The organism is Alkalibacterium sp. 20 (assembly GCF_001885615.1).
In the GTDB taxonomy this organism is placed as follows: domain Bacteria; phylum Bacillota; class Bacilli; order Lactobacillales; family Carnobacteriaceae_A; genus Alkalibacterium.
Genome location: NZ_LSRN01000001.1, coordinates 1 through 230,686 on the forward strand (window position 1 = coordinate 1; position 230,686 = coordinate 230,686).

General features: G+C 40.0%; 209 protein-coding genes, 23 tRNA genes, 1 rRNA gene, 1 other RNA gene, 1 pseudogene, 1 riboswitch and 3 other annotated features. Of the genes and pseudogenes, 84 read left to right on the forward strand and 151 right to left on the reverse strand.

Going from position 1 to position 230,686, the window contains the following annotated elements; all coding sequences use genetic code 11:
* The first annotated feature begins 440 nt into the window (after nt 1–440).
* The 13 genes from AX762_RS00005 (at nt 441) to ffh (ending at nt 15,083) form a co-directional block, all read left to right on the forward strand.
* Nucleotides 441–1,679, forward strand: coding sequence for an SH3 domain-containing protein (locus tag AX762_RS00005; protein WP_083432712.1), 1,239 nt, complete (start codon nt 441–443; stop codon nt 1,677–1,679).
* 296 nt (nt 1,680–1,975) lie between these two features.
* Nucleotides 1,976–3,295, forward strand: a complete 1,320-nt coding sequence (sixA, locus tag AX762_RS00010) for a phosphohistidine phosphatase SixA (RefSeq protein ID WP_071847149.1) — start codon at nt 1,976–1,978, stop codon at nt 3,293–3,295.
* A gap of 492 nt (nt 3,296–3,787) precedes the next feature.
* Nucleotides 3,788–4,051, forward strand: coding sequence for a hypothetical protein (locus tag AX762_RS00015; RefSeq protein ID WP_071847150.1), 264 nt, complete (start codon nt 3,788–3,790; stop codon nt 4,049–4,051).
* Nucleotides 4,048–4,443 carry a hypothetical protein gene (locus AX762_RS00020; RefSeq protein ID WP_071847151.1) on the forward strand — a complete coding sequence of 132 codons (396 nt, stop codon included), beginning with the start codon at nt 4,048–4,050 and terminating at the stop codon, nt 4,441–4,443. The genes AX762_RS00015 and AX762_RS00020 overlap by 4 nt, the downstream gene beginning before the upstream one ends.
* Before the next feature lie 78 nt (nt 4,444–4,521).
* On the forward strand, nt 4,522–4,671 hold the full coding sequence (locus AX762_RS12670; RefSeq protein WP_177244001.1) for a hypothetical protein: 150 nt from the start codon (nt 4,522–4,524) through the stop codon (nt 4,669–4,671).
* Between the two features lie 709 nt (nt 4,672–5,380).
* Nucleotides 5,381–5,698, forward strand: a complete 318-nt coding sequence (locus tag AX762_RS00025) for a PTS sugar transporter subunit IIB (RefSeq protein WP_071847152.1) — start codon at nt 5,381–5,383, stop codon at nt 5,696–5,698.
* A gap of 15 nt (nt 5,699–5,713) precedes the next feature.
* On the forward strand, nt 5,714–6,607 hold the full coding sequence (locus AX762_RS00030; RefSeq protein ID WP_218162437.1) for a PTS sugar transporter subunit IIC: 894 nt from the start codon (nt 5,714–5,716) through the stop codon (nt 6,605–6,607).
* Between the two features lie 327 nt (nt 6,608–6,934).
* Nucleotides 6,935–7,639, forward strand: coding sequence for a ribonuclease III (gene rnc, locus AX762_RS00035; protein ID WP_071847153.1), 705 nt, complete (start codon nt 6,935–6,937; stop codon nt 7,637–7,639).
* A 51-nt stretch (nt 7,640–7,690) separates the two neighbouring features.
* Nucleotides 7,691–11,251, forward strand: a complete 3,561-nt coding sequence (gene smc / locus AX762_RS00040; protein ID WP_071847154.1) for a chromosome segregation protein SMC — start codon at nt 7,691–7,693, stop codon at nt 11,249–11,251.
* 18 nt (nt 11,252–11,269) lie between these two features.
* The gene (locus AX762_RS00045) at nt 11,270–12,082 is read left to right on the forward strand and encodes a Cof-type HAD-IIB family hydrolase (protein ID WP_071847155.1); all 813 of its coding nucleotides are present in this window, start codon (nt 11,270–11,272) and stop codon (nt 12,080–12,082) included.
* A 41-nt stretch (nt 12,083–12,123) separates the two neighbouring features.
* Entirely contained in the window at nt 12,124–13,251 is a 1,128-nt protein-coding gene (gene ftsY, locus AX762_RS00050; protein WP_071847156.1) for a signal recognition particle-docking protein FtsY, read from the forward strand.
* Nucleotides 13,252–13,294: 43 nt separating this feature from the next.
* Nucleotides 13,295–13,642, forward strand: a complete 348-nt coding sequence (locus AX762_RS00055) for a putative DNA-binding protein (protein WP_071847157.1) — start codon at nt 13,295–13,297, stop codon at nt 13,640–13,642.
* A 7-nt stretch (nt 13,643–13,649) separates the two neighbouring features.
* On the forward strand, nt 13,650–15,083 hold the full coding sequence (gene ffh / locus AX762_RS00060) for a signal recognition particle protein (RefSeq protein ID WP_071847158.1): 1,434 nt from the start codon (nt 13,650–13,652) through the stop codon (nt 15,081–15,083).
* Between the two features lie 180 nt (nt 15,084–15,263).
* Here the strand turns inward: ffh and AX762_RS00065 are convergent, their stop codons facing one another.
* From AX762_RS00065 to AX762_RS00075, 3 genes are all read right to left on the reverse strand, one after another.
* The gene (locus AX762_RS00065) at nt 15,264–16,619 is read right to left on the reverse strand and encodes an FAD-dependent oxidoreductase (protein ID WP_071847159.1); all 1,356 of its coding nucleotides are present in this window, start codon (nt 16,617–16,619) and stop codon (nt 15,264–15,266) included.
* A 701-nt stretch (nt 16,620–17,320) separates the two neighbouring features.
* Entirely contained in the window at nt 17,321–17,671 is a 351-nt protein-coding gene (locus tag AX762_RS00070; protein WP_071847160.1) for a hypothetical protein, read from the reverse strand.
* Nucleotides 17,672–17,782: 111 nt separating this feature from the next.
* Entirely contained in the window at nt 17,783–18,007 is a 225-nt protein-coding gene (locus tag AX762_RS00075; protein WP_071847161.1) for an SHOCT domain-containing protein, read from the reverse strand.
* Between the two features lie 196 nt (nt 18,008–18,203).
* Here AX762_RS00075 and AX762_RS12675 point away from each other — a divergent pair, with 196 nt between their 5' ends.
* The 21 genes from AX762_RS12675 to AX762_RS00170 all read left to right on the forward strand — a co-directional run bounded on the left by AX762_RS12675 (nt 18,204) and on the right by AX762_RS00170 (nt 36,795).
* Nucleotides 18,204–18,377: a hypothetical protein gene (locus tag AX762_RS12675; protein ID WP_177244002.1), complete on the forward strand. Its 174-nt coding sequence runs from the start codon at nt 18,204–18,206 to the stop codon at nt 18,375–18,377.
* A gap of 328 nt (nt 18,378–18,705) precedes the next feature.
* Nucleotides 18,706–18,978 carry a 30S ribosomal protein S16 gene (rpsP, locus tag AX762_RS00080; RefSeq protein ID WP_071847162.1) on the forward strand — a complete coding sequence of 91 codons (273 nt, stop codon included), beginning with the start codon at nt 18,706–18,708 and terminating at the stop codon, nt 18,976–18,978.
* A gap of 111 nt (nt 18,979–19,089) precedes the next feature.
* Nucleotides 19,090–19,335 carry a KH domain-containing protein gene (locus AX762_RS00085; protein WP_071847163.1) on the forward strand — a complete coding sequence of 82 codons (246 nt, stop codon included), beginning with the start codon at nt 19,090–19,092 and terminating at the stop codon, nt 19,333–19,335.
* An 81-nt stretch (nt 19,336–19,416) separates the two neighbouring features.
* The gene (gene rimM / locus AX762_RS00090; RefSeq protein WP_071847164.1) at nt 19,417–19,929 is read left to right on the forward strand and encodes a ribosome maturation factor RimM; all 513 of its coding nucleotides are present in this window, start codon (nt 19,417–19,419) and stop codon (nt 19,927–19,929) included.
* Nucleotides 19,929–20,669, forward strand: a complete 741-nt coding sequence (gene trmD, locus AX762_RS00095; RefSeq protein ID WP_071847165.1) for a tRNA (guanosine(37)-N1)-methyltransferase TrmD — start codon at nt 19,929–19,931, stop codon at nt 20,667–20,669. The genes rimM and trmD overlap by 1 nt, the downstream gene beginning before the upstream one ends.
* Before the next feature lie 186 nt (nt 20,670–20,855).
* Nucleotides 20,856–21,212, forward strand: a complete 357-nt coding sequence (gene rplS, locus AX762_RS00100; RefSeq protein ID WP_071847166.1) for a 50S ribosomal protein L19 — start codon at nt 20,856–20,858, stop codon at nt 21,210–21,212.
* 503 nt (nt 21,213–21,715) lie between these two features.
* Nucleotides 21,716–22,201 carry a hypothetical protein gene (locus AX762_RS00105; RefSeq protein ID WP_071847167.1) on the forward strand — a complete coding sequence of 162 codons (486 nt, stop codon included), beginning with the start codon at nt 21,716–21,718 and terminating at the stop codon, nt 22,199–22,201.
* Between the two features lie 16 nt (nt 22,202–22,217).
* On the forward strand, nt 22,218–22,640 hold the full coding sequence (locus AX762_RS00110) for an OsmC family protein (RefSeq protein ID WP_071847168.1): 423 nt from the start codon (nt 22,218–22,220) through the stop codon (nt 22,638–22,640).
* A gap of 148 nt (nt 22,641–22,788) precedes the next feature.
* The gene (locus tag AX762_RS00115; RefSeq protein ID WP_071847169.1) at nt 22,789–23,496 is read left to right on the forward strand and encodes a SatD family protein; all 708 of its coding nucleotides are present in this window, start codon (nt 22,789–22,791) and stop codon (nt 23,494–23,496) included.
* Nucleotide 23,497: 1 nt separating this feature from the next.
* Nucleotides 23,498–24,502 carry a hypothetical protein gene (locus AX762_RS00120; RefSeq protein WP_071847170.1) on the forward strand — a complete coding sequence of 335 codons (1,005 nt, stop codon included), beginning with the start codon at nt 23,498–23,500 and terminating at the stop codon, nt 24,500–24,502.
* A gap of 78 nt (nt 24,503–24,580) precedes the next feature.
* On the forward strand, nt 24,581–25,765 hold the full coding sequence (locus AX762_RS00125; RefSeq protein WP_071847171.1) for a hypothetical protein: 1,185 nt from the start codon (nt 24,581–24,583) through the stop codon (nt 25,763–25,765).
* Nucleotides 25,766–26,355: 590 nt separating this feature from the next.
* Entirely contained in the window at nt 26,356–29,247 is a 2,892-nt protein-coding gene (locus tag AX762_RS00130; RefSeq protein WP_071847172.1) for an insulinase family protein, read from the forward strand.
* A gap of 274 nt (nt 29,248–29,521) precedes the next feature.
* Entirely contained in the window at nt 29,522–29,821 is a 300-nt protein-coding gene (locus AX762_RS00135) for an MTH1187 family thiamine-binding protein (protein ID WP_071847173.1), read from the forward strand.
* Nucleotides 29,822–30,128: 307 nt separating this feature from the next.
* Nucleotides 30,129–30,569, forward strand: coding sequence for a hypothetical protein (locus AX762_RS00140; protein WP_071847174.1), 441 nt, complete (start codon nt 30,129–30,131; stop codon nt 30,567–30,569).
* A gap of 60 nt (nt 30,570–30,629) precedes the next feature.
* On the forward strand, nt 30,630–32,231 hold the full coding sequence (locus tag AX762_RS00145) for a hypothetical protein (protein WP_083432713.1): 1,602 nt from the start codon (nt 30,630–30,632) through the stop codon (nt 32,229–32,231).
* 297 nt (nt 32,232–32,528) lie between these two features.
* Entirely contained in the window at nt 32,529–32,702 is a 174-nt protein-coding gene (locus tag AX762_RS12680) for a hypothetical protein (protein WP_177244003.1), read from the forward strand.
* A 671-nt stretch (nt 32,703–33,373) separates the two neighbouring features.
* Nucleotides 33,374–34,123 (forward strand): Ltp family lipoprotein, encoded by a 750-nt coding sequence (locus AX762_RS00150; protein WP_071847175.1) that lies wholly within the window; start codon nt 33,374–33,376, stop codon nt 34,121–34,123.
* 139 nt (nt 34,124–34,262) lie between these two features.
* Nucleotides 34,263–35,126 (forward strand): patatin family protein, encoded by an 864-nt coding sequence (locus tag AX762_RS00155; protein ID WP_071847176.1) that lies wholly within the window; start codon nt 34,263–34,265, stop codon nt 35,124–35,126.
* A 15-nt stretch (nt 35,127–35,141) separates the two neighbouring features.
* Nucleotides 35,142–35,711: a hypothetical protein gene (locus tag AX762_RS00160; protein WP_071847177.1), complete on the forward strand. Its 570-nt coding sequence runs from the start codon at nt 35,142–35,144 to the stop codon at nt 35,709–35,711.
* Nucleotides 35,712–35,754: 43 nt separating this feature from the next.
* Nucleotides 35,755–36,309 (forward strand): GNAT family N-acetyltransferase, encoded by a 555-nt coding sequence (locus tag AX762_RS00165; protein WP_071847178.1) that lies wholly within the window; start codon nt 35,755–35,757, stop codon nt 36,307–36,309.
* Between the two features lie 147 nt (nt 36,310–36,456).
* Nucleotides 36,457–36,795, forward strand: coding sequence for a DUF3784 domain-containing protein (locus tag AX762_RS00170; protein WP_071847179.1), 339 nt, complete (start codon nt 36,457–36,459; stop codon nt 36,793–36,795).
* A gap of 602 nt (nt 36,796–37,397) precedes the next feature.
* Here AX762_RS00170 and AX762_RS00175 read toward each other — a convergent pair.
* A complete protein-coding gene (locus AX762_RS00175) occupies nt 37,398–38,165 on the reverse strand; it encodes an NRDE family protein (protein WP_071847180.1) in 768 nt (255 codons plus the stop codon).
* A gap of 247 nt (nt 38,166–38,412) precedes the next feature.
* On the opposite strand from AX762_RS00175, the gene AX762_RS00180 reads away from it, so the two are divergent.
* A complete protein-coding gene (locus tag AX762_RS00180) occupies nt 38,413–39,846 on the forward strand; it encodes a phosphatidylserine/phosphatidylglycerophosphate/cardiolipin synthase family protein (protein WP_071847181.1) in 1,434 nt (477 codons plus the stop codon).
* 131 nt (nt 39,847–39,977) lie between these two features.
* Here the strand turns inward: AX762_RS00180 and AX762_RS00185 are convergent, their stop codons facing one another.
* Nucleotides 39,978–41,222, reverse strand: coding sequence for a hypothetical protein (locus AX762_RS00185; RefSeq protein ID WP_071847182.1), 1,245 nt, complete (start codon nt 41,220–41,222; stop codon nt 39,978–39,980).
* Between the two features lie 973 nt (nt 41,223–42,195).
* Between AX762_RS00185 and AX762_RS00190 the strand changes: the two genes are divergently transcribed.
* Entirely contained in the window at nt 42,196–42,750 is a 555-nt protein-coding gene (locus tag AX762_RS00190; protein ID WP_071847183.1) for a tyrosine-type recombinase/integrase, read from the forward strand.
* Nucleotides 42,751–44,447: 1,697 nt separating this feature from the next.
* Here the strand turns inward: AX762_RS00190 and AX762_RS00195 are convergent.
* From AX762_RS00195 to arcA, 7 genes are all read right to left on the reverse strand, one after another.
* Complete coding sequence (locus AX762_RS00195) at nt 44,448–46,346, reverse strand: fructose-specific PTS transporter subunit EIIC (protein WP_071847184.1); 1,899 nt, start codon at nt 46,344–46,346, stop codon at nt 44,448–44,450.
* Nucleotides 46,347–47,270, reverse strand: a complete 924-nt coding sequence (pfkB, locus tag AX762_RS00200; RefSeq protein ID WP_071847379.1) for a 1-phosphofructokinase — start codon at nt 47,268–47,270, stop codon at nt 46,347–46,349.
* A 3-nt stretch (nt 47,271–47,273) separates the two neighbouring features.
* Entirely contained in the window at nt 47,274–48,017 is a 744-nt protein-coding gene (locus tag AX762_RS00205) for a DeoR/GlpR family DNA-binding transcription regulator (protein WP_071847185.1), read from the reverse strand.
* 259 nt (nt 48,018–48,276) lie between these two features.
* The gene (locus AX762_RS00210) at nt 48,277–49,785 is read right to left on the reverse strand and encodes a YfcC family protein (RefSeq protein ID WP_071847186.1); all 1,509 of its coding nucleotides are present in this window, start codon (nt 49,783–49,785) and stop codon (nt 48,277–48,279) included.
* 36 nt (nt 49,786–49,821) lie between these two features.
* The gene (arcC, locus tag AX762_RS00215; protein WP_071847187.1) at nt 49,822–50,763 is read right to left on the reverse strand and encodes a carbamate kinase; all 942 of its coding nucleotides are present in this window, start codon (nt 50,761–50,763) and stop codon (nt 49,822–49,824) included.
* Nucleotides 50,764–50,838: 75 nt separating this feature from the next.
* A complete protein-coding gene (argF, locus tag AX762_RS00220) occupies nt 50,839–51,852 on the reverse strand; it encodes an ornithine carbamoyltransferase (protein ID WP_071847188.1) in 1,014 nt (337 codons plus the stop codon).
* A 36-nt stretch (nt 51,853–51,888) separates the two neighbouring features.
* Entirely contained in the window at nt 51,889–53,133 is a 1,245-nt protein-coding gene (gene arcA, locus AX762_RS00225; RefSeq protein ID WP_071847380.1) for an arginine deiminase, read from the reverse strand.
* A gap of 552 nt (nt 53,134–53,685) precedes the next feature.
* A riboswitch (Lysine riboswitch) is annotated at nt 53,686–53,866 on the forward strand.
* Between the two features lie 94 nt (nt 53,867–53,960).
* Between arcA and AX762_RS00230 the strand changes: the two genes are divergently transcribed.
* The 8 genes from AX762_RS00230 (at nt 53,961) to AX762_RS00265 (ending at nt 61,956) form a co-directional block, all read left to right on the forward strand.
* Complete coding sequence (locus AX762_RS00230) at nt 53,961–55,163, forward strand: aspartate kinase (protein WP_071847189.1); 1,203 nt, start codon at nt 53,961–53,963, stop codon at nt 55,161–55,163.
* A gap of 28 nt (nt 55,164–55,191) precedes the next feature.
* On the forward strand, nt 55,192–56,178 hold the full coding sequence (locus AX762_RS00235; RefSeq protein WP_071847190.1) for an aspartate-semialdehyde dehydrogenase: 987 nt from the start codon (nt 55,192–55,194) through the stop codon (nt 56,176–56,178).
* 1 nt (nt 56,179) lies between these two features.
* On the forward strand, nt 56,180–57,061 hold the full coding sequence (dapA, locus tag AX762_RS00240) for a 4-hydroxy-tetrahydrodipicolinate synthase (protein ID WP_071847191.1): 882 nt from the start codon (nt 56,180–56,182) through the stop codon (nt 57,059–57,061).
* A gap of 1 nt (nt 57,062) precedes the next feature.
* Complete coding sequence (dapB, locus tag AX762_RS00245; RefSeq protein ID WP_071847192.1) at nt 57,063–57,797, forward strand: 4-hydroxy-tetrahydrodipicolinate reductase; 735 nt, start codon at nt 57,063–57,065, stop codon at nt 57,795–57,797.
* Between the two features lie 3 nt (nt 57,798–57,800).
* On the forward strand, nt 57,801–58,514 hold the full coding sequence (gene dapD / locus AX762_RS00250) for a 2,3,4,5-tetrahydropyridine-2,6-dicarboxylate N-acetyltransferase (RefSeq protein ID WP_071847193.1): 714 nt from the start codon (nt 57,801–57,803) through the stop codon (nt 58,512–58,514).
* Between the two features lie 40 nt (nt 58,515–58,554).
* Nucleotides 58,555–59,715, forward strand: a complete 1,161-nt coding sequence (locus AX762_RS00255) for a M20 family metallopeptidase (protein WP_071847194.1) — start codon at nt 58,555–58,557, stop codon at nt 59,713–59,715.
* The gene (gene alr / locus AX762_RS00260; RefSeq protein ID WP_071847195.1) at nt 59,712–60,764 is read left to right on the forward strand and encodes an alanine racemase; all 1,053 of its coding nucleotides are present in this window, start codon (nt 59,712–59,714) and stop codon (nt 60,762–60,764) included. The genes AX762_RS00255 and alr overlap by 4 nt, the downstream gene beginning before the upstream one ends.
* A 217-nt stretch (nt 60,765–60,981) precedes the next feature.
* Nucleotides 60,982–61,956, forward strand: coding sequence for a hypothetical protein (locus tag AX762_RS00265; protein ID WP_071847196.1), 975 nt, complete (start codon nt 60,982–60,984; stop codon nt 61,954–61,956).
* Nucleotides 61,957–62,006: 50 nt separating this feature from the next.
* Here AX762_RS00265 and AX762_RS00270 read toward each other — a convergent pair whose 3' ends face one another.
* From AX762_RS00270 to pflB, 3 genes are all read right to left on the reverse strand, one after another.
* Complete coding sequence (locus AX762_RS00270) at nt 62,007–62,933, reverse strand: manganese-dependent inorganic pyrophosphatase (protein WP_071847197.1); 927 nt, start codon at nt 62,931–62,933, stop codon at nt 62,007–62,009.
* Between the two features lie 135 nt (nt 62,934–63,068).
* Nucleotides 63,069–63,821, reverse strand: coding sequence for a pyruvate formate-lyase-activating protein (pflA, locus tag AX762_RS00275; protein WP_071847198.1), 753 nt, complete (start codon nt 63,819–63,821; stop codon nt 63,069–63,071).
* A gap of 36 nt (nt 63,822–63,857) precedes the next feature.
* Nucleotides 63,858–66,119 carry a formate C-acetyltransferase gene (gene pflB, locus AX762_RS00280; protein ID WP_177244004.1) on the reverse strand — a complete coding sequence of 754 codons (2,262 nt, stop codon included), beginning with the start codon at nt 66,117–66,119 and terminating at the stop codon, nt 63,858–63,860.
* Nucleotides 66,120–66,454: 335 nt separating this feature from the next.
* On the opposite strand from pflB, the gene adhE reads away from it, so the two are divergent.
* Nucleotides 66,455–69,052, forward strand: coding sequence for a bifunctional acetaldehyde-CoA/alcohol dehydrogenase (adhE, locus tag AX762_RS00285; protein WP_083432714.1), 2,598 nt, complete (start codon nt 66,455–66,457; stop codon nt 69,050–69,052).
* A gap of 283 nt (nt 69,053–69,335) precedes the next feature.
* Here adhE and tnpB read toward each other — a convergent pair whose 3' ends face one another.
* A complete protein-coding gene (gene tnpB, locus AX762_RS00290; protein ID WP_071847200.1) occupies nt 69,336–70,487 on the reverse strand; it encodes an IS200/IS605 family element RNA-guided endonuclease TnpB in 1,152 nt (383 codons plus the stop codon).
* A gap of 215 nt (nt 70,488–70,702) precedes the next feature.
* Between tnpB and AX762_RS00295 the strand changes: the two genes are divergently transcribed.
* Nucleotides 70,703–71,707, forward strand: coding sequence for a TrkA family potassium uptake protein (locus tag AX762_RS00295; RefSeq protein ID WP_071847201.1), 1,005 nt, complete (start codon nt 70,703–70,705; stop codon nt 71,705–71,707).
* A gap of 158 nt (nt 71,708–71,865) precedes the next feature.
* Here the strand turns inward: AX762_RS00295 and parC are convergent, their stop codons facing one another.
* The 5 genes from parC to AX762_RS00320 all read right to left on the reverse strand — a co-directional run bounded on the left by parC (nt 71,866) and on the right by AX762_RS00320 (nt 80,601).
* Nucleotides 71,866–74,340, reverse strand: coding sequence for a DNA topoisomerase IV subunit A (gene parC / locus AX762_RS00300; protein WP_071847202.1), 2,475 nt, complete (start codon nt 74,338–74,340; stop codon nt 71,866–71,868).
* Between the two features lie 20 nt (nt 74,341–74,360).
* Complete coding sequence (gene parE / locus AX762_RS00305; RefSeq protein WP_071847203.1) at nt 74,361–76,337, reverse strand: DNA topoisomerase IV subunit B; 1,977 nt, start codon at nt 76,335–76,337, stop codon at nt 74,361–74,363.
* Between the two features lie 368 nt (nt 76,338–76,705).
* Nucleotides 76,706–78,343 (reverse strand): iron ABC transporter permease, encoded by a 1,638-nt coding sequence (locus AX762_RS00310; protein WP_071847204.1) that lies wholly within the window; start codon nt 78,341–78,343, stop codon nt 76,706–76,708.
* A gap of 37 nt (nt 78,344–78,380) precedes the next feature.
* Complete coding sequence (locus tag AX762_RS00315) at nt 78,381–79,424, reverse strand: extracellular solute-binding protein (RefSeq protein WP_071847205.1); 1,044 nt, start codon at nt 79,422–79,424, stop codon at nt 78,381–78,383.
* Between the two features lie 118 nt (nt 79,425–79,542).
* Complete coding sequence (locus tag AX762_RS00320; RefSeq protein WP_071847206.1) at nt 79,543–80,601, reverse strand: ABC transporter ATP-binding protein; 1,059 nt, start codon at nt 80,599–80,601, stop codon at nt 79,543–79,545.
* Nucleotides 80,602–80,816: 215 nt separating this feature from the next.
* Here AX762_RS00320 and plsY point away from each other — a divergent pair, with 215 nt between their 5' ends.
* A complete protein-coding gene (plsY, locus tag AX762_RS00325; RefSeq protein WP_071847207.1) occupies nt 80,817–81,413 on the forward strand; it encodes a glycerol-3-phosphate 1-O-acyltransferase PlsY in 597 nt (198 codons plus the stop codon).
* 76 nt (nt 81,414–81,489) lie between these two features.
* On the opposite strand, the gene AX762_RS00330 is transcribed toward plsY, so the two are convergent.
* The 14 genes from AX762_RS00330 to AX762_RS00395 form a co-directional block, all read right to left on the reverse strand.
* The gene (locus AX762_RS00330; RefSeq protein WP_083432715.1) at nt 81,490–82,476 is read right to left on the reverse strand and encodes a sensor domain-containing diguanylate cyclase; all 987 of its coding nucleotides are present in this window, start codon (nt 82,474–82,476) and stop codon (nt 81,490–81,492) included.
* A gap of 21 nt (nt 82,477–82,497) precedes the next feature.
* Complete coding sequence (gene hslU, locus AX762_RS00335) at nt 82,498–83,928, reverse strand: ATP-dependent protease ATPase subunit HslU (RefSeq protein WP_071847208.1); 1,431 nt, start codon at nt 83,926–83,928, stop codon at nt 82,498–82,500.
* A 13-nt stretch (nt 83,929–83,941) separates the two neighbouring features.
* The gene (gene hslV / locus AX762_RS00340) at nt 83,942–84,481 is read right to left on the reverse strand and encodes an ATP-dependent protease subunit HslV (protein WP_071847209.1); all 540 of its coding nucleotides are present in this window, start codon (nt 84,479–84,481) and stop codon (nt 83,942–83,944) included.
* A 29-nt stretch (nt 84,482–84,510) separates the two neighbouring features.
* Nucleotides 84,511–85,407: a tyrosine recombinase XerC gene (gene xerC / locus AX762_RS00345; RefSeq protein WP_071847210.1), complete on the reverse strand. Its 897-nt coding sequence runs from the start codon at nt 85,405–85,407 to the stop codon at nt 84,511–84,513.
* Between the two features lie 216 nt (nt 85,408–85,623).
* Complete coding sequence (gene topA, locus AX762_RS00350) at nt 85,624–87,693, reverse strand: type I DNA topoisomerase (protein WP_071847211.1); 2,070 nt, start codon at nt 87,691–87,693, stop codon at nt 85,624–85,626.
* Nucleotides 87,694–87,835: 142 nt separating this feature from the next.
* On the reverse strand, nt 87,836–88,717 hold the full coding sequence (gene dprA, locus AX762_RS00355; protein WP_083432716.1) for a DNA-processing protein DprA: 882 nt from the start codon (nt 88,715–88,717) through the stop codon (nt 87,836–87,838).
* A gap of 83 nt (nt 88,718–88,800) precedes the next feature.
* Nucleotides 88,801–89,592, reverse strand: a complete 792-nt coding sequence (locus AX762_RS00360; RefSeq protein WP_071847212.1) for a ribonuclease HII — start codon at nt 89,590–89,592, stop codon at nt 88,801–88,803.
* Complete coding sequence (gene ylqF, locus AX762_RS00365) at nt 89,540–90,412, reverse strand: ribosome biogenesis GTPase YlqF (RefSeq protein WP_071847213.1); 873 nt, start codon at nt 90,410–90,412, stop codon at nt 89,540–89,542. The genes AX762_RS00360 and ylqF overlap by 53 nt, the downstream gene beginning before the upstream one ends.
* A 45-nt stretch (nt 90,413–90,457) precedes the next feature.
* Nucleotides 90,458–91,165 (reverse strand): signal peptidase I, encoded by a 708-nt coding sequence (gene lepB, locus AX762_RS00370; protein ID WP_256244334.1) that lies wholly within the window; start codon nt 91,163–91,165, stop codon nt 90,458–90,460.
* A 2-nt stretch (nt 91,166–91,167) separates the two neighbouring features.
* Nucleotides 91,168–92,673 carry a S41 family peptidase gene (locus AX762_RS00375; protein ID WP_071847214.1) on the reverse strand — a complete coding sequence of 502 codons (1,506 nt, stop codon included), beginning with the start codon at nt 92,671–92,673 and terminating at the stop codon, nt 91,168–91,170.
* Nucleotides 92,674–92,694: 21 nt separating this feature from the next.
* Entirely contained in the window at nt 92,695–93,414 is a 720-nt protein-coding gene (gene deoD / locus AX762_RS00380) for a purine-nucleoside phosphorylase (RefSeq protein WP_071847215.1), read from the reverse strand.
* 22 nt (nt 93,415–93,436) lie between these two features.
* Nucleotides 93,437–93,658, reverse strand: a complete 222-nt coding sequence (locus AX762_RS00385) for a YozE family protein (RefSeq protein WP_071847216.1) — start codon at nt 93,656–93,658, stop codon at nt 93,437–93,439.
* Nucleotides 93,655–94,176 (reverse strand): peptide-methionine (S)-S-oxide reductase MsrA, encoded by a 522-nt coding sequence (msrA, locus tag AX762_RS00390; protein ID WP_071847217.1) that lies wholly within the window; start codon nt 94,174–94,176, stop codon nt 93,655–93,657. Before msrA (AX762_RS00390) ends, AX762_RS00385 begins: the two co-directional genes overlap by 4 nt.
* Before the next feature lie 46 nt (nt 94,177–94,222).
* Entirely contained in the window at nt 94,223–94,855 is a 633-nt protein-coding gene (locus AX762_RS00395) for a YpmS family protein (protein ID WP_071847218.1), read from the reverse strand.
* Nucleotides 94,856–95,025: 170 nt separating this feature from the next.
* Between AX762_RS00395 and AX762_RS00400 the strand changes: the two genes are divergently transcribed.
* The gene (locus tag AX762_RS00400; protein ID WP_071847219.1) at nt 95,026–95,682 is read left to right on the forward strand and encodes a hemolysin III family protein; all 657 of its coding nucleotides are present in this window, start codon (nt 95,026–95,028) and stop codon (nt 95,680–95,682) included.
* Nucleotides 95,683–95,741: 59 nt separating this feature from the next.
* On the opposite strand, the gene AX762_RS00405 is transcribed toward AX762_RS00400, so the two are convergent.
* The 3 genes from AX762_RS00405 to AX762_RS00415 form a co-directional block, all read right to left on the reverse strand.
* Complete coding sequence (locus tag AX762_RS00405) at nt 95,742–96,230, reverse strand: dihydrofolate reductase (RefSeq protein ID WP_071847220.1); 489 nt, start codon at nt 96,228–96,230, stop codon at nt 95,742–95,744.
* A gap of 66 nt (nt 96,231–96,296) precedes the next feature.
* Nucleotides 96,297–97,241, reverse strand: a complete 945-nt coding sequence (locus AX762_RS00410) for a thymidylate synthase (RefSeq protein WP_071847221.1) — start codon at nt 97,239–97,241, stop codon at nt 96,297–96,299.
* Nucleotides 97,242–97,248: 7 nt separating this feature from the next.
* On the reverse strand, nt 97,249–99,150 hold the full coding sequence (locus AX762_RS00415; RefSeq protein ID WP_071847222.1) for an ABC-F family ATP-binding cassette domain-containing protein: 1,902 nt from the start codon (nt 99,148–99,150) through the stop codon (nt 97,249–97,251).
* A gap of 163 nt (nt 99,151–99,313) precedes the next feature.
* On the opposite strand from AX762_RS00415, the gene AX762_RS00420 reads away from it, so the two are divergent.
* Nucleotides 99,314–99,535 carry a cold-shock protein gene (locus AX762_RS00420; protein WP_071847223.1) on the forward strand — a complete coding sequence of 74 codons (222 nt, stop codon included), beginning with the start codon at nt 99,314–99,316 and terminating at the stop codon, nt 99,533–99,535.
* Between the two features lie 65 nt (nt 99,536–99,600).
* The gene (locus AX762_RS00425) at nt 99,601–100,011 is read left to right on the forward strand and encodes a ribonuclease HI family protein (RefSeq protein ID WP_071847224.1); all 411 of its coding nucleotides are present in this window, start codon (nt 99,601–99,603) and stop codon (nt 100,009–100,011) included.
* A 32-nt stretch (nt 100,012–100,043) separates the two neighbouring features.
* Here the strand turns inward: AX762_RS00425 and AX762_RS00430 are convergent, their stop codons facing one another.
* A complete protein-coding gene (locus tag AX762_RS00430) occupies nt 100,044–101,018 on the reverse strand; it encodes a diaminopimelate dehydrogenase (protein WP_071847225.1) in 975 nt (324 codons plus the stop codon).
* A 48-nt stretch (nt 101,019–101,066) separates the two neighbouring features.
* On the reverse strand, nt 101,067–102,575 hold the full coding sequence (locus AX762_RS00435) for a DUF1846 domain-containing protein (protein ID WP_071847226.1): 1,509 nt from the start codon (nt 102,573–102,575) through the stop codon (nt 101,067–101,069).
* A gap of 484 nt (nt 102,576–103,059) precedes the next feature.
* Between AX762_RS00435 and AX762_RS00440 the strand changes: the two genes are divergently transcribed.
* Nucleotides 103,060–103,719 carry a DNA alkylation repair protein gene (locus AX762_RS00440; RefSeq protein WP_071847227.1) on the forward strand — a complete coding sequence of 220 codons (660 nt, stop codon included), beginning with the start codon at nt 103,060–103,062 and terminating at the stop codon, nt 103,717–103,719.
* 797 nt (nt 103,720–104,516) lie between these two features.
* The gene (locus AX762_RS00445) at nt 104,517–105,119 is read left to right on the forward strand and encodes a hypothetical protein (protein WP_071847228.1); all 603 of its coding nucleotides are present in this window, start codon (nt 104,517–104,519) and stop codon (nt 105,117–105,119) included.
* Between the two features lie 213 nt (nt 105,120–105,332).
* Here the strand turns inward: AX762_RS00445 and AX762_RS00450 are convergent, their stop codons facing one another.
* Nucleotides 105,333–105,860 carry a mechanosensitive ion channel family protein gene (locus tag AX762_RS00450; RefSeq protein ID WP_218162438.1) on the reverse strand — a complete coding sequence of 176 codons (528 nt, stop codon included), beginning with the start codon at nt 105,858–105,860 and terminating at the stop codon, nt 105,333–105,335.
* Nucleotides 105,848–106,027: a hypothetical protein gene (locus tag AX762_RS12890; protein WP_218162439.1), complete on the reverse strand. Its 180-nt coding sequence runs from the start codon at nt 106,025–106,027 to the stop codon at nt 105,848–105,850. The genes AX762_RS00450 and AX762_RS12890 overlap by 13 nt, the downstream gene beginning before the upstream one ends.
* Nucleotides 106,028–106,355: 328 nt before the next feature.
* Here AX762_RS12890 and AX762_RS00455 point away from each other — a divergent pair, with 328 nt between their 5' ends.
* Nucleotides 106,356–107,747: an L-cystine transporter gene (locus AX762_RS00455; protein ID WP_071847229.1), complete on the forward strand. Its 1,392-nt coding sequence runs from the start codon at nt 106,356–106,358 to the stop codon at nt 107,745–107,747.
* 307 nt (nt 107,748–108,054) lie between these two features.
* A complete protein-coding gene (locus AX762_RS00460) occupies nt 108,055–109,371 on the forward strand; it encodes a Na+/H+ antiporter family protein (protein WP_071847230.1) in 1,317 nt (438 codons plus the stop codon).
* Nucleotides 109,372–109,531: 160 nt separating this feature from the next.
* On the opposite strand, the gene AX762_RS00465 is transcribed toward AX762_RS00460, so the two are convergent.
* On the reverse strand, nt 109,532–109,720 hold the full coding sequence (locus AX762_RS00465; protein WP_071847231.1) for a hypothetical protein: 189 nt from the start codon (nt 109,718–109,720) through the stop codon (nt 109,532–109,534).
* A 237-nt stretch (nt 109,721–109,957) separates the two neighbouring features.
* Between AX762_RS00465 and AX762_RS00470 the strand changes: the two genes are divergently transcribed.
* A complete protein-coding gene (locus AX762_RS00470) occupies nt 109,958–110,857 on the forward strand; it encodes a glycine betaine ABC transporter substrate-binding protein (protein WP_143139245.1) in 900 nt (299 codons plus the stop codon).
* 144 nt (nt 110,858–111,001) lie between these two features.
* Here AX762_RS00470 and AX762_RS00475 read toward each other — a convergent pair whose 3' ends face one another.
* From AX762_RS00475 to gpsB, 3 genes are all read right to left on the reverse strand, one after another.
* Complete coding sequence (locus AX762_RS00475) at nt 111,002–112,135, reverse strand: class I SAM-dependent RNA methyltransferase (protein ID WP_071847232.1); 1,134 nt, start codon at nt 112,133–112,135, stop codon at nt 111,002–111,004.
* A 97-nt stretch (nt 112,136–112,232) separates the two neighbouring features.
* Nucleotides 112,233–112,605, reverse strand: an RNA gene (gene rnpB, locus AX762_RS00480) — RNase P RNA component class B.
* A 14-nt stretch (nt 112,606–112,619) separates the two neighbouring features.
* Nucleotides 112,620–112,934: a cell division regulator GpsB gene (gene gpsB, locus AX762_RS00485; RefSeq protein ID WP_071847233.1), complete on the reverse strand. Its 315-nt coding sequence runs from the start codon at nt 112,932–112,934 to the stop codon at nt 112,620–112,622.
* Between the two features lie 521 nt (nt 112,935–113,455).
* On the opposite strand from gpsB, the gene AX762_RS00490 reads away from it, so the two are divergent.
* A complete protein-coding gene (locus AX762_RS00490; RefSeq protein WP_071847234.1) occupies nt 113,456–113,725 on the forward strand; it encodes a bacteriocin immunity protein in 270 nt (89 codons plus the stop codon).
* Between the two features lie 204 nt (nt 113,726–113,929).
* On the opposite strand, the gene AX762_RS00495 is transcribed toward AX762_RS00490, so the two are convergent.
* Complete coding sequence (locus tag AX762_RS00495; RefSeq protein WP_071847235.1) at nt 113,930–114,514, reverse strand: DUF1273 domain-containing protein; 585 nt, start codon at nt 114,512–114,514, stop codon at nt 113,930–113,932.
* Nucleotides 114,515–114,576: 62 nt separating this feature from the next.
* Here AX762_RS00495 and recU point away from each other — a divergent pair, with 62 nt between their 5' ends.
* Together recU and AX762_RS12300 are read left to right on the forward strand one after the other, a co-directional pair.
* Nucleotides 114,577–115,203: a Holliday junction resolvase RecU gene (recU, locus tag AX762_RS00500; RefSeq protein WP_071847236.1), complete on the forward strand. Its 627-nt coding sequence runs from the start codon at nt 114,577–114,579 to the stop codon at nt 115,201–115,203.
* 129 nt (nt 115,204–115,332) lie between these two features.
* Nucleotides 115,333–117,993: a transglycosylase domain-containing protein gene (locus AX762_RS12300; RefSeq protein WP_177244005.1), complete on the forward strand. Its 2,661-nt coding sequence runs from the start codon at nt 115,333–115,335 to the stop codon at nt 117,991–117,993.
* A 317-nt stretch (nt 117,994–118,310) separates the two neighbouring features.
* On the opposite strand, the gene AX762_RS00525 is transcribed toward AX762_RS12300, so the two are convergent.
* The 35 genes from AX762_RS00525 to AX762_RS00695 all read right to left on the reverse strand — a co-directional run bounded on the left by AX762_RS00525 (nt 118,311) and on the right by AX762_RS00695 (nt 129,648).
* Nucleotides 118,311–118,382 (reverse strand) — tRNA-Gln (locus AX762_RS00525).
* Between the two features lie 6 nt (nt 118,383–118,388).
* Nucleotides 118,389–118,461, reverse strand: a tRNA-His gene (locus tag AX762_RS00530).
* A 68-nt stretch (nt 118,462–118,529) separates the two neighbouring features.
* Nucleotides 118,530–118,600, reverse strand: a tRNA-Trp gene (locus AX762_RS00535).
* A gap of 6 nt (nt 118,601–118,606) precedes the next feature.
* Nucleotides 118,607–118,687 (reverse strand) — tRNA-Tyr (locus tag AX762_RS00540).
* Between the two features lie 16 nt (nt 118,688–118,703).
* Nucleotides 118,704–118,776, reverse strand: a tRNA-Phe gene (locus tag AX762_RS00545).
* A gap of 7 nt (nt 118,777–118,783) precedes the next feature.
* Nucleotides 118,784–118,856, reverse strand: a tRNA-Asp gene (locus AX762_RS00550).
* Between the two features lie 86 nt (nt 118,857–118,942).
* Nucleotides 118,943–119,015, reverse strand: a tRNA-Met gene (locus tag AX762_RS00555).
* 95 nt (nt 119,016–119,110) lie between these two features.
* A tRNA-Ser gene (locus AX762_RS00560) sits at nt 119,111–119,200 on the reverse strand.
* Between the two features lie 6 nt (nt 119,201–119,206).
* Nucleotides 119,207–119,278: transfer RNA gene (locus tag AX762_RS00565), tRNA-Glu, on the reverse strand.
* A gap of 14 nt (nt 119,279–119,292) precedes the next feature.
* Nucleotides 119,293–119,366: transfer RNA gene (locus AX762_RS00570), tRNA-Ile, on the reverse strand.
* A gap of 30 nt (nt 119,367–119,396) precedes the next feature.
* A tRNA-Gly gene (locus AX762_RS00575) sits at nt 119,397–119,467 on the reverse strand.
* Between the two features lie 17 nt (nt 119,468–119,484).
* A tRNA-Asp gene (locus AX762_RS00580) sits at nt 119,485–119,557 on the reverse strand.
* 61 nt (nt 119,558–119,618) lie between these two features.
* Nucleotides 119,619–119,691: transfer RNA gene (locus tag AX762_RS00585), tRNA-Met, on the reverse strand.
* 22 nt (nt 119,692–119,713) lie between these two features.
* A tRNA-Ile gene (locus AX762_RS00590) sits at nt 119,714–119,787 on the reverse strand.
* Nucleotides 119,788–119,804: 17 nt separating this feature from the next.
* Nucleotides 119,805–119,878, reverse strand: a tRNA-Met gene (locus tag AX762_RS00595).
* Between the two features lie 11 nt (nt 119,879–119,889).
* Nucleotides 119,890–119,963, reverse strand: a tRNA-Pro gene (locus AX762_RS00600).
* A 21-nt stretch (nt 119,964–119,984) separates the two neighbouring features.
* Nucleotides 119,985–120,058, reverse strand: a tRNA-Arg gene (locus AX762_RS00605).
* Nucleotides 120,059–120,071: 13 nt separating this feature from the next.
* Nucleotides 120,072–120,157: transfer RNA gene (locus AX762_RS00610), tRNA-Leu, on the reverse strand.
* Between the two features lie 34 nt (nt 120,158–120,191).
* Nucleotides 120,192–120,263, reverse strand: a tRNA-Gly gene (locus AX762_RS00615).
* Between the two features lie 7 nt (nt 120,264–120,270).
* Nucleotides 120,271–120,343 (reverse strand) — tRNA-Thr (locus tag AX762_RS00620).
* A 21-nt stretch (nt 120,344–120,364) separates the two neighbouring features.
* A tRNA-Leu gene (locus tag AX762_RS00625) sits at nt 120,365–120,446 on the reverse strand.
* Nucleotides 120,447–120,478: 32 nt separating this feature from the next.
* Nucleotides 120,479–120,551 (reverse strand) — tRNA-Lys (locus AX762_RS00630).
* A gap of 7 nt (nt 120,552–120,558) precedes the next feature.
* Nucleotides 120,559–120,631: transfer RNA gene (locus AX762_RS00635), tRNA-Val, on the reverse strand.
* Nucleotides 120,632–120,641: 10 nt separating this feature from the next.
* A 5S ribosomal RNA gene (gene rrf, locus AX762_RS00640) occupies nt 120,642–120,757 on the reverse strand.
* A 135-nt stretch (nt 120,758–120,892) separates the two neighbouring features.
* Nucleotides 120,893–121,420: a peptide-methionine (S)-S-oxide reductase MsrA gene (msrA, locus tag AX762_RS00645; RefSeq protein WP_071847238.1), complete on the reverse strand. Its 528-nt coding sequence runs from the start codon at nt 121,418–121,420 to the stop codon at nt 120,893–120,895.
* A 31-nt stretch (nt 121,421–121,451) separates the two neighbouring features.
* Nucleotides 121,452–122,732: a serine--tRNA ligase gene (gene serS / locus AX762_RS00650; protein ID WP_083432721.1), complete on the reverse strand. Its 1,281-nt coding sequence runs from the start codon at nt 122,730–122,732 to the stop codon at nt 121,452–121,454.
* 63 nt (nt 122,733–122,795) lie between these two features.
* Nucleotides 122,796–123,024: a binding site (T-box leader), on the reverse strand.
* Between the two features lie 59 nt (nt 123,025–123,083).
* Entirely contained in the window at nt 123,084–124,406 is a 1,323-nt protein-coding gene (locus AX762_RS00655) for a serine hydrolase (RefSeq protein WP_071847239.1), read from the reverse strand.
* 222 nt (nt 124,407–124,628) lie between these two features.
* On the reverse strand, nt 124,629–125,750 hold the full coding sequence (locus AX762_RS00660) for a cell wall metabolism sensor histidine kinase WalK (protein ID WP_071847240.1): 1,122 nt from the start codon (nt 125,748–125,750) through the stop codon (nt 124,629–124,631).
* Between the two features lie 14 nt (nt 125,751–125,764).
* Entirely contained in the window at nt 125,765–126,448 is a 684-nt protein-coding gene (locus tag AX762_RS00665; protein WP_071847241.1) for a response regulator transcription factor, read from the reverse strand.
* A 290-nt stretch (nt 126,449–126,738) separates the two neighbouring features.
* Nucleotides 126,739–127,071 carry a hypothetical protein gene (locus AX762_RS00670; RefSeq protein ID WP_071847242.1) on the reverse strand — a complete coding sequence of 111 codons (333 nt, stop codon included), beginning with the start codon at nt 127,069–127,071 and terminating at the stop codon, nt 126,739–126,741.
* A 122-nt stretch (nt 127,072–127,193) separates the two neighbouring features.
* On the reverse strand, nt 127,194–127,778 hold the full coding sequence (locus tag AX762_RS00675) for a class D sortase (RefSeq protein WP_071847243.1): 585 nt from the start codon (nt 127,776–127,778) through the stop codon (nt 127,194–127,196).
* A gap of 249 nt (nt 127,779–128,027) precedes the next feature.
* Nucleotides 128,028–128,351: a co-chaperone YbbN gene (locus AX762_RS00680; RefSeq protein WP_071847387.1), complete on the reverse strand. Its 324-nt coding sequence runs from the start codon at nt 128,349–128,351 to the stop codon at nt 128,028–128,030.
* A 33-nt stretch (nt 128,352–128,384) separates the two neighbouring features.
* Complete coding sequence (gene yidD / locus AX762_RS00685; RefSeq protein WP_071847244.1) at nt 128,385–128,678, reverse strand: membrane protein insertion efficiency factor YidD; 294 nt, start codon at nt 128,676–128,678, stop codon at nt 128,385–128,387.
* A 503-nt stretch (nt 128,679–129,181) separates the two neighbouring features.
* A complete protein-coding gene (locus tag AX762_RS00690) occupies nt 129,182–129,406 on the reverse strand; it encodes a DUF2922 domain-containing protein (protein ID WP_071847245.1) in 225 nt (74 codons plus the stop codon).
* Between the two features lie 38 nt (nt 129,407–129,444).
* Nucleotides 129,445–129,648, reverse strand: a complete 204-nt coding sequence (locus AX762_RS00695; RefSeq protein WP_071847246.1) for a hypothetical protein — start codon at nt 129,646–129,648, stop codon at nt 129,445–129,447.
* A 363-nt stretch (nt 129,649–130,011) separates the two neighbouring features.
* Here AX762_RS00695 and AX762_RS00700 point away from each other — a divergent pair, with 363 nt between their 5' ends.
* Both AX762_RS00700 and AX762_RS00705 read left to right on the forward strand, forming a co-directional pair.
* A complete protein-coding gene (locus AX762_RS00700) occupies nt 130,012–131,463 on the forward strand; it encodes an amino acid ABC transporter substrate-binding protein/permease (RefSeq protein ID WP_071847247.1) in 1,452 nt (483 codons plus the stop codon).
* Nucleotides 131,456–132,184, forward strand: a complete 729-nt coding sequence (locus AX762_RS00705) for an amino acid ABC transporter ATP-binding protein (RefSeq protein ID WP_071847248.1) — start codon at nt 131,456–131,458, stop codon at nt 132,182–132,184. The genes AX762_RS00700 and AX762_RS00705 overlap by 8 nt, the downstream gene beginning before the upstream one ends.
* 39 nt (nt 132,185–132,223) lie before the next feature.
* On the opposite strand, the gene AX762_RS00710 is transcribed toward AX762_RS00705, so the two are convergent.
* Both AX762_RS00710 and AX762_RS00715 read right to left on the reverse strand, forming a co-directional pair.
* On the reverse strand, nt 132,224–132,664 hold the full coding sequence (locus AX762_RS00710) for a VOC family protein (protein WP_071847249.1): 441 nt from the start codon (nt 132,662–132,664) through the stop codon (nt 132,224–132,226).
* Nucleotides 132,661–133,242 (reverse strand): DNA-3-methyladenine glycosylase I, encoded by a 582-nt coding sequence (locus AX762_RS00715; RefSeq protein ID WP_071847250.1) that lies wholly within the window; start codon nt 133,240–133,242, stop codon nt 132,661–132,663. Before AX762_RS00715 ends, AX762_RS00710 begins: the two co-directional genes overlap by 4 nt.
* A 553-nt stretch (nt 133,243–133,795) precedes the next feature.
* On the opposite strand from AX762_RS00715, the gene AX762_RS00720 reads away from it, so the two are divergent.
* Together AX762_RS00720 and AX762_RS13040 are read left to right on the forward strand one after the other, a co-directional pair.
* A complete protein-coding gene (locus tag AX762_RS00720) occupies nt 133,796–135,004 on the forward strand; it encodes a glycine betaine/L-proline ABC transporter ATP-binding protein (RefSeq protein WP_071847251.1) in 1,209 nt (402 codons plus the stop codon).
* A pseudogene (locus AX762_RS13040) lies at nt 134,994–136,780 on the forward strand (ABC transporter permease/substrate binding protein). The gene AX762_RS00720 and the pseudogene AX762_RS13040 overlap by 11 nt, the downstream one beginning before the upstream one ends.
* Nucleotides 136,781–136,869: 89 nt before the next feature.
* Here the strand turns inward: AX762_RS13040 and AX762_RS00735 are convergent.
* From AX762_RS00735 to AX762_RS00815, 17 genes are all read right to left on the reverse strand, one after another.
* Nucleotides 136,870–137,067: a hypothetical protein gene (locus AX762_RS00735; protein WP_071847253.1), complete on the reverse strand. Its 198-nt coding sequence runs from the start codon at nt 137,065–137,067 to the stop codon at nt 136,870–136,872.
* Between the two features lie 63 nt (nt 137,068–137,130).
* Nucleotides 137,131–137,949 carry a MetQ/NlpA family ABC transporter substrate-binding protein gene (locus AX762_RS00740; RefSeq protein ID WP_071847254.1) on the reverse strand — a complete coding sequence of 273 codons (819 nt, stop codon included), beginning with the start codon at nt 137,947–137,949 and terminating at the stop codon, nt 137,131–137,133.
* 28 nt (nt 137,950–137,977) lie between these two features.
* Nucleotides 137,978–138,658 carry a methionine ABC transporter permease gene (locus AX762_RS00745; protein ID WP_071847255.1) on the reverse strand — a complete coding sequence of 227 codons (681 nt, stop codon included), beginning with the start codon at nt 138,656–138,658 and terminating at the stop codon, nt 137,978–137,980.
* A gap of 11 nt (nt 138,659–138,669) precedes the next feature.
* A complete protein-coding gene (locus tag AX762_RS00750; protein WP_071847256.1) occupies nt 138,670–139,740 on the reverse strand; it encodes a methionine ABC transporter ATP-binding protein in 1,071 nt (356 codons plus the stop codon).
* Nucleotides 139,741–139,811: 71 nt separating this feature from the next.
* Nucleotides 139,812–140,072 (reverse strand) — a binding site (T-box leader).
* A 70-nt stretch (nt 140,073–140,142) separates the two neighbouring features.
* Nucleotides 140,143–140,399 (reverse strand) — a binding site (T-box leader).
* Between the two features lie 88 nt (nt 140,400–140,487).
* Nucleotides 140,488–141,660 carry a sodium:proton antiporter gene (locus AX762_RS00755; RefSeq protein ID WP_071847257.1) on the reverse strand — a complete coding sequence of 391 codons (1,173 nt, stop codon included), beginning with the start codon at nt 141,658–141,660 and terminating at the stop codon, nt 140,488–140,490.
* 81 nt (nt 141,661–141,741) lie between these two features.
* On the reverse strand, nt 141,742–142,389 hold the full coding sequence (gene pcp / locus AX762_RS00760) for a pyroglutamyl-peptidase I (RefSeq protein ID WP_071847258.1): 648 nt from the start codon (nt 142,387–142,389) through the stop codon (nt 141,742–141,744).
* Between the two features lie 138 nt (nt 142,390–142,527).
* A complete protein-coding gene (locus tag AX762_RS00765; RefSeq protein ID WP_071847259.1) occupies nt 142,528–143,622 on the reverse strand; it encodes a hypothetical protein in 1,095 nt (364 codons plus the stop codon).
* 274 nt (nt 143,623–143,896) lie between these two features.
* Nucleotides 143,897–144,106 (reverse strand): heavy-metal-associated domain-containing protein, encoded by a 210-nt coding sequence (locus tag AX762_RS00770; protein ID WP_071847260.1) that lies wholly within the window; start codon nt 144,104–144,106, stop codon nt 143,897–143,899.
* 24 nt (nt 144,107–144,130) lie between these two features.
* Nucleotides 144,131–146,614, reverse strand: a complete 2,484-nt coding sequence (locus tag AX762_RS00775; RefSeq protein WP_071847261.1) for a heavy metal translocating P-type ATPase — start codon at nt 146,612–146,614, stop codon at nt 144,131–144,133.
* 12 nt (nt 146,615–146,626) lie between these two features.
* On the reverse strand, nt 146,627–147,055 hold the full coding sequence (locus AX762_RS00780; RefSeq protein ID WP_071847262.1) for a CopY/TcrY family copper transport repressor: 429 nt from the start codon (nt 147,053–147,055) through the stop codon (nt 146,627–146,629).
* A 275-nt stretch (nt 147,056–147,330) separates the two neighbouring features.
* Entirely contained in the window at nt 147,331–148,065 is a 735-nt protein-coding gene (locus AX762_RS00785) for an aspartate/glutamate racemase family protein (RefSeq protein ID WP_071847263.1), read from the reverse strand.
* A 168-nt stretch (nt 148,066–148,233) separates the two neighbouring features.
* Nucleotides 148,234–149,670: a UDP-N-acetylmuramoyl-L-alanyl-D-glutamate--2,6-diaminopimelate ligase gene (locus AX762_RS00790; RefSeq protein ID WP_071847264.1), complete on the reverse strand. Its 1,437-nt coding sequence runs from the start codon at nt 149,668–149,670 to the stop codon at nt 148,234–148,236.
* 89 nt (nt 149,671–149,759) lie between these two features.
* Nucleotides 149,760–150,968 carry a M15 family metallopeptidase gene (locus tag AX762_RS00795; RefSeq protein WP_071847265.1) on the reverse strand — a complete coding sequence of 403 codons (1,209 nt, stop codon included), beginning with the start codon at nt 150,966–150,968 and terminating at the stop codon, nt 149,760–149,762.
* 83 nt (nt 150,969–151,051) lie between these two features.
* Nucleotides 151,052–151,774, reverse strand: coding sequence for a TraX family protein (locus tag AX762_RS00800; protein ID WP_071847266.1), 723 nt, complete (start codon nt 151,772–151,774; stop codon nt 151,052–151,054).
* A gap of 22 nt (nt 151,775–151,796) precedes the next feature.
* Complete coding sequence (locus tag AX762_RS00805) at nt 151,797–153,371, reverse strand: Mur ligase family protein (RefSeq protein ID WP_071847267.1); 1,575 nt, start codon at nt 153,369–153,371, stop codon at nt 151,797–151,799.
* A 57-nt stretch (nt 153,372–153,428) separates the two neighbouring features.
* Nucleotides 153,429–154,619, reverse strand: a complete 1,191-nt coding sequence (locus AX762_RS00810) for a carboxylate--amine ligase (protein ID WP_071847268.1) — start codon at nt 154,617–154,619, stop codon at nt 153,429–153,431.
* Nucleotides 154,620–154,627: 8 nt separating this feature from the next.
* Nucleotides 154,628–155,998, reverse strand: coding sequence for a M20 family metallopeptidase (locus tag AX762_RS00815; protein WP_071847269.1), 1,371 nt, complete (start codon nt 155,996–155,998; stop codon nt 154,628–154,630).
* Nucleotides 155,999–156,437: 439 nt separating this feature from the next.
* On the opposite strand from AX762_RS00815, the gene AX762_RS00820 reads away from it, so the two are divergent.
* Nucleotides 156,438–157,853 (forward strand): MATE family efflux transporter, encoded by a 1,416-nt coding sequence (locus tag AX762_RS00820; protein WP_256244335.1) that lies wholly within the window; start codon nt 156,438–156,440, stop codon nt 157,851–157,853.
* 566 nt (nt 157,854–158,419) lie between these two features.
* Here AX762_RS00820 and AX762_RS00825 read toward each other — a convergent pair.
* Nucleotides 158,420–158,794 (reverse strand): hypothetical protein, encoded by a 375-nt coding sequence (locus AX762_RS00825; RefSeq protein WP_071847270.1) that lies wholly within the window; start codon nt 158,792–158,794, stop codon nt 158,420–158,422.
* Between the two features lie 262 nt (nt 158,795–159,056).
* On the opposite strand from AX762_RS00825, the gene AX762_RS00830 reads away from it, so the two are divergent.
* The 6 genes from AX762_RS00830 (at nt 159,057) to AX762_RS00855 (ending at nt 164,431) form a co-directional block, all read left to right on the forward strand.
* On the forward strand, nt 159,057–159,434 hold the full coding sequence (locus tag AX762_RS00830; RefSeq protein ID WP_071847271.1) for a GntR family transcriptional regulator: 378 nt from the start codon (nt 159,057–159,059) through the stop codon (nt 159,432–159,434).
* A complete protein-coding gene (locus AX762_RS00835) occupies nt 159,434–160,123 on the forward strand; it encodes an ATP-binding cassette domain-containing protein (protein ID WP_071847272.1) in 690 nt (229 codons plus the stop codon). The genes AX762_RS00830 and AX762_RS00835 overlap by 1 nt, the downstream gene beginning before the upstream one ends.
* Nucleotides 160,120–160,968 carry a hypothetical protein gene (locus AX762_RS00840; RefSeq protein WP_071847273.1) on the forward strand — a complete coding sequence of 283 codons (849 nt, stop codon included), beginning with the start codon at nt 160,120–160,122 and terminating at the stop codon, nt 160,966–160,968. The genes AX762_RS00835 and AX762_RS00840 overlap by 4 nt, the downstream gene beginning before the upstream one ends.
* A gap of 13 nt (nt 160,969–160,981) precedes the next feature.
* Nucleotides 160,982–162,196: a hypothetical protein gene (locus AX762_RS00845; protein WP_071847274.1), complete on the forward strand. Its 1,215-nt coding sequence runs from the start codon at nt 160,982–160,984 to the stop codon at nt 162,194–162,196.
* Nucleotides 162,197–162,355: 159 nt separating this feature from the next.
* Complete coding sequence (gene proB, locus AX762_RS00850) at nt 162,356–163,165, forward strand: glutamate 5-kinase (RefSeq protein WP_071847275.1); 810 nt, start codon at nt 162,356–162,358, stop codon at nt 163,163–163,165.
* A gap of 21 nt (nt 163,166–163,186) precedes the next feature.
* The gene (locus AX762_RS00855) at nt 163,187–164,431 is read left to right on the forward strand and encodes a glutamate-5-semialdehyde dehydrogenase (RefSeq protein ID WP_071847276.1); all 1,245 of its coding nucleotides are present in this window, start codon (nt 163,187–163,189) and stop codon (nt 164,429–164,431) included.
* 156 nt (nt 164,432–164,587) lie between these two features.
* Here the strand turns inward: AX762_RS00855 and AX762_RS00860 are convergent, their stop codons facing one another.
* The 5 genes from AX762_RS00860 to aroF are packed head-to-tail and all read right to left on the reverse strand — an operon-like array spanning nt 164,588 to nt 169,337.
* Nucleotides 164,588–164,866: a chorismate mutase gene (locus AX762_RS00860; protein WP_071847277.1), complete on the reverse strand. Its 279-nt coding sequence runs from the start codon at nt 164,864–164,866 to the stop codon at nt 164,588–164,590.
* A complete protein-coding gene (aroC, locus tag AX762_RS00865) occupies nt 164,859–165,956 on the reverse strand; it encodes a chorismate synthase (RefSeq protein WP_071847278.1) in 1,098 nt (365 codons plus the stop codon). Before aroC ends, AX762_RS00860 begins: the two co-directional genes overlap by 8 nt.
* Nucleotides 165,937–167,199 carry a 3-phosphoshikimate 1-carboxyvinyltransferase gene (gene aroA / locus AX762_RS00870; protein ID WP_071847279.1) on the reverse strand — a complete coding sequence of 421 codons (1,263 nt, stop codon included), beginning with the start codon at nt 167,197–167,199 and terminating at the stop codon, nt 165,937–165,939. Before aroA ends, aroC begins: the two co-directional genes overlap by 20 nt.
* Complete coding sequence (gene aroB / locus AX762_RS00875) at nt 167,196–168,284, reverse strand: 3-dehydroquinate synthase (RefSeq protein ID WP_071847280.1); 1,089 nt, start codon at nt 168,282–168,284, stop codon at nt 167,196–167,198. The genes aroA and aroB overlap by 4 nt, the downstream gene beginning before the upstream one ends.
* A 12-nt stretch (nt 168,285–168,296) precedes the next feature.
* Nucleotides 168,297–169,337, reverse strand: coding sequence for a 3-deoxy-7-phosphoheptulonate synthase (gene aroF / locus AX762_RS00880; protein WP_071847281.1), 1,041 nt, complete (start codon nt 169,335–169,337; stop codon nt 168,297–168,299).
* 724 nt (nt 169,338–170,061) lie between these two features.
* On the opposite strand from aroF, the gene AX762_RS00885 reads away from it, so the two are divergent.
* From AX762_RS00885 to AX762_RS00905, 5 genes are all read left to right on the forward strand, one after another.
* Complete coding sequence (locus tag AX762_RS00885; RefSeq protein WP_071847282.1) at nt 170,062–170,871, forward strand: shikimate dehydrogenase; 810 nt, start codon at nt 170,062–170,064, stop codon at nt 170,869–170,871.
* A 3-nt stretch (nt 170,872–170,874) separates the two neighbouring features.
* Nucleotides 170,875–171,390: a shikimate kinase gene (locus AX762_RS00890; RefSeq protein ID WP_071847283.1), complete on the forward strand. Its 516-nt coding sequence runs from the start codon at nt 170,875–170,877 to the stop codon at nt 171,388–171,390.
* Nucleotides 171,387–171,833 carry a type II 3-dehydroquinate dehydratase gene (gene aroQ / locus AX762_RS00895; RefSeq protein ID WP_071847284.1) on the forward strand — a complete coding sequence of 149 codons (447 nt, stop codon included), beginning with the start codon at nt 171,387–171,389 and terminating at the stop codon, nt 171,831–171,833. Before AX762_RS00890 ends, aroQ begins: the two co-directional genes overlap by 4 nt.
* Entirely contained in the window at nt 171,834–172,670 is an 837-nt protein-coding gene (locus AX762_RS00900) for a prephenate dehydrogenase (protein ID WP_071847285.1), read from the forward strand.
* A gap of 376 nt (nt 172,671–173,046) precedes the next feature.
* Entirely contained in the window at nt 173,047–174,576 is a 1,530-nt protein-coding gene (locus tag AX762_RS00905) for a SulP family inorganic anion transporter (RefSeq protein WP_071847286.1), read from the forward strand.
* 61 nt (nt 174,577–174,637) lie between these two features.
* On the opposite strand, the gene AX762_RS00910 is transcribed toward AX762_RS00905, so the two are convergent.
* From AX762_RS00910 to AX762_RS00925, 4 genes are all read right to left on the reverse strand, one after another.
* The gene (locus AX762_RS00910) at nt 174,638–175,084 is read right to left on the reverse strand and encodes a GNAT family N-acetyltransferase (protein WP_071847287.1); all 447 of its coding nucleotides are present in this window, start codon (nt 175,082–175,084) and stop codon (nt 174,638–174,640) included.
* Between the two features lie 15 nt (nt 175,085–175,099).
* On the reverse strand, nt 175,100–176,113 hold the full coding sequence (gene trpS, locus AX762_RS00915) for a tryptophan--tRNA ligase (protein WP_071847288.1): 1,014 nt from the start codon (nt 176,111–176,113) through the stop codon (nt 175,100–175,102).
* A gap of 143 nt (nt 176,114–176,256) precedes the next feature.
* Nucleotides 176,257–177,921, reverse strand: coding sequence for a hypothetical protein (locus tag AX762_RS00920; protein WP_071847289.1), 1,665 nt, complete (start codon nt 177,919–177,921; stop codon nt 176,257–176,259).
* Complete coding sequence (locus tag AX762_RS00925; RefSeq protein ID WP_071847290.1) at nt 177,911–178,699, reverse strand: ABC transporter ATP-binding protein; 789 nt, start codon at nt 178,697–178,699, stop codon at nt 177,911–177,913. Before AX762_RS00925 ends, AX762_RS00920 begins: the two co-directional genes overlap by 11 nt.
* A gap of 126 nt (nt 178,700–178,825) precedes the next feature.
* On the opposite strand from AX762_RS00925, the gene AX762_RS00930 reads away from it, so the two are divergent.
* Both AX762_RS00930 and AX762_RS00935 read left to right on the forward strand, forming a co-directional pair.
* On the forward strand, nt 178,826–179,695 hold the full coding sequence (locus tag AX762_RS00930) for a CPBP family intramembrane glutamic endopeptidase (RefSeq protein ID WP_071847291.1): 870 nt from the start codon (nt 178,826–178,828) through the stop codon (nt 179,693–179,695).
* A gap of 135 nt (nt 179,696–179,830) precedes the next feature.
* The gene (locus tag AX762_RS00935; protein ID WP_071847292.1) at nt 179,831–181,204 is read left to right on the forward strand and encodes a M20/M25/M40 family metallo-hydrolase; all 1,374 of its coding nucleotides are present in this window, start codon (nt 179,831–179,833) and stop codon (nt 181,202–181,204) included.
* A gap of 263 nt (nt 181,205–181,467) precedes the next feature.
* Here AX762_RS00935 and AX762_RS00940 read toward each other — a convergent pair whose 3' ends face one another.
* The 5 genes from AX762_RS00940 to AX762_RS00960 all read right to left on the reverse strand — a co-directional run bounded on the left by AX762_RS00940 (nt 181,468) and on the right by AX762_RS00960 (nt 185,125).
* Entirely contained in the window at nt 181,468–182,112 is a 645-nt protein-coding gene (locus AX762_RS00940) for an HD domain-containing protein (RefSeq protein WP_071847293.1), read from the reverse strand.
* A gap of 461 nt (nt 182,113–182,573) precedes the next feature.
* Complete coding sequence (locus AX762_RS00945; RefSeq protein ID WP_071847294.1) at nt 182,574–182,834, reverse strand: metal-sensitive transcriptional regulator; 261 nt, start codon at nt 182,832–182,834, stop codon at nt 182,574–182,576.
* Between the two features lies 1 nt (nt 182,835).
* Nucleotides 182,836–183,132, reverse strand: a complete 297-nt coding sequence (locus AX762_RS00950; protein ID WP_071847295.1) for a rhodanese-like domain-containing protein — start codon at nt 183,130–183,132, stop codon at nt 182,836–182,838.
* On the reverse strand, nt 183,125–184,807 hold the full coding sequence (locus AX762_RS00955) for an FAD-dependent oxidoreductase (protein ID WP_071847296.1): 1,683 nt from the start codon (nt 184,805–184,807) through the stop codon (nt 183,125–183,127). Before AX762_RS00955 ends, AX762_RS00950 begins: the two co-directional genes overlap by 8 nt.
* Nucleotides 184,808–185,125 carry a rhodanese-like domain-containing protein gene (locus AX762_RS00960; protein WP_071847297.1) on the reverse strand — a complete coding sequence of 106 codons (318 nt, stop codon included), beginning with the start codon at nt 185,123–185,125 and terminating at the stop codon, nt 184,808–184,810.
* Nucleotides 185,126–185,277: 152 nt separating this feature from the next.
* On the opposite strand from AX762_RS00960, the gene AX762_RS00965 reads away from it, so the two are divergent.
* Nucleotides 185,278–186,231 (forward strand): alpha/beta hydrolase, encoded by a 954-nt coding sequence (locus AX762_RS00965; RefSeq protein ID WP_071847298.1) that lies wholly within the window; start codon nt 185,278–185,280, stop codon nt 186,229–186,231.
* A 50-nt stretch (nt 186,232–186,281) separates the two neighbouring features.
* Here the strand turns inward: AX762_RS00965 and AX762_RS00970 are convergent, their stop codons facing one another.
* From AX762_RS00970 to AX762_RS00995, 6 genes are all read right to left on the reverse strand, one after another.
* Nucleotides 186,282–187,280, reverse strand: coding sequence for an ion channel (locus AX762_RS00970; protein WP_071847299.1), 999 nt, complete (start codon nt 187,278–187,280; stop codon nt 186,282–186,284).
* 330 nt (nt 187,281–187,610) lie between these two features.
* Nucleotides 187,611–190,475, reverse strand: coding sequence for a DUF3427 domain-containing protein (locus tag AX762_RS00975; RefSeq protein ID WP_071847300.1), 2,865 nt, complete (start codon nt 190,473–190,475; stop codon nt 187,611–187,613).
* A gap of 2 nt (nt 190,476–190,477) precedes the next feature.
* On the reverse strand, nt 190,478–190,873 hold the full coding sequence (locus AX762_RS00980) for a (deoxy)nucleoside triphosphate pyrophosphohydrolase (protein ID WP_071847301.1): 396 nt from the start codon (nt 190,871–190,873) through the stop codon (nt 190,478–190,480).
* Between the two features lie 36 nt (nt 190,874–190,909).
* Nucleotides 190,910–191,578 (reverse strand): DUF6320 domain-containing protein, encoded by a 669-nt coding sequence (locus AX762_RS00985; RefSeq protein ID WP_071847302.1) that lies wholly within the window; start codon nt 191,576–191,578, stop codon nt 190,910–190,912.
* Between the two features lies 1 nt (nt 191,579).
* On the reverse strand, nt 191,580–192,923 hold the full coding sequence (locus tag AX762_RS00990; RefSeq protein ID WP_071847303.1) for a hypothetical protein: 1,344 nt from the start codon (nt 192,921–192,923) through the stop codon (nt 191,580–191,582).
* Between the two features lie 12 nt (nt 192,924–192,935).
* Entirely contained in the window at nt 192,936–193,847 is a 912-nt protein-coding gene (locus AX762_RS00995) for an alpha/beta hydrolase (protein WP_071847304.1), read from the reverse strand.
* Nucleotides 193,848–194,391: 544 nt separating this feature from the next.
* Here AX762_RS00995 and msrA (AX762_RS01000) point away from each other — a divergent pair.
* Nucleotides 194,392–195,042 (forward strand): peptide-methionine (S)-S-oxide reductase MsrA, encoded by a 651-nt coding sequence (gene msrA / locus AX762_RS01000; RefSeq protein WP_071847305.1) that lies wholly within the window; start codon nt 194,392–194,394, stop codon nt 195,040–195,042.
* A gap of 120 nt (nt 195,043–195,162) precedes the next feature.
* Here the strand turns inward: msrA (AX762_RS01000) and corA are convergent, their stop codons facing one another.
* From corA to AX762_RS01040, 10 genes are all read right to left on the reverse strand, one after another.
* Nucleotides 195,163–196,119 carry a magnesium/cobalt transporter CorA gene (gene corA, locus AX762_RS01005; protein ID WP_071847306.1) on the reverse strand — a complete coding sequence of 319 codons (957 nt, stop codon included), beginning with the start codon at nt 196,117–196,119 and terminating at the stop codon, nt 195,163–195,165.
* 234 nt (nt 196,120–196,353) lie between these two features.
* On the reverse strand, nt 196,354–197,397 hold the full coding sequence (locus AX762_RS01010) for a MupG family TIM beta-alpha barrel fold protein (RefSeq protein WP_071847307.1): 1,044 nt from the start codon (nt 197,395–197,397) through the stop codon (nt 196,354–196,356).
* On the reverse strand, nt 197,390–198,814 hold the full coding sequence (locus AX762_RS01015; RefSeq protein WP_071847308.1) for a PTS transporter subunit EIIC: 1,425 nt from the start codon (nt 198,812–198,814) through the stop codon (nt 197,390–197,392). The genes AX762_RS01010 and AX762_RS01015 overlap by 8 nt, the downstream gene beginning before the upstream one ends.
* 31 nt (nt 198,815–198,845) lie before the next feature.
* Nucleotides 198,846–199,736 (reverse strand): N-acetylmuramic acid 6-phosphate etherase, encoded by an 891-nt coding sequence (gene murQ / locus AX762_RS01020; protein WP_071847309.1) that lies wholly within the window; start codon nt 199,734–199,736, stop codon nt 198,846–198,848.
* The gene (locus AX762_RS01025; RefSeq protein WP_071847310.1) at nt 199,736–200,581 is read right to left on the reverse strand and encodes a MurR/RpiR family transcriptional regulator; all 846 of its coding nucleotides are present in this window, start codon (nt 200,579–200,581) and stop codon (nt 199,736–199,738) included. The genes murQ and AX762_RS01025 overlap by 1 nt, the downstream gene beginning before the upstream one ends.
* A 420-nt stretch (nt 200,582–201,001) precedes the next feature.
* The gene (codA, locus tag AX762_RS01030) at nt 201,002–202,033 is read right to left on the reverse strand and encodes a cytosine deaminase (protein ID WP_371261618.1); all 1,032 of its coding nucleotides are present in this window, start codon (nt 202,031–202,033) and stop codon (nt 201,002–201,004) included.
* Nucleotides 202,017–202,217, reverse strand: a complete 201-nt coding sequence (locus tag AX762_RS13245; protein WP_371261616.1) for a hypothetical protein — start codon at nt 202,215–202,217, stop codon at nt 202,017–202,019. Before AX762_RS13245 ends, codA begins: the two co-directional genes overlap by 17 nt.
* A gap of 41 nt (nt 202,218–202,258) precedes the next feature.
* The gene (locus AX762_RS12895) at nt 202,259–202,441 is read right to left on the reverse strand and encodes a hypothetical protein (RefSeq protein WP_218162441.1); all 183 of its coding nucleotides are present in this window, start codon (nt 202,439–202,441) and stop codon (nt 202,259–202,261) included.
* A gap of 54 nt (nt 202,442–202,495) precedes the next feature.
* On the reverse strand, nt 202,496–202,981 hold the full coding sequence (locus tag AX762_RS12900; protein ID WP_218162442.1) for a cytosine permease: 486 nt from the start codon (nt 202,979–202,981) through the stop codon (nt 202,496–202,498).
* A gap of 416 nt (nt 202,982–203,397) precedes the next feature.
* Nucleotides 203,398–203,841: an OsmC family protein gene (locus AX762_RS01040; protein ID WP_083432725.1), complete on the reverse strand. Its 444-nt coding sequence runs from the start codon at nt 203,839–203,841 to the stop codon at nt 203,398–203,400.
* A gap of 357 nt (nt 203,842–204,198) precedes the next feature.
* Here AX762_RS01040 and AX762_RS01045 point away from each other — a divergent pair, with 357 nt between their 5' ends.
* Nucleotides 204,199–204,690 carry a cupin domain-containing protein gene (locus AX762_RS01045; RefSeq protein ID WP_071847311.1) on the forward strand — a complete coding sequence of 164 codons (492 nt, stop codon included), beginning with the start codon at nt 204,199–204,201 and terminating at the stop codon, nt 204,688–204,690.
* A 75-nt stretch (nt 204,691–204,765) separates the two neighbouring features.
* Here AX762_RS01045 and AX762_RS01050 read toward each other — a convergent pair whose 3' ends face one another.
* The 6 genes from AX762_RS01050 to AX762_RS01075 all read right to left on the reverse strand — a co-directional run bounded on the left by AX762_RS01050 (nt 204,766) and on the right by AX762_RS01075 (nt 211,064).
* On the reverse strand, nt 204,766–205,158 hold the full coding sequence (locus AX762_RS01050; protein ID WP_071847312.1) for a VOC family protein: 393 nt from the start codon (nt 205,156–205,158) through the stop codon (nt 204,766–204,768).
* A 43-nt stretch (nt 205,159–205,201) separates the two neighbouring features.
* Nucleotides 205,202–206,383, reverse strand: coding sequence for a GNAT family N-acetyltransferase (locus AX762_RS12905; RefSeq protein WP_218162443.1), 1,182 nt, complete (start codon nt 206,381–206,383; stop codon nt 205,202–205,204).
* A gap of 133 nt (nt 206,384–206,516) precedes the next feature.
* Nucleotides 206,517–208,757 carry a DUF4084 domain-containing protein gene (locus AX762_RS01065; protein WP_218162444.1) on the reverse strand — a complete coding sequence of 747 codons (2,241 nt, stop codon included), beginning with the start codon at nt 208,755–208,757 and terminating at the stop codon, nt 206,517–206,519.
* A 163-nt stretch (nt 208,758–208,920) separates the two neighbouring features.
* Nucleotides 208,921–209,379, reverse strand: coding sequence for an EamA family transporter (locus tag AX762_RS12910; protein ID WP_218162445.1), 459 nt, complete (start codon nt 209,377–209,379; stop codon nt 208,921–208,923).
* A gap of 40 nt (nt 209,380–209,419) precedes the next feature.
* Complete coding sequence (locus tag AX762_RS12915) at nt 209,420–209,779, reverse strand: EamA family transporter (RefSeq protein WP_218162446.1); 360 nt, start codon at nt 209,777–209,779, stop codon at nt 209,420–209,422.
* Between the two features lie 241 nt (nt 209,780–210,020).
* Nucleotides 210,021–211,064 carry a zinc-dependent alcohol dehydrogenase family protein gene (locus tag AX762_RS01075; protein WP_071847314.1) on the reverse strand — a complete coding sequence of 348 codons (1,044 nt, stop codon included), beginning with the start codon at nt 211,062–211,064 and terminating at the stop codon, nt 210,021–210,023.
* Nucleotides 211,065–211,637: 573 nt separating this feature from the next.
* On the opposite strand from AX762_RS01075, the gene AX762_RS01080 reads away from it, so the two are divergent.
* Both AX762_RS01080 and fabV read left to right on the forward strand, forming a co-directional pair.
* Complete coding sequence (locus tag AX762_RS01080; protein ID WP_071847315.1) at nt 211,638–213,008, forward strand: FAD-binding oxidoreductase; 1,371 nt, start codon at nt 211,638–211,640, stop codon at nt 213,006–213,008.
* Nucleotides 213,009–213,292: 284 nt separating this feature from the next.
* Nucleotides 213,293–214,489, forward strand: a complete 1,197-nt coding sequence (gene fabV, locus AX762_RS01085) for an enoyl-ACP reductase FabV (RefSeq protein WP_177244006.1) — start codon at nt 213,293–213,295, stop codon at nt 214,487–214,489.
* A 121-nt stretch (nt 214,490–214,610) separates the two neighbouring features.
* Here the strand turns inward: fabV and AX762_RS01090 are convergent, their stop codons facing one another.
* The 5 genes from AX762_RS01090 to AX762_RS01110 form a co-directional block, all read right to left on the reverse strand.
* Entirely contained in the window at nt 214,611–214,919 is a 309-nt protein-coding gene (locus tag AX762_RS01090) for an MGMT family protein (protein ID WP_071847316.1), read from the reverse strand.
* Nucleotides 214,920–214,959: 40 nt separating this feature from the next.
* Nucleotides 214,960–215,664, reverse strand: coding sequence for a hydroxyacylglutathione hydrolase (gene gloB, locus AX762_RS01095; protein ID WP_071847317.1), 705 nt, complete (start codon nt 215,662–215,664; stop codon nt 214,960–214,962).
* A 19-nt stretch (nt 215,665–215,683) separates the two neighbouring features.
* Nucleotides 215,684–216,154: a YbaK/EbsC family protein gene (locus AX762_RS01100; RefSeq protein ID WP_371261619.1), complete on the reverse strand. Its 471-nt coding sequence runs from the start codon at nt 216,152–216,154 to the stop codon at nt 215,684–215,686.
* Nucleotides 216,155–216,389: 235 nt separating this feature from the next.
* A complete protein-coding gene (locus AX762_RS01105; protein WP_071847319.1) occupies nt 216,390–217,262 on the reverse strand; it encodes a DegV family protein in 873 nt (290 codons plus the stop codon).
* Between the two features lie 328 nt (nt 217,263–217,590).
* On the reverse strand, nt 217,591–219,048 hold the full coding sequence (locus AX762_RS01110) for a DEAD/DEAH box helicase (RefSeq protein ID WP_071847320.1): 1,458 nt from the start codon (nt 219,046–219,048) through the stop codon (nt 217,591–217,593).
* A 611-nt stretch (nt 219,049–219,659) separates the two neighbouring features.
* On the opposite strand from AX762_RS01110, the gene AX762_RS01115 reads away from it, so the two are divergent.
* Both AX762_RS01115 and AX762_RS01120 read left to right on the forward strand, forming a co-directional pair.
* The gene (locus AX762_RS01115; RefSeq protein ID WP_071847321.1) at nt 219,660–220,040 is read left to right on the forward strand and encodes a VOC family protein; all 381 of its coding nucleotides are present in this window, start codon (nt 219,660–219,662) and stop codon (nt 220,038–220,040) included.
* A gap of 197 nt (nt 220,041–220,237) precedes the next feature.
* Complete coding sequence (locus AX762_RS01120; RefSeq protein ID WP_071847322.1) at nt 220,238–221,344, forward strand: IS4 family transposase; 1,107 nt, start codon at nt 220,238–220,240, stop codon at nt 221,342–221,344.
* A 230-nt stretch (nt 221,345–221,574) separates the two neighbouring features.
* On the opposite strand, the gene rlmH is transcribed toward AX762_RS01120, so the two are convergent.
* Nucleotides 221,575–222,054 (reverse strand): 23S rRNA (pseudouridine(1915)-N(3))-methyltransferase RlmH, encoded by a 480-nt coding sequence (gene rlmH / locus AX762_RS01125; protein WP_071847323.1) that lies wholly within the window; start codon nt 222,052–222,054, stop codon nt 221,575–221,577.
* Between the two features lie 16 nt (nt 222,055–222,070).
* Nucleotides 222,071–222,496, reverse strand: coding sequence for a MarR family winged helix-turn-helix transcriptional regulator (locus AX762_RS01130; RefSeq protein ID WP_256244336.1), 426 nt, complete (start codon nt 222,494–222,496; stop codon nt 222,071–222,073).
* Nucleotides 222,497–222,618: 122 nt separating this feature from the next.
* On the opposite strand from AX762_RS01130, the gene AX762_RS01135 reads away from it, so the two are divergent.
* Nucleotides 222,619–223,041, forward strand: coding sequence for an organic hydroperoxide resistance protein (locus AX762_RS01135; protein ID WP_071847325.1), 423 nt, complete (start codon nt 222,619–222,621; stop codon nt 223,039–223,041).
* Nucleotides 223,042–223,572: 531 nt separating this feature from the next.
* On the opposite strand, the gene AX762_RS01140 is transcribed toward AX762_RS01135, so the two are convergent.
* The 6 genes from AX762_RS01140 to yycF all read right to left on the reverse strand — a co-directional run bounded on the left by AX762_RS01140 (nt 223,573) and on the right by yycF (nt 230,675).
* Nucleotides 223,573–224,769, reverse strand: a complete 1,197-nt coding sequence (locus AX762_RS01140; protein ID WP_071847326.1) for a S1C family serine protease — start codon at nt 224,767–224,769, stop codon at nt 223,573–223,575.
* A gap of 220 nt (nt 224,770–224,989) precedes the next feature.
* On the reverse strand, nt 224,990–225,802 hold the full coding sequence (locus AX762_RS01145; RefSeq protein WP_177244007.1) for an MBL fold metallo-hydrolase: 813 nt from the start codon (nt 225,800–225,802) through the stop codon (nt 224,990–224,992).
* A 112-nt stretch (nt 225,803–225,914) separates the two neighbouring features.
* Nucleotides 225,915–226,793 (reverse strand): two-component system regulatory protein YycI, encoded by an 879-nt coding sequence (locus AX762_RS01150; RefSeq protein ID WP_071847327.1) that lies wholly within the window; start codon nt 226,791–226,793, stop codon nt 225,915–225,917.
* Entirely contained in the window at nt 226,783–228,099 is a 1,317-nt protein-coding gene (locus tag AX762_RS01155; protein WP_071847328.1) for a YycH family regulatory protein, read from the reverse strand. Before AX762_RS01155 ends, AX762_RS01150 begins: the two co-directional genes overlap by 11 nt.
* Nucleotides 228,096–229,955 carry a cell wall metabolism sensor histidine kinase WalK gene (gene walK / locus AX762_RS01160; RefSeq protein WP_071847329.1) on the reverse strand — a complete coding sequence of 620 codons (1,860 nt, stop codon included), beginning with the start codon at nt 229,953–229,955 and terminating at the stop codon, nt 228,096–228,098. The genes AX762_RS01155 and walK overlap by 4 nt, the downstream gene beginning before the upstream one ends.
* A 6-nt stretch (nt 229,956–229,961) precedes the next feature.
* A complete protein-coding gene (yycF, locus tag AX762_RS01165; RefSeq protein ID WP_071847330.1) occupies nt 229,962–230,675 on the reverse strand; it encodes a response regulator YycF in 714 nt (237 codons plus the stop codon).
* Nucleotides 230,676–230,686: the final 11 nt, after the last annotated feature.

The window sequence follows — 230,686 nt, forward strand, 5'->3', positions numbered from 1 at the left end:
GATTACTACATTATAATTAATTTTGACTTTCACTCTTGATAACCAACTTTCTATATTTAAATTTTTCCTAACAATAATACAGATGAATTTATACTATTAGAAATCATTTTAACGCAACCAGGATTTAATTGTAAGGTGCTATATACCATTAGAAAATAAATATATCTCTTTTTTTGAATTTTACATAAAAACCGAGTGAAATATGAATATCATGACTACGGCCACTACATTTTAGCAGCGGGGCCAACTTTTTTACCAGTACTTGACAATGAATGCACCACTATTTGCCATAGGTTTCACCACTTTGTTAATTTAAAGAATTCAGCAATTCACAATATATTACTTGAACTAAATTCAAGAATAAAAAAAATTGACTACAAAAAGGGTTTAGGGTATCCTAAACCGTAAGTATTACGATTTACATAGAAGGAGATTTGAAAATGTATAAAAAGCAAAAAGTAATTTTAATGTTACTCTTTATCAGTATAGCTATCATAATTGGTTTATCAGCTTTTATTTTTAACAGAAGAAATTTGGTGTCCCAGCAGATTGACAATACGACGTTAGAAATAGAAGAACTTGCAGATGATGAACCCAGTGAAGATGACGACCCTATAGATGAAATAGAAGAAGAAAATTCCAGTAGAGAAGAGCCGACCGAGCAAACTGTTGTTAGCTATGAAGACAGTTCTTTTGAATTACCTGTTTTAGGTGCAGGAGGATACACTTCTGTAGAAACAATGCTGCATGAATCTGCTACAAAAGATTCAGCTGTTTTCGATACGCTACCAGCAGGAAATCCCTTTTATGTACTGGAAGAACAGGGGAACTGGTGGAGAATCCATACAAATAATCAAGAAGGATGGATCGATAATAGTCTGGTTTTAGTAAATCTGCCAGATGTCATCCCATCAATCATTTACGATAACCCGAATAACTACGCTTCTACTTTCCGATCCTCGTTCATGGATATTCCTGGGATAACTGGGGAGAAATTGTATGAAGGACATGGGTATAATGAACGCTTGGGAAAAGAAGAATTCATCATGCCGATTATTTACAGCACAGCTAAAAAAATTGCTGAAGCTCAGCAAGCGGCTTTGGAAAACGATGAAACGCTGGTTGTTATGGAAACGTACCGTCCGTATTCTGTCCAGCAGCTCGTTAATGAGCAATTATCTGCTTTAGCTGAAGAAGATGATAACATCAGAGGTGGTCTGACTGAAGAACCATGGACAATGAATTGGTTCATTAACGGAGGAGTTTCAAACCATCAAAGAGGACTAGCTGTTGATGTAACATTAGCGAGTATAAGCTCAATGGAAGATAGAATCATAGACAACTATATCGTTCCCCAAATAACAGAGTATTCAGTGTACGAAATGTATTCGCCAATCTTCGAGTTAAGTACAGCGGCTGCTATGCTCATACGTCCTATAGCTGCACGTAATCGTGTAGAGTGGCAGGACATTCCATATCAGGACCATGTAAACGAAGAAGCCATAAGACTGGAGGCTTACATGTTTGAAGCGGATATGATTCCTATTGCGTCAGAATGGTGGCACTTCAACGATATAGACGTGCTGGAAGAGTTTGAAGAAGAACTAGGAGAAGGCGGATTTTATCTGGAGATGTTATTGAATCAGTTGCCTAGTATGGTAGAAGATGCAGTAGAATAAACGAGTGCGTATCAGTAATAGTCGTTATAATTTAATGGCACTTTTTCAAGGTCATGATGTATGTTTAATCAGAAACTGCTCATGTTAAAATTAATCGCTTATTAAATAATGCCCAAACTAAATTATATGTTGAACTATAGATCAAAACGGCTCTTCCTCATGACTAATGATGCGAAGAGCCGTTTTATGCTGTTTAGGTTGCTTGAGGCTCTATATTTTCATTTTATTCCAATGGTTTGATATACTTAGGCCAGATAGATTAGTCAGAACACGCTTATATATAAGGAGAGATTGTTATGCCAATAGAATTACTGCTGATACGTCATGGCAAAGCCGAAGAACGAGCGTTTAATAAAGAAGACGCTGAACGTCAATTGACGAAAAAGGGAAAAAAAGAATTCACTGCTTTCGTCACTTCGATAAAAGCAGAATTGAAAACGGACAAGGATACGAAAGTATGGACGAGTCCACTGAAACGGGCGAAACAAACGGCCACTATCTTGACTGAACAACTGGAATGGGAAAAAGCAGCAGAAAAAGAATTTATAGCAAATGGCGATTTTACAGCTTTGATCAGTGAAATCAATCAGCTGGAACCAGAAACGCGTGTCGTGTGTGTGGGCCATGAACCTACTTTAGGGAATTGGATAGAAGAACTGACGGGTTCTGAGTATTCGTTTAAAAAAGGCGGTATAGCACTAGTCCGTTTAGATGAAGAAGACCAGACTAAGGGAACGCTTCTTTGGGATGAAGATCCTAAATCTAAAAAAAAAACGACTGAAAAAGTTGAACCATTAAGAGACGTGCTTTCGTGTCAGGCAGAAGCGATGGAACAGTCATACGCGAACTTCCGCAATAACCCTTATTCACCAAAACTGACTCATCGCTTTCGAGTGGACATGCGCAAGATGCGGTCCTTACTCCATTTTGTGAAACCTCTAATAGGTGAAGAAACCTATACTGAATTGAACACTCTGATTCGAGAGGCGTCACACCGGTTAGAACCGTTACGTGAAGCGGACGTCTTGATTGAATCATGTGGCGAGCGTGCGCTTTTGGAACCTGACTTGATCGATGACTACGCTGACTTGTTCCGGTATCTTCATAATGACCGTCGGAAATGGATGCGCAGCCGTTTGAACAACAGTATGATTACCGCTCTGGAAGATATGATTAATGAAACAAAAGAGAAGATCAAGCAATTGAGATTCGACAAAGAGAAGACCAACAGCGGAGACTGGGATACCTATCTTGAAAAGCGGTTCGATTCGAGAAAGAAGAAAGTGTTCACCTTATTTAAAAAGGGGGATCACTCGGATCAGGAAGCGTCACATGAGGTAAGAAAACAAGCAAAAAAATTACGGTATGCTGCCGATGGATATAAAGAGATGCTGCCTTCAAAAGAAGTGAAGAAGGTGAAGACAAAAGCGAAGACCATTCAAAACGAACTGGGGCTTATCTGTGATTATCAAGTAAACAGCGCGTTGTTAAAAGAGTATTCTGAAAAAGCAAAAGAACAACCGTTGAAAAAAGCGTTCAGCACCCTAGCTGAAAGACAGATGACACTTAGAGAAGAAGTCATTGCTGAAATTTCTCGCTTGGACAAATCGCAATAATGTCGATACAACTCAATGTAGGAGTTATAGATTAAAATACCAGTATAAAAAATATGAGGTCGAAATCATCTCAACCTCTAGTTTGAAAAAGAGTGTCCCAGGATATTCTCCTGAGACACTCTTTTTTTATAGAAATGGGGACTCTCGTACAGGTGATAAGCATGGAGTAGATTCAACAGCAATTGATACCGACTTATTGGGTACAGTATTCAGATCTATCCTGATACGTGACCAGGATGTAAATTGTGAATAGATACAAAGGTTCTGTCACTAAATTATTAATACCATGGATCAAGTCATCGCATCCAAACGACGTCTGTGTTCACTTGAAAATGTTTTACATGTCTTTTAGTATTAATATATATACATAAAAAGGGTCGTGATCATAAATCGACTTTTTTTATAGAGCAATGGTAGCTATCGCCTTAATAGCATCGATCGCAAAATACTCAAAAGCAACATTCATGCAGTAATCAGAAGGGGCAAGATAGAATGAAAAAATCACTTAAATACATAGGTCTCACATTTATAACAATTGGCGCAACCTTATTGATGGCCATCGGGATCCTTATCCTTATCGTCATTGTCGGCCTTTTAATAGACGAAAAAAGATACGAGGGAACGGTGTTTTTCGAAAATGATATTTCGGAAGGAAGCAAATACGACAGCACCTTCCCGGAAGGTATGAAAGAAGATCCTGAAATGTTTGACGATGTGCTTTGGTCGAAATTAGAAAACAGGGACGTGGAACAATGAAAAAACCACTGGCATACTTAGGAATAGCGGTCTTATCCATGACGGCGCTTGTAATGATAGGTGTGGTTGTCATCACATTCATGATTACGAAAATAGACGGAGCAAATGAACGACTTGCAGTACGGGAAGAAGAACGTTCATCGCTTGAAGACGGTTGGTTGTCCGCGCATGGAAACGAAAAAATAATCACGCTTCATATTGAAAACGTAGAAATCGAAGGAACTACCGGAACGCTTGAATGGTTCGAATCCGAAGGCAGCGAAGGAACGGTTCATTTCGAAATCAAATCCGACGACAGGATTTCATATTTGGCGAATCGTAGCAATTTCCCGGAAAATGTCACTAGTTATCCAATGTACTTCCGTCAGGCAATCGAATCCGCAATAAGTTGATATAAGTAAAAAAGAGTAGTTTAGCATTTAAATACTAATTTTTCATTGTACGATTAAATATAAAAGGAATGGTAATTAATGAATAAGAACGTAAAAATCACAGCAAGCATCTTCGGGGGAATGGTAATTGTCGGATTGTTTATGTTCGCGGCAATGAACGGAATGGGAACGGACGATGATGTATCCGACAAACGATATGGTTCAAGCGTGGGCACAAATGTAAAATGATGGCTAAAACGAAAAGATAATTGAATAAATAGAAACGGCGTAATCTCTCGGGGTTACGTCTTCTTAATGTAGATATCCTCGGTCCGTAGCTCATTAGAAGGTTTTGTGCTATAAAGCTCATTCTAAATACAAAGACTAATTGTCTTTCATTATGTTTATCAAGATGAACCGACTTTAGATCAAAGGGAAGAACAAAGCGAAGACGATCCAAACTTAACTGGGGCTGATCTGTGATTTGCATGTAAAAAGGTTTGTTGTTAATCGACTATTCTGAAAAAGAACGACCTTTGTAAAAAGCGTTCAGCACACTCACTGAAAGACAGATGACCCCTAGAGAAGAAGTCACTGCTGATAGTTCTCGCCTGAACGAATCAGATTAATATAGGTACAACTCAATGCAGGTGGTATAGTTTTGAAAACATTATAAGCTTAGAGGTTGGAATCATCTCAACCTCTAATATTTTTATGCCTTTTATTGAGATTAGTAAGTTACACTATAAATATATCTTCCGTATTCACTCGTTTAAATTTTACATAATATCAATTTTTTTGAACAGTGCAATTTCTAACATACAAAAAGGTGCTGTTAAACTTTTCTCCCTCTATTCTTTTTCCGTTAGTCAACGGAAATAATAGGTGTGGTGATGAAAGCGTTATTAAATTATGATGATTATAGAGTTAAAATAAAAAAAAAAAGGTGGAAAATATTATGGTTAAAATTTTATTGGCCTGTTCTTCAGGTATGTCAACAAGTTTACTGGTTCAAAAAATGGAAGTGGAAGCAAAAGAGCGTGGTTTGGATGCAGAGATTTGGGCTGTTGCTCAAGACAAAGCTCCTGAAGATATGAAAAAAGCTGACGTCTTACTGATCGGACCTCAAATGCGCTTTATGAAGAAAAAATTAGCGGTCACTGCGGAAGAAGTGGGTATTCCTTTGGATGTTATCGACCCAGTAGCTTACGGTCGAGTCAATGGTAAAGCCGTTCTGGACATTGCGTTGGAATTGATCGGAAATTACAATAAATAAAGAGGAGGTAACAATGTGAACAGATTTATGGAAGTCCTTGAAAACATTTTACTGCCAATTACAGATAAGTTGAACAACAATAGATACTTAACAGCTCTACGCAATGGTTTCATGGTTGCTCTACCTTTAATCATTTTTGGATCCATCTTTGTTGTTATTGCGAACTTGCCCTTTTTAGACAGACTGCTGGGCGAAGAAGGCTTTGCTGCCTATCAAAATGCTTTAGGTCCGGCATCAGCTGCGACGTTAAGCCTCATGGGATTATTCGTTATGATCGGCATCGGCTATAAAATGGTCGAAGGTCGTGGCGGTGAAGCGATTTATGGTGGTGTCGTTGCGCTGGGTTCATTCTTGATTCTGACACCACAAGTCGTTGAAGGCCTGAATGGCGTTATTCCTACAGGCGCATTGGGCGCACAAGGTATGTTCTTAGGTATTTTTACAGCCTTTATATCTGCCGAAATGTACCAATTTTTCGTTAAGAAAAACTTGACGATCAAAATGCCCGCAGGTGTGCCTAGTGCGGTTTCACGTTCATTTAGTGCACTTATTCCTATAACCTTGACACTTACATTTTTCCTGGTTATTCGAATCCTCTTTAGCTTCACTGGTTTTGAAACAGTGCAGAACTTCATCTATACGATTATTCAACAACCGTTGACAGCTTTGGGCAGTGGGTTACCGGCAACCTTAATAGCCGTATTACTGATCCAGGTATTCTGGTTCTTCGGACTACACGGTCAAATCATTATAAATTCAGTTTTTGACCCGATTTGGTATTCACTGAATGATCAAAACCTGGCTGCTTTCCAAGCCGGTGAAGAATTACCTCATATCGTTACAAAACAATTCATCGATACATTTATCGTCGGCACCGGTCAGTCGGACGCGTTCCAGTGTATCTGTTGACTGTATGTCACCTTTCAACTCTTCAAAGTTATCAGGAAGATCCAATTCAAGGAAAACGTCATTCACTCAGTGGGCACTACTTTTTTCATAAAGGATCACTCGCTCAGGAAGCGTGCAACAGTGGTCACTGACTTTTTAAAAAAACGTTCCTTTATACTGATTTACAGTGAATCAGGTCTTAAGTGATGTATTTTTCTTGTTCTGGTCACAACTGGGCGCAATCAAGTAAAAAGAACACACATTCCTTTCACTCCCTTGTTTATTTTTCCCATGAAATCAAGTATAATCAGGGAGGTATAGTGTTTTTCGTAAAGGAGGGAAGTAAAAATGACAAAGAAATTAGTAGATCATGTGAAAAAGACGTTTGGTGTAACATTCAATGACGAGCAAGTGCTGGTCGAAGCGTTTACCCATTCATCCTATGCGAATGATCATCGTGAACAGAATATCAAAAATTTGGAACGCCTGGAGTTTCTCGGCGATGCTGTGCTGGAACTGACAGTATCCGATTACCTGTACAATAAATACCCGGACCAGCCTGAAGGCCAACTGACGCGTATGCGTGCGTCGATCGTGCGTGCGGAAAGTTTAGCCATGCTGGCTAAAGAGTACGACCTACACGAGTTTGTAAGACTTGGCAAAGGGGAAGAACAGATGAGCGGGAGAAACCGTCCGTCACTTTTGTGTGATGTGTTCGAAGCCTTTATCGGCTCGGTATTCGTCGACCAGGGTATGGACGTTGTGCTTGAGGTGTTAAGAAAAATCCTCTTTCCAAAAATTGATTCCGGTGCTTTCTCTCATGGGATGGATCACAAAACAGCTTTACAGGAATTACTGCAAAAGAACGGCGTTGTGACGATCCAATATAAAGTGGTCGATAAACTCGGACCGGATCATAAGCGCGAGTTTGTGGTCGAGGTGTTTGTGGAAGGCGACTCCTTTGGACGCGGCGCCGGCCAGTCCAAGAAAGCAGCCGAACAAGAAGCGGCGAAACAAGCCTTGTTCAGTTTAGAAGAATCGAATGAGTTCTAGTGTTTAACTTTTTCACAAGTCTTTGAATGCTAGAGAGGAGAGACTTTAGACGTGCAATTAAAACGATTAGAAATCAAAGGGTTCAAATCATTTGCCGATAAGACCATCATCGACTTCACCGATGGGATAACTGCCGTGGTGGGCCCGAACGGTAGTGGAAAATCGAATATCATCGAAGCCATTCGGTGGGTCATGGGTGAACAATCTGCGAAGACCTTGCGTGGGGGACGGATGCACGACATCATCTTCTCAGGTACGGATTCCCGCAAAGCGATCAACATTGCAGAAGTGACGCTGATCCTTGATAACGCTGACGGCTTTTTGCCGATCGATTTTGAGGAAGTGAGCGTCGGTCGCCGCATCAACCGTAACGGTGACAGTGACTACTACATCAATAAAGAGAACTGTCGCCTGAAAGACGTGGTGGATCTTTTTATGGACTCGGGTCTTGGAAAAGAATCGTTTTCCATTATCAGTCAAGGACAAGTCGAAGCCGTTTTTAACAGTAAAGCGGAAGACCGCCGCGCTATCTTTGAAGAAGCCGCCGGTGTCTTCAAGTACAAGCTGCAAAAAGAAAAAGCCGAGCGCAAGCTCTTTGAGACCCAGGACAACCTGGACCGGGTGCAGGACATTTTGTATGAACTGCATGCGCAACTGGAACCGCTGAAGCAACAGAAAGACATCGCGCAGTCCTTTGTTTCGCAAAAAGAAGAACTGACGGATCTGGATATTGCCTTATCCGTTCTCAAAATCGACCAGTATACCGGTGATCAAAAACAGAACAAAACGAAAGTTGAAGCGCTGAACGAAGACTTGAGACGCGTGCAAGCCAAGATCGACCGCGAATCAAGTGAACTTAAGGAAAAACGCGCCACCCTGCATCAGATCGAAGACAAGCGCGAGAGCCATCAGGCCCGAACGATCACATCTGTGCAGCAACTCGAGCGGACAGAAGCCCAGCTGCGTCTGGTCGAAGAGAAAGAACGTCACCAGGACGCTTTCTTGAATGAAAAGCAGGCCAGTCTGACAAAAGAAGAAGCGCGTAGGGAAGCCTTAACCGCTGAATACGATGCGCTGGCAGCGGCGTATCAGGAACAAGCTGACAAAGTCGCGGAACTGAAAGCGGCGGTCAAACAGTATGACGACCGCTTGACGCGTTTGATGGGCAATAAAGAAGAAGCCATCGAGCAGCTACGCGGGGATTACATTGAAGCGATGCAGAGCAAGACGTCTTTGAGAAATGAAGAGACATACCTGACACGCCAGCTCCAGCAGGTCAGCGGTACTTTTGAAAAACATTCAAAAAGCATCACGGTTGTGTCTGAAAAACTGAGTGCGGCCAAAACTGAACACGCACATAAAGAAAAAGCACTAGAAACCATTAAAACAGAGATCGACTCACTACTGAACACCTATACGTCCAAGAAAACACAGATGGCTGACACACAGGCGTCTTATAAACAGCAAGCCAGTCGTCTCAGTCAACTGAACCAGCAGCTCCAGCGGGCCCAAGCCAAACAGGCGAGTCTCAAGGAGATGCAGGAGAACTATGCTGGGTATTTCGCGGGCGTTAAAGCCGTGATGCGCGGGAAAGACACACTCGAAGGTATCGTCGGTACCGTAGCGGACAAGATGGATGTGCCGACAGACGTGACCGAAGCCATCGATATCGTGTTGGGCGCGGCCAGTCAGTTCGTGATCGTGGATGATGAAAAAGCCGGACGTGATGCGATCGTCTATTTGAAAAACAAAAAAGCGGGTCGTGCAACGTTCTTACCTTTAACAACCATCAAAAAAAGGTTCGTGTCACCGCAGATGAGACAGACCGCTGAAGAAGTGGATGGGTATATCGGTATCGCCAGTGACCTGATCCACTTTGAAGATAATGTCCGAAACGTGATGGAAAACCTGCTCGGTCAGACCGTCGTGGCCAAAGACCTGCAGTCAGCCAATGCCATCGCGAAAGCGTTGAGGTATTCGGTACGTATCGTCAGTTTAGACGGCGACGTAATGAACGCGGGTGGCTCGATGACCGGTGGCGGAGGTAAACGTTCCTCCAATGCCCATCTGTTCTCTCAGAAGAAAGAGCAGAAAGCCCTGCGCATCGAAATCGATGAACTCGAAAAAACCGTTGCCCTGCGAGAGTCAGAAAGTGAAGCCGATAGAGCAACGATTGACTCCCTCACGAAAGAACTGGAAGAGCTGCGTACGTCGGGTGAAGACATCCGACTGGAAGAACGTCAGCTTGAACAAGTGGCCTCGAGCCTTCAAGAAACAGTCACCCGTTTGGAACGTGAGCATAAAGGGGTACGTTATGAACAGTCAGAAGCAGAAAAAGAAGAAACACAGGTCAAAGCCGATCTCTTGGATGTCAAAGCAAAACGCACACGTGCCGAAACTGACCTTGAGCGTTTGAAACAAGAGCTGGATCAGCTGACCAATGAAAAAGAAGACAAACAGGCTCAAAAAGAACGCCTGGAAAAAGAACGTGACACTCTCAGCGAAGAATGGAACGCCCATCGTGAAACTCTGGCAGCAACGCGTTCCAAACGTGAAAGCCTTGCATCACAGATCAAAGAAGTCCAAACATCGGTTGAAAATACCCGAGCCGAGCTCACCCAACTGGAAGAAGGCGTTGAGCTGGAATCCAAAGAAGACCTCGGTGAAAAACTGATCAGACTTAAAAAAGAAGCTGTTCAGCTGAAAGGACAGGAACGCGAACTCAAAGCCACACATAAGGAACTTGACGAGACCGTGAACCGTTTGGATGAGTCAGTGTCATACGCCATCAAGTACAAATCGGAACTCACCGGTAACAAGAACGAATTGGACATTGCCCAGTCGCGTCTTGACGTGTCGATCGATTTCCTGCTGGACTACTTATCGGAAGAATACACGATGAGTTATGAAGAAGCGAAACGCAATCAGCCGGAACAGATCGACCGGGAAAGCACGCAGAAGCGCGTGAAATTGCTGAAGCGTGGCATCGAAGAACTCGGACCGGTCAACCTGGCTTCCATCGAAGAATATGACCGCGTGGCCGAACGCCATGACTTCCTAGCCACCCAGCAGAAAGACTTGCTGGAAGCGAAAGAGAGCTTATACGACACCATGGATCAGATGGATATCGAAGTGAAGCGTCGTTTCTATGAGACCTTCAGTCAGGTCAAAGAACAGTTTGCAGTGACCTTCCCACGCATGTTTGGTGGCGGGAAAGCGGAACTGTGCTTAACGGATCCGGATGACCTCTTGCATTCAGGCATTGATATCATCGCTCAACCACCCGGCAAGCAGCTGCAGTCGCTGAGTCTCCTGTCTGGGGGCGAACGCGCACTAACGGCCTTGTCCTTGCTCTTTGCCATCATCCAAGTGAAGCCGATCCCGTTTTGTATCTTGGATGAAGCTGAAGCAGCCTTGGATGAAGCGAACGTGACGCGCTTTGGCCGCTACCTGCAGGAATTTGCGGCAGATACGCAGTTTATCGTCATCACACACCGTAAAGGGACGATGGAAGAAGCGGATTCCCTCTATGGCGTAACGATGCGCGAAAGAGGCGTATCCAGACTCGTCTCTGTTCACCTGCAGGATATTGAACAGACCGTCACACAATAAAAAAACACGGAGGCTACTATGTCGATCAAACTCGTCGCCATCGATTTGGATGGCACCTTACTCAACAGCAAACACGAAGTTTCAGAAGAAAACAAACAGGCCATTAGAAAAGCCAAAGAACAGGGCGTAAAAATCGTCTTGGTGACCGGACGTCCCTTGAAAGCCATGCTGCACATTTTAGAAGCCTGCAACTTGACTGAACCCGGGGATATCGCCCTGACCTATAACGGTGGCCTGGTGCAGTGGACCGAGACGGGCGAATCTATCCGTCAAATCACTTTTCAAAAAGAAGATGCGCTGGATATCTACCAACTCAGTCAGGACTTAGCGTTACCGTGTAACTTCATCGACCTGGACGTGGTCCACGCACCGCCTTATCCGATAGGCAAACCGTCACTCTATCCTGAAGTGATGCATGCCTTACCGTTTGAACCGATCGACATGATGGACTTGCCTGAATTGTTTCCAGTCAACAAAATCGTTTACTGCTGGCATCAGGAAGAGTTGGATCAGAAAATCAAAGAGATCCCGGCCATTTACCGCGAACGCTACAACCTGATCAAATCCCGTCCCCAGTTACTCGAGTTTATGCCTAAGAGCATCGACAAAGGTAAGGGTCTGGACCTCTTATCAGAAATCTTAGATATCAAAGTTTCAGACATGATGGCGATCGGCGATCAGGAAAATGACTTGGCGATGGTTTTACGTGCCGGTACGGGTGTGGCTATGGAAAATGCGATCGACCTGGTCAAAGAGGCTGCTCAGATCATTACCAAGACCAACGATCAGCACGGCGTCGGTTATGCTATAGAGAAATATGTGTTAAACTGATTTTATTAAGATAAATAAGGTATAGAAAGAGTGGATCCATTATGGGATTATTTGATAAGATCAAATCAGCTTTTACTGGTACTGAGAAAAAAGAAGAACCTGAAGTCAGTAAAGTTAGTGAACTTAGTGAAGACAGCGACGTCAGTGAGGTCGCTGACGTTACTGATGTCCCTGAGGTCAGTGAACCGACCGTTGCGAAAGAGTTAACGAGCGAACCGATAAGCGACAAACCGTTAGCAGATCCCTACGAAAAAGGACTGAAAAAGTCCCGCGTGAGTTTTACGCGTCGGTTAAATGAACTTCTGGCCAACTTCCGTTATGAAGATGAGGAGTTCTTTGAAGAACTGGAAGACCTGCTCATCGAATCAGACGTTGGTTTCGAGGCAACGATGTATATTGCCGATACCCTCCGCTATGAAGCAAAAGTACAGAACATGCGCAGCATGAAAGATGCTCAACGTGTGATAGTGAAGACGATGGTCGATATGTACGGAGAAACGAATCCGGATCATCATGTGTTCAATGAGAACAAGGACGGTTTGACGGTTGTCTTGTTCGTCGGTGTCAACGGGGTCGGTAAAACCACAACGATCGCTAAAATGGCCCATCAGTATATTGAAAAAGGCCAGAAAGTCGTCTTGGCAGCCGGAGACACTTTCCGAGCCGGTGCGATCGAACAACTCCGCATCTGGGGAGACCGCGTCGGTGCTGAAGTTGTTTCAACGAAACAGGGCGGCGATCCTGCGGCAGTTGTTTTTGACAGCATCGAAATGGCGAAACAGTCAGGTGCTGACATATTGCTAATCGATACGGCCGGACGTTTACAAAACAAGAAAAACCTGATGAATGAGCTCCAAAAAATGAAACGCGTGATTTCCAGAGAAATTCCGGATGCCCCGCATGAAACACTGCTGGTCCTGGATGCAACGACTGGGCAAAACGCCCTGAATCAGGCTAAGATATTTAAAGAAACTACCGACGTGACCGGTATCGTCTTAACTAAAATGGACGGAACGGCTAAAGGTGGAATCGTCCTGGCCATTGGGAAAGAACTCGGTATTCCTGTGAAATTTGTGGGCTTGGGTGAGACGATGAACGACTTGCACCCATTCGATACAGAGAAGTTTGCTTCCGGATTATTCAAAGAATTGATCGCACAGACTAACTGATTTATAGAATGAAAATTTGTGCAGTTGAAAAGGAGACTATCCAATGGAACTCGAAAAAACATTACGGTTGAATCGATTATTCTCATTTTATCGTCCGCTGCTCACTTCCAAACAACAGGAATACATGCAGCTTTATTACGGCGATGACTACTCATTGGGAGAAATCGCCGATGCCTTTTCTGTGAGCCGTCAAGCAGTGTACGATAACATCAAACGCTCAGAAGCGATTTTAACTAATTACGAAGAAAAACTGCATCTCGTTGAAGACTTCGAGAAAAAGCAAGAAGCTGTGGATCAATTACGCCAGTACGTGCAAGAACATTACAAGAAAGATGCTCAGTTGCTTGAATATATCCAGGCAATTAATCTAGAGACTCTGAGAGAGGAATGAAACAAAGATGGCCTTTGAAGGTTTAACCGGTCGTTTGCAAGATGCCTTTTCCGGACTACGTAAAAAAGGGAAGGTAACTGAAGCAGATGTCAAAGACGTGATGCGCGAGGTAAGACTTGCTTTACTCGAAGCTGACGTTAACTATAAAGTTGTGAGAGATTTCGTAAAAACTGTTCGTGAAAAATCAATGGGAGAAGAAGTTCTCGGTAGTTTGAACGGCGGACAGCAAGTGGTCAAGATTGTTAATGATGAATTAACGGCATTAATGGGTAGCGAACAGGAGAAAATCATTTTCGCCGAACCCGGCCAGGGTCCAACCGTTTACATGATGACCGGTTTACAAGGGGCAGGTAAAACAACCACTGCCGGTAAACTAGCCAACTATCTGCGTAAACACGAAAACAAGAAACCAATGATGGTTGCGGCGGATATTTACCGTCCAGCTGCGATCGACCAGCTCCAGACGATCGGTCGTGACCTTGACATTCCCGTCTTCAGCATGGGCGATCAAGTCAGCCCAGTGGAGATTGCTACAAAAGGGATCGAAGAAGCGAAAGCGCAAAACCGTGACGTCGTGATCATTGATACGGCCGGTCGTTTACACATCGACGAAAAATTGATGCATGAACTAGAAGACGTGAAGTCGGCCGTGAACCCGCATGAAATCTTCTTAGTCGTTGATGCCATGACAGGGCAGGACGCTGTTAATGTGGCTGATTCCTTTAACGAACAATTAAATATTACCAGTGTCATCCTGACCAAATTAGATGGAGACACACGTGGTGGTGCGGCACTTTCTATTCGTGCCGTTACCAACAAACCAATCAAGTTCACAGGTACCGGCGAGAAGCTGGATGCCTTTGAACCGTTCTATCCAGATCGTATGGCTAACCGTATCTTAGGCATGGGAGACATCCTGACTTTGATCGAACGTGCCCAGCAGGAAGTCGATGAAGACCGTGCGGAAGAAATGGCCAAGAAAATGCGTGAGAATCGTTATGATTTCAACGACTTTATCGAACAAATGGACCAGATGCAGAACATGGGACCACTTGAGGACATTATTAAAATGATCCCCGGGATGAACCAGATGCCTGGCGCGGACAAGTTGGAAGTAGATCCGAAAGATATGGCACACATGAAAGCTATCGTGATGTCCATGACGACAGAAGAACGGGAAAATCCGGAACTCTTGTCACAGAAACGTCGTCGCCGTATTGCCAAAGGGTCGGCGCGTGACATTGCGGAAGTTCACAAATTAATCAAACAGTTCAAACAATCCAAAGACATGATGGGGAAAATGTCTAAAGGCAACATGGGTGGACTGGATAAGATGTTCGGTGGCGGCGTCAAAGGCAAACTCGGGAAAATGGCCATGAATGGCGCATCAAAAAGTAATAATACGCATAAGAAAAAGAAAAAAATAAGACGTAAGAAATAAAAAAATGGATACAGTGAAAAAGCAGACGAGGTAAGTTCTCGTCTGCTTTTTCCATTGTTCAGACCTGTTTATTGCCATCAACTAATTTGAGACAGTCACAACAAAATAAAACTTCACCTCCATGTGTGCGTACACATGGAGGTGAAGTCCTGTTTATGATAAAAAATGTTTTTTAAACGATTAGAATAACATATTATCGCTGCCGTAGGTTTCTCCTAATGCTTGCTGTGCAAGGACATTAAGGAAGTTCCACGGGCGGTTGAATTCAGGTTGGAAAAAGAAGTCTGCAAGTGACAACTGCTCCAATGTCCATCCAGCTGTTATGGCAACAGAAAGAGTATTGATGGCAGGAGTGATATCATGTGTTGACATCAATTGTGCACCCACGATACGGTGACTGTCTTTTTCAAAATGAACTTTCATCAGGACCGTTTCATCATCTCCCATGAATTTTGGTCGCAATCTTTCTTCCACATATTTACTGTCAACTTCAGCCGTCACTGATTCACTGTCAATGTCTTTGACACCAGTTGAAGCGAATTTATGTTTCAAGAGAGACAGACCGGAAGTACCAGCAACTGCAGGCATTTCCATTTTTTTATTACTCATATTTTTTGCCGCAATAGCTGCCTGACGACGGGCGTTTGATGCTAAGGCTATAAGTTTCTTGCCGTTTGTTGGGGCGAATGGAATCTTAACGGCATCTCCTGCTGCAAAGATATCTTTTTGGGACGTTTCCATATACTCATTTACAACGACTGTGCCGTCTGTATCCAATTCCACAATGCCTTCCAGCCATTTGGTATTTGGACGGACACCAGCAGAAAGAATGACCGTATCTGCTTCATATTCGCCTTTGTTTGTGATGACTTTTGTCACTTCACCGTTTTCACCGACGATTTCTTTGACCATTTCATCTGTACGGACATTGATGCCATTCTGGCGCATCTCTTCTTCTAGGACATCCGTAAATTCTTTATCCAGATAGGTTTTCAACACACGATCCAGTAGATCAATGACAGTCACTTCAATGCCAGCTTTTGAGAAAGCTTCCACGACTTCAATTCCAATATAACCGCCACCGACGACAACGACTTTTTTGGACTGTGCCATACGAGCTTTGATTTTTTCAGCCCAATTACGTCCACGGACGTAGAAAGCATTTTCCAGGTCAGTGCCTGAAATCGGCAATTCAAGCGGCTTCGCTCCAGGGGAAAGAAATAACTTATCGTAGCTTCCTTCTGATTCGCCATCCTCGGATTTAACCGTGATGGTCTTTTCAGTTGGATTGATTCCCACTACATCACTGTTCATATGAACGATTACCCCTTGTTCTTTAAAAGATTGTGCTGTTGCATAGTGAAGCTGATCAGCATTTTTGCTGACACCTTCTAAGTAACTTTGGATTCCGCAGGATAAAAACGAAGCGGTAGATCCACGTTCATATAAATGCACCTCAGCATCTGGGTTTTCCTTCAACAGCGTCTCGGTTGCTTCATAACCAGCATGGGACGTTCCAACAACGATAAATTTCATTTACAAATTCCTCCTATTTTAGTTAAGATATGTATAATTAACCACATCCTTGGACATTTTATCAAAGTTTCACTACTATTTGTAGTAATATGCTCACGACTTTTATTTAAGTACTTAATTCCTTGAGCACATCAAAGGATAATGGTTATCGCGTTTTCAAAATCATCCTTATCCTTATTAATAAAGCAGACGAGAACGTTCTCGTCTGCTTTTCTTTATGGGGGAGGGTTTAAACATGGTTTCAGTCTGGTTCGGTACTTTGGGGATTGTTTTACTTCGCTAATGACCGAATAAAGAGGCATTCGGTCATTAGCGAAAGATACCTTGTCTCAAAGTGTCGAAGTCGAACCAGGATCGGTCATTAGACTGGTCAAATCTCTCCCTAATGACCGAATGGGGGCTCGTTCGGTCATTAGGAGATCACAAAACTTCTCAAAGTGTCGAAGTTGGACCAAGTTCGGTAAGTTAGCTAACAGGTGAGGCGTCAACTTACCGAATATTCCCCGATTCGGTAAGTAGGAGACACACTTGCACAGCTACTTACCGAACTTGCCAGCAGACAGGCAACAGGACTCTGAATGAGTAAGGTATTCTCTAGTAATGATAGGCGTGAGTCTTATTTAAAGAAATTCTGTACAAAAGACTTCATCAGAAATGACATAACCGTACAAAATACTCGAGCTACTGAATAGTTGTTAGTTTCAGTCTTCGTACGGATTGATCCAGTATTGTTCTTCTTCAACCAGTTTTTTCAGCAGCTCGAGTTCTTCCTCAGATGCTTTTTCGGTGGTGGTTATTAAATTATCCACTCGTTCAGGAGAGAGGCCCAGCATTTTCTCGAGTTCTTCTTGAGTAAGTATGCGTTGGTTGATGTAGTTTTCAATTCTGGCCGTATAAATGATCGATTCGATTTCTCGGTCTGACAAGTCTTCGTCTACAGAGAATTCCAGTTTCAATAGCTCTCTAAGAGAAGATATTTCTAAAAGTACACCAATACCTCTGGCAAAACCTTTTATCTGGCTCATAATGAAGTCATGATCTTCTATCGTCATTTCACTCACTCCTTTACTTTCACTATATCATAACGGACTGTTTCGTTACGTAAAAAAGACTGAAAAGGGAAGGGAATACTTCCATACTTTTCAGTCTTTTTCTAAAAAACATTAGCTTAAGTTTTTCTTTTTCCTCAAATATTCTTCTTCTGATATATTTCCTCTAGCATATTCTTCATCTAAAATATCTAAAGCTGATTTTTTCTGTGAAGGGTAGCTATTGTTTTCAGAGGTTTTGTTAAACAGTAAATACATAACAATTATTATGAGTATAATTCCGAATATTCCACCAAACATCATAAAGCTAAATCCTCCTCCATACATCCAATGATACATTGTAAGTCCCCCTTGTCGTTCTATCCTATTAGTATGATAAACTGAAGATATGTAGATTTTATGGAGAGAGACTGTATTTGAAGATTTCCAAAAAATAGGTCTGTACTAAAATGAATGGCATAAGAATAACAAAAAATAGCCGGTAGTTGAGATATACTTTAAAGCGTCTAAAAATCCAGTAAGGGAGGTAACAGTCATGGCGACAAAAGAATTTCATTACCGTAAAGGTGATCGTGAGATGAATGTGAGTATCGAATACCGCATGCCCACCAGACAGGAATTTTTAAGCATTTCAGGAATAATCAGTCTGCTTTCCGGAGTGTTTTTTTTAGTGAAAGCATTAATACTGGATGATAAGTCACTTGACTAAGATAGATACCGAAGAAAAAAAGCATGAGCTGATCGTGCTTTTTTCTATTTTATGTAAAATCTAGAAAGAGCATATTTAAAAATGAATGGATCCGAGACACCCTTACGTTTAAAAGTTAAGAAAGTAAAGTTCTTTATATTATTAAAGTGGTTTGTTTTTAAGTTGATACATAGAGAAAAAAACCTCTGTAAAGAAAAAACACTTGACGAGCTATTCATTACATGATAAGCTTACTATCGTGAGTTTGAAAGAGAACTAAACTCAAGAAAAAGGTTCTTTAAATTAAAAGAATGTCTTAATTATCTTATTAACAGGAGGTGCAAGTATAATGGCAGTAAAAATCCGCATGAAACGTATGGGTTCTAAAAGAAATCCTTTTTACCGTTTGGTTGTAGCTGATTCTCGTGCTCCACGTGATGGTCGTATTATTGAACAAGTTGGAACTTACAACCCTGTATCAAAACCAGCAGAAGTTAAAGTTGACGAAGAACTCGTTATGAAATGGTTAAGAGATGGCGCAAAACCATCAGATACAGTTAAAAACTTATTATCACAAAAAGGAATCATCAAACGATTCCACGATGAGAAATATAGCAAATAATTGTTCGAATTAAATGAGTCACTTGAGAAGAAAAGAATGGATAGTTAAGTATTGACTGTTCCAGTCTTTTCTTCATTCTATATAGAGAGCATTTAAAAAAAGGATGGTATTATGACTGATACAGATATGAGAGATTTAATCAGAACCATTGTCGAACCATTAGTAAGTCATCCTGAAGACATTAAATTGGATTTAAAAGACACAGATGACTTTCACGAATATTTGTTGTCTGTTCATTCGGATGATGTCGGTCGTGTTATTGGCAAACGTGGACGCATTGCGAAAGCGATAAGATCCATCGTTTACAGTATCCAGTTCGACGGTACTAAGCGTGTCCGATTAACGATTGTTGATTAATCAACTGAACAGAAAACCGGGGATGGCTCTTTGAGTTCATCCTTTTTTTGTATCAATATTGAAAAAAGGAAGGATGCAGTTATGGAATATTATGACATAGGTAAAGTGGTCAATACACATGGTATTAAAGGTGAAGTGCGCGTGATTTCAAGCACCACAAATCCCCAAGAGCGTTACTTTAAAGGGGCGACTCTGACCTGGTTTGGTGAAGATGGCGGGAGTGAAGAATTAACCGTCCTCACACACCGTAAACATAAAAACTTTGATCTGGTCGTTTTTGAAGGCTATGACAATGTCAATTATGTTGAAAAATTTGTCGGCGGGACCTTGCGAGTAAGTGAAGACTTGTTGCTTGAGTTGCCTGATAACGAATTCTATATTCATGAAGTCATTGGCAGCAAAGTCATTATTGAAGAATCAGGTGAGGAAATAGGCACAATAAAAGAAATTTTATCTCCTGGAGCCAATGATGTATGGGTCGTATCAAGACCAAACAAGAAAGATTTACTGCTTCCATACATCGAGTCAGTTATTTTGGACGTGGATATTGAAAACCAATTGGTGAAAGTACACATCATGGAAGGGTTAGACTAATGATAATAGATGTTGTCACACTCTTTCCTGAAATGTTTGACGGACCGCTTGGTTATTCCATTGTTAAGCGTGCGATCGAAAAAGATATCGTCGAAGTCAACCGCGTGAATTTCAGACAGTTCGGTAAAGGTAAACACCAGCGGGTTGATGATACGCCTTACGGTGGCGGAGCCGGCATGTTACTTAAACCGGAACCATTATTTGATGCCGTAGATTCGATCAACGAACGTGAGCCCGAGACGAAAAAACGTGTCATTCTGATGGATCCAGCCGGTAAACCCTTCAACCAGGCAATGGCAAAAGAATTCTCAGAAGAAGAGCATCTGGTGTTCCTGTGTGGGCATTACGAAGGCTATGACGAACGGATTCGTTCCATGGTGACTGATGAGGTCTCCTTGGGCGATTATGTCCTGACAGGCGGGGAATTGGCCGCTATGGTGATGATCGATGCTACCGTACGCTTATTACCAGAAGTCTTGGGTAACGCTGATTCAGCCCAAACCGATTCACACTCCAGCGGCTTGCTGGAACACCCGCACTATACGCGTCCGGTGGAATACAAGGGAATGAAGGTTCCTGACGTATTGATGAATGGCAATCACGGCTTGATTGCCGAATGGCGCCATAAGGAATCTCTTAAACGCACGTTTGAAAGACGACCGGATATGCTGGCATCTTATGATTTATCTGATCAGGATAAAAAGCTTATCGCAGAGTGGAAAGCAGAAGAGCTGGAGTAAATATGAGTCCGTTTCAACCGAAACAGGTGACAGAAATAAAGGGGTTTTTAAAGAAAACAAGTAAAATACCTTTACACCCATATTGTTGTATGGTAAAGTTAATAATTGAGTGGACAACCACTTTATTTTCGCAATATTCCGCTGGGACTTGCTCTTTATGAGTGTTGCGCGAGAGGAGATGTAAAAATGAACAAATTAATCGATGAAATCACAAAAGAACAATTGCGTACTGACTTACCGGACTTCCGTCCAGGAGACAACGTTACAGTGCATGCACGTATCGTTGAGGGTGAACGTGAACGTATTCAGCTTTTTGAAGGCGTGGTAATCAGCCGTCGTGGAGAAGGAATCAGCGAAATGTACACTGTTCGTAAAATTTCTTACGGCGTTGGTGTTGAACGTACTTTCCCAGTACATTCACCTCGTGTTGCAAAAATTGAAGTTACTCGTCAAGGACGTGTACGTCGTGCTAAATTGTACTACTTACGTAACTTACGTGGTAAAGCTGCTCGTATTCCAGAGCGTATCCGTAAAATCAAATAGTCATAATATTGAAAAACCGTATTCTTTTATTAGAATATGGTTTTTTTTATGCAAAAATTTCAGAAGTGATACTATAGACGACTGAGAGTGATCTCTCAGTCATCCTTCTTGAAAATCTCTTAGTTCTGTGCGGGCTCACTGAAAATCATATTTTGAGTTGCCCTTATATCGAGGATATAGTGGCTAGTCGAATCGTTATCAGCACTTGAGTTGCTATTATAAGACGATATAGCGGGAACTCAAATGGCTACCAGCGTTTGAGTTATTATTATAGTATGTTAGTAACAACAATAGGTGGCGAAGAGAGCTCTTCGCTTACCAAATTTCAAAAAAATCATGCTTACAGTTTAAACAAACAATACTTATCACCACATCCAATTCTCTATGACAAATAAAATGAAAGAGAATCCTTTCAGAAGTCTATATTTAGTAAGCGTTTTATGATATAATTATTTTTGTGTGAAACACAGACACGATACTATACTTATTGGGGGATTTATATTATGAGCGTAATCACAGATAAATTTAGTCACTTAGCACAAGACAGAAAGATTCAATTTAAAACTAAAGAGCTGGACACACCTATCCATAAAAAAGATGGTGAAACCGTTACACAAAAACAAATCGTTTTCCAAACAGCTTTACGTGTGAACAAAGAGAAAGCTGTCGCATGTGGTGTCATTCTTCATGATTCAGAACAACCACGTGTGAACTACCAAATTACTTACAATAAAATTGGTCAGGTAACTGATCGTAATAAAATGCCACAAATCACTTCCGAATTAAATGAAATCAACGCTATGCGTTCAGGCTACTACCGTTTCGTTATTTCAGGAGACGGCGAAATCGTCATGCGTCACTTAGGTATCACCGGCGAAGACGTAAGCCCAATGATGGACGTCTTTGTTTACGGCGGACGTATTTTAAAAGCATTACTTCCTGAACTTGAAAGAATCGATGGTATTGACGTCTCTCAAGCTAAAACCTAAGAAACGAGGGTGACTCGTGGAAAAGTATTTATTTGAAGCAACCGTTCATAACAACGATGGTGTGGAAGGTACAGCATACGTGGAAGGCGATAATCGCCTTTCCGTCACTGTATCGAGCCCGACGAGCGATAAGCCGGGGACCAATCCGGAAGAATTATTTGGACTATCTCTCACGACCTGTTTGAATGCCACTATACAGGCATTACTTAAAGCGCGCGGTATGGACAATAAAAGCAAAGTAACTGCTAAAGTTCAACTGCAGCGTGAAGACAATGGTGTGGGTTACTACTTTCAGATATACATCTTTGCGGCAATTGAAGGGTTGGATCTAAACCGTGCCAACGATATCGTGCAGTCAGCCGATAAACGTTGTCCGGTGGCTAAACTCACTCAGAATGCATCCACCATCGAGCTTGAAACCGTTCCTTATGAAAAATAAGCTAAAGACACTGTAGAATCAATCTACAGTGTCTTTTTTCAACTATATATAGCTTAATTCAGTTATTCGTCTTTAAATGGTTGAAACTTGATAATCAACTCTTTTTGGTTTATATTTAGAATGCACAGATTGAGAGGAGTGGAATGAAATGGTAACCGAATCAAAAGTAGCTTTGATTGCAGATATTATTGCTTCTAAAAAAATGAAAGAACGCGCACAGACGCAACAGATCCTGTCAGATATATTGGAAGTCATGAATAAGCGGTTTTCAGAGCAGCTTGAATCACACCTGACCATTACCTTGGGCGATGAATTCCAGGGAATCGTTAAAGATCTGAAAACAGCCTTTTTACTTATCGATTTGATCACACTGGAACTCCAGCTCAAGACTCACCAGCACCTTGGCGAAGAGATATCTTTGCGGTGGGGCATTGGTGTAGGGGAGTTGACCACTCCAATCAAGAATAAAGAAGTGAGCATCGGTACGGACGGACCCGCTTACTGGTTTGCTAGAGAAGCCATTGAATCGGTGCATGAAGACGACGATTACGGCCTGCTCAACGAAAAGATAAAACTGAATCAGTCAGATGATCTTTTTTATAACAGTATCATCCGTCTTCAGAACACGATTCGCAATCAGTGGACTTCCACGCAAAAAGAAACGGTGTATCATGTGTTGAAGGCCAGCGCTTATGAAGACGTGAATAACCAGCGGGTCACAGATGCCTTACAGGAAGGTCTTGGCAAGGTATTCAGTCCACAGACCATCAGTAAACGCATCATCTCTACTCAAATCAAGCAGTACATCCAGTCCCGCCAACTTTTGGCCGACAAAATAGAAGAGGGGAGAGTCTGATATGATTATTGAAAGTCTTGTTGCCCATCTCATCGGGTATTTCTATTTCCAGCCGACGCAAAGTAATGAAGCGAGTGACCGGAAGGCAATTGTTCAACCCTTTCACTATCTATGGGGCGTAGTGTTTACCACATTCGTCATAATCGGACTGAACGACTTCACTAGTGACTTTTTGATGAATTGGCTGGTGATGGTATTCGGTTTAATGGTCGGGTACATCTTTTATGAAAACAAGCTCAAACGGGGCATCACTTTCTTTTTAAACAGCAATCTAAATGCAGAACATTCGCTTCACCTGTTTTATAACAAGAATCGGTCTATTGTTGAGTTTGTCGTGCATCAGATGATCTATTTACTGTGGATCCTGATACTGAATGCCTTAGTTGATATGGCTTTTCATCCACTTATTTTAATCGGCATGGTTTTTGTGTTTTTTATACTGCTACTCGGCAGTCTGTTCGCCTTAAACAGCAGTCAGCACCTCTCACGTTATCAAGGGAGTGAGTTCTTGAAACAGGCAAGCACCTATCTTGTATTGAGTGGGATCACCTTGGTCATCCTGCAGCTGGCTCTGGAAGCATTGGCTGTCGTTCAGGGTTCTGACTTACCGCTAAGTGCATTCGTTGTGCAGACATCGTATGCCGTCCTGATTCGGTTATCACTCGTCTTGCTGCTGCTGATGAAGCCGACCAATTTAATTATTCGGGCGATCAGTTCCAAATATGATCCAAAAATAGCCACAACGATAGCCGCGCATTCCGAACAGGATTCTGGCTTTAAAGGGGCTGGTGCCATGATCGGCAATCTGGAACGCCTGCTCATTTTGCTGTCGTTTTTCTTTGGCAGTCTGTTATCCGTCGTCGCTATATTATCCATCAAGGCTTTTGCGCGTTACAAACTCATCACCGAAGACCCTTACTTTTCAGAGTACTTCGTGATCGGAACGATGCTCAGTGTCCTGATCACGTTTGCGTGTTATGCCTTGCTCGTTTTGATGCTCATTTAAATTGATGAGAGGGACGAGTTTTTATAAATCACAGACCTTAATTATTAACTGAAACTTTAAATACGAGGAGCTGAAAAGATGGCAAAAGATATGGAAAAATTTCAAAGAATGGTGCAGAAATTCCTTAATGAACACGGCGATGAATTCGATTCACCCGTGGAAGCCGTCGGTTTTTTCACCAGAATGTATAACGAAGAAATCAAGGGTGGAAAAAACTTTGTTCAGTCAGAAACGAAAGAAACACGTTCAATGGATAAACTAGAAGAGGCGCAATCGGTCAACTCTCTGAAACGCATGAAGCAATTGATCGAGGAAGCCATCGGAATCTGGCCGGAAAACTGGGACGCTCACAGCATGCTGATCGATTATTCGCCGGCAGCAGACATGAGTGAGATTATCGAACAGTATAAATTTCTGGAAAAACGGGCGCATAAAGACTGGCATAAGAATACCGAAAGAGGCGGCTACCTTCACCTAGAAGAACGTCCTTACTTGAGAATCAAGGCCAAACTCGGTTTTCTTTATATGGAAGCCGGTATGCTTGATCACGCACTTGATCATCTCCTGGAGTTATACAAGATAGATGAATCGGATGCTTTAGGCACACGTTATAAAATCATGTCACTTTATTTGCATAAATTTGACTGGAAACAGGCCTGGCGTTTTTATTCAAAAGTCGAAGGAGCCGACGAAGACGATCAGTTGCTGATCTTGATTATTATCATGGCTGTATTAACAGACCACACGGATTTAGCCAAGAACTTACTGGAGAAATTGATTGCCGTTAATGCTGATGTAGAAAAACTTTTTTTAGAAAACATGTGGCCGATCGAAGATTTTTATGATGATGAACTAAATCTAACAGAATCCTATCAACCTTATTCCTACCAAAGTTTGCTTATCACTTTGCAGGATATCCTCTATGTTATTATTGAAAACGAGTATCTCTTTAAATGGTTGAAACGTGAAACACTTAAACTTCTGCCTAATGAACGAAAAGCAACATTTAGTCATCAGCCTTTTTCTGGTTATATTGATCCTTTTGAAAGTAATGGAGAGGACATCTTTTTTGCAATGCGGAAAGACGCTTCAAATCCTTTACGTAGTTTAAGCTACGAACGAGCAGGAATCTTTTATAACAACGATTTAACCACCTATGAAGACTTCGCTGAGTTAAGTGAAAAAGAGGTTCTTAAACTTAAAGGAATCGGACCCGTAACGATCAAGGAACTGAAAGCAAGCGGTGTGACGTTCAAAAAATAAGTATTCAATTAATAGAATTTAGTTGTTTTAGCTTAAAAAGTGCAGATCCACTTAAAGAAAGCTTCTAAGTTGGTCATTTTGCTTCATAGATGACCTCCAACTTTAAAATTATCAACCGCTAAGTGGTCATTCCCGCAATAATATAGTATGAAAATTGACTCTCAGTCAGCCTGATCGGCGATCAAACGATTGATATGCCAAGAATCGTCAAAATCGGTTTGATGCTAGCAGGATCGAAATAAACGATATGATTAATGACTACCCGAGAAACAGTATAAAAATTTTTTCTCGGGTAGTTTTTTATTGCTGACGATTCGTTCGGTAAGTAGCGCAGTATACATTATTTCTAATTTCCGAACCACAAATAAATAACGGACATACTCGCGAATTCGCGAGTATGCACAGCATTGAAACAAGTGACTGCATTTGCTTATCCCCACTTATACTGATTACCGCTAAAAAAAAAATTCATTCAATTATTTAAATTGGAAGAGATCGAACCCTTTCAATCTCTTCCTCTAGTCAAAAAGGGTTTCAATCATGTACAATGGTTTCATATGGAAAAATAATGAGAATTAAAGGAGATACGTATGGTCTTTAAAAAAATCGAAACGCAGAATCTTCCGGATATCCATTCAGAAGGTCATTTATACGAACACGAAGAAACAGGTGCACAGGTTTTATACTTAGCCAACGATGACACCAATAAATCATTTACAATAGGTTTTAAAACACCGCCTTATAACGACAATGGTATCGCACATATTTTAGAGCATTCTGTCTTGAACGGTTCTAAGAAATACCCGTCAAAAGAACCGTTCGTGGAATTGATCAAAGGGTCACTCAATACCTTTGTCAACGCGATGACGTTTTCGGATAAAACCATTTACCCGGTCGCATCCACTAATGAAAAAGATTTCGGTCACTTGATGGGCGTCTATCTGGACGCTGTCTTTCAACCGAAACTGTATCAAGATCCGCAAATATTGGCACAGGAAGGCTGGCACTATCACCTTGAAAATGAGGCCGACGATTTGATCTATAAAGGCGTCGTCTACAATGAGATGAAAGGCGCTGCGGCTTCACCTGAGCGTCAGTTATATGATCACGTCGCGGCTCAGCTTTATCCAAACACTGTATACAGCCACAACTCCGGTGGGGATCCTAAAGCCATTCCAACATTAACGCAGGAAGAATTTATCACTTTCCACCAAATGTATTACCACCCCAGTAATTCGCTGACAATCGTTTACGGGGATTTAAACATCACCAAACTCTTTGATTCACTTGAAGAGTACTTTACAGGCATGGGTAAACAGGAAGAGACCGTAGACTTATCCATCGAACCGTCACAACCTAAAGAGTCCGTATATACGGATACGTATTCGATTACAGTCGGTGACGATCCAACGGGTAAAGATTACCTGGCGCTTGGCTGGCACGGTGCGCTCCCCGATGAGACGTTAGACATCTTTGGCTTGGAAGTGCTGGACGAAATACTTTTCGGAAACAATCAGTCGCCACTTAAAAAAGCATTACTTGACGCTGACATTGGTGGAGACATCGATAGTGACGTATCCGATATCGGTTATCCAACGGCCTTCTTAATCATGGCCAAGTATTCAAGTGCCGATAAAATGCCGCAATTCAAACAGGTGGTAGAAGATACCCTGACTGAATTAGTGGAAAAAGGCATCAAAAAAGACCTGATTCAGGCAGCCTTGAACAAAATCACTTTCCAGACCCGTGAAGCGGCGATCTCAGAAGACAATCCGCGTGGGGTCATTTATGCCATTCAAACACTGAATACCTGGTTGTACGGAAAAGATCCGTTTGTTAATTTACAGTTTAACCATTACTTGGAAGAACTGGCTAAAAAAGTGGACGAAGGATACTTCGAAGACCTTATCAAACGCAAATTTTTAAATAACGACGTATTTACGCAAGTGATCCTAAAAGCGGAACCGGGAAAAAGCGATAAATTAGAAACAGAAACGCTTAAAAAACTCCAAGAATATAAAGGCAACATTTCAGATGAGGAACGAACAGAGATCATCAAAGAAACGCAGGCATTGATCGAACGTCAGGGAACTCCCGATAGCCCAGAAGACCTGGCTAAGATCCCAACTTTAAAACGTGAAGATTTGACCACGGAGGAACAGGACTATCCGATCGAAGAGAGCGTATTTAACGAAGACACTTCTTTCTATCACACGGAACAGTTCACTTCAGGCATCGATTACATCAACTTGTACTTCGACATTAAAGATTTCAAAGCAGACGAGTATTCGCTCCTAGGGTATTTCAGTCACTTGCTCGGCAAACTGGCCACAGAGAAGTATGACGAAGCGGACTTACAGACGGAAATGGACACACACACAGGCGGTATTTATGGCAGTGTGGCTGTTTACGAAGACAAAGAAGGAAACGTCAAACCTTACTTCAAACTAAGTGGTAAAGCCTTGGCTGCCTCACTAGAGGACTTGGTTGGCTTGATGAAGGAAATCATGCTGCATACACAGTTTGACAAAAAAGCGGAACTGCTGAAAATCACGCAGCGTCTTCTTTCTAATTTCGAGCAGAAAATCAATTTCAGTTCACACGCTATCGTCGCTAACCGCGCCTTGAGCCAAGTGAAGCCGGCAGTGAAAATCAGTGAATCGATCAATGGTATCGATCAGTTCAATTATTTGAAAGTGGTGCGTGACGAGTTGAAATCTGACTCAATCGAACTGAATGACAAATTGACTCAATTGTTGACCAAACTCTTGAATAAGCGTCGCTTACATGTTCTTTATACAGGTGGGGCTGATCGTAAAGACAAGGTCAAAGACGTCTTGATTTCGGCCTTTGCTTCCTTACAAAGCGAACCTCTAGGTGAAGCAGTCACTTACAAAGCTGGGACTAAACAAAATGAAGCATACGTCACAGCGCAGGATGTAAACTATGTTGGACTTGGTAGTGACGCCACAGGGACACTGGACTATACTGGAATGTCCTTGGTCTTATCGACGGCTTTCCGCTTCGATTACCTGTGGAATGAAATCCGCGTGAAAGGTGGCGCATACGGTTCGCTATACCAGCACAACCGTACCGGCAGTCTAGCATTAGGTTCCTACCGTGATCCAAATATCGGTAAAACGCTGGCCGTGTACAAAAACATGCCGACGTACGTTAAAGAGCTGACGCTTTCTGAATCTGAACTCTTGAAATACATCATCGGGTCACTCAGCCCGCTTGAGCAGCCAAAATCGGCAGAGAGCAAAGGACTCACAGCATTCAACCGACTCAAACGCAACATTACCAAAGAAGACATCATTCAGTTGAAAGAAGAAATTCTGGCAACCGATTCAGACAAACTGTCTGCCTTACACGACGGTTTCACCAAAGTCATTGACGCAGGCTCAGTGGTCGTCATCGGTAACAAAGCACAAATTGAGAATGAAAAAGACTTGTTCGACAAAATTTACGATCTTTATTAATCAGTTCAGTTAAGTAATTCAGGAACAAACCATTTGGCATAGTGCCTAATGGTTTGTTCTTTTTCATATTATTGGATAGTGAATAAACACCGGGTCGATTTCCTTCTAAGCCTTAAAAAAACATCTTGTTAATAGTTATAAATTGTAATGGTGAAAAGAGAAAAGGTATACTAAAAATGAAGTTACCGTGAAAAAGAATAGAGTATTGAATCTTTAACACAGTTGTCATGATAAACAAGTATAAACTACACTATAAAAGAAAGGAGGATTTTTAATGAATACACTAATTGCTGTCTCAATCGTACCTTTAGGAAGAGATGATAATGTCTCTTCACAAGTTGCTGAAGTGATAAAAGTCATCAGAGATTCAGGATTACCAAACAAAACAAATTCAATGTTTACAGAAATCGAAGGACCGTGGGACGAGGTCATGAAAGTGGTAAAAGAGTCAGTTAAAGTTTTAACTGATAAAGGCATTCGTACCGAAATCGTGCTGAAAGCCGATATCCGTCCTGGACACGATAATATGATAAATACTAAGGTCGAAAAGATTGAAAAATTACTTGATGATTAAAGCAGATAGAAAATCATTTACGCATCATATTATCTTACTTTGAAATTTCAAAGAAAAACAAACTGAATAGGATGATTTAAAAAGGTTCTGGTTTTGATATTTTGAAGCTGGAACCTCTTTTATGTTCGTTTACTTTAACTAGTTTAAGATTGACTAGATTCTCAACCTTCCAGAATGACACATTGTTGATATAAATGTAACCATGCATTGAAGTTTACTTCACTAACCCATATAATGAATTGAGTAGAGAAAAGATTATCCAGAATAAATCACCTTTAAACGTATAATATGAGGAGGGGAGGAACGTTTGACACTCTTTTATTTCGCACTGATTGCGAGTGGTATTGTGTTATTCTTCAAAGATACAACAGGATTAAATCGCTTATATAAAGCCATCGATACATATACGCAGCAATTTAAAGTCGCTACGTTTATTTATATCGGCCTAATAGGCATGCTGCTCGTGCCGTTAGATTTCATTGATCTGTCAATAATCGGTTTGTATGCCATGGTTTATCTCTTTATCGGAGTGATCATGTATGGGCTATACCAAAGAAAACCCTTCAAAGCACTGAAATACGTCAGTTTGTTGCATGTATTAGGGATACTTGGACGCCTAGTGGTTGAATGGCAGTCACTGACACCGTTAATGCTGGTCAACCTTCTTATCTATGCAGCTATCATTCCTCTTTATATTTACATCATACAATTGGTCCTCACGCTCAATTGTTTTTCATCAAACGACTAAGTTATCACTAAATAAATCATTAGAATTAAGAAGCTAAATGATACAGAAAAGGAAGATACCATGAAAACAATAAAGAAACGACTATTCTTATATCTCACATTATTTATAATCTCGTTAGTTGTATTTTACATATACACACCGGCGCTCAATATTCACTCTCAGGAGTTTAGATTCCTGATTTTAATGCTGACGATTGCAGTCATCAGTGTCGAAATAACGATAGACGGCCAATATTTCTATAATAAAAAAGTGAAATACGGTGCTTTGATCATTCCCATACTGCTGGTCATAGTTATCGCACTGGGTAACTTAGTTAATGGCGTATTGTTCCGTGCCACTGATTATGCTGACTTGATCGAAGTCGAAGAAAAAAGCTTTCAGGAAGACTTCCCAGCCATGGACGAATCATCGATCCCAATGATGGATAGAGACACGGCTCAACGTTTAGGTGACCGTCGTATCGGTTCAATCAGTGAACTCGTCTCTCAATTCGTTCCGGCAGAGACCTATACGCAGATCAATATCGATAACGAACCTTACCGTGTCACACCGCTTCAATACGCCAGTTTCATGCGCTGGTTAAACAACCGCAGCGAAGGTATTCCAAACTACTTGAAAGTAGACATGGTTACAGGTGCAGTAGAAGTGGAAGACCTTGAAGAGAACATTAAATACTCTGATTCAGAATTACTAAATCGTAATGTCAAACGTCATTTACGCTTCAAGTATCCGACCAGGATTTTTGAAGATCCAGATTTTGAAGTCGATGACGAAGGACACCCATATTATATAGCAACGACTTATGAAAATGTTTTCTGGTTCAAACAGCTTGAACCCACTGGTCTGATTGTCTTGGACGCAGTCACAGGTGAATCAGAAGAATATAATTTAGATAGTATGCCGACATGGGTCGACCGCGTGTATTCATCCGATCTGATCCTACAACAATTAAATTATAAAGGACAATACAATGGCGGATTCTTTAACGCCATGTTTGGAAAACGCGGTGTCACTAAAACTACAGACGGTTACAACTATATTCCGATGAATGATGATATTTATCTTTATACTGGTGTCACATCTATAAATAGAGATTCCTCAAATATTGGGTTCTATCTCGTGAACATGCGTACGAAAGCAGCCGAGTTTTATCCAGTGACATCCGCAGACGAATTCTCAGCAATGCAATCAGCAGAGGGTTCATTGCAACAGATGCGTTTTGAATCAACGTTCCCACTCTTAATCAGTTTGAATGAACGTCCGTATTACATTTCATCCCTAAAAGATGATTCCGGACTCGTTCGTTCCTATGCACTGGTCGACGCACAAGATTACCAGAAAGTCATCACTAGCGAAACTGTCGATGGTTTGATCGCGCAATTAAACGGTCAAAGCACATCAGATGCTGATATGACTGAGGCTGAGGATGAAGCTGAAATCGAAGAAGTGGACGAAGAAATCTTGAAACAAATCAGTGGTGAGGTTGAAAACATCTCCCAAGCCGTTGTTTCCGGCAATACCATTTACTACTTCATGATCGACGGCAGCATCTACAAAGCAGATATCACATTAAATGACGCTTTACCGTTTGTCGAAGAAGGCCAAGTCATCGAAGGCGAAGCCACTGAAGAAAACGAATTTAAAGTTATTATTTTAGACTAGCACTAACAGCCCTATACATGATCACTTAGTTTCATAAGTGCATTATGTCTAGGGCTTTTTTTATTTTTTAAAATCAGACAACAGAGAACAGGCGTTATCTTGTGAAATCGATTACAAAGCTTTGGTTTTATTACATATTGATGTTAATATATCTACGAATAGAAAAAAGAAAAGAGGAGAGAATGTTATGGGTCATTTCTACACTTCTTGATGCGGAGGATTGCACTTGGTATTAATTATTAACAAAAAGGTTCCCCGTTAAGTGCTTTTTTGATCCTATAAAAAAAGAGATGCAAAATGGATACTTTATTCGCATGGCTATTTATTATAAACTATTTTGGTGACGACGACACCAAATACGAGGCCCTTTATACAATGAAAATTACCGATGTGGTTCGCGGCGACGAAGCCTTTACGGTCTTACAAGCAGAGAACGAGTTTATTGAGCCCGCACCGGAAGGCATGGAATAGGCCATCATCACGATTGAAGGTACACTCTTAAAAGGGGATGAAGATGTTCCCTATACTGTTTTTCCATTGTTTTCCGTGATTGATTCAAGCGGAGTCATAGTCCAACAGGATGAATCTGCGTCACTGGACGGTAACAAATAAGGGTTTGTAGACTTGTTCCCCGGTGAACAAAACAATGGACGCATTGCAAAATACATGCCTATTGATGACCCCAGCTTGCTTGTACTGGTCGACCTATCTGGCGGCGATGGGATTTACTTTTCGTTAACTGAATAAATACCCATTTTTATAGTTAACAAGGGCGCTCTGGTTTCACAGCAACTTGTTGTGGTTCAAAGACAAGTATACCTATTATGAAAAAAATGGAGAAAATCAGCGGGCACATCAAATCACGGGCAGAATACTTCAATCTGAAAGAAGACTTGTCGCACCGACACAGCACGCGGTACCAAGAAATGCATAAGTTAAACAAAGATGACAAGCACTTTCAAAGTCCTATACATGATCACTTAGTTTCTTAAGTGCCTCATGTGTAGGCTTTTTTTATTTAAAAAAATCAGACTAAAGATAATAGGCGTTATTTCGTGAAATCGATTACAAAGTTGTGGTTTTATGCATTTAAAAATGTTAATATATATACAAATAAAAAATAAGGCCTAGGAGGAATTATTTTGTCAAAGAAAAAATATTATGATGCGGATGGTAATGAGGTGAAAGTAAAAAGTGTGAAACCTTTTTACAAAAAATGGTGGTTTATTGCCCTTGTAGTAATCTTTGTTTTTAATGCCCTAAACTCGATGGGTGATGACGACGAAGCAGAAGTAGATACAGCTGATGCTGAACTGGTCCAAGAGGTCGAGGCAATCGATGAAGTTGAAGAAGAACGTGAAGAAGTTGTGGAAGAGGAACCTGAAGAAGATGAAAGTGAAGAAACAGAAGATGTAGCAGAAGAAACTGAAGAAGATGTTCCTACTGAATTTCAATCAGCTTTAAATAAAGCTGATTCCTATTCAAGTTTACTTAATATGTCAAAACAAGGGTTATATAATCAATTAACTTCAGAATACGGAGATCAGTTCTCAGAAGAAGCAGCTCAATATGCAATCGATAATATAGATGCTGATTTTAATGAAAATGCTCTAGCAAAGGCCGAGACATACAGTGACACCATGCACATGTCTAAAAAAGGGATATTTGATCAATTAATATCTGAATATGGCGAGCAGTTCACAGAAGAAGAAGCGAATTACGCTATAGAAAATCTAGTAACAGACTATAAAGAAAATGCCTTGAAAAAAGCAGAAACTTACCAAGAAAGTATGGATATGTCGCCTGAAGGAATAAAGGACCAATTAATGTCAGATTATGGCGAAAAATTTACGAAAGAAGAAGCTGATTACGCTATAAGCAATCTAGAATAATTAATTTAGAACCTATGTTGATTTTTCGACATAGGTTCTTTATTTGCAATGGGTAAAAATGGTATAGTTAAGTAGTGAAGTTATTTAACACAACGATATTTAAAAAAAATAAGTAATTACAATCGAGAAAGGAGAGCATATGTCTGTAGGAATGGTATTAGAAGGCGGCGGAATGAGGGGTCTTTATACTGCAGGAGTACTGGATACATTAATAGATGAAGAGATTCAAATAGATGGAATGGTAACTGTATCGGCTGGCGCTTTATTTGGCATCAATTTTGCCTCCAAGCAAAAAGGACGTGCTCTCAGGTATAATAAAATGTACATAAGAGACAAACGTTATATCAGTTTGAGAAGTTTCCTGAAAACAGGCGACATCGTCAATAAAGACTTTGCTTTTTACACGATCCCGTTTTCTCTGGATATCTTTGATGAAAAAACATTTAAACAGTCAGGTATTGATTTTTATGTGACGGTCACCAATATGGAAACAGGAAAGCCGGAATATGTTTTGATTACGGAACCATTAAAACAGATGGAAGCACTCAGAGCCTCAGGTTCAATGCCTTTTGTTTCCCAACCCGTCATTCATAAAGGGTCAAACTATTTAGATGGTGGTGCGAGTGACAGTATCCCTATTAAAAAAGCCAGAACCTTAGGATATGACAAAAATATCGTTATTTTAACGCAACCTCTTGATTATAGAAAGACTAAACCAAATAATTTTATGATCGACCGCTGGTATAAAAACTACCCGGCCTTTAAAAATACACTAAAGAATAGGTATAAAAATTATAATAACACCATCGAGAAAATTATTGAGGACGAACAGTCAGGAAACACGTTCGTCATTAGACCTTCTGAAACAATCCCAATCAAGCGACTAGAGCGTGACCCTGCTAAATTGCAGGTAATGTACGATTTAGGTGTGAAAGATGCTGAGAAACAAATTTTGGAGTTAAAGAGCTATCTAAATCTGTCACTACTATCAAATAAGAATTGAAAGGAATATGAATAAATGTCAGACTTGAATAATTTTTTAAATGAAAAGTCATGGGCAAGAGAATATCTTTTTTTCGATCCAGATCTTAATGAAATCGGTGTCGTTTATGAATCAAATTTAAACAAATTTAAAACCTTCGTCTATTCGATGGAGGAAGTAAGGGAAAACAGTGATTGTTGGCTGAAGCGTTACGATCTGCCAGACCACAAAGCGATTATTGAATTGCTTGCCGTATTCAAAATAACGACAACCAGCGGACCAACGACCACGGAACAACAAGATTTGTTTTTTGGTGTATTGAGCAGCTTTATTAAAGCTGAAAAAGAAAAAGGGAAATCATTGGACGACATATTCGAAGATAAAGATGCACTCGCATTAGCACGTCTCTATCAAGTCAAAGATGAAAAATGGACCAAAAAATATCTGACGTGGATATTGTACGAATTAGGTGCTATCAGCAAAACGAAAGGCCCAGATTATTTTGGAGAAAATGAAAGTGCCTTTACTACTTATGATTTCTTAAAGAACGCGTCGGATGGAAAATGGCGCCCGCAGATGTATTTTTCCGAAGAGGATAACGTTTAATATGAAATAATTACCAGTCAGTCATTATAGATGGAGGATTTCCATGCCTAACTTTCCAATCTTAGAAACAGATAGATTGACATTGAGAGAAGTTACACCCGAAGATGCTACTGCTATGTATGCATACTTATCAGATAAAGACGTTGTCACACATATGGGACTAGAGCCATATAACTCACCAAGTGACGTTCTAAATGAAGAAATCAATTGGTACAATTCGATTATTGAAAAAGGAACAGGTATCAGGTGGGTAATCACTAAAAGAGAAAGTTCTGTTGTCATAGGTAGCTGTGGTTTTCTAAATATGAGTCGTGAACATCATCGTGCAGAAATAGGGTTTGAATTACACAAAGACTATTGGAAGCAAGGAATTGCAAGTGAAGCAGTTGAAGCTGTTATTCAGCACGGCTACACGAATTTAAATCTAGAGAGAATTGAGGGTATAGTTGACCCTACAAATCTCTTATGCCAAAAATTAATGGAAAAGCAAGGTTTTAGAAAAGAAGGCTTATTGCGGCATTATGAATACAACTTCGGGAAATTCATTGATGTTTATATGTATTCACTGCTTAGAGAAGATTTCAAAACAGAAATATAAGTACGATATTTCGAAAAAAAGCCTGCATAGTTATCAATCTAATATAATAGATGCGTCGAGTAGCTATAATAAAATCATTATTAAGGATCATATTTGATCTTTAACAATTAAAATCAGGTTTTTATAATAAGAAAGAAGGTCATAAACATGTTGACATACCTAATCATGGGCGTAGTTTTATTGACCATCGGTTATACTGTTCACGTACTTAAATGGAACATGTTAATTGCAGGATACAATACGCGGTCTAAAGAGAAAAAAGAAAAAGTCGATACAGAAGGTCTTGGGAAATTCCTCGGGTTTTATGGTTACATCAGTGGTGGCTTGTTCCTCTTGCTGGCTGTTCTCGAGTTACTGGGGCTAACTATCCCTCCTAATCCGGTTGCTGCTATATTCCTCATATGGACTGTCATCGTTCTATATGTCTCTCAAAAATATGATAGTAATACCAAAAGAGGTAAAAATTTCAATGAACGCAAAAAATAAAAACTGCGAGTGTCTTGTATTATTCACGAAAAGACTACCAGTGTAGTATAAGTGTAGGAAATAATTCAATATGAACAACTTGATAGAAGAGATAAAACAAGCAGCGATGAATCATGGCTTTTTTTTACTGGAAAGCTCGATGAATATTGAATCCATGGTTCTAGATTTTTAGGTTATTTTCGCAAAGGATACCGGGAGCAAGCGTGGGTCTTTGATTCCTGAAACCTATCTGAACAGTCTGAGAAAAGCATTAGTTGCTCTGCATTCACTGCCACTGAATAAGCGATAGAGGCTGGTATTACCTGTACAAACAACCGAGGACGCCCGTCAAACCATGAAAACTCGTATGCAAAAGATCAAAATGTCGCATGACCTTCATCCACTGCTGTAGGAACGCTGTCATAGCTGGGTTACCAATCAGCTATGGGCTACGTCTGGCCGCAAATGAAAGGGCATGTTATCGAACGCTTATCGACGAAGGCGATAACCATCGCTGAATTAGCGTTATCCTCCAGGTTAAAGGAGTCCCTTACGATGGCCCAGGATATGCTACAATACAAGATCTGACCGCTCCAAAAGAACGATCAGACCGTTAAGATTTTTTACTTCAGGAGGAACTTTTTCTCAGTCGTTTCGATAAGTGCGTTTCGATCATAGCGATATTCTTTCATCTTGACTGTTTTATCTTTGTGAACGGATAAAGCGGTCGTGTTGACTGTACCGAATTTGTCGCCTTCAACAAAGATAGACGAGTGTTTAAGTGCTAAATCCATGGATAAATACTCAGGAATACGTTTTAATCTGTCGGCTTGTTTTTTATCATTGTATAGCGTTAAAAGGTCATCCAGGATTGGCTCTGGGTGACTTTTTAAATACTCTCCAACCAAATCCAAAGACCTGATTACCTTATGAGAGCTTAAATCATCATTCGTATTGCTTAAAGAATGTAATCCCGGTTGAAGAACACGGTGTTGATCAGTAGCATTTGAGTAGACATGCAGATCATCAACTGTTCCGAATACCAACTGGTAACTGTCATAATTGAACCGGTTTACTCTCATATAGTGAAGAAAGGCTTCTGGAGAATCATGACCTGCTAAAAAATCTTTAACCAATTTACCGCGTGATAATGAATCCTCTCCAGCTGAAAACTCTTCAAATGGACGATTGGTCAATGAAGCGACTCGTCCGGATTTTGTTATTCCCGCCCATGTACCCCCGTGAAGCGTATCGCGACCAGCTATTATATCTGGGAAGTCTCCCCAGATATGAATAGGCTGACTCTCGCGAATGTAGGATTCATCGCGGTTCTGTACGATGATGAGAGGGTAAGAGGGGTGCTGTTTAAAACTGATGGTAATTAAACACATTGATAGTCACCTCCCGATTTATTATAATTAACTTAGAAATTCTTTAAACTTTTCAAGTAGCGTTCTCTACGTTTTGAGTCTTATCTTAGAATAGGACCCCCGCTCCATATCGGGATAATCAAGGTGAGTCGCAGTGTGCTTTATTTTAACCAGTATTTAAAAAGCACTATTTTATTACCATTAAATAATAAATGGTATAATTAAGTACGGCTAAACGGATTTTTAAGACCTGAGGGGGAAGAGGATTATGTTTGGAAAGCTAGTAAAAGGTGGACTTATCGGATCTGGCATTTATCTTGGGTACGCTTTTATCTCAGCGATTGTTTTACTTCATTTCAATAAACCCAAAAATAAAGAGGAATTAGATATACAATCTTGCTCTTCTTTTTATGGTGAAGATGAAAATGACGGCCCGGATAAGGCAGCATTTTTTGACAGTCAAGATATCCTACTCACTTTGCATTTAAATTTAATCCAATCCGCAAAAAAAACAATTAAATTCGCCAATTTTTCGATTGAAGACGGCACTGTCAGTGATTTGTTCTACGGCAAAATGCTGGAAGCGGCAGATAGAGGAGTAAATGTAAATGTGCTGTTTGACGGTAAAGGACATAATTTGGTTGGTATAAATAATGGAAAGTACTGGGCACTCATGGCTCATCCCAATATAAGTCTCGCCTTTTACGAAGAATTTGATTGGCTACGTCCCTGGACATGGCAAAATCGCATGCATGATAAATTCCTTATCGCAGATGATTACTCCGTTTTAACGGGTGGTGTCAATTTGGAGGATTCCTTCTTCGTAGAGGATCACGATAAAGCAGATCACGACCGTGACGTAGTCATTATGAATAGCGACCGTGAACGATTTTCGGAAAGTGTTTTGAAACAATACACAGATTATTATGACTCATTATGGTTTCATCCATTTACCACAGTGAGACCCAGTTACGTTTTAAAGAAATATGAAAATCTGGCTAAAGAAACCCATCATTCATTACTTTCAATCCTTAAAGAGGTTGAAGAGAAGAACCAATACGGCGCAAGCACAACCATTGACTGGAATCAGCATATGTTTCCGACAAGAAAAGTCAGTTTAGTGACTAATGCAATCCAGCGATGGAAAAAAGATCCGTATATTCTTACCACGCTTGGCGAATTATTCAAAGAAGCCAGAGAAACCATTATTTTTCAAAGTCCTTACGTTGTGCCGAGCAAAGAAATGCAGCAGTATCTCTCTCTAGCGGGTACCAAAGCAAAAATATTTTTTGTTACCAATTCACTGGCAACTTCTACAAATTTCTTTGGTATTTCCGGACACCAAAAATATATAAAATACCTAAGTAACCATACTTCTCAATTCTATCATTTTCAAGGTGAAGGATATATTCATGCCAAAGCCTATTCAATTGACAGCCGCCTGAGTTTGATCGGTTCGTTCAACTTTGATCCGCGCAGTTCATTCCTAAGCACAGAAAACCTGGTTATCATAGATAGTCCTGAACTAGCGACAGAATTGGAGAAAAGTATCAAAGAAATTGCACAGGATAGTGTCCCATATAAAAAAAATGGAGATCATCTTGTACACGGTACAGCAAAAAAAGCCCACGTACCAATGTATAAGAAAGTAATCTTGGGTATAATTTATGTAATTTTCTATCCTTTTGAAGATTTAATTTAGTAATTCCTTCCCCTATTCTTTGGGAAGAGAAGGAGAGGGATGACAATTTACCGCCCCTCTAAAGTTAGATTTATCAAGTCTAGCTCTAGGGGGGTGGCCCAGTCAGCTTCCTCGTTTTAAATACTACATCTTCACTGTTCCAAAAATACTTTCATCTTGTTTTGCAACTCATTATAAAAAGTGAGTCTGACTTTTGAATAGGATTCCAGCTCTTTGTATAGAGAACGTGAGACTATTTCAGGACTATCTCCGACTGCTTGCATAACCATCAGGAGGGTACACTGGCTGATGACTTCTTTCATGAGCGTGGTGTTTTGATTATCAGACGCATTTTCTATGTTCACAGAAAAAATATAAGAGATGAGCCGCCTTATTTCTTTGTCATTGGATTCTTGCGTGTTTTTTATACTGAAGAGCGTCTGATTATGACTGGCTTCATCTTCTTTTTTATCCTGCAGGTCATCTAACAGTTGAAGAATCGCCCCGTACTGGAAAGCAAAATCCATCTCTTTTTCAGTCAAGTTGCCTTTAATTAAATAGGCATCCGCCAAGACCGAAGTGCCTCCTTTAAAGAAACTGATGGTTAAAATCTCTTCCTCAGTAAGCTGTTCTGTTTTTCCCTGTAGCAAACTCTCGACCTGAGCTTTATGAATCAGTTGAATACTTTCGGATACTTCCGGATGGGTGACTTCGGGATAATGGGATTTGATTTGTTCGACCAATGAAAAGATTCTTTTTTCAGTAATCTGGTTGGAAACGACTGTTTCACCGGACAAGACTTTTGCCAGTCTGTGATTAAATTCATGTTTTGTCCGATCATTGATATCAGGGTCGTCCAGGAGATTATCCGTGTATGGGTATAACATGCTGTAGGCATACATGGGAGTCGTCAGCTGCAGAGGGATATCCCAATATAATTGAAGACTGTTCATGATCCATACGTTACGCAGAGCTTGGAAAATTTCTTGATCAGTCAACCCGGTATCTTCTTTTCTTGCTCGGAACAGAAACTCCTCAGCGACATCCATGTAGCCTTGGCTGATAAAGTAGTTCAGGAACGGTTGGTCAAATAACAGTTTTCTTTTGTCCATCTCCTGCAGAAACTCAACTAGAAGAGTCTTAACTTCTTTCTGTGCAGGAAAAGACGTTTCAGACCGCGACTCAATGTGATCTCTTATTTCAGGTACGTAAGGTTCCAATTCATCGAGCAGGTTACTGAGTTGCTTCTTTAATTGCCTTTCATGCAACAGCTTTTTCCATAACGGAATTTTTTTAAACTTGTCAGAAGAAAATGTTTTCTCCTTCTGAAAGCTCGCAATGGATGATTCCATCAGTTCTTCAATTGGAATGATATGTAAGAGGGGTTCTTTTAACATGATAATCGACCTCCTTATCTCTAATTCCCCTCTATTATAACCTGACATATGAATAAATTACACGAAAACAGCCCAACATTACTTTTATTTGTCTAGATCAATTTAGTGATGAGGGAAGAGAAGGGGAGTTAGGGGATAAATTCATAATAAATCTTTATTCGTATGGTACTGATCTAACAGTTAACAGGGGAGATAAAATATGAAACCACTTCAAGGAAAAATAGCACTCGTGACCGGCGGAACCCGTAATGTTGGAAAAGCCATTGCCATCGTATGTAATCATGAAAATGATGATGAAGTAAAAAAAAGTGTTTGAACAAATCAAAGAAAAAGAAGGATTAATTGTCAATATTTCATTCTATGCAAGCCCCAAACATTATGGAAATGTAATTTATGGCATTAACTTTCGGTACTGAAAACAAAAGTATAAAAATCTGGAATATCCAATAAACGCTTGAATTCGACACATGCAATCTCGATTCTTATCTTGAATACGAGAGGAGAAGGGGGGAAGGTGAGAAGAGGTATCATCCTGTCCGTGGTAAGGTAGTCTCCTGAAAAAATTAGATTCAGAAAGCTAGAAAGAATAAATATATAAGAGCTTTTCAATAAGACCTCTATTTTGAGGTCTTTTTTCGTTGGTTTTTCTTATTTAAAAATTTGAAACGATTAAAGACGATTTCATGGATGATTACTCATCAAGATACTTGAAATCGTCTTAGAATCAACGAGAAATAACGCAATTGTTTTCAACACTTTAAGGATACACAATTACAATTGTGTATCCTATAAAACATTGCTGTATCAACGGTTAAAATGGTACACTAAAGACACGAAAATTGATTTTTAAGGCTAGTAAGCGATTTCAACGGACAAAAGTGATCAATTCAGAGGAGACCTTGCTATTAGCAAGGTAAGTTCAACCATTCACAAACAAACAGATCGCAAAAATATATCAAAGGAGTAAATCTACATGAATTTTACATATCCCATGCAACAAAAAAAGCAAATAAAAAAATTGATGGAAGTCTATCCGCTGGCATCGAAAAAACGACTCCTATTGGAATTTGGATTACGTACGGGATTACGGATCAGTGATATTCTTTCTTTCAAAGTCAAAGATCTACATAAACAAGAATTCATTTGGGTGCAAGAAAAGAAAACAAAGAAAAAGAAAATATTATTCCTGCATCCGAAACTTCGTCAATCCATTAAACTGTACGTTAAAACTGAAGGGTTGAAACCTGAGGATTATATTTTTTATTCCAAAAAAAATCCCAAACGGCCTATCCAACGAATGCAAGCCCATCGGATCATCTCTCACGCCGGAGACATGATCGGACTCAGACCATTAAGTGCACATTCACTCAGGAAGACATTCGGATACTGGTCCTATAAACAAGGTATTGACATTAGCTTGCTGCAAACGATTTTCCAACATTCTTCCCAAGCCGTCACATTACGTTACATCGGGATCACACAAGAAAACATCAATAAAGTTTATGAAACTGTAGATATGGGATTTTAAATGTACTGATTTGTACATTTAATCAATTAAATCAAAACTGAGATCTTTAGAATAATCAAAAGATCTCAGTTTATTTAATAGCAAAAAATTCAATAAATAGAACAAATTTAAAATATTTTAACAATAAAATTTTATTGAATCTATAAAAAGATTAATTATGGTTACATTTAAAATATAACGTTAAACGAGCGGATTACAGCACTATATAGTTTAAAACACAGTTAGTCGAGAGCTTATCTGAAACGATTCAACAAAGGTGACAATTGCTTTCTGTTTAATTTGAAAGATATCATCATATTCAACCAAACGATCATTGATAAAACCCAACTGTAACGCTAGGTAAGAACTAAAAAATGTGAAATGATTACTAAAAATGATAAATAAATAAAAAAGATTGCTAAAAAGAACCATAAATCAGTAAAAAAGGTAATCGAACATTGAAAGAGACGGTTAAGTAAAAATCATTATTTTGGTTTACATAATATATATTATACCAAGTAGATTATATAATCATAAGGTCTCTTATTGTCGATTCAGATTGAATTCGACTCACTCTTGTTTAAGCCTTGAATTGAATTCAATTCAAATTGATTTATGCTTAATTTTAAACTGTTCCAGTTTATTTATTCTCTATCACGATTTTTATATTTCTGCTGATCTCTTACTTATTGATGCTAAATTTTTTATAGCTTTGATAAATAATTCCCCGTTATCTCATCAGTCAGCTATCCTAATTCATCAAAGTCATTTTTATACGACCATCACAACACGATTTCAGTTTGACCATCGTATGCTTATCCATCGAATCTCCTTAGAATCGTCCTGATCATATCTAAATAAGTTGCAAATTTTATTGATACTAGATTTTCAAAATTTTCTATAATATCATCTGAAATTATTATTTAGAATTTTCATTAAAATATTCAAATCGATTCCATCTATTCTTTTGCTATAATTCATATCTGAAGTTGAATCTATCATTCAACTCTTTTGATTCGATAATATGCTGGTCACCCGCACTCTATTGTTCAATCAATTTAATTAGGTTTAAATTGTAATTGTTCCTATTTAATCGGACCGACTTTTATGCTTCTGTCAATTTATCATTTAAAATACTTAATCAAGGTGCTCCCATTGTTTTTCACTCGAATACAACTGATCATGTCTTTAATTCATTTTTGTAAAGAATTGAGTTGAGATAAATTTTTAGTCATGGTAGATCTTCCATCTTAATATTAATTAATGATAAAAGCTCCACAAACTTAGAGTAATAAAACAAGCGAGTTCGTCATTTAAATGTCTAAATGACGAACTCACTGAAGATTATTTTCTGAGTCTGTCATTCTATACTCGAAATGTCAAACTCATCGAAGATTATTTTCTGAGTCTGTCATTCTATGCTCGAAATGTCGAACTCACCGAAGATTATTTTCTGAGTCTGTCATTCTATGCTCGAAACGACAGACTCACTGCAGAATCTTGTCTGAGTCTGTCATTTCTGGGACGATAAGCAAGCCTTGATTACTTTCTATACTCAACTACCTTGCACCCAACTGCAAAAACTACTATCTGTTCTCCTCTACCCTCGTCTCTTAATTTTTCTACAACTAATATCCTATCAGATTTTAATCTCCCTTTTTTTCCTTATAAACAAAAAAAGGACTTCTAATTAAAGAAGTCCTTTTTTAAAATTACTTTTAGTTCAATGCACTTGCAGCTACATTTTGCTTAGTATCGTCTACTCTAGGTTTCCAAAGACCTAGTACAATAGCTGAAATCATAGTACCTATGAGTAAAGCGACGATAAAGAGTAATGGGTTTTCTCCAATTCCTACAACGAATAATCCGCCGTGTGGAGCTGGTATCGATACATTCCAAAGTTGAGTTAATCCTCCACCGATGGCTGCACCTAATATAGATGAACCAATGACGCGTAGTGGATCAGCTGCTGCAAATGGAATGGCACCTTCTGTAATGAAGGAAGCACCCAAGATAAAGTTGGATAGTCCTGACTGTTTTTCTAAGTCAGTGTATTTAGATTTGAATAACAAAGTAGAGAAAGCAATAGCTAGTGGTGGGATCATTCCGCCTACCATAACAGCTGCCATTAAACTACCATCACCTGTATCGAAAAAGACTCCTATTGAGAATGCGTAGGCTGCTTTGTTTACAGGACCACCCATATCAACGGCCATCATGCCACCTAATACTGCACCTAAGAGAACTGCATTACCTGTACCTAAATTATTTAAGAAGTCCAGCATTGCATTATTTATTACGGCAAAGAATGGACCAATTAGGAAGAACATCAACAATCCAACGGCAAGTAGACCGAGAACGGGATAAAGTATAATTGCTTTTATTCCTTCAAAACTTTTTGGTACATTTCTAAGCAGTTTTTTAATCCAGTTCATCACATAACCAGCAACAAAACCGGCTATCAGTCCGCCTAAGAAGCCTGCGTCACTATTTACAGCTAGTAAACCACCGGCCATACCAGGAAGCAAGCCGGGACGATCTGCGATACTATAAGCAATGTAACCCGCTAATACCGGAATCAGGAATTGGAAAGCTGAACCTCCGATAGTATTCAAAGAAGTAAACAGGACACTGTCTGAGCCAAATTGAGCTTCGAACAAGAATGATAAGGCAAGTAATATCCCGCCACCGACAACAAACGGAAGCATGTGAGATATGCCGTTCATCAAGTCTTTATAGACAGATTGCCAAACCGTCGTGCCTTCTCCATCGGTTGCAGAACCTTGTGCTTCGTACTGATCACCAGAGTCTAAGATAGGTGCATCACCCGTACTTGCTTTAGTAATTAGTTCTTCTGCTTTTTTGATCCCATCAGAAACTGGACGCTGAAGCACAGGCTTGCCATTAAAGCGGGCAATATCCACTTTTTTATCCGCTGCAACAATGACTCCGTCTGCTCGACGAATTTCATCTTTAGTTAATATGTTCTTAGCACCATCTGTGCCGTTTGTTTCTACGCGTATTTCCACGCCCATTTCGGCTGCTTTTTTCTTTAAAGCGTCTTCTGCCATATAGGTATGTGCAATGCCTGTTGGACACGCGGTTACAGCAACAACGAATTTCTTGTCTTTTTTATCTGACTGCACTTGAGTGACCTCTTGTTCTTTTGCACTTTCTTCAAAAATGGTCTGAACATCTTCAGGTGTCTGCGTTGTTTTTAATGCTTGAACCACTTCATCGTCAACAAGCTTTCTTGCAAGTGAGGCTAACACTTCTAAATGGACATTATCTCCACCTTCTGGAGCAGCTATCATGAAGAATATCTCGACGGGTTCTCCGTCTAGAGCGTTATAGTTCACACCACTAGATGATTTAGCAAAAAGGACTGCAGGTTTGGCAACTGCTTTGTTTTTTGAATGCGGCATAGCAATACCGTCGCCAAGTCCTGTAGAGGTTTGTGCTTCACGTTCCATGATTCCTTCTTTAAAGGTATCAAAGTCGTTTACAGCACCTTCATCCACAAGTCGTTTAATCATTTCATCGATGGCCGATTCTTTCGTTCTCGCTTTTAGATCCATAATCATCAGTTCTTTTTTCAAGACATCATTTATTTTCATTTATTTTTCCTCCCATTTCTGTATTTTGATTTTAGGTAAAAGTCTTTCTATGTCTTCTTTTTTCGCCAGATCTTCTTTAAATGCCGTTGCACTTCCGCACGCAAGACTCATTTTGAAGGCGTCCAGCGGATTTTTTGTTTTCTGATATTCACCGATAAAGCCGCCGACCATAGAATCCCCGGAACCGACTGAGTTAACTAATTGTCCTTCTGGTGTCTCACTATAATAGACTTCATCATTCATTAATAAGAGTGCACCGTCACCACCCATGGAAATGATCACGTACTTTGCGCCTTCTGCAAGCATTTTTTTGCCATATGAAATGATATCAGTTAATTTATCAAGTGTTACGTCATACAATTCTTCCAGCTCGTGTATATTGGGTTTCACTAGTAAAGGTTTTTTGGATAACGACCTCTGCAGCTCTTCGCCCGTTGTGTCGATAATGAAATCCGCCTTTTTACTTTTGACAAAATCAATTAAACGCTGATAATAATCATCGGATAGACCCTTAGGCTTACTGCCAGCTATAATGACTAAATCATTTTCTTTCAGTTCATCCAATTGCTTGTAAAAACGATGACTTTCATCTTCATTGACGAAGGGACCATCATCGTTTATTTCTGTTTCTTCCTCTCCTTTTATTTTAATATTTATGCGCGTGTCTTCTTCAATCTGTGTAAATTCTGTTCTGACGCCTTCTTCTTTCAATTTTTCTAGAAGAAGCTGACCGATAAATCCGCCTACAAAACCTAACGCTAAACTGTCAGTATTTAATTGTGTCAAAATTCTGGAAACATTGATCCCCTTGCCTCCAGGTGATTTCTGATCTTTTTCGATTCTGTTTAACTGACCCAGTTTTATAGGGTCGTTGGGGTAGATCACATAATCGATCGATGGGTTTAATGTTACTGTATATATCATCATTTAAGCCTCCATTACTCGTGTATACTCATTTAATTCCTTTTTTTCCTCAGGTAGTTTGGTGGTGATAAGTGTGCATTCATCAATATCCGCAACTTTAACGAAACTCACGTCCCCTATTTTAGATATATCAGCTAATATATAGGATTGATTGGACTGTTTTATAGCTTTTCTTTTTATCGCTGCCTCTTCGACATCAGGAGTCGTATAACCTTGTTCTAAATCTATTCCGTTTATTCCCATAAAGGCTTTGGTAAAGTTAAACTCTTCCAATTGTCGTTCTGCAATGGAACCTATAATGGCTTTTGTTCGCTGTTTGATTTTACCTCCCACCAGAATGGACTCTATATTATAATCGATCAACAATGAAGCATGTGGAACACCATTGGTAACGACTGTGATATCTTTACCTTCCAGGTAGGGAATCATCGTGTATGTCGTTGTCCCGGCATCTAAATAAACAACTTCATACTCATCGATCAATGACGCCGCTAACTGACTGATTTTTTCTTTTTCCTGCATGTATTTGACCGTTTTTTCATCCATGGTCGGTTCATCCACTGGTTTGCGTTTCTTTTTGGCTCCGCCATGAATACGAACCAATTTATTCTGATCCTCCAAAGTGGTTAAATCGCGTCTTATCGTTGATTCTGAATGATTTAACCGTTCAACTAACTCTTGGACCGTGATCGTATTTTTCGTATCAAGTTGATCAAGAATAAACGAGTGCCTTTCTTCTGTAAGCACTTACTTCACCTCTTTAATTGAATTCTATCATTAATAGTTCAACATTTCAATCATTTTCCTTTATAATCGTTCAAATTCATTCATTTATTTTAAAATCGCCTTTTAATCGCTGTTTGAAAGAGTGCATTCTTGTTATATTTTGGCAACATACTTCCGTTTGAAAGAACTCTGCCGTTATACTTACGGACAAAAAAAGATTCCCAATGCAAAATTATCTTCTGCACCAGAAATCTATTTATTTGGTTTATCTGTTATTCAGTTAAAAGAATAGTACTCCTAACGCCATGAGTATAGATGAGACAACGAAGATGATACCGATCAGTTTCGCAACATATCTCCACCAGGTTGTCAATTCGACTCCGGCAATCGCCAAGGCACCCATAACCACGCCTGAAGTAGGAGTGATTAGGTTGACTATCCCACTTGCTGATTGGAAGGCAGTGACCACGATATCTTGAGCAACACCTACAAAGGTTCCAAGTGGTCCCATGATTCCCATTGTCGCACCTGCAAGGCCAGACGTTGAAGGAATCAGGAAGGATAGCGGAATATAGAAAATATACGTTAGGATTGAGAACAAGACTGGAGAAAACTCGGACAGTCCTCTTTCTCCGAAGTTTAAAATCGTCGCAGTGATCATTCCCTCATTCATGATGACTTGAATACCACGGGCGACAGCTACAATTAACGCAACACCAAGTAAATCTTTTGATCCATTGACAAATCCTGAAACAATTTCACTTTCCGGCAATCTGTATACCATCCCTATGATGACAGACATGGCGAAGAACAGCATGGTGATCTCCATAAAGTACCAGTCACCAAGCGGAATCATTTGCTGACCTAAAATAGTTCCGATTAATGGAATACCCATTAAGCCAGAGTTGATTGTTTCAAAAATCGTCCAGTTTTCATTGAGCAATGTCCACGGTACCAATCCGAGGATCATCAAAAAGAACGTCAATCCGAATAAGCTGATGACTATTTTTTGTTTGGCATTCATTTTATCTTTAGTGTCTTTTGTTTTGAATTTCTTTTTGTTTGCTTCGTAGTCTTCATACACCAATGATGCTTCTGGGTTTTTCTGTACTTTTGTGGCATAACGATAAACATATACAGTGGCTATCGCATACATTACAAAGAAGAATACTAAACGTAAGCCGATACCTTCACCCGGGCTTATACCTAAAGCCTGTGAAGCAACGCCCGTAGCAAACGGGTTAACGGTCGAACCAAGTACGCCCACGCCGGCTCCGAGTAACACAACAGAAACCGCCACTAGACTGTCAAAACCTACGGCTATCATGACAGGAATAATCAACGGATAGAAGGCAAGGGTTTCTTCAGCCATTCCGTACGTTGTGCCACCTAATGCGAAGATGAACATTAAAATAGGAATCAATAGTTTTTCTCGACCCTTATTGGCCGCGACAACTTGTGCAATAGCCGTGTCGAGTGCGCCAGTTTTATCGACTACTCCTAAAAATCCACCCACGACTAAAATAAATAGCGATACTTCTATCGCTCCCGGTGTGCCATCGGTTCCAAGCATCCCTTTCACAGGAGCCATGAAGACATCCCATAATCCTTGTGGTTGTTGATCAACGTAAGCGAAAGTCCCGGCAATAATATTTCCGGCTTCATCCACTTCATAACTACCTGCAGGAACAAACCATGTAAAAATTGCCATAACAATGATGATAATAAATAGTATGGTAAAAGATGACGGTAGCGCCATCAATTTATCTTTTAGTTTATTTTGAGCCATTCTAATCCCTCCAAATAACTTATTATTAAATCATGATCAGCGCGTAATGATTGTGCCACCGTTCTCTGAAATAGCTGCTTGAATATTTTCCAAAGATGTAATAATTGCTTTACCCGAAGGATTGTTTTCAACAAATTTCAACGCAGCTTCTACTTTTGGTAACATGCTTCCAGCAGCAAATTGCTTCTGATCGACATATGTTTGCATTTCTGCGACAGTCACTTTCTCTAATACTTTTTCGTCTGACTGTTGATAATTGATCAGTACATTATCTACACCTGTCAAGATGACTAATAAGTCAGCTTGTAAACTGACAGCTAATGTTTCTGAAGCAAAGTCTTTATCGATGACAGCTTCTACTCCTATATACTCGTCTCCTCTCTTAATGACTGGAATACCGCCTCCGCCTACCGTGACAGGGATGATGTCATTTTCAATCAGGGTTTTAATGACGTTTATTTCTTTGATACTGATAGGTTTAGGTGAAGGTACAACTTTTCTCCAACCTCTGCCGGCATCTTCGATGAACATTGCGCCAGTTTCTTCCATTTGTACCTTACCTTCTTCTTCTGAAAGGAAAGGACCCACTGGTTTAGACGGATTTTTAAAAGCGGGATCATCTTCAGATACAACGACTTGCGTGACGATTGATGCCACATCACTTTTTAACCCTTTTTCTTTTAATGCCTTAGATAATGCTGATTGAAGCCAGTATCCGATACTTCCCTGGGTCATAGCGACACATGTATCTAAAGGCATAGCAGGATTCTTCTCGCTATTGGCTGCTTCCTGCTGTAAAAGCAGATTACCGACTTGTGGTCCATTACCGTGTGAAACAGCAATTGCATCGCCATTTTCTACAAATTGGACAAGATACTCCGCTGTATGCTTTAAAGCTTTTTGCTGCGCTTGTGCAGAAGAATCGTCAGTCAAGATAGCGTTCCCACCTAATGCAATAACAACTTTACGTTTGGTCAAAATTATCACTCTCTTTCTTTCCAAATTAATTTTAAATAAACTGACTGGTGTGACCCAGTCAGTCAGTTAAGTTTTTTATACGCGTGGAATAAATAAGTTACCTAATGTTGCTGCCATTATAGCTTTGATTGAGTGCATACGGTTTTCAGCTTGATCAAACTGACGCGCATGTTTGCTTCTAAAGACTTCATCTGTGACTTCCATTTCAGTTTCGCCAAAGTCTTCTTCAACCATTTTTCCATATTCAGTTTCTGTATCGTGGAAAGCAGGTAAGCAATGGAGTAAAATCGTTTCATCTTTACCTGTTGCTCTCATCATATCCATATTGATTTGGTAAGGTTTCAACAAGTTGACACGCTCTGCAAATTTGTCTTCTTCACCCATGGATACCCAGACATCAGCATAAAGAGCATCAGCGCCTTTGACGCCTTCTTTTACATTGTCAGTAATCATGATGTGACTGCCGGATTTGTCTGCATATTCTTGAGCTAATTTGACTAATTCATCATCCGGGAACAGTGATTCAGGTGATACGATATGCACGTTCACACCTAAAATCGCACCGGTGATCAATAAGCTGTTGGCCACGTTGTTACGACCATCGCCGGTATAGGCTAATGTCAAACCTTCTAATTTTCCGAAATTTTCTTTGAGTGTCAAGTAATCAGCAATCATTTGTGTAGGGTGCCACTCGTCTGTCAAACCATTCCAAACTGGAACGCCTGAGTGTTCTGCCAAGAGTTCAACACTTTCTTGTTTGAAGCCACGGAATTCAATTCCGTCAAACATTCCGCCTAAAACCTTAGCTGTATCTTCAACGGATTCTTTTTTACCTATTTGAATATCATTTTTTCCTAGATATTCTGGGTGCGCACCTAAATCGATCGATGCCACAGTAAAGGCTGAACGGGTACGTGTTGATGCTTTTTCAAATAACAACGCAATATTTTTTCCTTCCAAATAGCGATGAGGAATTCCTTTTTTCTTCATTTCTTTAAGGTGAGCTGAAAAATCAATGAAATACATTAATTCTTCTTTTGTGAAATCTATCTCTTTTAATAAACTACGACCTTGAAATACATTTTGCATGTTTTTTCCTCCTAATAAACTATATATATATTTTAATTATAATACATCTTTTCTGACAAGAGGCATACTCATACAACGAGGACCGCCACGACCTCTTGATAATTCACTTGATTCTACTTCGATAACTTTAATGCCTTTTTCTCTCAACAATGTATTGGAGACATGGTTCCGGTCATAAGTGACTACGACACCCGGGGCGATAGCTAACGTATTCGATCCATCATTCCATTGTTCTCTTGGAGCCGCAATTGCATCGCCACCTCCACACTGAATGAGCTCGATTTCTTCCACTCCCAGCGCATCTTTCAGGACTTTGGTCAAATCCTTTTCGTGCGTAATTTTAACTTTTCCAGCTTCCTCTGATTTTTCCAGAATATAAGTGTCGATCGACCCGTCGAGCTCTAAGATGCCAGGATGGATAGTGAATTTGTTGTGATCGATCATGGTAAAGACTGTATCCAAGTGCATCATAGCGCGCACATTAGGAATTTTGATGGCTAAAACTTTTTCGAAAGAAGACCCTTTTTCGAACAATTTGATAGCCAGCTCTTCGATTGCTTTTGCCTCTGAACGTTGAGAAATACCGACAGCCAAGACTTTTTCATTTAAAATGAGTTCGTCTCCACCTTCCATATGTGTGGATTCATTACGGTCTCTCCATAATTCGACCCCGCTATTTTTAAAACGCGGATGATTTTTCATGATTGTTTGAAGGAATAACGTTTCACGTCTACGTGCTTCAAACGTCATATTGTTGATGGTCAGACCATTTCCGATCGAAGCGCCCGGGTCACGTGTGAAGTAAAGATTTGGCATAGGATCCATGTAAAATGGATATTGCTCGCGATCACTAATATCTGCGAGATGATTGGAGTCAACTTCCACTTCATTCTTACGTACACCAGCCATGATTTTTTCGACCATTTCAAATGTTTCCATTGAAAGTAAATACTCTTTCAATGCTTTATACACATTTTTTGACGAAATATCCGATTCGTTCAGCATCGTTTCTACAAACGACTCTTTTGTATCGGAGGCATCGATCGCTTCAGCCGATAATTTTTCGAGATACAAAACCTCTACTCCGTTATCTCTTAAAGCATCAGCGAACTTATCATGTTCCTTCTGAATAACACGCAAGTGTGGAATATCATCAAACAGCAGCCGTTCCATAATATCGGGTGTCAAATTTTCGATTTCTTTACCCGGTCTTTTCAATAGAACTGTCTGCAATTCGCCTATCTCGGAAAACACATGAATAGGTTTGGTTTGCTGCTTCATTTCGTTTTGTCCTGTCTCTAAAACAGGTGTATCTGTCTTAGCTGTATTTTTCAATTTATTTCCTCCTTATTTGATTTGCTACCTGTATGATAGCACTTACAAAAGCTATTGTTAAGGGCTTGTAAACGCTTGTAACAAAATGCCGTCTGCTCTTTTTGTATAAAAATTACTTATTTGTATAAATAACTGGATACTGTCCTAAAAAAATGAATAATAGAGCGAGTTATACAAAAAATATTAAAAATAAGTTTATTCTAACAATATTATTAAAGTTTTCACAAACTTCATCTTTAATAATTTTTTATTGATCAACCCCTTAATTGAAAACTGTCATAACAGGGTTTCAACACACTTATTCTCTTCAATCAAAGAGCTTGACTCATTTTATTTATAGTCTTTCTCTCACCTTACTCTACTATAATATCTTTTATTTAAACTTTCAATTTATACTACTTATTTATTCACTCCAGGAGTGGTTTTATTGATTTCAATGATAATTGTTTACATTAACATTAAAATTTGATAAGCTTAACAACATAAATTAAAAATTAAATGAATGGATGAGGAGCAAAAATCATCAGTACTCGTTTTTATACGGACCTGTAAGTCTAAAATGAGGAAAGGGAGATTTGCCGAAATCGTTTGCTTTTACAGAGAGCAAACCGTTGGGCTGCATATGAAGAATCTGCAGACTGCCGTATAGCTATAGGCTAAACGGAGTGCTTCCGCTTGTGACGATATCTTATTGTAAACAAGTCGGCATTCCCGACTTGTTTTTTTGCATTTATACTATTGATACCACATTCCCTCAAGGAAAAGGAGTCGCTATGAAACGAAGTGTATTAAAATTTGGAGGATCGAGCGTTGCCGATTTCATTAAAATCAAAGAGATCGCAGAATATCTCAAGTTACGTGTCGAAAACGATGAGCAGTTAATTGTTGTTGTATCGGCGATGGGAAAAACGACTGATGATCTGCTGACTTCAGTGAGCCAACTGACATCCAATCCTAATGATAAAGATTTAGCAATGTTACTCAATACAGGTGAACAGCAAACCATTTCATTCCTGTCTTTAGTTTTAAACGACTTGAATGTGCGCGCTAAACCGCTGACTGGGTATCAGGCAGGAATAGAAACGACTGGAAAACATTTGAAAAGTAAAATTTCTTCAATAAAGTCAAATCTCTTGGAAGATTTGTTTGAAAATAACGATATACTTATTGTTGCTGGGTTTCAGGGCTTCAACAAAGAAGGTGAACTCACTACTCTTGGTCGCGGCGGATCAGATACCACGGCTGTAGCTATTGCTTCTACATTAAAATGTCCCTGTGAGATCTATACAGATGTCCTGGGTGTGTACAGCACAGATCCACGTATCTTCCCGGAAGCCAAACGCCGGCACACCATTTCATTTGAAGAGATGATGGAAATGTCTGCACTAGGCGCCGGCGTACTCGAAACGCGCAGTGTGGAATTAGCCTGTAATCATAACGTCCCTCTTTACCTGGGGAAAACATTATCTAACGAGAAAGGAACATGGATCGTGCCAAATGATCAAATGCTTGAACGTAAAGCTGTGACCGGGGTCGCCTTAGATAAAGAAATGGCCCACGTCACCATCACGTATACTCAAGAAACCAAAACTTTTTTAACCGATCTGTTCATCAAATTGGAAGAAGCAGAAATAAATATCGATATGATCTCTCAGATTCAAAATCAGGACGGCCTGCAACTGTCCTTTACCTTCAAAGAGTCTGAAGAACGTGAACTGAATCATTTGTTTGATTCTCTGAAAGAATCTTACGCTAACTTATATGTAAAGATCGAAACAACCTATTGCAAGGTCTCCGTCATTGGAGCTGGTATGCGGGATATGACCGGCGTTGCTTCTAAAATATTCAAACTTTTATTATCCTCCGACATTCCCTTCTATCAAGTCACGACCTCAGAAATCAGTATTTCTTATGTCGTCGATGGTGAAAACGGAGAAAAAGCGACCCGCTTATTATGTCAGACCTTTGATTTGTAAAAACTGATTCATAAGAAAGGACGATCTCATGTATAAAATAGCCCTAGTTGGTGCCACCGGTTTGGTTGGTCAGACGATGCTCCACTTATTGGAAAAGAAAAACATCCCATTCTCCTCTTTGACTCTTTTTTCATCCGCACGTTCAGCCGGAAAAAAAGTTACATTCAAAGGCGAAACGTATACCGTTGAAGAACTGACGGAAGAAAAGACTAAGAATGATTTTGATTATGTCTTGATGTCTGCCGGTGGAGAGATAAGTTTGCACTTCGCTCCCCTCTTTGAAAAAGCCGGTGCCGTCGTGATCGATAATTCCAGCGCCTGGCGTATGGATGATAGTATTGATTTGATCGTTCCAGAAGTGAATAAAGCAACGTTGAAACGCAAAATCATTGCCAATCCAAATTGTTCGACGATACAATCCGTCATTCCGCTCAAACCTTTGGCTGATGCTTTCGGTTTGAAACGTGTGGCTTATACGACTTATCAGTCAGTATCGGGCTCCGGCTGGAAAGGCATAGAAGATTTAGACAGAGGCGAAAAAGGCGAGGCACCAGAGAATTATCCTAAGCCTATTTACCATAACGTGATCCCACAAATAGATGTCTTTTTAGAAGATGGGTATACCAAAGAAGAAGAAAAGATGATCAAAGAAACGCAGAAAATATTAAAGGATGCCTCCATTGACGTCACAGCAACATGCGTTCGCGTTCCCGTTCCTCATGCGCATGCCGTTGCCATGAACATCACTTTGAAGCAGGAACCCACTGTGGCGGAGCTGAAAACCGTTTTAGGAAACTTTCCTTCTATTGTTGTTATGGATGATCCGTCGCATGAGATTTACCCTACCCCACTGGATGCCGCTCATAAAGAAGGCGTCTTTGTCGGTCGCATCAGAAAAGATAACAGCCTGCCTAACACCTACCATTTATGGTCCGTGAGTGACAACATACTCAAAGGTGCCGCTTTAAATGCTGTCCAAATACTTGAAGAACTTATCTCCAGAAAGGATGATTAAATTGACACGATTATTTACCGGTGCAGCTGTGGCTGTCACGACCCCCTTTATAGAAGGCAACGTGGACTATGACAGTTTCAAGAAGCATTTAACTTTCTTAAAAGAAAACAGCATCCAAGCTTTTGTGGTCAACGGGACCACGGGCGAAAGTACTACCTTGACCCGTGATGAAAAAACCACCTTGTTATCCCTTACGATGGAAGTGGCAGACAAACAGATCCCAGTAATTGCCGGAACAGGTTCAAACAATACGGCAGAGGCTATCATCCTTTCTCAGGAAGCTGAAAAATTAGGCGTGGATGGGCTGTTAGTGATCACCCCTTACTACAACAAAACAAGTCAAAAAGGCCTGCTTGCTCACTTCACTGCAATTGCTGACGCGGTTTCTATCCCGATCATCTTGTATGACGTGCCTTCACGTACGGGTGTAACGATCGATCCAGAAACGCTGGAAGTCTTGGCTCAGCATCCAAACATCGTTGGTTTGAAAGACGCGACCGGCGACTTGGCACATCTCAGTCGCCTTCAACGGGTCGTAGCTGCCTCGTTCTCGTTTTACAGTGGGAACGACGACCTAGCCCTACCCTTTTTCTCATTAGGCGGACACGGCCTTATATCGGTCTTAGCCAATGCTTTACCGAATGACTATCAGAACATGTATGTGGCGTCATTAAAACAGCCAAAACTGGCCGCGGACATCCACCGCAAGCTCTTTCCTTTAGTGGATGCCTTAGGCGTTGACGTTAACCCGATCCCGATCAAAGTATTGACCAGTCACTTAGGCTTTGGTGCTTATTCCCTGCGCTTACCGCTCGTGCCCCTTGAAGATGATGCTCGAGATGTTTTAACAGAGCTCTTCGATCACACCAGAAAGGATGCGTAACATGAGGATTTTACTGATCGGATACGGCGCGATGAACAAACGCGTAGCCACACTCGCTGAAGAAAAGGGACACACCATCGTTGGAGCAGTCACGGCAACGGACGAAAATGATTGTCCCTACCCTCTCTTTGGATCCGTAAACGAAAAATTGCCAGAAGCAGATTGCGTGATCGATTTTTCCCACCCCGTATTGACTAAAGAGCTATTGACATCTGGTCTCAGCGTTCCTATGGTGATTGCGACCACAGGTGAAAAAGAGACACTGCTCGCATTGATGGACAAAAAAGCGACACAGGTTCCTATTTTTTTCAGCGCCAATATGAGCTACGGCGTACACATTGTTACGCAATTGCTCGAAACCATCGCCCCACTCATGGATGACTATGATATTGAAATGATTGAAAAGCACCATAATCAGAAGATCGATGCTCCAAGCGGAACGTTGATCAAATTGCTTGACGCGATCACAGAAAAAGCTCGTCCAGATGCTCAGACCGTTTACGACCGCAGCCAGGTAACACAAAAACGCGATAAAAAAGACATCGGTATTTCAACCATTCGCGGAGGTACCATTGTGGGTGAACATGAAGTGTTGTTTGCCGGTCACGATGAAGTGATTTCCATCAAACACTCAGCGCAGTCCAAAGATATCTTTGCCCGTGGTGCTTTGAAAGCAGCTGAACAGTTAATAACCAAACAAACCGGCTTTTATACGTATACAAACTTAGGAGTGTGACCTTTGAAAGACTTTAATCCAGAAGAAATCATTCAATACATCAGCAATTCAGAAAAATCAACACCAATAAAGATTTATGTCAATACTGAGCTTAAACGAGACGATTTCCCTGAGTCTTTTAAAGTTTTTGGCTCAGATGGAAGCTTTACCCTGTTTGTAGAATTGAAAGACTGGCAGCCTTTCTTTGCAGACAACGAAGAAGCTATCAGTGAATTGGTTATCGAACAAGACCGACGACACTCTGCTATCCCACTTTTAGACCTTTCTCAAGTGGATGCCCGCATCGAACCGGGCTCTTTCATTCGGGATCATGTAACCATAGGTAAAAATGCCGTTGTGATGATGGGTGCCGTGATAAATATCGGAGCTGTCATTGGTGAAGGAACAATGATCGATATGGGTGCAGTACTGGGCGGTCGCGCCATTACCGGTAAAAACGTTCATGTCGGTGCTGGGGCAATACTTTCAGGTGTCATAGAACCTGCCAATGCGAAACCGGTTGTAATTGAAGATAATGTTTTGATCGGGGCGAACGCAGTAATACTTGAAGGCATAACGGTCGGCAAAGGTTCTGTCGTTGCGGCCGGAGCTATCGTAACTGAAGACGTCCCGCAGGATACGGTTGTCGCTGGTGTCCCTGCCAGAAAAATAAAAAACACATCTGATGTGGCTTCAGAAAAAATAGCCATCATTCAAGCGTTAAGAGAACTTAAATAAAGATAAATTCAATAGATACTAGCAATTACAGGAGGAACGTATGACCCGCTTACTCGAAACAGTGACGACTCACCGTAGACAGTTACATCAGATACCCGAACTTTCATTAGAAGAATACAAAACGACAGCCTATATCAGAACGACACTAGACTCGCTTGCAATACCCTACTTTACACCCATGGCTACGGCTACCGTTGTTTATTTCGAAGGCACCTCTACTGCTAAAGAAACAGTCGGCTTTCGTGCAGACATCGATGCTCTACCCATTGAGGAAGAAACGGGCGTCTCATTTAAATCGCAGCATCCAGGCGTCATGCACGCTTGTGGACATGATGGTCATGCATCCATACTGCTGACGTTTGCGGAGTGGTGTAAGGAACAGCAGGACAAAGGCTTGCTCGAGAAAAACATGCTGCTGATATTCCAGCCTTCTGAGGAATCAAATGCCGGAGCTGACGCTCTCATTCAGGCTTTTCCTTTTGAAGATTATCAAATCAGCGGTATTTACGGTCTTCATTTAGGTCCTGACGTGCCGGAACACACATTAGCGACGAGACACGGCTTTTTAATGGCGAGCGCAACAGAATACCGCATAACCGTCAGAGGCCTTTCTGCCCACGTGGCTCAAAAGGAAAAAGGATTCAGTGCCTTAGGGGCTGTTGTCCATATTGCGACGCAGCTTTCTCAAGTTCAGCAGTACTTTTTGAACGGCTTGCATCAGAACATTTTGCATATTGGCCATCTCCAGGCAGGTGAAGCCATCAATACAGTTGCCTCAGACGGACACATACACGGAACCATCCGGACCTATTTTCCCGATGATCTGAAACACATTCAGGAAAAAATGGAAACCATCGTGGCCAGTGCAGATGCCTTGCATCACACGGTAACTTCTCTGGACTTTGCTAAAGGTTACCCGGCCGTATACAATGACAAAGCTTTGATCGAGACTGTGAAAACAAGTGTCGATCATGCCGGTTTGAACCTTGAACTGCTCGACGTGCCTTATCTTTTCGGCGAAGATTTTTCCTTCTATCAATCGGTGGCTAAAACTAATTTTGCTTTTTTAGGTGTGCGTAACGAAGAAAAAGGCTATATCCATGGTCTGCACACTTCCCTGTTCAATTTTGATGAAGCCATCTTGCTCAACGGTGTGAAGTATTTCCAATCCATTGCACATACGTTAGGTGTGATCAAATGACTGCACGATTGACACTCAATGAAAAACGGCTGGTCAGACAAGCTCATTTCATTCAATCAAAAGCCGATACCATCGCAGTAGTAAAAAATGACGGGTATAATCATGGACTGGAACGGGTGTACCGGACTTTTTACGAAGGTGGCATTCGCGCCTTTTCGACGACCGTCTTGTCTGAAGCGATCCAACTGAGAAAATGGAACAGTGACATCTTTATTTTATTACTGGATCCCAATACGGAATTCCAGCTCATAAGAGAATACGACATCACTCTGACCGTCTCGTCCTTTGACTACTATGAGAAATATAAGGACGAGTTAAAAGGGATAACGATTCAACTGGTTTTCCGAAATGACCTTAACCGATTAGGCTTTGATCACCTCGATGATATGAAACAGATTTTGGATGATAAAGATCTGAACGTTAACGGCATCTGGACCCATTTTGCTTCTGCGGACGACTTTGGCGTTGACAGATATCAGAAAGAAAAAGAGAAATGGCAAACAGTTATAAAAGGACTGCGTGCGTATCTTCCTAGACTGAAGTACATTCACGCACAGAACAGCGCTTCATTTTTAAGGGATGGCCCGCTGCCTCATCATACACATATAAGAGGAGGCGTTATCCTGTATGGGGCTCGTCCTTATTATGAAGGGTTGGATGCTTCTCTCGCTGAACAAGTGGTCAGTATCGAAGCCAATGTCATTGAATTGACCTCGGTCGAGGGCGGACAAACGATTGGATATTCAGCAGATTACAAACTTGAAAAGGATGCAAAGATAGCCGTATGTGATATCGGCTATGGCAACGGCCTGTTGAAAGCAAGGAAAAATTTCCCTGTTTTAATCAACGGAAAAGCCTACCCGATCCGCTCGATAATGATGAGTCATATTTTGATAGAAGCAGATAACAACGTTGAGATCGGTGACTCTGTCATCCTTTATAACGATGCGTTGCGTTTTGATTGGTTCGCCAATCAAGGCATCGGTCCTTTTTCTCAACAAATGGCAAGTCTGAACAAACAGACCTTTGAGTTAACCATAATTAAATAACAGCAAGCAGAAGAGGCCTTTTTATTTCTTCTGCTTTTTTTGACTGATTTTTGACAAGGATATACTGATATATGAAGAGACAACAGAAGTTTGTGAAAATCATTTTATATCCCTATCGTTTTGTGCTAAACTGAACTAAAGAAATAAATCGGTTACAGTGCTTTACATAGTACATAATTTCTTGATTTTGTGAAATAAATCGAAAGGAGTGGCCACGTTGATTCTCACAAGCAGTTTCATGATTTTTGCTTTCTTTGCTTCTTACCTCTTTTATTCAATGATATACGGTAATATTGCTCATTTGAGCATTGTTTCACTCGTTATGCTGGCCATTTCGGGTTTATTCTTCGTCAACCAATTAAGAACCGAATGGGGTTGTATAAAGTGTCAATTAAAACAACCTGTAAAGTTAAGTCGACCAAAGAACTTCAACATTCTATTGGCGCTAGTCGGGGGAGCTTACATCACATTCATACTGAATCATCAATTGGGTTTGGGTGGTGTCCTCGCTTCAAGTGTTATTGGTTTGAGTGGCGCCTATCTTTTCAAAAATTATGCAGCCGCTATTTACTGCGGTTCATTTGTCGGGATGGCTTGCAACTTGATTTTCTCAAATCCCTTTTCCTTCATGCTAGCCAGTCTCATTGCAGGCATTCTGTTCATTCTGTCCGAACAATTATTTAAGGGATATGGCGGAAAATTAGGGTTTATAGCTTTTTGTGGCACCTTTCTTTCTGCTCTGATTTTCAGGTCACCCTTTAGAACGTTGGATCCTCTCTCAACTAATTTATACCTACCCTTATTTTTAATCATTATCTTTGCTGGAATGACGACCTATCTTTTGCAGGACATATTTTTATTGGATGCGGTGACAGCCTCTGCTTTAGTTGGCCTGACCATAGCTATACTGTCTCCACAAAATGGTCACATCATTGTTGTTGCTGCTTTTTGCGCAACGTTCACAGGCATGGTATCCAAAGAAAGAGCGAAAACCTATACCGAGATGTTTTTCTTAACTATTTTGACCGGCATCTTATTTATCGCTGTCGCCTCTCTTTTCGATGGTTCCGGAGGGAAACTGGGAGCAACGGCCTTTCTGGCCACCGTTTCTGGTAGAAACATGTTCGATACCCTCTTATGGTTGAAACACACATATATAAAACCTAAGAGGCAATCGGCTAAAATTTTATAGCGAAAAAAAAGGATCCTCATTTAAGAGGATCCTTTTTTTTGAATCGCTAATTAACTAAATTGCTCAGTAAGTTGTGGAACGACTTGTTTTTTTCTAGAAACCACACCTTCAAGGTATAGGGTATCGTCTTTCATTTCTTTATTAAACGCTTTTGCTACCTGCGCTTTTTCTTCGCCGTAAACAAGCGCGACAGAATCACTTTCCAGTACATTTGTCGTCACGAGTATGAATAAATCAAGCTTATTGCTTTCGCTTTGTGCTGCCATTTCGTCCAGTAATTCCTGTTTACGTTCCAATATTTCATCCACGTCTACAACGTTTACCTGACCGATACGAACAGTCAATCCACCCATCGGAAAGTTTTTAGCGTCATCATTCAGAATTTGGTCTGCGTTTTTGCTTGATGTATCCGCGCCGGCCTTAAGCAGGTCTTTACCATAAGCCTCTATGTCGATATCCGCAATTTTAGCTAATTCTTTTGCGGCTTTTTCGTCTTCTGCTGTACATGTTGGCGATTTAAATAACAACGTATCAGATATGATCGCTGATAGCATCAAACCCGCAATATGTTTAGGCACTTCTACACTATTTTCTTTATATAATTTCAAGATGATCGTATTCGTACACCCAACAGGTTCGGCACGGTAATAAAGCGGGTTTGCTGTCTGGAAGTTCGCAATGCGGTGATGATCGACGACTGCCAGTACTTTGACTTTGTCAATATCCGACACACTTTGCTGTGCTTCATTATGGTCGACCAACATCACTTCCAGCGTTTCATCTGCGGCTGTAGCAATGACGCGTGGGGCTTCAACGGCAAAATAATCTAAAGCAAATTGCGTCTCGGCTGTCGTTTTCCCTAAAGCAACGGGCTCAGTCTCTTTGCCTAATTCATTTTGCAGATGCGAAAAGGTGATTGCCGATGTTATGGCATCCGTGTCAGGACTTTGATGCCCAAATATAAGTATTTTACTCACTGTCATTCTCCTTTTAGTTTAAATTCTCTTATTATAGAATATCGTAAAAAGTCACAAATTTCAATAAATGAAAAACTATGTTGACGTTAATCCAGTGAGGTTTCCACTGAAATAAACGATCAACATAGTTTTATTTTACTGCGTTTGATATTTACTTGTTTTTAATATACGGTTTGCATTTTCAACGCGCTCCGCTGTAGGTGGCTCAACGTCTTCCAGTTTATACGGAATACCAAGTTCTTTATACTTGTATATGCCCAGTTGGTGATAAGGTAAAACTTCTACTTTTATCACATTATCCAGCTGATCAATGAAATCACTCAAACGTTCTAAATGTTCATCATAATCAGAGCGGCCTGGAACTAAAACGTGTCTTAACCACATGGGAATGCCGACTTTAGACAAGTAGTTAGCCATATCTAAAATACTCTTGTTGGAATGCATCGTATATTTCTTATGGATCTCATCATCAATGTGTTTGATATCCATTAACACCAAATCAGTATATTTCATTAATTCTTCAAAGCGACCAAAGAACGGCTCGTCATAAGTGAACGGCTGTCCACACGTGTCTAGCGATACGTTGACGCCTTCCGCTTTAGCTAATTTAAAGAATTCAATTAGAAAGTCGATATGAATAAGCGGTTCACCCCCACTGACGGTGATGCCTCCTTCTTCTCCCCAATAACTTTTGTACTTCAAAGCTTTATCAAGGAGTTCTTGAGGTGTGAAAGGTGTTCCGCCACCCATATTCCACGTGTCAGGGTTATGACAGAACTCACAACGCATACGACATCCCTGCATAAACACTACGAAGCGAATTCCTGGTCCATCCAAAGAACCGAAGCTTTCTGTTGAGTGCACATATCCTATTGGTGATTCTGTCATCTATACTTCCCCCTACGAATAATTAAACTTTTTTACTTACATTGAGTCATGGAATGTACGATTCAAGACATCCATTTGTTGTTCTTTGGTTAATTTAGTGAAGTTAACTGCGTATCCGGAAACACGGATCGTTAATTGTGGGTACTCTTCCGGATGTTCCATAGCGTCTTCTAGAGTTTCGCGGTTCAAGGCATTCACGTTCAAGTGATGTCCACCCATTTTAACGTATCCATCTAACATCGTGGATAAGTTGTTTTGTTGTACACTGTCTTCTTTACCTAAAGCTTTAGGCACGATCGAGAAGGTGTTTGAAATACCATCTAAAGATTCTTTGTATGGTAATTTAGCCACTGAGTTCAAACTTGCTAAAGCACCGTTTGTGTCTCTGCCGTGTAATGGGTTTGCGCCTGGTGCGAATGGTACGCCTTGACGACGTCCATCAGGTGTATTGCCTGTTTTCTTACCATAAACAACATTTGATGTAATGGTCAAAATTGAAGTTGTATGTTTGGCATCACGGTAAGTTGGATATTGTCTAACTTTACTCATGAATTTTTTAAGCAATTCAACTGCAATGTCATCTACTTTGTCGTCATCGTTACCGTATTTCGGATAGTCGCCTTCGATTTCATAATCGATTGCTATGTCATCTTCATCACGAATAACTTTAACTTTAGCATGCTTGATAGCTGATAGTGAATCTACCGCTACAGAGAAACCAGCAATACCGGTAGCCATTGTACGAACGACTTCTGAATCATGCAAGGCCATCTCTAAACTTTCATAGCTGTATTTATCATGCATGTAGTGAATAATATTCAAAGTATTGATATACATCTCTGCTAACCAATCAAGCACGTCATCGAATTTTTCAGTTACTTCAGCGTAATCTAAATATTCAGAAGTGATCGGACGGAATTTTGGTCCAACTTGTTTTTTAGACTTCTCATCCACACCACCATTGATAGCATACAATAATGCTTTGGCTAAGTTGGCACGGGCACCAAAGAACTGCATTTGCTTGCCGATCGGCATAGCAGACACACAACAAGCGATACCGTAATCATCGCCCCACTCTTCGCGCATGATATCATCATTTTCATATTGAATCGCACTGCTTTCAATTGAAACACGCGAACAATAATTTTTAAATGACTGAGGTAATTTTGGTGACCATAACACAGTCAGGTTTGGTTCCGGTGCTGATCCTAAGTTAGTCAAGGTATTTAAGAAACGGTAACTACTTTTAGTAACCATATGACGACCATCTAAACCAATACCAGCAATAGCTTCAGTCACCCATGTTGGGTCTCCTGAGAATAGTTCGTTATATTCAGGCGTACGAACAAATTTAACTAAACGTAGTTTCATAACAAAATGATCCACTAATTCCTGAGCTTCGACTTCGGTCATTGTGCCATTTTCAAGATCTCTTTCAATATAGATATCCAGGAAATTTGAGGTACGTCCAAGTGACATGGCTGCGCCATTTTGTTCTTTAACAGCTGCAAGGTATCCAAGGTATAACCACTGGAAGGCTTCTGTTGCATTTTGTGCTGGACGTGAAACGTCAAAACCATAGATGTTTCCTAATTCTATTAACTGATGTAATGCATTTAACTGATCGCTGATTTCTTCACGTTTCCTGATATTTTTTTCATCCATCATTGCTGTATCAGATTTTGTTTTATCAGCTTCTTTTTCAGCAATTAATCGGTCGACACCATAAAGAGCTACGCGTCGGTAGTCTCCTATAATACGTCCACGGCCGTATGCATCAGGAAGTCCTGTGATAATACCTGTGCGACGTACTTCACGCATTTCAGGCGTATATGCATCAAATACACCTTGGTTATGTGTTTTTCTCCAGTCTCTGAATACGTGTGATAGGAAAGGATCCACTTCGAAACCATAAGATTCAGCGGCTACTTCCATCATACGGATTCCACCAAACGGTTGGAGTGAACGTTTAAATGGTTTTTCTGTCTGGAAACCGACGATTTTTTCTAAATCTTTTGATAAGTAACCAGGACCATGAGAGGTTATTGTGGAAACAACTTCTGTATCCATGTCTAGCATGCCACCGGCAGCACGTTCTTGCTTATCTAAGTCCATGACTTGATCCCATAATTTCTCAGTATCCTTAGTCGGACCTTCTAAAAATGATTCGTTTCCATCATAGGGACGGTAATTGCTTTGAATAAAATGACGAACATCGATTTCTTCTTTCCATTGTTTTCCAATAAACCCGTTCCAAATGGATTCCAAAGAAATGTTTTCAGTACGCTGTTTTTCCATAATCAATTCTCCTTTATTAATCTCTTTATCAACATGTTCATACTATCACATTCACTCACTTTATACAAGTGAAACGTTGAACGTTCTGTGACGTTTTGCCGGTGCATCAGCGCTTTCCTCTTATTGATCAATTTGTCACAATATTGACACAAATAAGTGTTCTTGTAAGCGAATTCAGTATGTTATTCTTGGGTTGTAGTAAATTAACGCAAAAAAGCAACACTCTGATTTCAATGTTACTAGTCTTTTTCAGGAATTTTTGTTCGAATGTGAAAGAGATTTTAATTTTTGAACTCTATTGCTCAATACTTCACTATATCAAGGAGGAAATGATTATGGTTAAAGTTTTAGACAAAAACAAAAAAGAAACAAGCGTTTACGAGGATATCGATCAGTTAGTCACGAAAGGTAAACAAGCACTGGATGGTTTGTCTGAACTGAACCAAGAACAAGTAGACGCTATAGTACAAGCAATGGCCCTTGCTGGTTTGGACAATCATATGAAATTAGCAAAACTAGCTGTTGAAGAAACTGGACGCGGAGTATATGAAGATAAAATAATCAAAAACATCTTTGCTTCTGAATATATCTACCACAATATCAAATCAGATAAAACAATCGGTGTTATCAACGAAAATATTCACGAAGGCACTGTTGAGATTGCTGAACCTATTGGCGTCATTGCCGGAGTAACACCTGTCACTAACCCAACTTCAACAACTATTTTCAAATCAATGATTGCAATTAAAACAGGTAACCCTATTATCTTCGCATTTCACCCTTCTGCTCAAAAATCAAGTTCTACAGCAGCAAGACTGTTATACGAAGCAGCCGTAAAAGCTGGCGCACCTGAAAATTGTATTCAATGGATTGAAAAGCCTTCACTAGAAGCAACACAAACTTTAATGAAACATGACGGTATTGCAACGATTTTGGCTACCGGTGGCCCGGGCATGGTTAAAGCCGCTTATAGTTCAGGAAAACCAGCTTTAGGTGTTGGTGCAGGTAATGTACCTTGTTATATAGAAAAAACAGCTAATGTTAAACGTGCTGCAAACGACTTGATCTTATCAAAAACGTTTGATAACGGTATGATCTGTGCTTCTGAACAGGCAGTCATTGTTGACAAAGAAATCTATGATGCTGTTAAAAAACAAATGATTGCTTTTGGTTGTCATTACTTGAACAATGAAGACAGAGTAAAAGTTGAACAGTTGATGGTTTCAGAAACTAATCAGTTGAATGCTGACATCGTTGGGCGTTCTGCCTATCAAATCGCTAAAATGGCTGGTGTAAAAGTTCCTGAAGAAACTAAAATATTGATTGCTGAATATGCTGGCGTTGGTAGAGACTACCCTCTCTCAAGAGAAAAATTAAGTCCCGTACTCGCTGCCTATAAAGTAAACAGTGCTGAAGAAGGCATTACACGTGCGACTGAGATGTTGTCATTTGGAGGACTCGGTCACTCTGCTGTCATCCATTCAAACAATGACGATGTTATACAAGCATACGATCGTCGTATGAAAGCCGGACGTGTGATCGTTAATGCACCGTCTAGTCAAGGTGCTATCGGTGATATCTATAATGCTTATCTCCCTTCCCTTACTCTGGGATGTGGATCGTATGGAGGGAATTCCGTGTCAACAAATGTCAGCACTATGCACTTAATCAATGTTAAAAAACGTGCTTCACGTACAAACAATATGCAGTGGTTTAAAATTCCACCAAAAGTCTATTTCGAACGTAACTCTGTTCAATATTTAGCTAAAATGCCAAATATTAAAAAAGCCTTTATTGTTACTGACCCAATGATGGTTAAACTCGGATATGTGGACCGCGTGCTTTATCACTTAAGAAACCGTCCGGAATATGTTCATTGCGAAATCTTTTCCGACGTTGAACCTGATCCATCAAAAGATACAGTCTTAAAAGGCGCAAAAGCTATGGCTGCCTTTGAACCCGATGTCATTATTGCTTTAGGTGGAGGATCTCCAATGGATGCTGCTAAAGGCATGTGGTTATTCTACGAACACCCAGATACTGACTTCAATGGTATCAAACAAAAATTCATGGATATTCGTAAACGTGTTTACAAATTCCCTACTCTTGGTGAAAAAGCGCAATTTGTTGCTATTCCAACAACATCAGGAACAGGTTCTGAAGTAACTTCATTCGCAGTTATTACAGATACTGATACAGGAACAAAATATCCATTAGCAGATTACGAGTTGACTCCAGACGTAGCCATTATCGATCCTCAGTTTGTTATGACGGTACCAAAAGTTGTGACTGCTGATACAGGATTGGACGTATTAACGCATGCTATCGAAGCTTATGTTTCTAACATGGCCAATGACTATACAGACGGCTTAGCTATCAAAGCTATTCAATTAGTTTTTGAGCATTTACCAACAGCCTATAAAAATGGTTCTGACGAGCTCGCTAGAGAGAAAATGCATAATGCTTCAACGATTGCTGGGATGGCCTTTGCCAATGCATTCCTGGGCATCAACCATAGTTTAGCTCACAAATTAGGCGCTCAGTTCCATATCGCCCATGGTCGTGCGAATGCTATCTTACTGCCTCATGTCATTCGCTATAATGCTAAAATGCCGACAAAATTTGTTGCCTTTCCTAAGTATGAACACTTTATTGCTGACGAAAGATATGCTCAAATTTCAAAAGCTTTAGGCTTACCTGCTAAAACAACCCAAGAAGGCGTAGAAAGCTTGATCAAAGCTATCTATGACTTAGCTAAAGAATTAGAAGTTCCAATGAGTATTAAAGAGAACGGTGTTAATGCTAAAGACTTTGAAGAGATTGTTGATGTGATGGCTGACAATGCATTTGCAGACCAATGTACAACTGCCAACCCTAAACTACCTCTAGTCACAGAACTTGCACAAGTTTACAGAGACGCTTTCAAAGGTTAATCAAACAGTTATTTAGATAAAGACGAGAATGGGTTAATTCCCATTCTCGTCTTTTTTTTATTATTAAAAGCCACAATCCGTCTCTGCATAAAGTTTTTTATCCAACAGCTTTTTGTGAAAATAATCACTAGCTTCTCCCCTCTTTCATCCTTGATATCAGGATAAAAAAACTAAACCTATATCTTTCTTTCATTACGTGTTGAACTACCCACCACTTAACACTCTTACGAGCTGTTTGAAGTGGGGAATTCCTAAGAACACCAACCTATCGGTCAGTTATTTATTAGGCTATCCCCGTAGTTCCTACGGTTAGAAGTCTTAATGCTTCAGCTTCAATATTTTTACTTGCGTTAATATCTCTGTCATGGTGCGCATGGCAGGTTGGACAGTCCCACTCACGCAAGGCGAGATTCTTAACGGCTGTATGACGATAGCCACAACAAGAACACAGTTGGCTCGAAGGAAAGGACTTTCTTACGGGCACAACCCTCTTTCCGTACCATGTGGCTTTATATTCAAGCATCGTACGGAACGCTGACCAGCTCACTTCGCTGATAGCTCTTGCAAGGTGAGGGTTCTTTAACATCTGGGATACCTGCAAATCTTCAATACCGATGATGTCGTGATTTTTGACTATATCGGTACTCAGTTTATGCAGGAAATCTGCACGCGCATTTTTAATGTGTTCATGGATGTGAGCGACTTTCACTTTTTGTTTCTGATAGTTTTTGGCTTCATGTAATGGCTTGCCCTCTTTTTTTGCCTGTTCGTATCGACGTGTTAGCTTGCGTTGCTCTTTTTCAAGTTTCTTTTCTAAAGTTCTGAAAAAACGCGGGTTATGATGAACCGTTCCATCCGAAAGGACGGCGAAATCTTTTAGGCCTACGTCAATACCTACTGCCCTTTCCGTTTTAAGCATATCATGGACGTCTGTTTCAACGAGAATAGCTACAAAGTGTTTTCCCGTTGCATTCCGTCTGATAGTTGCCGAGAGAATGCGTCCTTCTACGTCACGACTTTTCGCAAAGCGAACAAAACCCAGTTTCGGCAGTTTGATGGTGTTACCAAGGATCGCGATATTCCCATTCGTTTGCTTGGTTGTATACGATTGGACGGGATGCTTTTTCGACTTGAAACGTGGGCGTTTGTTTTGTTTCTTAAAGAAACGTGTATATGCATCGGCAAGGTGCTTGACGGAGGACTGTATAGCGATACTATCCACCTCTTTGAGCCACACGTAGTCTTTTTTCAACAGGGGAAGTTGCGCTGAACATCTGCCATACGTTAACCCTTTGCCTGTTTTGACATAGTTCTCATCCCAAAGTGTGAGAAAATGGTTATACACGAAACGTGAACAGCCTATCGTTTTAGTAATGGCGTCACTTTGTTGCTTAGTCGGATAGAGACGAAACTTATAGGCTTTATGTACAAGCATGACGGTCACTCCTTTCCTGATCCCCTTGAAGCGGTTGAGGGGGAGAATTTCTTCCCTGTTATTATACCAAACGGAACGTAAGTTCGCCATTGATATGGTTAAAAAAAGCGATTCATCTCCAACCTACCGTTGGTTGAGGTTGGAGTCTTCTCGCCAATTATGATAAAATAATGACGGAGACCTAAGCCACATCTAATTACTTAGGAGTTGATCACGTGCAACAACATAAACGTACCTTATACATCTTATATTTACTGGTCACAATTATTATAGTAGGAATTGTCGGTTACTATTATTTGCTTGATATTACTCTAATGGACGCCTTCTATATGACTGTCATTACGATTTCCACCGTTGGCTTTCAAGAAGTTGCTCCGCTGACTGTACCTGCTCAACTTTTTACTATTGTTCTTATTTTTCTTAGTTTAGGGATCATCGGGTATTCAGGTACACAATTAGTCGGTTTCTTATTTGGAGGAACCATGCGGGAAGCTTGGAGGGAACAAAAAATGAATGATCAACTTAAAGCATTGAATAATCATATCATCGTGTGCGGAGCCGGCGAAACGGGTCAGCACATCATTCAATCACTTGATAAAGAAAAAGTCGATTTCGTCGTCATCGAATTTGAAGAAGAAAAGTTAGAAGTAATCAAGGAATATGAAAATGTCATTGCTTTCCAGGGTGATGCCACGCAAGATGAAGCTCTTGAAAAAGCAGGCATACATCGGGCCAAAGGACTCATAGCGACACTGAATAGTGATGCAAATAATCTCTATACTGTGCTGACCGCTCGTCAGATCAATCCCGATCTACTCATCGTAGCGAGAGCTATTACGCATAATTCTCATGAAAAACTCATTCGTGCGGGTGCAGACAAAACGGTTTCGCCAAACGAAATCGGTGGACATCGTATGGCAACGATGCTCTTAAAACCTAATGTTATTGCCTTTTTAGATACCATTACGCATTCAGGAAAAATTGATTTGAACTTAAATGAAGTGGTGATTCAAGCTTCTTCAGTACTAAGTAACAAAACGTTAATGGAAGCCAATATTCCTGAACAGACAGACCTGATTATTATTGCAATCAAAGAAAAAGACGATGATGATATCGTCTTTAATCCGACTAAAGATCATTTATTGACTCCTGGTCAAACGTTGATTGCACTCGGTGACGATGATAATCTCAATAAGCTGAAAATATTAGCTGGGTCTTAGTTCGTTTAACGTTAAAGAAGCAGAGTAGATTTTTCTACTCTGCTTTTCTGTTCCCTTCGTTACTAATATATCGGTGAAGGTCACGGAATCCGCTAACTCATCTAAAAAAAAAATAAGGATGCCATTCCAATAGAATGGCATCCTTATTTACAAATCACTTATTTTTCTTCAGTTTCGTTCTCAATTAAAACAATCGTTTCTTTATATGCGTTTACAGGTGTCCCATCTGAATCCTCATCCAAAATGAATGAACCGTTGCTGTATCGGTCACTGTAGGCATAGTCTTTAGCTCTGATAGTGAAGTCATTTCCTTTGTCTGTAACAATTTTCCACTCGGTATCTAATTGCTGAACATCGATCATAAGCGCCATGCGGTGAGGTTTGTTTTTTAATTCTCTCAAAACAAGCAAGCCTCGCTTCGCTCTCGAAATCAAATCGAAATCTGTGATGTTCATCTTCTTGACAGACCCTCGGTTAGTGATCATGAGGACACTCTTGTTTCCTTCAGAAGGATTAAAGATAATGCCACCGACCACGTAATCCTCTTTCTTAAGACTGATCGATTTCACACCGCTAGCATTTGCTCCGACTGTCGAGACTTCCGGTAAAGTGTAACGCAATCCAAAGCCTAAATGTGTCACTAGGAAAACGTCATAAAACGTTTCATCATCAATCAGGTCGACTGACAGCAATTCATCAGTCTCTGATTTTAATTTCATCGCTGTTGCTGTCCGTGAACGGTAGGTTCTTTTCGGAGCGTACCCTGAAGCCAGCGCTTGCTTAATGTATCCTTCTTTGGTGATAAAGACAAATTTTTGTTGCTCGGAAAACTCTTTTAAGCCATAGGCAGCAACTATTTTTTCGTCCGGTTTTAAACTGACGGTTTGAGAAATATGTTCACCTAAATCTTTCCATTTAATATCAGGGATTTCGTGAACAGGTCTATTGATGATATTTCCTTTTGTCGTAAACAGGACGATATGATCCAGTGTCGATATTTTTTCTATAAACAGTGAATAGTCCCCCTCTCTCAAACCCATCTCTTGAGAATTTGAGGCACCATAGGAACGTAAACTGGTTCGTTTCAAGTAACCTTCTTTCGTGACCGAAACAACCACTTCTTCTTCCGTTACAAGGACTTTTTTTTCAACTTTCAATTCCTCGATTTTATCTTCAATCACCGTTTGTCTGTCTTGGGGGTTTTCTTTCTTCACTTCTTTCAGTTCTTTTCTCATGACTGATTCAAGTGTTTTTTCATCGTTCAATATTTTATTGTACTCACTGATGCGCGCTTGCAGTTCACTTGCTTCTTTTTGAAGTTGGGTGATATCTGTATTCGTTAAGCGGTAAAGTTGTAAACTGACGATGGCTTCTGCCTGCATGACTGAAAAATCATAGGCTTTCACGATGTTATTCTTCGCATCCGCTTTGTTGCTGCTTCCTCGAATTGTTTTAATGACCGCATCTAAAATAGAAATAGCTTTAATGAGTCCTACAACAATGTGCGCGCGTGTTTCATCTTTATGCAGTAAGAATGTCGTCCGCTTGCGAATAATATCTTTTTTGTGAGCAATGTAGGCCGTTAAGAAGTCTTTCAAGCCGACTTGTTGAGGGCGACGATTACTTATCGCTATCATATTTAAATTATAAGATATTTGTAAATCTGTGTTTTTAAATAAGTAGGTCAAGATACCTTGTGTTGGTGTGTCTTTCTTTAACTCCACAACGATGCGCAGGCCCGTACGGTCACTTTCATCACGTACATCTGCTATCCCATCGATTTTTTTATTGATGCGCATTTCGTCCATTTTACGAACCATCGTTGCTTTATTCACTTCATAAGGAATTTCAGTGATGACGATCTGTTCCTTACCGCCTCGAATTTGTTCAATTTCAGTTTTAGAACGGACAACTATTTTGCCTTTGCCGGTCTCATAAGCGGATTTCAATCCTTTTACCCCTTGGATGATGCCCCCAGTAGGAAAATCAGGTCCTTTAACAAAGTCCATCAATTTATCAACAGATACATTTGGGTGTTGCATTTGATAAATACATGCATCGATGACTTCACTCAAATTGTGCGGCGGAATATCTGTCGCATACCCGGCTGAGATTCCGGTTGCCCCATTGACGAGCAAGTTAGGGAAACGAGCGGGTAAAACGGTGGGCTCGTTTGTTGTATCGTCAAAGTTTAAAACAAATTCCACTGTTTCTTTGTCAATGTCCTTGAGTAATTCATTGGCTATCTTTGATAAGCGGGCTTCTGTATAACGCATCGCAGCCGGCGGATCGCCGTCCATGCTCCCGTTGTTTCCGTGCATGGTCACTAGTGGTGTTTTCATTTTCCAGTACTGACTCATACGGACCATGGCTTCATACACACTGCTGTCGCCGTGAGGATGGAAGTTACCAATGACGTTACCGACTGTTTTAGCGGACTTTCTAAAGCCCTTGTCGTGGGTATTGCCTTCAGAATACATGGCATACAATATACGACGTTGAACCGGTTTTAAACCATCTCTGATATCTGGCAGTGCACGTTCCTGAATGATATATTTTGAGTACCTTCCAAAACGGTCACCAATAACTTCTTCTAACGTTAATTCTTGTATCTCTACTCGTTCGTTTGCCATCTTAGTTAGTCAAACCTTTCTCACAAATCTAAAGTTTCTTCAACTTCTTCCAGTACATCGTTCGTCTCTAAAATGCTGCCTTCTTCTTCAAGAGAAAATTCAACATTTTCTTCGATCCATTTACGTCTTGGGTCTACTTTGTTCCCCATCAACACAGACACGCGGCGTTCAGCTTGAGCCTCATCGTCAATGGTCACACGGATAAGGGTACGCGTATCAGGATTCATGGTTGTATCCCACAACTGATCGGCGTTCATTTCACCCAGACCTTTATACCGTTGTATAATATAACCTTTACCGAAAGATTTCAGCACTTCTTTTAATTCTTCGTCTGTCCAGGCATACTCCATGACTTCTTTTTTGCCTTTGCCTTTTGAGACTTTATATAAAGGTGGTAGTGCCAAGTATACTTTTCCTTCTTCAATCAACGGTTTCATGTAACGATAGAAGAACGTCAATATCAGGACTTGAATGTGAGCACCGTCTGTATCCGCATCGGTCATGATCACCACTTTATCGTAATTACAGTCGTTGATATCAAATTCAGGACCAACGCCGGCTCCAATCGTATAGATCATCGTGCTTATTTCTTCATTATTTAAAATATCCTGCATATTGGCTTTTTCAGTATTGATGACTTTTCCTCGCAGTGGCAAAATCGCCTGGAATTTTCTGTCGCGTCCCTGCTTGGCCGAGCCACCAGCAGAATCCCCCTCAACCAGGTAAAGTTCATTCTTTTTGGCATTTTTACTCTGAGCCGGTGTTAATTTCCCAGATAATAGTGTCTCTTTGCGTTTAAGTTTTTTCCCATTACGTGATTCGTCTTTCGCCTTTCGGGCAGCCTCTCTTGCTTCTCTTGCTTTTATGGCTTTTCGTACGATTTGCTGACTCATTTCACCATTTTCGGCTAACCAGAAGTTGAATTGCTCTGAGATGACGGTGTCGCACGCTGCACGTGCCTCTGCTGTTCCCAGTTTACTTTTGGTCTGACCTTCAAATTGTAATAGATTTTCCGGAATACGGATTGAAAGAATAATAGCAATCCCTTCTCTAACATCCGATCCTTCGAGATTTTTATCGCGTTCTTTAAGTAAATTCACCCGTTTTGCGTATTCATTAAATGTTTTCGTGATTGCTGATTTGGTTCCTATTTCGTGGGTTCCGCCATCTTTTGTGCGGACGTTATTGACGAAACTTAATAGATTCTCCGAGTAACCGTCATTATATTGAAAAGCGCATTCGACCTCAATGCCTTTGAATTCCCCTTCAAAGTAAGCAATCGGTGTGAGTGTATCTTTTTCTTCGTTGATGTAGTGAACGAATTCTTTGATCCCCTCTTCATAATGAAACACTTCTTCTAAGTCTTTACGCTCATCTTTCACCGTAATGGTGACTTCTTTAAGCAAGAAAGCCGATTCTCTGAGTCGTTCACTTATCAAAGAAAAAGAATATTCTGTCATCGAAAAAACGTCTGGATCAGGCTTAAAGTGAACAGTTGTCCCAGTCAACTTCTTTTGACATTTTTTCTTAGTCAATTTACCGGCCGGTTTACCGCCCTTTTCAAAGTGTTGCGTATATTCATACCCGTCACGGTTGACTTGAACAGTTAAATGCTCGGATAACGCATTTACAACAGACGCGCCTACACCGTGCAGACCACCCGAAGTCTTGTATCCGCCACTTTGTCCAAACTTGCCGCCCGCATGTAAAATAGTAAAAATAACTTGTATAGTGGGAACGCCGGATTTGTGAATACCTGTAGGCATCCCTCGCCCATCGTCTTTAACCGTAATACTGTTGTCTTTATGAATAATGACATCTATTTTTGAACCAAATCCCGCCAGGACTTCATCCACTGCATTGTCTACAATTTCATAGACCAAGTGATGGAGTCCCCTGGAATCGGTTGATCCGATATACATACCGGGACGTTTTCTTACGGCATCCAAGCCTTCTAACACTTGAATTGAATTATCATCATACTTATTTATAACCATTTATAATTACTCCTCGATAGTGATTCATAGAATAATTTGTGCCTTTCTATATGAAAACACAAGCATTAATATAATACCATAAAAACGCGCCCCTAAAAACGTCAATGCGCTTTTTCATCATATTAATGAAAAATGCCTATGTTGAATACTCAGTCATTTTCTTATACTGAAATAACTCCGGACTCATATTCAGAAAACATATTTTTGGTTTTATGCTCAACTATGCTAGTTTATGAACTTTTTCAACCCTATTATTTAAAGCATATAATCAATCGAAAAATAAAAAAATTGGACGTTTATCCCATTATAGGAAAACGACCAACAGTCTTTCTTTTATAAAAGGTTAGAAAGGATTTACTTATATGGCATCAGTAATTTTTCAACAAATAATATAACGGGAGTATCGAAACCAGGATAATGATAAGGGCTCCCGGCGCCGCCTGCGCATATATCGCTTCTGATGCCTGATAATAGACTCTTATAGCTAGCGTATCGAAGCCAGGAGGCCTTAACATCAAAGTAACGGGCAGTTCTTTCAGAGAACTCACGAAAACCAATGCTCCCCCTGCTAATAGCCCTGGAAGGATTGCAGGCAATGTAATGAAAAATATCACCTTCCATGTCGAATGTCCCAAGCTTCTAGCAGACTCATCGATACGCGGAGAAATCATATTCATAGCTGTCTCACCCGATTGTAAAACTTGCGGCATAAATCTAATCAGTTGAGCGATAATGACCAGAAATACAGTGTTGTACAAAAAGGGGATATGATTATTAAATACAAAGACTAACCCCAATGCCACGATTACACCGGGAAGTGCATAGCCTGTATAGCTTAATTTATAAATCAGACTGCTCACAATAGAATGATGCCTGGAATATAAGTACACCAATGGTACGGATAAAATCATGCTTAATCCCGCCGTTGCACCCGCGATTTGAAAGCTATTAAGGGTGTATTCAAATATGGAACTGTCAATCAAGCCACTACCCGCACCGATCATCGTCCAGTAAACGAGTACGATGATCGGCAAGGCCACCGAGATCAGGAAAAGGAAAACGACATAAAATAATGAGATGTGTTTATATTTCCCCAAACTCAAAGTCCGAGACTCTTTGGCTATCCCCTTGGTTTGATAATATGCTTTCTTTTGTTTCATTAGCTTTTCAATCAACAGAACGATCACTGTTATACCGATCAAGACCAAACTTAATACCGATGCTGATGGAATATCAAACCCGGCCCGCTGGTAATAAATCGCTGACGTGAACGTCACATACCGCAGCATGGATACTGCCCCGAAATCGCTTATGACATATAAAAAGACGAGAACTCCGCCCGCGCCAATAGCTGGCACAAGCATAGGTAAAATTATTTTGAAGAATATATGAAACCCGTTATAGCCTAATGATCTGCCGACCTCTTCATAAGTCTGGCTGATTTTCCTGAGCGACGCACTGGTGACAAGGTAAACATATGGATAGGTGAACAGAGTCATCACTAAAAACACACCATAAAAGGAATAAATATCAAAAGTTAAGCTGAAGTCATTGCCATATGCCGCTTGTATAGCCTGATAAAGCCAGCCTCTAGGTCCTAAAACAATAATATAGGTTACCGCCCCTACATAGGGTGGGACAACCAGAGGCAGAGCTAATAGCCATCTCCAGATCCGTCTTCCGGGTAAATCCGTGCGTGTCACTAACCAAGCCAAAGAAACCCCGATAAACGTCGAGGTCAAAGTGACAGCAATCCCTAGAGAAAGAGTATTCCATAATAACTGTGGGATCCGGGTATCCAGTAACCTCATCCAACTTTCACTTCCGGCCAAAAAAGACTGATAAATGACATAAAGTAAAGGTAGCGTCATGATAAGCGCAATAACAATAGACACGCCTAACAGAGATCTACTGGGTTTATTCCCATGCCAAATAGCTCGGTCGAATTTAAATAGTCTGGATAAGTTGTCAGGTTTAATTTTTTTTCGTAATGTGTGATGACTCATCGGCTACTCCTATGATTAAATAATAAGCTACTTCTTTTTATTTTAAATTCAAATCCAACCCGGCGTCTTCAATCAACAAACGTGTATCTTCAAAATAATTACCTAATTCTCTAAGAGGCATCTCTTGCACGTTGAGATCAGTCAATTTAACGGCTTCCTCGAAAGGCGGAGTCAAGTTACTGTTGATAGGTACTTCCAGAGATTCTCCAACAAATGCCAACTGGTTTTCTTCTTCTAAAAGCCAGTTCAAGAAAACTTGGGCTGAATCTTCATTTGGACTGTCCTTTAATAATCCCAATCCCGCACCATTAACGATTGCTCCCATTTCGCCTTCTTCCTGGTCTGGGTAGACAAAGCCCACATTATTATCTTGAGGTTCTAATAATTGCTGATGATAATAATAATTATTGACTAGTCCGAACGCATGGATCCCTTCACCCACTGCTCGTCTGATGTCACCGTGTCCTTCAAAAATTGCGGCAGAGTTATCCTGGATCGATTCGATCCATTCCTGGGTTCGTTCATCCCCCCACTCATATCTCAAGGCAGAAACATTTGAAATCATTCCTCCGTTTCCTCCGCGGGTTATGGCATAGCCATTTTTGATGTCACTATAGTCGTTATCGATCAACTCTTCCATTTTGGTAGGTACATCTGATTCATCGATTAAATCTTTATTGTAAATAAACCCTCTGGCTCTAGACGACAATGCGATCCATTCGTTGTTTTCTGCACGATATACTTCTTCAATGCTTTCTATGTTGTCAGGATCTGTTGCTTTAAGTAATTCTTCCTGATTGAGATACTCCAGCGCTCCGATATCATTGGAAATGAACACATCGGCTTGAGTGTTGTTTCTTTCTTCTAATATTTGTAAGGGTTCGACCCCATGAAGCGCCTTTACTTCGATTCCGGTATCTTCTTTAAACTTGTCCAGCAAATCTGAAACGAACATCTCGTTTCTTGAAGAATAAACGACGAGTTCTTTGTTATCGTCAGTTGAATCAGACACTGCATCGCACCCCGTCAAGAGACTCAACAAGGCTAATCCTGTTACCCCAAAAATGAAATTACTTTTCATTACTACCACTCCTATTCTATTGAGAACGATTATCATTCTCAATATAAACATTACACTACGCTCTTACCTTAATCAAGACTTAATTGTACTATGTTTCACATGACATAAAACTGATCGACTACTCAATGACGGTCACATGCTCTTTATTTATATCAAAATTTAATAATTGTCCGACCAGTATTTCATGATTGATAGGCGCAGATATTATAATAGGCGTTGTTAATTTTGTTATCGAATTGTTGACTGTTAAATGAATTTCTTGTTTATCTCCACCATAGACGATACGATCTACTATGCCGCTAAAAAAACCATGTGAATTAAGTTGAATATTTTCAGGTCTGATCGACAGCATCACTTTACCTTTATAACGATTTAATAATGATATGATCGGAACCCTACCTATAGGAGTCGTCGCATCGTCTTCATCTGTGTTGATCTCACCTTGGAGTAAATTTGTCTTGCCCACAAATTGAGCAACAAAACAGTTTGTCGGACAACGATAAAGATCTTTAGGTGTGGATATTTGCTGAATGGTACCGTCTTTCATTACTACGACTTTGTCTGCAACAGCAAAGGCGTCTTTTTGGTCATGGGTAACGATAATGGCAGTCGCTTTAGCTTTTTTAAGAATAGCCGCTATGTCTTGTCTCATTTTTTCTCTCAAACCTGCATCGATACTACTGAAGGGTTCATCCAGCAAAATGATATGAGGTGTAGGCGCTAAAGCACGGGCAATGGCTACACGTTGCTGCTGACCTCCAGATAAATTGGAGGGAATGCTGTCAGCATAATCTTCCAATTCTATCAGCTCCAGCATTTCATGGACTCTTTTTATTTTTTCACTTTTTTTCATGTTTTTCAGACCGAACATAATATTCTTAGACACTGTCATGTGAGGAAACAAGGCATGTTCCTGAAAAACCATACCGATGCCTCTTTTTTCCGGAGAAACGACAGCTGAATCTGATACTACTAGATTATTCCCTATCTCGATAGTCCCTTTTGTCGGATTTTCAAAACCCGCTATCATGCGTAATGCCGTTGTCTTACCGCAACCACTCGGACCTAGCAACGAAACAATTTCACCTTTATTTATACTGAAACTAATGTCATTGACTGCAGGCTCTGAATGATTATCAAAACGTTTAGTAAGATTCTTGATATGAATAAAAGTCATAACCGTTTCTCCCTATAGTGTAATCTGATTCTCTCGTATTAATTGAGAACCGTTTTCAATTAAATGAAGTATATCACAATTGCGAAACATATAAAATAAAAAATTGCTTAAAGATATCACGCGTTATGTTAATATATTGGATAAAAACATACTTATATAAACGAAATCGTGATAGAATAATTATTAGCGTCATCATGAGTTAAGGAGGAGTTAAGTTGGTTGAGATATTTGTGATACTCTGCGCTTACCTTTTGGGATCGATTCCTTCAGGTGTGTGGATAGGCAAACTTTTTTTCAAAACCGATGTTAGAGAACACGGAAGTGGCAATATGGGAACGACTAACACGTTCAGAGTTCTTGGTAAAACGGCTGGAACCATTGTCTTGATCTTAGATATTACAAAAGGAACGGTCGCCGCTTTATTGCCTGTATGGTTTGGCTTGAATGTTCATCCAATGGCCGTGGGTATCTTCGCCGTAGTCGGTCATGTTTTTCCTATATTCGCAGGATTCAAAGGCGGAAAAGCAGTGGCCACTAGTGCAGGTATCGTTATAGGAGCACAGCCATTATTTGTCTTTCTTATTTTGATTTTTGGAGTCACTTTATATGTTTCACGTATGGTAAGTTTGGCTAGTATCGTTACTTCGATCATTGCAGCGATCGCCTCATTATTCTTGGGGGACTGGATATTTGCAACGATCGTCTGGTTAGCCATGTTTATTGTCATAATCAGACACCGCTCTAATATAGAACGAATTAGAAACGGCAGCGAAAATAAAGTGCCTTTTGGTTTAAACAAAACGAAAAAATAAGTTTCTAAGAAAAAACATCAAAAAAAGACCTTTTCTAACCCAGTCATTATCATATGACGGTTGAAAAGGTCTTTTTTTAGCCTATTATCTGATTTTTCCCGTTTTCTTTTGCTTTATATAAGTGTTTGTCAGCATCTCTCAATACATCTTCGAAGTCACCCTGCGCATAAACGGTGAAACCTCCACTGATTGTTAGAGATTCATTTTTCAGAAATTCATTTGTTTCAATAGCTGAACGGCAGTCTTCCAGTATTTTTATAGCCTGCTTTTTTGAGATATTTGGCAAGAGTATCAAAAATTCCTCCCCACCGTAACGACCGACACATCCTTTTCTTTTTAAAGTGTTTTCTATCGTTTTAGCCGTCTCTTTGAGTACATAATCCCCATGTACGTGACCTTTGGTATCATTGAGGCGTTTGAAATCATCGATATCAAACATGCTGACAATCAGAGAATAATCTTGGATAGCCGACTCCACGATGCGAGCTTTCAATTCTCTGATAATTGAACGGCGGTTTCTGATCTGTGTCAATTCGTCTTTATCAACCAGTTCAATCAATGTCGACATCAAGTCTACCAGGTTTTCTTCTTTTGTCTTTTGTTCCGTGATATCAAAGACTATACCACTGAGAAAAAGTGGTGCACCGTCTTTGGATCGTCTGGTGACTTTTCCGCGATCATAATACCATTTCCATTGACCGTCTTTTGCTTTGATCCGGTATTCGACTTCATAAACTGGGGTTGATCCTTTCAAATGTTCCCGCATATTATCCATCACGGGTTCAAAATCATCTGGGTGCAATTTGCTTGTAAAGAAATCATAAGGAACTTTCTCTGGTACCTCTCCCATCGTGTAACCTAAAGCTTCTACTTTCAAAGGATTAAAGATCACATCATTCGACTGAACATTCCAATACCAGTGACCGAGATTCCCTTTCCAAGAATAATCCAGCTTAGCTTCAGCTGCTTTTTCCGCAAGAAGCTCGTCTATCAGCATTTCTTGTTCTGTAATTTTTAAAAGCAGCTCTTCTTTTGAACGTTCACTTATTTTTTCTGCATTCATCCCTGCACCCCGATTAGTGTTTTATAAGATATATCGGCTTAAGTCTTTATCCTCAACTATATGACCAATTTTATCTTCGACATATTTTTTGGTAATTTTTACTTCGCCCATACTCATATCCGGTGATTCGAATAATAGATCTTCCAGTAAACGCTCAAGAATCGTGTGTAGGCGACGTGCGCCAATATTTTCTGTGGATTCATTCACCTCATAGGCAATCTCGGCTATTTCTTCAATAGCTTCCATTGTAAAGATGACATCAATGTTTTCTGTTTCAAGTAAAGCACGGTATTGTTTGACTAGAGCATTTTCTGGCTCCGTTAGTATCTTAACAAAGTCATCTTTGGTTAAATCATCCAGCTCAACACGGATAGGAAAACGTCCCTGCAATTCTGGAATCAAATCACTCGGTTTAGAAACATGGAACGCGCCAGAACCGATGAAAAGGATATGATCCGTATTGACTGTTCCGTATTTGGTAGGCACACTGGATCCTTCAACGATCGGCAGGATGTCTCTTTGGACACCTTCTCTTGAAACCTGGCCGCTATTTTGTTGTCCTTTAGAAGTTATTTTATCGATCTCGTCGACAAAGATAATCCCGGAATTTTCGGTTAAGTGGACGGCATCCGCATAAATGTCTTCTGTGTTGATCAGTTTATCTGCTTCTTCTTCAGCGAATATATCCAACGCTTCTTTGACCGTCACTTTACGTTTAACTTTTTTGGAAGGGGTAAGCTGACCAAGTGTTTCTGACAAATCAATGCCCATCTGTTCCATAGGTGCACTCATGGGACTGTTCGGCGCTTTTTTCTTCTCCGTCACTTTTATTTCAACTTCTCTGGAGTCCAGGACGCCTCGACCGATCTGATCGATTAATTCGGCACGTTTAGAAGAAATTTCTTCAGTGACTGTTTCTTCTTCGTCATCATCAGTGTTTTGACTGAACTGGTTGGGGTCCATCCCCATTCCTTTAAACATGCCTGCTAGAGGATTGTTGTTATCATTACTACTTTTTTGTTTTTTTATCCCAGGTGCCAGCGCTTTTGCGACACGTTCAACGGCTCTTTTTTCAGCACGGCCACGGACATTTTTACGGTGTTCGTCACGGACTATCTGTATTGATGCTTCAGTTAAGTCTCTGACCATCGATTCAACATCGCGTCCGATGTAGCCGACTTCTGTAAATTTAGTGGCTTCGACCTTGATAAAAGGCGCATCCACGATTGCAGCTAAGCGTCGGGCAATCTCTGTCTTACCGACCCCTGTTGCTCCGATCATCAGGATATTTTTGGGGGTGATCTCTTTTTGCATATCTGCGTCAAGTTTCAAACGGCGATAACGATTACGCAATGCTACAGCCACTGCTTTTTTAGCATCTTGCTGTCCTACGATATATTTGTCTAATTTTGCTACAATCTCTCTAGGTGTAAAATCGTTTTTTAATCTCATTTAATCATTCTCCTTACAATTTTTCTGATACGATATTGTGATTAGTGTACACGCAAATGTCTGCGGCAATAGCTAAACTATCTTTTGCTATTTGTTCGGCAGTTAGGTTCTCACCGTGTTTCTTCAATGCTCGAGCAGCTGACAATGCAAAATTACCGCCTGATCCGATACCTAATATGCCATCGTCCGGTTGAATAACTTCGCCATTTCCTGAAACTAAGAGTATCTGTTCTTTATTCATAACGATGAGCAGGGCTTCCAGATTTTTCATCATTTTGTCTGTGCGCCATTCTTTAGCCAGTTCAACAGCCGCACGCATTAAATGGCCATTATACTGATTCAAATAGCCTTCAAATTTTTCTTCTAAAGTGAACGCGTCTGCTACACTGCCGGCGAAACCGACAAGGACTTCGTTGTTATATATTTTTCTGACTTTACGGGCAGTCCCTTTCATGATGACTGATTCGCCCATAGTCACTTGACCGTCTCCAGCCATGGCGCATTCGCCATTGTGCTGAATAGCTAAGATCGTTGTTGCATGAAACTGTGTCATATTTATTCCTCCATTTTAAAGTGTTCTATTTATGCTCTAGGGTGATACGAATTATAATCTTTCTGCAGATGTTCTGTGGTCACATGCGTATAGATTTGTGTTGACGACAAACTCTTATGTCCTAACAATTCCTGCACCGTTCGTATATCTGCACCATTATTAAGTAAATGGGTTGCAAACGTATGACGCAGCATATGCGGGGTAATGTTATGGGATAAAGAACTCTTTTTGATCAACTGAGTCAGCACGAATTGGATTCCATTTTGAGTGATCTGATCTCCGTGATGATTGATAAATAGACAGTCATGCTCTTTATTGTATTTTGACATCACCGGTTGTCGTCCGTTTTCAATATACGCTTTCGTGGCTTCACTCGCATAATGTCCAAAAGGAATATAGCGTTCTTTACGCCCTTTACCCGTTACAAAAAGCATGCCCATCTCAAAGTCAATGTCATCTAGTTGAATACCTTGACATTCACTCACACGTATTCCTGTACCATACAAGATTTCAAGTAAGGCAAGGTTACGCAGATCAAGAGGTGCATCTCCTTCTGTTGCTTCAAACAAGGCCGTCATTTCTTCTTCATAAAAGAAGTTAGGTAAACGAGAACCGCGTTTTTTTAGCTGTAAATATGAAAAAGGGTTGTCATTCACTATCTCGTTATTTAACAAGAACTGATAAAACGCCCGGATACTCGAGATTTTCCTGGAGATGGACGCACGTGCATACTCTTTATCCGTTAAATAGCTTAAATATATCCGTGCATCGGACAGTTTGACAGCCAAGACATCCTCTTCCCCTGTCTCTTTTAAAAACTGCTCAAACGCCTGTAAATCGTCAATATATGCGAGGTTAGTATGCTCCGAATAGTGACGTTCATTCATCAAATAATTTGAAAATAGCGTGATCCATTTATTTTCCATGAGTATCTCTCCTCACTCCTATCATTTTAACATATGTGAGACGTTCAAGCATATAAAGAAAAGTAGAAGAAAATAAGACTTAAACGATAAACCTTTAAATCAAGGATAGAAAGCACGCTCACATTTAGAAACGTGATAGAACAGTTCCGTTCTTCCAAAGATAAACAAGTGGAACAACTCGATTGTGCCCGAGCTGTTCCACTTGTAATGATTGGTTTATTTTTGTGATTCTTCTTTATAGTCACAGTTAGAACAAACAACTTGGGCTTGTTTTTTCGTTTTCTTCTCGACCAGATAATGCTCACATTTTGGACAGTCGCGTCCAATTGGTTTATCCCATGAGGTAAACTCACATTCAGGATAATTTTCGCATCCGTAAAAGATACGATTTTTCTTGGACTTACGTTCCACCACTTCACCTTTTTTACATGTCGGACATGTCACACCTATTTTTTTAACAATAGCTTTTGTGTTACGGCAGTCAGGGAAGTTGGAACACGCATAAAACTTACCATAACGGCCCATTTTAATGACCATCGGAGAGCCACATTTTTCACAATCAAAGCCTGCGGGTTCATCTTCAATTTCAACCTCTTCAAGTTCTTTTTCTGCGATGGTGACTTCTTCTTTGAATGGTTGGTAGAACTGATCGATAACTTCGACCCATTCTTTTTTACCCTCTTCAACAGCATCTAAATCCTTTTCCATATCAGCCGTGAAGCTAACATCCACGATGTTAGGGAAAAAATCGCCAATGATAGTGTTAACGATGGTGCCAAGTTCAGTCGGTTCAAAACGTTTACTTTGCAGAGTCACGTAATACCGGCGCTGAATGGTTTCCAAGGTCGGTGCATAGGTCGACGGACGTCCAACGCCGTTTTCTTCCAGTGTTTTGATCAACGTGGCTTCACTGTAACGAGCAGGTGGCTGTGTGTAATGCTGATTGGGCTCGATCGATTCTAACTTGATCTTATCCCCTTCAGATAAATCGGGTAAGATGTTATCTTTATCTTTTTTGGTTTCAGCATATGCCATTTGGTACCCTTTAAATTTGATTTGAGAGCCGTTTGCTCTAAATAAGACACCATTCTGTTCGATATCTACGCGCACTGTATCATAAATCGCTGGTTTCATCTGACTTGCAATAAAACGAGACCAGATCAATTGATACAGTTTAAATTGATCTTTTGACAGGTTTTTCTGGACGTCTTCTGGTTTTCTCATTGCGCTTGTGGGTCTGATTGCCTCATGCGCGTCTTGTGCGGATTCAATGTTCTTTTGTTTTTTTGGATTCGTTGCAGCGTATTCTGCACCGTATTCACTGACGATCACTTCATTTGCTTCTTGTTTCGCCGTTTCTGACAGACGGGTGGAATCTGTACGCATGTAAGTAATCAGACCTGTGGTTCCGCCTTTACCTAATGAGATCCCTTCGTAAAGCTGTTGTGCGACCATCATTGTTTTTCTTGTTCTGAAATTAAGTTTCCCAGCAGCTTCTTGCTGCAGGCTACTGGTTGTAAATGGCGCATAAGGATTACGTTTACGTTCTTTCTTGATTACTTTGTTGACATCAAAGTCACCAGACTGATCAATTTTATTCATTACCTTTTCTACAGCTTCATTATCGGGAAGTTTTGTCTTTTTGTTATTGAGTCCATAAAAATTTGCTTCAAAGACTTTTTTCTCTTTTTTAAACTGGGCTTCGATTGACCAGTATTCTTCTGGATTGAAGTTTTTGATTTCTTTTTCACGATCACAGATTATTTTCAAGGCAACAGATTGAACACGTCCAGCGCTCAATCCACGCTTGACTTTTTTCCAGAGTAACGGACTGATCTGATACCCTACAATACGGTCAAGCACACGTCTCGCTTGCTGGGAATGAACCAAATCTTCATTTAGATGTCTTGGAGTCTTGAGTGCATTCCTTACTGCGTCTTTGGTGATTTCATTGAACACCACTCTGTTTTTTTCCTCATTATCAAGCTTGAGTATAAAACTTAAGTGCCAGGCTATAGCTTCCCCTTCTCTATCCGGGTCAGCTGCGAGAAAAACTTTTTCAGCCTTTTTTGCGTGTTTCTTTAGATCTTTGATAACCGGGCCTTTACCACGAATCGTGATATAATCAGGTTCATAATTATTTTCAAAATCGATACCCATACGACTTTTCGGTAGGTCTCTGATGTGTCCTAAACTGGCTACTACTTTATAGTTTCTCCCTAAATATTTTTCTATTGTTTTTGCTTTTGCAGGCGATTCTACAATGACTAAATATTTATAAGCCAAATTGCAGGCTCCTTCCTCTTTTACCATATTTTTTTGCGCGTTTTACTATCAATGCGTCTTGTTATCGTTCTTATTAAGAATCGTAACCTATCATATGGCATATGAAATGACTTTGTCAACTTTTAAAAATATATTTAATTAATTATTTCACAAAAGCCAGGTTCCATTCATCAAAAATATCTTCCGGTGATTGACAGGAAATGGCGCCCAATTTGATCAGGTCTAGGCAACCTTTTGAATGTTCACTGAAAATCGAACCAGGTACAGCAAATACATCTCTTCCTTCTTCGAGTGCCAGACGCGCCGTTATCAGACTGCCACTTCGTTCTTTGGCTTCTACGACAACAGTGCCGCGAGAAAGACCGGCAATAATGCGGTTCCGTAGTGGAAAGTAATGTTTTCTGGGAGCAGTATTTAATGGATATTCCGATATCAATAAATGATGGGTGCCAATGTCCTCCTGCAGTGCTTTGTTCTCTTTAGGATAGTTGTAGCCAATGCCGTTACCGATCACTGCAATCGTCTTTCCACCATTTTTAATCGTTTTGGTGTGTACGAGTGTATCGATACCTCTGGCTAGTCCACTCACGGTTACCATATTACTACTTACAATAGAAGGAATAAGATGATCCAGTACCATGTTGCCATACGCTGTGCAGTCGCGTGCCCCGACCATGCCTATCAGTAGCTGATCGAGTAAAGAAAAATCTCCTTTATAAAACAATACAACGGGCGGTTCGTAACTGTTTTTCAAAGCACCCGGATAGTCCAGTGAAGTTAGAGAAACAGTACAGAGATTGGCTTTCCGGTATTTTTCTTTGACGCCGATAACGTCAAACTCGTTTAAATACCGATCGAATTTCTGCTTTTTTGCATGCGTGAGAAGGTAATTGGTCTCTTTTAAATGAGTGAAACAAGTTAATTCAGGTAAAGTATCGATGACACATTGCCACTTCTCACGGTGACTTAAAAAAGGACAGTGCGCTACTACAAATAAAAATTCTTCAGTGTTGATGATTTGCATTTATTCATCTCCTAATAAAAAAAGTAAGTTCCTATCTCTTTCATTGTTGAAAGAAATAAAAACTCACTTTTTTTATTGGAAATTCAAAGTAAATCTTTTACTGGTCTAAACGATTGACGATGAATGGGGGTCACACCAAGGTTTTTTAATCCTTCTAAATGATCTTTCGTTCCATACCCGGCATTTCTTTCAAATCCATACCCTGGGTATTTTACCGCTAGGTCTTTCATTATATTATCACGCGTCACTTTTGCAATAATGGATGCCGCAGCAATGGAAATGCTTTTAGCATCCCCTTTGATTATTTTTTCTTGATGGATCGTACTGTTGATGCGCATCGCGTCGATCAGTAGACAATCAGGCTTGATACCCAAACCTTCCACAGATTCCTTCATCGATACTTTCGTAGCTTGATAAATATTCAACGAATCAATGATTTCAGGAGAGACGATTGAATAATTGATCGCTAAAGCAACCTGTTTTATTTTTACCGCCCATTTTTCCCGCTCCGCCTCACTAAGTTGTTTAGAATCATTGATTCCAACTAGATCGGGTTCTTCAGGTAAGATCACTGCAGCAGAGACAACCGGACCAGCTAGCGGCCCTCTCCCGACTTCATCGATGCCCGCAATGAACTGTTTACCTTTCTTTCGGTAAGCTCTCTCATAGGCTTGCATCAATTCATAATTTTCATAGAGCAGGGCTTGTTTCCCAATCCTTGTTTCGTATTGCTTAATGGCTAACTGAACCCCTTTTCTAGGGTCTTCTTTCAGCTCTGCTAAATAGTCAGACGATATATCACCGTTTGCTTTCAGGTTATCTTTAATTGCTTTTATCGTTAGTGTCTTTTGCGTAGAAGTCTTCTGGTCTTTCAAGTGTTATCCTTCCTATCTGTCCGTTTCTCAATTCATGGATGAACATTTCCGCTCCACGCTCATAATCATCACGTAAGCCTCTTTTTTTAGTAATTTCTAAGAGTAAATCAGGCAGTTCAAGTTCTTTTTCTAAACCTTCAGCTAATTTATAGCGCTCACTTATAGCACCTGGATAGTGTTTCCTTAGATAACTCATGGCATAAAGAGCGATATCATCGAGATGCAATAAGGCATCTTTGATCGCGCCTGTTACAGCTAATTTTCTACCCACTTCTTGGTCCTCAAATTTAGGCCACAAAATCCCTGGGGTATCTAGCAGCTCAAGTTCTTTTCCATACTTGATCCATTGCTGTGCTTTGGTGACTCCAGGTTTATTTCCAGTTCTCGCAATATTTTTATGTGCAAAACGATTGATAAGGGTCGATTTCCCCACATTTGGTATACCCACGCATACCGCTCTAATCGCGCGGGGTTTCATACCTTTTTCTTCTCGTTTATCAAAGAAAGGTTTCAACACTTTTTTTGTTAACTTTAAAATTTCTTTAAGACCTTGGCCTTCTTTCGCATTGATCGAAATAGCGGGTATGCCTTTTTCTTCATAGTCTCTAAGCCATGCGGAGGTTTGTCTAGGATCGGCTAAATCACTTTTCATTAAAACGACCACATGAGGCTTGTTTCCAATCATGTTTTTAACGTCTGGATTTCTACTCGAATAAGGAATACGTGCATCGATCAGTTCGTATACGACATCGACCATCTTTAATTTTTCTATAAATTGTCTTTTGGCCTTAGCCATATGACCCGGGTACCATTGTATCATGTCTCTATCCTCTCCTTTCAGTTATTAAATAAATTGTTCTTTCAATCATTGATCTTTGTTGATAAAGCCAAAACGATCCAGCGGCCATATACGTATATTTGTTCTTCCAGTAACTAACTCTTTATCTATAAACCCAAAAGAACGACTATCTTTAGAATTAACTCGGTTATCTCCTAAAACAAAGAACATGTCTTCCGGCACCTCTTCTACTCCTTGCAGCGAAGCCAAGTTAAAGTTACTATTGAGCGATTGTAAATCAGATTCACTTGTTTCTGACAAATCAAGATAGTCTTCCTCGATTGTTTCCCCGTTAATATAAAGGGTCTGGTCCTGAAAGGTAATTTCATCTCCCGGAACCCCGATGACTCGCTTGATGAATTGTTTTTCCGTATCATCTGGAGCAGGAAAAACAATAACATCGAACCGTTCAATGTCAGCCATTTTATTTAGAAGTAAACGGTCTTGATCTTCTAAGGTAGGTTCCATCGAAGCTCCTTCAACACTTACAGGAGCTACTACATAGACTCTGATGCTAAGAAATATGCCACTTATTACAACAATGTAGATAAACGTGCTAAATAATTCCTGAAAAAGAGATTTATATTTTTGTGGTTTTTTATTAAATTTTTCTCGTCGTGGCGTAAAAGAAGTTTCACTCATAAGCTGACCTGCTCTCCAATCCGTATTTAAAAAAGATAGAGAAAGAAAAATAATCGGGTTTAACTCTCGACCCATCATTTCCTTTCTCTTCATTTTTAGTTTTCCAGTAAATAATCAACTGCTGCATCATACTGGTTATCGTTTTCTTCTATCAGTTCTCGCAGTCTATCAATAAGTGTGCGGGCTGTCGTGCCTTTCACCACGCCGTCTTCTTCTAACTCATTTTCTGCCTGGAACGATTTAACTGCTTCTTCAGTTTCTTCATCGTAGGTGAAATCTATTTCGCCAACATCATAATCTAATGCATCCAGTATTTTTTCGAGATTCTGAATTTCTTCAGAAACATCTCCAATTACATACGTTTCTTCTTGATCAACGTATAATAAGTTGATGTACTCGGGCATTTCCACTTCAATATCCGGTTTGATACCCTCTTCGTTGATCCACGTGCCATCAGCTGTCAGCCATTTCCCAGCAGTGAATTTGATCTCACCATCGCCGGTAATATCCAGAACATTTTGTATCGTTCCTTTGCCAAATGTCGCTTGACCGATCAACGGGATATCAGCGGACTGACTCATTGCGCCAGCTAAAATTTCTGATGCACTGGCACTTCCACCATCAATAAGCAGGACACTGTCCTTATCAAATTTGAATTCGCCAAACTCGTCAGAGTTGGCTGTATAAATATATGGCTCTCCATCTCTATCTTGTGACTGCATGAGCGGTTCGCCATCTTCCACAAAAATGTTTGAAAGCTGTAAGGAAGAATCCAGAAGTCCTCCTGGATTACCTCTGACATCGAAAACAAATGCTTCAGCACCGTCTTGTTCCAAAGCTTCAATGGCATCCACTAATTCCTGATAGGTTGGTCGGTTAAAATTAGTAATATGCACATATCCAATCGTAGGATTTTCAGCATCTAATTCATAGACGACCGATTCGACCGGTATAGAGTCTCTCGTAATCGTGACAGTGAATTCACGGTCTCCTCTAACGATAAGCAATTTAACATCAGATCCCTGAGGTCCGCGGATCAACGCCACTGCTTCATTGATTGACATCTTAGCGACGGATTCACCGTCTACCTCAGCTATCAAATCATTTGGCAATAACCCCGCTCGCTCTGCAGGTGAACCTGCAATAGGAGAAATAATGCGAACATACTCTCCTTCTTTCATCACCTCAGCACCGATACCTTCAAACGCGCCTTCAATATCCTCACTCATAGAAGAAGATTGCACTTCATCCAAATAGGTGGTGTAAGGATCCTCCAAAGAGTCGGCCATCCCTGCTAAAGCGCCTTTAATCAAGGTATTTGAGTCCACTTCTTCTAAATATTGAGTCATCAAAATCGAATAGACCTCTTCTAGAGGTTGAAAATCCACAGATGAGTCGATTTCTTCAGAATCAGACTCCAAAACCGACCCCGCTTCTTCTGAATTCGCATCAGAAACGGTTTCATCAGAAGAGCTTTGGACAATGTTCATCGTCCAGATCGTTCCTAAAACCGCTATGAGAAGTACAATCAGTAAAGATGCAATGTATAAGGGTAAACTGACTCTCTTTGTCTCTTTAGTCTCATTTGGTTTGTTTTGCATAGGATGCCTCTTCTCTAAAATTTAATTGTTTGCTTCCATTCTTAGTGCTGCTTCCAGAGCAATAATCATCATGTCGTTGAACGTTGTTTGTCTTTCCTCAGATGTCGTTTCTTCTCCGGTCAATAAATGATCACTGATAGTCAACAAAGCTAAGGCTCTCTTGTTGTGTTTAGCTGCGAGTGAATAGAGTCCGGCTGCTTCCATTTCCACTGCTAATATACCATAATCTGCTAATTTTTGTTTGTCTAATTCTTCGTTATAAAACCGATCTGCACTGAGTACATTACCGACACGAATCGACATGTTTTTCTCCTTACCAATGTCATATGCGTGTCTGAGTAAATCAAAGTCAGCAATAGGAGCAAAATCTACTTGATTATTGAAAATATGACGGTGTAAGCTTGAGTCTGTTGTCGCTGCTTGAGCTAAAACAACATCACGAATTTTCACTTCTTTTTTCATTCCACCCGCAGAACCCACACGAATAAGGTTTTCTACGCCGTATTCCTGAATAAGCTCTTCACCGTAAATCATAACCGAAGGAATACCCATACCGGTTCCCTGAACGGAGATGGCTATGCCTTTATATGTTCCAGTGTAACCAAAGGCATTTCTTACAGTGTTATACTGTTTAACATCTTCTAAAAATGTTTCAGCAATATACTTCGCGCGGAGCGGATCTCCAGGCATTAAAACTGTTTTTGCGATTTCACCTTTTTTTGCTTCTATGTGTATACTCATTTTACATTCTCCTTTAACATTTTTATTTGTTATTATCTTCATATAATTGAAAAACTTTGTCAAAGACATCCATAGAAACGACATAATCCCCGTTCATCTCTAAATAGTTTGATATCTCATCATAATTTTTAGATTGCTTGGGAAATGTGCCATCCTTGTCAACGGCATTAGCGAATAGCGTCAGCTCATCTTTTTTATAGGGATCTCTCAAGGTTTTAACATAATGGTAAAACGAGCGTCTCATTCACTAACCTCCTGAGCATGTGCCTCGGCCCATTGTTTTCGCTGTTCTTTTTCTCTTGCGTAAACAGCCGGATTCTTTTTATGAAATTCCTGATGTTCTTCTTCTGCAGGATAAAAGGGACCTGCTGCTTCTATTGTCGTTACGATAAGTTTTTCATACTGATTTGATGCTTGAAGCTGACGTTTGGAAGCTTCCGCTTTGATCTTCTGTTGGGCATTATAATAGAAAATAACGGGACGATAACCCTCTCCCCGGTCCATAAACTGACCCATAGCGTCTGTCGGATCTGTTTGCTGCCAATATATAGTTAATAAATCGTCGTATGAGAGTATGGATTCATCATAGTGAATCCATACGGCTTCTGTATGTCCTGTTTTTTGCGCTTTCACCTGTTCGTAAGTAGGATAGGGAACATGACCGCCTGTGTATCCAGAAACGACCTTTTCTATTCCGTTCATTGTTTCGAAAGGCTTAACCATACACCAGAAACATCCTCCTGCAAATAATGCTTTTTCCAATCAAGAAAATCCTTTCTACATAAAGATATTAAACAATTTCAGTATATCATTTTATCGCTTCTTCTGGCAAAAGGATATCCAGCCTAATGTCATCAGCTTCTAGGTCTACTTTTCTCATCTTAAACTGCATGTCATTTTCCAAGGCAAACTCAGTAAATGCCACTAAAATAAACTCTTGTTCACTGTCTATCCTGATCCATTCGGGTAATTCCAGTTGCTGACTTAAAATATTTAAAGCAATACCGATGGGTAACTCAAACGATCCCACTTGTATGCTTTGAGCGCGAAGTTGCAGATTCCCATTGTCCATGACTAGAGGTTCCATGTATAAACCAAAATCAACATCAAAACCAAACACATTCAATGCCCCTTCCAGTTCAACTAGATCATCCACAATAACTGTGTAGCCTGAAAATCGTTCGTCCAGTTCTTCCTGCAGATAGAGATTGATCACTCGGTTGACTTGTTGTTTATCAGTGACTAATTCAAATTCCAATGCTTCACCTGAAATAACAAATTCTTCACTTTCTGGCTGAACCGCTTCATTGTCTAAAAAACCACTCAGCTGTACACCCAACCAAATAAGTACACCTATATTTAGTACTAACAAGACAAGGAATGCCCATTTCCAGCCACGGCCTTTATGGTCAGCTACTCTACCGCCTCTTGTATCCGTCAAATAACATCTTCTCCTTCTGTAAATGCGTTTATTTACTTATATTTTTAACATGTATCTGAATACCTTCTATGTTATAATAAAAAATAATAGTAAAGTACATAAATCTTTCTACAGTAGTATACCAAAATTTTGTATATTCGTACAGAAAGTAAGAGGATAAGGAGGTCATTATGTCAGATCAAATAAAACCGTCAACATTTACCAGAAAATACTTGATAATCAATGAAGTATTAAATGCTGTCACTCACGGTATCGGCGTCATATTAAGCATTATTGCTTTAGTCTTTCTCATTCAAAAAGGACTGGAGATGGGCGGCTTAGTGGAATTAACGTCATATACCATTTATGGTGTTTCACTCATTTTGCTCTACTTGTCCAGCACACTTTATCACAGCTTCACCTTTACAAGAGCAAAACAAGTCTTTCAAATAATCGATCACAGCAGCATTTTCCTTCTGATAGCGGGTACCTATACTCCTTATACGCTTATTACTATAGGCGGCAACTTGGGTATCTTTTTAACCATACTGATCTGGACAATTGCATTTCTAGGTGTCCTTTATAAAACCGTCTGGTTCAAAAAATTCCAAGGCTTGTCTGTCTGGCTTTATATCGCAATGGGATGGATTTCAATATTCTTCATACATTACTTGTATCAGGGATTAGGTACACGAGGATTTATCTGGCTAGTAGCTGGTGGTCTTTCATTCACTGTTGGCGCGCTGTTCTATCGATTAAAACACGTTAAATATATGCATGTTGTCTGGCATTTATTTGTTTTAACAGGAACCATCCTTATGTTCTTTTCCATTTACCTCTACACTTAAAAAGTGAATCAAATAAAAAGATGCCTGAATGAGTTTAATCGACTCATTCAGGCATCTTTTTATTTTCTCTTGAAAATTTGAAATGTGTGCGGATGTTTATTCTTTTCGTCGACTATACCTTGTTTCTCTTCTATCAGTTCAAACTTGGTGTAATCGATCGGTGGCATATGTGTGTCACCCTCGAACGATTCGTGGATAACCGTTCGATATAACATGTCAACGTCATCTTTGAATAGTTCAAATAAGGATACCCCACCGATGACATGCAGTGGTTTTTCTGATTCTTTTGTCGCTTCTAAGATTTCTTGTCTGGAATGACAAACGTTGACACCTTTTAAAGCAAAGTTTTCATTTGACGTTAACACAAAATTCTCTCTATTTTTCAAAGGAGGATTCGGTATACTTTCCAACGTTTTCCTGCCCATCACGACATCTCCGGTCAATGTCACACGCTTGAAAAATTGCATATCCGCCGGCAAATGCCATGGCAACTCACCATCTTTACCGATCAATCTATTTTCATCTTCCGCCCAAACAAACGTTATCATAAAAGCATCCCTTTCGATAATTGTATTATAAAACTATTTAATTGTACAAGCCAATCAATCGGATTTCTATACTGCTATCGGTGCTTTTATAGCTTTATGTGGATGATAGCCGACAATTTCAATGTCATCCATATCGAAATCAAATATGCTTTTATCTTTGTTCAGTTTAATACTTGGAAATGGTTTTGGTTCTCTTGAAAGCTGTTCGTTGATTTGATCCATATGATTCAAATATAAATGTGCATCCCCTAGAGTGTGTACAAAATCTCCCACTTCCAAACCAGTTTCTTGAGCCACGAGATGTGTGAGCAATGCGTAACTTGCTATGTTGAAAGGCACACCTAAAAAGACGTCTCCACTTCGTTGATAAAGTTGGCAGCTGAGTTTATTGCCTTCAACGTAAAATTGAAATAATGTGTGACAAGGAGGTAATGCCATAGTCGGGATTTCTTCTGGATTCCAGGCTGAGACAATATGACGTCTAGAATCGGGATTCGTTTTAATCGACTCAATTACATTCTGAATTTGATCAATGAATCCGCCATCTTTCTTTTGCCAAGCACGCCACTGCGCGCCATAAACATTCCCGAGTGAACCATATTGATCAGAAAAGGCATCGTCTTCTAGTACTTTTTCTCTAAATATAGCCATTTGTTTCTTATATTCTTCTTTAAATTCCTCATCTTCTTGTGAGCGTATACCAAAGTTTGTCATATCAGGACCTTTATAATCTTCACTCTTAATATATTTTTCAAAGGCCCATTCATCCCAAATATGATTATTATTCTCTAATAGATACCGGATATTAGTATCTCCTTTTAAGAACCACAAGAGTTCACTTTTGATGAGCTTGAAAAAGACACGTTTAGTCGTCAGCAAGGGAAATCCTTTTTGTAAATCAAAACGCATCTGATGACCAAAAACCGATTTTGTTCCTGTGCCGGTTCTATCCTGTCTTTCCGTGCCTTCATCTAAAATGCGTTTAGCTAAATCGAGATATTCTTTTTCCATTTTTGCCTCACTCCTTATGCATACCCTGCTGCTCAAAATATTCCCAGCGGCTATATTTTTCTTCCAGCTGACTATTTAATCTCGTTTGCTTGTCCGTTAATTCACCAAGCTTCACATGATCCATGACGACATTTTCAATCTCAGCTTGTACTTTTTCAAGTTCTAATTCCAGTGTTTCAATTTCAGTTTCTATTGTTTCCCATTCTTTCTTTTCCATATATGTGAGTACTTTTTTTTCTTTCTTTGCTTGGCTGTTGTCTTCTAGTTTCTCAACATCTTTTTGTGGTTTTCTTTTTTTTTCTTTTTTAGTCTGATCATTCAGTTCCAAATATTCAGATAACGTGGCATAACTTTCTTCAATTTCTCCGTCACCTTTAAATACAAGCAGTTTATTGGCAATCTTGTCAATAAAATAGCGGTCATGGGAAACCGCAATAACGGCACCACTGAACTGACCAATAAACTCTTCCAATATAGTTAATGTCTGAACATCCAAGTCATTCGTTGGTTCATCCAATAGTAAAACATTGGGTTGCTGCATTAATATTTTGAGTAAATACAACCGACGTTTTTCTCCACCCGATAATTTATTGATTGGTGACCCATGCATTGAACGTTTAAACAGAAAGCGTTCGAGCAACTGTGACACACTTATAGATGAGCCATCTGAAAGTTTCACTTCTTCCGCAATCTCTCTCAAGTAAGTGATCACCCGTTTGTCTTCATCGAAATCTTCATTCAATTGTTTATAATATCCAATTTTTACAGTTTCACCAATAATAAACAGACCATCATCCAGTTGTTCTTCACCTGCAAGAATGTTTAAGAATGTTGTTTTTCCTGCACCGTTTACACCAGTAATACCTATTCTATCTGTATGTTGAATCAGTAAGTTGAACTCATTCAAAATAACTGTCTCATCCATTTTTTTTGCAGCATTTTCCATTTCCAGGACCTTTTTACCTAAACGAGTCCCCGATAACTGTAACTCTAATTCTGATTTATCTTCATATCCCTTAACTTTTTCTTCTAACTGAGAAAAGCGACCTTTTCGTGCTTCTTGTTTCGTTCCACGCCCTCTTACACCTTCACGCATCCACGCCAGTTCCTGTTTGTAAAGCTGTTTCTGTTTATGGGCGATCTGCTGGTCTGTTGTTTCTTTTTCAGCTTTCAGTTCGATGTACTGCTGATAGTTTCCAGGATACTGTTCCATTTTACCATTATCTAGTTCAACGATTTCATTTGCAACTCGGTCTAAAAAGTATCGGTCATGGGTAACCATCAGGAGTGACCCGCGGTAGCTGGCTAAATATCCTTCTAACCATTCAATCATCTGAAAATCGAGATGGTTGGTAGGTTCATCAAGAATAAGTAAATCCGGTTCTTGAATAAGCACTTGCGCTAATGCCGCTCGTTTTTGCTGTCCACCTGATAAGTCACCGACTATTTTATCACTGTCTTCTAATCCTAGTTTGTTTAATATCGCATCGGCCCGTGCGTTGACATTCCAAGCATCTTCCTGATTCATTCTTTTCTCTGCTTCTGTGAAAGCTTGCTGAACAACTGGATCTGTCGGTTCTTTGGTTAATTTTATTAAAACTTCTTCGTAGTTTTTAGCTGCTTTGATCATGGGAGAATCTCCATCAAATACAACATCAAAAATACTTTTATTCGTATCCAACTGATTTTTTTGACTCAGATAACTTATTTCAAACTCACCAGGTTTTGATATGTCTCCCACATCTGGTTTCAACTCTCCCGCAACGATGCGTAAAAAAGTCGTTTTCCCTGTACCGTTAACGCCGATCAATCCAATTCTTCGCTTTTCTTTTATCGAATAGTATACGTCCTCAAACAAGGTTTTCATACCATACGAATGTGTTAAATGTTCGATTTTCCATTCTTTCATAAATAATTGCTCCTCAACATTAGATTCTTACTTATTCTAGCACACTCAGTACTGCTTTTTAACTTAAACTTCGTTTAACCTCTATGATTGACTATGAAACCGTTATCCTTTATACTGAAAGCGTTAGATAACTATACTTAAGGATTCATTAGGGGGTAAAACGATGACTACAGGTACTGTTAAATGGTTTGACAATCAAAAGGGTTATGGTTTTTTAGAATATAACGATGAAGATGATGTTTTTGTTCATTTCACGGGTATTAACATGGATGGATATAAAGCTTTAAATGAAGGCCAAACAGTAGAATTTGAAATAGTGGAGGGATCACGCGGTCCTCAAGCTACCAATGTCAGTGTCGTTGAAACGGCTAATGAAGATATCTAATAACTAGTAAAGTCAGCTCTCGTTTGGGGCTGCCTTTTTCTGTTTATTTTATGGAGCGGGTCAAAATGTTGAAAATTTATAGTGATGCGGCAGTATCACCGAAAGAAAAAATAGCAGGAGCCGGGCTCGTGATTGTTGGAGAAGATCTATACGAACAATTATCCATCCCTCTCTCATCGATCAAAGACAACCATCTAGCAGAATTGATAGCTTTCTCTCATGCTGTCAATTGGCCCATTGAACAACAACGGACCGACGAGTGGACGATTTTTCACACAGATAGTCAGCTGGTCGCCGAAGCAATCGAAAAAAACCATATCAAAAATAGCCTTTACGTAGAAGTCTTTCAATCGATTATGGCTTCACTTGCTCATTTGTCTTTTTACGAGATAAAATGGATTCCTGAAAAAGAAAATAAAGGTGCCGATAATCTGGCCAAACAGGCTTTGGCCAAACAAAGAAAAAGTAGAAAGTGAAGAAGTTGCCCTCTTCCCTTTCCGCTTTTTTTTTAGAGCAATTCTTTTCTTAAATCTTCAGCACTTTTTGGTGAGAGATATGATGGTGCGATATCAAAGACGGTTTTTGCTCCGAATCGCTTTTCACGTGCTAACTTGCCAGCGGCACGCGCATAAGCAATCGCCACGGCAGCCGTGAATTCTGGGTTTGAATCTAAATCCAAACCAAACTGATAGATAGCAGTGGCTGATTCTGACGTTTTCCCTTGTCTCATAACCGTTCCTCCATGAGGCATGCCAGTATGTTCTTTGTCAAAAGTTGCTTGATCGATCACGTTGACTTCTGTTTCATAACCGTCAAAATAATCAGGCATTGTGACGATCGTTTCTTTCACCTTGCTTTCGTCTGCTCCCTCTTCTAAAACAAGATAAACTACACGTTTATGCGCAGACACCTTGTTATAGTCAACTCCTTCTTTATTTTTAACTGCATCAACCAGTTCTTCTCTTGGTAAGGTATATTGTACAGCATTTTTAACCCCTGTAACACGTCTGACTGCATCGCTATGTCCCTGGCTTAACCCTGGACCCCAGAAAGTATACGTTTCACCTTTTGGTAATATCGATTCAGCGAATAGACGATTGAGTGAAAACAAGCCTGGATCCCAACCAGTCGAAAGAACAGCGACTGTGTTGTTTTCTTTAGCAATCTTATCAAGTTTATTGAAGTGGTTTGGAATTTCATTGTGATTATCATAGGTGTCAACGGTGTTGAATGACTTTGCCAGTTCCGGCGCTTGAACGGGTATATCCTTCTGTGAACCACCACATAATATCAAGACATCCAGTTTGTCTTTAAATGCAGCTAGCTCATTCATATGATACGCTGGTGATGATGTCTCTAACTGCTCAGGCTGACGTCTGGAAAAAATACCTACCAATTCTAAATCGTCTGAGTTCTTCAGCCCGGTTTCGACCCCTCTGCCTAAATTACCATAGCCGACTATTCCAATTTTTGTTGTGTTCATCGAATCACTCGCTTTCCGTTTTTTAATTATCCTTCGATAATCATGATATTAATCATAATATAAATTTCCAGTTGCATATACTGGATCGTTTGTAATATCCATCCCAAGCATTTTTAGGGTTTGTTCATTTTCATGATTCATAATAACCGTTGAATGAGCTTGGGCATCTTTCAAATGAGTCAATTGTTTGTAAGCAAGATGAGCTGTCGGATTGGTCACGGCACTTATAGCTAAAGCAATGAGCAGTTCGTTAGCTGATAAAGTTGGTACTTTACTATTCAGTTCGTCTGTTTTCAAACGTTGAATCGTCTCTAAAATCATGGGGGTCAGCAAGTCGATTTCATCAGCTATATTTGCCAATGATTTTAGCGCATTTAACACTGCCGCTGCTGAGGCATCCATCAGTGTAGAGGTACGACCCGTAATGATTTCACCATTATTCAACTCGATTGCAATAACCGCTTGTAAATTTGAATCATCCAAAAGCTCTTCTACTTCTTTTGCATACGAACGTGCAAATCGTACAGTTGTCCGGTCCTTTTTTTTCAGGTCAGATTCTTCCAGGATCAATTGAATACGACGTAAAGTGTCTTCATCTGCCAAACCTTTTTTGAAATCATTTTCTACCGAAAACGCTCGACGAATAATTTCTTCGTTCGCTGCTTTCACTACTACTTCTTCATCGATAATTCCAGATTTCAATCGGTTAACGCCCATATCAGTTGGTGATTTATAGACAGATGGTTTGCCTGTAATTTTTTCAATGATACGTTTAATCACTGGAAACATTTCAACATCGCGGTTATAGTTAACAGCCACTTCTCCGTAAGCTTCAAAATGATAATTATCCATCATGTTTACATCTTTCAGATCAACCGTTGCTGCTTCATAAGCGATATTGACCGGGTGTTTGATAGGCATGTTCCAAACAGGAAATGTTTCAAATTTCGCGTAGCTGGCTTTATTGCCGTGAGCATATTCATGATAAAGCTGGTTTAAGCACGTAGCTAATTTCCCGCTCCCGGCGCCTGGAGCCGTAACGACCACTAAAGGTTTTGTTGTTTCAATATATTCATTTTTGGCAAATCCTTCTTCGCCGAGGATCGCATCCACATTTGTCGGATAACCTTCAATAGTATGGTGCGTATGCACGTTTATGCCACTGCGTTCCAATTTAGACATGAATATCTTTACATTAGGCTGTTCCTGGTAACGTGTGATCAAGACACTGTTGACCGGGATCCCATAGGCTCTGTATTCATCGATCAAGCGTAAAACATCACGATCATACGTAATACCATAGTCCCCACGCACTTTATTGCGCTCAATATCACCAGCGTAAACACATATGATTATTTCTGCTTTGTCTTTTAAAGTTGCCAGTAATTTCATTTTTGCATCTTCATCAAAGCCCGGCAGGACGCGTTTGGCATGTTTGTCACCAATCAACTTACCACCAAATTCTAAGTACAGTTTTTCGCTATTTTCTACCCGTTCCAATATATAGGCAGACTGTTCTTTTAAATATTTATCTGTATCAAAACCAACTTTAAACATAACCGTCCTCCTGTTTCCTTTTACAATCTCTACTATTATAACACTGATTCTTGAGAGACTGAATGACTTTTATAATTATAAAGATCGGATATATTTTAACAAGCGGAATTATTCCGGATACACTCAAAAAAAATAGAAAGCAATCGCTGAGCGATTGCTTCATTAATAGTATTGCTTTGTTTGTATTTTTGCTAATAATATGTGCTTAATCATTTGTGAAGGGCATGCTTGAGCTGATTGTGTGACCTTTGTGTGTGCTTCCACTTTGTGAAGGGCACGCTTGAGCTGATTGCTTTTGTATTCATGGTTGTTGTCAGACAAACAGTCCCTGTTTACTACCGAATAGTAGATCGAAGTAACTTTATTCCTCCAAAGAAATCTTTTCTTTCTTAAGTCTTAACCTTGGTATTATCAATTTAGCTCAGTTAGGATTTAACTATAATCATGAAAAATTAATTGATTCTTATTATAAGGAGTGGCTGACTTGAAGGGTAAAATTTTGTTGGAAGATTTAAAAAAAAATAAAGATGCCGACCATGCTGTTCATATGAAAAGATACATGCGAGACCAGTTTGATTTTTTAGGCATTCCTGCAACGAAAAGGCGTGAACTTGTACGACCTTATTTCAAAGTAGCAAAAAAGGAAGCTTTTGTTGACTGGGATTTTTTGAATACCTACTGGGAGCTGCCGTTTCGGGAGTGTCAGTATATTGCCAGTGATTACCTCTTATTGAAACAAAACCAGCTGGTTCCATCAGATGTTGGAAAAATAAAAATATTGGCACTAACAAAGCCTTGGTGGGATACGATCGATAGCTTGGATAAAGTTATTGGTGGATTAGCCACAAAGTATCCAGAACTTAATCAGATGCTTTTGGAGTGGAGCGTTGACGAGAGTATCTGGTTGAGACGCATCGCCATCAATCACCAGCGCCACCGTAAAGACCGCATGGATACAGCACTACTTGAAGAAATTATCAAAAACAATTTAGGTAGTTCTGAATTCTTTATAAACAAAGCCATCGGGTGGATATTACGAGATTATAGTAAGACAAATCCTGAATGGGTGTCTATTTTTATTGACCATTACAAGGACCAGCTCCACCCGTTAAGCATTCGTGAAGGCAGCAAGTATTTAAACTGATCATATTTACTATTGCTGAAACCCTCATCTGGTTTGTAGACCAAATGAGGGTTTTTATAAAGGCATCAATTATACGAGTTTTTCTCGTATTTCCCCATTTAATTTATCAATAATTGTTGCGAACACAATAACGATGATAATGATGATCCCAGCATCTTCCCAGTTACGTTTCGGTGGAAAAGTATCTTCAGTGGGTCTTAGTACCCAACTTTATTGCCTTATCGGTTCTTGAACCAGTTCCAGTGGCTATTACCCACTCCTATAGGGTATTCTCAGCAAACAGATTCTCTCCAGTAAGCATCAAGGAAACACACTAGTATCAACTCAGGAACTTTTTGATTGTTAGTGGAGTCCACTTTCCTTTTAAATCTTTCCAGGCAATGCGAAGAGCGCTTTTATCGAGAGAAATCAAATAGATAACGTATTCAGTTAACCTGAAATAACATAATGAATACCTCTAAATAATTATTCGAAAACAAAAAATTCGCAGTAAAAACCATAAAAATACAGTGTAGGGGCAACTTTTCAGACGCCACAATACGAGCATCGCATGTCCCAAGCAACTGAATAACTTGAAAAATGACTTGATTTTCTTGAACCAGACACTTAAAGTAAACAAGTGACTGTACCGAAATACTTGGGACAGAGGCAACAGGTACATTTCGCTTTCCCCTTTCGCCTGCCTTGCTCAGTCGGTATAACACTTCCCTCGTAAAGAAGAGGTCGCCAATTCGAAACTGTCAGTTGGCATCGTACTTAAAAAAAATAAAAATCACTGTAATCGAGAGGGAATCATCATGCCAATCGTCTATCTTATTGAAACCAACAATCAAACAGTACTTAGTCAAGGCATCCGCCTGTTCAGCCGGTATCCTTATAATCATTTGTCCATTGCCTTGGATGCATCCTTATCCGAAGTATACAGCTTTGGACGGCGCCAACCGATAAATCCGCTCATGGCTGGTTTCGCAAAAGAAGACTTCAGTCATTCTTTTTATAAAGAGTCTAGCGGTCGGGTGTATGCGATACAAGTCAGCGACCAGGAATGGCAGGTGATTCACACACACCTTCAGTCTTTTGAATTAAATCCCTTTGACTGGCATTACAATTTGCTAGGCTTGCTGCCTGCTTACTTTCAGTATTCGTGGGAACGGCCTGATCATTTCTTCTGTTCAGAATTCGTGGCAACACTCTTACAGTCCGCGGGCGTCTTGTCACCTTACAATCGTCCGAACCTGATGCACCCCAGAGATGTTATCGAATCGGTTCATCCGATCTGTGTGTATGACGGACAATTGCAACTATATCCTGGATTGATTCAATCTATATCCAGTCCCCATCCTTCCGAGCGGCGCTCCTTCAGACCGATCCGGTATGTGTATCGGCAATTCATCCATTAATTTTGATAAAAAAAGGTTGGGACAAAAGTCCCAGCCTTTTTTGCATCTCCAAATGTTGTTTTCATTAACAACGTGCTTAAAAAACAGACTCGCCGTCCACTTATTTTACGATTAATATAATCAAAGGAAACATATTAATTCTTAAATATTATGAATATCCATTTGTGGATAGGGGATAGAATTTTTTTCTCGATCAAAGGTTGTTTTGACTTCTTAAATTAAATCAAAATGGACCGCCCAGTAATTTTCTGTTTTCGTCCAAACTCTAACTGTGTATTCGACCGCGCTGTCTCCGTGTTTAGATAGACGAATAAACGGTTCTGGATCCTTTAATATCAAGATGTGTTTAGCGACGATACCATCGAGTGTTTTAAGAACATTCTGATTATCTTCTTCATAACCCACACCAAAGGTAAAATCAACACGACGTGTATCATGTACTGAATAATTCACAATCCCTGAATTCGACAAGTCTCCGTTTGGAATATAAACCATTTTGTTATCTGGTGTGATCAATTCTGTGTACAAGATTTGAATAGCTTTAACCGTTCCACCATAACCTGCTCCTTCAATATAGTCCCCTACTCTGAAAGGACGCATGGTCAGCAACAATACTCCCCCTGCCAAGTTCGACAGAGATCCCTGGAAAGCCAAACCTAACGCCAAGCCAAATGATCCCAATATAGCCACAAACGAAGCTGTTGGAATACCTAAAATGCCAATGAGACTTACAACCAGCAATATTTTAGACCTATACTTACTATTGACATCAAGAACGGTTTTAAACTTTCATCTAGCTTGGACCTGCTGATCTGACTGCCAATCAATTTAACGATTACTTTGATTACTATTAGACCGACTAGTAAAGTGATAATAGCTAGTGCGATCGGTTTTACTATTTCTACCAAAAGATTAATCCAATTTCACTCTCTCCTTTTATACTATGTACTTGAAATTCAACGACTTTTCTATCATAACATATGATTTCAGTCTTTGATAAGAAAAGTAATGTGAAAACAGATGACACATCATCCATTCCAGAGATGAATTATTAATAAAATCCTTTAATATTGTTTGCAATTCGGTTGTGCACTAGGTATTATAATAAAGTCACGTTTTAAAGTTTACAGAAGTAATCTAAACGGGTATTGATTTCGGAAAAAATCTTTATCTAGGGCCTTTAACCCTATGACGCATTTCTTTTCTAAGGAAAAGACAATTAAAGGAGAGATTTTTATGACTATTATAGGAATAGTTGGTGTGTTAATTGCCTTTGTCCTAACACTTTTCGGGTTATGGAAACTTCAACAAAAACATGTTAAGTTTTCTACACGCGTATTTATTGGGTTAGGCGCAGGAATTATTTTTGGTGGAGCTTTACAACTCTTATTTGGAACAGAAAGTAACATTACAGTTGGAGCGATGGAATGGATCAATGTCGTAGGAAACGGCTATGTAGCTTTCTTACAAATGCTAATTATGCCATTGGTTTTCGTATCTATTATTGGAGCATTTACCAAGATTCAAGGAAGCAAAGATTTAGGAAAAATCAGTTCATCTGTTTTAATCACCTTGATTGCGACCACAGCCGTTGCTGCTCTAATCGGTGTGTTAAGTATCATGGCCTTCAATTTAGATGGGGCAGAATTTGTTCAAGGCGAACAGGAAAGTGCGCGTATTGAACAATTACAGGAAAGTCAGGCCACTGTAGAAGAATCAACAATCCCTGAACAGTTGATAAACTTTATTCCACGTAACGTCTTTTCAGATCTATCTAACTCAAGAAGCACAAGTACCATTGCTGTGGTTGTTTTCTCAGCCTTTGTGGGAGTTGCCTATCTGGGTATAAAACGGAAAGATCCGGAACAAGCGGAGACTTTCAAAAACATCATTGATAGCTTGTATGCTATCGTCATGCGCATCGTCACTTTAGTTCTACGCTTATCGCCTTATGGTATATTCGCCTTGATGACTAAAGCTATTGCGACAAGCAATTTTCAAGCACTTTTGAATTTAGGACTATTCGTCATAGCGTCCTACGCAGCGATCGGTGTTATGTTTATTATTCACTTAATTATATTAGCCGGATATAAAGTCAATCCAATCACTTATGTAAAAAAAGTATGGCCTGTTCTCAGTTTCGCTTTTACTTCACGTTCAAGCGCTGGAACTTTGCCTTTAAATATTGAAACGCAAACAAAAGTACTAGGTGTCGATCATGCTTCTGCTAACTTTGCCGGAACATTTGGATTATCTATTGGTCAAAATGGTTGTGCAGGAATTTTTCCAGCTACACTTGTAGCTATTATTGCGCCAACGGTGGGTATCGACATCACCAATCCAATGTATATCCTGACAATTATGGCTGTTGTTGCAATTAGTTCGTTCGGTGTTGCCGGTGTGGGGGGCGGTGCTACATTTGCTGCTTTGATTGTTTTAGGCTCACTTGGCCTCCCTATTTCAATCGTCGGTTTAGTCATCTCAGTTGAACCGATCATTGATATGGCCAGAACCTTCTTAAATGTAAATGACAGTATTGTGGCCGGCATTATTTCATCTAAAACCATCAATCAGTTTGATGAATCGATGATGAACGACAAAAAGCTTGTGCTGCAAGTAGAAATTTAGATTTTATTTAATTAAAAAGTAGGTATCAATAAGTTTATACCTGCTTTTTATACGTAATAATCCACTATCAGGTGTCCGTTAATATTTTTATTTGATTGGTCGAAACGTCCTCCGTTAATTTGATATAAGAAACCAGAATTCTGGTTTCTGTATTTAAATCATCAGAAATGAATTTTTGAGGACAATTAGTTTCTTATAATCTTTATTGATTTTTACATTACTGTATTTTCTTTTAGCCACTCAATATAAAGTATGGTACTATTATTGAATCATTAATATGATATTATTTTAAAAAAGGAGTGAGAATTTGTTATTAAACCCTGTTATAATCTCAGTTTTTGTCATGGTGTCATTATCCCTGCTGAGACTTAATGTATTACTTGCTTTAATTATCGCCGCTTTAGTAGGCGGAATAGCTGCAGATATGAGCTTAATGGAAACCATGGAAGTCCTCCTTGGTGGTATGGGAGGGAATGCAGAAACAGCACTCAATTATATTTTGTTAGGCGCACTAGCTGCGGCGATTCAAAAAACTGGTGCTGCAACCATCATCACTCAGAAACTATCTAAAAGCATGAAAGGGACGGGGAAATCTCTAGTCTTCATTATTGCATTTATCAGTATTTTTTCTCAGAATTTGATTCCGGTGCATATTGCATTTATTCCGATCTTGATTCCCCCACTGATTATGGTAATGAACAAACTGAAAATTGACAGAAGAGCTGTCGCCTCTGCTTTAACTTTCGGATTAAAAGCACCGTATGTTGCTCTTCCGGTCGGTTTCGGCTTGATTTTCCATAATATTATTCGTGATGAGATGGCTTCAAGCGGATTAGAACTTGTAGATGGTGAAGTATGGCACGTCATGTGGATTCCTGGCCTTGCCATGGTCGTAGGCCTTTTGGTAGCTGTTTTGATTACATACCGAAAACCCCGTGAATATAAGGATAGTGAAGAATCCGGGTTCAAGTTTGGATTTAAGCACTTGGAGTCAGAAGAAGTTACGTTTAATAAAGACCATGCTTTCGCCATAGCCGGTGCGGTAGCCGCCTTGATCGTTCAGTTAACGGTAGGCTCTTTAGTCTTAGGCGCAATACTGGGCTTATTCATTATGCTTGTCGGCGGAGCTATTAGATGGTCCAGTATCGACGGTATGATGAAAAGTGGCATCAACATGATGGGCTTTATTGCCTTTGTCATGCTCGTAGCCTCAGGTTACGCAGATGTCATTCGATCCACAGGTGGTGTAGAGACACTCGTTGAATCAGTCGTAGGGGCAATTGGTGGTAATCAGCTAGTTGCCGCTACCGGTATGATCGTCTTAGGATTACTGATTACCATGGGTATCGGTACTTCTTTCGGGACTATCCCTATTATTGCTGCCATTTACGTTCCTCTGGCATTAGAACTAGGATTCAGCCCAATGGCAACAGTGCTATTAATTGGTTCTGCGGCGGCATTGGGTGACGCTGGTTCTCCAGCATCTGACAGTACGCTCGGCCCTTCTGCCGGTCTCAGTGTTGACGGACAGCATGATCATATCTGGGACACGTGTGTACCAACCTTTTTGCACTATAATATTCCCATAATGATATTTGGTATTATCGGAGCGCTTATTTTATAATTTGACATCTATTTAAATTGTTATTAGCTAAAATCGATGTTTATAACACAGCAAAAAAAGCTCCAGAAGACTTGTATAAAAGTCTTCTCGAGCTTTTTACGTTATATTCACCCATCATCATAAGTACTATGACTCTTTTTCACTACTCTGTCTCCAAAGACTAATCGCTATTTTTCTCTACATATATTCTAAAAGCCGCTTGAGAAATAAAACCAATCACTAACACAAAAAATAAATGAAAAGTAAAAGACACGTTACCTGATGTATTCAACAACACAAAAGCATAAATGCTTACAGGTAGAAAACTGACTAAAATATATTTCAGTACATCTTTTTGTTTACTCTTCATTTCAATCACTCCAGAATAAAACTTAATTATTTATGTATTATGTACAATCACTAGTTCAATAGTTCACTGTATAATTAAGTATATACCAAACAATAAACCGGACACAATACTTTTATCCCTTAATCTTTGGATTTGAGCATAATAGCCAACTATGCTATTGCGTATCAGATTTTATATATTACCTCTTCTATGATATCATGGTAAAGTTGTATTTCTATTAATCTTAGGAGGAGAAAAATGATAAAATTTACAGTATCAAAAACTGCGGTGCTACTTTCTATACCGATTTTACTTTCTGCTTGTGGAGAAAACGATAGTAATAGTTCTCAGGAAGAAAATGTCGGAGAAGCTTTAGAATATACGATTACAGGTATAGAACCCGGATCAGGCACGGCCGAAATAGCCCGTAAGGCCCTTGAAGAATATGACAACTTAAACGGATGGGATATTCAGGAGAGTTCTACTGCCGGCATGTTGACTGAATTAGGTCAGGCAATCGATAACGAGGAGCCAATCGTTGTGACTGGATGGACTCCTCATTATATGTTTGAATTATATGACCTAAAAATGCTAGAAGACCCTCTTAACGTTTTCGGAGGTGAAGAAGGCATCAACACGTTAACACGTACCGGCCTTGAAGAAGATATGCCTGAAGCTTTTGAAATACTTGATCGATTTGAATGGAATACAGAACATATGCAGGAAGTCATGCTCGAAGCTTTGGAAAGAGACTTTGAGGACGTTACTACGGAATGGGTAGATAATAATCGCGACTTAGTAGATGAATGGACGGAAGGTATAGACGATGTCGATGGCACTCCATTTGAATTAGGCTCAATTCCATGGGATACCGAACGTTCTTCTGCTAATGTCCTAGCACGTGTCTTAGAAGAAAAAGGATATGATGTCACTATCACTAATTTGGATCCGGCGGTTATTTACCAAGCTTTAAACCTAGGCGAAGTCGATGCCACAGCAGGAGCATGGCTGCCTACAACGGCAGGTGCTTTTATGGAAACATACGGTGAGAACATTGTTGATTTAGGACCTAACTTAACAGGTACAGTCATAGGTTATGTCGTTCCGACTTACATGGAAGATATCAACTCAATCGAAGACTTACCTGCTAAAGACTAATTGAAACGTATTTCAACATTAATAAAAGAGCACAATGACCCTTAAGACAAGGGTCATTGTGCTCTTTTGTTGTTTAGTTTCCAACACTTAAAATGTTTTAACTGAATTAGAAAGGCAGGCTAGAAAACCAGTTTTTTTTATTTTCTATTTTCTAGATGGACGCTTGCCCCAATATTGGAAGTAATCCGTACGGATGTATCCGTTATAAAGTTTACGTTTTTTAGTTGCTCTTTTTCCGTAATGTTCTTCGAAGTCCAAGTCACTTGTAATAATGTATTTGCTCCATGTTTCAAGCGGTTTAAACGTTTCTCCCATTTCACGGTATAATTTGTAGACGTCTTCTGGATCTCCCAGTCGTTCGCCATAAGGTGGGTTGGAGATAATAACGCCGAATTCTTTGTCTGTCTTAAGATCCGCCAGTTGCATTTGCTTGAATTTAACACTATGCGAAAGTCCTGCTTCTAATGCATTCGCTTTGGCGATTTCAATCATGTCGCCATCGATATCTGTTCCCAGAATATCCAGTTCGACGTCATAATTTGCCTGATCTTCTGCATCCTGACGTACTTTTTGCCATAATTCTTTAGGCATCCAGTCCCAGTCTTCACATAAGAATGTGCGGTTAAATCCTGGTGCGATATTGTGTCCAATAAGTGCTGCTTCTATTGGAATCGTTCCAGAACCACACGTTGGATCAATAAACGGACGGTCTTTACGCCAAGTTGTCAATAGCACCAGTGCAGCAGCCATATTTTCTTTTATTGGCGCCCCACCTTTTTCTTTACGGTAGCCGCGTTTAAACAAGCTAGGTCCGGTGGTATCGATAGTGAGTAACACTTTATCATTTCTGATGGCCACTTCAATAGGAAACTTCGCTCCTGTTTCGGGCAGCATGCCTCTTCTATGGTACACATCTTTGATTTTTTCAGCTATCGCTTTGTTCACAATACGCTGAACATCCGGTACACTGTATAATGTTGATTTTATCGACTTACCGCTGACTGGAAAAGCCGCGTCCATGGATAAATAGTCATCCCATGGCAGAGCTTTGGTTTGTTCGAACAAGTCGTCAAACGTTTTGGCCTCAAATTCACCAACAATAATCTTCACACGGTCAGCTGTACGCAGCCATAAGTTGGTTTTTGCGATATCTTCTTTGCCGCCTTCAAATCTTGCACGTCCGTTTTCAACTTGGACATCGTATCCTAATTTTTTCAGTTCATCTCCAACAAGGGCTTCGATCCCACTTGCGGCTGTAGCGAGTAATTTATAGGTCATTCAATTGCCACCTCTCTTATTCTAATAGTATGGATGAGACACTGCTTACGTAAAGAAATCCTCTCTAAAAAAGAGAGGATTTCACCACTATGTACATCACTGTAAGCCATGTTTTGTCTAGATAAAACGGTGAAGTCTTATCCGAGATAACCATCTGTCTGCACGAGCATTAAGCCCTGCCTCTTCTCTCTGTTCAATTCCAGGAGAAAAGTGCCCCTACCAATGTTTGGGTTGCTCACTCGAGGGGTTTACCGCGTTCCACCAAACGCGTTTCCACGTTTGCTTCGTCACTGTGGCACTTTCAAGGGTACTCAAGCATAGGTTTCCCCGTAGCTCTTTTTCCTGCCGTCATCCCATACCTGGGAGCCGCAGCTTATTGTTTCGCTGCGCACGAACACTACAAGCATCGCAGCTTGTGTGAGCATGGACTTTCCTCACAACTCTATTGAGCTGTGCGATTATCCGTGATGTACATTATTCAATTTTACTCGTCTTCTAATTTTGATCCGAAAACATGTCGTTCCAGGTTAGATAGACGTTTCAAGATATCGAAATTTGATACGTTTGATTTTGTTTGACCGGAATTCGAGCTTTGTGTGGTCATTTGTTTGGACTGTTCATCCACTTTATCAAGCAAACGGTCATTTTCAGTTTTTAACTGCTCAATCTCTTTTTGAAAAGCGTCATAGTCTTTGATCACAACATCAAGAAATTCATCGACTTCTGTTGGATCATATCCGCGCATTTTTGTTTTAAAATCTTTTTCTAAAATTTCTTTTTGGGTCAACTCTTTATTCACATCTACACCCCATCTATTCGTCTTTAATTAATTATGAAGATATTAATTGAATTCGCTTTTATAAACAACTCTTTTGCTCATATTACCATTATAACAAATATAAGCCTAAAAGTGAAGATAACCCGGTTCAATATTGTTTTATTTTAAATTTTCTCAGTGTAACATCTTATATATATACATCTACTTCATCTACGAATACATGCGTAGCAACTTTTCCAGCGCGATTATCATAACATTTCGTGAATCTATCATCTGCTAAATACACCCACTCAGGCCTTAATGAATTTTTTTAAACTACTTATCCCAAGTAATACTTAACCACTCACGATACAGGAGTGCCAGCTTTATGTTGTTAGCTTTAATGCTGGTCTCTTTTGTAAATAAATCATTCAATTTAATTCCGTAGTTTCATTTGATTTAGAATACGTGTTAGACTTTATGTAATACGTACTTTTACGAAAGAAATACATATATGAAACTACTGACTTTTAAACAATAATCACACAGAAAGGAACATACCGATGAACAAAAAAGAAAAGGTTGTTTTCGAAGCGATAAGTAAAGCTTATTCAGATGCATCCGTTCAAAACGATCCTGAATTATCTCGTTTACTACTTACATCTGCTCAATCTTTAGAAAAAGGGGAAAGTCATAAATCAATTTCAAAATACCTCCTAACACATAGCTTCAAAGCACCGAATGCTATCAACGACTTATACAATGATATAAAAAAGGAAGCAGAAAGCCATAGAGGTGCTGCCTCCATAGGAATCTGGTTAAATAATCATTAGTCATCAAGAAAATTAATGCAGGATCCAAATCTGATTTGCTGGTTGATAACCTAATTGCTGACACATCAGCACCACTCATTGTAATTTGTCCTGGAGTGCTCCCAATGACCGCCATATTGGTACCAATTACAAATAATCTGAATTTTATTAAACTTAATTATATTTCAAAAGGAAAAAGGTTAGGACAGATGTCCTAGCCTTTCATTATTGTTCTTCTTCTTCAAATTGCTCTTCTTCAAGTAGATCAGTGATGAACCACTGAAGTTCATCAAATGAGATGGTTTCTATTTTATAAGGGTGTTTTTCCTGATATTTCAAAGCCTGATCATAGAAGAATGAAACTTTACCTTCATGATCCATATCATAAAAGAGCAGGCATCCATCCGTATTTTTAACGATGAACTTCTGATTGTTCTTCAACTGGCCTGGGTTGGCGTAATCCTGATTTGAAGTGTAATTGATATAATCCGCCCGTTCGACGATTGAGTTGTAGTAAATTTGGTTGACTTCATTCCACTTACTTGAAAAGCTAGTGTAAGGTAATAATAAGGCGAGTTTCAGTTCAGGATAGTCTGCTTTTAAATCCAGTGCGACTTCTCCCATCCACAACTCCGTACCCAAGTTGCCGGATATAATGACCCATTCCATGCCTTGCTCGATATATTCAATCAATTTTCTTTTGAAGAATTTTTTTATATAATCTATTTTAGGGTCATCGGCAGAAAATATTGAAAGTTCAAAGGATCGATAGCCGCTGACGTATAAATTTTTAATAAGTTTCTCCTCCATTCTACATTCACCTGTCATTGTTTGGTAAACTAGAGTTATATTAATTTAAGGTTGTGAACACATTGACTATTCGGTATCCAAACGGAAAACTATATCATATTCATGATGACAAAAAGAAGACTGAAAATCAACCTAAGAAAAAGAAAATTTCTTACAGTAAGCGCGGGATGACCCTGGAAGAAGATTTAAACGCTACGAATGACTATTATCTTTTGAGAAAAAAAGCGGTCATTCATAAAAAACCCATTCCAATACAGGTAGTTAATGTTGATTACCCAAGACGCAGTGCGGCAAAAATTACTGAAGCATACTACCGTAGAGCATCCACAACGGATTATAACGGCGTGTATAAAGGTCACTACATTGATTTTGAAGCTAAAGAAACGCAAAATAAAACCTCTTTTCCTTTAAAAAACTTTCATGATCATCAACTGAATCATATGCAGGCCTGTTATGAGCACGGAGGCATCTGCTTTGTTGTTATCCGTTTTAGTACGCTAAACCGCGTGTTCATAATTGATTTCCCTCAACTAAATAAATGGTGGAGCGAGCAGTTTGAAGAGAAAGGAAAAAAATCTATTCCACTAAAAGTGATTGAAACAGAGGCCATTGAAATCAACTATGGCCTCTCCCCTCGTCTGCCTTATTTAGTCGTTGTTGATCGATTGATTAATAAACAAAATATTTAAAAGGTTTTTAAGAAAAGAACGACATTATTGACTCATTTATAAAAGTAGTGTAAAGTTCTTCTCTGATATACTAAAATGAAACAAACCCATTTCAATGGGTTTAAAAAGAGATTATTAAAGGAGCGTAACATGTCACAAAAAGATGAAATGTCTCGTAAAGATTATAAAAAATCATCAAAAAAAGGCACCACGCAGCAACCAAAAAAATGGTTTAAACGTATCATACTTACCTTTATAACCCTCTTTTTAATGGTCCTTGTTGCTGGCGGAGCTCTCTTCGCCTACTATGCTTCAAATGCACCTGAAATGACTGAAGAAGATTTAATGGGTACTTATTCCTCTGAATTACTAGATAAAGACGGTAATGTATTTTACACGTTAGGTGCCGAAACGCGAGAGTATGCTGAAGCTGATGAATATCCTGACGTTATGCTTGACGCGATGACAGCCATTGAAGATCAGCGTTTTTTTGATCATATAGGCATTGACCCGATTGGCATTGGACGAGCAGCTATCGGATACATTACTAACCGAGGGCAAATTGTTGGTGGGGGTAGCACCATTACCCAGCAATTAGTCAAGTTATCTGTCTTTTCTACAACAAGAGAAGATCAGACATTACAAAGAAAAGCACAAGAAGCCTGGTTAGCTATTCAAGTTGAGCGTCAATTATCAAAAGAACAGATTATCACGTTATACATGAATAAAATCCATATGGCCGGTAATGTGTATGGAATTTCCACTGCAGCTGAAGAATATTACGGCAAACAGGTCAGTGAACTGGAGATACATGAAGCAGCTCTATTTGCAGGGATGGCTCAAGCGCCTAATCGATATAGCCCTTACGTCAATCCTGAAGTAGCTAAAGATCGCCGAGATGTAGTCATCAACGTCATGCGTGACGCAGGTCATATTACCTCTGACGAAGCAGAGGCAGCTAAGGCCCTTCCTATCGAAGAAGGATTAGTTGAGCTAAGTAGTGATGATAATAATGCACTTGTGACCGATGCTTATGTGCAACTCGTTATTGATGAAGTGAGAGAAAAAACCGAGATCGATCCTGCTACGGCAGGCTTAACGATTGAAACCAATATTGATATGGAAGCTCAGCAGCGGGTTTTTGATGTCTTGAATTCAGATGAGTATGTCGACTATATTAATGAAGATGTACAGGCTGCAGTAACCCTCGTAGAAGCTGAATCAGGTAAACTGAGAGCGATTGGCGGCGGTCGAAATACAGAAGTCCTAAGAGGACAGAACCGTGCAACTCAACAGAAAAGTACAGGGTCTACTATTAAACCTTTAACGACATACGGACCTGCTATTGAGCATCTACAATACTCAACTTATCAACAAATTGAGGACGAAGAATATAGTTATCCTGATGGCACACCCCTTAGGAACTATGATGGCCAGCATAGAGGTCAAATAAGTCTACGCGAAGCACTTGTAGACTCGCGCAATATCCCGACAGCTAAAGTTTTCAATGAAGATTTAGAGACTAGTCAAGTCGAAGAATTTGTTACTAATTTAGGTGTAGATATCGAACCGATGTCCAATGAGGGCGTATTGGTTCCGCAAAATGCAATCAATGGTGTGATGACTCCGTTACAAATGGCTGCCTCTTATGCTTCGTTTGCAAACGGCGGAAATTACACTGAACCGTATACTGTTTCTAAAGTAACCACACAAGATGGACAAGAAATAGATTTATCCCCGGAAACAAATCAAGCAATGTCTGATTTCACTGCTTACATGATTACTGATATGCTTAAAAATGTTGTGGCTAACAATAACAATACTTTAGGTATTTCCAATTTATCTCATGCTGGTAAAACAGGTACGACCAATTTCACTGAAGAGAGATTAACAGAATTAGGTTATCCATCAGATGCTGTGCCAGACTCATGGTTTGTCGGTTATTCATCAACCTATTCTTTATCTGTCTGGACGGGATATGATAATAATAATGATGGTTATTTATCATTTGATGATGGCTCACGATTGCTCCCCCGTCATATATACAGAGAAGTGATGCAGTATGTTTCTGAAGGTGTAGATAACAGCGATTGGCAAATGCCTTCATCTGTTAAAGAAGTAACTGTTGAAGACGGTACTGATCCAGCTAAATTACCTGGGCCAAACACACCGGATAGTGCGCGTATTACTGAATTATTTGTTTCGGGAACTGAACCAACAGAAGCATCACTCAGTTATGGTGAAGAATTAGACGCACCAAGTGGTCTCTCTGCTGATTACGATGAAGAATCTGATGAGTTGTCCGTCACTTGGGATGACTACACATTAGAAAATGAAGACGAAGACGTTACCTATAACCTCTCTATCGGTGGTGAAACAACAACGTTAAGCGACACCGAGTATTCCGTGACTGAACCGCCTGAAGGAAACTTAACTATCACTTTATCCGTTTCAGCTTATGACACAACAGGTCCAGAAGCTTCAACTAATATCACCATTCCAGCACGTGAGGAAGATGATGATGAAGAACCTGAAGATGATGATGAAAAACCTGAAGATGATGAAGAAGAACCTGAGGAAGAACCCGAAGAAGAACCTGAAGAAGAACCCGAAGAAGAACCTGAAGAAGAACCTGAAGAAGAACCTGAAGAAGAACCTGAAGAAGAACCTGAAGAAGAACCCGAAGATGATAATAATGGTCAAAACAATCAGAATAACGAAGACGAGGATGAGGATGAAGAATCAGACCAGAATGGGAATTCTGGCAACGGTACTCCTCCTGCTAACGATGATGACGACGATGACGAATAAAAGCTAAATAAAAAAGGAAGAGATAAGCGCCTTTAGCGCTCATCTCTTCCTTTTTTATTCACTTATTCATCTTTAGATTTGAAGAACGTTTTACCTTTAGACGTACGATAACCTATAAAAATATTCCATAGACCTATAATAAGACTTATTCCACCTATGAAAGGATCTTTAAAAACAACGTATAAAGATAAGAAAAAAATAAGAATCCCCATTATAATAAAAAAATTTCCGGTTTTTTCTGTCATCTTGACGCACTCTTTCTTATTAAGTCATTATAAAAAGAAAACTCAATGCAGCTGCATTGAGTTTTTGTATTACTGGGCTACTAGGATTCGAACCTAGGAATGACGAGATCAAAACCCGCTGCCTTACCGCTTGGCGATAGCCCAATTAAGGGCGACTGATGGGAATCGAACCCACGAATGCCGAGACCACAACCCGGTGCGTTAACCACTTCGCCACAATCGCCATACTATTATTTCCAATAAATAGTATATCACATAAAACATAAGTGTTCATCTAAAAATTTACTGAAACAGGGGTAGTAGGAATCGAACCCACATCGATGGTTTTGGAGACCATAGTTTTACCGTTAAACTATACCCCTATTTAATGGAGGGAGTAGGATTTGAACCTACGAACCCGAAGGAACGGATTTACAGTCCGCTGCGTTTGACCACTTCGCTATCCCTCCAGTATATTAAGTTGCATGGCGCAGGACAGAGTCGAACTGCCGACACACGGAGCTTCAATCCGTTGCTCTACCAACTGAGCTACTGCGCCAAAAAAACGGTCCCGACGGGATTTGAACCCGCGATCTCCTGCGTGACAGGCAGGCGTGATAACCGCTACACTACGGGACCATTTGAAAATCTTTATAGGACACACTGTGAACTGTCGTCCAAGTGTACCATGTCTGCAAACGCTAAAGCGTCAACAGTCATGGCAATTGCGGAGGCAGGACTTGAACCTGCGACCTCCGGGTTATGAGCCCGACGAGCTGCCAACTGCTCTACTCCGCGATAATGTATAATGAAATCATTATACGAAACACTGTAAGCTTTCGCTCACGTGCGATATATGTGTGATTTGTCAAAGCAATTCACACATATGGTAAAGGAGGATGTGGGATTCGAACCCACGCGCGTTTTGACACGCCTGACGGTTTTCAAGACCGTTCCCTTAAGCCGGACTTGGGTAATCCTCCATATCATGACCCCTACGGGATTTGAACCCGTGATTCCGCCGTGAAAGGGCGGTGTCTTAACCACTTGACCAAGGGGCCTTCATTTATTTCTATGGGCCTAAGTGGACTCGAACCACCGACCTCACGCTTATCAGGCGTGCGCTCTAACCAGCTGAGCTATAGGCCCTAAATGAATTTTTTTATACAATTTGTATAAAGCGGGTGAGGAGAATCGAACTCCCGACGTCAGCTTGGAAGGCTGGGGTTTTACCACTAAACTACACCCGCGTGTCTTTCTAAACGAACGGTCCCGACGGGATTTGAACCCGCGATCTCCTGCGTGACAGGCAGGCGTGATAACCGCTACACTACGGGACCATTGTAAAAAAAATTACAGGAAACTCTGTGGACTGTCGTCCAAGCGTACCATGTTTGAAGATTGCGGAGGCAGGACTTGAACCTGCGACCTCCGGGTTATGAGCCCGACGAGCTGCCAACTGCTCTACTCCGCGATAATAATATAGGTGATTAATATGGACCTTGCAGGACTCGAACCTGCGACCGAACGGTTATGAGCCGTTTGCTCTAACCAACTGAGCTAAAGGTCCGTTAATCGGATTTTTTATAGCGGCGGAGGGAGTCGAACCCACGACCTCACGGGTATGAACCGTACGCTCTAGCCAGCTGAGCTACACCGCCATTTTAATAAATCGGGAAGACAGGATTCGAACCTGCGACCCCCTGGTCCCAAACCAGGTGCTCTACCAAGCTGAGCCACTTCCCGTACTTTTCATTACATGTTACATGCACCCTAGAGGACTTGAACCTCTAACCGCCTGATTCGTAGTCAGGTACTCTATCCAATTGAGCTAAGGGTGCTCTATCTAAATAATGCCGAGGGCCGGAGTCGAACCGGCACGGAGAAAACTCTCCGCAGGATTTTAAGTCCTGTGCGTCTACCAATTCCGCCACCCCGGCATGGGGTATCATTGATTACCAATGAGAATTGAAAAGCGAAAGACGGGATTCGAACCCGCGACCCCCACCTTGGCAAGGTGATGTTCTACCACTGAACTACTTTCGCACGAAGATGCCGGCTAAAGGAATCGAACCCTCGACCCACTGATTACAAATCAGTTGCTCTACCAACTGAGCTAAGCCGGCCAAATAAATATGATGTTACCATGCGGATGGAGGGACTTGAACCCCCACGCCGTGAAGCGCTAGATCCTAAATCTAGTGCGTCTGCCAATTCCGCCACATCCGCAAATATATAAATAAAATCTTTAAATATATATATGAGCCGTGCAGGGCTCGAACCTGCGACCCTCTGATTAAAAGTCAGATGCTCTACCAACTGAGCTAACGGCTCTGAAAAATGGAGGTTAACGGGCTCGAACCGCTGACCCTCTGCTTGTAAGGCAGATGCTCTCCCAACTGAGCTAAACCTCCAAAATATACTGCATAGCAATGTCCTGCTTTCACAAAGGGAAACCCTTCACTATCCTCGGCGCTGAGAAGCTTAACGGCTGTGTTCGAAATGGGAACAGGTGGATCCTTCTCGCCATAATCACTATACAATACAACTATAAAACGTTGAAATAGTTTCTGTAGCAACTCTTACATCATACAAAGATATCGCCTCTTTGTCAACTGTTTTTTTTATTTTCTCTAAAACAAATGACAAAGAAGGATATTTCCCTTGCTACTGTATTAATTTTTCCAAGTTTTTTCGATGAAGCGAGCTCTTCCAGATCCGACACTGTATCTTTTGTAATGAGCCGATTCTTTCTTATAATAATCCTGATGATAGTCTTCAGCAGGATAAAAAGGTTTGGCCTTTTCAATTTTCGTGACGATAGGGTCACTAAATTTACCGCTTTGTTCCAATTCTTTTCTTGATTCTTCAGCCATTTTTTTTTGATGTTCATCCTGATAAAAAATAACCGGTCTATAGGAGTCACCTCGGTCTGCAAATTGACCTCCAGCGTCCGTTGGATCTGTTTGTCTCCAGTAAATTTCTACGAGATCTTTGTACGATATCTTATCAGGATCATAAACGATCTCAACAGCTTCTGTATGCCCGGTTCTACCAGAAGTCACTTGTCGGTAAGTGGGGGTTTCTACATGACCTCCTGTATATCCAGAAGTAATTGAAATAATCCCTGCTAATGAATCAAAAGGTTGAACCATACACCAAAAACAACCACCTGCAAATATCGCTCTCTGTTCATTACCCATAATCATTCTCCTTTACTCTGTGTTCCTCGATTTAAGTCCGACGAATTTCTTTGACTCCACCCATATAGGGAACCAAGACTTCTGGTATTTTAATGCTGCCGTCTTTTTGTTGATAGTTTTCCATGAGTGCTGCAACTGTTCGACCTACGGCTAAACCTGAACCATTGAGCGTGTGTAAGTAGTCTACTTTACCATCTGATTCTTTTCTATATCTAATCATAGCTCTTCTGGCTTGAAAATCTTCTGTATTAGAACATGAACTTATTTCTCTGTAGGTATTTTGAGCGGGGATCCAAACTTCCAGATCATAAGTTTTGGCTGCTGCGAATCCGGTATCTCCCGTTGACAGAAGAATCACACGATATGGCAAACCGAGTTTTTGCAAGATGTCCTCGGCATTATTGGTCATTTTTTCCAACTCGTCATAAGAGTCTTCGGGTTTAGCGAATTTCACCATTTCAACTTTGTTGAATTGATGCAAACGAATCAATCCACGTGTGTCTCTACCTGCGCTACCTGCTTCAGAACGGAAGGATGGAGAAAGCGCCGTAAAGTATTTTGGCAAATCCTTTTCTTCTAAAATTTCGTTTTGATAAAAGTTTGTCAAAGGCACTTCTGCTGTTGGAATCAAAGTTAAGGGTTGATTTTTGATTTGGAATACGTCTTCTTTGAATTTAGGGAATTGGCCTGTACCATAAAGGGCATCATCGTTAGCTAGATATGGAGGGATAATTTCCTCATAGTCATGTTCAGTAATATGCAGGTCCAGCATGAAGTTGTACAACGCTCTCTCTAAACGCGCGCCCAGTCCTCTGTAAAACAAGAATCGGCTGCGGGCTACTTTGGCTCCGCGTTCAAAATCCAAAATACCTAGTGAAGTCCCTAAATCCCAATGAGGCTGTGGCTCAAAGTCGAACTCAGTTGGTTTTCCCCATTTACGTACTTCTATATTAGACTCTTCATCTGCGCCTACAGGAATAGAGGGATGCGGTAAGTTCGGAAGACCTGCCGCCACTGCATTCACTTGTTCTTCTAATAGTTCCAAGTCAGCATCGATTGCCTTGATCTCTGCGCCGACCTTTTTCATTGCTGCTATAGCGTCTTGCGCATCTTCCTTGTTTCGTTTCTTTTCGGCGATATCAGCAGAAACTTCGTTACGGTGCTTTTTCAAATGTTCTGATTTTTGAATAAGCTCTCTTCTATTTTCATCCAAGGCTTTGAGATGATCTAATTCTTCAGCAGCCACTCCGCGTGTTCCCAGTCTTTCTTTCGTTGCTTCAAAATCATTACGAATGCGTTTAATATCTAGCATGATTTTTCCCTCTTTCGTTTTTTGTTTTAATAGGTATAAAAAAAGCAGTCCTTTTATCCCAAAGTAAGGGACGAAAGGACTGCTTCTCGCGGTACCACCCTGATTCAAAAAGACACCGCAGTTATCTTTTTGCGCTCTCAGGGATAACGGTCCACGCCGAAATAATTTAGGCTTTATGCTTCATTATTTAAACTTAAACGATGGATTCGAGAACAAACAAGATCAGTTTCCACCACCCACTGACTCTCTAAACTTGTTTGATTCTGTACTAATTCGCTTTTCTTTTACTCATTTATCTGTACCTATATTCTACCTTACTTCATTCTTAAACGTCAACACTTAACGCGTAGATTAGAAGCGATCACCAAGTTTACTAAAGAAGTCTTTAACCAAGTTGGAGAATACGGTAAAGAAACCTGCTCGTTCGACAGAGTCAGCTGCAGCTACTTGAACAGTCTGATCGGCCTCTCCTTCGAGATACTCGACGTTATCCTGATTGTCTAAAACCAATTCACCCAGGATGTCCCCCTCTTCAACAGGCGCTTCTATTTCACCATCTTGATTCAACAGTTCTTCGTTCGGCTGAAATGAGTAGCTGGCTTTCTCATCTTGATTGGAGACAGGAACGTAATAAGAAAGACTATCCACTGTCTTCAATGAAACATTTTCTGCCAAACCATTTTTAACAGCTAAAGGGTCGACATTTTGAAGCACGACGTCTCCTTCAACTAACGTGTTGTATATCCATTCATCAAATCCATGATCAAACAGTTTAGCCGTTTCATTAAAGCGTAAACCTCGGTCCGTCATGCCGTCACCGGCGCCCATAACCACTGAGATCAACCTTCGACCTTCAGATTCTGCTGTTCCTGTAAACGTCGCTCCGGCAAAACCGGTTGTCCCCGTTTTCAATCCATCCACATCCATACGTTCATGCGGTAACCCTTCCAGCATCCAGTTCCAGTTCATCATCGAAATGGCATCAGACGTGCCTTCTCTGAATATTTTAGTCGGTATGCTTGACGTTTCAAGTACTTCTGGGTAATCTTCGATCAAGTTTTTAGCTACTTTAGCAATGTTTTTGGCAGACATCGCATTTTCATCATCTGTTTCACTGCCTGGATAATGATTGTCAATTAAATAACTGTTGTTCAGGCCGGTGGTATTATAGAGTTCGTATTCATCGACTCCCCACTCTTCAACCAATAAACGCATACGATCAACAAATGCTGATTCTGACCCTTCCATTTGCTCGACTAAAGCGATGGTTGCGCCATTTGCAGAGTAGATAGCCAGCGCTTCATAGAGCTCCTTAACTGTGTAGGTATCATTTAATTGTAACGGGACATTGGATAGAGCATAGTCTTGACTTATAGTGTAGGCATATTCGCTGATAGTGACTTCTGTATCCCACGATAGATTCCCTGCTTCGATTTCTTCAAACAAGATATACTCAACCATCATCTTGGTCATCGAGGCAATACCACGGTAGGCATCAGCGTTTTGTTCATGTAAGATCTGGCCTGTCTCAAAATCAATTAAGAGTGAACTTTCTGCTTCGATATCTACAGAAGGTTCTTCTGCCAATACAGCTGTTCCAGCCAGTAAAATAGGTAAGGTTATACTTGCTGTCAAACTTGCTTTTAGTATTTTAAGGTTATGCGTATTTTTCATTCTTTATTTAACTCCTATGTCAGATTCATTCTCTTGTTTGTCAGTGACTATGATTGAAAATCATTTTCAATTCAACATATCTTATAGTACCCTTTCACTATTAAAAATACAACCTCCTTCATTGAGATTTCATATTTCTGACACGCTGACTTGATAGGAAGTAATTGAATATTCAAGACAAATAAAAAGTGAAACGAGTTTAACTCGCCCCACTCTTTCGTGTCATTCATTTTCTAACGGTAACACAACGTCAAACACAGTCCAGCTATCATCGACGCGAGCGGTAATCGTTCCTTTATGTAGTTCCACTATGCTTTGAGCAATAGCTAGTCCTAGACCGGTCCCGGCAGTTTCTTGCGAACGGGAGGTTTCCGCTCTGTAGAAACGTTCAAACAATTGTTCGATTGCTTCTTTTGGTAATGTTTTCCCATTATTTTTTATTGAAACAAAAATATTTTTTTCTCCTTTTTTAACCTCGATGAGAACTAAAGAGCCGCCTTCGCCATATTTCAAAGCATTGGACAACAAGTTATGAAATATACGCACGATTTTCTCCGTATCAGCCCGCATCATGATTTGTTTGTGAGAAGATGAAATATGAATCTCCCGCTCCTTCTTCTGAGCTTCCAACTCAAAATCGATTGCAACTTGTTCAAGTAATTGGACCATATCAAAAGAAACATACTCGAGCGGGACGGTCGTTTGCCTTACTGTCGTGTATTCAAACAAGTCATCCACGAGGACTTTCATCTGTTTCGCTTTCTCGTAAGCTGTATGGACATATTTTTTGGCTTCCTCTTCTGATCCGTAACGGTCTTCTTCTATTAAACCGAGGTATCCAATGATAGAAGTCAACGGCGTCCGAATATCGTGGCTGACATTCGTTATTAGTTCATCTTTACTTTGTTCGATGCGACGTTCTTCTTCCATCGCTTCAACCGTGGAATCGACCAGCACATGGATGCTTTCCACCACTTTCCCGATATCTCCGCTGTAAGACCCTCGAATACGATGGTCATAATTCCCTTTAGCTATATAATGCAGCTCTTTGATGATATGTTTCAATTCGTATTGACGGTAACGTCTTTTTAACCGCCAGTAAATCGCAACGCCAGCAACGATGATTAAAAAGAGAAACACCAGCGGCGTGAGTCCCCATATTTCTTGATTGCCAATATCTTCAACAACATTACCAAAAAACCAAAATTCATTGAAAACGTCTTGAAACGTGATAACGACCCAACGAAATATTTCATAGACAGCAAAATAACAGAGGAAAATGATTCCGGCTGTTACGACTGCTTCAAACGCTAACCGCCAACGTTCCACTCGGGTCAAGTGCATAGTGTACCTCCTCACTAACTTTCTATTTTATAGCCAACGCCCCAAACTGTTTTTACAATACTTTCTCCGTCTGTCGCTTTCTCGATCTTATCACGTAAATGACTGACATGAACCATCACCGTTTTTGCCGGCACCAGACTTTCTTGTTTCCAGACTTTCTCGAAAATATCGTCTGCACTGAAAACCCGGTTGGGGTTGGTTGCCAACAGATACAAAATACCGAATTCCAAAGCCGTTAACTGAATATCCACCCCATCCAGCGTTTCTACTTGATGCTGGTCTTTTCTGATTATTAATGGACCGATTTCCAATTCCCCAGAGTCATTTTGATTCGTTCCGTAGGTACTTCTTCTTATTAAAGACTTCACTCGAGCCAGCACTTCCAATGGGTTAAACGGCTTGACCACATAATCATCGGCACCATTGGTCAAGCCTCTGATCTTATCGATGTCTGCAGTTTTTGCACTCAACATCAGTATCGGCAATGAAGACGTTTTTCTGATTTCTTTAACAACTTCCAAGCCACTTTTTTTAGGCATCATGACATCAAGAATCAGACAATCAATCTCCAGTCGCTCTACTTTATCAATAACTTCTTGACCATCGTATGCCTTTTCTACTTCATAACCTTCATTCTTTATATATATTTCCAACAAATCACAAATTTCCTTATCATCATCTGCAACCAGTATACGCATCTTAATGTCCCTCCTTAACCTCTTCGCTTCTATCTTATCATGTAAAAGGACCTGGAATACTAAAGTTTTTATAAAGAAAAAGAGGTTGGAACGAACGTCCTAACCTCATTGGCTTTTACAAATGACTTAACTTAAACATGCTCCCAAAGACGGACCCGACTTCAGATATATATTAGCGTTACCTGTCCAGTGCAATTTTCATTAAATCAGCTCAGCGACTCATTAAACAAAGCCTCAGAAATCATGAAGGGATCGGGGCTTTCATTAAACATACTCTTAGCGTCATTATTTCAGTTTAACTGATTATTTTCTGATGACTTTATCATTTTTTTATCTAGGTAATAGACGTAAGCCCCCACTGTAAACTTACCCTTGGAAAGGATTTCTCCCTGCTCACTGTCTGAAGTCAATATCTTTTGATCGACGTCTTTTCTATCCCAACTTAAACTTTCTTCAAGTATCCTTATTCGTTTATCTTCAAATAGATATACAAATGTTTTAGCTTCTTCTTTTGTATAGTGAGGCCTTTTGAATCCTAACGTTAATATACTCAAGAGTAAATCTTTGAAAATCAGTTTGGGCATACGATAACCCTGTGCGACGATTTCTTTTTTATTCATCATCAGTCAGTCTTCTTTCTTTACTTAGTCTCTCTGTCCTTACATCTCTAATGAAAAGAGTGACGCTATAAGAAAAACCCAATTCGAATAAAGAATTGAGTTGCTCAGTAAACAAGTGTGTTTAATTACTCCAACACCGGATAGGCGTAAAAGACGAAACGTTCTGGCGCATTGCCTAAATAGGAGAAAGGGTAACATGTTGAAACAACTAGGACTTCTTCACCCATTTTGCCGACGACTGACGTGTCATCTGCATCCACTATCTCCGTTTCCCTTATCTCATACATATAATCCCCATAAGGCATTTCTACAATAAACGTATCTCCGAGTTCCAACTCTGCAAAATTTTTAAAGACCGTGTCACGATGTCCGGATAAAATGATCTGTTCACCCTGGCCAGGAAAAACGGTGCTCGACATGTGTCCGACTCCTTTATTCAAGGCATCAGGATCGGTTCCTTCCACGATCCCGATACTTCTATCCAATTTTGGCACATGCAATAGACCAAATGCTGCGTGAGCATCCGGAGAAAATTGCTGGATCTCCTCCTCGAGAGTTGCCGAACCGTTCTCTTGGCGCAAATATTCAAGAGCACTTTCCGCTTCTTCCATTGTTACGGAGTGCATCTGTTCTTGTTGATACAATGAATAACCGAACCAGCTCAGCAATGCCAGCCCCACAATAATAAATAGATTGGCTAACCCTTTCATTACTAACACTCCCCAAAATTATAAATTGAAAAGTGAAGCGAACGAACTCTTCTCTTTTCTCTGTAAGTCCATCTTACCTTATTTCCCTTTGCGAATAAAGCGGATACTTAGTCTTGAAAACCTCTCTGCAAAAATGTTTAGTTCAACTATCTGTATGAAGGATCGGCCAAAATGACGAAGCGTTTCTTCTATTGATAACCCGTAGGACTGTCATCAATCCGTATGGCAGAAACTAAAAAGCTGCGATACTCATTGGAGCACCCCAGCTTTATTAATGACCTGTTCAATTTTAGATAGAGAATGTACCCCAATCAATTTAGCTATGACGCTCCCTTTATAAAACAAGAGAGTCGTCGGTGTAGACTGAATCCCAAAAGCTTCTATCCAATCTAATTGTTCCAGACTATTGATTTCAACCAGCACAACGCTTTTGTCATACTTTTCTTCCAGTTGCTCCAGGACCCGTGACTGCACTTTACACGGTCCACAAAAATCGGACCAGAAATGAAGAAAAACAAGGTGTGGTGAACCTATAACATCGGAAAATTTGTTCTCAGTTAATGTGACTCTCATCAGCGGTCCTTTCGTCATCTAGTGTATTTTTGATTAGTCTTCTTTTTTCTTGACTGTAACACCGGAACCTAGATACATTTCGTTTTCGCCATCAGGATTTCTTTTCATAGTGAAATAATCAGGCACTTTATCAACGCCACCTTTGAAAAACGGATTACATCTCAGGATTCGCGAGACACCCATGATGATTCCTTTAAACGCTCCATGTTTCTCTAAAGCTTCGACAGTATAATGTGAGCACGTTGGATAATAGCGACAACTTGGCGGGAACAAAGGGGAAATGAGTTTCTGATAAAATTTAACTAGCGCTAAAAGAAATGTTTTCACATTGTAGTCTCCTTTACTTTCTTTACATAGGTAGTATAGCAAAAAAACTTACTTTTTCAAAGCGCCACTAAGTCCAACTAAATCATTGGAAATCATCAACAAACAGTTAAGTTAAACACCTTTGGTCATTTGCAGCAATATTTTGAACGCTACTTACCGAAGTTGAGCTTTATTCGACACTTTGAATTTAATTACAGGCTTGAAACGACCGAACAAGGCCGTATTCGACTATTAGCGAGATCCTCCCTTTTGCTACTTACCGAATACGTGCGATGTTCGGTAAGTAGCGGAGATCTTACACACTCAACATGCCGAACTTGGTTAACTTCGACACTTAGAAAAAACGATCCGTTCGCTACTTACCGAAGCCTCCTCATGGACGAACTTTTCTTTTGAAGTGCCTCGAATAAGTATTATCAGGATTTTCAACCTCTTTTCAATTGGTTGGATTTTTTAATTCAAATAAAAACCGCCTCATTAGAAGAGGCGGTTCCTGTTAATTACTATACTTCTGCGATGATTTCTTCTACTGTACGGGTGACGTAACGAGCATCTTTAATTTTTGTAAACATCTTGACCCCTTCATCTTCAAACATATCTTGACTGATGATTTGCTCCATAGCGGACTGAACGACTACCGGATCTAAATTTTCAGCAGGTTGATCGATACCAATCACCTTTGTTTTGCCTTCGCCTGTTTCAAAACGTAATTCCAAACGTTTAACCATATCTTTTCCTCCTCTTCATTATTAGTTAAGTGATCTTATTAAAATGTGTAACGGTATTCTTCAACCACCGCTGCATATGATACGGGCAAAGCATTCACTATACTTAAAGCTTGTGTAAAAGCGGTCACCTGCTCATCTGTTAATCCTTGCAACGCACCATTAAAACGACGGCGAATGTGTTTTTCGTTTTCTACATCCTCTAAAATGATATCTACCTTGCTTCCATCCCATTCTTTCTGCATATCTTTTTCCTCCTCTGATTTTTTTGTAAGGTGATCACTGCTTACACTTCTAATAACGAAAGAAAAAAGAAATGTGTCACCCATTGATTGAAATTTCAAATATATTTTTCATACCTCACTATGCATAATTGTTTCTATTAAACTACTTTCCACCAGAATCATTGATACAGAGCCATAAAAACCTCTTTTATTACGCTACGTTCGCTTCATATTCCCTGAAAGAAAGATAACGATAATGTGAAAAAATATTGGTTAGCGCTTTCTAAGTTCAAACTTTTTTATTTTTCATTTGTTTTTCATGTATTATAATATAAAATTATGAATAGTTGTTTTTATGCTTACTATTTCGAGAGGAGAAAGAAGATGAAATTGAAAAAGAAACCTATTTTTATAGTCAGTATCGCCTTTACACTGATGCTCTTATTAAGCTCTTTAAGTCTAGCTACACCTGCTGAGGCTCAGGAAGACCCTTATATCATCGCAACCGATGTAACTTTTGCTCCATTCGAATACCAGAATGAGGATGATGAGTATGTCGGCATCGATATCGATTTACTTGCCGCTATTGCTGAAGATCAGGGGTTTGAATATGAACTGAGACCGATGAACTTCAGCGCGGGTCTACAGGCTCTGGAAGCGAATCAGGTGGACGGCATGATTGCTGCCATGAGTATTACCCCTGAACGAGAAGAGTCATTCGATTTCTCCGAACCCTACATTGATGCCGGTCCCGTACTGGCTGTCCATGAAGACAACGATGAGATTTCTTCTTATGCTGATTTAGACGGGAAAAACTTAGCCGTAAAAGTAGGAACGACAGGTGCACAGTTCGCTGAGGAACTCGCACAAGAGTATGATGTCACGATCAATCAGTTCGAAGATTCCGCCAACATGTATGAAGCTGTAGTGGCTGGACACTCTGACGCGGCCGTGGAAGATTATCCCGTCATGGCTTATGCGATTCAACAAGGCTTACCCTTAAGACTGCCTACTGAACCAGAAGCAGGCTATCCTGTTGGTTTCGCAGTTAACGGCGGACAAAATCAGGAATTACTAACAATGTTCAATGCCGGTTTAGTGAATGTCATGGAAGATGGCACGTACGACGAGATCCTAGAAACCTATCTCATCAGTGCCGAAGATGCAACCGTTGCTGAAAGTGCCGGGTTCTTCTCGCTACTGTCAAACAACTTCGGTGCATTGATGGCCGGGCTTGGACGCACACTGGTCCTCACGCTTGTTGCTTTCGGTATCTCTCTAGTAGCCGGAACCATTATCGGATTATTCAGCGCTACTAAAAATAAGGCACTAAATCTTATCGCCAATATTTATGTTACCGTATTACGCGGTATTCCTCTTATCGTTTTGGCTTTCTTTATGTATTTTTCCGTGCCACAATTATTTAATATTCAACTTTCCGCTTTTGCTGCAGGAATTATCACCTTAAGCTTGAATACGACCGCTTATATCGCGGAACAAGTGCGAGGCGGGATCGCTGCTGTACCGATCGGTCAACTGGAAGCTTCGCGAAGCCTCGGTTTGCCGTACAGACAATCCATGCAGAAAGTCGTTTTACCACAAGCGATTAAAATAATGGTCCCTTCATTAATTAATCAGTTTGTCATTACACTTAAAGATACATCTATTCTGTCCGTTATTGGTATCGTTGAATTGACCCAGTCGGGTCGTATCATTATCGCCCGTTCGTATCAGTCGGGAGCAATGTGGATCATCGTCGGTTTGATTTATCTCATTATCATTACGATATTAACTAAACTTTCTAACCAAATTGAAAGGAGTCTGGCGAATGACTAAATTAAAAACTGAAAATCTGCATAAAAGTTTCGGAAATCTTGAAGTACTGAAAGGATTAGACCTCGAAGTCCAGGAAGGAGAAGTCGTCGTTATCATCGGCCCTTCCGGATCGGGGAAAAGCACCTATTTAAGATGTATGAATTTACTGGAAGATGTCAACGATGGTAAGGTTATCGTGGATGATTTTGATTTGACTGACGCCAAGCAAAATATCAATAAAATAAGAGAAAACATCGGCATGGTCTTTCAAGAATTCAACCTGTTTCCACACCTTACAGTCATGGAAAACATTCTACTGGCACCCAAACAGTTAAAAAACCTGTCAAAAAAAGAAGGCAGAGAACTCGGTATGTCATTACTGGAAAGTGTTGGTATGTCAGACAAGGCAGATGCCTATCCTAATTCGTTATCTGGTGGACAAAAACAACGGGCAGCGATTGCACGCGCCTTAGCTATGGATCCGGATATCATGTTGTTCGATGAACCAACAAGTGCGTTAGACCCTGAAATGGTGGGTGATGTGCTAGAAGTCATGCAAAAATTAGCGAGTGAGGGCATGACCATGGTTGTCGTTACACACGAAATGGGATTCGCCAGGGAAGTTGCTGACCGTGTTGTCTTTATGGATGACGGCCATATCGTGGAAGTCGGACCTCCGTCTCAACTTTTCAATCATCCTCAACAGGAACGAACGAAAAACTTCTTAGATAAAATTTTATAAACAAGTAAACCCATCAAGCTTTAGCTTGATGGGTTCTTTTTATTCATTTTCGATAATCAACATGTTCCGATCATCAAATTGCCAATCATCCGAATAGGCAAGTTCCCAGTAGTAGCCGTCTAAATCTCTGAAATAACCACTATAGCCGCCCCAGAAAACCGTTTGAGGGTGCTTGACCACTTCTCCCCCTGCCTCTTCAACTAATCTCATTGTGGCATCAACGTCTTCTTCAGTTTTCATATTGCAGGCAAACGTGATTCCGGAAAATTCTCCAACGGAAAGTGCTGGCGGATAATCTGAATTGATATCTTTTTGCAACTCCGATATGGGATACAGTTCCAACTTGCTTCCTTCATTATCAAAAAAGACGATTGGCGGACTTTCACTTGTTTCAGGTGTTTGAAAACCAATTGCTTTGTAAAAAGCTAAAGCCCGAGACATATCTTTTACCCCTATGCAAACTAAGTTCAGACGATTCATTGCGTTCCCTCCTTATTTTTGATTTCCTGGTAGCAAAAACAGTCAGTGACATGGTCATTGACCATCCCGCTGGACTGCATGAATGCATAACAAATCGTTGGGCCAACAAATTTAAAGCCAGCTTTTTTGAGCTGTTTACTCATTAATTGACTTCTTTCTGTCTGAGACGGAACATCTTCCAACCTATCCCAACTATTTTGAATAGGTTCCCGCGCTACAAATCCCCACAGGTAATCAGAAAATGACTGATCTCCTTCTACTATTTTTAAAAAAGCCTGCGCATTAGTCACTACCGACCGTACTTTCAGTTTATTTCGAATAATTTTTTCATTCTTCAACAAAGTCTGGATCTTATCATCACTATACTGGCTAATGAGCTCAGGGTTGAACTGGTCAAACGCTTCCCGATAGCCTTCTCTTTTTTTCAATACCGTTAGCCAACTCAAACCTGCCTGGGCACCTTCTAAACATAACAGCTCAAAAAGTTTCTGATCATCATATAAGGGCCGTCCCCATTCTTTATCATGATAGTGAATATAAACGGGATCTTCAGTTACCCAACCGCATCTTTTTCTCATTTTCCATTCCCCTTCTTTTAATCCATTGTATTAAAATTCTATGTAAATACCTATCAGAACCACTTTGAAATAACTAATCACCTGCTTGATAGAAAAAGGACAGACAAGAGATATTCCCTCTATTCTGGTCCTGCTTGTATACTCATAAAACGCTTTAAGAATTCATTTAGTTTTTGTGATCTTAGGATCATGGATAGAACATGAAAAGCGATCGAAAATTAAAAAAACGCATAACTACAAGTTTCACAATCTTTAAAGAGACTTTTTTTCACAAAGAATATTACGATTGATACCAATTTGTCACTTATTTGTAATTTCTAATCAAATTCTTAGAAAGCTGTTTTTAAAAGGTATGTAAACGATAACACCCTATTAAAGACCTTGACTGCAGGTTAGATTGTTTTACTATACTTCTAACGCTTGGTATAATTATAGTTGTGTAATAGACGTTAATAACACTTGTTTTTCAACGTCTGACAATAAACTGGTGACCGGCGTTGAAATTATAAGGTCAATAATGAATACAAAATACATTTAAGGAGGCTGAAAATCTTTGGCAACTAAAGTTGAAATTAAAAATTTGTCCAAAATATTTGGCAAAAAAGAAAAACAAGCTTTAGAACTAGTTAAAAGCGGTTCTTCGAAAGAAGAAATTCTTGAGCAGACCGGAGCCACAGTCGGTGTCAACAAAGCTAGTTTCAAAGTAGAAGAAGGCGAAATATTCGTTATTATGGGCCTTTCCGGTAGTGGTAAATCAACACTGGTACGTATGCTTAACCGTTTGATTGAACCAACCGAAGGAAACATATTGATTGATGGTGAAGATGTTTCAAAAATGAATAATGATGAATTACGTAAAATTCGTCGTGAAAAAGTATCCATGGTGTTTCAGAACTTTGGCCTATTTCCTCACCGCACTATTCTGGAAAACACAGAATACGGCTTAGAGGTACAAGGCGTAGACAAGGAAACGCGTCAGAAAAAAGCTGAGAAAGCACTCGATAATGCCGGACTTCTTCCATATAAGGATCAACGTCCAAATCAATTATCAGGCGGTATGCAGCAGCGTGTGGGCTTAGCTCGCGCCTTAGCGAACGATCCTGAGATTTTACTCATGGACGAAGCGTTCTCTGCACTAGATCCACTTATTCGACGTGATATGCAGGATGAATTGTTGGAAATGCAAGAAAGATTACAGAAAACAATCATCTTTATCACCCATGACTTGAACGAGTCATTACGTATTGGTGACCGTATCGCTATTATGAAGGGTGGCGAAGTGGTTCAAGTGGGTACAGGAGAAGAAATCCTTACAAACCCTGCCAACGAATATGTCGAGCGTTTCGTTGAAGACGTCGATCGTTCTAAAGTCCTAACGGCTGAAAACATTATGATCCGTCCTCAAACATTGCGTTCGAGCAAAGCAGGTCCACGTGTCGCTGCACAGGAAATGAAAACAGCCGGCTTATCAAGCATGCTCATTATTGATAAACAGCAGCAATTAAAAGGTTATGTTACAGATAGAGACGTGTTGGACGCTGTTAAATCTAACATACGTAGCCTTGAAAGTATTATACGAACAGATATTCCTAAAGTTTCTAAAGACACGTTGATTTATGACTTGTACGATATCATTCATGACTCTGACACACCTGTTGCAGTGGTTGATGAAAACAACAAATTAGAAGGTATCGTTATCCGTAGTTTAGTCATTGGTGCTTTAGCTAGGGAAAAAGAGGGGGATTCAAATAATGGAGAATAGTATTTTAGATGTCATACCTCAAATTCCTGTTTCCGAATGGATGGCTAATTTTATATCCTGGTTAACGAATAATTTCTCATGGCTTTTTGACGCCGTACGTGATGCAGGTGATTGGACAATGGACACCATAACAGATTTATTAATCCTTGTTCCACCTGTCTTATTCATCGTACTGCTATCAGCCCTAGCCTTTTTCGCTAGTAGTAAAAAATTGGGATTACCCACATTTACCATATTGGGTTTGATTTACATTTATAACCAGGGACTATGGGAACCACTGATGTACACCATCACACTGGTTGTTGTAGCAAGTTTACTCTCTATTATTATCGGTGTACCTGTTGGTATATTGATGGCTAAGAGTGAATGGGCAAATGTGCTTATTACACCCATTTTGGACCTTATGCAGACCATGCCGGCATTTGTTTACTTGATACCAGCTGTCGCATTCTTTGGAATCGGAATGGTTCCAGGTGTGTTCTCTGCTATTATCTTCGCTTTGCCACCGACAGTTCGTTTCACTAACCTGGGAATCAGACAAGTGTCTGACGAAATGGTTGAAGCAGCCCGGTCATTTGGTAGCACAGGGTCGCAACAATTATTTAAAGTAGAATTACCACTGGCCAAAGCAACGATCATGGCTGGTATCAACCAGACTGTCTTGCTTGCCTTATCAATGGTCGTTATTGCTTCAATGATCGGTGCACCTGGTTTAGGTGAACGTGTCATCAACGCCTTACAACGTGCTCAAGTCGGGCCTGGATTTGTCGCCGGTTTCGCTTTAGTTGTCTTGGCAATCATTCTAGACAGAACAATGCAAGGATTTAATAGAGATTAAGATTTTAATAATAAAAAAATGATATAAAACTTACAAAGGGGATTTTTATTTTGAATATTACTTGGAAAAAATTAGGTTTAACCGCAGCATCTGCTTCTGCACTGTTTTTAGCAGCGTGTGAAGATGGAACAGACACAACTAGTGAAGATACAGGATCACTCGAGGGCGAAATCAATCTTGCTTATGTGGCTTGGGACTCTGAGATTGCTTCTACAAACGTAATCGGACAAGTATTGCAAGATGTAGGTTATGACGTTGATTTAACTCAGCTAGACAACGCCATCATGTGGGAAGCTGTCTCTAGTGGAGAAGCTGACGCAATGGTTTCAGCATGGTTACCGAATACACATGCACCTCAACTTGAACAATACTCAGACGATTTAGTCCATCTAGGTCCTAACTTGGAAGGTGCTGCTGTTGGTTTAGTAGTTCCTGAATATATGGATGCAGACTCAATCGCTGATTTAACTGATGAAGCTGGTCAAACCATTACTGGTATTGAAGCTGGTGCAGGTGTTGTTGCTAATGCAGAACAAGCTTTAGAAGACTACGATAACTTAGAAGATTGGAACGTTCAAACATCATCTTCAGGTGCGATGGTACAGCAATTAGATGATGCCTATGAAGACGAAGAAGACATCATCGTAACAGGTTGGTCACCACACTGGAAATTCCAGTCTTATGATTTAAAATATCTTGACGACCCTGAAGGAATATTCGGTTCTGCAGAAACAATCGATACCTTCACTCGTGTAGGCTTTGAAGATGACTTCCCAGAAGCCAATCAAATTCTTGATAACTTCTTTTGGGAAACAGCTGACATGGAAGAAGTCATGTTAGAAATCCAAGAAGGCGCAGATCCTGAAGAGGCTGCACGTAACTGGATCGAAGAAAATGAAGATATTGTTTCTGAATGGACAGAAGGCATTGGTGAATAATAGCCTCAAAATAGAGACTATTTGACACAACGAACTTTAAAAGGAGACACCGTGAATATCAATCACGGTGTCTCCTTTTTTGTTTATCTTTAATTTGAATAGTCTAATGCATAACGGATATGAAGTTCTGTCGCAACAGCTAATCCTTTTTCAGCGATATCAAATTCTTCATGATGATGACCAAACCCTGAGTCTGGACCACCTAAAGCACATGTGCCTACTCGAGCATTTACGCCAGGTGCTTCTACAAGGAAATCAGCAAAATCAACTGCTAATGTCGTCGTCATAATGATCACTTTTTTATAATTTTCTTAAAAATTTTCAGGAAACTGATTTAATCCTTTTTCCAATTAATCCCATGCTGGTATCGAAGACCCTTTAGATGTTTCTGCGATAATCTCTTTCGTATCTTCAGACTGGTAAGCTTCTACTACTTTCTGGAACACTTCATTATTGGTGTCTACTTCTCGGGATACAATGATATTAACATAGGGCTCTGACTGGTCATTCACCGGCTCCAGGAAGATTGAATCTTCGGTAGGAACAAATCCTGCATCCACTGCCATTCCTGAATTGATGATCGATATATCTACATCCTGAAGTGCTCTGGCTGTTTGAGAAGCATCCAGTTCCTGAATATCCAAGTTTAATGGATTATTTGTTATATCCTTCACAGTTGGCGTCACTCCGGCATCTGGATAAACTGAAATAAAACCAGCCGTCTGTAGCAGTAGTAAGGCACGTCCGCCATTGGTTAAATCGTTAGGTATAGCTACCGTAGCGTCTTCTTTCAATTCATTCACATCAGTTAGTGTATCAGAATAGATCCCTAGAGGTGATATGACTGTGTCCCCAATGGGTACCAGCGTCGTTCCACTGTCTGCGTTAAATGATTCCAGGAATAGTTTATGCTGAAAAGCATTCAAATCGATTTCTTCTTGAGCCAATGCATTGTTTGGTTGGGCATAATCTGTAAAGCGGACTAATTCAATTGTTATGCCTTCTTCACTTTCCAGCTTTTCTGCAACAAAATCCCAAACATCATTATCTTCTCCTATTACACCGATCGTCACTGTATCTGAACTTCCAGCAGATGCATCACATGCCACTAATAATAATAGTAGCAATCCTAAGCCTAAACGTGTAATCCATTTTAATGTCTTTTTCATTTTAAATTTCCCCTTTTAGTTTTATTTTTTAGTGACTCGTTTTTCTTACTAGAAAATTACCTATCATCTGACTGATCAAAACGATGATCATTATAGCGATCGTCGCAACGAGCGTCACGTCTGACTGAAATCGATTGTATCCTCTCGCAACAGCCAAATTCCCCAAGCCACCTGCTCCAATCGCTCCAGCCATTGCAGTCAGACCCATTAAGTTAATGATCGTAACAGAAGATACCCGAATGATTGAGGACAGTCCTTCTTTCAGATAGACGCGAAAAATAATTTCCAAAGGTGATGATCCCATTGCTTCCGCTGCTTCAATGACCCCTTTATCTACCTCCAGCAAGGCATTTTGAACCTGACGGGAGTAGAATGGTACGGTCCCTGCGACAAGCGGGACGATAGCTGCTGTTGTCCCGATCGATGTGCCCACAATAAAACGTGTAAACGGGGCAATTAATGTAAGCATAATGATAAAGGGTACCGAACGGAAAGCATTTACACTTCTTTCCAAAAAATCATACACCTTTCGATTTTCCAAAATACCTTGTCTTTCGGTCACTACAAGTATAATGCCCAATATAATACCCAAAAACCCAGAAATAAGAGCTGATATACCGAGCATATACAAGGTTTCCCATATACTGTTCAGTATTTCCGGTCGAATACTCAGTACGTTTTCAAAATATGTTTCAAACCAGCTGCTCATATAAGATCCTCCTAACTAATTTTTTCTTGTTTAATTGGTACAATTGTCTGTGTATTTTGGATTTGATTCACTACAATGTTGTTCGATTCAAGGTAAGAGACTGCTTTTTCCCGCTGCCTTTTCTCCCCAGAAAAGACCACAATCAAATTCCCGACCGGTGTCTGCTGTAGAATCTCTACATTTCCGTATAAGATATTCGTCGTTACTCCAAACTGTGCATAAAGACTCGCTATGAGCGGTGTGCCAGTACTTACTCCTACATATGTAATGTTGGCGAGCACATCGTCTACACTCAGATCGAGCAGGGTGGGATGTTTCCTGAGCTTTTCCAATGCTTGATCAAGATGGGTCGCCGTATCAATAAACTCATGAGTCAATGCTTCTTTGGGAGACGTGAACAATGAAACCAAATCCCCTTGCTCGACCACTTCCCCGTCATCCATCACTGCTACCTTATTACATATTTCTTTTACGACCTGCATTTCGTGCGTAATAATCACGATGGTCAACGACAATTTTTTATTGAGCCGTTTCAGTAGTTCCAGAATGGAAGACGTTGTTTTAGGGTCCAGAGCACTCGTTGCTTCATCACATAGCAAGACTTCCGGATCATTCGCCAACGCTCTGGCAATCGCGACTCTCTGTTTCTGACCTCCGGATAACTGCGATGGATATGTATGTTTCTTATCCACCAACCCGACCAGTTCCAGTAGGTCATCCACTTTATCGTTGATTTCTTTTTTTGATAAACCTGATTTTCTCAGGGGATAAGCGATATTCCCAGCAACTGTGCGTGCCCGCATTAAGTTGAAGTACTGAAAAATCATTCCTATTTTTTTTCGTGCAGTACGCAGCGACTTGGCAGGTAAGGCAGACAATTCTTGTGCACCTACTATTACAGATCCTGACGTCGGGCGCTGCAACAAATTTATCGTTCTAACCAGTGTACTTTTACCGGCACCACTATATCCGACGATCCCGTAAATATCTCCCTTCTCTACTTTTAATGACACGTCCCGGACAGCTTTCACCGTCTGTTTACCATCTTGAAACGTTACATCCACATTCCGCAGTTCAATCATTTACATCCCCCTATTATCTCATTTCTTATTTAAACAAAAAACGTCCATCCACATAATCAGTTTTCTCTGATTATAAGGACGAACGTTTAGTTCGTGTTACCACCTTTATTTAAACCCATCTCTCGATTGGTTCCTCAAAGAGCACAGATAGTCGTCTTATGCTCCGTCGCTGTAGTGGGCGAACCCATGATAGCCTTATGTACCTGTATTGGCTACACTCGGTATCCTGCTTCGAGTCCATTTTCCACTTATTCAAGCAAACCTGTTCTCATCTACCCAGGCTCTCTGTTGTTGCTGATTTATAAGTGTACTTTACTCTTCATTGCAGTTTGTATTTTATCTATTCAATTTGTTACTATAAAAAAAACGCCCTTAAAAAAATCTTTTTATCAAAAAGACTTTTTTAAGGACGACTAAATTTATCGCGTTACCACCTTAATTTACAGCATCATCACTGATACTGTCTCTGCCAGTACACAAGATTCTTCTTGTAGACTGCGTCACTGTAACGGGTGAACCCGTAGTAAACTTACCTTCAGCAAGATCGTTTACTCCACTTCCAAGACCATTTTCCACTTATTCACTCTTATCTGCTTTCACCGGCACAGACTCTCTAAGAAGACTTCCTAAATGTACTTTTCTTTTCACATTGTTTTCTTTTTAAATTTTAATTTTCAACTTATTTATTACTACACTCACTTCACAATACATTGTCAAATCTTTTTTTAAAATCAATAAACCTTATTATTATCCTTGCTTCAACAATTTTGGAGCCGAAGCATAGATAGCTAACGCACCCAAGGGGGCTGTCACGATAATCGACAACACCGCAATAGCTAAAATCGTAGCACCCTGTTCAAAACCCAACGCTAAAGGCACGGCACCGATTGCGGCTTGGACAGTTGCCTTAGGCGTATAAGCTATCATGCAAAAAAGACGTTCTTTGGTGTTGAGTTCGCTATTCATGGTAGCTATCCACACACCGATACTTCGTGCCAGAAGACCAATAAAAATAATCCCTAAGCCAATAAATCCGGAATCTAACGCAACCGCGATGTTGACCTCTGCACCCACTAGGGCAAACAATAGAATCTGGAGAAACACCCATAATCCGCCTAAAGCAAAAGAAAATTCTTTCGACTGTGCAGGAATCTTTTCCAGTAAGAGAAAACCAATTATCATCACCCCTAATAAACTTGCTATACCCAAAGCATCTCCCCATTCAACAAAAAGTATTGTCGCTCCAAGTAAAAGCACCAATTTTTCAATATATTTTTTGTGAATAAGCTTAAATATATAAACCGCAAACAAAGCAAGCATGCCACCTATTACTACGCCTCCAATAATACTTAATGGAATACGTGCAATATCAAGCAATAGTGAACTTTCCATTGCTTCTGTTCCTAAACCTAGAAAGAATGTAAACAATGTTATAGCAAAAACATCGTCAATAGATGTCCCCGCTAAGAGTAATGTGGGCACTTGCTTTTCTTCACCTAGTCGCTTTTCTTTCAAGTCCAGCATGCTTGGAACCACAACGGCAGGTGAAACCGCCGCAATGATAAAACCGAGCATCCCTGCTTCTGCAAATGAAAAATCCAGCAGATAGTAAGCTAATCCGGTAACGGTGAACCCTTCGATCAAACACGGGATACTGCTTATTTTTAGTGCTATCATACCCACTTCTTTGATTTGTTCTTTTTTTATACCTAATCCCGCTCTTAGTAAAATAATGATCAGGGCAAACGTTCGAATGTCTTGCGAAACTAACAATAAATCCGAGTCCAGCCAGTTCAACATATAGGGGCCAATTAGTACTCCCACAAAAAGCATACCGATGAGGGGCGGCAGTTTAACTTTCGAGGCCATTTTACCCCCGATATATCCTAGCAGCAGCAATAATCCTAGTCCTGTTAACATACGCACGTCTTCTTTCTTTTATTCATTTATAAAAAAAAAGCAGCAACGTTTAAGTGCCGCCTTTTTAAACTGTATCACAGATCAATGAATCGAACCACCAATTTCTTTGATATCACCTTTACCCTGTCTCTCGACGATCGCTTGGATCCCGGCTTCTAAGCCTTTTGAAATATCTTCTAAATGCATTGAAGGCTGATTCGATTTGTTTATCACTTGTTCAGGAATAAACGGGCAGTGGACAAACCCACCGATTTTATCAGGATAAGTCTTGTCGATCATGTATAAGATTTGATACATGATGTGATTGCATACAAACGTTCCGGCAGAATTAGAGACGCTGGAAGGTGTTTTTGTTTCCTTGATTCTTTCAACCATTGCTTTGATCGGTAACGAGCTAAAATAAGCGGCTGGTCCGTCTGCTTGTATCGTCACATCAATGGGCTGGTTATCCTCATTGTCCGCAATACGAGCATCATCGACATTGATAGCTACACGTTCAGGTGTCAAACCATAGCGTCCGCCTGCCTGACCGATACAAAGAATGACATCCGGGTCGCTTTCTTTTACTTTTTGCTCAATGACGTCTGCAGCTTTATGAAATACGGTCGGTATTTCCAGTTTCACTATCTCGGCACCTGCTATGTTATCTGGCAACAATTTTACCGCTTCATACGCAGGATTGATTTTTTCGCCACCGAATGGATCAAAACCACTAACTAATATTCTCATTTTACTTTCCTTCCCTTACTGATCAAATTTAAATACCCAAGAGTACATCAGTGATAGGTGTGCGACTTTTAGAAAAAAGTATCAATACACTGAATCATGATACAAAATTCAGTGTATTGATACTTTTTCATTTCATTATTATGAGCGTCTATCCGGATTTACGCGCGTCCATTCAATGAACGTATCCATACCTTCAAGCTGCACCACTTGTCTACATTGATATGTCTGATACCATGATTTGATATTTGGTGTCATACTATTAATGATTCGTTCGTAATTTGCTCCTTTGGGTGTGTTCCACGACTCAGGAAAAGTAAGATTGATAATGGCTTTACCTTGCTGGTACAAGACATTGTATTTACCTTTCAAGAACCCCGCTTCTCCGGAAGGACGAATGACAAATTCTCCGTAAAACGGTTTCGCTTCTGCTACTTCACGGTGATTAGGAAATGAGGGTGAAAAACTCACTTCAACAGGATGTGTCTCGTGTTCCAGCGTCATTCTTTTCAGCTTATATAAATCATTGATTTTTTCATATAAGTACGTGTGACTAGCCGTTTTGGCTATACCCTGCTCATCGATTTCAACTTGTTCAAGTTCATATTTTCCTGCTTTGTTGAAGTTAGCAACCACCGAATTCGTTGAAAATTCGACATAATACCGAGACTGAAAATCTTTTGGGAAAGCGAATGGATCAACCTCTTTAACATTGCCATCGATAGACAGAAAAATGTCGGTGTCTCTTTTTCTGGCAAAGTCAAAATCATAAAGGAAAAAAAGCGGCATAGAATGTGGTTCCTCTAAGTGATTCCCCACTGAAGGGAGCCAGGTTAACGGATTTGATTCTTTTTCGATCCGTTCATCAACATATAATACAATGCGACGATCAAGTTTATCGTTAAATACAAAGCCTGCATCCAATCGTCCATCCACGTGATTGAAATATGCTTCATCGAATTTAACAATATAGCGTTCTTTTAACCCTTTTCCTCCAACTGATAAAATTTCATCTTCTTCTGAAATAGTTAGAGAATCTTGAACATAGGAGTCGCGATAGCCATCCTTTCTCCATGCCAGCACTCGAAATCCTGAGCCGTAAGACTCTCCTTCGATATAATGTAATTCAAATGTATCATATTCTGTATCCGGATTTTTATGAAAATGAAACATGGCCATTTCTTTTATGGGAGACAGTTCAATTCTAAATGGGACATATGCTTTACCTTTAATCATCTACTCACCTTCTTTTATGTGTCTTCACTTCTTATCTTATTTTTTATTGGTTATTTTTATGATACACTATTTTTCTCTTGCTGTAAGCCCTTTTGTTTCAATAACGGTAAATAATTAGAGGCTCAGCAGATAAAACCGACTTTCCCCTTCTTTCCCATAAGGCAGTATATTGGTAGCGATACTGGTTAAAAAAATTCAATGCGCAAATTGATCAAGCATTATAAAAAAACACTTTGCTCGAATTCATGAGCAAAGTGTTTTTCAATCATTCAAATCAGTTTAATGATTCTACCGTATAGCTTGTATCCGCAAGAGCATTTTCTAATTGTTGTTTCGTTACCGCTTGGGATGATTCAAATGTCGCTTCTTTTTCGTCCAAATTAATGTCAACTTGTGAGATGCCTTCAACATTTGAGAAGGCCGCTTTAACAGAATTGGCACAACCATTACAGCTCATACCTTCGACTTTTGCCTGATAATTCATATTTGATCTCTCCTTCATTTTTTATTATTCATTAACTCTTTCAGCTAAGGTGGGTTTGAATTTTTTCAAACGTAATGCATTGAGCAAAACGGAAACTGAGCTAAAACTCATAGCTGCTGCAGCAAAAGCTGGATTCAAGAGTGGACCACCAAGTAGATATAGTCCACCCATAGCGATAGGAATGCCAACGATATTATAAGCAAATGCCCAGAATAAGTTTTGTTTGATATTTTTCAATGTGTCCTTACTCAATTCTATTGCTGTCAATACTTCTTTAATATCACTACGCATCAAGACGACGTCTGCTGATTCTACGGCAACATCCGTCCCAGAACCTATGGCAATACCCACATCTGCTTGAGCAAGAGCGGGTGCGTCATTGATACCGTCACCAACCATCGCTACTTTTTTACCTTCTGCCTGCAGTTTCTTGACTTCATTTGCTTTATCTTCAGGTAATACATCACTCAATACGCGGTCAATGCCTGCCTGTTTTGCTACGGCATTAGCGGTTCGCGTGTTGTCACCTGTGATCATCGCAATTTCAATGCCCTGTTTACCCAGAGCTTGAATGGTTCTAAAACTGTTTTCTTTTAACGTATCTGCCACTGCAATAATGCCTTCGACGGTCTTGTCAACCGCCAGATACATCGGTGTCTTACCTTCGTCCGCCAACTGATTGGCTATATCTTCCAGTTCATCAATGGCTAAGCGCTGTTCCGCCATCAACTTCTTGTTCCCGAAATAAAGGGTATATTCATTTACTTTTGCAAGGAGTCCTTGTCCGGGAATCGCTTCAAAGTGTGACACGTTTGTTAACTCCAGCTGATCATTCTCTGCTTTTTTTACGATTGCTTCGCCAAGAGGATGTTCACTTCCTTTTTCTGCAGAGGCAGCAAGTTGAAGCAAGGTCTCTTTTGAAAACGATGATCCTTTGCGAATAATCAAATCTGTAACGACCGGTTTGCCTTCTGTCAACGTTCCGGTTTTGTCAAAGACGATCGTATCCACGTTGTGAATGGTTTCTAGCGCATCCCCACTTTTTATTAAGACGCCGTGTTCTGCGCCTTTACCTGTCCCGACCATAATGGCAGTTGGTGTTGCAAGTCCTAACGCACACGGACAAGCGATAACGAGGACAGAAATTAAAATGGTGAGTGCAAAGATGAAACTCTGACCGGCTATGAGCCAGACCAAGCCGGATACCAAAGCCAGTCCCATGACGATGGGTACGAAATAGCCCGTAATGACGTCTGCCAATTTGGCGATCGGCGCTTTTGACCCTTGCGCTTCTTCGACAAGCTGGATGATTTGAGAGAGCGTGGTATCTTTACCTACTTTAGTTGCGCGGTAATCTATCGATCCGTTTTTGTTCATGCTGGCCCCAATAATGGTGTCGCCTATCTCTTTAGCAACCGGCATACTTTCACCCGTCAGCATGGATTCATCCACAGCAGTGCGACCGTTGACGATGAGCCCATCTACTGGCATTTTTTCGCCCGGACGTACCCGTATGATATCTCCCGGTGACACTTTTTCAATGGCCATTTCTTCTTCAGTGTCATTATGCACCACACGAGCTGTTTTTGGTGCCAAATCCATCAATTTCTGAATCGCTTCTGACATGCGTCCTTTTGAACGTTCTTCCAAATATTTTCCTAACGTGTGAAAAGCTAGTATGACCGCACTTGTTTCATAATACAGCATCATTGCCAAGTCAGCATTCATGAATATGATCGCAAACGTCGCGGCCAGACTATAAATGAAGGCGGCAGCTGTACCTAATGAAATCAATGAATTCATATTAGGATGACCTTTGGATAATGTTTTAAATCCCTGTTCAAAGTAAGATCTTCCGGACCACATGACTGGAAGTGTCAAAGCCAACTGTAGCAAAGCGAAATTCGTTGCGTTGTACATGGGATCGATTATGCCAGGTGGCATTATGCCTATCATGGGACCCATGGAAACGATCATCACCGGAATCGTAAAGAGTGCGGACAAGATCGTCCGTTTCCTGTACATTTCTTCTTTAGACATTTTTTCAGTTTCGTCTGGTCGATCAATTTCAATCTGGTCTTCACCTCTTGGAAAAGCTTTATAACCAGTATTGGAAATAGCATCTGAAATGTCTCTTACCGATAATTCGAGTGGATTATACGTGACAGACATTTTTTCAGAAGCCAAGTTGACGGACGCCTTTTCCATACCGCTAAGTTTAGCCGCCGTCTTTTCCACTGTTGCAGAACAAGAGGCACACGTCATCCCTTCCACATCAAAGGTTTTTGTCACATGTTCTGGCATAACAACGGTATAGCCCGTTCCATCGATTAGTTTTTCCAGCGCCTTCGGATCGAACCTTCCTTTTTCAACCTTGATGTTCAGTTTTTCTGAAGCAAGGTTGACGGATGCTTCAAGCACACCATTTAAATTTTTTGCCGTTTTTTCTACCGTCGAAGCGCATGACGCACAGGTCATCCCCTCGATCGGATAAGATTTCGTTTCCATCGCTTTTCCTCCTTAATGCACACATGAACATTGTCCGGGCGTGCACCTACATTTGATTTTTTCTGGTGCATCAACTTTCTTTTCTTGGATCATTGCTTCCAGACGTTCCAAGTCACTTATGCTTAGCGTGCTTTTTTCTAAAATGGATTCGATGGTTTGCCCTACTTTGGTGGTACACATTTGATCAAGTAGATCATCTATTGCCCCATCAACACTTTCTCTTTCTGAAACAACAGGGCTGTATTGGTACTTTCGACCTTGCTTCTCTGTGGAAAGCATGCCCTTTTTCACCAGGCGTCCGATCAATGTCTTGGTTGTCGCTAATTTCCACTCTTTTTTCTCTTTTAAGATATCGTCAATTTCTTTACTTGTAATGGGATGGGTCGTCCAAATGACACGCATCACTTCCCATTCTGAGGGAGAAATTTGATTTTCATGCATGTGTGAACCTCCTTTTGTTTACAGCTGTAATTGTTTAACTTCTTTTATAGTTTACAACTGTAAACTATAAAAGTCAACAAAAAAAACTACGATTCTTATAAAATCATAAGAATCAATAGCTAATAACAGTTATTTGAAATATCCAAGTCTTGCTGGGTCCTGATATTATCTTTAAGTACTCTTATAATGAAAAAAAGAGTTACTCTATTAGTCAGTATTCATTTCGGCACTCTTTATTATAATGGTTTACAAAACAAAGCTTAATGCTAAATTTATCACTTACTTCTTAACTCACCTACGCTAATCTTTTGAGTTCTCGTTAAATCTCTCGCGGCAATAAGCATGGGATCAATAAAAGGGACTGACAAATCCGTTGCGTTTAGGACTAATTCAACTTCCGTACATCCACCAACAATTAATTCGCACCCTTCTTCTTTGATCAATCGCTCAGCTACTTCCACTAAGAGCGCTTTAGTGTGCTGGCCTGTGTTGCCCTGTTTGATTCCATTTTCACCGTAGATAGCCTGCATTACCTTATGTTCCTGTTCAAAATCGTTTGGATAAGCAATCTCTTTGTCAACCAGATGCGTCTCAAACAAACGGGTTTTTCTGGTTGCAGTCGTTGATAATACGCCGATTTTTTTAATGTCCGGATACGTTTCATCTATATACTTATTTAACCCCTTAAGGACGTGATGAAGAGGTATGTCTACTTCTTTTTGAATGACCTCATAAAAGTAGTGCGCGGTGATGCACGGCATGACCGCCACTGTCGCTCCAGCCAGTTGCAGATTAGCTGCGGTATTGATCATCTCTGAAACGGGAGAAGGGCCACCGTATAAAATAGCTTGCGTTCGATCAGGGATCTTGGGATTGCTATCAACAATCGTTCGAAAATGGTCCTGATCTTTCACCACTTGCGTTTCTTTGATGACTTTCATGTAAAAACTTGCCGTTGCTTCAGGTCCCATTCCGCCTAAAACACCGATAACTCTCTCCTCACCATTCATACATACCCTCCCGTTTAAGCTTGATAAAATACTTGCTTCCATGTGCAGTCCCGCATTATCTTGTTCAAATGACAGGTCTTTCTTATTTGATTCGATTATTAAAAAGTACCCATTGGGGGCTTTTCAACAAAACATACATTTATCATACGTTAATGCACATCTAAAATTCTATTTTTTCAAAAATAGAAATGTTTCTTTATCTGATTTTAATGATAATTCAAAATCTTGCTGATACGATTCGTGCCCTTTTCCAGTAACAACCACAAGTGTTGGTTCTGTTGCGTTTTTCGTGGCGTCTGAAATAGCTATCGTCCGATCTAAAATGATTTTCACTTGTCCAGATGACTGATCTTTAACAAATTCCAGGTACTCTGCTTCCATTGCATCCGCACTCAAACCATTTAAATCATCTAACGTCAAAATAGTCTCATCACTGAATTGAGCGGAAATTTGAATCATCTTTTCTCTTTTAGTGCTGTCTCTGTTTCCTCTAAATCCAAAGATGTGCACCAACCTATGATTGGTATATATTTCTTTGATTGTAGGCAGCAAACCTTGTAGAGCTTCTGCAGTATGTGCATAATCAATCACACCTTTTACGGTTTCAGAGATCGTATCTACCTCAAAGCGACCCGGTATTGGCTCTAAATCTTCCATTACTTGAGAAATGTTGGTTAAATCCTGGTTCAGATCTTGTAAAACCGTCAAAGCCATTGATAAATTAGAAAGATTATATTTACCGGGTATAGGTAGTTCAACCGAGTAGGATGTGTCTCCGATAGTACATGACCCTTGCGTCGATCCTTCCAGATGATACCTTGTATGTTGATGTTCTTCACCTACTGTTAAAACAGTATGACCCTCTTCTGTCAATAACTGTGCAAGTTTTTCTCCCCATTTGTCATCTTCATTGATTATAGCTTTACCTATATCTTTCAATAAAGAAAACAACTTCTTCTTAGCAAAAAAATAATCTTCAATGGTATTGTGATAGTCTAGATGATCATGCTGCAAATTAGTGAAGAGAGCATAGTCAAAAGACATACCTTCCATGCGATGTTGTTCTAATCCCTGAGAGGATACTTCAATAACCACAGCCTGGTCGTTAGACTCAGATAAAGCCTTTTGTATCGTTGATGCGCTCGGAGTTGTCAAAGAGCTTGTTGTCCGTTCACCATTCATTTCATTGAATACAGTACCAAAAAACGACACGGTATATCCTTTTTTTCTCAAGAGATGCGTTAAAAATAATCCGGTTGTTGTTTTCCCGTTGGTTCCAGTAACTCCAATAACTAATTTATCTCTAGTTGGATAGTTATAATAGCTTGCGGCCAATTGCCCGAGTAATTCTCTTGTGTTCTCATGTTTGATATAGGGAGTATCTTTTAATTCAATGTCTTGTTGACCAATAATTACGCTTGCTCCCTGTTCAAGTGCTTGAGAGATATAACGATGACCATCGTTTTTAAAACCCTTAACCGCAACAAACACAAATCCTTCTTCAACCTCAGATGACTGATCTGTCACACCTTTTATTTCAGTTGTTTCGGGTATCGTATCGCCATATAATCCTTGTATATTTTCAATTAATTTATTCCATTTCACAGTTACAGTCCCCTTAACATCTTCCTCAAAAACTTATAAGCAATTATTCATTAAACTTAAAAAATAAACTAAGTTGCGCCATTTTCTTTCTATTCTTGTGTAAGTGTAAGGTCTTTCCATAATGGTACACTGTTAAAGGTCTCCTTGATATAAAACTCGCCTGATCCGGCTTCAGTGTCTAGATTTTCCAGCGCATCGACATCGTTAAAATGCCACCACTCGGAAGCTAAAGGGTTAAAACCGGCTTCAACCATATATTCCTGAAGTTTAAGTGACGGTTCAGTCATCTTAGAATTAATAGTCAAGTCTTTCCAACCTTCACGGTCCGCAGAAGCAATCGGACGATCAAAAATAGCTGACTCCCGACTCAGTTCATGAAGAGGTGTGTGCATCGTGTATTCCGTATACTTCTCCACTCTAAATGTTTTAAAGTCGCCAATCGTTTGGTCTGTTATTTCTTCTACTTCAGCTAGACTGAGATCGATGGCTGCGCCTCTTTGATGATTGGATACTTTCATATTTATAAACCAGGTCATACTCCAAGGTTTGTCATTGATCCCTTTTTTCACCTCTTCATTTTCTTCAGCCAATTGTTTCAATGAGTCATTGACCAGCAATTGCAGTTCTCTCGGTCTAAAAGTTTCATAAATCACCAGACTGTCTCCGTTTTGCAGAGCTAACTGTTGAGCATGAAACACTTTTTTTGCCGATTGATATAGTATAGGCATGATGAATTCTTCTTTTTGCAGACGCTCATTAAATCCAATCATTGGATTGAGCGGTTCACCCGTCAACTCTGGAATGTCTACATGAGATGACTGGAAAAGTGAATCGTAACTATTTGTATGATTATAAATAATAGATGGAACAACATCTGGTAAATTGATAAATGCAAAACGATTTTCGATCCATCCCTTAAAGGAATCGGATCGGACGAGCCAATACCCTCCTGCTTCTCCTCTTATTTCAAAAGGTGTCCCGGGACTCAATTCTTGAAGTATTTTTGAACCGGGTTCAGGTTCTTCGAGCAAAGATTGTCCAACTGAAGCATAGCCTGCTGCTCCTGCTATAGGCAGCTCAAATTCTCCATCGACATGCCACATTGGAAGTTCCGACTTTTCCTGACTTTCCCCATCCTCATCCTCATCCAATCCATTCTGATTGCCTTGTTCAGTTGCTGGTCCTTCCGTTTGTTCGTTATTCTCAGATTGTTGCAAATAGGTGATTATACCTATAATAACAATTGAAAAACCCAATATGATAATTAAACCATTTAAGAAAGATCTGTTTTTCTTCAAAATTTAAGCTCCTTTTTCTGTTCAGCCTTTTACATCTCTAGTTTTCTGCTTATACTTTTACACAGTATAAGACCTTAACGTCTTCAGGTCACAAACATCTGCAGCACATACAAGAAAATTAAATGTAGAGGATAGAACCAGTAAAATGCCCATTTTGTAAACAACGTTCTTTTACCCGGCTTTCTGTTGTACAAATAAAAGATAGGTAGAGCCATCAAACTGCCAAAGCGGTACATTACAAACCCGCCGTATTCTTGTAAGCCGGGTATAATGTAGAACAGCAAAGTGATCAATACAAATCCCGTCATTTTCCAATTCAACTTATCTCTAAATAATCCGAAATTCAAAACCCAAAGTACACCAATATAATTCCAGTTAGCCGGTACTGCTAGAATCAAACTCGCCGCGACAATGACTACTTTCCACGGGTAAGATAATTTTTCGTTTGTCACTGCAGTTAAAGCAATCAATCCCATCAATAAAGACCAAAAAACGCTCGTTGCCTGAAAAAAACCATAATCGAAATACATGATATAGGGAATATGAGAAATCAGCGCGAATATGAATATTCGTGTAGAGTAAGCTTTTTTATCTGAAGTGTAATGGTGCCCTTCGGCAACAAGATAAGCAATAAGAGGTGCCGCCAAACGACCAATCAAGTGCAAGCCCCATCTGCCTGCTGTACCATCTTCCGTGATCACTCGCGAAAAATGATCGATGAACATGGATGTAACAGCTACTATTTTGATTACATTCGCATTCAAACCAATATTTTTTATTTTTGCAATAGAGAATGGCTGTTCCATCTTTTCACCCCAATGCTGTGATTCAGCGATTATAGTTGTTTCCTAAAAATGATTCGTCAATACCTGCCACTCGCTCTTCGAGCGGAGCTAAAACTTCTTGTGCGCTCAAGTCCGGTCGTTTTTCAACTAATTGATTCAAGATATACTTCGCGCCAAAATCCATACCTTGTGCACCACCGATTAAAATAACATCCCCGGTTTCTACTTGATCGAGGCTTGATTCCAAAGCGTCCGGCATTTCTTTGTGCAGTTCAATTTCCACACCGACCTTGTCCATTTCTTCTTTGAAAGCTTCCAGCTCTTCAGGTAAGACATTATCCTTTTCTACAACAAGAGATTCACTCAGAGAGACAATGACTTTCTTGATACCGAGTTCTGGCACCCATTTGGCAATCGTCTGCGCGTTCTCTCGGTTCGTTGTTACACCACGATTACCTCTGATTGCATAGACTATGTGTAATTTTTTATAATCCATTTTTGTTAATGTTTCTAAGGTGACCTCAATATTTCCAGCATTTGCAAAATGATCGTCCACTATCTTAAAATCATTTTCATAAATAAATTGGAAACGACGCTCGACTCCTTTAAAGCTTTCAATACCCAATTGTATTTTTTCAATAGACACACCACTAATTAACCCAATCGTGATAGCAGCCATAGCATTATAAACCGAGTGGTAACCTGCTACCGATAAATTGATTTTAAAAGATGTTTTTTCAACGGTTTCACCTTTGATGTTTTTAAACGGTTTGTTTATTTCTATAACGAAATTACCTCGTCCCGTTGATAAATCGATTTCTTTACACATAAGATGACCTGAACTATCTTTTATACCATAGGTTACCACTGTAGCTGCTGTCTCTTTAGCTAATGAAGCAGAATAGTCATCATCCAAATTCAATACTGCAAACTGATCTGCTCTTGCTTCGCGTATTAAACTCGCTTTAGCATTGTAGTATTCTTCAAACGAGCCATGCAGATCAATATGTTCTCGACTGATATTATTTAAAGCCACAATATCAAAAGAAACACTCCCCACTCGACTCAAATCCAGTGCCGAAGAAGACACTTCCATCGTGACATGAGAAATTTTTTCATCGCGCATTTTATTGAAATACCCATGTAAATCCAAAGATTCGGGAGTTGTCAAGATACTTGGTACAAGCGTATCACCATATTTGACCATCACGGTCCCAATAAGACCTGTTTTCCACTTGTTTTCTTCTAAAATAGCATTTGTCATAAATGAGGTTGATGTTTTACCATTAGTTGCAGTAATACCAATAATAGTGATGCTTTGTGACGGATGATCAAAATACTTGTCACTTAAAGCAGCCAAGGCTTTTCGACTATCATCCACTAAATATTGAGGTACTGCAATATCTGGAATGATGTTTTCAACAATTAAAGCAACCGCTCCATTATTTACCGCTTCTTGAGCATACTCATGCCCATCTGTCTGATACCCTTTAATACATACAAATAATGAATTTTTCTGAGCATTATCAGAATGATAGGCTATTTTACTGATTTCAACATCTTTTGAATCCTTTGATTCTAATACCGTAATTGCCTGGAGTAGCTCAAATAATTGCATAGTTCAGATCTCCTTTTTAGAAATTCAGTGATAGATGCGAATTTCTATTTTATTTTATTATCTTTTTACGACTTTATTTTTCACTTTGTTCAATAAATTTCCCATGTAATATATTCCTGGCTTAGGATCACTTGCTACCCAAATTGAGCCCACTCTTTTTTCTGTATACGTTTTTAGGATTGATTTCCATGACAATTGCCCAGATTTCACGTAGGCTACTGAAGCATGTAAATCTTCATACATATAGTGGAAAGCTAAATTAGTCGATACTTTCAGACTATCTTGGCCGATTTCTTGCCCTGTTAATTCTTTATAAGCCAGCAGCGGCATATTGAATCCCAATTCTGCCAACATTTGATTGAAATTTGTGGTACGTACATTGATTTCAATCAGGTAATATTCACCGGTCTGTTCATCTTTTTTAAATTCGATTTCAGCAAACCCTTTATACCCGATAGCTTCTAGGAAAGGCGCTCCGATTTCATGCAGTTCTGGCACATATTTCTGTTTGATATAAACGGATGCACCGAAATTAATGGGATACTGACGTTCTTTCTGTGCGGTGACCCAGTGAGTGATTTTCGCTTCTTGATTCAAATAAGCGTCAAATGTGTACATATGATCATCGAAACCTTGAATCAGTTGTTGCACAACCACCTCTATATTAGCATCTTTAGCTTTTTCCAATCCTTCTTCCAGCTCTTGACGATTTGTTACTTCAAACAATTTTTTTCGGAATTTTGAAACGAATCTTGACGAGTCCGCGGGTTTAATTATGCACGGATAGCCCAGTTCTTTTTCTACTTCTTCAACGACACTAGTATCTCTTACTTGAACGGTTCGAGGAACACGCACATTATGCTGTTGTGCTAAGACGTATAGCTTATCCTTATCGATCAAACCGCTCCAAAAACCTTGTTCGGTTTGATTGATCAAAAAATGCTCTTTCAATTCAAGTAAATACTTATCAACAAATTCAACGTATTGATCAGCTGTGGGATACAATACGGGTTTGTAGTCCTGTTTCTTTGCATAAGCGATGAGGAAATCCTTTAGCTTATCTGCCTCTTTGGAATAGTGTGGCCCAATTAATTTCTCAGTCACATACTTGGATTGACGCGCGTATGCTCCTTTTTCCTGGTAATCTAAAACGGCGACAGGGATTCCAGATATCCCTAAGCATCTTATGATACTCAAACCGATGTAATAATTATTTCCTAATACGACTGCCTTGTGTTTCGTTTCCATTAATTGACTCACTCTCCATTACTTTGCTGATCCTCTGTACAACACATACGGTAAATGGTCTCAGCATAGATGTCCATGGCTTGATAATACTCATCTAATTTGATCCCTTCATTTTCCTGATGGGCTAAACTTTTACTATAGGGAAAATGCGCTCCAAAAGCAACCATATTAGGCATTGCCCGTGCATAAGTTGCCCCGCCGGAAGTGAGTGGCTCACTGTCATAGTCCCCTGTTTTATCTCTATATATCGATAATAACGACTGGACTAGTTCACTCTCTTTTGGAACATACAGAGAATCAAGATAATCATGTTCTTGATAATCCAACCCATATTCACTACTTTTTTCTTTCAACGCAGCGACAATTCCTTCTTTATCATACGTTACAGGAATTCGAATATCCAACATGACTTCCGAAGTGTTCTCATTTATTTCCAAAGTACCGATATTAACTGTTAATTCACCCGAATCCTCATCTTTGACTTGACCAAAGAGTGTTTCGCCGTTGGTCTCCAACCCAATCTTTTCAGAAATGAAAGAAATGATTGGATGAGGCTGGAATGCAACCAGGCCTTTTACCAAGAGCGTAATAGCATTTTTTCCTTCACCCGCAACGCTCGCATGCACACTTTTTCCTTTGACAGTTATAGATTCCTCTTCTTTATTATAAGGAATGTCCATATTATCAAAAATTCGGGACAATTCAGTAATTCCGGCCCCTTTATACTCGGCTCTCTCGGGCACCACATTAGGCGCACTCCCGCATTGGAGCTTCAGTTTTGACGCACCCGGCCCGATGATTTTCGCTTGCAGCAATCCTTTTTCAGCATAGGTTAACGGAAAAGCACTGTCCGGGACAAAACCGAGATCTGGCAATTCTTCATGCTCGACATAATTATTCATACAACGCCATAATATTTCTTCATCTGTTCCGAAAATGAAGCGAATCTTTTTGTTAAAGGTTTCTCCAGCATCCACAACCGCTTTAAACGCATACAGTGCCGCAACCGTCGGACCTTTATCGTCTTGTGAACCACGTCCGTAAAGTGCGCCATCACGTTCTACACCTTTGAAAGGATCTGATTCCCATTTTTCCCTATCCCCTTCAGGTACCACATCTAAGTGACAGAGAACCCCCACGGTTTCTTCACCGTCTCCGTATTCTGCATAGCCATAATATCCTTCAGGGTCATAAAACGTATCCATTCCTAATTTATCACAGACAGCGAGTGTTTCTTTTAAGGCCTGATCGATCCCTTTTCCAAAGGGCGGAAAGGCTACTTCATTTCCATTGGTCGTATTCACCGATGGAATGGCAATTAGTTTTTTCAATGTACGTAAGCTTTCATTTTTTATAGAATCCGTAATAAATTGTTTCATTTTAATACACTCCTATTTTTTCTACTTTACTGTAGAAATATTTTTGTTTATAGTCTCGTTAATCACGTTACTAGATATAGTAAAAAAGTCAACTGTTTCAGCTCTTTTTTCAATATAAATCACCTTTCTTCCATTATACCTTATTATTGTTTTGCATTCTTTACGAATGGAATAAGTTTTTCTATCTCTTTTAGCGACCGGGACTTACTGCATTCAATAAATGGTATTTCCTGAGCTTTTTGATCCTCCTTTTTTTTTAAAAAAACAGACAATTCCGAGCAGTGAACATCCTTTGAAACATTTCTATGAAAAATGCATTTGACTCTTGTTTTTAGTTACAATAAGACTATAATTATCTGGTACTTATAAAATTTTAACTGCCGGCTCATTTCGTTGCCGGGTTGTGACACATTGTCATAATGTGTTCAGAAATACAGGAGTGATCACACTGAAAAAAGATATGACTCAAGGAAGTCCACTTAAACTTATCCTTAGTTTTACGGTTCCTTTGTTAATTGGAAATTTGTTTCAACAATTCTATAATATGGCTGATGCTTATATCGTCAGTCAAACCATTGGCGTAAATGCATTCTCAGCTATCGGTTCAACTTTAAGCTTACAATTTTTAATTCTCGGTTTAGCCATCGGAATAACCGCTGGCTTATCCGTTATTACCGCTCAGCGTTTTGGGGGCAAGGATGAGAAAGCCTTAAGAAAAAATTTAGCAACCGGCTTGATCATAATTTTGGTCATCGGTGTAACTTTAACTGTGTTGACCACCACCTTTACAGAGGAAATATTAACATTTATGCAGACCCCTGACGAGACCTACACTTATGCTTACGATTATTTAAACGTCTTGTTTAGAGGTATCGGTGCTGTCATCCTCTTTAATTATTTAGCTAACATACTGCGAGCCATTGGCGACAGCAAAACACCTCTTTACTTTTTAATTGTGACTTCTATTTTAAATGTCATACTGGACTATGTCTTTATTCTTGTCTTTGACTTAGGCATTCGAGGCGCTGCTTTAGCCACCATCACTGCCCAGGTCACGTCAAGTATCTTGACTCTCTGGTTTATTTGGAAAAAAGTACCTCTACTGCGTATCCACAGAGAAGATTGGAAACTGGATAAAGCTGAATTCAAGGAGCATCTGCGTATTGGGTTACCTTATGGATTTCAATATTCTATCATTGCAATTGGTTCTGTTGCTATAACAATGAGGCTAAATCTATTGGGCGCACCCGCTGTTGCTGCGTTTACAGCCGCTCAGAAGATTGATTCTGTAGCCGTGCTCCCGCTTCAGTCTTTTGGTGTAACCATGTCGACTTTTGCAGCCCAGAACTATGGCGCAAGAAAGTTGAACCGTGTCTGGCACGGAGTCAATCAGGCTCTTAAAATGAGTATTGGTTACAGCTTGGTGATTGGAGTCATTCTCTTAATTTGGGGCAGACACTTTGCTACTTTATTTGTCGGAGCTGATGCACCCGCTGAGGTTCTCCAAATGATCCAGCATTATTTCTTAGCGAGTTCATCCTTATATGCTGTGCTGTCTGTATTATTTATTTACAGACACACGTTACAAGGTCTCGGTAATAGCTTTGCCCCAACCGTTGCGGGTATTGGAGAATTACTTGCCCGCATTACAGCTGCGTTCTTCTTATCTGTACATTTAGGATTTACAGGAATAGTCATAGCGAGCCCGCTAGCATGGTTTGCAGCCCTCGTTCCTCTTGTTCTGGCATACAGATCGACTAAACGTAATTTATCGGCTAAATATCCCCTTCCTCTCGGTTCGGAAGAAGGACTCTTGCTGGATGAACTTAAGCCCTCTTCAATAAAAATCAAATAGTGATTGAAACACGGAAAGAGGCTGGGATTTTTGTCCCGGTCTCTTTTTATTGGTCAGAAAACCATTATTTAGACGCTCAATAAAACTGGTTAACGCCCTTAAATAATTGTATTGTTTCTCTGACTATTTTCGTGATAGTTGGGGATTCATGGTGTTTTAGGGTTTGATTTGGCGCACCAGCGATCAGTTATACCGTGGGTGATATTTAGCTAGCTCATCTTCGGCATGCTCACAGACTTTTCGGTTTCAGTGAGGCTAAGTTACCTCATCTTCGGCATACTCACGGACATTTCGGTTTCAGTGAGGCTAAGTTGCCTCATCTTCGGCATACTCACGGACATTTCGGTTTCAGTGAGGCTAAGTTACCTCATCTTCGGCATACTCACGGACATTTCGGTTTCAGTGAGGCTAAGTTGACTCATCTTCGGCATACTCACGGACATTTCGGTTTCAGTGAGGCTAAGTTACCTCGTCTTCGGCATACTCACGGACATTTCGGTTTCAGTGAGGCTAAGTTACCTCATCTTCGGCATGCTCACAGACATTTCGGTTTCAGTGAGGCTAAGTTACCTCATCTTCGGCATGCTCACGGACATTTCGGTTTCAGTGAGGCTAAGTTGCCTCATCTTCGGCATACTCACGGACTTTTCGGTTTCAGTGATGCCAAGTTGCTCCTTCTTCGGCATACTCACAGACTTTTCGGTTTCAGTGATGCTAAGTTGCTCCATCTTCGGCATGCTCACGGACATTTCGGTTTCAGTGAGGCTAAGTTGCCTCATCTTCGGCATACTCACAGACTTTTCGGTTTCAGTGATGCCAAGTTGCTCCTTCTTCGGCATGCTCACGGACATTTCGGTTTCAGTGAGGCTAAGTTGCCTCATCTTCGGCATGCTCACAGACTTTTCGGTTTCAGTGATGCCAAGTTGCTCCTTCTTCGGCATACTCACAGACTTTTCGGTTTCAGTGATGCCACTTATTCAAATGATTAATAAGGTCTCGATTAGGCTTCAGGCCTAATCATTCATTCTTAAAAATCAATTTAGCCTAACTTTAAAATATATGTTGACACGGTATCTGTATCATGTATATAATACAGCCAATAAGTGTACTGCTTGATTAATACACCTTGTCTTTTTTTATCACTAGTGTATCAACCACATAATACAGATAAGCGGTTTTATTGTTTAGAAAGGACTGAATCATTTGAATGTAACATTCAATAAGAGAGATCCGATTTATCTTCAGGTTATGCAATACTTTAAACGACTGATCGTTTCCGGCGAATTAAATCTTGGAGATGAAATGCCATCCAGAAGACAGCTTGCTAACCAATTAAAAATCAATCCCAATACCGTTCAACGAGCTTACAGCGAAATGGAGGAACAGCGTTTGATTTATACAGAACCCAATCGTCCCAGCAGAGTGACAGAGGATCCAGCGGTATTGAATCAACTGAAGAAGGAATGGCTTGATCAGGCGGTGAGTAAATTTGTTTCGGCATTAGATCCGATCGACATTCCTTTGGATGACATCGTTGATCTTATAAAAGACAAAATGAATATGAGAAAGAAGGATGACTAATGATTGAACTCAAAAATGTACACAAACACTTTGGAAGGAAAAAGGTACTAGACGGTATTTCTTTCACGGCTAACAAAGGTGAAATCACCTGTTTAGTTGGTGTCAATGGTGTGGGTAAAACAACAATCCTGAATGCCATCATGAATTTGACACCGATTAAAAAAGGCGAAATTACCATTGATGGTGAATTGATGCGTCCGGATTTATACAATAAAGTGGCTTTTATTCCAGATGTAGCGATCATGCTGCCTAACATGACCGTTCATGAGGCCATGGACTTTATGAAAGATTATTACGTCTCCTGGAATTGCAAGCGCGCGAAGGAAATCACACGCTTCTTCCGTCTGAATCTAACAGAGAAAATTTCTGAATTATCAAAAGGGAATCAGGCGAAAGTCAACTTACTGATGGGGCTAGCCTTGGATGTAGACTATATACTGATGGATGAGCCTTTTTCAGGTATCGATATCTTTACCCGCGAACAGATTACCGATGTGTTTAGCAGCCGCTTGGTTGAGGATCGCGGCGTTCTGATCACCACACACGAGATTTTTGACATTGAACATCTCATTGACAAAGTCGTTTTACTTGATAATGGCGTCATTTACAAAGAATTCAATGCAGAGGAAATGCGCGAGACAGAAGGAAAATCTGTCGTCGACGTCATGAGGGAGGCTTATAACAGATGAAAAAATCACTACATAATTTTCTTAAATTTACTAATTTTGAACTGGAACGTCTATCTAAATTTTTATTTGCCTTGATGGGAATAACGTTTATTGCAAACTTAGTAGGCTATATTTATACTCCTATGAAATATATGGGTAAAATAAATGAGTACATTGCACAAAACTCAGCCACTTCAGAACAAGCAATCCAGCAGTATGGTCCTTTTTCGTTCTATAATGCGCTTAATTCTTTTTGGATCGTCGGACCCATCGCCTTAGGCATCAGCGGGTTTATCTTTTATTCTTTTTTTATCTGGTATAGAGAATGGTTCGGTAAAAACACCTTTGCTTACCGTTTACTTATGCTGCCCATTCACAGGATGACACTCTTCTATTCCAAGCTGGTGGTCGTCTTCATAGGGATTTTCACACTGATCTCTACTCAGATGATCTCGCTCTTTATTGGCTATCCCATCGTATCAGCCATCATTGAGAATACTTATTATGTAAACCAAAGTTTAATGGAAGCTGTTCAGCTGCACCCTTTATTCCTTTATCTTTTCCCCTTGGATCTTGGTTTCTTTTTAACTATAAACGCTGTGGGACTCGTTGTTTTACTCGTTCTGTTTACAGCTATTTTAATGGAAAGAAGTTACGCAGTTAAAGGTATTGTACTGGGTATTATCTATGCTGTAGTCGCTTTAACCCTTGTGCTTTTGCCTCTCTTCTTACCTGATTTACTGAACAACCATTATATTCTCTACGGTTCAGAATTAATAATTATTGAAGCCATTTTGCTCGTAATAGTAGCCGTTCTTTCTCTCTTTACGAGCCGCCACTTAATAAACAAAAAAATTACTGTCTAGAAAGGAACAAACAATGAATAAATACATTAAATTAATGAGTTTTCTACTGCTTATTATTGTAACTTTAACCGGTTTCGGGCTCTACAAGGCCCAAGCAAGTTCTCCTTATCCGGAGTTGAAAGTCGTCACAACCGACGGCAAACCTGAATATATAGAGCCTTTTCACTTTTTAGGTTTTGTTTCTGATACTCAGAATTACTCAAACAGCTCGACGATTGTATTCAAAGATGGCCACTCTCGATATATGGAAGACCAAACTTTTCTTGAACGAATTGATTTCAATTATAATCCTCAATTGAATGATTTTATTACTGACCACCGGTCCTTTATGCGTGGAAAAAGTCGTCGTACAGAACACTATACAGAAACAGAACAGCACGTCATTTATACCGGTATGGAAAGTGATGTCTATTGGAATCAGCCTTCCCGCGGTCTGATGACCATCGCTGTCCTGAACAAAGAAACGGAAGAAGAAGAGACGTTCTCAGTAAGCTTAGGTAGTGACGGATCCTATTATGAGGTGTCTGCCACCTACGTTAACTACCCAAATTTAACTATTCTAGCTGCGACAAACCATTCTACTGATATATCCGAACAATTTGTTTATACCTTTGATGTCGAAAATCCGACAGAAGAATTGACGGAAACTATAAATTTGACACAAGAGATCGATAGTAACGGAGGTGTCTACTTCGGACAATCTTTTGACAGGACTGAACGTTTTATTCCCATCCAGTCAGTGAGACAAACCGATGATTCAGAATTTGATTACACTGAGGAAATCATTGGTTATTTTGCCTTTGATACACAGATGCAGGAATTGATTGACGTTCCGTTATTTGAAGAAGATACGCTTCTCTTCGCTGACAATGACAAACTTTATGTAGGTAAAGATTTAGGCGACACCATAGAATTACATGAAATGAATGCCGATGATCAGAACCTGGACCTAGTGGGATCGATTGAAATGGCGACCCCTACTATTGGACGAGAAGAGGGAACCCATTATAATAATCTCTTCAATCAAAATATAACTCTCTTAGACGGTAGGTTATATGCCTATGAAACTCAGTATTCAGATGACATTAGTCGTCCTCTCTTCCAGATCACTGATATCAAAACACAGGAAACATTATTTAACGGAACCATCGAGCCCAAAGATATGGCTAAACACGATTCCACGAACATCGATGTATTTGAATTCAGACTAGATACATTAAACAATTAATAGTCATCCACCCCTCTCAATATATTTATTTGAGAGGGGTTTTCCTTAACTTTTAACCTATAACAACAAGGGAATCTAGCATTTCTTTATATAACTTGTTATACTATGGAAAGTTAAAAGTCAGCCAAGAACTCTTATCAAAGAAAGAATGGGTACCTTATGAATAAAAAAAATCGAGAAAAATTAAAACAGAGTAAACGGATAGTGATCAAAGTCGGTACCAGCACCATCATGTACCCAAATGGATCGATCAATCTGCAGCAGATGGAAAAACTGTCATTTGTATTGAGTGATCTGAAAAATCAGGGTAAAGAAATCATACTGGTTTCTTCCGGTGCCATCGGTGTCGGCTTATCTCGCATGAACTTGACCCAACGTCCTGTAACCATTCCCGAGCAGCAAGCCATTGCTTCGATTGGTCAGACAGAACTCATGAGTTTGTACAGCAAATTCTTCTATCATTACGGACATCATATTGGACAAGTCTTACTGACCAAAGACGTCACAGACTATCCTGTGAGCCGAAGAAATACGGTGAACACCTTTGAACAGCTGCTCATCAAGCAGGTTGTCCCTATCGTCAACGAAAATGATACGGTTTCTGTAGAAGAACTCGATCATCTGACGCGATTCGGTGACAATGATACGTTGTCCGCGATCGTGCTCGAGTTGACAGAAGCTGATTTACTCATTATGCTGTCGGATATTGACGGCTTTTACGATAAAAATCCAATGAAACACAATGATGCAGAGCTCTTTGAAACAATAAATGAAATAACCGATGATATCCTGGAACTCGCTCAAGACTCTTCTACAAAATTTGGTACAGGTGGCATGATCACGAAACTGACTGCCGCTCAAATCGTTTTGGAAGCAAACAAACAAATGGTACTGGCCAACGGGACAGATCTGACCATCTTATTCAGGATTTTAGATGGCATGAACGAAGGAACCTTGTTTTCTAAATAGTGACTGGAGGGAGTTTTAAACGTGGAAACATTAATCGAACTTGGAAAAAAAGCCAAAGAAGCTGAGCGTTACTTAGCTCAAGCCTCTTCAAAAGCCAAGAATGAAGCATTACTGTTGATGGCAGAAGGATTGCTGCGTGATACAGATAAAATTTTGGCAGCTAATCACTTAGATACCAAACAGGCTGAAGCAGACGGTATCACAGAAACGTTACTCGACCGACTCACGTTGACAAAAGAACGCGTCGAAGCGATGGCTCAAGGGTTGAAAGATATCGCCAAACTGCCCGATCCCATTGGTCTGGTCGAAAGCATGTGGACCAATGAAGCCGGTCTTAAAATCGGCAAACAATCGGTCCCTTTGGGTGTTATCGGCATCATTTATGAAGCCCGCCCAAATGTGACATCCGATGCCGCCGGACTCTGTTTCAAATCGGGGAATATCGTCATTTTACGTGGCGGCAAAGAAGCCTTCAACTCCAACTTAGCGGTCGTGACAAGTCTACGCGCGTCTTTAAAAGAAAGCACCTTGCCTGAAACGGCAATTCAGTTAGTGGAAGACACCTCCAGAGAATCAGCTACAGAAATGATGAAACTTAACCGTTACCTGGACGTTTTGATTCCACGAGGCGGTGCCAACTTGATCAAAGCGGTGGTCGAAAACGCCACCGTTCCGGTCATCGAAACAGGAACCGGGAACTGTCACGTCTATATCGATCAGTCAGCTCAGCTTGAAATGGCCAAAGATATTATCGTGAACGCTAAAACGGACCGTCCATCCGTATGTAACGCCGCCGAAACGCTTATCATTCATAAAGATGTGGCTGAAACCTTCCTGCCTGTGATCGAAGAAGCCTTGAACGAATGGAACGTCGAACTTAGAGCAGATAAGGAAGCGCAGAAACACTTGAAAGACTTCACCCCAGCCACAGAAGCGGACTGGGAAACGGAATTCTTGGATTATATCCTGGCTGTTAAAGTGGTCGCTTCTTTTGATGAAGCTATCGCTCACATCAACCGCTACAGTACCGGGCACTCGGAAGCAATCGTGACCGACGATTACTTTGCCGGTCAACGTTTTCACCGCGAAGTGGATTCTGCGGCCGTTTACGTGAATGCTTCTACCCGCTTTACGGATGGTTTTGAATTCGGTTTTGGTGCTGAAATAGGCATCAGTACGCAAAAACTTCACGCCAGAGGTCCTATGGGTCTTCCTGAACTCACTTCTTCCAAGTATATAATTTTTGGCGAAGGTCAGATCCGCTGATCGCTTACGCTTATAGTAAAAAAACAGACAGAATCAATTACTCATTGATTCTTGTCTGTTTTTAATTTGATTAAAAAGTATTCTCAAAAATTATTTTCGTATCAATAAGCCAATTTTAAATAGCAAAAGATGATACTCCAACACCTTTCCATTCTACTATTCCTCTTTTTCCATTAACCGTTTCTGCGTTTGCTTTGTAATGTTCATAATAGCTTTATAAAACATGGTCATTTCTTCCTGGAAGTCTGAATTTCTCAGTCGAGCAATATTTTTTTCAATAACTTTCTTTTCTCTATCTGCATCCAGTAGTGGCAGCCGATGCTTTTTCTTATATGCCCCCACTTTTAAAACAGTTTCCAGTCTCTTTTCAAACAGCAAAGTCAGTTCCTGGTCAAGTGCATCAATATCTTGTCTATAACTTTCCAGTTCATTCATCAGCCGTCACCCCTACCATCAAGTCCATCAAGGCTAACGCCGTCACTGCTTCTAAAACGGGCAGTACCCGCGGAACAATACACGGATCGTGTCGTCCTTCCACCGATAATTCTGCTGCTTTTCCTTCATCAACGTTTATGGTCTGCTGCTTCTTCGTAATAGAGGCTGGAGGTTTTACAGCCGCTCGGAAAACGATAGGCATGCCGTGAGTGATGCCCCCGACAATCCCTCCATTATTGTTTGAACGTGTTTTTACCTGTCCATCTTCATCATAATAATATTCGTCATTCGCTTCTGACCCACGCATCTTAGTGATATCAAACCCCGTCCCGAACTCGATACCTTTGATTGCGGGTACCGAGAAAACCAAATGAGCCAAAGTCGATTCAACAGAGTCAAAGAATGGATTGCCGTATCCGGCTGGTACACCTAAGACAAACGTCTCAACGACACCGCCGACAGAATCGCCGTCATCTTTTGCGTCAAGAATGACTTTTCGCATTTCTTCGGTTTTATTTTCGTTGAACAGTGGTAATTGCTGATGCTTGAGGTTCTCGACTTGCTCCAGCGAAACTTGTTTCTGATCCACAAACTTTTCGTCCTCAACATAACCGATGGCTTGTATATGTGCACCGATTGTGACCCCTTTTTGTTCGAGCCACTGTTTACAAATGGCACCTGCAAAGACTAATGGAGCGGTGATCCTTCCGGAGAAATGGCCACTCCCTCGGTGATCATTATGCCCTTTGTATCTGACACGGCTTGAAAAATCAGCATGTCCCGGACGCATCACATTTTTAAGTAAACTATAGTCTGTCGATCGAGTATTGCTGTTACGTATGATCGCAGTCAAAGGTGCACCCGTCGTTTTGCCTTCCAAGAATCCACTTAAAAGCTCAGGCAGATCCTTTTCTTTTCTAGACGTTGTCAATTCATTCTGCCCCGGCGCACGTCTGGCCATCTCAAATAAAACGCGGTCCATATCTATTTCCAGTCCAGGCGGCAGCCCGTCGATCGTTATGCCGATCGCCACACCGTGTGATTCTCCAAATATGGATACCTGTAAATTTTTACCCCAAATTCCACTCACTGCTTTTCCCTCCTAATTGTTCAAATACTTCCCAGAAATCTGGATATGATTTAGCCACACACCCGGTATCTTTGATGACGATCGGGGCTACACAAACGGTTGACGCAACTGCCAGCATCATCGCTATCCGGTGATCTTTATGGCTCCAAACGGTCGTATTTCCTTTCAAACTATCCACGCCTTTGATGACAAGCGAGTCGCCATCCACTTCTATATCTGCCCCTAATTGAGACAACTCTTTCTGTGTTGCTTCTAACCGGTCACTTTCCTTTATACGAAGTCTTTCCAGATTAGTGATTTCTGTTTTCCCATCGGTGAGTGCCGCGACTAAGGCCACCACCGGTATGATATCCGGACATTGAGAGCCGTCAATCGTCCGAACAGCGGTCACGTCATTCAACTTGATGCCACCTAGCTGCTCTAAAATGCTTACTATTGCTCGGTCACCTTGCAGTGACCTTTCGTTTAATCCTTCAACACTGACCGGATTCCCTAACGCGCGGGCACTTAAAAAGAAAGCTGCCTGAGAATAATCGCCGTCTATCGTTATATCTTGAGCACGGTACACCTGGTTTCCCTCTATACTGAACACTTGACGTTCTTTGTCAAAATCAATGTGTATGCCGAAAGATTCCAGCATCGACAGGGTCAGGTCAACGTAGCCTTCTGATTCTAATGCTGTAGTCATTCTAATTTCTGATGCTGCATTTAAAAGTGGCAAGGTGAGCAAGAGTCCGGTGATGAACTGAGAACTCACATCTCCCCTAACTTCATAGGCTCCTGGTTGAAGAGAACCTTCCACTGTTAAATCCAGTTCCCCTGCATTTGAAGAATTATACCGCAACCCCTGTTTTTCGAAAATCGCTTGATACGTAGCAAGCGGTCGCGTGCCTAATTTACCCTGACCAGTAAAGTGGGTTTCTCCTTCAAATAAAGTAGCGAGCGGAATGAGAAAACGCAAGGTCGAGCCTGATTCATTACAGTTTATAGTTCTTCCTTGAGTGAAAGCATAGTCTTTGATACCCTCGATTGATAATGAGCCTTCGTATTTTTGAATGACCGCTCCAAGCGTTTGCATGCCTTCGATCGTGGCTGTAATGTCATCTGAGTACTGAATGTTTTTGATTTCACTGCGTCCTTTGGCCAGGCTGGCGCAGATGATGGCTCGGTGAGCTAAACTTTTAGAAGGTGGCACAGTTACCGGCCCAGTTAGCTTCACTGGTTCTATCCCTAAATCTGTCACGCGTTTTGTCCTCCCGTCTTTAGTCTATTAAAAAAAGTTATATCGGACTTTTCTCGCCTGGCACTTCCCATTTTTTCTAAAATGATCAAGTACAACTGTTCATCAAGATTTTTCTTGTCCTTTTTAATATACGGAATAATCGATGCATAATCTTCTGGACGGTCTAAATCTACCGGTAATTGATGTCGGGTCAGACATTTTCTTAACTGACCAGACATTTCATTACCAGTCATGCCTTTTTGTTCTGCCAGTTCAGTTATTTTCACCATGCCGATCGCTATCGCCTGCCCGTGCGTATACTTCTTGTACGCATAAAAGGCTTCGATCGCGTGTCCTATAGTATGGCCGAAATTAAGCAGCATCCGTTCGCCTGTGTCTCTCTCATCCAATTGCACCACGTGCTCTTTGATCCTGCAGCAGGTTTCAATGATCGATTCAATATTAGCCATAACATCCAGTCTAGAGGTTAATCCTTCCAGAAAATTAAAGAAGGTTTCGTCTTTGATACAGCCATACTTGATTACTTCCGCCATCCCGTCTGAAAAATAGGCATCAGTAAGTGTTTTTAAAACAAGTGGATCGATCAAGACCATCATCGGATGATAAAAAGTTCCTGCCAGGTTTTTCCCTTCTGGTAAATCGACGCCAACTTTGCCTCCCACACTGCTATCCACTTGCGCGAGAAGTGTCGTTGGAATCTGAACGAAAGAGATGCCTCTTAAAAACGTCCCGGCAACAAATCCGGCAATGTCCCCTACAACGCCACCACCCAAGGCAATAATGAGATCGCTTCGGGTAATCCCCATTTCGATCAATCGACTGTAGATCTGCGGCATTGTTTGAAAGGTCTTGGTCTCTTCTCCCGGTTCGAGAATGATCATGTCTGTTTCATAACCGGCTTCGACCAGTTGGTTTTTGACCGTTTCTCCATAATGACCGGAAACATTCTTGTCGGTAATGATGGCTACCCGCTTCCCTGAGAACACTGTTTTGATTTGTTCTCCTACATGCTGAAGCAGTTCTTTTTCGATTTTTATAGGATATTCTACCGTTTGCTGAGATACTTCTACATTGATTTTCTGCATCAAACTGGCTCCTTACTGTGTCATTACTTTATTGGTTTGTAAGATCGAACGTCCTTCTATTTCAGCCAATTTAGTTGCTTTTTCCATCAATAAGTCAAATTCATCAGGTGTCAGGCACTGTTCCCCATCACTCCATGCATTTTCAGGATCATTGTGCACCTCGATCATCAGTCCATCTGCACCGGCAACGATACCCGATTTAGCACCGGCTTCTACCAGGTAAGACATCCCTCCTGCGTGACTCGGGTCAATGATGATAGGTAAGTGTGATAATTTCTTGATTACTGGGACCGCCTGAATGTCCAATGTATTACGTGTTCCTGGTTCGAACGTTCTGATGCCACGCTCACATAAAATGACGTTTTCATTCCCTTCAGACATGATGTATTCTGCCGACATCAACCATTCTTTGTAAGTGGCCGAGAGTCCACGTTTGAGCAGCACAGGTGTGTTTGTTTTACCGACTTCTTTAAGCAAATCGAAATTCTGCATGTTTCGTGCGCCGATTTGGATCATGTCGACAGAATCCACAAATTCATCTATCCACTTCGTTGACATGAGTTCCGTTACAATAGGCAAGCCTGTTTCTGCTTTAGCCACTTGCAGCATGCGTAAGCCTTCCAATTCAAGTCCCTGGAAACTGTATGGAGAGGTTCTCGGCTTGAACGCCCCACCGCGAAGGAAATTCGCTCCTGCTGCTTTTATTTGTTTAGCAACTCTAACAATCTGTTCTTCACTTTCAACAGAACACGGACCGGCTATGATACCCAGTTTGTGTCCCCCAATGGTTTCCTGTCCGACCTGAATCTCTGAATTCTCAGGGTGGAACTTACGGTTAGCGCGTTTGTATGGTTCTTCTACTCTAATTATTTTTTCAACTTCTGGACGTGCTTGTATCCTATGCTCATCAATTCCAGTCGTATCACCGATAACCCCAAGAAAATCACGTTTAACATCTGAGAAATTACTGACCATGACTCCCTGTGCTTCGATTCTTTCTGTTATTTCCTTGATTGCTTGAACGCTGGTTCCTTGTTTTAATACGATAATCATTTTATTATCTCCTTTTATATTTATATTTTTTTGTATTTCCGATCATGCTCTGGTGTTCACTTTTTTTTTTTGCATAAAGTCTTTCACTGATAACTGATTTCTAGGAATTGTTTCATTTGAGTCCCATATAATAATAGGTTCTTTTCCCACCTGCCCAACTTGGTTTTTTTGTTGATGATCACATTGAGATGCTTTTCTTCTCAAATCTAGCTGGATCCAAACACTTTTGACAAAATAAAAAACGCCACATTCGAACCTTTAAAAGGTTGATCGAATGCAGCGTTGGTAAAAATCACTTATATAAATCAGTTAAACATTTATATTGTGTGCGCCCATTCGATTTCTTTCGAAATCTATGGGGCACTTTTTAAACAGCAGAAAGTTATCCAGCCTCCATAGAAATATTATCTAAGAAGCTGTAATACCAGGTATTCAATTGTGAGGTCATATGGTTTTCTGATTGTAATGTCATTTTTAAGACGCTCCTCAATTAATAAATCAGCTGTTGTTCAACTGTGAGTCCAATATTAGCAATGTTGATTTTAAAAGTCAACACTAATATTAAAAAAATAAACTTTTTTATAATCAAAACCTCATAAACTCTATAAATTTAGGCTTTATCAAACGTTTATTTTATTTTATTTTTTCTTGACCAAGAAACTATTTGTTATTTCCACTTCTTTTGTCTATACTTCTAACAAAATACAACAAAGGAGATATGGATATGAAATTCTATGGTTTATTTGGTGAAAAGCTTTCTCACAGCTTGTCTCCCCAATTACATAAAGAGATCTATTATAAAGCCAAAATCGAAGCTGGATACAAACCTTTCCCTTTCCAACCTTCTCAAATGCAGGAAGCTATAAAAGCGATACGTCTCCTTTCAATCGATGGCGTCAATGTGACTATTCCCTACAAAGAAGCAGTCCTTCCGTATTTGGATGAGTTATCTTCCGTCGCTGAATCTCTACATGTTGTAAATACGATTCATAACAAAAAGGGCAGATTAATAGGCTATAATACGGACTACGAAGGCTTTGGGCTGATTTTCAAGAGAAGAGCGTGGCAGATCACCGATCGCTCTTTTGTAATCTTGGGAACGGGCGGGGCTGCTAAAATGGCAGTCACCTATCTGATCGATCATGGTGCAAAAAAAATCACGCTTGTTTCCCGAAAAGCAGAACAGACTTCCAACGATTCGAAAATCGATTATACTACCTACAACAAATTGATTGACCTCAAAGCGGATTACCTGATCAACACGACTCCTGTCGGTATGTATCCTGATATGGACTTTTCACCTATTTTAGAAGAGGAAGTCATACAGTTTGGCTGTGTTATCGATCTGATTTATAATCCCGAACGAACCCAACTGCTTTCATTTGCAGACAAACAAGGCAAACCTTTCGCCAATGGTCTAGATATGTTGATTGGTCAAGCTGTTCGTTCTGTGGAGATATGGGAAGAACAAAAAATTTCTGATACCCTTATCGAAGAACTGATTCATGATTTTCATCAATGGAAAGAAGGTTAAGGTATGCAAGACACGATTATCCTCGTTGGAATGACCGGCAGCGGCAAGAGCACTATCGGAAGATACCTGAGTGATGCACTCGGTTATTCCTTTATCGATATGGATGACTATATTGAAGAAAAAGCAGCCATAACAATTCCGGAGTTGTTTCAGCTCGGTGAAGATTATTTTCGCACGCTTGAATCATCTGCGTGTCAAGACATGATAAATTTTAAAAGAGCCGTCATTTCAACAGGCGGTGGCGCTATAATAAAACAAGAAAACAGAGAAGCCTTACACCGAGCTGGTTTGATCATTTGGATCGACCGACCACTGGAACATATTTTAAGTGACATTAAAATCGAAAACCGACCACTTTTAGCTTCAGGTAAAAAGCGCATCAACAGTTTATATACTGAGCGAAAAGAATTATACGCATTATCTGCAGATCATGTCGTTAAAAATAACCTTTCTCTTGAAGATACCGTTGATCAACTTATTTTAATTATAAAAAATAAAGAACAGGAGCTAAACAAATGAACATCTGGATCATTCATGGACCAAATTTAAATTTTCTGGGAACTAGAGAGCCGGAGATTTATGGTACACAAACCCTCGAAACGATAAACGAGCAAATAAAAACTTACATCAACGAACAAAGACATATATGTACGATCTTTCAGAGCAATTCAGAAGGACAATTAATAGACAAGATTCAGGAGGCCTACCAAGCAGATGTGGACGGAATAGTCATTAATCCCGCCGCTTACACGCATTACAGTTATGCCATTCATGATGCTTTGAAGGCAGTAGCCATTCCAACAATAGAAGTGCATTTAAGTGCCATTCATACCCGCGAATCCTTCCGTCACATATCAGTGATTGCGCCAGCCTGTATCGGTCAAATTTCCGGATTCGGATCCAAAGGCTATATCTTAGCCATTCAAGCTTTAGAAAATCACTTAGCAGAAAGGACTGACTAGATGAACATCGCTATCGTCGGATTAGGGGCGATCGGCGGTTCCTTCGCCATGGGACTGACTGATGCAGGCTACAATAATCTTTATGGTATTGATATTGATGAACAGACCTTGATATCTGCCTTGAACCAGGGGATCATAAAAAAAGGAGTCACCCGTCCAGAAACTGTTCTGCCTGATGCAGATATAATCCTGCTTTCGCTTTATCCTGGACAGATCCTTCCTTTCGTTGATCAGTATAAAGCTTTTTTCAAAAGTGGCGCTGTTCTGACGGACGTGACCGGTATCAAAACTACGATAATCAAAGAATTAACCGCTGTATTACCCGAAACAGTTGATTTTGTGTTTGCCCATCCGATGCGTGGCAGTGAGAAACAAGGATTGGAAGGCGCCGATCATACTCAATTCATCGGGGCAAATGCCTTGATTACACCAATTCAATCAAATAAAGAAGCAAATATAAAGCTGGTAGAAAAACTGTACAAGGACATTGGCTTTGAACGTATTACCCGCGTCACACCTGAAAAACACGATGAGCAGATTGCCTATGTCAGTCAATTGATGCACGTCTTATCTGTGGCTGTTGTGAACAGTCCGCAAGCTACTGCTGAAACACCTCTATTTGCGGGCAAGAGCTTTCAAGAATTGACACGTATCGCAGATATCAATGAAGACTTATGGAGTGAGTTGTTCTCGATGAACAAAGAAGCACTACTGAATTCGATCACATCGTTTGAAGAACAATTGGATGTGTTTAAACACGCCTTACTTAACAATAACGAACAAGAGTTGAAAGATTTTTTGATACATGCAAAAATACAGCGCAGAAAATGGTATTGAATACCTGGTGAAAAAGAAACTAAGTAAATACCCAAACGATAAGTTGGAATAAAATGAAAGACGGGCACATTTGTAGATCAACACAAATGCGCCCGTCTTTCATTTTATTTCCATTATGATTTGTTAAGTATTTACCAGATAAACTTGTGATAAAATGAAAGCATTTACTTTAAATATGAAAGCGTTTCTTTCAATAATAACCTTTCAAAACAACATTTGTTGTGGGTCTGACGTACAAAATATGATAGTATATTAACTTATGAGCGTTGACGAGAGTAACACACAACTTTAAAGGAGTAGATAAAGTGAAAATGAAAATAAATAAGAATAGTAGGTTGTTTCTTCCGATACATATGCTAAATGAACAAAAAAACTTCTGAAAGATGAATTCCTTTCAGGTTTGACCGTCACTTTGGCTCTGATACCCGAATCCATTGCTTTTGCCTTTGTCGCTGGAGTCAGCCCCATACTGAGTTTGCAGACGGCTGTTGTGATGGGCTTAGTTGCTGCCATCTTTACCGGTCAGCCAGGCATGATCAGTTCTTCAACCGCAGCTATTTCCGTTGTGTTTGCCTCACTGATCGCCGTACATGGACTAGAGTACTTATTTGCCACCGTTGTTTTAATGGGGCTGCTCCAAATAATCGTTGGGGTATTAAAACTGGGGAAGTATGCTCGGATCATCTCCTACCCTCTTATGCTTGGCTTTTTAAATGGCTTGTCTATCGTCATTTTTATCTCACAGTGGGATTTATTTAAAGTCAACCAAGTCTCAGTGGTCAATAGATCCGATGTGATGCAGTCAGTATGGCTCCCTGGTCCTCAAATCGCTCTCATGCTATTTTTTGTAGCCTTTACGATGCTGATTATTCATATTGTCCCTAAATATACCAAAGATATTCCATCAAGTTTGATAGCCATTATCATAATGACTATTTTCGCTGTCGTTATGAGCCGTAACGGGATCCACTTGCAAAATGTTCAGGACTTTGCAGGCATGGAAATCAGCGGTGTCTTACTTCGCTTCCACCTTCCAATGGTACCGATAAACTTAGAAACGTTGAGTATAATTTTCCCATATGCCATAATCGGTGGTCTTGTCGGCTTAGCAGAGGCTGTATTAACATTACAGGTTATTGATGAAATGACGAATACGCGTGGCCGTACCAACAAAGAGATCGTTGCACAAGGCTTAGGGAATATCGCTAATGGTTTCTTCGGCGGAATGGGCGGAGACGCTATGATCGGTCAATCGATCATCAATATCAAATCCGGCGGAAGAACTCGTATCTCAGCCTTAGTCGCGGCAGCCTCTTTAATGTTTTTCATCATGTTCGGCTCAGCCTTTATTAATGCCGTTCCCTTAGCAGGTCTAGTTGGCGTTATGTTCATGGTCGTTATTGGTACATTTAAGTGGGAAAGCTTGCGTTATAAAAACAAAGTTCCTGCACAAGATATCTTGGTCATAGTCATCGTATCTATAATAACTATTTTCTCGGATTTAGCTACCGCTGTTATCGTAGGCGTTATAGTCTCTGCTTTGATCTTTGCTTGGGAAAAAGGAAAAGTTATCTATGCTAACGTTGAAGAAACTAGTACCGGAGAAAAAACCTATAAAATAAACGGAACGACATTCTTTGGGTCGGTTCTAAACTTTAAAGACATCTTTGATTTCGATAACGATCCAGAAGAAGTCATTCTGGACTTGAAATATGCTAAAGTGTCCGATTATTCGGCAGTAGAAGCAATTAGCTCTATAACAAAACGATACGCAGAACAAGGGAAGAAATTTAAAAACGTTCGTTTAAGTGACGACTGTAAGAAGTTTTTCCACAACGCAGATATCCTTGCTTCTGTTAATATAGATGATTTAGAAACTGACTTAATTCAATTTCCTTACGTTTAAAATAAAAAAAAGCATTTGACAGCAACTCGTCAAATGCTTTTTTTTACTTTTCAGTTTTCTTTTACCATTTTCTAAAGTAGACTATCTCGCCTTCTACGACACCTTCTTTTACAAAGCCGAACGATTCATAAAGCTTGATCGCCCGGTCATTTTCCGGTTCAACGCCAAGTCTCAGTTCATCAACCTGTTCGTCGGGTCGAAATTCATTTAAAAAGAGCGAGAGTGCCTGTCTTCCTATTCCATTTCCTTGACTATCCTTATCGATCATAAACCGTTCCAGCCACCAGGAATCGATCGGATAAGCGTCATCGGCAGCGTAATAGCTGCACATGATAAAGCCCACGATATCTCCGTTGTTATATATCGCAAACGGATATTTATCACTCTCGTAATTAGCTTCCAGTAATGATAACCCATTCGATGCGACATAGTCTTTTTGGTGTGGATGAACGTTTAAATCCACTACAGTCATGTAGTTATGTTTAGTTACAGGCTTCAATTCGATCATAATATCACTTCACTTTTATTTGAAATAATTGATTCCCATTGCTTCCTTCACTTCATGCAAGGTTTGAGCAGCGACAGCTTCTGCTTTCTCACTGCCGGCTTTAAGCATCTCCAATACAGCCCCTCTGTCTTGTGCAAATTCTTCACGGCGTTCACGGATGGGTTGTAGTTTAGCCTGCAGGACATCATTCAAGTAACGTTTGATTTTCACGTCACCCAAACCACCCTGACGGTACTGGTCTTTCAACTCCTGAACCTTTTCTTTATCTTCGTCAAAGACGTCCAGATAAGTAAAGACGACGTTGCCTTCCACTTGACCGGGATCTTCGACATGTATATGTTTGGGATCGGTGTACATCTTCATTATTTTCTTTTGAACATCCTCAGCACTGTCAGATAAGTATATCCCGTTATTAAGTGATTTACTCATTTTACCTTTACCGTCGATACCGACTAAACGGCCTTGGCCTTTTGGAGGTAAAATGATTTCCGGTTCGACCAACACCTCTTGCCCATACGTGCGGTTGAAATCGCGCGCGATTTCTCGAGTTTGTTCGACCATCGGTTTCTGATCTTCACCAACCGGGACGTGGGTCGCTTTAAAGGCCGTAATATCTGCGGCTTGACTCACTGGGTACATGAAGAAACCTGCCGGAATACTTTCGTTGAATCCCTTTTCCAAGATTTCAGATTTAACTGTGGGGTTACGTTGTAAACGAGCAACAGTCACTAAGTTGAGGTAATACATTGTCAATTCAGGTAACTGTGGGATCTGAGACTGCACAAAGATGGTTGTCCTTTTGGGATCCAGTCCTACTGCCAAGTAGTCCAAGGCTACTTCCACTAAGTTCTGCTGCACTTTTTCAGGATTTTTGGCATTATCTGTTAGAGCCTGTTGATCGGCTATCATGACAAAGACTTTGTTGTTTTCGTCTTCTTGTAATCTCAAACGATTCTGGAGTGAACCGACATAATGTCCCAAATGTAATTTTCCTGTCGGACGGTCTCCTGTTAATATGATACGTTCCATGTTTAATAATCTCCTCATAAATAATCTAATTGGTCTAATTGTATCTTAACTAGCAAAGAAAAAAAAGGACCAAATCCCTCTTCTTCTTGTCTTTAAAGCTTGTTTTCTCGCTATTTCCGTCACTTTAGTTCTCTATTAAACGCTTAATTATTAAACCCTTTTTTCATCCACCATATATTTAATGCCATGAGTCCGATAAAGACTCCCCAAACGGCGTAAGGGACAAAAGCTTGAACCAGAATCATGATGAATGAAATGATAAAGACGGGTACAAAGAAGATGAGACTGGACATGCACCCTTGATTAGCTTCCGAGGCTGCGTATTTTCTCGAAAAAGGTAATTCCTGACTTGATCGCTTCATTTCAAAATACAGAATGATACTCATCAGTAAAAAGCCGTTAACCAGTTGAATAATATAGGTTAGACCCGTCAGTATAATGATCAAACCGCTGATGACCGAATACATCGGTAACAGGATCTTGATCAGCATGACCTTCGTTACAGCCCGAAAAAAAGGGCCTTTTGCATGCACTGGACTCAATTCGAATTGCCAGCGCCCTTTGTAATTCACCGAAAACTGTGTCGCCACAGCAATCATCGGAATCGTCAGCATGGTAAAGTATGGCAAATACAGAAAGGTCAGTGTGTTTTGAGCGGTGATGGGTTGATCGCCTCTTAAACTGGAGAAAAACATGACCACCGGGAACACCATCGCACTGGCTATCGAGGGATACAAACGTGTTTTGAATTCCCGTTCGTTTTTCGTTAACTGCCAGGCGAAATGAAAATAAGCTCTTTCCAGCGAATCAAAGCTCAATGTTTTGGCGGCAACTTTTTCTAAAACAGAACGATTGGACGGTTGGGTTTTTCCCTTGTTCATCTTCTGCAAGTTGCTGTCGATTTTATCGTTATTAAAGTGATAGAGTACAGCTATTGCTAAAGTTCCTAAAATCAAGAGTAGCGTGTATACCAGATAAACGGTTTGAAAACCTTCCTGGACCAGTCCGAACGGTGCGACAAACCACATCGGGAAAAGCAACGCGTGCCCGAGGGAAAGATTCATCTCAACCAAAAAGGTCTCCGGATCGATCACTTCAAATATTTGACTTATCAAGTAATAACCCATGACCATAAAGACAGACAAACCAATTTGACTGTACGCTATGATGTTTTTGAGCCGTTCACCATCGAAGTGTTTCAGAACCGTCGCGTACATCACGATCGTTAATCCGAGCGACCACAAGGAAGCTAGAAAAGTTAACAAAATTAGGATCAAACCAGCCAGAATACCATTAAAATAAAACGTTGCTAACATCACGGCCAAGCCGATAGCAAAAGTAAATGAAACAAGATAAATCGCCACATGTGTCGCCTTGGCCGCTCCGATCGTCTTTTGCGACACCGGTTTGGTTCCTATCAACTCCGAGTCTTTCACGTCCAGTAATATATTGGAAAAATTGGCGAGCATGGTCGAAAATAACATAACAAAAATATAGCTGAAATAGGTTGTATACTGAAAAATCCAATTGTCGTAAACAAATAACAGCAGGAAGAACACACTGATAATGGCGTATACCCACAAGCTTGAGAAGAACTGATTTTTTTCCTCATTTTGCTTGGCTTTGGAACTCATACCCTGAACGGCTGCTTCTTTGCGGCCATCCATGGTCATTTTCATTTTGAGTATGGTTCGCATTTGCCTGTAATCTATCCCAAACGTTTGATAGACCGGTGCTAATTTATCTATTATTTTCAAATAAACTGGTTCTTTGGCTCGCTCATCCATGCCAAAAACCTCACGCATCATGAGTGAAATCCCCCTTCATCCCACTGAGAAATTGATCAGCCAATGCTTCGTGTTGATCAAAACCGGTCAGTGTATTGAATAGTTGTTCGAGAGTTCCTTCTGCTTCTTTCTTCAATTCACTGAACGGGCCATCCGCAATCACGTATCCGTCATGTAAGATCAAGATCCGGTCACTCAACTTCTCAACGGTATCCATGACATGAGAAGAATAAAAAATGGTTTTTCCTTCTTTTTTCAATTTAACTAACAGTTCTTTGACCACCTGAACACTATTCGCATCCAGTCCGCTTAACGGTTCATCCCAGAACAAAATATCCGGATTGTGAATCAAACTAGAGATAATCAGGACCTTCTGACGCATCCCTTTTGAAAAGGTAGATAAACGTCCGTGAAAGGACTCTTTGATTCCTAAAGCATCCATCATTTGACTGGCTTTTCCGATGATTTCTTTCTCCTCCATGCCATACAGTTCGCCGACAAATAACAAGTATTCTTTGGCAGTTAACGTTTCATAGAGCTCTGCATTTTCCGGCACATACCCGATTCTTGCCTTATAGGCTACATCACCAGCATTCAGCGGTTGATTGAATAACCGAATCGTTCCCGCGTCTTTTTTCAACATACCTAATATTATTTTTACGGTCGTGCTCTTGCCTGCCCCGTTAGGTCCTATGTAGCCGATTATTTCTCCTGGCATAACAGAAAAGGTGACGCCTTTCAACACCGGTTTCCCATCAAATTTTTTCATTACATCGACTAGCTCTACGATCGGTTCCATAAAATCCTCCTTGAATCACTTTGACACTAGTTTATCATAAATCTTTAAGGTAAAGGTTTTAATCTATGATTCTTAAACAAACTATGCTAGTCTATACTTAATATATAATCGAAAGAAGTTGATCAGATGTACCAGAGAACTTTCAGACATGCGAACCTGTGGGGATTATTATGGCGTTCATTTTTTGCCTTAATGGGCGTGGTTGTCCTGACAACCATTCTTCTTCTTGCGTTTGGTCAAGATTATTCTTCCTTTATAAGAATACTATCTGACAGTTTGCTCTATTTTCTGGTTTATAAAATAGTCATCTCACTGATGAAAAAACAAGCGCTGAGTATCCGGTCCGTCGCAAAATCCAATCCAAAAAAATTGGATGAGCTCCTAAAAATCAGCGGCTGGACACTGTTGACTGCTGTTGTGGCAACGAGTTTTTCGATATTTCTGTTGACTTTGATCTCGTTTATCCCGAATGTTTTTGAAATCCTTATTCCTTATATTGAAGAGTTGGCTGTCGGGGATGACACTTCGCTTGTTTATCTCTTTGTTATTGCAGTGATCGCTGCACCCATTGTCGAAGAAATCGTCTTTCGCGGTTACATAATGAACAAATGGATCGACAAGTATTCGCTCAAGAAAGGCATCATTTACAGTTCCTTACTCTTTATGTTCTTTCATGTCCAATCCTTCTTCATCCCTCAATTGCTCTTAGGTCTGTTATGCGCACTTGTTTACGTCAAATTCAATAATCTCTTTTATGCCATTTTCACACACAGCCTGTATAATTTCCTTGTTATTTTGCCGGCTTTTCTCGTGCCTAATGATGGAGATATTGCTGTCGAAAGTTTACTTGCCCTATCAGAAGAACTACCTACTGATTACCTTGTTTTTTCAGCTGTTTTCATCATTGGCCTTTTGCTCATACTCCTTTTATTTAGCAAGCTGTTCCGGTCGACTAAGGATCAGTCCAGCCCGTATGTGGAAAATCTGTATCACTGAACAATGCGAGTCACGTTTACCTGCTTTCATAGAGATTTTTTTATTTAACCTTTTATCACTGAATAATATGTGTATAATATTAGAATATAGATACCATTTTCTAATATAATTTTAATCTAAGGAGTGCTTTTGTTCATGACTGACTGGAAAACCACCTATGAAGAGGTAAGAATCACACTGGATCACAGGAAAGACGATCATTTAAACACTCTATTTACTCTTTTAAGACAACCAAGTATCAGTACTTTGAATATAGGGGTCAGAGAATGTGCTGACTTACTCCTTAATATCATGCAAAGTAGCGGAATCGATGCAAAAATAATGGAAACAAAAGGCCATCCTGTTGTTTATGGCGAACTTAGTGATCAAAAAAACACTAAAACGATTTTATTCTATGGTCATTACGATGTACAGCCCCCTGAACCACTGGATTTGTGGGAATCTGATCCTTTTGTACCAACGATTAGAGACGGTAAAATTTACGGACGAGGAACGGGTGACAACAAAGCCCAGCTCATTGCCCACGTGCTCGCTGTCAAGACACTCCTTGATCAGAACGGTTCCCTACCAGTAAATGTTAAGTTCTTATTCGAAGGTGAAGAAGAAAAAGGAAGTGTCAACCTTGCCTCATTTGTCGAAGAAAATAAAGACTTGCTCGAGGCAGATATAGCTTATACAGCAGATGGACCTATGGAGGGAGACGGACAACCAACTGTGACTTTAGGTAATCGCGGTTTACTCTACGTGGAATTAAATGCACTGGGAGCCAATAAGGACAACCACTCAGGCAACAAAGGAAACATTGCCCCTGACCCGGGGATGACGCTACTTAACCTCATACGCACAATGGTTACTGACAAAGGAGAAGTGCTGATCGACGGCTTTTATGACGGCATCGTCCAGCCTACTTCAGAAGAAAAAGAACATTTGAAGAGCATCCCGTTCTTCCCCGAAAAAACTGCCAAGGTTATTGGTCTGGATTCATTAGCAATGACAAATGAAGAGTACTATACAAATCTATGCTTTAAACCGACCTTTACGATTGCTGGCTTCTTAAGTGGCTATACCGGCGAAGGGACAAAAACCATTATTCCGGGCAAAGCAAAAGTTAAACTGGATATGCGTCTGGCTCCAAATCAGGATCCGGCGGCTATCTATAAAGCTATTGAGAAACACGTTGCTGCCTTTGACTCGCGCTGCGCAATCACTGTGGAAAACCTAAGTGCAGTCAAGCCTTCTAAAACACCCTTATCTCACCCGTTGGTTCAAAAAGTCATCGAATCGGTTGAAGTCGCTTATAACATCAAACCTATTGTATTGCCTGCATTAGGTGGAACTGGACCGATGTTTGTCTTCACGGATATCCTTAAGGTCCCTTCAGTGACAATTCCGTATGCTAATGTTGATGAGGATAACCATGCACCTAATGAAAATATGGGATTAAAAGAATTCTACTGGGGAATACAGGCCTCATGCAGTGCGATATTAAAGATAGGATCGGATGATTGATCGCTTAAGAGAAAAATAAGCTGATATAGTTTGTGGTTTATTCATATACTAAATTTCAGTTTGATCTGATTTACTGCACTTCGGCTTCTTTCAGGCTCCGTGAACGACACTAATTAAAAAAGAGTACAGTTTAGGTTCATTTTAAAAAGCTGTATTGCAGATGTGTTTAGTTCATAAGATGTGTCTCACAATAAACTGTATACTAAATAAGCCGGGAACCTCAGAGTCAGCAGACTGCTAAGGTTCCCGGCTTATTTAGTGTGTTATTTCCCTTCCCATTCATTAAAAAACTTCGTCAGGTAATCTTCCATAAATGCGTGCCGTTCTTCCGCCATTTCTTTGGCAGCGTCTGTATTCATTAAATCTTTCAGCTTCAATAATTTTTCATAAAAATGATGCACAGCACTCGTTTTTCCTTTGCGGTATTCGTCTTCCGTCATTTTTTCTCTCACAGACAATTCCGGATCGAACAGAGGATTCCCCTTACTTCCTGCATACGCAAAACAACGTGCGATACCTATGGCTCCAATGGCATCCAAGCGGTCTGCATCCTGGACCACTTGCGCTTCGATCGTATGTAGCTTTCTGCTGTTACCACCTTTGAAAGAAATGGTTTCGATAATTTCTAAAATCTTTTCACTATCGGTAGAAGAAACGCCGACACCATCCAGCCAGTACATGACCTCTTGAACCGCTTCGTCTTTATTAGTGACCAGTTTATCATCGATCAAGTCGTGCAGTAAAGCAGCCAATCCGACTATAAAGCGATTAGCCTTCTCTTTCTCTGCCAGGTTGAGAGACATCTTCCAGACACGTTCAATATGATACCAGTCGTGTCCCGTTCCTTCATTGAAAAGTTTTTCTCGAACCATCTGCTTCGTATCGTTAATAATTGCTTCATTGTACATTGGATCAGCGCCCCTATCTTTTTACTCACTTTAACATAATTACACTATATTGCTCTGAAAAAATCAACAAATTCTAATTATCCGGTCAACTGTATTTTTAATGCTGAATTCAGTCATTTTATAGTTACACTTAGTATTCTCAATAGTAAAATCGCTTTATATGAGAACCCAAGCCGGTTTTCTCTCTTCAGTCTTTATTATAAACGCTTATAGCAGCTACTCAAGTCTGTTTTCCTTTTTCAGTCTCTATTATTTAGACTACATCAATATAGACCCCTGAAGTGACTAATCGCATACTATTTTCTCAAGATTTTCGAAAGAGTCTTATTCCACTCTACTAATATCTTACCAACCATAAAAACTGGTTTGAGTAATGACGCGCGTGATTTTCTTCAGTCTCACACAGGTTTTACTCGTCAAAAAAGACCTCACGATTAAAGTGAGGTCCTCTAAATTCACACTTATTTTTTTATGACCAACTGAATCGCTTTTTGAATATTTTCTGCCTGTTCTTCTGGGTTCGTCGATGGGTTCTCAAGACATTGCTTCAAGTTTTCCGCAACGATCAATCCCATGATACGATCCACGCTTGACCGAACAGCTGATAATTGTGTGACAAGATCTGAACATTCTTTTTCCTCTTCCAGCATCCGTTGAATACCTCTGATCTGACCTTCAGTTCGTTTCAAGCGATTAAGAATGCTTTTGTCACATTTCACCATATTATTCGATATCTCCTCTCCAAGCTGACATACCGCCCATAATGTTAACAACAGTATACCCGTTATTACCTAAAAAGTCACACGCAACTGAAGAACGTGCTCCAGATAAACAAACGACATATTGTTCTTTATCTTTGTCGATTTTGTCTAGGTGTTGAGCAAATTCACTTAAAGGAACATTGATTGCCCCTGGAATATGTCCTGATGAAAATTCACCCGCTTCTCTTACGTCGATGACATTTACTTCTTCTTTTGTTTGTTTTTGTCCAAATTCGTCCATACTAATTGAGTTAAACAATTTCAATTTCCTCCAATTTTAAATTTTCTAATTCCTCAGGTTTCACTGTTTGATAAAGCGCAAATGCGCCGTCTAAGTTTTTCACTTTATAGCCTAATTGTTTGAGCATTCGTTCGCCGATATAACTTCTTTGACCACTACGGCAGCTGATCACGTACGCTTGATTTTTATCCAGTTCATTCACGCGATCACGTAGATTATTGAGTGGTATATTGATGGAATTAGGGAAGCGACCTGACGTTTCTAGTTCTGCTTCGCTGCGCACGTCTAAAAGAACGGCGCCGTTTTCTATTTCCTCATTCAATTCATGCCACTGTACTGACTCGCTCATGCCTTCCATAACATTCAGTGCAGCGTAACCAATCATGTTGACTGGGTCTTTTGCTGAACCAAAGGGAGGTGCGTAGGTGAATTCCAGTTCTGGTAAATCATGCACGGTCAAGCCAGCTTTTATGGCTGTTGAAATAATATCGATGCGTTTGTCGACACCTTTACTGCCGACGCCTTGTGCGCCATAAATGGTCCCGTCTTTAGGATTGAAGACAAGTTTCAATGTGATATCCGTTGCGCCAGGATAATAGCTTGCGTGACTACTGCTTAACGTGTGCACAGAAGCAACGTTTAAACCTGCCATTTTTGCCATACGCTCATTTAAGCCAGCTGAAGCAGCTGCAAGTCCGAATACACGAACAATAGCTGTCCCGATGCTGCCTTTATTTTTACGTTTCATCCCAGCAATTACGTCCGCCACTTGACGTCCTTGACGATTTGCAGGTGAAGCAAGTGAAATCAAGGCATCGCTGCCCGTTATTTGGTTTTTAACGACAATAGCGTCACCGACGGCATACACATCAGAAAGATTTGTTTCATAATTTTCATCCACTAAAATACCGCCGCGGAAACCGAGCTCGATCCCCGCTGATTGTGCTAGTCTATTTTCAGGTTGAACCCCGATAGACATCACTGTCATATCCGTGGTTAATTCACTGCCGTCTTCCAAGACAACGATTCTGCCTTCTTCTTTGAAAGCGACCGCTGATTGAGACGTAATGACTTTGACTCCGTTTTCGCGTAATTCATTTTGGACAAAGGCTGCCATTTCCTCATCTAGTGGCGGTAACACATGAGGCGCTTTTTCAACGATGGTGACGTTGATCCCTCTGTGTTTCAAGTTCTCAGCCATTTCGATACCAATAAATCCGGCACCTACAACAACGGCTTCTTTAGGATGTGATCCATCGATACGTTCCATGATTTTATCCAGGTCTGGCACATTTCTTAACGTATAAACATTGTTGCATTCACTTAAGCCACTGATTTCAGGAACAAACGGTCTTGCACCGGGCGATAAGATCAACTTATCGTAACTCTCAGTTGACACTTCACCATTGTGTTTAACTGAAACTGTTTTGTCTTCTGAATTGATGGCTAAAACTTCAGTATGTGGTCTCACGTCTAAACGGAAACGATCATACAGTGTTTCAGGAGTTTGCACTAACAATTTATCACGGTCTGCGATTTCACCTGACACATAATAAGGTAAGCCACAGTTTGCGAAAGAGACATATGGCCCTTTTTCAAAGATAATGATTTCTGCATTTTCATCTAAACGGCGTAAACGTGTTGCAGCTGACATACCGCCAGCAACACCACCGACAATAACTACTTTACTCACTTAAATTTTTCCCCCTCTGACTGTTCCGCTCCACTGACTCATGCCGCCACGCACATTCACTACATCAAAACCTTTTTTCTGTAGTGCTGTTGCAGCTCGTTTACTTCTCATACCTGACTGACAAATGAGATAAAGTTTCTCATCTGTCTTGCCTTTATATTGCTCTATTTTATTTAACGGAAAATTTTTTGATCCCGGAATATGCCCTTGGCGGTATTCTCCCGGCATACGCACATCTAATATCATTGGTTTATTGGTTAATTCTGATTCTAATTGGTTTGTAGTCGTACTTGGTACACTCTTAAATAATCCAAACAAGCTTATCGCCTCAACTTTTCTTTATTTTAAATACCCTACCAGGTATACTAGACCTTATAAAATAGGATGTCAAGCGCTAGAAATATAAATCTTCGTATTTTTTTCATCTTTTTTGGTTATAATAGTTAGAAAGAGACAAAGGAGACGTTGATATGAAAAAAAGCACGAAGTGGGGTTTACTTGGCGCGCTAGGATTAACAACCAGTTTTTTTACTTATGTAAGCACCTATTTTTACAAAACTGCCGTGAGCATCAGCAAAAAAGAATTTGTAGAGGAATATAGTATGGAAGAAATTTCCCTAGATGATCCTTGGGAGGATGAAAAAAGATGGTATCAGACTGTAGAAAAGGATATTTTGTTTCAACGTGCTACAGACGGTCTGCTGCTTTCCGGACTATTTATACCTGCAAAAGAAGAGTCCAGGAAAGTCGTCATTATTGCCCACGGGTATAGCAGCAGCAACCTAGATATGGCGCCTTGGGCGAAACTTTTTTATGATCTGGGATTCAATCTTTTACTTCCTGATGCCAGAGGTCACGGCGAGAGTGAAGGCAATTATATCGGATTCGGATGGCACGAAAGAAAAGATTACGTGTTGTGGATCGAGCAGATGATTGAAAAATTGGGCGATGATCTTGAAGTCGTTCTTTACGGACTCAGCATGGGTGGAGCCACTGTCATGAATGTTAGTGGTGAAGCTATTCCCATCAATGTCAAAGCGATCGTGGAGGACTGCGGCTACAGTTCCGTATCCAAGGAAATGGCGCATCAACTGAAAATCATGTATAAACTGCCGCAATTCCCGATCATCCCGCTGACTAGTTTTATTACGAAAATGAAAGCAGGCTTTTGGTTCGGCGAAGCTAATCCAGAAAAACAGGTTCAAAAAAGCCAGACGCCTCTCTTGTTCATCCACGGTGACGAAGATACTTTTGTTCCCACTCACATGGCTTATGATGTTTATCACGCTACCAGCGGTCCTAAAGAGCTCTACATCGTTCCTGGAGCTGCGCATGCGTATGGCTATGTTACAGACAAGGACGAATACCGCCTCCGCATCAAGCGTTTCTTATCGCGACATCTCTCCAACATAAATCAAACATAAAAAGGCTGGGATACTTAGATTCCAGCCTTTTTCCTCATTCTATATACACTTTAAACTTCCGCTTTTGGCCAATCATGGTTGTCCGAATTCACTGCTCCAAGAAGTTGCATTCGGCGCTTGATTACGGCGTCTAACTCCCGCTGAAAAACATCTTCTGATACAAAGGGGATTCCACTATCATCTAAGCGTTTGATACTCGGACGATTCGGTTCTTTTTCTGAAGAATGTATAAACACTGAAGTCAGCGTATCAAGATAAGTTTCGATACTGGAACGGGTGGCTTGTACTAAGATAACATTAACGGCTCCTTTATCTTTTAAACCAAAATGAAGGAGTGATAAGAGATCATCGAGAACAGCAACACCGATAGCCGAGGCTTCTTCCGGATTTCTACTGTGATAGTAATGCAGCAGGGGATAGGCTTGGTGCTGCTGCGTTAGCTCAGAAATATCTGAAGAAGCATTCATTAGAACTAAATCAAGCTGATGAAAATCTTTGCCGTCCCAAGCTGACCTCGCTATTTCTTCACTTGTCATGCCCAGCCCCGTGATCGAGCGAGCAAAAGACCTTTTTTTCACTACCGCATTAACCACATTGATGACATATGAAGCACCTAGAGTTAAAAAGAGTATACCCATACCTGAAGTTGCAGCCGTAATCATTTGCCAGAATCCTGGCTGTGGTGAATAGTCTCCGATGCCGAGAGTGAAAAGAGTATAGCCCGTGAAATAGACGCGTTCATACCAAATGATAGGCCCACCTGATCGGATATCGATAATGGATGCAGGATCTCCAGAATAAATCAAGGTAATCCCCACCCACAGAAAAAGCACCCAACTGAGTAAAGTAACCACTAAAATGATTGGTCCCACAAGGGTGAGAATGTTATTTGTTTTACGTGTTAGTTGTTCTGTCCCTTTCCAAGTGTAACGCGCTAGTCTTTTTGACAGTGGACCTGCTCCCCCATCAACCCATAATGTCGTCCATATCAGGTCGACGAGCGTAAAAAGAGTTAACCCAAAACCCAAAATATAATAGATAGTCGACATGATCTTTTGCACTTCCTTTTATTAGTTATTCTCATAGTACGTGACGCATAAGACCCTTTGCAACTAAAGACGCCTATAAGCTGACACGTCAGATGGAAGATATCATTACATATCATCTTCACAGATTCGTTGCTTTTCTTCGACAATTTCCGTTTACTTTTTATTGCGTCTCAAACGACCTCTGTTGTATCCGCCATGTGAAACATCTGTTCAGGGATCACTGAAACATGCAAAAGATGCCCTGTATTCGATTAAACAAAAATCAAAAGAATAATGACAAGAAAAAAGCACTGTATCATCTCGAACGAAACGAGATAATACAGTGCTTTTTTACTCTACAAGTGTTAGATAACGATACAAACTATTTTCGATGGGATTATCTAGTTTTAGGAGCATCTCCACCACGTTTTTCTTTTTACCCTCTCGGGTCGCTTTCTTCAACTCATTAATCGTTTCCTGAACAGGATTAACTTCACCTAAATAATAGAAGTCACTCCCTTCATCATCCGATTTTTTTGCAAACAGACGGAAAGTCCAGCTCTTTGGGTTCTTCAGCTTTTCAACTTCAGGTGACTTTAATGTTCGCGGCGACTTCGTGAACCATTTTATTGTCGTCGAGTCTAGGAGCTCATCCTCATAAGCCATCAGGGCTCCGGCAAAGTTTTCTCCTTTTTCAAGCGTGACAAAAATAATAAATTCGCCGTTTTTCGCTGTATATCCGCCAATGTTCTGATCAACCATCTGTTCTTCCCAGTTGAGAAGTCTCAGTACATCTTTTCTCCTGTATTTTTCATACAATGTTAACGGTGCATCAGGCAGGTAAGCTGTTGCATTCAATAAGCCTGTTTCGATAACGTCTATGAATAGCTTTTCGAAATACTCATTAATTAACGCCGCTTTCATTCCTTTTGACAGTTTGATCTTATTTTTTTCTATCGAGATAAGTGGGTAGTCTCCATACGTTTTACGCGTCATGCCAGTAAAAAAATTCAAATTCAACGTGTTTAGCACAGACTGAATCGTCTTATCCTTGCTGATAACACTTAGATTTTCATACCACCGTCTCAACTCTTCAATCGATACTGCTTTTTTTACATCGTTTTTCTGATCATCGATTAATCTTTGTAGCAACATTAATTCGTGTTTTCTCATTCCGGGGAGGAGTTCGCGAGACGCAATCATTAAATACATTTGTTCCTCTTCTGTTAGGATTTCTTTATTTTCTTTCATACTCAACAAAAAATCGTAATAACTTCTCTTTTTATTGGCAAGCAAGACTGGATCCAGCATTTCTTGTTCTTTAAAGTCTTTAAGGTAAGGGACGCGACCTAAGCGATTGTAAAGCAGCTGGAATGCTTTTCTCAGTTCAGCCATTGAATCCATTGAAGTTTTATTGATCGACTCGAAAATTTTCTTTTTAGCTATCTCTTCAAAATTGATTGAAGATACACCGGAAATAAAATCGGTATCATACGTATCTTTTCTGACTTTATTTTTATTCCTTGATACATCTCCAGAAAGAGCCATTGGAATGAGGTAATTGTTTTTATAGTTTCCTATGAAATCAATCACTGTGACATATTCTTTAGACGTGTCTTTACGCAGTCCACGACCAAGTTGTTGAATAAAAATAATACTGGACTGAGTGTTTCTAAGCATTACAACTTGATTAATCTTTGGTATATCAATACCCTCATTAAAAATATCAACCGTAAAAATATAATTGATTTCTCCACATTCTAAACGCTTTACTACTTCTTCCCTTTTCGCTAAAGAATCTTCTCCAGACAAATAAGCGCTCGCCATCCCCCTGGCCCCAAATCCTAGAGAAAGGGCTCTCGCTTCTCTCTTGCGGCTACAGAAAATCAGTCCTTTGGGTATATTACCTGAACAACCATAATAACTCAATTTGTTTAAAAGATATTTCACGCGCTCTTCTTCTATTAATTGTGAAAACTCTGTTTCATCTGAAATCAGTTCACCATTTTTTTCATAATCAATCACGCCATAATAATGAAATGGACACAGCATATCTTCTTCCAAAGCTTCCTGCAAGCGGATTTCATAAGCGATGTTGTAATCAAATAGTTCAAAAATATTAAAGCCGTCTGTTCGCTCCGGAGTTGCCGTCATACCCAAAAGAAATTCTGGAGAAAAGTAATCGATAACTTTATGATAAGAAATGGCGCCAGCTTTATGTACTTCATCAATCAGGATGTAATCAAAGTGATCCTGACAAAAACTGCTATAGATAGATTCCTTTGAAATTGTCTGGATCGTTGCAAACAAGTATTTAGCATCCAAGTCTTTGTGTGAACCTGAAAGAATCCCATAATCTGAAGGCTGACCACCTAGAATCTTTTTGTAATCTTCTTTGGCTTGATTTAAAATCTGTTCCCGGTGGACGATAAACAGAACACGATTTGGAGAAAATTGATTGACATCAAACGCAGAGAGAAACGTTTTCCCTGTGCCTGTGGCCGAAATAACAAGCCCTTTTTTGGCTCCACGTGCTCTGAGGCCACGTAGATTTCTTAAAGCATCTCGCTGCATCAGATTCGGTTCAATAATAACAGGATACTCTTCATCTACCACTTCTCGCTTAAACTCTATCTGTGGATTGTAATTAAGCGTGTAATTTTCTACCCAACTTCGTGTCAATATTTTCGATTCATACCATTCGTTTTCCATATGATCCTGAATATCTTGAATCATCTGCCCGTGATCATACGACGTTAATTTCACGTTCCACTCGTAATTTACTTTCAAGGCACTCATCGTCAGATTCGAACTACCCACTATAAATGAATGGTTTTTATGATGGGTAAACAAGTAACCTTTTGAGTGAAATCCTGTTTTTCCTGAAATTCTGACTTCTACATTGGGGATATTCAGTAGGTCAGTGAAAACTTCGGGTTTATTAAAAGCGAGATAAACAGACGTTAAAATGCGTCCTTTGACACCTTTTTTATGTAAATCAGCTAACTGCGCTTTTAGAGCAGCTAAACCATCCTGCGTAATAAATGCGACCGAGAAGAAAAAATCCGTGCAGCTATTTAATTCGTCATGTAAAGCATTAAGCATGAATTCTTTTTTCGATACATCATTAATAATTAATTTTGGATCATAATGAGAGCCTTGAATACGATGATCGATAAAGGCTTTTTTTAATGAGCGCTCCAGCATATCCGCCATATCTATACCTGTTCTTTCATTAGTTTTTCTACAATCGGAATATCCGCTGGCGCCCATTTTAAAGACATTAACTCTTTGGATCTTAACCACTTAATAGCTTGGTGCTCATATAATGAAGGGGTGCCTTCTATTAATGTACAAAGATAGGTGGATAAATGAACGCGGCCAAAATCATAAGTATAGCAGGCTTTTTCAAACAACTGATCACTCACTTGAATATCCAGTTCCAGTTCTTCTTTTATTTCACGCTTCAAAGCTTCTTGATGTGTTTCTCCGGCTTCTATTTTCCCTCCAGGAAATTCCCACAATTCAGAGAGCGTCATCGATTGACTCCTTTGGGCACATAATAGTTTTCCGTTTGATCGGATAATCGCTCCGACCACAAAAATATTTTTCATCTCATTCACTTCCTCACTCGTTGCATGTTAGTCTGTTCACACATGCATACGTTTTTCTAGTTCGCTGATGACAGCTTGACGGTGGCGGAAAAAGACGGCAATGGACATCACAAGACTGAAAACTACAGATAATAAACTTGGTAATGCAACAACCACCCAGTTCATTAGTAAAAACACAGCCGGGATCAATCCCATTATAGCAGCTAGCTGCAGATATAAAACATAATCTTCCGCTTTTAAATTGACGACCTGGATGGAGATAAACATAGCCAGCAAAGCCGATATACATAAGATAGGAATAACAAATGTGAGTGACCACCCCAACCATCCGTTAATATAATCAAAATATAAACTTAATAGCGAAAACAGAACCAATATATACACTATTCCCTTGACTATGTTTCGTCGTTTTCGAACAATGACATGCATCATTACCCACATGATCATTATGCCAAACAAGACATACTCTAAATTAAAAAATTGAAAGCGCCAAATAAAGTGCGCAACAAAATAGAGAAGAATCATTAAGAATGAACTTAAACTAAGATGTTGTTTTATTTTTTTACGGTTGAACTGCAAAGGGATTTCCGGAAAATCGGACTCTTCGATTGTCTCGCTGTTACTTTTTTTTAATGAAGTCTGACAGAGCGGACATTTTTCCCAGTCCCCTTTTACATCAGCTCGACATTTTGAGCAATACTTCATCTTATTCCATCTCCTCTCGGGACACTCGGTTAACATCCATTATGACAGGGATTTCTCTTTCAGTAAGCAATCGTACAAATTCACGGTGTATATCTGTTTCTACAAAAGGACTCGTAAAACTGATCGTGAGTGTCTCCTGGTAACTCATCAAACAAAATTGAGGACGAATCGCCGCTGTGTAAAAAAAGGTTTGCTTAACGTAGTTTTCCATCCCCTCAGGCAACTTTACCCGACCGAGATTAGACATCGCCACCGTTGTTTTTTTATTGATAATATAATTGACGAGCTTTAAAACACCATCTTTGATCGGTCGAAAAGCAATCCGTGTCAGAGGATTAAATTCGAATGAAATGAATCGTTTCAATCTCTTTTCTAACGCCTCTTTTTGCAGTCGTGATTTAAACTGTTGCGCTAATGTTGCATAAAGCTCATCCAAATAATTATCTTTGTCAGGCTTAAATGTATACGAAACAATGGTGGTACTGAAAAAATTCCGCACGGAAACTGACGGAAAGAACTGTCTCAGATTAATGGGTATCGACGTGGTGATCGTCACATCTTTCGACTTGTCTTCTTTCGCAAGATAAACAGCCAGCATATACAGGGCGGTCACATAAATCGTTAAAGAAACCTTTTTGTTACGTGCTAAAGTGAGCATTTCTTTTAATGGCAGACTCATTTCAATGACACGCTGGCGATGATCCGCTGTTTTTTGACCTTTAACATGATAAACAGACATCGTTTTGGGTGTTTGTTCTAAAGGCTTATTATCATCTGCCAATTCTTTTCCCTGATATTTTTTCAGCGGATCTGTACTTGCCTCTATGGTTGCATACTTTTTCTTTTTACTGAAATACCGTTTGAAACTGTCTTCCAAATCGGCTTTCTCTCTCTGCTCTGGCTTGTCTAAAGATTCCAATACTTTCGCTTGACGCAACCTCACGTATTCTGTCAATAAGTCTTCAAAGAACCATAAAGCACCCGTTCCGTCAGTTAAGGCATGAAAGACTTCCAGATGAATACGGTCTTTATAATAGAGCACTCGAAAAAGAAATTCCCGCTTATCATAATGATATATCGGAGAACACGGCGGACTCGTTTCCGGTTGTACTTTAGGCGTTCCTACACGTTCTTCCAGGTAATACCAGAAGATTCCACGTCTCAGGACATTATGAAAAAGCGGGTAGGTTTTATAAGTTTCCTGTAAAGCTGATTGCAATAGAACCGGATCAATGACTTCTGTCATTTCTGCAGATAAACGGAAAACTTTCGTATCTGTTTCGCTACGTGCAGCCAGAAAAATATTAGAGGCGTTATCTAATTTTACCCATCTTTTCTTCTCCACAGCTGCTCCTCCTTAATCATTTAAAAACGTCTGAATTTCCTTTAGCGCTTCTTCCATCGGCTCAGTGAAAGCTGGATAATTGATGAACCCATGGACACTATTTAAAACACGGTGCACCTTGACCTTGTTACCGGCTTCCTCTAGCGCTTTCCCGTACGCTTCACCTTCGTCACGCAATGGATCATACTCGGCCGTAATGACTAATGTTTCTGGCTGATTACTCAAATCTTCGGACATCAAAGGCGAGATCAACGGACTTTTCCGTGTAGATAGATTAGGTGCATACAATTCCATGAAGCTTTGAATTTTTTTGATGGTCATCCCGTAATTATACCCGTTGGTCTTGATGGATTTAAAAGGAGAGTTTTCACTATGATCCCAGTAAGTGACAGGGTAGATCAACACCTGTTTTTTAGGCATCCATTTTTTGCGATCCCTTAGCAACAAAGAGACAATGGCTGCTAAGTTCCCACCAGCGGAGTCGCCCATAATGATCCAATCTTCTTCTTCTTCCTCTTCTAATGGTGTGAGTAAGATTTCTGCTACTTGGTAAACGTCATTCAACCCTGCTGGATAAGGGTACTCAGGCGCTAAGCGGTAATCGACTGAATAGACAACCCGTCCTAGATAATCCGCGATATTGACACAGGCACGTGTATACGTGTCGATGTCTCCAATTACCCAACCCCCGCCATGGATAAATAAAATGGGTTCAGGATGTGTCTTTTTCTTGGGATAAAAAATACGAACCGGAATTTCATGATTGCTGTTTGCCGAATAAATCTTGTCATCCAGCGATCGAAAGCGTGCAATCGGCGAACTTGATAAGAGCTTCTGCACTTTTCTGACCCACTGATAGTCTTCCTGCATGTCAATGCGTGGTGAAGACGCTAATCGTAATAAAAATTTAAATACTGGATTCATCATTTTCCCTCATTATCATAATACTGATTTTATACGTAAAACTCGGTTGGAGGGTTACGCTTATTTTGCCTGTTTTTCCAATAAGATAAAAAAATTTCTTGAAGATAAGATATAAAGCAATAAATAGGATGACAGACAGACTTGACCAGGTAAACATTCTGAGTCATGAAAATCAAGAATAGCAGACCGCCCAGCATATTTATCAGTACAGTTAAACTAAAAATCAAAACGGGGGTGACATGACGATCGGTGCATGTGCTCCGCACAAAAGAATCCATTATTAATGGATAACGCATTCAATATATTCTATATGTCTTTCTACTTAAACATTCGATCTATTTATATGGAGTATACCAAAAATGACTACCTATATTCTTAATAGATTTCACTGGTAAGTCTAAAAATTGAATGGAAAAGCAAACGTGTTAAAATTAAGCATAAGAATTTCCTGACTTTCGTTATGTAAAATAAGAGTAAACATATTTGTCAGAAGATAAGGACAGGCTTTCAGATAATGAGATGCTATAAAAAGGAGTTATAGACCATGTTGAACCTTAATCGTCGAGCGAAAACTTTGGAAACAGCCACTTTCGGAATGGGCTGTTTCTGGGGACCAGAGAGCCAATTCGGACAACATCCCGGTGTGATACGAACCCGCACCGGTTTCACGGGAGGAACTACTGCCGAACCCACTTACAGGAACATCGGAGATCACACCGAAGCCATCCAGATCGATTTCGATTCTTCTCTTCTTTCCTATGAAGATATTCTACAGATTTACTGGGACAGTCATGACGCCACAAAGGATCGCAGCTTTAAAGGACGCCAGTATCTTTCGCTACTGATCGTTCATTCCACTAATCAGCAGGAAACGGCTGAAATGCTGAAAAACAAGTGGGAAAATCGGAATGGAAAAAGAATCGGGACAGAAATCCAATATGACCGGCCGTTTTACCCAGCGGAAAATCGCCATCAAAAATATTTCCTTAAGCGGTTCCCTAAAGCTATGGGATCTATCCTTCCTTTATTTCCCGACCACAAGAACTTTATGGATTCCACCATAGCAGCCCGTTTAAACGGATTTGTCCGGGAAAACGGACGTTTAAATGACATCAAAGATGAGATCTCTGAATGGCAGCTCACTAGCGAGGAAGAAAACGTTCTCCAGAATATGCTTCAGAAAATACGCTGGTAGGCCTTATCTTTTTCCGATGTCCATCACCGTTTTTTAAATAGAGAGAAGCGTAGAAATAATAACATTTCTACGCTTCTTTATTGGGAGCATATCATAACGCCCATCTTTATTTGTTACTGCCTATTTAAACCATCCTTTTTTCTTGAACCAGAAAAAAAGCGAAAGACCGGTCGTCAGCATGATTCCCAGGACAACAAAGTAGCCATATCTCCATTCCAGTTCGGGCATATTGACAAAGTTCATTCCATAAATGCCGGAAATCAAAGTCAGTGGTATAAAGATAGAAGTGATGACTGTAAAGATTTTCATCACTTCATTGGACTGGTGAGACGTTATGGAAAGATAATTATCACGAATATCCGTAGTAAATTCCCTGTTGGAACTGACCAGTTCCGATACCTTCAGTAAATGATCATAAATATCGGAAAAATATTCCCGTCTGTTCTTTACTTCCGTTAAATGTTGGGAATTCAGCATCCGATAGAGCATATCCCTCATCGGATTAACTGTTTGACGGATATGCAACAGCATATGCCGAACGTCAAACAGTTCATCCATCAGTTCGTCCATCGATTTTTCCTCCCTGTTGTCTTCAATCACATCCAATTTATTTTCAATGTGATAAATAAGTGGAAAGCAAGTATCAACCAGTTTATCCAATATTTGATAAAAGACATAATATGGATCCCATTCTTCTGCAGCAGCTTGAGTTGTGATCCGGCTCCATACTTGATCCACTTCTTTAGAAGTTTCAAAGTGAAAGGTTACGATAAAATTCTTTCCGACAAAGAAATCCAGTTCTTCTTTTATCACTTCTACATCTTCCCTTTTGACTGTTTGAGTGATATAGAAATCGTATCCCTCATAATAATCCAGTTTGGGTCGCTGAAGCAGTATCCCGCAGTCTTCAATAGCTAGTGGATGAAAATGAAAAACATAATCCAAAAGACTAAATTCATCTGCCGTTGGGTTGCTGAAATCTACCCAATACCATTTATATTTCTTTAAGTTCTCCTCGTCCACTCGCACAACTGTTTCCATCGTGTCATCCGGGAGTACGCCTATTACATTGATCATGACTAAAACATCCTTTGTAAATTCAATTGATACTTCATTATACGATAATACAGACGACTATTCTAACATTCAAATCAAACCGTTCGTGTCGAGTCTTTTCTGTTAATTTTCACATAGTCGTTTGTTGGTTGATTAGGTTAGAGATCGATTTACTTGACCAAAAAATGACTGACATGTCCCTGAATAAAAAAACAGTGTTCCAATGAAGGAACACTGTTTTTACTATGCTTGCTCTCATTCATCTGTTTCGGCCACAAACATGAACTGTTCACCGTTTTCCAAGTTTTTCAAAAGTAAATGATACTTTTCCGAGATTCTTCCGATGACGTTTACCCGTTCATCTTCAGGATAATCGGATTTAGTCACCTGTACTTCCCCCGAGTAGCGTTTATAGCGCTCATTATCCATTGTTACGGACCCTTTAAGTCGCTTAAGCGTATTCCGCGGTTCGACGTGTTTACCGGCTTGAGCATACTCTCTAGACTCCTGAACGCGAATCAGCGTGCTCGGTGAATCTATGCGTACTGTAAATCGCTCATGATACAAATAGTGCAGCTCCTCAGGCAACTCGACTGGAAGACGAATCAACTCATCATTCAAATAGGTTAAAAGCAAGTCTAGTTCATACTCAGATATTTTTATATCTCCTAAAAAGACTTTATCTATTTTGTGGCGTTTGATCAAATCAACACACTGCGCGTAAGGTGAAAGATAACGGTGAGCTTCTAACGTCGGTAATCCTTCAAACAGCGGACCACGTTTTTCTTCATCCCCAGAAATAAAGGCGAGTGTTTTACCTGACTTCTCTTTGATCTGTTTATTTAAAGCTGTAAAGAACACTTCATCGAAACCTGTTTCCGGTCTCGGATAAAAGTTATGCATATAATAGTCATTTGACTCTTCAATGTCTTGATTTAATAGCGTTGAAGCATTATACGTAAAGCTCAGATCGTACTTTTTTTTCCTCAGTTCTGTTAAATCAAAACCAAAGTCGAGCCTTAAATTATCAAGGTGTAGACGGCGTGCTAACGTGGCCAGTGATGCTTCTTCAAACCGTTCCAAGGTTAACGGTGATACATCTGCCATCACCCAGAAATTGTTTTCATGAAGCCACTCACACATCTCTTCAACATCCTTGATATATGATTCGGTCACTTCTTCGTTCAGATGAAGCGACGTAAATATGGGTGTGTTCTGATTCTTTAATTTTTCAAGAAATGGACGCTGCCGTTTAAATGCGGACACATAAACGGCGAATCCAAAAGATTTATTAGACATTTAAAACATCATCATCTTTTATAAAGATCCGCGTAATGATGAATCCTCCAATATAAGAAATTAGGATCCCGATTGCGTAGTGCATCATTTTTCCTGGTTGCATAAGTGGAAGGGCAACCCAACCGGATGGTCCCCAGGCATTTGCCATAACGCCCATCAACATAACGTAAGCGCCACCGAATCCGGCACCTAAGCCAGCTGTAATAAATGGCTTGCCAAGTGGTAAGGTAACACCATAGATCAAGGGTTCACCAATACCTAATATGCCAGCAGGTAGTGCACCGGCAATGATTTGTTTCAAACGTTTATTACCCACTTTTTTAGCGACCAAGTATATAGCGACTGAGGCACCAACTTGACCAGCACCTGCCATAGCTAATACTGGGAAGAGTGAAACGCCACCTAAAGCTTCTAGTTGAATTGCATAAATTGGAATCAAACCATGGTGTAAACCAAGCAGTACCATTGGCAAGAATGCTGCAGCTAGAATATAACCAGACAGAACACTTACAAACATGTTTTCTGATCCAATAATGAAACCTAAACCGGTCACTAACCAGTCAGACAGGAATCCTGATATAGGCATAACAACAAAAGCCATGAGTAATACTGTCACTAGTAGTGTTATTACTGGTGTCACAATTAAATCCAAAACATCAGGTACTGACTTACGTACAAATTTTTCGATTTTAGCTAGGACGTATACTCCGAAGATAACTCCGACGATCCCACCTTTACCTGTTGTAAGAATAGAATTTAACGGTTGGTCTACATCATACAGACCGACCAGTGTAGATAATTCAATCAATGGTGCTGCAATCGACATCGCCCCGATCATACCACCCAATGCTTCTGTGGCACCAAATCGTTTTGCGGCATTCACACCTGTAAAGATTGCAAAGTAACCTAAAAATGAATTACCGATCAAAGCAAAGGTAATACGGGTTCCTTCCCAGAAGTCACCTGCAACAACACCGTCAGCCATCATTTGCCCAAGTAAACTACTAAACCCTTGGAAAATACCGGCAGCGATAATGGCAGGAATCATTGGAATAAAGATATTGGCAATGGTTGCTATGCCTTGTTTAAATTTTCCTTGAGATTGCTGATCTTTAATGGCTTGTTTGTTGTCTTCCCAGTTATTTGATGAGTCTGAAGAAGAGGGCACGTTATATTTTTCAATCAAAAGATCATTTACTTTTTTTGCTGTGCCGGGTCCCACAACGACCTGATAAGTGTCAGCATCATTTATACCCATGACGCCTTCTGTATTTTTAAGCGTGTCTTCATCAATTTTACTTTTATCTTTGATGTTCATTCGAACACGTGTCATACAGTTAGTGGATGAACTGATATTATCCGGACCACCAACAGCATCAACGATGTCTTTGACTAATTTTTCGTTATTTTTGACCATCTTTTTTGCTCCTTTTCAATAGTTTTTTTGCTTACATCGCTTTTCTGACATGACCTTCAGATTCTTCCAACTTTTTAACGGCAGCCTCTTTATCTATATCTAATAAAATCATAATAATGGCAACTTTGACTTTACCGTCACTTTTGGCTAAAGCGTTCTTAGCTGTTTCTCGCTCTGTATCTGTTGCTCTCATCACGATATTTTCAGCTCGAGAAACAAGTTTTTCATTGGTTGGTTGAACATCGACCATTAAATTTTTATAGACTTTGCCAATACCTACCATTGATAAAGTAGATAACATATTTAATATCATTTTCTGGGTAGACCCTGCTTTTAAACGGGTCGAACCGGTCAACACTTCAGGTCCCGGTACGGCTTCGATCGCAATTTTTGCGACTTGGCCAATCTCACTCTCTTTATTACATGCGACAGCAATGGTCGGCACATTTATTTCATTCGCATAGGTTAGCGCTCCAATGACATATGGTGTGCGACCGCTAGCTGCCAAACCTACAACGATATCATTTTCATTCAATCCGAGATTGATTAAATCATCTTTACCCATTTCCTGGCTGTCTTCTGAACCCTCGATTGCTTCAGTAAATGCTCTTTGACCACCGGCAATCAACCCCACGACTTTCTCTTTCGGTGTACCAAATGTCGGTGGACATTCTGCAGCATCGAGAACGCCTAAGCGTCCGCTTGTCCCGGCACCTGTGTAGATCAATCTCCCTCCTTTTCTCAACTGTTTGATGATACTATGGATGGCGCTTTCAATTTCTGGAATCACCTCCTCAATTGCTTCAGCAACTTTCTTATCCTCATTGTTCATGACTGTCAGTGCCTCTTTTACGTTCATTTGATCAAGATTCATCGTATGAGGATTTTGTTTCTCTGTTTCCATTTTCCCTAAATCTACCATCAGTCTCGCTCCTTCTTGATTTGCGTTTTTTCGAGAATTTCTAAGGTTTCTTCATACATTTTGTTGATGTAACTCGTATATAGGATATCAATTATATTCAGTTGAGATATACGTGATGACATTGCCCCACTTCTAAAACTGAATTCATTGGCCGCCACGTAGATAGCATAATCAGCCATCTGATTAATGGGTGACTCGTTATTCTTCGTGATCGAAATGATTGTTGCTCCGTTATCTTTTGCCACTTCCGCACAGGTTATCATTTCCTCTGTCTGACCAGAATATGAAATCACCAGTGCCACATCTCGCTCACTCATATTTTTTGCCATGAGGAGTTGTGTGTGCCAGTCTTCGCTGACATAAGACATTTTATTGATGCGCGTGAATTTGAGTTGGGCATCTTTCGCTACAAGTAATGATGCGCCCATGCCGAATATCGTTAATTTCTCACAGTCGAAGAGCATATTGACACATGTTTTTATCATATCTGTATCGAGCAACTTTTCAGTTTCTTCTAACGAAAGTATATTTTTGTGTGTCACCTTATTAATGATTTCTTCAATCTCATCGGTGCGTGACAATTCCGCAATGTGTTTTTCTTTATAGTTCGAACGAACTGCCTGTTCATAGATCATGTCTTTTACGAATTCTTTATAACCTGTATAACCGTTCTTTTTGCAGAGTCGAATGATTGTGGAAGGGGACGAGAACGTCTTCTCAGCTAAGTTGTAAATAGTCATTTGACTCGTTTCTTCAGAATTTTTCAGTATATAATCGATGATAGATGTTTCAGTCGGGCTAGCATCTTTTTTATATTCTTTCAATTTTATTGTTGCTATGGCCATAATTTATCTCCCTCTTCACTAATATCTTAACAGTATAAAACATAGTGTCAATGAAACGCTTACTTTATAAAACAAAGTACCGCAAAGTGGTCATTATCTCATGAATACGCTTATATTTATGAAACAAGACCTTCCCTAGTTTATTTTATTCCAAACTGTCTTTCAATCCTATTAGATCATGTCTTTATAATTTAATATGATTGAAATGAAATATTCTGACTTATTTCTGTATTCCCCATTGATTTTTTTGAAAGCTTATAAAGCAAAAAAACAGCCATCATCAAAATGATGGCTGTTTTGTGTTCAGATAATCACGCTTTTATCGAGCTATCGTTCTACTTTTTATTAGAAAGATAAAAAGCAGAAAATAACTAAACTCTCTTCCCATTTTTCATTTACTTCTTTAATCTACAAAGTAAATCAACGTTCAAAATCGACTTTCATGGTTTCATTTAAATAAACAGATGCTTCTTTCGGTTTCGTCTCTGCTATTTTTTTCCCCTTACGGTATGAAGCCAGTACCTCTGACTGTTTTCTTACCGCATCATATCTGTTAGCAGCATTTAATATGATAAAGTTAGGCAGTTTTCCTTCTTCAATGCCGTATTCATTTTGAATATTAAGGGTGACTGCACTGTTTTCAGTGATATAATCGAACGAGTCGACGATCTGATTGTATCCCATCAGTTGCGTTACATGAATCCCCATATGCAGAACCTGCAGCATGTTTCCTGTTCCGAGCGGATACCACGGATCAAATATGTCATCATGGCCGAAACAGACGTTTAAGCCTGCTTCGCTCAGCTCTTTAACCCGAGTGATTCCTCGACGTTTAGGATAATCATCAAAACGTCCCTGCAGGTGAATATTAACGAGCGGATTGGCCACAAAATTGATATTGGACAGCTTCAACAGTTTCATGAGTTTTGAGACATATGCGCCATTATACGAATGCATCGCGGTCGTATGACTCGCAGTTACTCTGCTCCCCAACCCTCTTTTATAGGCTTCTGCCGCAACGACTTCAATGAATCGTGACTGTTCATCGTCAATCTCGTCACAATGAATATCAATGAGGCGGTCGTATTTTTCAGCTAGATCAAAAGCAATTTTCATCGATTCCACGCCATCTTCACGCGTAAATTCATAGTGAGGGATACCCCCAACTACATCCGCTCCCAGTTTCAAGGCTTCTTCCACTAATTCCGTCCCATCAGAAAATGAAAGGAAGCCTTCCTGAGGAAAAGCGACTAATTGAATGTCAACAAATTCCTTCATTTCTTCTTTTACTTCCAGCAAGGCTTTCAAAGCAGTAAGCGATGGATCACAAACATCCACGTGCGTCCGAACCGCTTGTATTCCCTGTGCAATCTGCCACTGTAAAGCTTTCATAGCTCTCTTTTTTACGTCATCTTTAGTCAGTGTTTTTTTTCGTTCAGTCCACGTTTCGATCCCTTCGAATAAGGTACCACTCTCGTTCCATTTCGGCTCCCCCTGCTGTTAAGGTCGTGTCCAAATGAATATGGGGTTCCACGAAGGGCGCACTTACTAATTTACCCTCTACATCCAATGCCCCTTCCACTGAGTAGGCTTTTTCGATCTTGCAAAACGTTCCATTTTTATATGAATGTTCCATAATCCTTCTTTTTTCGCCAATGCTGCATTTTGAATAATCATCTAATATACCTCTTCTCCTAATGAAGCCTGTTTTGAAGCCCATACTTTCTCTGTCAGCTTTGATAAGCCGATAAACAGGATCATCGCCCCGATGATGCCGTTTAATGGCGGAATACCCGGCAGCCATTGTGCTGAAGCAAAGCCACCCAGCCAGACTGATCGACTGTTCTGGCTGATAGGCAAACAATTCAGCCAGACCGCCTAAATCATTGATGGCCAGTCCTACTGATGTACTTCCTAATACCGAATAGCTGGTACAGCCACAAAACTTAAGATGGCCAGAGCCTTCATTCCAAAAAATGCTGAAATCGTCATCGCTATTCCTGACAGAATGATGAGTGTGAACATGTCGATGCCAGTCACTCGATTAACCGGGACCGCAAACATGGCGATACCCACACCGAACCATCCGACTTGGGTCGCACTTAACAGAAAGGATGCCAAGTAAGAGCCTTTTTCACCAAATGCATAGCGTGCCAGTAGGTGTGTAGACAATCCGGTTTTAGCGGCGATGTACGCTAGTCCACCCGTGTATACCCCCAATATGAAGTTACCCAGCAGCACCATCCAGATAAATTCTTTCATTGTGAGGCCTAATCCCAGTTCCCCACCAGAAAGCATGCTTGCCGAAAAGAATGTAAATCCCAGCATGACCACAAACATTCTAAAAAACCCATTCCGGTTTGACTGCGGTACAGCCTGAAGTGAAAATTCCTTATCCACTTTTTCTTCCTCCTTGTTTGGCTGCTTATTAGTACCCACACCAAGCAGGATTTTACACAGAAAAAATTTGCATAAAAAAAGCTCCCTGCCCGATATGACAAGAAGCGTTCGAAAAACAGATACACGTGTAGAAGATACACTCGTAGTTTATTTTTCTCATCCGTAGTCCTTGTCAGCCTCTCGGGACTGATTTAAAGATACCAATATTCAATTGGAGCCATTATCTCAATCCCATGTCTGTTTGTCAACCACGACCAGAGATTTTTTAGTCTCTTTTTTCTAAATGGTTGTCTGTCTAACATACAAGATTGATACTTTTTCATTTTTCTTTATCCGATATTTCCGGCTTGATTTCAAGAGTTTTAAATATAAAAAGCAGACATCCTTGAGATGTCTGCTTGCTTATATTTAAAAAATTATGCTTTAACCCAGGTATCGTTCATTTTAACGCCGGCAGCTTTAAACAGCGTATAAATCGGGCAACGTGCTTCTACCTGCTCCTTGATTGCTTGAATACGTTCAATAGATTCTGTTGTATCCACTTTAACATTGATGGTCACTTCTTCAAAGTACGGTTGCACAGAGGCATCGCCCATAAACCCACGAGGATCAAAGCTACCTGATATATTGATCGTTAAGCATTTCAAATCAAAGTCCATTTCTCTTGCAGCCATATTAGCTGTTACATTTTCGCAAGATACTAACGCTGCGAGAGCTGTCTGCATCGGATTGGGACCAGAATCTTTCCCGCCCAATTTTTCCGATTCATCCAAAACTAATTCATGTTTGCCTGCTTTTGCTGTCAAAGCAAAGCCGTCAGTTTTTGCATTCACTGTAAATTTCATTTTATTGTTCACCATTCAAATCATTCCTTTTCTTTTCTTTTCTTCTTGCTCATTATATCATTAATTTTACTATTATTAAATAAGTATAAATAGTAAGTAAATTAGAAGTTTGTGAATTTTATACTTTAATTTTTGCGTAGTTTTTAGAGCTAAGTGAGTACTTTCAGTTTTTTTGAGTATCTTAAATCCTTATATTTCAACGTAAATCAATTGTTTATTCTCTACTTCTTTTCAGATGCTACTTATTCAAAACTATTCTTTCATAAAAATATCTGGTCAGGTTCGATTCATTCAGTTCACAAATCTCACTTGTATGCTAAACTAAATGAAAATGGTTGAGCTAGTAAATTCATGTAGTAAGGAGAAAAAAATTTGAAATCAGTAGAACAATGGATCAAAGAGTTACAGCTTGAACCACATCCAGAAGGTGGCTACTTCAAACAAACCGATTTGTCTGATGATACATATGCAAAAGAGGGTAAACATTTACCTTTATACACAAACATTTATTTTCTATTAACAGCAGCTAATCCTTCTCACTTTCACAGACTCACTTCTGACGAATTATGGTTTTATCATGCTGGTCATCCACTAACCATCCACTCGCTCACGCCAGAGGGTTCGTATCAGGAAACAACGTTAAGTTTAGAGACAAGCGAAGAGCATCAGTTACACCACACCGTTCCAGCGGGTACCATTTTTGGTTCAACCGTAGAAGACGGTTATGCATTGGTTAGTTGTACAGTGGTTCCCGGTTTTGATTTTGCGGACTTTCAGTTGTTTACAAAAAATGAACTTTCAGAAATTTATCCCGAACATCAAACGATAATAAATAAACTGGCTTACGATATCCTCCCTGAATAGGCGGAATCGTAAGTCAGTTTGTTTAAGTTCAGACATATGAACTTCATTTGCCGCAGAAAGATCGAATCAAACAGATCAACTTCTCATTTGCGGAGAGTCTGGATCGAGTTCCATGAATTCCAGCCAATTGCCATCCGGATCTTTGATCCAGAACTGCTTATTGTTATCTTTTCCTGTAGATAGTTCTGAAGCAAAGCTAATGCCTTTATCTCTTAGCTTATCAGCTAAAGCTTCTATAGCCTCTACTTCAAAACAAATGTGATCGTTTTGTTTTTTCTCTTCTTCAGTTCCGCCATAAAAAAACTCCACAAATGACCCGTCCGCAATTTTGACGTACTCGATCCATGGATATCCATCCGAATCCTTCAAGTCAAAGGCATGTTCGAAACCGAGTACTTCACAGTAAAAATGCAGTGTCTTTTCCATATCTGTTACTTGAAACCCTTTATGATGAATTCCTTTAATCATTTTCCACTCACCTTTTCTATTTTATATACTTCCATCGACGATCCTACTCCCACTGTCCGGGAAACTTTAATTTTTGTAAGGGAGGAAATTTTTGGTCGTATGCCTCCACTTTTTCTTCTGGAATATTTTCAAAAACAGGCGAAGCATAAAATTTTCCCTTTACATCTTTCAGGCTGTTTTCTGATAATTCTATCCCCATGAATGCTTCGAAATTTTTACCGCCTGCTGTTGTGATTCCAAATTTATCGCACGTTTCAAATCCTAACCGTGGATAATAATCAGGTTCTCCAAAAATGATGATGCCTCTGTATCCTGCCTCGCGTGCCAGGGCCATGGTTTCGTTAAATAACAATTCACCGACCCCACATCCCTGCCATTTCGGTTCGACACACAGAGGACCGAACGTCAGCACGTCATGTGAGACGTCCCCATCAACGACCTGTGCTTTTGAATACATGATGCACCCAATGACTTCTCCCTCTTTTACTGCTAACCGACTTAGCTCCGGGAGGTAGTCTTTATCCTGTCTTAAAGCATGGACAAGATAATGTTCCTCGCACCCTGGTTGATACTTGTTCCAGAAAGCATGCTGAGCCATTAACTCGACTTCGTGGTGATCGGCCTTTGTTTCCATACGGATAGCTATCTCTTCACGTGCTACTTTCTGCTTTTTTTCTGGGAACCATCCAAATTCCAGTCTCACTTCTTTTCTTTGTAGATCATCGTTACCATAGCTGCAGGTATCCAGACCAATAAAACAAAATCCTTCGTGCTGATAAAATTCGATTGCATTGACATTGGACGACTGCGTTTCCAGAATGATGGCTCGTCGCCGCTCGCTTCTAGCTTGTTCTTTGGCGATATCGATCAACGCCTGACCTATACCTTGCTTCTGGAAGTCATCTGCCACCCAGAGCTCTGTGATCCGCAGACGATTGGACCAGGATTCCGGATTTGTTTCAATTGCAGCCACTAACGCTCCTTCAACGATGACTCCCCACGCAAAAGCATTTTCCCAGTGATCTTCGTATAATCTATCCGAAAAATCGTCTTCATCTGCAGTTCGGGTCACTGTTTCCTCGAAATCTTTTTTCTCTATTTCGATACGATACCCTGTTTGTCGTTTCTCTACAGTTACATCGTAATACTGATCCGTACTGTATTGTATCGGGATGATCGTACCCTTCCAGTTCTCTTTCGGTAAATGCGTGATCATGTACTCCATGCTTTGACCTTCTTTCTTCAAAGTCTTCAAAATAAATTTTGGACCAGCAAAAGGTTAACTGACAACTTATTGTAAGTATGTTCGTGTGTCTTACCCCGCAAATAAAGTTCCTACTTCTCTTTTTAAACTTGAATCATTTTTGAAGATATACACCACTATTATCCTTTAAAATTTTTTCCATCTTTTCTGCTTTAACTGCTTTTGAGAAAAGATAACCTTGACCGATATGACAATGACCTTCAATCAACTTGTTTAATTGATACTCGCGTTCTATTCCTTCGGCGACAACAGTCAAATTTAAATCAATGCCTAAAAGGATAATGGTTTTAACCATGGCCAGCTGCATTTCATCATCGATATCATCAATAAACGATTTATCTAATTTTATCGTGTCGATAGGTAACTGCCGGATCATGTGTAGTGACGAATAGCCTTTTCCAAAATCATCAATGGCTATTTTAACGCCTTTTTTTCTTAAGCTTGTTAAGATTTTTATGCTATCATTTATATTTTGCATAATGCTCTCAGTTACTTCTATTTCCAGAAACTGAGATTGCAGACCGGATTCACGTAAGGCTTTTTCAACGACAGATAAAAATTTCCCTTGTTGAAATTGTCGTACCGACACATTGACAGACACGCTTACTAACGGCAAACCTCTTTGCTGCCAGCTCACATTCTGTTTGCACGCCTCATTTAAAACCCATTCTCCGATTGAGACAATCTGACCTGTTTCCTCGGCGATTGGGATAAACTCAGCGGGAGAGATCCAACCCAGTTCCGGATGTTTCCACCGCAACAAGGCTTCCATACCCACAATTTTTTTTGTTTTCAATTCCAGTTTAGGTTGATAGTAGACTTTGAACTGTTTTTCTTCAAGCGCCTTTCTCAGGTCACTTTCTATTCTCATTCTCCGCGCCATGATCTGATTAAGGTCATCATCATAAAATCTATACCCGTTCTTCCCGCCGTCTTTGGCGAGATACATGGCCGCATCCGCATACTTGAACAATTCTTCGTACGTACGAGCGTGTAGTGGGAACAAACTTATTCCGATACTTGCCGTAACTATAATTTCATGCCCATGTATCGAGAACGGTTTCTGGAATTTATCCAGCACTGTTTCTGTAACCTTTATACATTTTTCTTTTGTTGCGTCAGGCAATATAATGGCAAATTCATCTCCGCCTAGTCTGAACACTTGCGTGTCAGCTGCCAGGATTTGTTGTAAATATTTCGAAATTTTCATTAATATAAAATCTCCAGCTTGATGACCCAGAGTATCATTAATCACTTTAAAGCGATCCAGATCGATCAACAATAAAGCAGCACTATTGTCTCTGCACTTTTGCATCTCATAATCCAGATGTTCCTCAAAGTTTATTCGGTTTTTCAACCCGGTTAATGGATCATGGTAAGCCAGGTGCTTAAATTCATCTATTAGTTTATCATTTTCTTTCACGATATATAGTTGTCGCGCAATAATCATAAATATAATAATAAATAAACCTATACTTAATACGTTTAAATCCCACTGATAACTTAGAGTAACCAATATAAGAAGGACGATCGTGCTGGCATAAGGCAGGATATTGCCAAATTTTTTAAATGTTTTTTCTATCTCCCAGACGGGTTCTTCTCTATCTTCTTTTACATAAAATCCGGCAGTGCCTATCAGCCAGACACTGATTATCCATAACAGATCAGCGAGGGTTCCTTGAGTATAACTTCCTGCAATATCAAGATAGACAGAATAAGAATCCGCTATGACATGTAAAGAAAAGCCAGTTACAACTAGCAACATGACAGACTTTTCTTTATTTTTAAGAATAAGATAATACATAATAACGAGAACAAACATCAAACTTATATCTATTATAGGATAAGCCACGGTAATCATTGTGTTCCATAAAGAATAGTTTGAGAGTGTCAAAATAGGTTCGATCAAATAATGAACGACAATAGAAGTTACTGTTATCATGAATATGATGATATTAAAAAGATAAACTTTTTTGAAGGTGCTGGGATTAGCCCACCTTATCCAGTACACAAGTCCAGATAAAAAAAATACATACGCAAGCAACCAAAGGGAACTTGCAATATCAGAGTACAGCATATTATTTCCTACAAGAAAAAAGAACCATACTATATTGGCTGTTAAGTAGACTATTCCTCCGACAGTTAACAGCAACCAAAATTCCTTTTGTTTATTCGTTGTTCGCCTATAGGCTCTATGTATGTATGTCACAAAAAAAAGCAAACCAGCTGTTTGAAGAACATTAACACCTAAGGCTCCAAGCCATAAATCTTCTCCAAACAGTAATTTCCACCCGTAAAAAAGAATGATATTGAGGGTAATAAAAAATGTGATCAATCGTCCACGCTTCAACTAAATAATTCCTTTCGTTTTCCAAATTATGTCACAAGATAAAAGAGAGTCTTTATTTATAAGTTTCATTTTAAACCAAATTATTTTCTCAACTAGCACTTGGTTCAAATCCTTTACTGTCTTTCCAAAGAGTCTCAGTGGTACTTTTTCAACTCTGCTTCAGACTTAACAGAGTAACCGTCGCCAGGATGATCCCCATGCCTAAAAGCTGAATCAGTGTAAGCAGTTCACTCAGAACAATCACCCCAAAAAGGGAGGCAGTAACAGGTTCCACCATTGCAATGACGGAAGCCGAAGTCGGTGATATTCGTTTCAGACCGGCCACATATAAGAAAAATGACAGACCTGCGCCAATAAAACCTAAAAGAATCATCCATAATAAGTCAGTTGAGTAAAAGATTGAAACGGCTTCATTCCGATCGATGAAAAATAACAGCAACAGAGTAAAGGTGAGGAAGGCAATCGTTAAAATCCCTTGCGGCTCTCCGTATCGAGATGCGTATTTAAATCCAAAAAGAAACAATGCATACGATAATCCTGCACCTAAGCCCGTAACAAGTCCGAGTATCGTGATGGTGTCAAAATCAATATTATAAATCTCTGTCAATAATACCACTCCAACTATAACAAAACCAATAGCCAGCCATTTATAAAGTGACGCCTTTTTCAAGACGAAATACGAAAGATACAAGGAGAACGAAAATTGGCGCAGTGTACATCAGCGTTGCTGCTACCGCAACACTTGCCTCTGAAATACTGATAAAATATAACATGAAATTTCCGGCTACTCCCAGACCTGCAACAATAGACCATAACAGCATCTTCTTATTCCACCGGGTCGGCTTAAACGTGAACCAGATCAGGATACAAAGCAACCCCACCGCTCCTCTATAAAAGGAGATGACTAAGGGATCCAAGCCTTTATCCATCAAAAAACCGCCTAAACCTCCGGAAAGTCCCCATAAAATTGCAGCAATAATAACTAGCCCTGATCCGACAAAATTCATACAGTTACCTCCCTATAAATCCAAATAAACGGCTTTATCCAATAAAAGAGATTTCATATTAAAAATTTCAGCAGCTTTTCATCTGGATTTTTTGTATGCTCATTTAATAGCTTCACTTATTTACGATACAGTTCATCGTGACGATTAAAGCTGCAAAAAAAATAAGCATCAGTGAAGCACCAATGCTTATTTACATAAAATCATTAATTAACAACTGATTTGCAATTATTAAGCTAGTTTTTTATTCAAAATCAATGATCAATTTTAGTGCTTTATTTTCAGAGGCATTCTCAAAGGTTTTATACGCCTCTAACATGTCATTAAAGTGATAATGATGTGTTACCAGCTCATTCGGAGTGATTTTGCCTGACTCCACTGTTTTAAGCAACATAGGGGTTGTATTTGTGCTAACTAATCCTGCTGAAATACTGATGTTTTTAATCCATAAATCTTCTAGATGCAATTCAACACTTTTTCCATGTACACCGATATTGGCTATTCTTCCGCCAGGAGCTATTATTTTTTGACATATGTCAAAAGTTTGAGGATAACCTACAGCTTCCATCGCAACATCTACACCTAAATCACCCGTTATTGCGAATATCTCCTTGATGGCTTCCTCGCCATTTTTAGAATTAACAGTATGTGTAGCTCCAAATTTTTTCGACATTTCTAAACGATTATCATCTATATCAACCATTATTATTTTTGCTGGCGAATAAAATTGCGCCGTTAAAAGTGCTGCCATTCCGATTGGACCGGCTCCAATGATAGCCACCGTACAACCAGGTTCAACTTGTCCCGCTATGACGCCAATTTCCAATCCTGTCGGAAGAATATCACTAAGCATAACCAAACTGTCATCATCCATTCCCTTAGGCACATGATGAAGACTATTGTCTGCATGAGGTATTCTTACATACTCTGCTTGAGTCCCATCTATTAAGTGTCCTAAGATCCACCCACCGTCTTCACAATGTGCATAGAGTCCTTTCTTACAATAGTGACATTTGCCACATGACGTAATACACGAGATCAGAACTTTATCTCCGACCTTGAAGTTTGAAATCCCACTACCAACTTCCTCAACAATTCCAATTCCTTCATGCCCGATAGTTAATCCCTCTGGTACTTCTGGAGTATGACCCGCCATAATGTGTAAATCTGTACCACAAATAGTTGTCTTGACAAGTTTTACAACAGCATCTGTACTCTTTTGCACCGTCGGTTTTTCCTTTTCAAGAACTTCTTTTTTATCTATACCCACAAAAGAAAGCGCCTTCATTTTATCATTCCTCCTTGTTTAATATGTTACATTTAATGTTATATTATCAACAATATATCAATGTATCAACGATTTCAACTTATAAGCATTTCTTCACAATCTAATCATTGGAAAAACGCTGGAAACCCTCGCCCACTCTAAGAGAGAATCGGGACAAAACATTTAACGTTTATATCTTCTATCAACTTGTAGATAAAGAAAATCACTTATTTATATCAAGGTTCTCTAAGCTCACTGAACATATTTCCAATTCTATCAATGGAAAATATCGCATGCCTCTCTTAAATCAATAAAGTCCTCCAACGTCTCAGCCTGAAGGATTAAAATGATTTTTTTCCCGATCATAGAGGATAAATTTGACCTTGATTGACATGGAATCAAAATTGCAGGCATCAGTTATAAGTTGATATATAATTTAGAAAACAGAGATGTACCAAGGAATCATTTAATCTTTTGCTAAAGATACACTGACTTGAAAACGAAAATCTCATCAAATATCATTTATTATTTCAGTTCCAGTTCTTACATAGGTCTCATGCACATACATTCTTATAAAATTAGGAGGTATTTATTATGAAGATGAAAAAAGAAGCGCTAAATTTAGACGAACTGAAGTCAAAAATAAGTGGTAGTGTCTTAACAGCTGATAGTGAAGATTATGATAGTGCTCGCACCCCATGGTTGCTTTCAGTAGATCAGTGGCCTGAGGTAATTGTCGTTGCTGAGAATACCCTGGATATTGTAGAAGCCGTCCGCTTTGCTAAAGCGAATGGGCTGAAGATTGCTGAAAAAAATACTGGACACGGCGTTGCACGTCCGGCAAATGATAATATGCTTATTGTTGTTGGTTCAATGAGGAAAGTTTATATAGATCCTATTAATAAAACGGCACACATTGAAGTAGGAGCGAAGTGGATCGATGCTCTTGAAAAGGCACAGATGGAAGGAATGGCACCATTAATGGGTTCATCCTCAGATGTCGGTGCTATCGGCTATACGATGGGTGGCGGAATGGGATGGTTGGCACGAAAATACGGACTTTCAGTAGATAATGTCATTTCATATGACATGGTAACAGCTGATGGTGAACTGATTCATGTGAATAAATATGAAAATGATGATTTATTTTGGGGATTAAGCTTTTGTGGCGCTGCTTTCGGTATCATTGCGGCAATGGAAATAAAATTATTCCCGGTAAAAACCGTTTATGCCGGGAGTCTGATGTATCCACGCGAGGTTGCCTCCGAAGTATTTGTCCGTTATAGAGAGTGGATCACGGATATTGAGGATGACTGGACCACAACGATTTCAATCGAAAATTACCCGCAATTGCCGATAGTCCCTGATTTTCTGCAGGGTAAATCTGCCGTTGTAGTCCGTGGATGTTATGCTGGTCCCGTTGAAAAAGGAGAAGAAATGATCAAGTCATGGCTGGACTGGATGGAACCCATGGCTAATCTATTCGGAGCAATCCCCTTCAAAGATGCGGATTCCATCAGTGATGATCCAAAAGATCCCATCCCAGCTACAGCACAGAGCATAATTATCAACGAGCTGTCAGATGACGCTATAGGCATTCTGCTGAATCGGGCGTTTGCACAAAATGAGCCAACACCTCTCTTCACTACAGAAATTCATCACGGCGGAGGTGCTATGGCTCGAGCAGATAAAGATGCAGTTGCGTATAGTCAACATGATGCACCCTTCATTCTTAACATGGTTGGGCTGATCCCTACACCAGAAGCGAGCTTAGCATACACAGAAATTGCCAATGGGATCAAGAGTGAAATGAAGCCTTATTCAACAGGTAATGTTTACATGAACTTTCTAGCCGGTGACGAAAAATGGAACCAGACAAAGGATGCATTTACTCCAGAAGCATTCAAAAGATTGATTACCTTGAAGAATAAATACGACCCTAAAAATCTCTTCTGCTTCAGTTAGAACGTCCCTCTTGAATAGGATATATGCTTAAATTTCGCTGTTTTCTTATTCCCTAATGAGAAAGACCCAATCACTTGTATTTGATTGGGTCTTTCTACGTATTAATCCTAGAAAGAATAGTTTAGCGGCCTTAGCAATACATTCCATTGCGATACTTTTCTATAAGACGTCAATTATTCGTCATCCGAATGTGCGTATCATTTGAAATTTCAGTAAGTAATTTCTCTTGAGAATCATTTTCTGATATTATATTCCTAAGACGATGTAATGGAGGAGAACTAATCATGGTGAAATTCAAACAAAATATACGAGGAAATGTAGCTCTAGGTGTAAATCCACTTGGATGCAAACAAGAAGTATTGAATCAAATCGACTATGTAAAAAATAAAGGGACTTATCAAGGCCCGAAAAAAGTATTGATCATCGGTGCGTCATCCAGTTACGGATTAGCCACTCGAGTCAGCCTAGCTTTCGGTGCGGGAGCAGATACGATTGGTATTTCTTATGAAAAGGGACCAAAGAGCGAAAAATCTCTGGGTACAGCTGGCTGGTACAATAATATCGCTTTTCGAGAAGCAGCTGAAAAAGATGGGCTGACTGCCAAAAACTTTGTGCAGGACGCCTTTAGCAATGAAACTAAACAAGAGGTCATCGATTATATAAAGAATGATTTTGGGGGTAAAGTAGATCTAGTTGTCTATAGCCTCGCAAGTGGTAGACGGACAGATCCTGATACTGGTGAAACATACTATTCCTCAATCAAAGCCATAGGGGAGCCAGTTGTTGGCCCTAACATTAATATGCAACAACAGACTTATTACACTGAAACGCTGGACCCCGCAACTGACCAGGAAATCGCTGATACCGTCAAAGTGATGGGTGGCGAAGACTGGGAACTATGGATGAAAGCACTGAAAGAAGCAGACGTGCTGGCCGATGACGTTCTAACGACTAATTATTCTTATTTAGGGACAGAGCTTAATCAACCTTATTATGGTCATGGTACGCTTGGCCGTGCGAAAGCAGATTGTGATGAAAAGGCAGATAACATCAATGAGTTACTGGCTGACATTAACGGCAAAGCCAAGATTGTGGTGGCCACTGCAGTGACCACTAAAGCAAGTTCAGTCATTCCTTTTTTCCCTGTTTATTGTATCGGTCTTTACAAAATAATGGATGAAAAAGGCACTCACGAAACACCAATCATGCATCAAGATCGAATTTATCGGGAAATGATTTATGGCAACAAAGCTGAGTATGATGAAGTTGGCCGTCTTAGACCTGATAGCTGGGAACTTGACAGCGATACTCAGGCCAAAACGAAGGAATTGATCCTAAAATTAAATGAAGAAAATTTCAATTCTGAAATGACGGCTTATGATATCTTTTATAAAGAATTTTCAATTTTAAGTGGCTTCATGGTTGATAACTATGTTGATCAAGAGGTTACTCTAGAAGAATTAAAAGCATTAGAATATTAATCTATTTTGCTGTCGCAGCAAATATGCCGGTAGAAATAAAAAAGGAAATGGCTATATAGCCATTTCCTTTTTTATTTTGCGGTTTTTCACTTTATACCTCCCGCATACCTTTAAAACGTACTCAGAATTCCCATTGACAGCTTTTTATGTCAACATGGGTTTCATCCTTCATTGGCACATCTTCGTCTTCCAGCAGCTGTCGTTGTTCTTTCCAACCTGGTGCCAACCGCCCAGCATGATTCACCACTCTGTGACAAGGATAATCGCCGTAAAATTCTGACATGCTCAACACTCTGCCTACCAGTCGGGAGTTTCTTTCTCTGCCAATCGACCTGGCGATCTGACCGTATGTTGCCACTTTCCCCTTAGGAATCTCCTCGACCACCGATAATATTTCATATATCAACTCTTCGTCTAAAATCCGTTTCATATTTTTTCCCCTTCACAGCTTGGAAACAACTCTAATTCTTTCACTGGAAATTATCGCGAGCCTTTCGCAGGTGAATAAAATCTTCCAACGTCTCAGCCTGAAGAAATAGATTGATGCTCTTTTCCTTTCCAATCGTAGATGGTAAAGTCGGATGTCCTTCTGCACGCATCTGGTTAACTTGCTCTAACGCTTCAACAATCACCTCATTGTTTGGCTGCAGAGAATGTGCAAAGCGTAAATTGGTCTGCGTATACTCATGAGCTGCATAGACGTGTACTTCATCGTTCAAGCGATTGAATTTCTGCAAGGCAGCATATTGAGCTTGGTAATCTTTTGTAAAGACTCGTCCGCAACCGGCTGAGAACAAGGCGTCCCCACAAAAAAGTGCTTCTCCCATTAATAAACTGATGTGCCCATGGGTGTGGCCAGCCGTTTTGAAGATTTGAAAGGGCTGACCCAGCAGTTCAAAGGAATCCCCGTCCTGGATGACGAGCTTAACTAGAGGTTCGGTCTCTTTCGGTCCATAAATCGGGATATTAGGATAGTTCGCCGAAATTTCTTTCACCCCGCCGATATGGTCGTCGTGATTATGGGTCAAAAGAATGGCGGTTAAATGCAGCTGTTGTTCCTCCAAGTGATCTATCACACCTTCAGCTTCTCCTGGATCGACCACGATTGCTTCCGTTCCTTCTTCAATGATCCAGATATAATTATCAGAAAGCGCTTTGATTGGGTAAATATGCATCAGAATAACTCCTCACTTTTTAATTTTCACTGTAAATAAATAACTCATTTCCAAGTAAGCCGATTATTTTTTTCAAATCTTCAGCCTGAATGACCATGGTTTGATCAGGTCTGGCGGGAGCAAAAACAAGTTTTTCTTGTTCAAACAACTCTTCATCTACTATCATCGGAATGGAGGCTTCGTATCCCAAAGGTGTGACTGCACCTACTTTTTGACCAGTGACCTCTTCCATTTCATCTGGTTTCACAATTGCCAGTTTCTCACCTACGGCTTGCTTCAAGCGCTTAAAATCGGTGCTTTTTGTCGTGAAGGTCACGAATGAATAGTATTGTCCGGATTTTCCTTTCAGAAAGAGTGCTTTGGTTTCTGTACCCGTAAACCCTTTTTCTTTTTTCATGATCACAGCGTCTTCATTCGTATAGATAGGATCATGATCATACAATTCAAAATAAATAGCATGTTCTCTTAAAAATTCTTCAAGATTGACTATCACTTTTTCCCCTCCTCATAAATATGTATCCTCATTCATTTATAATACGGTTCTGCGTATCACTGACAATGAGGTTTTTAATCGATATTATCTTTTTAGTTTGCTTGTTTTTAGTATACTCTGCTCCATTTCTAAACCCAAATAATCAACATACACTCACCCAAATTGACGTCCTTATCGTCACTCAAGAGAAGAAAAAAGCCTTCAGGAATTATCCTGAAGGACTCACATTGATTTACATATTTTCTTTTTCCATAAAGAACAATGATAAGCCGCCTAGACCTACATGTGTCCCCACTGCAACGCCCATCTGCATTATATAAATGTTTCCTGAAAAATCTGTTTGCAGCTCGATTCTTTCTTTAAGTTCATTTGCAATACTCTGATCATTCGAATACCCGATAATAATGAAATTTGTCCACTCAGGGTCATATCGTTTCTGAAATTCTTCAGCATAATATTTTAGCGCTCTCTTGGTGCCTCTTACTTTCGCAATGATTGCACCTTTCGTATCTTTCATGGACATAATTGGTTTTACGCGCAGCAAACTTCCAATAAATGCACCAACATTTGAAATACGACCACTTTTAGTTAAATTGTGTAAATCGTCCACACATAAAAAATGTTTTACTCGTTTTTTATGTGTTTCACTGAAAGCAACTAACTCTTCAAATGTATATCCTTCTTCAAGTAATTGTGCAGATTTCAGGATTAACCAGCCACTCCCATGACTCATTGACCAAGAATCTACGACATGAATTTTCACTTCTGTTTCTTCATGATTGTCATAAAATGACTCTCTTGCGATTTCTGCAGCCTGGTAAGAGGCGCTCGTTCCACTCGACATACAAATACATAAAAATTCGGTGTAGCCTTCTGCTATGCCTTCCTCGATAATTGCTGAGTAGGCTTCAGGACTAGGTGCTCCCGTCTTAGGTAACTCTTTCATTTCAGGTAATCGTTCAAAAAACTGATCCGAAGTTATATCCACTTTATCGCGATAGTTAACGCCTTCAATTTCAATATTTAAAGGTGCCAGTCCAATATTATATCGTTCCACGATTTCTTGCGATAAATCACAAGTTGAATCAGCCATAATTTTAATCATTTTTGATTTCCCCCAATACCTAATCCCTATTAAACAATCGAGGACTTTTGTAAATTAATTATACTGTATTTTAAGACAATAAAACACTTAAACTTAAAAATAAGGTTAACAATGTCAATAAAATCTACTGCTGGGATAATAATAGTACCCTCCATAAGCTAGAATGAACATTTTAACTTATGAAGGGTATTATTTACTTAGTCCTAGTTGCTTTTTTTAAAAATTTAAGAACAAAACTTGAAATATCCTATTTATTTTCTGAATGGATAGGTTCTGTTACTTTGTTATCTCCTTATAGATGGTCTCAAGTATCAAATTACTCTTCTATTTACTTGTGTGCTTTACGGACTTTCAACGTTTTTCCTTTAATCGTGCGGTCTTGCATTTCGGAAATGACATAGGGCCCTTTACCGTTCAATATTTCAATATAGGTGACATTTTCCTGAATCGTGATAATGCCGATATCTTCGGCTGACACATCCTTGATACTCGTCAACGTCCCGACGAAATCAAAAGCGCGCAATTTTTTCTTTTTACCGCCGTTGAAGTAAATCTTAGTAATGTCCTTATTCAACTCTTTATTACGGGCGATTTTTGGTGCAACGCGAGCGTTTATTTTCTTTTCAAAAGCTGCCTTCGCACGAGTGACCAGGCGTTCGTTAGGCGCAAACACTTCCGTAAGCTCCTGGCTGTCATTGAAAGCATAGTCACGAACTTCCTGCCAGCGTCTTCGGTCATTATCGCTTACCATCGTTAGAGCCAGTCCCGTTTTGCCTGCTCGACCTGTCCGGCCTGTCCGATGCGTATAGCTCTCTTTTTCAAAAGGAACATCATAGTTGATGACGTGTGTCACATCATCAATGTCGATCCCACGAGCAGCAACATCGGTCGCCACCAAATAACGGATTTCCCCAGAGCGGAACTCATCCATTACGGCCAAGCGATCGTCTTGATCCATACCGCCGTGCAACTTATCAATGGGTAAATCGACTTTGTCCAAATAAGTATCAACAGCGTCCACCACATCTTTGGTATTACAAAAGATGATGCAGGCATCTGGATTTTCAATGGTTAATAAATCTAACAGTATTTTTTCCTTAGATGCTACTTCCACGTTGATATAAGAGTGTAAAATATTAGGCGTGTTCTGCGCTGATGATTCCATTCTGACAGAAGCGCGGTCAGGACTCATGTAAAAACTGGCTAAACGATCTATTTGAGGTGGCACGGTAGCAGAAAACAGCATCGTTTGGCGTTCTTTTGGTAAGTAACCAATAATTTCTTCTACCTGATCGATAAACCCCATATTGAGCATTTCGTCCGCTTCATCTAAAACCAAGCTGCTAACTTTATCTACTACTAATGTACCTTCTTTTAGATGTTCCAGTATCCGACCCGGCGTACCAACAACCATGTGACTTTTTTGTTTCAATTCAGATTTCTGTGTTTTAAAGGAAGACTTTCCGAATACCGCCGTCACCTTTATTCGCTTCAAGCGACCGATATTCATGATGTCGTCCTTGATTTGTAGCGCTAACTCCCGAGTTGGAACCAAAATTAAGGCTTGAGGTTTATTTTCTTCCCAGTCTGCTTGTTCACAAAGCGGAATGCCAAAGGCCACGGTCTTGCCACTGCCCGTCTGGGACTCGACGATGATGTCCTGTTTCTCTAGGGCCAATGGAATCACTGCTTCCTGTACCGATGTCGGATCGAAGAAACGCAAACTCGTTAGTGCTTTTACTATTTCGGGACTGATCCCAAATGTTTCAAATGATTTCTTATTCATATTCTCCTGCTTTCTATTTCTTCGCTTAATTATTATAACAGATTTCAAATGATTTACTGTTTTCTATAAATGAGCATAATCTTCGTGTTTATTCTTCCGCGGTCTAGAGTATACCATTCTAATCCCTATCATTAAAAGCTTTTATCACTTCTAATATTTTTTGTTGCTCTCTATTGTAACAGAATCATCACCCTTGTCCCTACTTAAAATACGTATTGCCGTTCAACGAATTCGAGCGAAAATAAAAAGCAGTAATCCCATTAACACAAGGTTTCTGCCTATACTTTTTCTTTATGAATTTGTCTATACCGTACATCCCGTCAGGAACGCCTTCAAACCGACATTCCCTTTTAAATCCTCAGCTATTTGTGATACGGTTCCCTCAACTCCTTTAGTAAGATCTGCTTCATTCGTTAATTCATTCAGTCTATCAACTATTTCTTTGTAGAATGTACTTTTGTCAATGAATGCTCGTATTAACAGATTAAACTCTGTGCTTTTTTCCTATTGATCTATTAGAAGCAATATTATAGATAACATAGGGGTGAATAAAATGTCTATATGACCTATTTATGCTAGAATACAATAAGAAACTATTGGAGGATGATATTATGAACCAAGAACTAGCTGAGATTTGCCTGCGTGTCAGAGATATTGATGCTACATTAGACTTCTATACTAATCTATTCGATTTTGAAGTTGCCAGCCACAGAAAATTCCCTGAAAATAAGTTTGATTTAGTTTATCTGAATTCTCCCGGGTCTTCTGTACAAATTGAACTCACTTACAATTACGATGCCGAGCCATATACTGTCGGAGATGGCTTCAGTCATTTAGGTGTGACTGTCAGTGACTTAGAAAAAATGCATGAAGTATGTAAAGCTTCTGATTACAAGACAGGCGAGTTAAAAGGACTTTCAGGCGGTACACCAAGTTATTTCTTTGTGACGGACCCTGATGGCTATCGAATTGAAGCAAAGCGCGCAAAATAATATTTTGAATAATTTAAATGTAAGCATATTGGTTGTTGCCAATATGCTTACATTTTTTTATTCTTTATCTTACATCACTAGTGTTGCATGAAACATTATATGTTTTATAAATTTGTTTATATTATTCCAATAGACAAAAAAGTCCTTTATACTGAACTCAGATGACTCATCCAAGACCAATAAAAAGGACCAAACTCATGGATAAGTATAAAACAAATTCTGCTTTTAATAAATGGTTTTCTTCAATTAAGTTAGATTGTTTACCGAGCCCTATTCAAAAAAAGATTTTTTCCTTTGATAAATACCATAAGAAACTTAGTTTCTTTCAAGCTCTTCAACTTTTTCTTCATGGAATCAATGACGAAAAAGAAAGTCTCAGAGAGATGGATGCGGCCTTTGTTTCGAAAGAACTTCAAAAAGAAATGGGTATGACTAGTATCAGTTATTCCCAGCTTTCTAGAACTCTCTCAAAAATAGATTCAGAGATTCTTTTAGCTATTTTTAGTCAGCTGGTCAGTCAGGTTAAGAATAAAAGGCCCGTAACAAAACGAAATAGTCTCTACCTAATTGATTCTTCGACGTTTTCACTTAACCAAAATCTTTATCAATGGGCTGATTTTCGTAAAACAAAGTCAGGAGTTAAACTTCACTTAAAACTCTGTTTTATGGACAACGAACATCTTTACCCAGATGAATTTACATTGACTAACGCCGTCGAGCACGATACAAATCAATTAGAAGTATTGGTCAATCAACCTGAAGCGACTTATGTGTTTGATCGTGGATACCTTGATTTTAAGCGATTAGATACGATGCACTGGCAGGGTTACTTCTTTGTGACAAGAATCAAAAAGAATACAAAAGTTCATGTTTTAGAACCATTAGTGGCTTCCAAAAGTGAGTCCATTCTCAGCGACCAAATGGTCGCATTAGGTGCTCAGAACTATCTAACGTCTAGATTTCGTTTAGTAACCGTTCAAGATAAAAAGGGAAGAACGCTTCAATTTATTACAAATCGTTTTGACTGCTCCTCTACTGAAATTGCAGAAATGTATAAAGCACGTTGGCAAATAGAACTGTTTTTCAAGCATATTAAGCAACACATGACGATCAAAAAGTTTTTTTCAAGAAGTGAAAAAGGTGTTGTCAATCAATTGATTTTAGCGATGATTGCCAGCTTATTAACCTATTTAATTAAGTTAAAAACAAAGAGTAAACAGTCTATTTTCCAAATCAAACGATTTTTTCGTTATCTGTTATTTCAACCGGCAGAAGAATGGTTTACCCTTTTGATACCAACTTAAACCCTTAAAGAAAGGTTGTCAGTCGGTAATGGAATCAGTTAAATAAGCAAAATTTTCTGGAAATAGTCATCTTTTGCGTAAGCACTCCCTTTTTTTGCCTTTTTTTAGAAAAACAAGAAATTAGGTTAGTCAAACTATGTTTATGCAACACTAGTGATCTTACATATTTAAACCACTACTTATCATCACACAAAATCCCTTGTAAATTCATTACTTTCTAAAAATATCATTCATTTATGATACGGTTCATTCCGCATGATCCGAAACGCTCTATAGATCTGTTCCACTAAGATAAGGCGCATGAGTTGATGTGGGTAGGTCATTTTCCCGAATGAGATGGTCGTGTCGCTTCTATCCATCACTGCCTGGCTTAATCCCAGAGAACCGCCAATGACAAAAACGATCTTGCTTTTACCATGGACCATAAGCTGCTCGATCTCTTTGGCAAAGGATTCAGATGTCCGTTCTTTAGAATCAATGGCCAAGGCAAAGACATACGCCTGGTCTGGTATTTTGGCCAGCAGTCGTTCGCCTTCTTTGTCTTTGACCTGAACCATTTCAGCTTCACTCAGACTTTCGGGTGCTTTTTCGTCGGGTACTTCTATAACTTTGATTTTAGTGTAGGCACCTAATCGTTTCATGTATTCATCTATCCCTTTTTTTAAGTATTTTTCTTTTAATTTACCGACTGACAAGATTGTGATGTCCATAATTGACTCCCTTAGTTTAAACCTGATCGAGTATTTTAGTTAATAAACGTTTTAATTCTTCAAATTCGTCCTGTTCCAATAGTATTTCTTCAGAAAATTTAACGGGTATTTTCTCCGCCTGCTTTTCTATAGCACGTCCCTTGTTCGTTAAACTTACGTCCACCACACGTTCGTCTACACTTGAACGTCGACGTTCGACTAAACCGTGTTCTTCCATTCTTTTCAACATTGGTGTCAATGTTCCCGAATCCAGATACAGTTTTTCGCCTAACTCTTTGACCGTTACCGTCTCTTCTTCGAATAAAACCAGCAAGACTAAGTACTGGGGGTAGGTCACACCCAACTTCTCAAGTAACGGGCGATATAATTTGGTAATTTGTCTGGTTGCTGCATATAAAGGAAAACAGACTTGATTGCTTAATCTCAAGATATTCTTTGTCACGTTCATACACTCCTCTTTCTTTTCATTATAACAAGTTATTTGATAAGTTTATACACTTTGACATTTTCAATTTAATTGTGTACAATTTAATTACAGACAATTAAAACAGAGAGGTGTTTTATATGGGAATAGCATTATATACCGCAGAAGCCACTGCACTTGGTGGTCGTAAGGGACATGTTAAATCTTCAGATGGAAATTTAGACCTCGATCTATCTATGCCAAAAGGCTTGGGTGGCAAGGAAGTCAAAGGAACGACTAATCCAGAACAGCTCTTTTCGGCAGGCTATGCGGCTTGTTTTGATAGTGCACTGCAATTATCTGCACGAAAAGCAAAAAAGCAAACAACTTCCGCCGTCACAGCTAAGGTGAGTATTGAGAAAAAGTTAAAAGGTTTTGGTCTAAGCGTCGAACTCTACGTTGAAATCGAAGGGGTCACTCAAGAAGAAGCTGAAGAGTTAGTGGATCAGGCACACGAAGTCTGTCCTTATTCTCGAGCGATCGAGGGTAATGTAAAAGTCAAAAAAACAGTTAAAGCTTTATAAGTTATTCACACTATCCACAGGGATTCTTTGTTGGTTTGACAAGGAATCCTTTTTTTAATACCCGTTTTCCCACAGTTATCCACAAAGTTATACACATATCCACATTTTTTTGTTCTCGTTTAGGGTTATGAAAACTTGAATAACCGTTTAAAAATAACTCATTCAAGCTGAATGTTATGCACAAAAATTTTCCTTTGTGTTAATATCTTTAAAACCCAAAAAAACACCTTCATAACAGTGTTTACAAAAACAAAAATAGCTGTTGTTATTTAGTTACGCACAGGCAATAACATAGTTGTGTATAACTTTTTTTGATGGAATACCGCTTTAAAAGTATTCCCGTAATAGTTATACACAACCGAACAAGGTTATCCCAAGGCTTCAAAAGATTGATTTTGGGCTACTATAGTTAGCTTATGCACAATCAGTACAAGTGACCAGCTATTTATTGCTCGCTTGTGTCCATTAGGCCCCAAAAACCTACATAAAAAAACACAGCCTAGTAAAAGGCTGTGTTGGTCATTTGCTAGTCTATAATGTTTCATCGTCGGTACTTCTCATGGTTATTGTCGTTGTTTGACGTTCTCCTCCACGATAAAATTCAATTTCAACTTCATCGCCCACTTCTGTGTCATATATCTCTTGTCTCAATTCGATACCATTTGCGACCTCTTCGCCATTGAATGACACGATAACGTCATTGGCTGCTAGTCCGGCTTCTTCAGCGGAGCTATCAGGTTGAACTTCCGCTATAACAATACCCTCAGTCACTTCTTCAGGCAAGTTCAGTATCGCCTGCTGTTGCTGGGGTGAGACCATGGCAAGATCAACCATGGCTACACCGATAACGGGTCTTACCATCTCTCCGTTGCGCTCTAGCTGATTGATTATATCTAACGCATCATTACTCGGAATAGCAAATCCCATGCCTTCAATGGTCGATGACGAAATTTTCATGGAATTGATACCCACGACTTGTCCGGCAATATTGACAAGCGGACCACCTGAATTTCCCGGGTTGATGGCTGCATCAGTTTGAATGGCCGTCATTTCCCAGTCGTTTTCTCCGTCCATATTTGTATCCACAGGAACTGTTCGTTCTGTAGCTGAAATAATGCCTGAAGTTACCGATGATGCAAAATTCGTCCCTAAAGGTGACCCGATAGCTATAGCGGGTTCGCCAACTGTTAAGTTTTCTGAATCACCAAATTTTGCAGTTTTAGAAACGACTTCTGAATCGATTGCTAGAACCGCTAAGTCCGTCCAAATATCGGCACCAATAACCGTTGCTTCTATACGGGAACCATCTTTGAATAATACTTCGATGGCATCAGAACCGTCGACGACATGATTATTAGTGAAGATATAAGCAGTGTCTCCATCTACCTTATACACTGCACCACTACCAGTGCCGATTTGTTGTAAGTTTTCTTCATCAGTGGTCTGACCGCCTTCATACCATCCAAAAGGGTCTTGTCCAACCTGCTGCATATTAATGACTGAAACGACAGCGTCATCTACTTCTTGAACGGCATCTGTAATATCAGATGTAACGTCCACTCGCACTTCAGAGATTTTAACTTCTCCTTCTTCTGTTACAGGCGTATTTTCTTCCATTTCTGTGTCGGGATCCGATTCTGTTTCAGTGTCGATTAAGTCGCATCCGACAAGCATCGCGCTCGTTAGACTCAACATTAGTAAAGCTCTGAATGACTTCTTTTTCATCATTTACTTCCTCCCATACACTTACAGCATAGATATATTTTAATCTAAAATCATGACAATTCTATGTCTTTTTTTATATAATATTATGATACAATTTTAACATAATCTGTTTATTTTCCCTGTATGAGAAAACTTTTTTTAATCAATTTCTATAAAAAAGTAATAACTAAAGCTTGCTTTCTCTTTAAATTAACAGTCAAAAGAGAAAGCAAGCTTTATGATTTTATAATGTAAATAACGGACATGGTTCATCCGGATCAGTATCAAGTAATTGAAAACGTTCGTTTACACCGGTATCTTTTCTTATTAAAATTTCTTCAACCGTTTGATGTGCCACTTCTTTGATGTTATTTTCCTTACTTAAGTGACCCAGATAGATACGTTTCGTTTGATCGCTGATCATTTCAGCTAAAGCTAAGGCGCCGTCTTCGTTAGATAAATGACCTTTATCACCAATGATACGCTGTTTTAATGACCAGGGATATCTTCCCATTCGAAGCATACTTAAATCATGATTACTTTCAAACAAGTACGCATCCGCATCTTTGAGCATGCCACGCATGCGATCACTGACATATCCGGTGTCTGTCAGCATGACAAAGCGTTTATTGTTTTTCTGGAAGGTATAAAACTGCGGGTCGATAGCATCATGAGAGACCGCGAAACTTGAAATGTCGATATCCCCCAAGGTTACCGTTTTCTCGTTTGAAAAATGATGCTTCTGTTCCACGTTTAATTTCCCTAATTTGGGTTCCATTGCCTGCCACGTTTTTTCGTTGGCATAGATATCTAAATTATACTTTCGCGCTAAAATACCGACACCTTTAATATGGTCAGTATGTTCATGCGAGACTAAAATGGCATTCAAATCTTCGGGTCGACGTCCGATCTTGCTTAACATCTCAACCGTTTTTTTACCACTGAGTCCACAATCAACTAATACTTTCATTTGATCGGTTTCAATATAGGTACTGTTTCCTGAACTGCCACTAGCTAATATGCTAATGCGCAGGTCGGATTGTTCTGACTGCATCATAAACTGATTCCTCTCTCTGTGAACACTCATGGTCTATTTTACAACAAGTCTCCACCTACAAGCAAGAACACTTTTTTAGGTGCTTCAATCTTTATTCTGCACTTTCATCAGGTTATTCTGTTTCTTCTAGATCACTTTCCTCATCCGGTTCTTCTTCTTGTAATTCTTCAGGAATGACTGTTGTGACTGGATCTGAGATGATCGTACGTTCCACGGCGTCTACTCGCAGCACTTTTTCTCCGCTCGCATCCATAACTGGCACATACCATACCGGTCCATACATGCTTAAGTCTTCCAGATACAGTGTACGGTAATAGGTTAAAATCGGTTGTCCCACAGTGGAATTAGAACTTATTTCGTTGTTTTGAAAAAGAACTTCAATGGCTTGCCTGTCTGTGATGACTGCCTGTGTCGATCCCTGAGGAATCATTGGGCCAGCGTATGTTTGCTGGTATGAGATAATATTTCCGTCACTGCCATAAAACAGAGAAATTTCAGACGTTCCATCTGCTACGGGAAGACCCTCGACTTCCTGTGCATAGACAAAGCGATTCTGACTACGGTCATACCGGAGATACATATAATCTTCACCAAACAATACCGACCCGTTAAAGATGAAAGCATTCAGTGTCGCGTAATCCTCTTCGGTGAATCCGTCTTCAGGGTTTCCTTCGATTACGATTGGATCCGATAAAATACTCGTATAAAGTGAACCGTCTTCAGCGACAGAACCTGCCTGATTTTCCAGCTGGTCCACGTTGTCTTCCAATAATTGATTACTATCCGCCTGAACATAGAACACGTCTTGTTCTTCATCCTGCAGTGTCGGAATGCTAATGCCGATTTGTTCCATTTCCCGAATCAAGTTAACTTGACCGGGCGCACTCGTTGCCTGTTGAATATCGTTACGATTAAAGTAACTCACCAGCAGGTACATATTTAAGAGTAAGAAGGTAATCAGAAAAATGTTTTCTATTTTTTTAAAATCCATTTAGCGATTCCTCCTGTGATTGGATATAGCGATTCACTTCTAACCATGAGCCTTGTGCCTCTATATACCAGTTAGGTTCAAAATGAACCACCCTGTCATCTTCTTCACTTTCCGTCCAGGTCAAGCCAATACGCATATCTTCGATATAATCAAGACCCAGTTCCATTTCTTCAAGTTGATTGATTATATCTCGTCCACTGGGTAATGTTTTTATCCGCTCACCCGTTAGCGTTAAAGGTGTTTGAACGACTCGAAGCGGTACACGCAAATTTGTTCGACCGCTTTCTACGACAGTAATTTCATTCGTCGATTCAAACTGCTGATAACTGTAGACAGGATAGCCCTGGATATACCGTTGAAACGTTACTTCATGTGTTTCCGGAGCATAATCCTGATAATGCACATGTTCGGTCCAGTTTTCTATTTGAGTCAACTCTTGATAACTGCTGCGCAGTCGCTCACTAAATGTCATCTGGCCCATATCCGATCGTTGTCTTAAATACGTTAACGTATTTGTAGCATCATTGATTCTCACTTCTGTCGTTAAATCGATATACCGAGTCGTGTTGCCTGTTCGTCTCGCGTCTATTTCTGACGTGTCCGAGAAAAACTGATAGATAAACAAATTATTTGGTAAACGTTCGACCAGATAGTCATGATACTCTACTTCTTGTTCTTCTACAGGTAGATAGAGATAGCGTTCGTTAACTTCAATAGGTTCAACATCCGTTAAGATGTTCTCTTCTGAATATAGCAACTCATTGATTATATCCAGTGTATAGTCGGTTTCCTCGATTTGATATAAAAATTCACTATGCGAATCATAGAAACCGGCGATCTCTGGATCATCGGTATTCATGAATACGTGTGTAAACGTACGATTTTCATAATCTGTCGGTAAATCATTGAAGCCATTTTCAAAAAGTCCAAACGGTATCGGTGCATCAAAAATAAATTCAACCCAGTTTTCATCATTCAGATAATCCTGATAGGCTGAGTAACTTAATCTCTGCGGCGATTGAACTTCTCCAAAAGTTGTCTCTGGTAAATACTTTTCAAACCATTCATTTGTGTAATGCATGTTGATATCTACTTTTCTGCCTACATCATTGCGATGCCAGACAATCTTTTTGGGAGAAAAGACTTCAGCCAATGAACGATCAACCAGCGAAGCGGGAATAGGACTTCCCCCTCCTGATGAAGGCTCACGTAACTGAACCCCTGTCGTCCAAAGTTGAAAACTTAAAAACAAGCTCAATCCAATCAATCCCGTTAAGAGTACGTGTTTAATTCTGGACCAGATCATTCCCACTCCTCCTCTTCATATGGGACATATGGAAGGGAGAGATAAAACGTCGTACCTTTACCCTCAGTACTTTCGGCCCATATACGACCTCCGTGCTGTTCCACTACTTCTTTGGAAATAGCTAAACCTAAGCCGCTTCCTCCCATGGCTCGTGACCGTGCTCTATCGACACGATAAAAACGAGAGAATATTTTATTGATATCTGACTTGGGAATGCCCATCCCTTCATCACGAATACTGATCAAGACAGTATCCGCTCTTTTTTCCATTTTCCCTATGATCGTACCGCCATCAGGTGAATACTTGACGGCGTTATTCATAATATTATCTAAAACTTGAATCATTCGATCTGGATCGACCTCAACAAAAATGGATTCTCGCAGTATATCTTTTTTGATTTGATGATTTTTCCCTTCGTATTCAGCTGAATGAATCAGCATATCAAAGCGGTTAAGCACATGTTCAAGCATTTCAGTTAAATCGACTATTTCCAGATTTAACGAACTTTTACCTGAATCTATGCGGGACAAGTGAAGCAGGTCTTGAATCATTCGAATCATACGGTCTGTCTCGTTTTGAGTGACTTCCAAAAAGCGTGGAGCCAAATCAGGATCCTGCCAGGCCCCATCTGCCAGCGCCTCAATATAACTGCGCATACTCGTTAAGGGTGTGCGCAGTTCATGTGAAACGTTGGATACGAACTGTTTACGCTCTTCCTCTATCCGTTCTTGTTCGGTAACGTCATGCAGCACACAGACTATCCCGCTGATGAAGCCAGATTCTCTTTGAATCAGCGAAAAGGAAGCGCGCAGGATAATGGGTATCCCATTCTGTTTACTGTTTACCAGCATTTCGTCTTGTTTTTCTAAAATACGACGCAGCGTGATGTCTTCTTCAACATCCAAAATAGACAATAAATTCTGACCTAGAGCATCCTCTTGACTTCTATCAAGCATCAACTGGGCCATTTCATTGATAATCATAATTTTTCCGCGTCTATCTGTTGCGACAACGCCATCTGTCATGTGTGTTAATACACTATCTAGACGTCTTCTTTCTGCATCGATCGATTCTTGTGCCTCAGCAACATCATCTGATAGATCATTGATCGAGCTGGCCAATTGACCTAACTCATCTTCACCGTAAACTTTGAGGGTGCCTGAATAATCACCTTCAGCAATTTGACGGGTTTGAATCTGCATTTCTTTGATCGGCTTGGTCAGCGCCCGAGAGACCATGTTGGCCAAAATGAGCGATAACACAATCGCTACCGCACTGGATTGTAAAAAGATCAAGGTGATTTGAGAAATCTGAGTGTAGACGGATTCGATATTGCTTTCCATCAAAATAGCACCCAGAAACTGAGACTCTTCACCGGTTGAAAAAACAGGTTCAACCATTTTCCATCTTCTGTTTTGGGTGACTTGGTCGATGACTTGTCTGGGAATCGAATTTTCGGTTATTTGTGCCTGTCTCAAATCAACATCATCAGACAATTGTCCAATGATGTTTTGTTGCGTCGTATCACTTGTTCCCATAACGATGAGTTCAGAATCAACAACTTGAAGATCAGTAATGCCACTTCCTGAGAATTCAGTCAGTAAATTACTGATTTCCTGTGCTGGATCGATCTCACTCTCTTCGCCGCTTTCTTCAATTTCCAAATATGGAAGAATAGTACTTTCCAAAAAGCTCATTTGTACTTGCCGATCTTCCTGAAAGTTAGCGATCAGTTGACGTTCTATTTGGGTAATAAAATTCTCCCCGATTAACTGCAGGGCGAATACAAGTAATAGCACAATCACGAACACGATTTTAGTGTTGATGGACTGATAAAAACGAATCTTTTTTTTCATAAATCACTACTTCTCCTGTTTTTCAGGACTTCTAAGGTAATACCCTACTCCACGCCGTGTCACTAGGAAATTCGGATGACTTGGATTGTCTTCGATTTTTTCACGCAGACGTCTTACTGTAACATCTACCGTTCGGACGTCCCCAAAATAATCATAACCCCATACCGTTTCGAGTAAGTGTTCGCGCGTCATCACTTGACCGATATGTCTAGCCAGATAATGAAGCAATTCAAATTCACGGTGAGTCAATTCAATAGAATCTCCACGTTTTGAAACAATATAGGCATCTGGGTGAACGGTTAAATCTCCCACTTCTATATCATTAGTTTCTAATTTAGCCGTTTCAGTGTTTTGAATAGATACTTGTCTTCTGACATTAGCTTTTACACGTGCAACTAATTCCCGGTTTGAGAATGGTTTAGTGACATAATCATCTGCCCCCAACTCCAAACCTAATACTTTGTCAATTTCCTGATCCTTGGCGGTTACCATAATAATAGGAATGTCTTTCGTTTTTCGCACTTCTCGACACACTTCGAGTCCATCCATTTTAGGTAACATTAAATCTAATATAATCAAATCTGGATTTTCTTCTTCAACTTTTTGAAGTGCTTCTTCTCCATCAAATGCAGTGACCACTTCAAATCCTTCTTTTTCAAGGTTAAATTTTACAATATCGGAGATTGGCTTTTCATCGTCGACAACTAATATTTTTTTCAAAGACGTTCCTC

Coding starts and splice junctions, on each gene's coding strand:
- AX762_RS00005 (WP_083432712.1), top strand. CDS start 441: ATGTATAAAAAGCAAAAAGTAATTTTAATGTTACTCTTTATCAGTATA.
- sixA (WP_071847149.1), top strand. CDS start 1,976: ATGCCAATAGAATTACTGCTGATACGTCATGGCAAAGCCGAAGAACGA.
- AX762_RS00015 (WP_071847150.1), top strand. CDS start 3,788: ATGAAAAAATCACTTAAATACATAGGTCTCACATTTATAACAATTGGC.
- AX762_RS00020 (WP_071847151.1), top strand. CDS start 4,048: ATGAAAAAACCACTGGCATACTTAGGAATAGCGGTCTTATCCATGACG.
- AX762_RS12670 (WP_177244001.1), top strand. CDS start 4,522: ATGAATAAGAACGTAAAAATCACAGCAAGCATCTTCGGGGGAATGGTA.
- AX762_RS00025 (WP_071847152.1), top strand. CDS start 5,381: ATGGTTAAAATTTTATTGGCCTGTTCTTCAGGTATGTCAACAAGTTTA.
- rnc (WP_071847153.1), top strand. CDS start 6,935: ATGACAAAGAAATTAGTAGATCATGTGAAAAAGACGTTTGGTGTAACA.
- AX762_RS00045 (WP_071847155.1), top strand. CDS start 11,270: ATGTCGATCAAACTCGTCGCCATCGATTTGGATGGCACCTTACTCAAC.
- ftsY (WP_071847156.1), top strand. CDS start 12,124: ATGGGATTATTTGATAAGATCAAATCAGCTTTTACTGGTACTGAGAAA.
- AX762_RS00055 (WP_071847157.1), top strand. CDS start 13,295: ATGGAACTCGAAAAAACATTACGGTTGAATCGATTATTCTCATTTTAT.
- ffh (WP_071847158.1), top strand. CDS start 13,650: ATGGCCTTTGAAGGTTTAACCGGTCGTTTGCAAGATGCCTTTTCCGGA.
- AX762_RS00065 (WP_071847159.1), bottom strand. CDS start 16,619: ATGAAATTTATCGTTGTTGGAACGTCCCATGCTGGTTATGAAGCAACC.
- AX762_RS00070 (WP_071847160.1), bottom strand. CDS start 17,671: ATGACGATAGAAGATCATGACTTCATTATGAGCCAGATAAAAGGTTTT.
- AX762_RS00075 (WP_071847161.1), bottom strand. CDS start 18,007: ATGTATCATTGGATGTATGGAGGAGGATTTAGCTTTATGATGTTTGGT.
- AX762_RS12675 (WP_177244002.1), top strand. CDS start 18,204: ATGGCGACAAAAGAATTTCATTACCGTAAAGGTGATCGTGAGATGAAT.
- rpsP (WP_071847162.1), top strand. CDS start 18,706: ATGGCAGTAAAAATCCGCATGAAACGTATGGGTTCTAAAAGAAATCCT.
- AX762_RS00085 (WP_071847163.1), top strand. CDS start 19,090: ATGACTGATACAGATATGAGAGATTTAATCAGAACCATTGTCGAACCA.
- rimM (WP_071847164.1), top strand. CDS start 19,417: ATGGAATATTATGACATAGGTAAAGTGGTCAATACACATGGTATTAAA.
- trmD (WP_071847165.1), top strand. CDS start 19,929: ATGATAATAGATGTTGTCACACTCTTTCCTGAAATGTTTGACGGACCG.
- rplS (WP_071847166.1), top strand. CDS start 20,856: ATGAACAAATTAATCGATGAAATCACAAAAGAACAATTGCGTACTGAC.
- AX762_RS00105 (WP_071847167.1), top strand. CDS start 21,716: ATGAGCGTAATCACAGATAAATTTAGTCACTTAGCACAAGACAGAAAG.
- AX762_RS00115 (WP_071847169.1), top strand. CDS start 22,789: ATGGTAACCGAATCAAAAGTAGCTTTGATTGCAGATATTATTGCTTCT.
- AX762_RS00120 (WP_071847170.1), top strand. CDS start 23,498: ATGATTATTGAAAGTCTTGTTGCCCATCTCATCGGGTATTTCTATTTC.
- AX762_RS00125 (WP_071847171.1), top strand. CDS start 24,581: ATGGCAAAAGATATGGAAAAATTTCAAAGAATGGTGCAGAAATTCCTT.
- AX762_RS00130 (WP_071847172.1), top strand. CDS start 26,356: ATGGTCTTTAAAAAAATCGAAACGCAGAATCTTCCGGATATCCATTCA.
- AX762_RS00135 (WP_071847173.1), top strand. CDS start 29,522: ATGAATACACTAATTGCTGTCTCAATCGTACCTTTAGGAAGAGATGAT.
- AX762_RS00145 (WP_083432713.1), top strand. CDS start 30,630: ATGAAAACAATAAAGAAACGACTATTCTTATATCTCACATTATTTATA.
- AX762_RS12680 (WP_177244003.1), top strand. CDS start 32,529: ATGGATACTTTATTCGCATGGCTATTTATTATAAACTATTTTGGTGAC.
- AX762_RS00155 (WP_071847176.1), top strand. CDS start 34,263: ATGTCTGTAGGAATGGTATTAGAAGGCGGCGGAATGAGGGGTCTTTAT.
- AX762_RS00160 (WP_071847177.1), top strand. CDS start 35,142: ATGTCAGACTTGAATAATTTTTTAAATGAAAAGTCATGGGCAAGAGAA.
- AX762_RS00165 (WP_071847178.1), top strand. CDS start 35,755: ATGCCTAACTTTCCAATCTTAGAAACAGATAGATTGACATTGAGAGAA.
- AX762_RS00170 (WP_071847179.1), top strand. CDS start 36,457: ATGTTGACATACCTAATCATGGGCGTAGTTTTATTGACCATCGGTTAT.
- AX762_RS00175 (WP_071847180.1), bottom strand. CDS start 38,165: ATGTGTTTAATTACCATCAGTTTTAAACAGCACCCCTCTTACCCTCTC.
- AX762_RS00180 (WP_071847181.1), top strand. CDS start 38,413: ATGTTTGGAAAGCTAGTAAAAGGTGGACTTATCGGATCTGGCATTTAT.
- AX762_RS00185 (WP_071847182.1), bottom strand. CDS start 41,222: ATGTTAAAAGAACCCCTCTTACATATCATTCCAATTGAAGAACTGATG.
- AX762_RS00190 (WP_071847183.1), top strand. CDS start 42,196: ATGAATTTTACATATCCCATGCAACAAAAAAAGCAAATAAAAAAATTG.
- AX762_RS00195 (WP_071847184.1), bottom strand. CDS start 46,346: ATGAAAATAAATGATGTCTTGAAAAAAGAACTGATGATTATGGATCTA.
- pfkB (WP_071847379.1), bottom strand. CDS start 47,270: ATGATATATACAGTAACATTAAACCCATCGATCGATTATGTGATCTAC.
- AX762_RS00210 (WP_071847186.1), bottom strand. CDS start 49,785: ATGGCTCAAAATAAACTAAAAGATAAATTGATGGCGCTACCGTCATCT.
- argF (WP_071847188.1), bottom strand. CDS start 51,852: ATGCAAAATGTATTTCAAGGTCGTAGTTTATTAAAAGAGATAGATTTC.
- arcA (WP_071847380.1), bottom strand. CDS start 53,133: ATGAAGCAGCAAACCAAACCTATTCATGTGTTTTCCGAGATAGGCGAA.
- AX762_RS00230 (WP_071847189.1), top strand. CDS start 53,961: ATGAAACGAAGTGTATTAAAATTTGGAGGATCGAGCGTTGCCGATTTC.
- AX762_RS00235 (WP_071847190.1), top strand. CDS start 55,192: ATGTATAAAATAGCCCTAGTTGGTGCCACCGGTTTGGTTGGTCAGACG.
- dapB (WP_071847192.1), top strand. CDS start 57,063: ATGAGGATTTTACTGATCGGATACGGCGCGATGAACAAACGCGTAGCC.
- AX762_RS00255 (WP_071847194.1), top strand. CDS start 58,555: ATGACCCGCTTACTCGAAACAGTGACGACTCACCGTAGACAGTTACAT.
- alr (WP_071847195.1), top strand. CDS start 59,712: ATGACTGCACGATTGACACTCAATGAAAAACGGCTGGTCAGACAAGCT.
- pflA (WP_071847198.1), bottom strand. CDS start 63,821: ATGACAGAATCACCAATAGGATATGTGCACTCAACAGAAAGCTTCGGT.
- pflB (WP_177244004.1), bottom strand. CDS start 66,119: ATGGAAAAACAGCGTACTGAAAACATTTCTTTGGAATCCATTTGGAAC.
- adhE (WP_083432714.1), top strand. CDS start 66,455: ATGGTTAAAGTTTTAGACAAAAACAAAAAAGAAACAAGCGTTTACGAG.
- tnpB (WP_071847200.1), bottom strand. CDS start 70,487: ATGCTTGTACATAAAGCCTATAAGTTTCGTCTCTATCCGACTAAGCAA.
- parC (WP_071847202.1), bottom strand. CDS start 74,340: ATGGCAAACGAACGAGTAGAGATACAAGAATTAACGTTAGAAGAAGTT.
- parE (WP_071847203.1), bottom strand. CDS start 76,337: ATGGTTATAAATAAGTATGATGATAATTCAATTCAAGTGTTAGAAGGC.
- AX762_RS00310 (WP_071847204.1), bottom strand. CDS start 78,343: ATGAGTCATCACACATTACGAAAAAAAATTAAACCTGACAACTTATCC.
- AX762_RS00315 (WP_071847205.1), bottom strand. CDS start 79,424: ATGAAAAGTAATTTCATTTTTGGGGTAACAGGATTAGCCTTGTTGAGT.
- AX762_RS00320 (WP_071847206.1), bottom strand. CDS start 80,601: ATGACTTTTATTCATATCAAGAATCTTACTAAACGTTTTGATAATCAT.
- AX762_RS00330 (WP_083432715.1), bottom strand. CDS start 82,476: ATGAATGCAGAAAAAATAAGTGAACGTTCAAAAGAAGAGCTGCTTTTA.
- hslU (WP_071847208.1), bottom strand. CDS start 83,928: ATGAGATTAAAAAACGATTTTACACCTAGAGAGATTGTAGCAAAATTA.
- hslV (WP_071847209.1), bottom strand. CDS start 84,481: ATGACACAGTTTCATGCAACAACGATCTTAGCTATTCAGCACAATGGC.
- xerC (WP_071847210.1), bottom strand. CDS start 85,407: ATGGAAAATAAATGGATCACGCTATTTTCAAATTATTTGATGAATGAA.
- dprA (WP_083432716.1), bottom strand. CDS start 88,717: ATGCAAATCATCAACACTGAAGAATTTTTATTTGTAGTAGCGCACTGT.
- ylqF (WP_071847213.1), bottom strand. CDS start 90,412: ATGATACAATGGTACCCGGGTCATATGGCTAAGGCCAAAAGACAATTT.
- lepB (WP_256244334.1), bottom strand. CDS start 91,165: ATGAAGAGAAAGGAAATGATGGGTCGAGAGTTAAACCCGATTATTTTT.
- AX762_RS00375 (WP_071847214.1), bottom strand. CDS start 92,673: ATGCAAAACAAACCAAATGAGACTAAAGAGACAAAGAGAGTCAGTTTA.
- deoD (WP_071847215.1), bottom strand. CDS start 93,414: ATGAGTATACACATAGAAGCAAAAAAAGGTGAAATCGCAAAAACAGTT.
- AX762_RS00385 (WP_071847216.1), bottom strand. CDS start 93,658: ATGAGACGCTCGTTTTACCATTATGTTAAAACCTTGAGAGATCCCTAT.
- AX762_RS00400 (WP_071847219.1), top strand. CDS start 95,026: ATGTCAGATCAAATAAAACCGTCAACATTTACCAGAAAATACTTGATA.
- AX762_RS00405 (WP_071847220.1), bottom strand. CDS start 96,230: ATGATAACGTTTGTTTGGGCGGAAGATGAAAATAGATTGATCGGTAAA.
- AX762_RS00410 (WP_071847221.1), bottom strand. CDS start 97,241: ATGGAAAAAGAATATCTCGATTTAGCTAAACGCATTTTAGATGAAGGC.
- AX762_RS00415 (WP_071847222.1), bottom strand. CDS start 99,150: ATGAAAGAATGGAAAATCGAACATTTAACACATTCGTATGGTATGAAA.
- AX762_RS00420 (WP_071847223.1), top strand. CDS start 99,314: ATGACTACAGGTACTGTTAAATGGTTTGACAATCAAAAGGGTTATGGT.
- AX762_RS00425 (WP_071847224.1), top strand. CDS start 99,601: ATGTTGAAAATTTATAGTGATGCGGCAGTATCACCGAAAGAAAAAATA.
- AX762_RS00430 (WP_071847225.1), bottom strand. CDS start 101,018: ATGAACACAACAAAAATTGGAATAGTCGGCTATGGTAATTTAGGCAGA.
- AX762_RS00435 (WP_071847226.1), bottom strand. CDS start 102,575: ATGTTTAAAGTTGGTTTTGATACAGATAAATATTTAAAAGAACAGTCT.
- AX762_RS00445 (WP_071847228.1), top strand. CDS start 104,517: ATGCCAATCGTCTATCTTATTGAAACCAACAATCAAACAGTACTTAGT.
- AX762_RS00455 (WP_071847229.1), top strand. CDS start 106,356: ATGACTATTATAGGAATAGTTGGTGTGTTAATTGCCTTTGTCCTAACA.
- AX762_RS00465 (WP_071847231.1), bottom strand. CDS start 109,720: ATGAAGAGTAAACAAAAAGATGTACTGAAATATATTTTAGTCAGTTTT.
- AX762_RS00470 (WP_143139245.1), top strand. CDS start 109,958: ATGATAAAATTTACAGTATCAAAAACTGCGGTGCTACTTTCTATACCG.
- AX762_RS00475 (WP_071847232.1), bottom strand. CDS start 112,135: ATGACCTATAAATTACTCGCTACAGCCGCAAGTGGGATCGAAGCCCTT.
- AX762_RS00490 (WP_071847234.1), top strand. CDS start 113,456: ATGAACAAAAAAGAAAAGGTTGTTTTCGAAGCGATAAGTAAAGCTTAT.
- AX762_RS00495 (WP_071847235.1), bottom strand. CDS start 114,514: ATGGAGGAGAAACTTATTAAAAATTTATACGTCAGCGGCTATCGATCC.
- AX762_RS12300 (WP_177244005.1), top strand. CDS start 115,333: ATGTCACAAAAAGATGAAATGTCTCGTAAAGATTATAAAAAATCATCA.
- msrA (WP_071847238.1), bottom strand. CDS start 121,420: ATGGGTAATGAACAGAGAGCGATATTTGCAGGTGGTTGTTTTTGGTGT.
- serS (WP_083432721.1), bottom strand. CDS start 122,732: ATGCTAGATATTAAACGCATTCGTAATGATTTTGAAGCAACGAAAGAA.
- AX762_RS00655 (WP_071847239.1), bottom strand. CDS start 124,406: ATGAAAAATACGCATAACCTTAAAATACTAAAAGCAAGTTTGACAGCA.
- AX762_RS00660 (WP_071847240.1), bottom strand. CDS start 125,750: ATGCACTTGACCCGAGTGGAACGTTGGCGGTTAGCGTTTGAAGCAGTC.
- AX762_RS00665 (WP_071847241.1), bottom strand. CDS start 126,448: ATGCGTATACTGGTTGCAGATGATGATAAGGAAATTTGTGATTTGTTG.
- AX762_RS00670 (WP_071847242.1), bottom strand. CDS start 127,071: ATGATGAATAAAAAAGAAATCGTCGCACAGGGTTATCGTATGCCCAAA.
- AX762_RS00675 (WP_071847243.1), bottom strand. CDS start 127,778: ATGAAAGGGTTAGCCAATCTATTTATTATTGTGGGGCTGGCATTGCTG.
- AX762_RS00680 (WP_071847387.1), bottom strand. CDS start 128,351: ATGAGAGTCACATTAACTGAGAACAAATTTTCCGATGTTATAGGTTCA.
- AX762_RS00690 (WP_071847245.1), bottom strand. CDS start 129,406: ATGGTTAAACGTTTGGAATTACGTTTTGAAACAGGCGAAGGCAAAACA.
- AX762_RS00695 (WP_071847246.1), bottom strand. CDS start 129,648: ATGCAGAAAGAATGGGATGGAAGCAAGGTAGATATCATTTTAGAGGAT.
- AX762_RS00700 (WP_071847247.1), top strand. CDS start 130,012: ATGAAATTGAAAAAGAAACCTATTTTTATAGTCAGTATCGCCTTTACA.
- AX762_RS00705 (WP_071847248.1), top strand. CDS start 131,456: ATGACTAAATTAAAAACTGAAAATCTGCATAAAAGTTTCGGAAATCTT.
- AX762_RS00710 (WP_071847249.1), bottom strand. CDS start 132,664: ATGAATCGTCTGAACTTAGTTTGCATAGGGGTAAAAGATATGTCTCGG.
- AX762_RS00715 (WP_071847250.1), bottom strand. CDS start 133,242: ATGAGAAAAAGATGCGGTTGGGTAACTGAAGATCCCGTTTATATTCAC.
- AX762_RS00735 (WP_071847253.1), bottom strand. CDS start 137,067: ATGACGACGACATTAGCAGTTGATTTTGCTGATTTCCTTGTAGAAGCA.
- AX762_RS00740 (WP_071847254.1), bottom strand. CDS start 137,949: ATGAAAAAGACATTAAAATGGATTACACGTTTAGGCTTAGGATTGCTA.
- AX762_RS00745 (WP_071847255.1), bottom strand. CDS start 138,658: ATGAGCAGCTGGTTTGAAACATATTTTGAAAACGTACTGAGTATTCGA.
- AX762_RS00750 (WP_071847256.1), bottom strand. CDS start 139,740: ATGATTGAACTGCGGAATGTGGATGTAACGTTTCAAGATGGTAAACAG.
- AX762_RS00755 (WP_071847257.1), bottom strand. CDS start 141,660: ATGTTAACAGGACTAGGATTATTGCTGCTGCTAGGATATATCGGGGGT.
- pcp (WP_071847258.1), bottom strand. CDS start 142,389: ATGAGAATATTAGTTAGTGGTTTTGATCCATTCGGTGGCGAAAAAATC.
- AX762_RS00765 (WP_071847259.1), bottom strand. CDS start 143,622: ATGATTAAAGGTAAAGCATATGTCCCATTTAGAATTGAACTGTCTCCC.
- AX762_RS00770 (WP_071847260.1), bottom strand. CDS start 144,106: ATGAATTATCAGGCAAAAGTCGAAGGTATGAGCTGTAATGGTTGTGCC.
- AX762_RS00775 (WP_071847261.1), bottom strand. CDS start 146,614: ATGGAAACGAAATCTTATCCGATCGAGGGGATGACCTGTGCGTCATGC.
- AX762_RS00780 (WP_071847262.1), bottom strand. CDS start 147,055: ATGCATGAAAATCAAATTTCTCCCTCAGAATGGGAAGTGATGCGTGTC.
- AX762_RS00785 (WP_071847263.1), bottom strand. CDS start 148,065: ATGAATGGTGAGGAGAGAGTTATCGGTGTTTTAGGCGGAATGGGACCT.
- AX762_RS00800 (WP_071847266.1), bottom strand. CDS start 151,774: ATGGAACAGCCATTCTCTATTGCAAAAATAAAAAATATTGGTTTGAAT.
- AX762_RS00805 (WP_071847267.1), bottom strand. CDS start 153,371: ATGCAATTATTTGAGCTACTCCAGGCAATTACGGTATTAGAATCAAAG.
- AX762_RS00810 (WP_071847268.1), bottom strand. CDS start 154,619: ATGGAAACGAAACACAAGGCAGTCGTATTAGGAAATAATTATTACATC.
- AX762_RS00815 (WP_071847269.1), bottom strand. CDS start 155,998: ATGAAACAATTTATTACGGATTCTATAAAAAATGAAAGCTTACGTACA.
- AX762_RS00825 (WP_071847270.1), bottom strand. CDS start 158,794: ATGCCGAAGAAGGAGCAACTTGGCATCACTGAAACCGAAAAGTCTGTG.
- AX762_RS00835 (WP_071847272.1), top strand. CDS start 159,434: ATGATTGAACTCAAAAATGTACACAAACACTTTGGAAGGAAAAAGGTA.
- AX762_RS00840 (WP_071847273.1), top strand. CDS start 160,120: ATGAAAAAATCACTACATAATTTTCTTAAATTTACTAATTTTGAACTG.
- AX762_RS00845 (WP_071847274.1), top strand. CDS start 160,982: ATGAATAAATACATTAAATTAATGAGTTTTCTACTGCTTATTATTGTA.
- proB (WP_071847275.1), top strand. CDS start 162,356: ATGAATAAAAAAAATCGAGAAAAATTAAAACAGAGTAAACGGATAGTG.
- AX762_RS00860 (WP_071847277.1), bottom strand. CDS start 164,866: ATGAATGAACTGGAAAGTTATAGACAAGATATTGATGCACTTGACCAG.
- aroB (WP_071847280.1), bottom strand. CDS start 168,284: ATGCAGAAAATCAATGTAGAAGTATCTCAGCAAACGGTAGAATATCCT.
- aroF (WP_071847281.1), bottom strand. CDS start 169,337: ATGATTATCGTATTAAAACAAGGAACCAGCGTTCAAGCAATCAAGGAA.
- AX762_RS00885 (WP_071847282.1), top strand. CDS start 170,062: ATGAAATTCTATGGTTTATTTGGTGAAAAGCTTTCTCACAGCTTGTCT.
- AX762_RS00890 (WP_071847283.1), top strand. CDS start 170,875: ATGCAAGACACGATTATCCTCGTTGGAATGACCGGCAGCGGCAAGAGC.
- aroQ (WP_071847284.1), top strand. CDS start 171,387: ATGAACATCTGGATCATTCATGGACCAAATTTAAATTTTCTGGGAACT.
- AX762_RS00900 (WP_071847285.1), top strand. CDS start 171,834: ATGAACATCGCTATCGTCGGATTAGGGGCGATCGGCGGTTCCTTCGCC.
- AX762_RS00910 (WP_071847287.1), bottom strand. CDS start 175,084: ATGATCGAATTGAAGCCTGTAACTAAACATAACTACATGACTGTAGTG.
- trpS (WP_071847288.1), bottom strand. CDS start 176,113: ATGGAACGTATCATATTAACAGGAGACCGTCCGACAGGAAAATTACAT.
- AX762_RS00920 (WP_071847289.1), bottom strand. CDS start 177,921: ATGATGCGTGAGGTTTTTGGCATGGATGAGCGAGCCAAAGAACCAGTT.
- AX762_RS00925 (WP_071847290.1), bottom strand. CDS start 178,699: ATGGAACCGATCGTAGAGCTAGTCGATGTAATGAAAAAATTTGATGGG.
- AX762_RS00930 (WP_071847291.1), top strand. CDS start 178,826: ATGTACCAGAGAACTTTCAGACATGCGAACCTGTGGGGATTATTATGG.
- AX762_RS00935 (WP_071847292.1), top strand. CDS start 179,831: ATGACTGACTGGAAAACCACCTATGAAGAGGTAAGAATCACACTGGAT.
- AX762_RS00940 (WP_071847293.1), bottom strand. CDS start 182,112: ATGTACAATGAAGCAATTATTAACGATACGAAGCAGATGGTTCGAGAA.
- AX762_RS00945 (WP_071847294.1), bottom strand. CDS start 182,834: ATGGTGAAATGTGACAAAAGCATTCTTAATCGCTTGAAACGAACTGAA.
- AX762_RS00965 (WP_071847298.1), top strand. CDS start 185,278: ATGAAAAAAAGCACGAAGTGGGGTTTACTTGGCGCGCTAGGATTAACA.
- AX762_RS00970 (WP_071847299.1), bottom strand. CDS start 187,280: ATGTCGACTATCTATTATATTTTGGGTTTTGGGTTAACTCTTTTTACG.
- AX762_RS00975 (WP_071847300.1), bottom strand. CDS start 190,475: ATGGCGGATATGCTGGAGCGCTCATTAAAAAAAGCCTTTATCGATCAT.
- AX762_RS00980 (WP_071847301.1), bottom strand. CDS start 190,873: ATGAAAAATATTTTTGTGGTCGGAGCGATTATCCGATCAAACGGAAAA.
- AX762_RS00985 (WP_071847302.1), bottom strand. CDS start 191,578: ATGAAGTATTGCTCAAAATGTCGAGCTGATGTAAAAGGGGACTGGGAA.
- AX762_RS00995 (WP_071847304.1), bottom strand. CDS start 193,847: ATGAATCCAGTATTTAAATTTTTATTACGATTAGCGTCTTCACCACGC.
- msrA (WP_071847305.1), top strand. CDS start 194,392: ATGTTGAACCTTAATCGTCGAGCGAAAACTTTGGAAACAGCCACTTTC.
- corA (WP_071847306.1), bottom strand. CDS start 196,119: ATGATCAATGTAATAGGCGTACTCCCGGATGACACGATGGAAACAGTT.
- AX762_RS01010 (WP_071847307.1), bottom strand. CDS start 197,397: ATGTCTAATAAATCTTTTGGATTCGCCGTTTATGTGTCCGCATTTAAA.
- AX762_RS01015 (WP_071847308.1), bottom strand. CDS start 198,814: ATGGTCAAAAATAACGAAAAATTAGTCAAAGACATCGTTGATGCTGTT.
- murQ (WP_071847309.1), bottom strand. CDS start 199,736: ATGGTAGATTTAGGGAAAATGGAAACAGAGAAACAAAATCCTCATACG.
- AX762_RS01025 (WP_071847310.1), bottom strand. CDS start 200,581: ATGGCCATAGCAACAATAAAATTGAAAGAATATAAAAAAGATGCTAGC.
- AX762_RS13245 (WP_371261616.1), bottom strand. CDS start 202,217: ATGGAACATTCATATAAAAATGGAACGTTTTGCAAGATCGAAAAAGCC.
- AX762_RS01040 (WP_083432725.1), bottom strand. CDS start 203,841: ATGGTGAACAATAAAATGAAATTTACAGTGAATGCAAAAACTGACGGC.
- AX762_RS01050 (WP_071847312.1), bottom strand. CDS start 205,158: ATGATTAAAGGAATTCATCATAAAGGGTTTCAAGTAACAGATATGGAA.
- AX762_RS12905 (WP_218162443.1), bottom strand. CDS start 206,383: ATGGAGTACATGATCACGCATTTACCGAAAGAGAACTGGAAGGGTACG.
- AX762_RS12915 (WP_218162446.1), bottom strand. CDS start 209,779: ATGAATTTTGTCGGATCAGGGCTAGTTATTATTGCTGCAATTTTATGG.
- AX762_RS01075 (WP_071847314.1), bottom strand. CDS start 211,064: ATGAAGGCGCTTTCTTTTGTGGGTATAGATAAAAAAGAAGTTCTTGAA.
- AX762_RS01080 (WP_071847315.1), top strand. CDS start 211,638: ATGAAGATGAAAAAAGAAGCGCTAAATTTAGACGAACTGAAGTCAAAA.
- fabV (WP_177244006.1), top strand. CDS start 213,293: ATGGTGAAATTCAAACAAAATATACGAGGAAATGTAGCTCTAGGTGTA.
- AX762_RS01090 (WP_071847316.1), bottom strand. CDS start 214,919: ATGAAACGGATTTTAGACGAAGAGTTGATATATGAAATATTATCGGTG.
- gloB (WP_071847317.1), bottom strand. CDS start 215,664: ATGCATATTTACCCAATCAAAGCGCTTTCTGATAATTATATCTGGATC.
- AX762_RS01105 (WP_071847319.1), bottom strand. CDS start 217,262: ATGATTAAAATTATGGCTGATTCAACTTGTGATTTATCGCAAGAAATC.
- AX762_RS01110 (WP_071847320.1), bottom strand. CDS start 219,048: ATGAATAAGAAATCATTTGAAACATTTGGGATCAGTCCCGAAATAGTA.
- AX762_RS01115 (WP_071847321.1), top strand. CDS start 219,660: ATGAACCAAGAACTAGCTGAGATTTGCCTGCGTGTCAGAGATATTGAT.
- AX762_RS01120 (WP_071847322.1), top strand. CDS start 220,238: ATGGATAAGTATAAAACAAATTCTGCTTTTAATAAATGGTTTTCTTCA.
- rlmH (WP_071847323.1), bottom strand. CDS start 222,054: ATGGACATCACAATCTTGTCAGTCGGTAAATTAAAAGAAAAATACTTA.
- AX762_RS01135 (WP_071847325.1), top strand. CDS start 222,619: ATGGGAATAGCATTATATACCGCAGAAGCCACTGCACTTGGTGGTCGT.
- AX762_RS01140 (WP_071847326.1), bottom strand. CDS start 224,769: ATGATGAAAAAGAAGTCATTCAGAGCTTTACTAATGTTGAGTCTAACG.
- AX762_RS01145 (WP_177244007.1), bottom strand. CDS start 225,802: ATGATGCAGTCAGAACAATCCGACCTGCGCATTAGCATATTAGCTAGT.
- AX762_RS01150 (WP_071847327.1), bottom strand. CDS start 226,793: ATGGATTTTAAAAAAATAGAAAACATTTTTCTGATTACCTTCTTACTC.
- AX762_RS01155 (WP_071847328.1), bottom strand. CDS start 228,099: ATGATCTGGTCCAGAATTAAACACGTACTCTTAACGGGATTGATTGGA.
- walK (WP_071847329.1), bottom strand. CDS start 229,955: ATGAAAAAAAAGATTCGTTTTTATCAGTCCATCAACACTAAAATCGTG.